Raw genomic sequence first — 217370 nt, 5'->3', positions numbered from 1 at the left:
TCGCCGCCGACGGAAAGAAGCTCTCCGCCGACACCGTGCGGATCGGGTACTTCCCCAACCTCACGCACGCCACCGCGCTCGTGGGCGACCAGGAAGGCCTGTTCCAGAAGGAGCTCGGCGGCACCCAGCTCAAGACCTCGACCTTCAACGCGGGTCCCTCCGAGATCGAGGCGCTGAACGCCGACTCGATCGACATCGGCTTCATCGGCCCCTCGCCGTCCATCAACGGCTACAGCAAGTCCAAGGGCCAGAACCTGCGGATCATCGGTGGTTCCGCCTCCGGCGGCGTGAAGCTGGTCGTCAACCCGAAGAAGATCAAGACCCTGGACGACCTCAAGGGCAAGAAGATCGCCACCCCGCAGCTCGGCAACACCCAGGACGTGGCCTTCCTCAACTGGATCTCCGAGAAGGGCTGGAAGGTCGACGCCCAGAGCGGCAAGGGTGACGTCTCCGTCGTCCGCACCGACAACAAGGTGACGCCGGACGCCTACAAGTCCGGTTCCATCGACGGCGCCTGGGTCCCCGAGCCGACCGCCTCCAAGCTGGTCGCCGACGGCGCCAAGGAGCTGCTGAACGAGTCGACGCTGTGGCCCGACGACAAGTTCGTGATCACGAACATCATCGTGTCGCAGAAGTTCCTCAAGGAGCACCCGGACGTCGTCGAGGCGGTGCTGCGCGGCTCGGTGAAGACGAACGCGTGGATCAACGCCAACCCGGACAAGGCGAAGGCCTCCGCCAACGCCGCGCTGAAGAAGCTCACCGGCAAGGACCTGCCGGCCGAGGTCATCGACCCGGCCTGGAAGTCGATCCAGATCACCGACGACCCGCTGGCCGCCACGCTCGACGCGCAGGCCGCGCACGCGGTGAAGGCCGGCCTGCTGGACGAGACCGATCTCAAGGGCATCTACGACCTGAAGCCCCTGAACAAGGTCCTCAAGGCCGCGGGCAAGCCCGAGGTCGCCGACGCCGGTCTCGGCGTCAAGTAACCAGCCGCTCGAAGACCCCAGGAGGTGACGACCATGGCGAACACCCTCACCAAGGCCGAGGACCGTGTAGCGGTCGGGCACGCCGCCCGCATCGCACACGTCTCGAAGTCCTTCGCCGGACCCACGGGAGCGCAGCTGGTCCTGGACGACATCACGCTCGATGTCGCCCCGGGCGAGTTCGTCACCCTCCTGGGAGCCTCCGGGTGCGGAAAATCGACGCTGCTCAACCTGGTGGCCGGACTCGACCGCCCGACCGGGGGCTCCATCGAGACCCCCGGCGGGCGGCCGGCCCTGATGTTCCAGGAGCACGCCCTGTTCCCGTGGCTGACCGCGGGCAAGAACATCGAACTGGCTCTGCGGCTGCGCGGCGTGGCGAAGTCGGAACGCCGCACGGAGGCGGAGCGGCTGCTGGAGCTGGTGCGCCTGGGCGGGGCGTACGGCAAGCGGGTGCATGAACTCTCGGGCGGGATGCGGCAGCGGGTGGCGATGGCCCGCGCGCTCGCCCAGGACAGTCAACTGCTGCTCATGGACGAGCCGTTCGCCGCGCTCGACGCCATCACCCGGGACGTGCTGCACGACGAGCTGACCCGGATCTGGCGCGAGACGAACGTCTCGGTCCTCTTCGTCACGCACAACGTGCGCGAGGCGGTACGGCTCGCCGAGCGCGTCGTGCTGCTCTCGTCCCGCCCCGGCCGGATCGCCCGTGAGTGGACGGTCGACATCGAGCAGCCGCGCCGTATCGAGGACACCGCGGTGGCGGAACTGTCCGTCGAGATCACCGAACAACTGCGTGGGGAGATCCGCCGTCATGGCCAGCACTGATATCAAGTCGGACGCACCGGGGTCCGGCGGGGTCGGGCCCGACGCGGTGAAGCAGGACGACCTGGCCGGTCTGGAGGCCGGCCTGGACGCGCTGGACGCCGTGCAGGTGCACCGGACCCCGGTGCGCGAGGTGCTGGTCCGCAAGGTCCTGCCGCCGCTGCTGGCGGTGGCGCTGGTCGTCGTCGTCTGGCAGCTGCTCGTCTGGGCCGAGGTGACCGAGGACTACAAGCTGCCCTCGCCCGGCGCGGTCTGGGACAGCGTCGGCGACATGTGGCGGCAGGGGACCCTGCTGGAGGTGGTGTGGACCAGCGTCTCGCGCGGTCTGCTCGGCTTCCTGCTCTCGGTCGCCATCGGTACCCCGCTCGGGCTGCTGGTGGCCCGGGTGAAGTTCGTCCGTGCCGCGATCGGCCCGATCCTGTCCGGACTGCAGTCCCTGCCGTCCGTGGCCTGGGTGGCTCCGGCCGTCATCTGGCTCGGCCTGAACGACTCGATGATGTTCGCGGTCATCCTGCTCGGTGCGGTGCCTTCGATCGCCAACGGCCTGGTGTCCGGTGTCGACCAGGTACCGCCGCTCTTCCTCCGGGCGGGCCGGACCCTGGGCGCGACCGGGCTGCGGGGCACGTGGTTCATCGTCATGCCGGCTGCCCTGCCGGGCTATCTGGCCGGTCTGAAGCAGGGCTGGGCCTTCTCCTGGCGCTCGCTGATGGCTGCCGAGATCATCGCCTCGTCGCCGGACCTGGGCCTGGGGCTGGGGCAGTTGCTGGAGAACGGCCGCAACAACGCGGACATGCCGGGGATCTTCCTCGCGATTCTCCTGATCCTGTTCGTCGGCATCGCGATCGACCTGCTCATCTTCAGTCCGCTGGAGCGGTGGGTGCTGCGCAGCCGCGGGCTCCTCGTCAAGAACTGAGCGACGTCATGACATCTCCGGTCCTCCTCGTCATCGCCCACGGCAGCCGCGATCCGCGGCACGCGGCGACCGTGCACGCGCTCACCGCGCGGGTGCGGGCGCTGCGGCCCGGGCTGCGGGTGGAGACCGGGTTCCTGGACTTCAACGCACCGTCGGTGCCGCGGGTCCTGGAACGGCTGGACGCGCAGGGTGCGGGTGAGGTGGTGGCGCTTCCGCTGCTGCTCACCCGCGCCTTCCACGCCAAGTCCGACATCCCGGCGGTCCTGCGGGAGGCACGCGCCCGGCTGCCGCGGCTGCGGGTGCGGCAGGCCGAGGTGCTCGGCCCTTCGCCGCTGCTGAACTCCGCTCTCGAACGGCGGCTGCACGAAGCCGGGGTCCGCCCCGGTGACCGAAGCTCGACCGGGCTCGTCCTGGCATCGGCGGGCTCCACAGACCCGGAGGCGATCGCAGTGATCGCTGAAATCGCGCGGGAGCTGCGGCACACCGGTTGGTGTTCCGTGCGGCCTGCGTTCGCCTCCGCATCCCATCCCCGTACCGAGGACGCGGTACGGGCCCTGCGGGCCGACGGTGTGCGCCGGGTGGCGGTCGCCCCGTACGTGATCGCGCCCGGCCGCCTCCCGGACCGCATCGCGGCGGGGGCCGCCGAGGCCGGGGCGGATGTGCTGGCCGGTGTGCTGGGCCCGTCGCCGGAGCTGGCGCGGCTGCTGCTCGGCCGGTACGACGAGGCCCTTGTCCGCAGCGCCGGGCCCGCCCGGGTCAGCGCATAGCCCGCCGGCTGTCCCGGACCGAGGCCCCGGCGCGCCGCCCGCACCTCCGTGGCGGCTCCCGCTCAGCCCACGTCCAGGCTGCCCGTGCGGGTCCGCTTGAGCTCGAAGAAGTCCTCGTGGCCCGCGAGCACCCGGAAACTGTCGAACAGCCGTGCCGCCTCCTCACCGCGTGGCACCGCCCGCAGGACGGGTCCGAACCACACGGTCCCGTCGACGTGGAGGGTGGGCGTGCCCACGTATCCGTCCGCCTCCGGGTCCTTGCCCGCGTCGTGGCTGCGCCGCACCGCCTCGTCGTAGGCGGGGTCGTGCGCGGCCGCGGCCAGTTCGGCGGGGAGACCGAGCTCGGCGAGGGACTCGGCGATCACCTCGTCGAAGTCCTCGCACCGTTGCTGGTGGATGCGCGTTCCGTAAGCCGTGTACAGCTCGCGCAGCACGCCCTCGCCCCGCAGTTCGGCAGCCGCGGCGGCGACGCGTACCGGACCGATCGACTTGTCGACCAGCGCGCGGTACCAGTCGGGCAGTTCGTTGCCGGTGTTGTGCAGGTAGAGGCTCATCGCGTGGAAGCGGAGCTCGATGTCGCGCTGCTGCTCCACCTCCAGCATCCAGCGGGAGGTGATCCAGGCGAAGGGGCAGGCCGGGTCGAAGTAGAAGTCGACGACGGTCCTGCCCTCGTCCGGGCTGTGGTGAGTGGTCATGGAGTGAGCCTAGCCAGCCGGTGGCTCACTCCCACGGGCCATTCGGCACCCGCGCACCTGGGCCACTTCTACACGGCGGTCCACTGCGGATCACGGCCGCTCAGGGCCACGGCCCGGGTGAAGTCGCCGGCCCCCGCCCCGACGGTGATCTCGTCGGCGAAGCCCTCGTACTGGCGGTAGAGCGCGGCGGTCCGCTCGACGATCCCCAGGACATGCGCGGCCGCCTCGTCGGAGAGCCGGAACTCCTGGCCGGTGGCCCGGGCCACGTCCCAGCCGTGCAGGGCCGTCTCCTCGATGAGCATCGCGGCGGTGTCCGCGGCCGGGGTGGCCGACTCACCGGTGCCGATCTCTCCCTCCCAGGCGGCGGGGTCCGACCAGGCGGCAACCGCGCGGTCCAGCTGGGCGGCGTACTGCTCGGCCCAGTCGGCGTCCGCCGTGAAGTCCCGTTTGGTGAGCTCCTCGGGGATCTCCGTGCGCAGGGCTCGGTGCTCCATCCCGTGCGAGGTGTAGAGCACCCAGTGGTTCAGGAGCGCGCGGACGTCCCAGCCGGCGCAGGGCGTGACGGGGCCGTCGAGCTGTCCGGGGCGGATGCCGCGGGCCACGCGGGCGGCTTCGGCGGCGCATTCGGTCATATGGGTGTGCTCGGTCTTCATGCCCGGCACTCTAGGGACGGCCCCCGCTCCCGGTCTTGAAGAAACGCGACAGGAGCCCGCCGGGGGCGGCGGCGGACCGCCGGACTACGGTTCCTTCATGTCCGCATCGCTCACCTCTCCCACCGGCTCGTTCCTCCTCGGCGGCGAACTGCCCGTGCGCCGTCTCGGCTACGGCACCGCCCAGCTGACCGGCCCCGGATACTGGGGCCCGCGCGGGGACCGCCGGGACGCACTGGCGGTACTCCGGTCGGCGGTGGAGCAGGGGGTCACCCTGATCGACACCGCCGACAACTACGGCCCGGGGGTGGCCGAGGAACTGGTGGCGGAAGCGCTGCACCCGTACCGCGACGACCTCGTGATCGCTACCAAGGGCGGTGTCGTCCGCACCGGCGACAGCGCCTGGCACATCGCGGGGCGGCCCGAGGAGCTGCGCGCGATGTGCGAGGCCAGTCTGCGCAGGCTGCGGACCGACCGGATCGACCTGTACCAGCTGCACCGGCTGGATCCGCAGGTACCGATGGCCGATCAGCTGGGCGCTCTGGACGCGCTGCGGCAGGAGGGTAAGATCCGGTTCATCGGTCTGGACACCCTCACAGCCGACCAGCTGGAGCAGGCGCTCTCCCTGACCGGGATCGCCTCGGTGCAGAACCGCTTCAACCTCCTCGACCGCGCGTCGGACGCGGTGCTGAAGGTGTGCGAAGCCCATGGCCTGGCGTTCCTCCCCTGGTTCCCGCTGGCCAACGGAGCGCTGACCGGCGAGACGGCCGCCGCGCTCGACGGCATCGCGGAGGGCCAGGGTGCCACCCGCGGGCAGATCGCCCTCGCCTGGCTGCTGCACCGCTCCCCCGTGCTGTGCCCGACACCGGGCACCGGTTCGCCCGTCCACCTTTCGGAGAACCTGGGGGCGCGGGAGATCCGGCTGACGCCCGAGGACATGAGCCGCCTGGAGGCGCTCGCATCCGCATGAAGGAGTACCCGCACGTGACCACGACCGAAGCCGCAGCCGCAGCCGTCCGTCCCGCCCCGACCGCCCCGGCGCCGGTGATCCGGGCCGACCGGGTCTCTCTCGTACGGGACGGGAACGTCCTGCTCGACTCGGTCTCGCTGACCGTGCGGAGCGGGGAGCACTGGGCCCTGCTCGGTGCCAACGGTGCGGGAAAGAGCACCCTGCTCGGGCTGCTCGGTGCGGTCAACCACCCCACCCGGGGCTCGGTCGAGGTGCTGGGACGCACGCTGGGGCGAGTCGATCTGCGGGAGCTGCGGACCCTGCTGGGGCACGTCGATCCGCGTCACCCGCTGCGTTCCCCACTGACGGTGAGCCAGGTGGTGCTGACCGGCCTGACCAACTCGGTCGAGCCGCTGCCGCGCTGGTCACCGGGGGCCGAGCAGCGGGAGCGGGCCGGGCGGCTGCTGAAGATGCTGGGCATGGGCGCCAAGACGCAGTCACGCTGGCCGGCGCTCTCGCAGGGTGAGCGCGGTCGCACGCTCATCGCCCGGGCGCTGATGCCGCAGCCCCGGCTGCTGCTGCTGGACGAGCCGGCGACCGGGCTGGATCTCGCGGCCCGGGAGCAGTTGCTGGAGAGCCTGGACACGTTGCGCGAGGAGAATCCGGAGCTGGCCACGGTGCTGGTCACCCACCATCTGGAGGAGCTGCCGGCCTCGACCACGCATGCGCTGCTGCTGCGCGGCGGGCGGTGCATGGCCCGAGGGCCGGCCGACCAGGTGCTGACCACCGATCAGGTCAGTGACTGCTTCGGCCACCCGGTACGGATCACCCGCACGGACGGACGGTGGACGGCGCGCGCCCAGCGGGCGGCCCGTCGCTGATCCCTCATCCCCCGGTGGCCGCCGCGTCGAGGAAGGGGGTGGCCTGGTGGTAGTAGAGGAGCCAGCCGGCCTCGGTGAGCCGCCACAGCGAACTGCGGTGGGCGCGCTTCCCCTTGGCCTCGGTGTCGAAGGTGACGTGGACGAGCTCGTCGGCGAGCTGGACCCCGCGCATCCGTGAGGCGGTGAGCTGGCCGGGCCGCGGGGCCTCGTCGGAGGTCAGCGAGGTGATGACCATCGCGCGGTCCCAGCGGCGGCCGGTGGTGTCCACCTCGTGGAAGTCGGGGTGCAGGACCTGGACGAGGAGTTCGGTGGAGGCCCGGACCACCGGGTCGAGGAGGCGGAGTTCGCCCTCGACCGCTGCGGCCACGCCGGGGGGCGGTTCGCTCATGTGCCGCCTCCGGCCGTTCGCGCGGATCCGGTGGGCAGCTCGCGGAGCCCGGCCGTGGCGGGCCTCGGCCGACCGCTCCCGCTCGTCCCGGGCAGCGACACCGCGTACATCATCATGGGCACACCATAGGACGATCTTCCCGAGCCGTGCGGCCGCCGCGCCCCGTGGGGGAGGGCGCGGTGACCGCCGGTCAGGGGCAGTGCTCCCGTACGGGCGGCCGGCACGGGGGAGGCGGCAGCGGCCGCCTCCCCCGTGCCGGACGGTGCTACTCGACGACCTTCAGCAGCTTGTTCGCCGTTCCTTCGGTGGCGTTGCTGATGGCGTCCGGGGTCGCCCCGTCGGTCAGCGCCGTAGCGACCTCCTCCGGGGTGGCGTCCGGGTGCCCTGCCAGGTAGACGGCGGCGGCGCCGACGACGTGCGGGGTGGCCATGGACGTACCCGAGATGGTGTTGGACGCGTCGTCGCTGTCGTTCCACGACGAGGTGATGTCCGAGCCCGGGGCGTAGATGTCCACGACCGAGCCGTAGTTGGAGAACGAGGACTGCTCGTCGTCCACCGTCGACGAAGCGACCGTGATGGCCTCCGGGACTCGGGACGGGGAGCCCTCGCCCGCGTCGCTCGACTCGTTGCCCGCGGCCACCGCGAAGGTGACGCCGGAGGCGATGGCCTTCTGGACGGCCGCGTCGAGCGCCTCGTCCGCACCGCCGCCGAGGCTCATGTTGGCGACGGACGGGCCCTGGTGGTTCTCCGTGACCCAGTCGATTCCGGCGACGACCTGCTCGGTGGTGCCCGAGCCGGAGTCGTCGAGGACCCGGACGGCGACGATCTTGGCCTGCTTGGCGACGCCGTACGTCGCCCCGGCTATGGTGCCGGCCACATGGGTGCCGTGGCCGTTGCCGTCGTCGGCGCTGTCGTCGTTGTCCACGGCGTCGAAGCCCGAGCTGGCCCGGCCCTCGAACTCCTGGTGCGTGGTGCGGACCCCGGTGTCGATGACGTACGCGGTGACGCCCTCGCCCGCGCTGTCCGGATAGGTGTACGCGTTGTCCCCGGCGGTCTCCGCCTGGTCGATGCGGTCCAGCCCCCAGGACGGGGGGTTGTCCTGGGTGGCGTCGATGTGGAACTTCTTGTTCTGGACGACCTTGGAGACGGCCGGGTCGGCGGCGAGGCGCTTGGCCTCGGTCTCCGAAAGGCCGCTGGCGGAGAAGCCGTTGATGGCGGAGCTGTAGTTGCGCTTCAGCTTGCCGCCGTACTCCTTGGCGAGCTTCGCCTTGTCGGCCTTCTGGTCCAGCATCACGATGTAGCTGCCGGAGACGGCGGTCGCCGCGTCGGCGCCGTAGATCTTGCCCGTCGCGGGGGCGGGTGCGGCCCCGGCGAAGGGGCTGGACAGCAGGGTGACTCCGGCCGCGGCGGCCACTGCGGTGATGGCGGCGGTCAGCTTGAACCGGCGTGCGCGCTGGTGAATTGCCATGAAGAGGGGTCTCCTCGTCATTCTTTGTGGGGGGATTGGCCCTCGGCCGGAAGATCTCCGGGGGCTGCTTCGAAACCCTTACCGATTGACGCGCGCAGATCAAGACCTACCCCGCGCCCCGGCCGTCCGGACCATCGTTTCGTCACAGGACGTCGACCGCCCGCACCCAAGTCCGTCACAATCACTCCCCGTTACCGGCCGCATACCGCCGCCGGGCCCTCGCCGTCCGGCGCGGTCCCGGCGGCGTCACCGCTGGTAGCGGGCCAGGACCCGGTTGCCGTCCTCCACCAGACGCTTCCTCAACTCGTCCGCGTCGATCGCACCGCTGTAGTACTCCTGGAGCGCGGGCGTGGCGACCTTGTCCTTCCACTCGGGGTAGCCGCGCACGGACTGGGCCGGTGCGGAGCGCAGCGCGGTCGCCAGGGCGGCGCCGGTCGCCCAGCCACGCTCGGCGGTGTGCAGCGAGGGATCCGCCAGGGCGGCCGTACCGGTCGGCAGCATCCAGTCGCCCTTCGCCAGACGCACCATGTTGGCGGGCCGCAGCAGGAAGTCGATGAACGCGACGGCCTCCTTCTTGTGCGGGCTGTCCTCGGCGACGGAAAGCGTCTGCGGGCTCACCCCCTGGGCCAGGCCCTCGCTGCCGGCCGGGGCGGGCAGCACGGTCCAATCGAAGCCCTTCGGGGCCTGTTCGACGACCTGCTGACGGTAGGAGAAGCCGAGCGGCACCATGGCGTACTTCCCCCCGAACAGGCCGGGCAGCGTGTCGCCGCCGCCCATGCCGAGGGCGGTGCGGGCGGCACTGTGGTCGGTGTCGACCTGGTCGTGGATGGTGCCGGGGACGACCTGGTCGCCCTCCCCCATGGCGAGCGTGACCTTTCCGTCGGCGCCGCGGTGGAACAGTTCGCCGCCCGCCGAGAGGCCGAGGTTGAGGGTGACGGAGACCGGCTCCTTGAGCGGCCAGGCGACCCCGTAACGGCCCTTGCCCGTCAGCTCCTTGGTGACCCGGCGGAACTCCGGCCAGCTCCAGGGCTTCTCCGGGGTCGGGATGCGGACCCCGGAGTCCTTGAGGATCTTGGTGTTGGCGATCAGGACCCGTGGCTCCTGGAGGAAGGGCACCCCGTAGACCCCGCCGTCGAAGGTGGCCGTCTGCCAGCTCTGCGGGGGGATGTCGGCGGTCAGCCGGTCAGGGAGCAGGGTCCGCAGATCGGCCAGGTAGCCGCCGTACGCGAAGTCCGCGAGGTCGTCGGAGGCGTCGTGGATGACGTCCGGCGCTTCGCCCCCTTCGAAGGAGGTGAGGAGCTGGTCGTGGACGCTGTCCCAGCTGCCCTGGACGTACTGGACCTCGATGTCGGGATGGCTCGCGTTCCACTCCTTCACCAGCCGCTTGTTGATGTCGACGGACTCCTTCTGCCAGGCCAGCGACTGGAAGCGGATCCGGATCTTCCCGTCGGCCGGGCCGTCGTCGCCCCCGCCGCAACCGGTGAGCAGCAGGGCGAGCGCGGCGGCCGCCGCGGCTGCCGCGCGTACGCGTGCGCGCATCAGCTCTTCACCGCCCCGGCCAGCATGCCGCCCGTGATCCGCCGCTGGATGACGGCGAAGAGGACGAGGGAGGGAAGCGTGGCGAGGAACGCGGCGGCTGCGAGCGGTCCCAGATCGCTCGCGCCCTCCGCTCCCAGGAAGTGGGTCAGTACGACAGGCAGCGTCTGCTTCTCCGGTGTCTTGAGCAGGACGAGTGCGAAGAAGAACTCGTTCCATGCGGTGATGAACGCGAAGAGTGCGGTGGCGACGATCCCGGGGGCGAGCAGCGGGGCGGTCACCGAGACCAGTATCCGCAGCCTGCCGGCCCCGTCGACCGCCGCCGCCTCCTCCAGTTCGGGCGGGACGGCCCGTACGTAGCCGACCAGCATCCAGAGCGCGAAGGGCAGCGACCAGACGACGTACACCATGATCAGCCCCCACAGGCTGTTGATCAGATGCAGGTGCTTCAGGACCAGGAAGAGCGGAATGATCAGCAGGACGAACGGGAAAGCCTGGCTGACCACCACCCAGCCGGTGGCGGCCTTGGAGAGCCGGGAGCGGTGGCGGGCCATCACATAGGCCATCGGGGTCGCGATGACGACGGCGATGACGCCTGCGGAGAGCGCGGCGATCAGCGAGTTGCCCGCGGCCCGCAGCAGCGGCTGCTCGTCGAAGGCCTGCCGGAAGTTGTCCAGCGTCGGGTTCTCGGGGATCCAGGTGGGGTGCAGGGAGCCGAGTTCGGGTGCGGGCTTGAAGGCGGTGGAGATCAGCCACAGGAACGGGAAGGCCAGGAAGACCAGATAGCAGAGCAGCGCGGCGTACTGTCCGGCGCGTACGGGCCTGCTGGTGCGCAGACTCATCGGTCCTCGCCTCCCCTGAGCCGTCCGGCGAGGTACACGGCGAGGATCACGGAGATCACCGCGACCATCACGCAGCCCATCGCCGCGGCGTAGCCGAACTGTCCGTACCGGAAAGCCTCTTCGTACGCGAAGAGCATCGGCAGCCGGGTGCGGCCACCGGGTCCGCCGTTGGTCAGCACGTAGACCAGGGCGAAGGAGTTGAAGTTCCAGATGAAGTTCAAGCTGATCAATTGCCAGGTCCAGGGCCTTGAACTCTGTTTGGGATCTCTGCTGCTGGCAGGGCTATCGTCGCTGGGTCGACTCGTGGTTGACGGTGGGTTGACCGTCAGTTCACCAAGATCATCTCCCACTCGTTTCCCAGTTGCCCAGTGGGAGACGGAAACGAAAAGACCGGGGCCGGACCGCAACGCCCTTGGAGGCGACTGGAGCGGTCCGGCCCCGGCGACTTGTTCAACGAATGCCTCGTACACCGAGCACGGTTTACGGTTCACTCGTCCAGGTGGATACCCGGCGCGCCACGACGGGTAGTAGGGGCCGCCCCGCCAGTTGCCACAGGGGGTACTGCAGCTGGTGGGGACGGCCCCCTCGGCACAGCAGGGCCCTGAACCCCGCAGCCGAGCTTCTTGAGTTTTCAAATGCCTTCGGCATAGTCCAGGCTGTCGAGATCCTCTGGATATATCCAGCAGGTGGACGGCTTCGTAGGTTGCTGACCTCACGTCAAGATCGACGCCAGGGGTCTCATGCCAGCCGACGCGCGCTACCGCCGCATCGCCGCTGACATCACCCGCCGCATTCAGGCCGGCGAATGGCCTCCAGGCGGCCCCCTACCCTCCCGTGTAGCGCTCGCTGCCGAGTACGGCGTCAACGCCCAGACGGTGCGCCTGGCCTATGTCCTGCTGCGGGAGGCGGGCACCCTGGATGGCGAGGAGCGCAAGCGCGTCACGGTGGCGCATCCTCCTGCCATGCGCACTCTCACGGACGTGGATGCCGAGTGGCCCTACAGCAGCGAGACGACGGACACTCGGCCGCGGCTGGCCACCGACGAACTCGCGGCCCGTCTCGGCATCAGGCCGGGCATCATGCTGCAGCACGAGAGTCTGGAGTGCCTGGAGCCTGGCGGCCGGTCGGCCATGCTGGTGTCGTCCTGGTGGCAAGGGCGCAGGCGACCTCACGTCAGATGCGTTGCGGAGCTTGGCGTCGTCCCGCTGGGCGAGGGGCAGGCGCATGCATTGGGGTTGCTCGTCGACACCGTGGCGTACCGCGTGGTGCGGACCCGGCTGGATGTGCATGGCGCCCCCGTGGAGACTGCGGACCTGCTCTTGCCGTTGGACCGTTGGACCATTCGGCTCTGACCGAGCACGAACTGACGTGAGAGTCAGTAGATCGCACGCCGACGGCAAGCGGAAGCGCTTGCCGCAGATATATGCACACTAATTCGATTCCTTGTTCGATTCCACTACTGCGTGTAGAAGCGCTGGCCAGAGCAATGCCCGCACAGTGCAAAGGTGTTGCTGCAGAGCAAGTTCAGCGATCCTGGCCCCTGTCACGCAACGGGTTGCCTGGGGCGGGGGTGACGCGGACGAACGAGGTGATGATCGCCCTGTACCCGCGGTGGTCGGTATGCCGGCCGGTGTGGCTGATCGCCCAGTCCTCAGCCGGCTTCTTCTCCTCGGCGGCGTCGGAGCGGTCGAGGCAGGTGGTGCACTCGATCTCGTAAATCGGGCCTGACGCACCGTCCTCCCGGTCGACGCCGATCGTCCAGTCGGCGTGGCGGATCACGGAACGGATGGCCACGGGGTCACCTCGGCTCGCGCTGCAGGCCGCCGTGTCGGGGCACGCCCGGGGGAACCAGGAGTAGGCGGCTCCGACAGCTGGCCGGGCACGCTGCTCGCCGAGGTCGATGTCCGAACCGACGGTGAGGGAACGTCCACACCAGACGCATGCCCACCCGCGCTGCTGCTGCTCAGTGAGCTTGGCGACGGGCGGGAGTCCGCGCGTGGTCATACCCGCCTCCCCTGGTGCGCCTGGCAGGCCGCGACCTGCCACACCTGGGCGTCACCGTCGAGCGTGACCTCGCCGGCCGGGGTCAGCGGCCCGTTCACGGCGCCGCAGAACCAGCAGGCCTCACCGTGTAATCGGGCGAAGTTCGGCTGGTCGTTGGCCTCGGCCGGGCTGGAGAGTGGAGCGCTCATCGCCTGTCCCATCTGCCTGTTTGCTGCTGACAGGACAGATCATGGGCTGCGGCAAGGGTCGCAAGTACCCCGGTCAGGGGTACCGCGGGGTACTCAGTCCGCGTGGCACCACTCGGCGAAGCTGGTGAGCGTCTCCGCATCGGCACGTCGCAGTCGACGCAGCGTGGCGGCATCCTCCCGCACCCACGGGTGCTCGCGGGTGTGCTGTGGGGCGATTCGGCGGGCGACCTTGAGGGACTCGAAGCTGTCGTCCATGAGGCCGCCCCACAGCTGGGCGCGGGCGAGCTCGATGTAGAACCCGGACCGCCGCTCGGCTGGCAGGTCGGCGGGCGGTTTCCATTCGCGGGCCACGTCGTAGGCGCGCTGGACGTGGTCGTTTCCGAGGCTGACGGCGACGCTGACTTCGTGGATGCGGACACTGTCCGGGCCGAACGCGGTCCCCTGGTAGATGCCCTCGTTGACCTGGTCACCCAGAGTGCGGGCTTCGGTCAGGTGCTCGTCGGCGGCATCGGAGCTGCCGGCGCGCCCGGCAATGACGGCAGCCCGCATATGGAGCGCCCCGCGGGCGGCGATCGCCTCGTGGGTGACGGGCTCGGGGCAGGCGTCGACAGCCTGCTCCAGGGCGCGGAGCCCAGACGCATGGGCTCTGGCGGCGAAGAACGTCTCCGTGCGGACGTAGCTCACCGAGGCCTGGAGCAGCGGGTCGTTAGCGCCGGGGGCCGCCCAGCGCATCAGCTCGATGAGTCGGGCGGACAGGTCGCGGGCCCCGTATTTGTAGGCGACAGCGTCTGCGCACCGGTACGCGGTGACAAGGAGGGCGGCAACGTGGGCGCGGTCGGCTTGCTGGCATGCCTGTGCGGCTCGGGCGAGCTCGGCCAGCAGGTCAGGCAGGGTCCGGGCGATCTGGAGGTACTGGGCGGACAGGCGCCATGCTGTGGCCTGGGCGACCGCCTCCTGTAGCTCGGCAAGCGGGCGGACTGGCCCGTCTTCCGGCATGTCGTAGGTGGCGATGGCCGCCGACAGCCCCGGGAGTGCGTCCCGGATGCGGGTGGAGACGTGCTCCCGGTCGGCGACAAGACGGGACGGGTCCACGGCCAGCGCTCCGGCGATGGCGTCGAGGGTGTCGTCGGTGACGCCGCGTTCCCCGCGCTCGATCTTCCGGATGGTGCCGAGGGCGACGTGGGCCCGGTCGGCGAGTTGCTGCTGGGTCATTTTCGGGCGGGCGACGCTGCGGTAGTAGGCGATGCGTCGGCCTACCGAACCCGGCTGGGTCGGTGGCATCCTGGCTCCGTTCGAGGTCTCCGCTTCGAACCGTACCGGCCGCTATGGGTGGTTGGTGCGCGAACGGCCCCACTCCGACACGCGCTCGGGAGTGGGGCCGTTTCAGTCAGCGGGAGACGACGTCGACCAGGTCCGTCAGCGAGTTGATGGACCAGTCTGCGGCGGCCCGCACTTCGGGGTCGTCGGCCCACCAGTAGCCCCACGGGCCGCGGCGGATGTGGGCTGTCCGCAGACCAGCGGCGCGGGCTGGGTAAATGTCGTTGGCGGGGTGGTCGCCGACGTACAGCGTTGACTGCGAGCCTGCCCCGGACACGTCCAGGACACGGGCGAAGAACTCCGGTGCCGGCTTGGCGACACCCCATTCCCCAGACGTGACCACGAAGTCGGTGGGCAGGTCGAGGGCGCGCAGCAACTCGCCAGCCTTCTCCGTCTGGTTGCCGGCCACAATCACGCGGACGCCAAGCCCTTGGAGTGCGGCCAGGGCAGGGCGGACGTCGGGGTAGAGGTCGCGCTCGTCAAGGAATTCACCGCGACCGGCTGCTTCGCGGGCCGCGTACTCGGCGGCAATGTCGATGCCCGGCCGGAGGAGTCGCACGGCGTCCGCGTTGTCCCGGCCCTGGACCACCACAGCCCCGACGAGGGCGCTGAGCGTGTGCGGTGGCACGTCGAGCCAGTCCGCCCAGGACTTCCAGTAGCGGTCGTCGCGGATCAGGGTCTCGCCGACGTCGAGAACGATGGTCTCAATCACAATCCCGACCCTACGCGGGGGCGTTGTCGGAGCCTGCCCGTACCCTGTTCGCATGCCCACTCCCCCTACGCCTGGCACAGCCATGCGCTCCCTGACCGAGGTGAACGCGGACATTCGCGCGCTCTGGCAGCGGTCCTCGGGCCGGCTGTCGCCGGAGGGGCGCCGGGAGTACGAGCGGCTGCTGGCCGAGTGGGCGGCCGTGGTGCGGGGAGACGTTGCCGAGGCGGCGTGACCTGCGGCTGATTGTCAGTGCCGCCGTTTAGGATCCCGCCGTGGCGAAACCGAGTGATGAACTGATCCAGCTGTACAGGGTGGCCGTCGAGGCCGAGGCGAAAGCGACTTCCGAGCCGTACACCGAAGAGGGCTGGGCGCCCTGGCGGGAGGCGGCAGCAACGTTTCAGCAGGCCGTGACCGCCGAAGCCAAGGCGACTGAGGCGGACCGGGCGAAACTGGAGCAGGCAGTGAAGAAGGCCGTCCTCTGGCCCGAGCCGAAGGAAAGCTGATCCGTCCGACCCCGTGACACCGCCGCCAGGGCGGGCGTAGCGTCTCGGGTGCGGCAGTCGTAGAAGCGCCGGGCTTCGCAGGATCGGCATGGGGATGGAGCTGCGAACTTCTCCTCCTACGGCTGCCGCACTGTCACGTCCAGGCGCAGCTCCGCCCCCGTCCGGTTCCACTCGGGCGGGGGCGGGAAGCAATCTCCGCAGTTAACGGGCCCGCAGGCCCTGGCTGCTTCGGATTGGTGGTCTGAGTCTACGAGGCCGGTATGACAATCACGGCTCAATCCGGCGGGGTGTTGGGTGCCCCCGCCGACGGGGGATGCGACGGGGGCGTGGCCAGCATGGCAGGTGCCGCCGACATAATCAGCAACCTTAGCCAGGCGTGTCCGGCCACGACTGCAGGATCCTCCCGCCGTCCCCCTCGTCGGTCAGCACGATCCGGGTGCCGTCGACGCTGCCGCGCCCGCCGATCCACCCGCGGTACTTCCGCTCCGCGGTCGAGACCGTGTCCCACCAGCCGCGCATCATCACCTGGTCGCCGATCGACAGGGTCACGCAATAGCGATCCACGACTACGCCCCGTCCGTGACAATGGTGACCGTGGCGCCGGCCTCGCGGGCCGCTTCCCTGATCGCGGCCGCGATGTCCTCCAGCGGCTTCTGCGGGCCGCCGCGCGGGGTCGTCGCGACGAGGCACGGCATGCACCGGTCCACCCAGCGGCGGCCGAGCCCCGGGACGTCGACGGCACCGGCCACGGTCGACTGCGCACCGCAGCGCAGGCACGGGTGGCGGGCCTTGAGTCGCCCGATCTCGGCGGTCCCGCGCGGCGTCCACGGCGGGGCAGGGTCCAGGTGCGCCGGGTCGACGCCGAGGGATTGCAGCAGGTCAGCGTCGGTCATGCGGTTCCTCCTCTACTCGGCGCACGGAGTAGAGTAGAACACATGTACGATTTGCCGCCCGATCTGCCACGCCTCCGCACCCTGGAGCAGCAGCTCACCATCTGGATCGGGCACGTCCGTGCAGCCATCGCCGCAGCCGAACAGCGAGAAACCGAACAGCGGCAAGGCGAAGAACGGCGCCCGCCGACACCCGACTGGATCATCGAGCTCGGCATCGGACAGGGCGCACCGCCAATCGAGGTACACGCCGGCGACTGCTACGCCGCGGGTAAACGGCGGCGGGTCATCGACCGCGACCAAGCTCGAACCCTGCTCGCCGACGGCATCAGGGCCTGCACACACTGCCGACCCGACACCGACCCCGGGGTCCTCGGGTAGAGCCAGTCAGGCGCTCTTCGACTTGCCCGTCGCTGCCTTCTTCTTCGCCGCGGGCTTCTTGGCGGGGGCCTTCTTTGAGGCCGTCTTCTTCCGCGGCTTCATGTCGTGGACGGTGGCGTCACCGCCTTCGTCCTCGCCGCGGCCCTTCTTGGCCTTCTCCACGGACGCATTCAGTGCCGCCATCAGGTCGACGACCTCGGCCGGCTTCTGCCCGGCCTCGTCCCCGCGCTCGGGCGGTTCCTTGCCCTCGACCTTCGCCTCGACGAGCTCCTCCAGGGCGTCCCGGTACTCGTCCCGGTAGCCGCTGATGTCGTCCGTCGTCATCGAGTCCATGAGCTCCAGAGCCCGGCGGATCTCGTCCTCGTCGACCTCCACGGGGTCCGGGACAAGCTCGGCCGGGTCGCGGACCTCGTCCGGCCACTTCATGGAGTGAAGGACCAGCGCGTCGCCGCGGACGCTGAGCAGGCCGAGGCGCTCGCGGTTGTGCCACGCGAACTTGGCGACAGCCACCTTGGAGTTCCGCTCCAGCGCGCGCCTGAGCAGCACATAGGGCTTGGCTGCCACGGCTCCATCAGCCGACAAGTAGTAGCTATCAGAAATGCGCACCGGGTCGATCGACTCGGCCGGCACGAACGCGACGATCTCGATGGCCTTCGCCGTAGGCAGGGGCATCCCGTCGAGCTCCTCATCGGTGATCGGGACTACCTGCTCCTTCGTGAGCTGGTAGCCCCTACCGATCTCCTCCTGGCCGAGGGCCTTGCCGTCGATCTCGCAGACCTTCCGGGTGCGGACCCGTGCCATGTCCTTCAGGTGCACCTGGTGGAAATGGATCGAGTGATCCTCCGAGGCGGAGGAGACCCGACACGGGATCGTCACTAGGCCAAACGAAATCGCTCCCGACCAGATGGTTGACGGCATGCGTTCCTCCCGGGGCCCTCTGGGGTCTGTCGGGAGGTGGTCCGGCCGCCGGTTAGGGAGACACCTGGTCGGGACCAGGGGCGGCCGGGCCACCGCCCGTACTCCGATCCTCACGCCGCGGACCGGTGCCCGCATCTGGACCAGACACGGGCACCAGCGCCATGGGAGGCTGCCGCTACTCCGCGGCCGGCTCGTACTCGATCGGCTGCTCGCCACAGTCGGCGGCGAGCTCGGCCAGGGCGTCGGCCTCCGGCGCGTCCACAGTGAGCCCCCAGCGGAGCTTCGTCGACACCCAGTCCGCGGCGTAAGTACAGCGGGCGTCGGCCAGCGGGGGCAGCCACGTCGACGGGTCCTGGTCGGCCTTGCTCCGGTTCGTTTTCGCCGTCACGGCCACCAAGCTGCGATCGACAGCGATGTCATTCGCGTAGGCCTCGCGCCGCGCCGCCGTCCACTGTGAGGCGCCGGAGTCCCAGGCCTCGGCCAGCGGGACCATGTGGTCGATGTCCAGACCGCCAGGTGCCGTGAGCGTGACGCCGTCGTAGTACGAGTACCACTCCCCCGCAACAATCTTGCATCCCGACTCGATGGTGACGGGAACGCGCGATTCAGCTTCGAGCACCTCCTGCCTCGTGTTGCACGAGTCCTTGTCTGCGTCCACCCAGTGCTTGAACTTCGTGCGCTCGTAGCCGTCGCGGGACTCGGCCGCCAGCGGCAGGCGCTGAATCCCTTCGGCGAGGGTGAGCACGTCCGCCCGGGCGTGGGCGGGGGTCGCGGCGAGCAGGGGCAGGAGGGTGATGGCGGCGGCAGCGAAGCCGCGCGCGGTCTTAGTGATCATGCTGCTTTGGTACCGGCGAACTGGCAGCGAGCGGCGGTGAATCGCGGCGGCGTCACCCAGCCGAGTGGGAAGTCGTACTGGTGCGACGACGCCGCCTTCCAAATGCCACCAGAGACGAACCCAATGCCCTGCACGTCGTTCTACCTGCCATGAGTGATGAAGTCATCGAGGCCCCGCCGTACCCCGACTGCCCGCGATGCAAGGGGCCGTTGGACCCCATGCACTCCGTGAGCAAGACGCGCGGAGCGCCGCGGATCTGCGTTCCGTGCGAGAACGACGAGACCATCCATCATTGGAGTCACCAGCCGCTCCCTGACCCGCGGCACTGGCCAGTGCCGCGCCACCTGCACCTGTGCAAGCTCGGCGAAGCCTGGCCGGTCCACAGCCTTATGGGAGGTGGCAATCCGTACCTGTTCCTCTGGGACAAGGAGCGAACCGGAGAGGCCAACGCGGCGTCTACCAGCGCCTAGCCCAGCCGCAAACCTCCCGTGGGGAGCCGGGAGGTGCGGCAGGCCCCGCCCGGAACGGGGGTCGAGACGGGCAGGGCCTGAATGGGGGAACTGCCTGGGGGGCGAGCTCCGGCCGCGCGATCAACGATGCGCCTGAATCAGCCACGAGGGAAGGGGCGTGACTGGAAAAGGTCGATCAGCGTCCTAGCGCAGCCCCCTGCGATGCGCTTCCCGACGCACCCACGCGGCATGCGTGCCGGCCCTCTCCGCTCGCTCCCGCGCCTCACCCGTGAGGTGCGCCGGGATCGGCTTCGGTTCACCTCCGGGTTCGAGGAACCAGTCAGCTTTCCAGGTCACTGGGAACTGGTCGGCGTAGGCGTACCAGTCGTCCCAGCTGATGCTGTATCCCGACGGCGGGCAGCAGATATCAGCATGGAAGGCGTTGAAAAGCTCGTGGGCTTCCTCGCCGCCGAAGTCAGTCTCGTGCGGCTCGGGCAGGTCGCGCTTAATGAACTTGGCGGCGTTGACGCGGCCTATGGGCATGAGTCCTCCAAGACTCATTGCGGTCCCACTACGACCGCTGTAGGCCCCGCGCCTGCTTCGACGGTAGCGGACGGATCGTGGTCTGTCTCACCCGCTCTCCCCCTGTTCTCCTTGCAGCCGCCCCGCGAGCTTGGCGGCCAGAGCGTAGGCCGGGTGGTTGTCGAGTTGGCGCCGTCGCCGGTTGTACCGCTGAGTGGTGCGCGGGTCGGAGTGGCTGACGGCGTCCTGAACGTCTTGGAGCGGGACACCGTTGGCGAGGTTGTCGGTGATGAACTGGTGCCGAAGCGTGTGGGGCTTGATGCTGGCGGCCTGCGGAATCCCGGCTCGGCGGGCAAGGACGCGAAGGTGCTTCCAGACTTCAGGCTGGGACCAGCGGCGACCGGACTCGGTGGCGAACAGTGGGCCGTCGGTGCGTTCGCCGAGGTAGCCGAGGAGCGCGTCGAGTGCGAGCGGCGGTACGGGCGCTGGCCGCTTCTTCCCGCCCTTCTGCGTGAGAGGCAAGGTGCGGTGCCCTCGGTCATAACCGAGCTGGTCGGCGTTCAGCGACAGCAGCTCGTCGACGCGTGCGCCGGTGAGGTAGAGGAGCATGATGAGGGCGTAGCTGCGGGGCGCCCAGCCACGCGCGGTTTCGATGAGCCGCAGCGTCTCTTCGTCGGTCATGCCTTCAGTGGGCGAATAGTCGGGGTCGACGTAAGGCCGGTTGACGGCGGCGAACGGGTCGGAGTCGACGGCTTGGAGACGGGCGGCGTAGGTGTAGAAGCTCCCGGCGGCGGCGAGGGCCTGTGCCTGCGTGGTCTCGGCGGGCGGCTTGCCGTTCCTCGTCGGAGTCTTGGCGAGGTGCTTGGCGTAGGCGTCGGCGAGCGGCAGCTTCGCCTGGAGTGGGTGGATGCCGGTGGAGCGGGCGTACTCCTCCCACGCCTTGAACGTGCGGATGTAGGCCCGCCGTGTGTGGCGGGACTTCTGCCGCGCAACCCAGCCGCCCGCGATGGTGGGCAGCGGGTCGCGGTCGCCGTAGATGGCGGCAAGGTGGTCGGCGAGTGCGCGGGCTTCGTCGGGCCAGTCGTCGCGGGGGTCGTGCCGGTCGGTCGACAGCTCCGCCGACGGGCGCGGGACGAGAGCGGTCACACGTACTCCCCAGGACGGAGCGGATGGTCACTTCCCGAGCACGGACCGCCCGCCCAGTGAGCGTGCGGCAGGGTGCACTTCACGCACCGCTGCACACGGTCCGCACCCCACTGGAAGTCGTGTTCCTCTTCCTCCGGCGAATCGTCGTCTTCCTTCAGCGGTCCGTAGCCCGCGTGCCGCAGCTCTCGCTCTAGATCTCCGGCACATCCACCGCGCTCCCCTCGGTCCGGGTCGTTGATCCATCCCCAGACAATCCCGAGGAGAGCTTGCGCGTCATTGCCGTTCAGGGACTGCGAGCCCATCTGCCCTTCGATCACTGCCGATCCTCCTACAGGTATTGGATAACTGTCATTATCAACCATAGGGTTGGTGATCGGCAGGCGTTCCCTCAAAGTGGCATCACCCCTCAGAGGACCTCGGAGACCACATGAGTGAGAACAGCCTTGACCCATCTGCCATCGACTCGCCCGTACCCCACCTTCTCGACAGCGCCGATAAGGACGAGTTGACCCTCAACGTGGGGCTGGGATTGGTGGCACGCAAGGCCGCTGAAGCCGAGTACGTCCTCCACGGGATCCATGTACACCTCGCTGACGTTGAGAAGGCGTACAGCAGCAAGTTCGCCGCGGCCACCGGCGGAACCCTCGTAAAGGAGTGCCAGCAAGCGTTGGCATCATCGAACGTGTCCGACTCGCTCAAGTCGTCGCTGACTGAGCACCTCGACACGGCTGAGGTAGCTTTCCATCTGCGGAACCAGTACCTGCACGGGTACTGGATCTATGACGACGAGTCGCAGCAGTGGCTCACGCTGAAGGGTGCTCGCGGCTTGAAGCGCCCAGAGATGACCTTCACTGACGGCGCCGCCGTATGGAAGCTGGCAGCTCAGCTCGATGGCCTCTGCTCGCGTCTGCTTGAGTGGGACATCGCCGTGTTCGGCGAAATCTCCGCAGCCGAGGAAGACCAAGGTCGCGGGCGGGCATCGGTCAAGCGGCTCTAACCACGCTCGATACGGCATGTTATCGAGAGTCGAGGGCGGCGGATCGAACGCAACCGAGGCACCAGACCCCGCTCCTGCATAGCCTGTCGGCCATGACATCTGAACGGCGCCCCATAACCCGCGACGACTACGAGCGCGTCTACGCACTTCTCCAGGCATACCGCGTGCGGGACCTGGACAGCAGCGAGATGACGTGGGAGATCCTGCACCGTATCCACGAGCACGACCTCGGGGGCAGAGTCCTCGCTCCGGAAGAGGTCGCCGGCGATGAAGGGCTGGCTCGGGAATCCCACCATGCCGCCGTCGTCCTGGAGGCGCTACTGCACGGAAAGGCCACCATTCCCGCCGTGACCCGCCCACCGCTGGGAATCTGCGGCACCCCAGGGTGCCCCAACTCGACGCACGGTGCGCTGTGTCCGTCGTGCGAGCTCAAGGCCGGCGGCTCCTGATCAGGCCACACCTACACGAAAGTAAGGCGTACAGATTCTGTACATCGCGGCCCTGGCTGTGTACATTTTGAGTACGCACTCACTTCGCCAATCAGGGGGAACCCATGCAGACCGAGCCGTACTCCACTCCGTCCGATGCCCTGATGCACCTCGGCCCCGGACTTCCGGATTACGTCACCCCCGCTGAGCTCGACCAGCTCATCGACGGCACCCTCGCGCCCGCCGTCATCGCCGACCGCTACTACGACGACATGGGCATCGCCGACGGCGAGGTGAACGTCGGCACAGACGAGGCCGAAAGCCGCGCCGACCTTCTCGGCTTCGTGCGCGGCGAAATCGCCGATGCCATCCAGCAGCGCAAGGACATCGCCCGCGACGAGGCGATGGACGAGGAACTACAGAAGCTACGCACCCACGACAACCGGGCGCACGCCGAGAAGCTGGACATCATCGACAATGCCCAGGCCCTCGGCGCCACCAAGGCCGCCATCGCGCACACCCTCGGAATCAGCCGCGTCACCCTCGACAAGATGCTCCGCGAGCGCGAGGACCGCGCCCTCTTCAACGAGGCCATCTACACGCTCATCCGCCGCGACATGGCCGGCTCGGACCAGGTGGAGCTCTTCGAGGCGCTCGGCATTCGCGACACCTCCGGGCAGGCCAGCGTCTTCCTTACCGGCCTGTCGACGCAGACGCTCGACGACCTGCGCGAGGGCGAGCGTGAGCTCCTCGACCGCGCCAAGAAGCGGGCCCGCGAGTTGACCTGAACGCCACACAGCACTGCGCCCCGCTCTCATTCGAGGGCGGGGCACAGTCGCCAGGCGTCGCCTACTCGCCGTCGGCATCCCCTGCCGTAGCCAAGTCGGACAGCTTGCGCAGCAGCAGGTTTGTCTGCTGCTCCATCAGGCCGGCACGCTCACCGCTGAGGTCGTCGAAGTGCCCGTGTGCCGCCGCATTGCGGAGGCCGCCGCACTGCGCCACATCCTTAACGTCCTGCCCGGAGAAGAGGCCCGCGGACCGCAGCAGCTGGCTATATGAACTGAGCGAGGGGCGCTGATTCTCGGGCAGGGAGAGGCTGCGTGCTTTTGCGGTCGCGCGCAGGGCTGTCTCCAGGGCTGCACCACACAGGACGATCGCTGCGGCCGGGTGAGCCTTCCGGTCCTCAACGAGCCGTCGCACCTGAGCCATGACCTCCGTGCTGACAGCGCCCACCTCTGCTCGTGCCCGGACCCCTGCGATCTCCGTAATCCCTGCGTCGACTTGGTCAGCCCATGCGGAGAGAAGATCCCCGAGATAGTAGGCGCCGGTCCCCATGGACTTGTTGTCGCCCTTGGACTCCCAGATGTGAATGGCCCGCACGTACCAGCTACTCTCCGCACCCGCGTACTCGCGCAAGAACTCAAGCGCCGCCACAGCCCTGCCGTAGATGACCCCCTCGCTGCTCCCCCGGGGCTCCCAGTACCCGCCGCCGTACTCACCAGCCACCCAGTTCATGTCCAGTTTCAGCTCGGCCGATAGCTTGCGGGCATAGCTGAGCACTCGTTGTTGATCCACCGCCGCCCCTCCCTCACTTGCCACCCTTACGTCAGGCAGGGAGACGGTAGCGCCTACCACTGACAACGACGCGGCAGGTACGGCGACGACATCTCGCGCATCCCCCACGTGTTGGTCACAACTCCGTCACCACCGGAACATCTCGCTCCCCTGCCTCATTTCGCGACGCTACGGTCATGCCCTCACGAAGCACCCTTGGGGGACACAATGCGCACCCGCACGCTCGCTGCCGTTCTCGGCTGTCTGGCCGTCGTCACATTGACCGCCTGCGACCCGGCTACTCCGGCGGCTCCGACCGCCACCCCGACACTTGCTGCGACTACGGCTGAACCGGCGCCGTCCGCGAAGAAGAGTGACGAACCTGCCGAGACGGGGACCGTCGCGAACTTCGTCGGGATGGGACTCCAGTCCGCGCAGGACAAGGCGCAGGCCGACGGCTTCTACCTCCTCAAGTCGCATGACAGTTCCGGTCGGGACCGGATGCAGGCCTTCGACCGGAACTGGAAGGTGTGCTCGCAGAACTACGCAGCGAGGAAAACGATCCCCACGGACACCGAGTTGGACTTCGGAGCCGTGAAACTGGAGGAAACCTGCCCGGCGACCGACCAGAAGGCGCCGGAGGTGGAGGGCGGCAAGATGCCCAGCCTGGCCGGCAAGTCCGTGAAGGCCGCCCGCGGCGCCCTCGACTCAGGGACGTCAATCAGCGTGACCGATGCCAGCGAGGACCGCATGGTGCTGATGGAGAGCAACTGGCAGGTGTGCACTCAGTCGCCGAGCCCGGGGGCCGCTCTCAACGGTCAGCCGGTTGAACTGACAGCCGTGAAGTTCGACGAGTCCTGCCCGTAGACGCACCAGCTGTAGCCGCTGGCTTCAGGCGCGATGATGCCCCGTTGCCCGAAAGGGTGCCGGGGCATCCAGGTCTTTACTTCGCCTTCTCGTTCAGGCGGCGTCGCTGGGCGCGCAGCACCATGCGTGTGGCCTGAAGGAGCAGCCCGGCCATGGTGAGCAGTAAGGCCGTGCGAATGATGCGGAGCACGGTGGCTGCTGTTCCTTCCAGCCCGACTGCGGTGATGAGCACGGTGTACAGGCCGAGGCCGCCGATGGCTCCGGCGAACGTCATCAGGTACCAGCCGATGGCTGTCGACCGCCAAGGGGCCACACGCCAGTACGTGATGACGAACGCAGTGGCGCAGGCGGCAACGAGACCGGACACGGTCAGGTTGGCGAGCTGGGCGGGGCTCACGTTCTGCCCCCTTCTATTGCTGCGCGGAACATCTCCGCGAAATGGTTCCGCTCTCGTGCCGCCCGCAGTCGCGCGGCGGCCCGTCGTACCTCCGGCCGGCGTTCCTCGGCGTCGCGCCTGTCTGATTCGGCGCGTTCAAGGGCGTGGGAGGCTGCCTGCTGTCCGGCGGATGTGGGCCGGTTACGTCGGCGGTTGCGCAACGTCCATCTCGTCATGGGCCTTCACCTCCCCATGAACGGGGTGGGGTAGTGCGGTGAGGACCCGGTCGGCGGTGCGGGACAGTTCGAGGAGTTCGCCGACCTGTTCACGTTCCAGGCGGCGTGCTTCTTCGGAGGTACCGTGGGCGGCCCGCCAGGTGTTGCGTTCTTCCAAGAGGTCGTCGTAGGTGCGTCTCGGGACGAGGCGTCCGGTGAGGACCATGAGGACGACCAGGGCGAGGAGGGCGACAGCCCCGCCCTGTGCGATGTCGATTCCCATCAGTTCTGCCATGTCTCGCCTCCCCTATCCCTGCCGTCTTCAGGTGCTGGCGGGCGTGGAGCCCTTGAGGGGGCTGGTCCGCTCCATGGGTGTGGAGGAGACGGGGGCGGTGACCTCGCGGTGTTCCCACAGGGCGACGGCACCGGAGACGAGCGCCATCCAGCCGGCCTGCTCCTGCGCGCTCAAGTCGAGGCCGAAGCCGAGGAACAGGGCCAGTGCCGCCTGGGCGAAGTTGACGATGGCCGCACCGACGGCTCCGTCGCGGAGGACGACGGCCGAGGCGATGGCCACAGCGCAGGCCAGCACCGTGTTGATGAGGGTCTGCTGGGTGTCGGAGACGTCGAGGCCGTAGGCGGCGCCGAGCTTCAGGACGATGGCGATGAAGGCCAGGATGTAGACGGGTTCTCTGCCGAAGAGGCGCATCAGGACTCCTTGGTGTTGATGTTGACGTCGATGACGGCTGTCTCGACGGCGGTTTCGATGGCTGCCGTGACTGCGGCGACGATGGTCTTGGTGTCGGCGCCCTTGCCGACCTGCCCGGCCAGTGCGGTGATCGCGGCACTCATTGCGGCGACCCGCTTGTCCGTCGACCGGACGCGGGCTTGCAGGTCCTTGAGGATGTTCTGCGGCTGCCACGTCGGGTTGGTCTTGTGGTCCGCTGCGTCCGCCGGCCCGGCGATCTGATCGGGCTTCCAGACAGCGTCGAACACGTCCTGTTTCGTCATCCCCGCCATGGGGCCCTCCTCGATCGGGTTCTTCCAGGTGGGGTCGGCGGACGTGATGCCGCCGGGGTAGTCGGGGTAGCCGTAGCCGTACACGTAGGCGTCCCGGCGCTGGCGGGTCTTGCGGTACACGCCATCGCCCTCGGCCGAGCCCGAGCTGTTCGTGTTGCCCTCGATCGTGGTGATCGTGTTCGCGTCGTAGGCGATGACGATCCCCGTGTGAGACCCGCCGCCCGGACCGAACATGACCTGCGCACCGATCGCCGGATACTCCGACCACCGGCCGCGCTGCTTCCACCAGTTCGTCGCCGTCGCGCACGACGCGGTCACCGGGTACGACCCCCTCGGCAGGCCGGCCGTCTGGAACGCCCAGCTGACGAACGTCGCACACCATGCCTGGTAGTCGGACCACTCCAGCCCGGGCACGGCGGACGAGTACTTCTGCTTGTTGTTCCAGTGGCCGCCGCTGAATCCTTCGCGGTAGCCGACCTCACTCTTAAGGACGCGGGCCACATCGGCGAACCTGCCGGCCATCAGACGCGCTCCGGCCAGTGCCAGCCGCCGCCCTCGTGCGAGCCGTCGGCCTTCGGCTCGCCATGGGTCACCTCACGGTTGAAGAACAGTCCCTCCGGATTCAGCACCGCGAGATCCACGAGGAACTGCCCGTGCACCGCAGTGATGACGGCGGCCCGACACTGCGAGGTGTACTCCCCGCCGGGGGTGCCGTAACTGACGTAGTGGACGATCCGGCCGACGGCCGGTGTTGGTGCGTGCATGGGTGCCTCCTGTGTGGGTGTGCGGGGCGGGCACCCCATACAGCCGTTGACCTTTGAATCATAGGCTCTAGGGTCGAGTATGCCTACGATTCCCAGGTGTTAGGGGTTATGCTCCCCTCGGGTCGTTGCTTCACCGCGTCGCGGCCCCTGCGGCTGGCCTGGCCGTGCGGGTCTAGGCCAGCCGCCCAACCCGCACCCACCCGCACGGGAGTACCTATGGACCGCAACGACGGCTACGTCCCCGACGGCCTGCACCTCGATGGCCGCCCCCATTTCGTAGAAATCGCACCGCCCCGCAACGGCCAGTCCGTCCTCGCGCGCGAGACCTTCGGCCTGGCCGACCGGCGCAACCGCGAGAACCAGCGGCAATGGGTCGACGTCTCCGGCAACGGCACCCACTGGTCCCAGTTCGACGGGCATCGCATCCAGGTCGACATCGAGTTCCACACGACCAACCGCCGCGAGGTCAACGACTGGAAAGGTCGGGACGAGATCCGCGCCGAGGGGACATGGACTCTCGCTCTCGCCCGCCAGCAGGTATGGGAGGGCTTCCTGCACCGCTCCCCGCTCGATCAACTCCTGGAGGTTCGGCGCATAGCTCTGCTGCTCCAGGGGCACGACGCCATCAACTGGCGCGACGCAACATCGGTCGCTGAGCAGCTTGCTGGCCGCCGGGTCTACTACCAGCGCACTCCAGCCGTCGTGTCCAGCGCGAGTGTCTTGTCGCAGGGCTGCGTGATGCTCAAGCCTGTCGGCGTAGCAGAGTTTCCGGCCCACATCTCCAGCATCGACAAGGGCGAGGAAGACGGCTGGGACCGCGACGAGGTCAAGGTCGACTTGCTCAGCAGTGACGTCTGGTGGTGGCGGGACAAGCCCGCCGGGGACGAGGAGACCCCGCATGCCTGACGTTCAGGGCCGTTGCCCTGCCTGTGGCGGTGCCAGCTTGTTCCTCGGTGAGGGCGGGCACGTCACCTGCTCCCGCATCGAATGCCCCGAGCCGTCGGCCGCCGACGAGCTGCTGCACGGATTGGAGGACGGGGTTCTCCGCCTCTTCCGTGGCGACTTCGGTACGCGCTTGATCCTCCGGGCCCTTGAAGCCCATGAGCCTCGCCACAGCGAGGCCCAGCTCGCAGCCGACGCCAAGTTCCTTGCCGGCATTAAGAAAGACCAAGCCGAGCCCTTCCGTGAGGCATTCTCGTCATTCCCTCCCGCGCCCGGTCGTGCAGGAGACGCCCTCGCTGCTCTCGGCCGCCGGATACCGGAGGCGCTGAATAGGGGGCTGGACAGCGACGACTACGCCCTCACGCCGTCGGCATCCGAGCCGCCCGTGGTCGGCACTGCACGCATCCAACTGGACGTGACCGCTGCGCCCTCCATCAGCACCGAGGAGTCCCCCGATGCCTGAGCCGTCCGATCCGATGACCGTGCTCGCCGCCGCTGCCGCCCAGGTCCACGAGCTGTACCAGTCCTACGTGGACGCCGGGTTCACGGAGCAGCAGGCCCTGGAGCTGACGAAGACCGTCCTCATCACAGGTGCCGGGGGCGCGTCGTGAGCTTTGAGCGGACGTTCGAGGAGTTCGTGGAACGGCTGATACGCCAGGAGGGTCCAGCAAGGGCGTACCAAATCGCGGTCCCGTACTGCCGCGAGTTCGCCCGCGACTGCCGGAACCAAGCAGGCGCAGCCTCGGAGAAGGCGACCGTACTTCGGCGACTCGCGGACCAAATGGACCCTGACCTGCGCCCCGTGCACGTTGTTGCGGAGACCGTTCGGGACTTCGAATCTTGGTGCCGGGACAACGACCGGCGCCCCCGCGACCCGAAGGTTCGCCACGTGACACGCCCAGATCAGCTCCGAGGGATTCGGTGCCAGCGCGTCGAACTGTGCGGCAGGTACTGGCGTATCCCGGACTGGCCCGAGCTGGCCACCATCATCCGCGCCCACGAGATGCTCGCCGATGCTGAAGCGCTCAGCTTCGCGGACACCGTCGCTAGCAACTTGGCAGCGGTACGCAGAGCCCTGACGGCCGCCAATAGCGACGAGCCCTCACCGTGGCTGACCAAGCAGACAGCGGATGACGTGGTGCACGCCGTACCGTTCGACGACGGCATCGTCCATGACTTCGCCCCCGACTGCCTCTGCGGTCCCGCTCCGCAGGTCGTCCCGGGCGGGGTCATCCACGTGCACGCGAGCCTCGCCGGCCGCGAACATCAGGAGACGCCATGAGGACCCGCAGTCCGTGGGAGGAAGCAGTGCGCGCCGGGTACTGTGCCGCCGTTTCAGGGCTACGTGCCACCGCGTCGGCGGCCAGCGCCGTAGTGTCAGCGGTGAAAGCCCGCGCCGCCGAACTGATGGCGCGGGCCGCCGCTACCCTCGCCCGACGCGGACGCTGAGCTGCTGCCCATAGACGGCCCGGTACTGGTCCGGCGTCCATGCCCTGCCAGCAGCCAGGAACACCGGCTCCACCCGGGCCCCGCCAGCAGCTTCGGCGTCCGCGACGAGAACCCACCCGATGACGGCACCGCCCGGTGGGGCTTCGGACGTGTCTGTGCCGAGCGGGGCGGACACCTGGGCCATCCACCCTGCGTCGGCAGCCACGAGACCCGAGACTGCGCCAGGTGCGGGGGTGCCGGGTACAAGCGCCGGCATCAGAGCTGGGTGATGACGAGGTTCCGCCAGTACGGGCGGGTCGTCACATCGGTCACGGACCCGTTCGACAGGCCGCAGTAGCCCCCGCGGTATGTGGTGTCCGCGATGGCCCCCGTGGTCCAGCCTGTGCTGTCGGTTCGTTTCAGTTCGACAGTGGTCGGCGTCACGTTGATCTGGAACGACATGGCGGTGTCCGCGACCGGGGCGGCTGTTGCAATCGTCGACCCAATCTGGGTGCCTGTCGTCGACCCCGCCGTGTGCCGGTACAGCTGCATGTCGCCGGATGCCCGCAGCACCATGTGGTAGCCGCCGGTCGCGTTTGACGTGCCGAACCGGTAGGCGTCGTCGGCGACCTTGCCGAAGTAGAAGCCGCCGTGGAGCGTCGAGGCCGGCAGAACCTTGTACTTCATGTCGAACACGATCCGGTACCCGCCTGCCCCCGCCTGGATGGGGCAGTAGGTGCCCACCCCGTAGGACTGGTTGGGGACGGAGGCGATGCTGACCCAGCCGACGTCGGGGGCCGGGGCGAACACGAGGGCGTAGGTGCTGTCGTAGTCGATCGTCGGGGTGCCGCCGGACTCCTTGACCTGCAAATCCCAGCGGGATGCGGTGCGCTGCGGGAGGGCAGACGACACGTACCGGGGGTCGGACGACATGATGCCGACGACACCGAACCCTGTCAGGCGCGCGGCCTGAGAGCGGCGGTAGACGGGCCAGGCGAACACCGGCTTGCCGCGGGCTACGACTTGTTGCACCCGCAGGTCAGTGAACGTGGTCTGGACGCCCCAGTAGTCGACCATGCTGTCCTTGCCGTCCATGGTGGCGTCGGTGGTGCCCACGTCCAGGTAGACCCAGGTGCGGTAGCCGCGCGACTTCGCCCACGGCAGCGATGCCGTCCCGATGTGGGCTTTCCAGACGACGGAGTTCGGGGCGTGCGGGTAGTACGTGTCGAGGAGGTTTTCCAGGGGGACGACGGCGTCGTTGCCCTTGGCCTCCAGCAGGATGATGACTTTGCCGAGGAACTCGTCCAGCACCTGCCTCAGTGGCACCAGTGGCTGCTCCGCCCAGCCAGCCCCCAGCATGGGCTTGCTGACGGTCAGGACTTGCTGCCCGATCTCCTCCGTCGTGAACGTGTTGACGTTCCCGGTCCGGTTCGTGGTGCGGTCCATCGTCGCGTCGTGGATGCACCACAGCTCACCGGACGCGTCGACGTTCACTGAGATTTCCAGGGGGAAGCCCTGTGCCGCGCTCGCCCGGTAGCCGGCCAGGGTGTGCTCCGGGCGCACCATGCCCCCGCCGCGGTGAGCGAAGTAGCGTGGGAGCAGGGCGGTTACGCCCTGAAAATAGTGGTCAACGGTCGTGATCGCGTTCGGCAGGTAGAGCCCTGCAGCGCTGGACGCGGCGGCACTGATCGCCAGTTCCTTCGCGCTGGTCGCCTTCGCGCTCGCGTCATCCGCCGCCCCCGCCACCAGCTCATCAAGCTGCCCGGCGAACGAGGCCACAACGTCGGCCGGCACCATGACGTAGCGGCGCCCGTACCCGAAATCGACGAAACACGCGGTGACCCCATCAGGGCCGTAGAAGGTGACGGCCCCGTCGATGGCCGCAGCCACAGACGATATGGGGCTGCCACTGATGTCGATCAGGTCGGTCAGCTGGGTTCCGCCGGTGACGGAGTCCCAGACGGTGCCAGTGGCGCCGGGGCGCAGGAGGAGCTGGTTGCCGACTCTTTCCATGGCGTAGTCGCTGGTGGAGCCGCCGAAGAGGTGCCGCATGCGATGTTCCTTTCAGGCCTGTTCAGGCGGTCCAGTAGGTGCCGGTGAGGGTGAAAACGTCGTCGGTGCGGATGTTGAACGGCGTGTTGGTCGACAGGTCCTGGCTGCTGGGGGCGCCTGCGCTAGTGGACCCGTTTTGCATCGGGTATCGGATGCGGGCGATTCGGGACGTCGATTCTGTGGGGTAGGTCAAGCCGACGCCCTGAACGGAACCCTCCCCATTACTGCTGGACAGGTGCCAGGTGAAAATCGAGCGGGTGAGCGAGGTGCAGGGGTAGCCGGGCGGAAGGGTGACCTGGAGGGGGTCGGCGTAGCCCGGCGGGTTCCCGGCCGGGACGAGATGTATGGCCACGTCAACGAGTCGGCCCCGCACCTGGTATCGAGCGGTATTCGTGGACCCCGAGCCCCAGTTGACGGTGCTGCTGCCGCACGTCCAGACGGGCGCGTATGTGCCCTCCTCGACGCCCCCGGTGGCGAGCCATTTCCAGTCCGCGCCGTCACCCAGAAGCAAACTGGTTCCCTCGACGAGCAGCTGACCTTTGATGCTGGGCCGGCGGGCGCCCGGTACTCCCGGTGCCGCACCCCGGCCGGTGAACCAGCGGACATCCTGAACGCCCGCGACGGCGACTACGGACGTGCCCGGGGCCACCGTGCACTGGGCCACGGGGATTTCGTAGTCGCCGCCCTCGTCGGATGCCAGGGTGGGGGCGCTCGTGCCGCCGGTTCGGTAGAAGGCTCGGACGGTTTTGCTGCTCATGCTGGCGCGCAGCACGACCATGTCGACGCGGGCAACCGAGCCGGCGTTCGCGGTGACGGCCAGGTTTTTGGCTGTGTCGTTGCTGTAGTAGAACCCGTTCACGAAGGCCTCGCCCACGGCCAGGCTGACGTTGCCGGTTCCGTTTCCGGTGACCTTGAGGGCGGTGCTTGCCGGGCCGTCGCCGTGGATTCCGTCGATGCCCCAGCGGCGGGCCATGCGGGACCACTGGGATTGGGTGGCGATGGGGCTGCCGTCGAACGGCGCCGAGAACTCTGCCATCAGGCGGCCTTCCTTGTCTTGAGCCTGCCCACGTCGCGCTTGACCTGGGCGATGAGCTGGTAGATGCGGGCAACAGCCCCGTCACCGCTGTCTGTGCCGACCGCGGCCTTGACGGTGGTGCCGTCGAGGGTGCAGGTGAGCGTCACTTCGCGGACGACGTCCGTCATCCACGCTGTGCGGACCTGGGCTGACACGGTGTCGCCGACTGTGTAGTCGCGCCCGTACCGCAGCAGCGGGATATCGATTGGCGACATCGACAGCGAGCCCTTCCCCGCTCCGGAGGTCAGCGCCTCCTCGGCGGCCTGGTCCATCTGTGCGGTCAGGTCCACCGACGCGGTGTCGACCGAGGTGAGGTCAACGAACTGCTCGATGACCAGGCTGGGGAACAACGGGTCGGTGCGGTCGTAGGTCTTGCAGACCCGCGGGGTCGACTGGCCTCCAGCGACGACGAGGGCGCGGGTGCAGCTGGGTGGTGTGGTGGTGTATGAGGCGTCGGTGAGGTTGCCGAGCCCGAATGAGAAGCGGGCGATGCCGGACCGATCGGTGGGCGCGTACACCTGGAACTGCAGCCCGGTTCCGACCTGGATGACACGGATACCGAGTCCGGCCGCGTCAGCTATGTCCGTGAGGACTGTGAGGAGCGAGTCGAACTGGTTGACCTGCCGGGTGATCGTGGGACCGCGGCCGCCGTCAGCGGCCAGGGTGAGCAGCGGGTTCTTCCGGCCGGTGAGGGCGCCGGGTCCGGCGTTGGCGTTGACGAGTGCGCGCATCGCGGTCTCCGCCTTCACCGCGCTGATCTTGTAGACGGCGGAGGCTTGGGATCCGATCGCGGCGGCCGGGTTGGGCCAGCACGTGTACTGGGCCAGGAGGGCGGTGTCGCTGACTCCGGTGACGGTGAGCTTGCCGGCGCCGCCATCGGACTCGGACCGGGACCAGTCGACGGTACGGATCGGCCCGGAGTCAACAAGGTCTCCTGCCGCGGTACGGATGATCAGCCCGTTCCCCTCCACAAGGAGGTCGGCCTTCGCGGAGTCGGCGCTGATCTCCATGGTGTACGCGCCGATTGCGTTGTACCGGGGGATGACGGTCAGCGACGTGTAGTCGTCGACCTGCCCGACGCGGGCGAGGGTGGCGTCGCGCACATAGACGCGGAGCACGGTGTCGGTCACGGAGGCCTCCTCTCAGGCGGCGAGGTATCGGGGCTGGTACGTCATGGAGACCTGCGTCGCGGACGTGGACCCTGCGACGGTCAGCGACAACTGGTTCGTGTCGACCTCCAGCGGCCACAGCGACGAGTCGGTGGACAGGTTCGGCCACAGGTTTGTGACCCCGTTGAGGAGGGCGGTCTGGCGGCGCTCCCGCGTGTCGATGACGATCTCGTCCGATCCGGTGATGGTGCGGGTCAGGACAAGGGTTTGCCCGCTCGTCTCGTTGGTGAGAGTGACCGCCGTGGCAGGCCCGGTGATCGTCCAGACAGGGAAGGCGTCGTCGTCGCCGTCGTTGTCGACAGTCACCTCGCCCAGCACCTGCGAGTCGCCAACAGTGAGCGGCAGGAACGGGAAGAAGTCCCCGCCGGCCGCGGTCGCCCACTCCTGCGTGACCGCGTCCCCCAGCCAGTACGGCGACGGAGCGGAGAAGGTCAGCACGCTGATGCACCAACGGGCGCCGGCCGCATCGAGGGACTCGTCCCCCTCCAAGCCGTCGCTGTAACGGACACCAATAGTGCGGGCCGCCCCGTCAGGCTGGGTGAGCGTAAGGGTGCCAGGGCCGCGCTTGGGGTTGAGCGACCGGATCAGGCTGCGGCGGCGGGCCAGGTAGGCGGCGCGGCTGTCATTCGCCCAGAACGCGATCGGAATGGAGATGGTCTTCCCCTGGGCGCGGACCTGCCGCACCTCGTACCCGTCAATGCCCGGGGACTCGTCCTGTGTGATCGCGTATCCCGGCATGTCCAGCCCCTTGCTGCCGGGCTGGACGACCCATCCGTTCTCCCAGTCGGTCAGCGTCGTGACCCGGCCGCCCGGGTCGGTGAACGCCACAGTCGGCATCTCGACAAGGCGGGGCGGCCACTCCCACGGGGGCTGAGGCTCACCGGGGACAGTCGTCGGTGTGACGAGGATGGGCATATCAGGCTCCGCTCATCACGGGTCGGTGAAGCATTTCTTCGGCGTCGAGGGCGTCGAGGATGCTGCGGCGCGGTGCCACCTCGCGGACGAGGGCGTTGTAGTTGAGGACCCGGTCCCCGGACGTGTTATTGACCGTCCTCGTCTCCGTGCGGGCGACGGTGGCCGCGGTAGTGGAGCGGACCACTCGGGCCATTGATGCGGCAGCCTCGGCGGCCTGTGGGATCGTGGCGCGGACCCCGCGCGCGAAGCCCAGCCCGGTGAACCGGCCCAGCGCGTCGAGGACCCGTGACGGCGACTTGATTTTCAGCTCGACCTTGATGGTCGTCTGGACCTTCTTTGCCAGCCCCGCGACCGCTTTGACGATCGATGATTCCTGCGCCTTCAGTCCGGCGAGGTAGCCCTTTCCGGACTGGGCGCCGACGTCGTACATGGCGTCCGCGGCGTTCTGCCCGTAGGCCGTGGACGCCTTGCCGATCTGTGTCTGGGTGGCGTTGATGTCCTTGAGCTGCTTGTCGGTGGCTGCGACGAGGGCAGCCGCATACGGTGCGCCCTGGTCGGGGCCGGCGGCAATGATCTGCCCGATGAGATCTTTGGACAGGCCGCGTTTGGCGAGGGCGGCGATGTTCGTGGAGAACGTCTTGAGCTGCCCGAGTCGTACCTTGAGCCCTGCGAGGATGCCGTCGGCGCCGAAGGGCAGGCCGGAGTTGGGGAGGCTGGTGAGGGCGGCGAAGCTGGCGCCGCTTTTCGTGGTGTCGGCGGCGAACGTGGTCGCTTCGGTGATCTTCGCCCGGATCTTGTCGCGTTCACCGGCCAGCCGCTGCAGCGCCTTGTTCTGCGCGGTGACCACTCGGATGAGTTTGTCGTCGAGTGTGGTCTTGACGCCCTTGAAGGCGTTCTTCAGTGCGGTGGCCACCTTGGTCATTGCTGTATTGATGGCTGCCGATGTGCCCGTGAGCTGAGTGAGGAAGTCGGCGCCGATGGCGGCCTTGAGTGGGCCGGTGTCGATACTCTTCCCGCCGACCTTGATGACCCCGCCGGTTGCGTACCCGGTGGTTCGGGGCAGCAGCCCGTTGTGGATCTGTACACCACCGCCGACGATGCCGCCCTGGGCGTACCCGCCGATCCGGCTGTACGCCGCGGAGAGCGACCCATACCTGGACAGGGCGTAGCGCATGGAGGCGTAGATGTTCGCCATGGGGTCGACGCTGACCCCGTAGAGCTTGGGTCCGGTCTTCTTGTACTTCCCTGCGTAGGCGTTGAACGTGGGCTCGATGACCTGCATCAGCCCGACGCTGGGCGTGCCGTTGATCCAGTTGATGTCGTTGCGGTTGACAGCGCGCGGGTTGCCGCCGGACTCCTGGTTCATCCGCCTGAGCGTCGTGTTGACCAGGGCGAGGGACTGCCCGACCTGACCGAGCGCCTGGGTGACTACACCCCGGAATCGTTCCACGCCCGAGCCGGCGTCTCCGCCGGTGCCGCCTTCGAGGTAGCGCATCGGGTCGACGGGCTTGCCGTCGATGCGGGCTTCTAGGTGGAGGTGCGGTCCGGTGACGTTGCCGGTCGCGCCGACGGATCCGACGCGGGCGCCGCGCTTGATGCTGTGCCCGGCCTTGGCGACCATCGCGGACATGTGGGCGTACAGGGACGACAGGCCGCCACCGTGGGAGATCGTGACGTGCTTGCCGTAGGGGCCGCCGGTGGAGACGGATGCGACCTCGCCGTTGTCGACGGCGTGCACCGGGGTGCCGGTCTTCGCCGGGAAGTCGAGCCCGGTGTGCCGGCCGCTGGACCACATGAGCCCGGCCTTGCCGAACGGGGTGCCGTAGCCGACGTTGACCGGTTTCATCCACTGGCCGGTTGCCTCCGGGGGGAGGTCCTTGCCGCGGATGTAGTCGATGGCCTTGTCGATGAGCCCGATCGGGGCTTGGCCGATCATGCCGCCGTAGGTGGTCTTGTCGCTGCCGAGGACCTTAGTGATGCCGGTCTTGATCGGCTTGAAGGCCGTTTCGGCGAGGTCGGCGAGGCCGCCGCGGACGACGTCGGCTCCCTTGGAGAGTGCGGAGCCGACGGCGTCGGTGATGCCGCCGAGTATGCCGCCCTCTGAGAATCCGCGGAACTGGCGCAGCGAACGGCCCTGCATGGCGGCCTGGTTGACGGCGTGGAGGCGTGCCCGCTCGTAGGGGTCGCGCATCGCTTCGGAGACGTAGACACCTTCGCCGCGGCGCATGGGTACGAGCTGGTCGTCGCCCTGCCGGTAGGTGCTGTAGCCGGGGAGGACGCCGCCGCGGGCGAAGCCCTTGGGGAGGCTCATCGTCTTGAGGTCGGGGACGCCAGGGATTTTCCCTGCGGTTTTGTTCCACACCTTGACGATGCCGTTGTTGTAGACCGTTTCGATCCAGAACTTGATCGGGGCCTTGACCAGGGCTTTCAGCCCGTCCCAGACTTTGCCGATGCCCTTCTTCAGGCCCTCGAATGCGGTCTTGAGGCCGCCTGCGAAGGTATCGAAGCCCTTCTTGACAATGCCCCAGGCGGCGGACGCGGTCTCCTTGACGTTGCCCCAGAGCTCATCCCATTTGTCGCGGATCCCGTCCTTGATCCACACGAAGATTCTGAGGGCCTTGTCCTTCAGGTCGGTGAACCACTTGATCGCACCACGCACGATGTCAGGGATGATCGAGTGGCCGAGGAGGACATCGAACAGCCACTTGAACGCTCCGACGATCTTCGTGACGATCTTCGTGATGACGGTAGCGAGCTGCCCCACCCAGCCCAGCACCCTCACGACGATCGGGATGATGAAGCTCAGCGCTGCACCGAGCCCCTTCACAAGCAGCCCGGCAACGAACCCGATGACGGCGAGCAGCGGGCGCAGCGCCATCGTCAGCAGACCGAGGAGCGGCGTCAGGAGCTGACCCAGGGCGCCCACAAGCAGACCGATGATCGGCATCAGCGGTGTCAGAAGAGGCAGCAGCTGCATGAAAATGTCGGCGACGATCTTCAAAATTGGGGCCAGTGCCTGGATCGCGATGACGAGTACCTGGCCGAAGACCTGGGCGAGCAGGGTGATGATGGGCATCAGCGGGGTCAGGATCGCGACGACGAGCTGGCTGAAGATCTGGGCGATCAGCACGATCACGGGGATCAACGGCTGCAGCGCCGGGATCAGTGCCTGAAGTACGGACACGACGACGGTGCCGAGGGACTGTGCCAGCAGGGCGACGATCCCGATGATCGGGGTCAGTGCTGGCATGAGGGCGGTGAGCGTCTCCCCGATCAGGTCGGCGAGGAGAGTGACGACGGGTATCAGCCCGCTGATGATCGTTGCCAGCGGTCCGGCGAGTGCGGCGACGACCTGGACGATGACGTCGACGACCGTGTTGATGACGGGCCCGAGCGCGGCAACGATGGCCCCGATGACCTGCCCAATCGGTTCCAGAACAGGCACGAGCGCCGTGACGATGTCGAGGATGCCCTGCCCCAGCACGCTGATGATGGGCAGCAGCGCTGTGATGATCGGCATGAGTGCCTGGCCCAGGCTGGCCACAAGTTGCGCCAGTACGGGGCCGAGCGTGTTCGCGAGGACGGTGATCGTTGGGGACAGTGCCGCGAGGAGCGGCAGCACGGCCTGGATGACTGAGCCGAGCGTTCCCGCGATCAGCGACGCAATCGCCTGCACGGCAGTGAAAATGCTCGTCAGCGCAGCCTGAACTTCAGGGAGGGCGGTGATGCGGCGGATCTCCGCGAGAGCCTTGCCGACCACCCCGAAGAAGTCACCGCCGGCGCCAGCCGCCGCCTCCATGACGTTCTTCAGGATGCCGAACACGTCGGCGAGGACTTTCCCAAACTGCACGGCCACATCGAGGGCCGTACTGATGGCGTCCTCTAGGTGGCCGTTCTCCAGGCCCGCGGACAGTTTGTCCATGACCTTGTCCATGGCGGACCCGGCGCCGGCGGTAATGCGATCCCATACCGGGCCAGCTGCCACGGTGAGCTGGGACAGGCCGGTGACGATCTGGCCCGGGATTCGGTTGAGGTTCCCCAGGCCGTTCCGGATGACGTCGAACGTGCCCTTCAGCTGCCCCGTCTTCTGCAGGTTTTCCACGGCGGTGAGGGCGTTCTTCCCCATCGTGCTGAGCTCGCTCGCCGTGCCGACCAGGCCGTTCCGCACGGTGGGAAGGATCCGCTGGCCAACGTCCTGAAGGCGCGCCCCCACCCCGGCGAACAGTGCGTCCTGCACGTCAAGCTTCATCGCCTGCCAGGCCGGGGCCATCGACTGCAGGACGGCTACGAACCCGCGGGCGTTGGGGCTGAGTTTGGCCAGGGCGGTGTCGAGCTTCGATGTCTGTGTCGCAGCGTTCGACTGGGCGTCTGCGACTGCGCGGGCAGCATCGGCTACGGCCCGGTGCGCGTCGGCGAGGCCGCGCTCCTGCTGGGCAACCTGCTCGTTCGCTGCCCGGATCCGCTCCTGCGCCTGCACCACCGCATCCGACCCGGACACCCCGGCCTTGTTCGCTGCAGCCGTGTCGACCTGGAGGCGCTTCTGCTGGCGGCCCTGCTCCTCCGCTGAGGCTTTCGCCCGCTGCAGGGCAAGATCGGCCTGCTGGATTTGCAACTGGGTGGCGGCCGGGTCGGTACGCACGTTCTGCAGGTCCAGCTCGGCCTGCTCAACATCAAGGGCAGCCTGCTTTTGATCCAGGGATCCTTGGCGGAGCCGCTGGTTCATGTCCTCCAGGTCGCGGATCGCCTGCCGGCGGGCTGCGGACAGTTCGCCCTGCGCCTGCCTGGCCGCACGCTGTGCCTGGGACAGGTTGCGTTCGGCGTCGGTGACCCCGCGCTGGGCGTTCGCAAGGCCGCGCTGTGCCGACTCCACCTGTTTCGTGGCAGTCGCTGCCGCCTTCGCCTCGCCGGACGTGTCGGCGAACGCGGCCTTGATCGCATCCCCAACACCGGAGGCGCCCAGTTTGATCGCACCGAACACGGCTGCGAGAGAGAGGACGGCCGGGGCTGCCACAGCCGCGAGCGGAGCCATCTGGGCAATGGCCGCCCCCAGCGACGCCATCTGCGGCAACGCCAGCAAAGCGGAGGCTCCGACCATACCGATGCGGCCGGACAGCATGCCCAGGCCGCCGCTGGCGCCGCCGCTTCCTGACCCGAGAGAGCCGAGCAGCCCCGTCAGGGCGGTCAGGCCGGCGGTTCGGACGCGCACATTCGTGGTGCGGTCCCGGGTCAGGACGGCAAGGGACGTGGTCGCACCGGCCGTGTCTGCACGGGCTGTGACCCCGACGGTACGGCGCCGGGTCAGGTTGGCGATGTCTGCAGCTGCGACCCGGGTGTCGACGTCGACACCGATGCGAACGCGCTGCTGGCGGGCCAGGTTACGGATTTCGTCCGCGGCAACTCGGGTGTCAGCTGTGGTCCTGATCAGTACGGTGCGGTCTGCGGTGAGCTTGGCGAGGGCCTTCTCGACGCGCTTGTACGCGGCGTCCTGGATTTTGGCGATGACGTCGACGGTGGTCTGGCCGAACCCGGCGAGCTTGGCCTTGGCCGCTGTGTCGTCGACCTCCGCCTTGACCTTCACGGTGCGGTCGCCGGTCAGTTTGCCGAGCGCCGCTTTCGCCGCCGCCTCGTCGAGGCTTGCAGTGACCTTCACGGTTCGCTGGCCGGTCAGCTTCCCCAGCGCGGTCCGGGCGGCGACGTCATCAAGGGAGGCGGTGACCTTGACCGTGCGGTCACGGGTCAGGCGGACCAGGGCGGTGGTGGCTGCCTTGTCGTCCAGGTGAGCTGCGATCTGGACCGTGCGGGCTTTCGTGAGCTTGTCGAGTTGCGCTGTGGCGAGCGCCGCCTTGAGGTCAACGCCCACTCGGACAGTCGGGGTGGCTGCGGCAAGCTTCCGCTGGATGCCGTCGAGGATTTCGTCGCCCGCGACCCGGCCAGCGAGTTTCGCAGGTTGGCGGATGGCGGAGGGCAGCTCAATCCGGAGCCGGTCGCCAAAACTGGACGTGTCCGGGATGAGGCTCACCCGGGTGGATCCGACGACGGTCGGCTCGGCCATGCTGCCCTCCCCTACTGTTGCGCTTCGAGTTCGCGGATCTGCTGGGTCCAGTGGTCCATGGCCGCCTGGTCATGGGTTCTGCCTGGCGAGTACTGGTCGAGGACGGCTTCGCTGTACCGGGCTGCCGCCTTCTCCTGTTCGACTTGCCGTTCGTCGGCCTCCAGTTGTGGTGGGTCGATCGTCGACATGTCGGGTGGATTGCCCTTGAGGTGGGCAGCCCAGAGGACTCGGATCATGAGGAGCACGGCGTTGTATGTGGCGGCCTGGATGTAGGTGTCCTGCGTCCAGCGCCGCCCTTGCACGTCACCTCCGGATGCTGCCCTGGTGGCCGAGTCCTCGGGGAGGGCCTCGACGAGGTCGCGGAGTTCGGCCCAGTTCATGGAGCCTTCGCCCCAGGACATGGCCCAGAACTCGTCTAGGCGGCGGCCTGGGTAGTAGCGCTGGATGTCGGCGCGGAGGGCTCCGGGGTGCTCGCGGAGAAGGGCGAGGAGCCGGAGTCTTCCCCCTGGTCGGTGCCCGCCTCCCCGTCCATCTCCTCGATGATCTGCTTGAGTTCGCCGACGGTGAGGTGGGCGACCTTGACGAGGCGGTCGAACGCTTCGGGCGGGGTGGCGATCTCGCGGAGGACGTTGATGTTGGCGTTGCCGCCCTTTTCTTCGACCTCCTCGATGATCTCCAGCGGCCAGTTGTCCTGGACGGGGAAAGTGCAGGTCTCTTCGACCCCATCCCCGTTCTCGAAGACGACGTCGACGTACTGGGTCTTCGCGACAGCGGCGCGCTGGGCGCGCATCTGCTGGAGGCGGACAACCTTGCGGTTCGGCTTGCTCATGGCGTGGTTCCTTCGCTTGGGCGGGGACAGGGGCGGGGGCTGTCAGGTGGTCCGTCGTGCCGCCCCCGCCCAGGAGATGAGCGCGACGGACCACCAGTCAGGGACTACGGCGTGGGCAGGACGACGTCGGTGATGAAGTGCTGCACGCTCTGGGCGCCGCCCGGGGCTGCGAGCGCGGTGAACGTCAGCTCGTAGTTGCTGCTGTCGTCCGCGCTGTGCTTGAGCGCGCCGCGGTCGGACACGCCCGCGCGGGCGACCATGATGCGGTGGCGCTTCCCGCCGTAGATGACGTCGAGACCCAGGGCGATCTCCACCGTGTCCTGGGTGCTGCCGGAACCGAAGGAGACGAACTGCTTCAGGGGCGCCGGCGTGGTGACCGCGGCAGTCGACGTCATGGACGCCATCTGCACCTGGTAGTACAGGGCCAGCAGCTGCGCAGTCGTCTCCCGGAACGTGAGCTTGAACGTCTGGGTGCGCTTCTTCGCGAGGTCGACGACCGGGGCGTCCTCACCCCACGCATCGAGCTGGGTGCGCTCCTCCGCCATGGCCTCTTCGAGACCGTCCGGGGTGATGAACCCCATGTCGGTGAAATCTTCACCCCAGACCGCTTCCGGGCCGAGGGGGAAGGTGCTGCCGACGGGTGCGGCGTAGGCCTTGCCCGCTGTGCCGACGATGATGTTCGCAGAGTCGCCCACGACGGGCCTCCTAGCTGTTCGGGAGGGGTGGGCGGACGCTCATCCCCAGGATCATGCCGACGCGGGGTACGTCGGGATTGAGGTCTTCGGGTCGGTCTTGTGGGCCGGTCTCTTCCGAGATTCCGGCGACGATCCCGTCCTCGGTGGACCGGCCGGGCAGCAGCTCCCACTCGGCCCGAACCCGGAGAGCAAGGCGCATGGCCGCGCCTTCGTCATCCGCGTAGCAGTCGAATGAGAATCTGGGGCGGTCAGTGGTGGCCGGGTCGGACCATCCGCGCATGGTGCTGGTTCCGCCGATCCTCAGAACTCTGACCGCCGGGATCTTGGCGTTGAGCGCCTTCCCCTCCGGGAGCTTCGACGTCACAAGGACGTCGGGCATGGCGGCCCCCAGCAGGTCGATCGCGACCTTCTTCGAGTCGGGGAGGATCAGCAGTTCGGCCATAGCTACTTGCCTGCGGCCTTCTGCTGCACGCTGCCGGTCGACGGGTTCTTGTCGGCGTCCGGCTTTGAGGCCTCAGCCTTGGGTGCGTCGCCAACCGGCTCGGCGAACCCCTTCCACCGGTGCACCTCGTCGGCGCGGACGTCGATGACCTCCCCGGGCTGCTGCGTGCCGCGGGGGAACGTGAGTCGCATCTTGATCAGGTCGGTGTCGGCCATCAGTGGTCGCCTCCTGCGGCATCGAGGGCGTTGCCCAGTACGTGGTGCGGCAGGTGGATGCGCCTGCCGTTGCGGTCGGTCTGTCGGGTGCCGTACTCGACGTAGATCGCGTAGTGGACGGGTGCGACAACATGGACTGCCCCGTCGTCACCGGGCCGCTCAGTGCGGTGGATCGTGGCCCTGTACAGGCCGGTGTCGACCGGTGCGTTCGCCTTGGCGACCTCCACCACCCGGTCCATGCGGGCGGCTAGGTCCGCCTGGACCTCGGGAAGGAAGACGAGGGCGTCGATGGCGTCGTCGTAGATCTCCACGTCGCTGTTCATCCGGCCACCTCCAGCAGCCGCACGGCCTGCCCAGACAGCCGCCCGGACTGCTGGGTGTCGTCGGGTACGCCGTCGACCTCCCAGACGCGCCCGTCCCACCGGACGCGCTGCCACTCCGACACGCGGGGGGCGCGGCGCGGCATGAACAGTTCGGCCGTGGTGATCGTCTGATCGCCGGCGGCCTTGGACTCGGTGGTGGCGGCGTAGTCGATTGTGCAGCCGTACACCACGGTTTCCGTGGCGTGAGCCCAGTCCCGGATCTCCACGTTGTAGTCGCCAGCAACCAGCGGGGCGTCGAGCAGGGTGACCGTCTGGCGGCCGATATTGCCCGGCATCAGCCCACCACCAGCGGATAGATGACAAGCAGTCCGGCCACTCGCAGCACATCCACAGCACCCGGCGCCAACCGCGGGGTGGCCGACGACGTCGACCCGCCACTGCGAGCGAAGCGGCTGAACGAGCGCTTGCCCGTCGACATGGCCTGTACGTCGTCCTGCGCGCCCGTCTCGTCGTCCCGCTCAATCACCCAATGCGCCTGCCGCACCGTCGCCTTGGCGAGGACGGCCTGCACCTCGGGGTCATCCCGGTCGTATGCGACGCCATACAGGGCCACATCGACCGCAGTCGACGCCAGATCCAGAAGGCGTGCCGCATTCGCCGGCGCAGGCTCAGGAGCAAGCCATGCCGCGAGGTCGGCTTCGGACGCGTAGGCCACTGCTACTCCGTCGTCTCAGCGTTGTCGCCCGACTGTTCGGCGCGGGACTCTTCGACGACCTGGGCGTAGTCCTGACAGTCGGCCTTGGTGGCGTCCTTGGCCTGCTCCGGGTCCATGCCGAGGGCGACGGCGTAGGCCTGCCACGTCTCCGCCTTGGCATTCGCACCCGGCCGCTTCGGAGCATCGTCGACAACGGTCTCCTGCTTTGCAGGAGCCTTCGCCTTGGGCTCGACCTCGGGCGCGCCGACGGGGACAAGGTGCCCGCTGTCGACCTGCTTGCGCATCTCGTCGGACAGCGGCTCGTCCAGGTGCAGGCTCAGGCCGCCCGCGCCCCGGTACTCGCGGGCCGCCATCAGAGAGCCCGGGGCAGCTTGAAGACCGTGATCGCGCCGGTGTGCCCGGACGCGAAGTCCACGAACATCTTCGTGCCCTGCTGCTGGAAGCGTGCCGACGTGAACGGGCCGAAGAACTCGACACCCGTGGTGAGCGCGACGGACTGGACAAGGTCGCCCTGCCCCGCCATCCAGGCGGCGCTTCCCGTTCCGGCCTTGACCGTCACGTTGTGCGCGGACGAGTGCGTGTTCGTGACCCTGATGAGCGTGTGCTCGGGGTCGACGTTGTTGATGACGACACCGTTGGTGACGAGCGTCGAATCGATCGTGGTCCCGGCCGGGTCGGTGAGGTGACCGTTCGGGACGAGGGGCGTGTACGTGACAGCAGTGCGAGGCATGGAAGGACTCCCGGGGTCTGGGTCTGAGGCGGCGACGAGGATCACATCGGCGGAGGACTACGCCGGGTCGATGAACGCCACGGCGATGCCGGTCGGGCGCAGGAGCTTCGCCCCGTACACGTGGAGGCCACGGATCGCGTCCGCGATGGTGTCCTGCAGGCGCAGTGCCTCGGTCTCCAGGATCTGATCCGCGTAGGTGATGGCGCCCGGGTAGCCGGCCTGGATGACCTGGGTGTCACCGGTCGGGTTGGGCGCGTTGTTCGACATGAGGATGTCGAAGCCCGCGGCGCGGCCGATGTACCCGTTGCGGAGGCCCTCGCTGGAGCCGCTCGCGTCCGCACGGACGAAGCGGTCGTCCTGCAGCAAGGACGCTTCGAGCTCCGGGGTGATCACCGCGTAGCGGCCCTCGGTGGGGGCGCTGGCACGATTCAGCTTGGCCCGGAGCGGAATGAGGACCTTGTTGTAGGCGTCCGTCGGGGTCGTGAACGTGTTGACCGGCGCCCCGGTGGATCCGACGGTGTTGGCGGTCGCGACCCCGGTGTAGAGGTTCGCCACGTAGCTGTCCGCCGCGTCGCGCATCTTGTACGCCGAGTTCTGCGCCATCTTCGTCATCGGGTTGACGCGGGCCTGGGCCTTGTCGACGTCGTCCAGCTTGAACGCGAAGAACTTCTTCCGGTCGATGATCAGGTCGACGCCGGCGGTCTCGATGTCCTCGTAGTTGAGGGAGACGTTGGGGTCGTAGTCGCTGACCGTCGGGTCGCCGATCGTCGTGATGTGCACCGACTGGCCGTAGTTGGCGATCTCGCCCTCGTAGTCGCTGTTGACGAGCTGCGGCTGGGCGTAGACGAGCGAGTTCCGGAGAGCGTCGAGGAGCATGGCGCTCCAGATCTCCGGCTTGAAGTTGGCGACAGACAAGGGAGGCTCCTAGGGTCAGCCTCCGCCACCCAGGTAGGCGGCGAACCGGCCTTCCTTGACGGCTTTGGCGATCTGTTCGGGGGTCATGCGCTTGCGGTCCGCTTCGCCCAGTTGCCGCTTTCCGCCGCCAGCCCCGTCCATCGGCGCCCCACCTGCGGGGGTGGGCTCCGGCCCCTTCGGCTCCGGCGCCTTGGCCGCGAGCTTGGAGTTGGCCTCGACTGCCGCCTTCACCGCATCGCCGACCGCGGCGTCGAGCCCGTCCGAGCTGGGGTCGAGCTTGGCGATGGCGTTGGCGAAAGCGCGGGAGTCGAGGAGTGCGTCGGGGTCGCCGCCGTGCCTCGATGCCGTCTTGTAGACGGCGAGTTCGACCTCTGTCTGGCGGGCGCGATCGTCGGACGCCTTGGTCCGGGCCTGCTCCTCGGCCAGTTGCTGGGCGAGCTCTTCGGGGGTGGGCGGTTTCGCTTCGTCGGTTTCCAGTCCGAACGCCTTGGCCACCCGCTTCATGAGGGTGTCCTGGTCGTCCTTGGCCTTCTGTTCCAGGGCTTCGCGCTTGGCCTTCTCGGCTGCGACGTCGCCTCGGAGGTTTTCGACGAGGCGCTCGAACTTGGCCGGGTCGAAGTCGCCCTTGAACTCCGGGGTCTTCCCCTTGGGTTCGTCGGCGGGCTTCGGCTCGGTGGCCGGTTCGGGCGTGGCGGGTGCGGCCGGCTCTGGCGGAGTCGGTGCGGCCGGGGGTGCGGGCGGGGTGGCCGGCTGGGTGCCGGTGTCCGGGGTCGTTCCCTCGGGTGCTGCGGGCTGGGCGGGGGTGCTCATCTCGGTGCCTCCTTGGGCGGCCTACACGTTGTTGCGGCGCCTTGTCCGCTGGCGTGTTGACCCAGATGTTAACCCTGAACCCACTCCAATGCTGCACAATCGAAGGTCATAGCGCAAGATGTCCTTAGATTCAAAGGCTGGGAGGGGTGGGGGATGGCAGTCAGCAGCAACCAAATCGCCGCAGCAGCACGCCAACAGCCCGCCGCCCTCCGCCGCATCGAGCAACGAGCCGCCAACGCAGCCGGGCAACCCCTCGCCATGGCCATCGCCGCAGCCCAACGCGACGCCACCCGACAATGGGTCCAAGCCACCGACCGAGGCGCACCAACAACGACCGCCCTCCAACGCTTCATTGCCGCCATCAAGAAGGCGCTCACTGAAGCGTTCCGGGGTGCCGGGGCGGAAGCCCGGGACGTAATCCGGCAGGCAGCGTTCAACGCCGCGCACGTCAGCGCCCAGCAGGCGTCCGCGCTCGCCGCCGCCATGCGAGCCCAACCCACCCCCTACAACCAGCCCACCATCGGCCCCGAGGCCGCAGCAGCCGCCGACGCCGTACCCGCAGCCGTCGAAGAGGAACGCCAGCACGCCGTAGCGCTGCTAACAGCGGCGAACCTGACCGCGCTCGGGCTCGCCGGGGTGACAGGGGTGTTCAACCGGGCCCGGCGCGCCGTCGGCCGCATCACCCGGCACGCCGCCGTTGCCGTCACCAGCGCTGCCGCCCACGCCGTAGCCGCCGTAGCCGCAGCAATCGGACCCACGATCCGCCAGCTGTGGGTGGCCGAACCCGGTGCCTGTGCTGCCTGTGCCGCATACGCAGGCCGCAGCGTCCGACCTGGCCAAAGGTTCCCGGGCGGCCTCAGCCTCAACCCGGCACGGACAGTGTTCCCGACGCCACTGGAGGGTCCTCCGCGGCACCCGCACTGCCGCTGCTGGCTGCTCCCCTACTCCCCCGACTGGCAGGTCGACGGCACCCCGCTGCCCGCCCTGCTGCGCCAGTACGCCCGCCCAGGAGGTCGCAATGTCTGACGGATACATGGGCAAGGACAAGTGGGAGACCTTGCGCGCCCTGCACGCCGACGGGCTCGGGCGTAACGCCATCGCCCGCGAAATGGACATCGCACCCGCCGCCGTCTCCCGAACCGCCGCACGCCTCGGGCTCACGTTTGACCGGTCGAAGATCCAGGCCGCAACTGCGGCGCGCCTCGCCGACCTTGCCGAGCGCAGGTCGCTCCTCGCCGAGGACCTCATCACCGATGCGGAGAAGCTGCGCGCCCAGATCTGGCAGCCCCACCTGTACTGGGACTGGGGCGGCAAGGACCACGACTACGACGACAAGCTCGCCGACGAGCCCACACCGGGTGACAAGCGGGCCCTGATGGGCGCGGCCGGCATGGCCATCGACCGGTCGCTGAAGTTGGCCCCGGCTGAGGAGTCGTCGGGCCTGGACGCGGCAAAGTCGATGCTGGGCAGCCTGGGCGAGGCCTTGGCCGCGTACTCGCGCTCAGCTGACAGCGCGGAGGAGCAGCAGGCCGAGGGCGAGCAGGCGTAGCCGTGCTGGATACGTTGCCGCTCTCACGCAAGCAGATCCGGTCTGTTGCCGAGTCAACGACGAAGATCTCTTGCTGGGAAGGTGCGATCCGGTCGGGGAAGACGATAGCTTCGCTGCTGAAGTGGCTGATCTTCATTGCGAACGCGCCGACCACAGGCGAGCTGGTGATCATCGGCAAGACATCGCAGACAATCCACCGCAACCTGTTCCTGCCGCTCCAGGATCCAGCCCTGTTCGGGGAGCTCAGCAAGCTAATCCACTACACGCCCGGCGCACCGACCGCGACAATCCTTGGCCGGCTCATCCACGTCATCGGCGCGAACGACGCCAAGTCCGAGCCGAAAATTCGTGGCATGACGTTGTGCGGGGCCTACGTGGACGAGGTGACCCTGGTCCCGCAGGTGTTCTTCGAGCAGCTCCTGGGCCGCATGTCCGTCCGCGGGGCCCAACTGTTCTGCACCACCAACCCGGATAACCCGGCGCACTGGTTCATGCGGGACTGGTTGTCACAGGAGGGCACGAAACCGCTCAGGCGCTTCAGCTTCACGATCGACGACAATCCGTTCCTCGACGAGGACTACGTCCGCGACATCAAGGCCATGCATGAGGGCTTGTTCTACCGCCGCTTCATCCTCGGGGAGTGGGTGGCCGCCGAGGGTGCCATCTACGACGCCTGGGACCGGGACCGGCACATCGTCACCGCGCTACCGAAGGCTGGCATCCACCGTTGGATCAGCCTGGGTGTCGACTACGGAACGAAGAACCCGTTCCACGCCGTCCTCCTCGGCCTGGGTGCCGATCGGAAGCTGTACGCGGCAGCGGACTGGCGATACGACTCCCGGCAGCACAAGAAGCAGCTCACCGATGGCGAGTACTCCCAGCGCATGCGGGCCTGGCTCGGTGACGTTCCCGGAATCGGCCCAGTCCGTCCGCAGTTCGTCACCGTCGACCCATCCGCGGCAAGCTTCAGTACGCAGCTACGCCGGGACAAGCTCACCCCGACCGCGGCGAAGAACGACGTCATGGACGGCATCCGCACCGTGTCGTCCCTCCTCGCCGCGAACAAGCTCCTCGTCCACGCCTCCTGCAAGGACCTCATCACCGAGATCGGCGGCTACTCCTGGGACGACCAAGCCGCCCTACGCGGCGAGGAACGCCCCATCAAGGTCGCCGACCACGGTGTCGACGCCCTCCGCTACGCGATCTTCACAACCCGCGCCCTGTGGCAGCGCCAGCTCGCCCTCGCCGCCTAACCCTGAGAGGACCTCTCATGCCGCTGCCTCTGCCTGGGAAGACCCCATGGCCGCCGCCCGCTTTGGAGATTCCGCACTCCGACATGGACATGTGGCGGGCTTGGTACTCCGGCAACACCGATCACCTGGCCGCGGTGTACGGCGGGCCGGCGAACTATCGGGCGAACTCTGTGGCCCGCCAGTTTTTCGAGGCGGACCAGCGGCGGGCTGGCGGGGATGGGCTGCGCATGTTCTGGGGGCAGGAGCCCTCTCCGGGCCAGCAGGCCGCCAAGCTCCACGTTCCGATCGGTGCGGACATTGCCGAGATGTCCGCGAACCTACTGTGGGCTGATGTGCCGCAGGTGACCGTGGACAACGATTCGACGGATGCGGCGACGGCCAAGACAACCCAGGCGCAGATTGGCCGGTACCTCGACGACCGCGGCCACGCCAAGCTCCGGGAGGGGGCCGAGCTGGCCGCAGGCTTGTCCAACGTGTTCCTGCGGGTCGTGTGGGACACGGACTTGCGGCCCCGGCCGTGGCCGGACGTGATTGCCCCGGATGCGGTTGTCCCGGAGTGGCGGTGGGGCGCCTTGGCGGCGGCGACGGTGTGGCGGGAGCTGGACCCGGTGAAGGACGGCAGCGAGGTGTGGCGGCTGCTGGAGCACCACACACCGGGCGTGATCGAGTACGGGCTGTACCGGGGTGACACGGGCACGCTCGGCCAGCGCATGGATTTGGGCGACCACCCGGACTCCGAGTACCTCGCGAAGCGCACGGACGGCGAAGGCAGGCAGTCGACGGGGATCCCCCGGCTGTTGATCACGCACATGCCGAACCTGTTGCCGAACCGGGTGTGGGACGGGCTGCCTGGCACGGCGGCGTTGGGACGCTCTGACTTCGCCGGGATCGAGCCGATGATGGATGCCCTGGACGAGTCGTGGACGTCGTGGATGCGGGACCTGCGCCTGGGCAAGGCCCGGGTGGTGGTGCCGCAGACGATGCTCGACACGGCCGGGCCCGGCCAGGGCGCCACCTTCGACCTGGACAAGGAGCTGATCGTCGCCCTGTCTGGGCTGCTGGGTGCGGAGACGATGAGGGACTCCATCACCGAGGTCCAGTTCAAGATCCGGGTGGAGGAGCATGAGCGCACGACGAAGGCGCTGCGCCTGCAGATCCTGTCGTCGGCCGGGTACTCGGCGCAAGGCTTCGGTGAGGCGGGGACGATCGCGGCGACGGCCACTGAGGTTGTGGCCCGCAAGGAGGAGTCGCTGACCACCAGGGGCACGAAGATCCTTTACCAGCGGCCGGCGCTCATCGAGTTCCTGACGACGATGATGATGGTCGACGTCACGCACTGCGGGGCGAAGGGCCTCGACCCGGCCGCAGAGCTGACCGCGTCGTGGCCGCAGGCGGTTCAGCCGGACCAGGAGGCCACCGCGCGGGCCCTGTCGCTGTTCGATTCGGCTGGGGCGATCTCCACGTTCATGAAGGTGAAGATGCGCGAACCGTCGTGGGATGACGCAGAGGTCATGGCCGAGGTGCAGCGGATCCGCGAGGACAAGTCGGCGCCGGTCCCGGCCGGCGACCCGTTCAACACCCGCGGCAGGGAGCCTGGCGAGCTGAACGACGAGGAACAGGTCGACGACGGCGAGCCGGATGTTGGCGCGGACGAGGGTCAGGACGAGGAACTGAAGGGCGGGGGCTCGGAGGAGAAGCTGGCCGCTTAGCGGCGGCGCGCTGCCCTCCGGCGCGGGAGTGTCTTGTACGGGGCGCGTCGCTCGTTGCGGTGCGCCCATTTGCGGGCGAAGCGCTGCTTCGTGGCGAACGCCCAACGCCACTGTGCTTTGGATGCGAATCGGTGCTGCCTGGCCACAGTGATGATCACCTCCTTGGGTGGGATCTCACCAACAGCCTTCCCCGCGATCGGCGTTCCCCTACGCTCGGCGGACGACTGAGCGTGGAGGGGGTGGCATGGCCGGCTGTAGGGATTGCGGGACGTGTACGAAGCCGGGGCTGGCCCGGATGGGGCAGAACTGGGCGGTGGGGTTCATGCATTTGATGACGTGCGGGATTTCGTGGGCGGTGAAGCGGGGCGCGATGCGCAACTGCCCGCAATGCCGCCACCTCATGTCCCGGCATGAGCGCCGGCGTGATGGCTCGTTCATCGACTGACGTGCGAAGGCCCGCCCCGAGTTGGGGCGGGCCGGTTGCTTGCTGGGTGCTGGTTCGCACGTCTTACTCGTCGTCGTTGTCGTAGCGGGTATCCCAGTAGCGGTCGTCGGCGCGGGCGGCTTCGGCGCTGGTCTCTTCCCAGGCGGGGAGTGTCGGGGAGGGTGCGGGCCCGCCACCGACAGGCGACGGGCCCGACGAGACGGGGGCCAGTCACTGGCGCGCCCGCGCCGTCTCGATGACCTCCAACTGCTGTACTGCCGGGAGGTGGTGAAGGAACTCCGCGTCGCCGTATGCCTCGCGCTTGGCGGCGAGGGCGTCTCCCTCGGTGGTGGCGGTGAACGCGATCCACGTGGCGGTGCACCAGGGGTCCTCGGGGTGGAACCGGTGGAGACGTCCGTGGGAGAAGCACCAGGCGAACATGATCGGCGTGGGCTGGTCGGTCATGGTCAGGATTCCTTTGGGGCGTTGGCAAGGTCGAGTAGGACGGCAACGTGGCAGGGCAGGGGTTCGGCGCACCAGCACATGAGGTCCCTGCCGTGGAGGTCGCGGGTGATCCGGTCCAGGAGGGTGGGGTGGGTGTGAACCCACGTCTCGTACAGCTCGACGGCGAGGGCGTGGGCGTCGGCCTGGCTGTTGGCGAGGATGTGGTCGTTGTAGCCGAGGGGCTTGTACTGGTTGGCGTGACCGGCCCACTGGACTGCCCAGCCGGTGCCGGTGGAGGTGGCGATGACGGTCCACGGGTTCCCGAACGGGGTGCCACGCCCGACGTAGGCGGCGTCGGCCGGGGCGCGCCATCCCTTGATGCGGCGGCGCTGGATACGGGTCGGCACGTCAGGACTCCTTCGGGGTGGCGGGAAAGATCTCGGAGTGGTCGGCTTTCCACTTCAGCCAGTGCGGCATCGGCTCCTCGCTGACCGTGTGGCACAGGTCCATGACCTGCTCTAGAGACAGCGGGCCAGCGTTCTTGGCGTACTCGTGCTTGGTGCCGCGCAGGGTCGGGCCAGAGGGAACGAAGAGCGGCCCGTGCTCCCATGAGCAGCGCCGGTATCCCCAGTCGTCGGGCCCGTACTTGATGAAGATCGTGGTGTTGCAACCGGAGTCGACATCTAGGGGGCGTTCGGCGAGCTTGCGGTGGTAGCTCTCCCGGAACCAGTGGTGCTTGTACTCCTCGATGAAGCTTCCGATCATCTCTGCTTCGGCGTCGGTGGGGCGTTCGGTACTGCCCCAGCTGTACTTGCTGGTGTCGACGTCGATGTAGGCGGCGATGTACTTCCACCTGGGCTTGAAGCTGGTGACGACGGGGATGCGGAGCACGGTGAGCGGGTCGTTCCGCTTCGCGTCGGTATCGAACGGCCAGGCGGTCACGGCGTCTCCTTGCGGGTTCGGGCTGCACTCCGGGCGCGCATGCGGGCGAGGCGTTGGGTGTTGGTGGGCTGCTCCCAGGCGTGTGCGCCCTGGGAGGCGACGTAGCGGCGGCCGTGGTGATGGCGGGCGGTACCGCACCACCGGCAGCCGTCCGGGTTCGGGGCCGTCTGGTGACGGATGACGGCGCTCACGACAGGCCCTCGAACTCCCCGAACGGGACCGTGGCCCGCGGCAGGGTCTGCGGGACGATGACGGCGTTGTCCGGGAGCCGGTCCCGAAAATGGGTGGGGATCTCGCCCTGGCACATCACGTCGTTGGATGTGAGCTGCCGGCCGTCGGCGAACCGGAACGTGAACATGGCGCCGCTGAAGCCAAGAAACTGGGGCGGGCTGGTTGTATCGAGAGGCTTGACGATGTAGTGCCAGCCGTCTACTCGGGCGACCGGGGCAGCAGCGTGCCGGCCTATGGCGGGCATCTCGCCGCTCTCCGCCCAGCGAGTCTTCTCCTCCCAGAACTTGCAGGTGAAGCAGGCGCCGGTCTTGCAGCACGATCGAGGTGTGGGTGCGGTCATCGCTGCGTCCCCCTCGGGCAGATGCAGTCTGGAGCGTCGGAGGCGGCGGCCGGAACCAGCACCTTCTCGCACGGGTCGATCTCATGCCCGTCGCGGTAGTACGTCGGGCCTCCGTGCCAGTAGTCCGCCTGAATTCCGGCACGATTCAGCTGGGCTTCGGTCATCTCCCGCACAATGTGTTCGGTCGCGGCGTGTGCATCGTCACGGCGGGCGCTGTCGGCCATGGTCAGTTCTCCTTCGGGGTGGGTGAGTGGATGGCGGAGTCAGAGGAGGTTGCCGTCACAGTCGATGTGCTCGCCGTCCGGGGCGAGGTGGGGGCCGATGCACTCGCTGTGGTCGGGCTGCGGCAGCTGGTCGCCGTCGGTCTGGGGTTCGGAGCTGGTCACGAGGAGACCTCGGTCCACTCGCCCGCCCGAACCGTCCGCTGGACGAGTCGGGAGTTCGGCCACATCTGCTGGCATCGAGCCAGCCTGGCGAGCGATTCCGTGAGATCCGGCGACGGGTCTAGAACCCGCTGTCCGTACTCGTTGTCCGTTGCGATCCCGTACTCGACGCCGGCCAAGCCCTCGGCAAGGTCAGCGGCCCCGGATGGGTCGATGCCGAGCCGCTTCCAGTGCGTGGCCTCGGCTTCTGCCACCGTCTTGGCGTCGAGGCGTGCACGGCCACGAAGCGCGGGCGGTGCCGCCTCGACCGGAGTCGTCCCGAGGAGTGGCCCCTTGAGGTCGTCGACGAATACGAACTTCTTGCCGTCCTCGTTCGTCCACACCCGGGCCATCGCTGCGTCGTGGAGGCGCTCCTCCAGTTCGGCAACCCGGGCTTCGGCCTTCTCTGCACGGCCACGCCACCGCGCCTTGCCGTCCTTGTGGTGCTCGACCTCGCGGCGAAGCTCGGGCAGGGCGTTCCGGTCCAGGTGATGCAGCCGGGCGCTCAGACTGCCGATCTCGTCGTCCCGCTCGGCAACCTGATCCGAACCGTCGGAGAGCGCCGTCCGCAGCCGGTCCACCTCGGCCAGCAGGTCGGGCACGGCGTTCCGGGCGCTTGCCGCGAACTGCATGTCAGCCTCGGATGCACCGTCGGCAACCAGGAGCACACGAGCTCCGGTCCGCCCGTCGCGCAGCGTCTCGACGTAGACCAGCGGCTGGCCGTTCTCGTCGTCAGCCACCAGCCAGGGGCCTGCCGTGACCTCGTCCAGCTTCCGGTTTCGGATCTGCGCCCAGCGGTCAGAGGTCATCGGGGTCTCGGTCATCAGCTGTCCTTCTGCGAGTGGATGGTGCGCCAGGCGGCGCGGCGGGTGCTGTCGGTCAACCGGGCCTGGCCGTAGAGGCGGAGGCGGCGTTCGGCGAGCAGGGCACGGATAGCGGCGCGTTGCTCCGGGGTCGGGGCGAGGGCGTTGAAGTCCGCCTCAGGCAGCCTCCGCGTAGGCGGCCTGAAAGAAGGCCGGCTGGGCAAGGAACGCGGTCTGCTTGTACGTGGCGAGCCCGATGTACAGCGACAGATCGAAGGGGCTGTACGCGGCGACGTGAATCCAGCGGCCGGTCGTGCGGTGCTGCGCCCAGACCATGAGCGGGGGGCGGCCGTTCGCGGCGACGTAGGCCTTCTTTACGTGCCGGCCGTACCAGGATTTGAACCCGTCCTTGAGGTCGTCTGCGCCGAGCCGCTCCAGCAGGTCCCCGGTACGGATGAGCGTGCCCTGCTCGACTGCGGCGGCGACCAGTCCCGAGAGGCACCGGTAGCCGAGCGACTTCGTCATGGTGCGAGCTGCGCGGTGGGTGCGGGCGATGTGACGGCTGGCGTTCATGTGGTTCCCCCTCGGGCTTGCTGTGTATATACACACCGTAGACCCTGGTGCATATACACGACAACCCCTACAGTGAAACTCATGCATATACAGGACTACGCTGGCGCCATGGCCAAGCAGAACACCGAGAAGCACACCCCTCTACGCCCGCTGCGCATCCCCGACGACGAGTGGGAAGCCCTCGGCCAGGCCGTCGGCGACCGCAACCGCACCCGCCTCATCCGCGAATACATCCGCTGGCACCTCCGCTGGCCCGGCAACACCCAGCCCGGCCGCGCTCCCGAACAGACCGGCGGTCCCGGCATCAGCTCGAAGGCCACTGAAGAGAAAGAGGCGCAGGCGTGAACAGCCTCAGCGAGGTCGACGCTCTCGCGGCCGAAGCGCACGCCGGGCAGGTCGACAAGATCGGGGTTCCGTACATCGAGCACGTGCGCGCGGTCGCTGCCGGTCTCGCACCGTTCGGTGACGAACTCGTCATGGCGGGCTTGTTGCACGACATCATCGAGGACACCGACTGGACCGCCGATCGGCTGCGCGAGGAGGGCCTCTCAAATCGTGTCGTCTCAGCAGTCGAAGCGGTGACCAATCAGAAGGGCGTGCCCTACGAGGAGAAGATCCGCCGCATCGTGGCGAGCAGCGACGCCACTCTCGTGAAGATCTCGGACAACGCGCACAACAGCCATCCCGACCGGGCCGCGCAGCTCCCCGAAGAGAAGCGAGCCCGGCTTGCCGCGAAGTACCGGGCAGCGCGCGACGTCCTGTGGGCCGCCGCAGACGACCGCGGCATCGAAGCCATCATCACGATCGTCAACCCATCGCTCTTGGACGAGCTCCAAGAGCGGCGGCACACCGAGGAGCCCTCATGACCGCCGCCCTGGTGGCCTTCCTGCGTGCCCGGTTCAGTGAAGAGCTGGAGTCTGCCCGATACGCCAGCAACGTGATGGCCACCCAGTCCGAGCGCCTCGGCGTGAAACCCGAGGTCGCCGCCCGGCAAGGCCGGTTCTCCGTCGCCAACGCCGAAGCGCACCTGGCCCTGCTCGACGACACCGTGATCCCGTACCTGGACACGGCAGGACCAGGCGGGCGGAACGCCGAGTACCAACTTCGGCTCCTCGCCGCCCCGTACATCGAGCACCGCGACTACCCGCACGACTCCGACCAGCCCGGGAGCCCTGCATGACCGAAGCCCTCGTGCAGTTCGTGCGTGACCGCCTCGACGAAGACTACGAGGCGGCGCGACTCACGCTCGGTATCAACGTCATGGCTCGCGTCCGGCGCGGCGAGTCCGCGCCACGCTGGGTGGCTAGCCCAGAAGGGGACGCCGGAATTTGGGACACCGATGGCACTCCGCGCGTGAAATTCGCGTGGGCGCGGGAGCGTGACCACATCGTCCGCCATGACCCTGTCCGCGTCCTCCGCGAGATCGCGGCGAAGCGGCTCATGCTGGACGAGGCCCTAGCCAGCCGTCACCACATCAGCTCTGACCAGTACGAGACCTGCCCGCGCGCCACAGAGGCCGACGGGCTCGACGCCACACAGTTGGCCGCGCTGACCCGCCTCAACGAGGAGCAGCGCCACGAGTCCGGCCGCGAACCCACCTGCTGGGACAGCTGCGGCCGAGACGCCAGAGTGCACCGCACCCTCGAACTCCTGGCCCTGCCCTACGTCGACCACCCCAACTACATGCAGGCTGTGCTCGCCGGCCAGGCATAGTTCCGCCGATCCGCCCCGTCACGCCTCCCTGACCGGGCAGACTGCCTTCATGGGCGCGAGGTACACGGTGCATGGCAAGACCCAGCAGGAGTGCCAGCAGGCGCTGGACGACCTGTGCCGGCTCCTCGGCGCGGTACCGACGACACGGCCGATCGACCCGGCCGGCCGCGGATGGATCGCACGCGCCGTACTCGAAACGACGGAAGCCCCGGACCATCAGGTCCGGGGCTCAGTCATGCAGTGATCTAGCAGTCATCGCGGCAGGTTCGCGCGGCTACTTTCATCGCCGCCTCGATGGCCGCCCGCCCGGATGCTTCGTCATACCGCTGGAGTGCCGCGGCAAGGATACCGGCCTGCTCATGGTCAGGGGCCTTATCGATCTGCGGTGCGTAAGAGAAGACGGCGGCGTCGGACGGGGTGCGGTCATCGCCATGCGGATCCCGGTCGGATGCCCATGGTTCCGGCCAGCCGTCGGGTAGTCCGCTGGATTTGGTCCACACGTACACATTCACGCGTGAGGCGCCGAGGATGGGATTCGCCGTGCGGGCCGCCTCGACGATCGACAGGGCCACGTCCCATTCAGGGACGGAGCGGTCAGCCTCGGTGAATCCGGCAGCTAGGCGGGTGCGGGCGGGCGCTTCGCTGGTGATCCGCCATGCCCAGGCTTTCTCGTTCATCGGGCTCCTATGCGCTGGCGGCCGGCTCGTCTGGCTCGGTCCAGTAGTTCTCGTCGGCCTGCGTGATGCCCTCGCAGTAGCAGCGGGGGGCCGCGGAGTCGGCGTACTGGGGGCATTCCTTGTAGTGCTCGGAGGGCATGTCGTCCTTTCAGTCGGCTCGTTTGTTCCGTCTTACTCGTCTTCTGGTGCTAGTGGATGGAAGACGGCGATTTCGTGGCGGGTGTGACTGATGTGACCTGTGCAGGGGTCAGCCGCTTCCCGTGTTCCGGGTGTTGGCGATGACGCCGCGGGTGCTGGTCGTGATGCTGCGCGGGCCCTGGCGGGGCGCGGTTTACAGTCCCAGTACGTGGTAGGGGAATTCCTCGCTCTCCCAGTGGACGCGGCTGTTGTTGATCCAGTACCAGTGGAACGGGAAGTCGCTGACACCCAGGTTGCGTAGGGCGACGGCGCGGTGGTGACCGTCGGCGACGTACACGTCGGTGGGGTAGCGGGCTGAGATCCCGAGCTGAATGGGGACGGTGAGGCCGCGCGTCGGAATCGACTCCTCCAGCTCCTCGATGATCCGCCGGTCCTTGTCGCGGCGGTTGAACCGTTCCTCGGCGTGCCGCCACTTGCGGTACTCGGTCGGCCGGATCTTCCGGTCGCTGAGCATCTCGACCGGCATGCGGCCCAGGTACTTGCCCATCAGGACTCCTTCGAGTGGTTGGTGGTGTGGGCCCACAGGCCGCGGGTGTCGGTGGTGATGCTGCGCTGGTCGTGGGTGATGGTCACGGGGCCGTTGTAGTGCTGGTGGACAGTCGGCGGGGCGGCTTCGATGGCGGCCTTGGTTCGGCCGACGAGCCGACTGATCGCAAGGACGACGACCGCGGGGGCGCCGAGGACGACAGCACACACGACAGGGTCGGCGTAGCCGGAGGCGAGCATGACGAGAGAGGCGGTTCCACCGACCATGACGGTGGTGGCACCCCCGGCAAGCATCAGGGCGCTGGCATCCGTGGCGCGCTGGGACATGGGGGGTCGTCCGGGTTGGGTCACGGGCGGGGCGGAGCCGATGGCAGGGAGCGGGGTGTCGTCGCGGTAGGCCAGGGGCTTCTCTCCGAGCGCCTCGTTGACCGCGGCAGCAAGCAGTCGAGCCTGGTCCATGACGGGGTCGGGCTGCCCGGGGCGGGTGGGCTGCTGCTCGGGCAGCTGCATGACGGGGTCTCCCTTGGTGGGTTAGGCGGCTTCGGTGAGGTCGGCATCGTCGGCGACGGTGTCGATGTGGTCGGGGTGAGCCCAGATGCCGCGGTCGACGTCGACGGCGCGGCCGTCGCGCTTGAGGCGGGTGAGTGCGTTCTTCACGGCGCTGACGGTGAGGCGGGTTTCCTGGGCGATGACGTTGCGGCCGGCGGGGCGGGCGCGCTGGAGTAGGAAGTTGTAGACGGTGTCGTCGGTGCCGGCGGGGGCTTCGGCTTCGATCGCTGCGGCTGCGGCGGCAATAGGGTCGGCGCTGCTGGCTGCGGGGATGGCGGGCATGGCGTCGTCCGGCAGTTCCACGGTCTCGCCGCGGAGCCTGGCGGCCAGTCGTTCGAGGCGCTCGGTGTACGCCTTGCCAGTGCAGGCGGCGGCCGACAATTCGAGGGTGGGAGTGGTGCCTGTGGTGGCCCAGTGCGCGGGATCCTGGTCGAAGTGGGCGCGGAACATTGCCTGCCGGTTGTCTGGGCCTTTGATGTAGCCGAGGCCGGCGGTGGAGGTCCCGTCGGGCCAGTACATCGGCAGCTGGCTGGGGTTGACCTCCCAGCCGGGCAGGCCGATGGAGTCGGTGAGGGTGGACGCGGTGCGGAACATGACGGTGTTGCCGGACTGCAGTTGCTCACGAATGTCGGTGCTCTCGGGGCCGGAGCCGTACATGTTGGCTTTGGGGCCTTGAAAGACGAGGCGCAGCTTGATGCCGCATTTGCGGGCCATGAGCACGATTTCGAGGATCAGGGCTGGCGCCCCTGGCTGGGCGAGGACGCGGTGGGCTTCGTCGATGGTGACGGAGATCAGCGGGTCGGGGTCGTTCACTACGAAGTGGTCGCGGCCGCGCAGCTTGCGGCCCTTCGTGTCGATGAACTCCATCATCGAGTAGCGTCCGGACCGCTCGTACATGATCTTGCGGACTTCGTAGAGCATGGCGAGGCCGCCCTGGGCGGTGTCCTCATACCAGTCGACGGCTTCACGCCAGCGGGGCAGGGATTGTCCGCCCTGCGGGTCGCAGACGAACGACACGATGCCGTTGTGCCGCTCGGTGCCGAGAAGCATGTCGAGGAAGCGTGATTTGCCACCGTCGGTCGCCCCGTAGACAACGGAGTGGACCGGGCCGGAGGGCTTCCAGAAGGCGTACCGCGAAGGGACGCCGTCGTAGAAGATCCCGACAGCTGCCTGCCCTGTGGCCTTGTCGAGGATCTGCGGTCCTGGGTGTGTGGTTCCGGCCTGCAGGGGGTTGTGGTCGAAAACGGCGAGAATCGCGCGCCGGGCGGACTTCCCGACGGCCTTCTCGATCTGCAACGCCTCTTCGGGCAGGTCGAGGTCTCCGGCGATGTCGTGGGCGGCGGAGACGGCCTTCCTCCAGTTGCCCTTCTTCAAGACGATGACGGCGGTCCACCCGTAGTCGGTGGTGACGACGTCGACAAGCTTCGAGCCCGGCAACGAGCCATCGACGCCGGCGACATTGTCCTGCCACAGCTGCATCTGCTCGCTGAGTGTGGGTGCGGGGGCGGCGGTCTTCTTGCCACGGCGCCACCAGTAGATGCCGTGGCCGACTCCCCAGGCGACGAGGAGGGCGGGGTAGGGGCTGTTGCCGGGCTGGAGGCCGCCGGTGGCTGCCATGGCGGTGACGAGGCCGCCGGAGGTGGTCGCGGCGGACGCGGCGGCGATGAAGTCGTTGCGGTTGGGGAGCTTTCGGCGGGGGCGCTTCTTGCCGATGCGCATCTCCCAGCGGCCCCAGGCGACGGTGGTGGCGGCTCCAGCCGCGGTGGCGGCGAGCGCGGTCTTCCATCCGTCGGCCGGTACGGCGAGGGCACTGCCCGCGATGGCCTGGGCGGCGGTGGCGTACAAGGGGGCCATGCCTCGGCGGGTGCGGTAGGCGTACCGCATCGCGCGCCGGGCGCCCTTGGTGGAGCGCTTCTTCTTGCGTCGGCCGCCCTTGCTGTCGGTGGCCGTCGCGACCTTCTCGACGGTGATTGTCTCGGGCATGGCGGCGTCTCCTCGTGATCTGCGGGGTGGGGGTTGGCGGCCCCGGTGGTTGGCCGGGGCCGCAGTTGGGGCTACGCGTCGGCGATGTAGGCCTGCTTGGCGGCCATGCGCCCGCCCTGCGCCGCAACGGCTTCCTGGATGTTGGAGTGCCGGTCGTGGATGTTCTTCGACGACTGGGAGGCGATGGCCGCGTTGTCGACGGCCGCCTTCTGCAGGGCCTGGGCTGCGGCGAGGGCCGCGGTGTACTGGTCGCGCAGGGCGTAGAGCTCCTGCAGGGTGCCGCCGTCGTCGCCGAACTCCAGGGCGGTGGCCTGCTCGATGGCGGCTTCGATGGCGCCGAGCTGCTCGGCTGCTCGCTGGGCGATGGCGCCGGCCTCTTCGGCGGTGACTCCGGCTTCGGAGGCGAAGCGGGCGACGGCCTGCTTGAGGGTGTCGACGCCGGTGATCTCGGGGATGGTGGCGAGTGCCATGGGGGCTCCTTCTGTGGTGGGTGTGGTGTCGGGCTCGGTGGTCTTGATGAGGGTCAGTCGGGGCAGCGTGGCCGCGGGGGTCGCCGGCTTGACGCTGGGCTTGGCCTTACTGGCCGGGGCGGGTGTTCCGTCGGTGGCGATGTCGTCACCGAGTTCGGGCTCGGGCTGGGCCTTGCCGAACTTGGCGGCGGCCCTCTTGCGGGCCTTGGGCCACTCGCGCTTCCAGCCGCGCATGAACCCCTTGAGGAACGACCCGGATGCGGTTGCCCCGGTGGCCGCCCAGGCGGCGAGCTTCGCGCCGGTCCGTCGGCCGTTCTTCTTCGAGGCCTTGGCCAGGCGCTTCTTGTGCTTCGCCGAGACGGCGTCCATGCCGTTCTCGATGGCGCGGGCACAGGCGTAGGCGATGGCGAGGAGCAGAATCAGTCCGAGCACGGTCAGCCCCCCATCAGCAGAACGGCGAGGGAGCCGACCTGTGTGGCGATGAAGCCGAGAGCATTGGCGGCGCCTTCGCCGACAGCCCCGGGGATCATGACGACGAGGACCGGTGTGAGGGCGGCAAGGATCAGCGTCCGCGTCTGGACACCGGCCATGAAGTCGCTGATCAGCCACAGCAAGGCGGCCAGGGCCAGGGCGAACGTGATGCCGACGCCGGTGTACTCGCCGACGAGGGAGCTGACCATCCCGTCGATGCGGGTGACGAGGTTGTTGAGCATGAGGCCGAGCGGCGTGGACGCGAGACCGACCGAGGCGGCCAGGACGAGCACCACCTGGATCTGGGGGCTCTTGACCTTCGCGGCGAACTTGCTGATCCAGGGGAGGCGGTCGGCGACGTACAGCACGCCGGCTGCTCCCAGGCAGGTTCCGCCGGTTGCGGCGGAGATTCCTGCGTCAATGACGGGCATTTTCGGGTTCCCCCTTGCGGTTACGGTGCGTTAGTGGTTTCCTCGCGTGCGCGCGGGCGCGAGCAGGCGCGTTGAAAGTTCTTGGCTTGGCCCGGGACGGCTTGAGCCATCCGTTGAGCCATTACGGACGGTCAGGTTTCTGCGATGGACTGGCGGAGCTGGTCGAGGAGCTGGACGGCCTTGGCGGCTGCGTCCGCCCTCCGTGATTCGGGGAGCCGGGCGATGACTGCGCGGAGCTGATCCACCGCCACGGGGAGGGTCGTGAGAGGGCCTTGCTGCTCCGCGGCCCGGCGCCGGTCGCCCATGTGCTGGGCTGAGCGGGCCTGTCGTTCGGCCTGCCTGGGGCGCCGGGTGCGGGTGGCCATCTGTCCTCCTGTCGGTGGTGGATCTTCTTGACGTGGTCGCCGGGTCTGCTTGCCGGGTCTGCGAAAGTTCCGCTCACCGGGTCACTCACCGGGGTTGACCTGGGGGTTTTGCCGTGTTGACTGCTTCCGGCAGTCTCGGCGGGGACCAGAACCGTGGGGGTGCTGGTCCTCGCCGGCTATGCCGGTGTGCGTCACTCGCTTGTGGTGCCGGCCTTGGCTTCGTTGCTCTCGATGGCAGTCCATGCGTTGCGGACGCGCTGCTCGCGGGCCTTGAACCCGGCCTTCCGGAATGCGTCCTGAGCGGACCGGTAGGAGCGGGGCGGGTTCATGGCGTAGCGCAGCCAGCGCAGGACCACCGTGAGCTGTTCGTCGGAGATCGTGACGCCCGGTTCGGGCAGTTCGACGCCGGCAACGTCGGCAAGATCCTGCAGGGTTGCCAGGTCGCCGATGGGGGTCTCGCTGTCCGTGACTGCGTCCGATTCGTCCGCAGTCACGGGCTCGATGGTCACGGGCTCGATCTCCGCTTTGGCCTGTGTGACCACAGCGTGACCACCCTGGGAGGTGGGGGTGTGGCCACCTGCCGTGACCGCCGGGCGGGAGACGGCACCGACCAGGTTGCGTCCGGTGAAGGCCAGGGCCGCCTCTCCGTGCTCCTTGTCGGAATCCTTGAGACGCTTCTCGGCCTCGGCGCGTGCCTTGTTGATCTGCGCCTGGGCCTTGGTCAGCACCTCGGCTCGGGCGATCTGCCGGGTCATCTCCGCGAGGTGGCCGGCGGTCTCCGTCAGCACGTCTGTGTGCGCCTCGGACTGAAGGTGCCGGGCATCAGCCGCGGCAAGAGCTCGGGCGTTGCGGTCCGCGGCGGACTGCTCGGCGATGGAGGCCGCAGTTGCGGGGTCGGCGAGAACGTTGTTCACGAACAGGCGGAGCCCCATGAACAGGGCTGCTGCGACCGGCACGAACGCGAACACCTGGGCGTGGCCAAGGATCAGCAGCGTCGCCGTTGAGACGCCAACCGCCACAGCCGACAGACCGAGCATCACCCCCATGCCGACCTTCGACCGCTGCCGGATCGCAACCTCCGACATGCGAAGGGCGCCAATCCACAGGGCGTCGTACACGAGAGCGATGGACCAGCCGACAGCTACAGCATCGAAACCGTCGAGGCCGATCATCTGCCCGAGCTTTCCGCCAACGGTCACGGCGACCAGGGCCAGGGCTGCGAGGGTGAGCAGAGTCTCGACGACAGCGAAGACGTTCGGGCGGCGCGCCCAAGACTTCCTGATGCGGTTCATCGGGGCCGGTGTCCTTTCGGGTCAGGGGTGGTCGGAGTTCGGTTGGTACTGGAACTAGCGGCGCCGGGCGGCCTTCGCGTCGGCCTCGGCGGCGACGACCCGGTCGTGGGAGGCGAGGAACTCCTCGCTGTCCGGGTCGGTGGAGCTGTTGTTGAACCGGTCGTTGTGCTCGCTGCGCGCGTTCTTCGCGGCGACGGCCTCGGGGCTCTTGCGACCGAACATGCAGGGCTCCTTCTGGTTGCGGGTCCGGGTGGTCCGGGCCTCTCTGCCGACACCAGCCGGCGGGCTGGGGACGACAGGGCGGGCCGGGTCAGTCGCCGTAGTTCTCGGGAAGGCCGTGGCGCCGCAGCCACTCGCCCTCGTAGTCGCTACGGCCGACCGCCTCGAAGGAGGCGCGGGCGTCGTTGACCTCGTCGTCGGTCATCTCGGTGGAGGTCTTGTCGGCCCAGGTCTTGCCGGTGAGGTCGGGCCAGCGGCCGGCGGATCCCATGAACGGTCCTTTCGGGGTGGGTGGTCAGGTCAGCCAGGCCGCGGCGGGCCCGGCATTGACGCGGGTGGCTTGCCAGTCGGACCCGTTGTGAAGAGCCGGGTCGATGCGCGTGAAGCGGGTGGGGCCGATGGAGATGCGCCGGCCGTGCGGGTCAGACAGTTCCGCCCGGAGCTCGTCGTGCAGGACCTGGTCCACGTGGCGGAGGTGTGCTGAGAACGCGGCCAGGGCCCTGCGCTCGGTCAGGTCGGGGCCGATGGCGATGAGCGCTTCGCAGTCGGTCATGTCGGCGACGAGCAGTCCGTGCTGTTCGGTGAACCCGTCGGCCGCGGCGGGGGTGAAACTCTCGGGACGCGGGGTGGGGCCGTCCTCGGGCTTGTGGCCACAGAACCCGCAGCGCCGCGTACTGCCGTCGTTCTCTGCGGCACAGAACCAGCAGACCGTCACGGCGGCGTCCATCAGGCGGCGGCCTGGTAGCGGATGCCGCGGATCTCGTCCATCAGCCGCGGCGCGTCCGGGGTGGTCTGGTCGAGGTCGATCGCGGCGAGCATCACCGCCGTCATCTGGTCGTGGTCACCCGTCGACCAGGCCGCCCGGAACTCCGAGAGCAGGGACACGGCGAGCCGGTCGGGGTCGGCGACGGCGGCAGCCTGCTCGGCCTGGGCGACGGTGATGCTGGCCCGCCGCTTGGCGGCCAGGTCGGACACGGTCGCACCGTCGGCATCGGACAGAACGGCAAGTGCGGAACCGGAAATCAGGTACGGAGACATGGGGGTGCCTATCTGTGAGGTACGTGGATGAGGTGGAAAGCCGCGGTCGCACGGGTACGAGGGCGGTCACCGTGCGACCGCGGCAGCATGGGGGTTAGCGGCGGGCGCGGGCCAGCTGCCGGGCAGCCGCGGCACGAACGTCAGCGCCGTTCTCGTAGTCGCGGCGGCATGCGGCGGGGGTGGCCGGCTCGGCGACGATGGGGTTCTCGCGGGGAGTGGTCGGCTCTGCGGCCATGGCTACCAGTCCCCGAAGGTGCAGACCGGGCCGCATTCGCCACGGGCGTGCGGGCTGTTCGGCGCGAAGTGGCTGGTGATCTCGCGACTGGCGGGGTATCCACCGGTCCGCTCGCGCTCGTTGCGCGGGCCATTCCAGCTGATCGGCTCGGCACCGGCCTTGAGCTCGTCGCAGCGGGGGCAGCCGTCGATCTTCTTGCCGAAGTTCGGCTTGTGCGAGTGCTTGGTAGCCACCGTCACCACACCCAGTCGGGCTGAGGCGACAGGGCCGCCGCCGTCTCGAACGCGGCACGGGCACAGTGCTGGTACACGGCCAGCGAGCCGGCCGACGGATGGTCCGGGGTGGAGGCGATCTCGGCGGCGCGGGCCGCGAGACCCTCCCCGCGGTGCTGCTCCTCGAAGGCGAGCGCCGGGGCCGGGGCGGGAGTCATGCCGCCACCTCGCTCGGGGTGGTGCTCGGGTCGGACTTGTGTGCTGAAACGGCAGACTCGGGAATCCGAATCGATCCGCCGCCGCCCTCTATGGCGACACCCGGCTCGATCGGCTGTCCGTATCGGACGGCGGGCATCCGCCCTTCGGCGATCCACCGGTACACGGTGGCGGGGTGGACTCTCAGGCGGTCGGCGACCTCCTTCACACGCAACATCTAGGGCTCCATTCGCAGGCTTCGCGTCTGAGCACAACCGTAATGCTTATTCATCAAGGTAGCAAGCATGCGAGTCCATGCGAGTCCGAGGCACTGACCGAATGGATATGCATCAAGCGCTTAAGGTGGAGGTCAGAAGCCTGCGGGAACTCGACAACATGGCTGGAGATCGCCTCATGAGCGGGAAGTGGAACGGCGCGTCGAAGTCATACGTCGCACCGCAGGCACCTGGGATGGCGGACGCCTGGACGCAGGAGTCCGCAGGTCGGGGCGGGCAGCGGCTAACCGAGGTGGGCGAAGCCCCTCCCCCAGACGGTGTGCGCGCCGCCCTGCGCCTGCCACTCGGCGAACCGGCGATTGTGCGTCGCCGAGCGATTCACCTGGACGGAGAGGTCATCGAGCTCACCGACTCCTACTACCCGAAGCCCATCGCGACCGGAACGCCACTCGCGGAGCACAAGAAGATCCGCGGGGGTGCACCCACCCTTCTAGCGTCGCTCGGCTACCAAGCCGGCCGTGTCATCGAAGAGGTCGAGGCCCGAGGAGCAACCGCCGAGGAGGCGCAGCAGTTCGCACTGACGCCCGGCGCGCCCGTACTCACGCTGCTACGCACGAACCTGACCAACACTGGGCAGCCCTACGAAGCGATGGTCATGGTGATGAAGGTTCCGAGAGTTCTGCGATACGAGATGGAGGTCGACTGATGGCTGAACACGTGGACAAGAGGCCGCTCGCCGAGCGGATTGCCGCCGATTTGCGGGCGCGGATCATGGCGGGAGACCTGCCGTCCGGTCAGCAGCTCGGCTCGAACGCAGAGCTGCGGGACGAGTTCGACACCTCCAACGTCACCATTCAGCGGGCGCTGGCAATCCTCAAAAACGAACGCCTCATCGAGGGCAAGAACGGTGTGGGGGTGTACGTGCGGGAGCGACTACCGCAGATCATCACCCCGGCCTCGTACACCACCCCTGCCGGTTCGGGGCAGCCCTACAGCTGGATCACCCAGGCGCAGGAGCGTGGACAGCGCGGCAGCAACAAGGTCCTTTCAGTGGCGGAGGTAGCCCCTCCCCCCAGGGTGACGGCGGGGCTGACAGCCGGGGATAACGAGCCTGCCGTGCTGCGAGTTCGCCTCGGCCTTCTCGACGGCGAGCCGGCCGAGCTGGTGCACTCCTACTACCCGGCAGAACTGGCACGGGGGACCCGCCTCGCCGACCGCCGGAAGATCCCAGGCGGGTCGCCGACGCTTCTCGCCGACATGGGCTACCCGCCGCGCGAGCAGGTCGACGAGGTCGCCACCCGCATGGCGACGACCGAGGAGTACGAACTCCTGGAAATCCCCGGCGACACTCCCGTGCTGGAGATCTTCCGCGTCGTCTACAGCGACGATCACCGACCGATCGAGGTGACTGTACTGGTGAAGCCTGGCCACCTGTACAAGATGGGCTATCACCTGAGCATCTAGTCCCTCCGCCAACGGGGCCCCCAGCCATACCGGTTGGGGGCCCCGTTGCGCGCAGTCACGCACAAGCTTGATACCGATGCGAATACGGTCTACCGTCAAGGCGTGCCCAGTCCTCATGGAATCAAGGGGGGCTTCGTCGTACCGAAAGGGCAACGTGACGGACAAGACCGATCTCAAGCGCACCGCGCTCTACCGCCTGCGAGACGCGAGCGGTCAGCTGCTCTACGTAGGCATGTCGAACAACCTGAAAACTCGCTGGCACCAGCACTCGATCTCTAAGCCGTGGTGGCACCTCGTCGCCCGCAGGGACATCGAATGGCATCCCGATCGCCTTACGGCCGACGCCGCCGAGACGGCGGCGATCGCCACAGAGGGCCCTCTCTACAACATCGACAAGGTCCCGAATCCCACTTCGCGTACCGGCCACTACGACGACACCGCAGACCGCAAGAAGGCAAGGCGCCTGCTGAGGCGCGACGCAAAGCGGCACTACTTCCACGTCGGCCGGACAGTGCATGTGACTGTTCTCGCCGAGAGGTATGAGGTGTCCGCAAGGACGCTCTACTCGGAAATCATGCGCGGGAACGACCGCCGCTTCGCCGAGAGCCGCATGAGGATCACAGTCCTCTCCGAGCCGAAGTTCTAGCGCAACGAAGAAGCCGGGCCCAGCAACGGCCGGTCTGCCCAATGGCCGCACCCCGACCGTCACCTTTCGGCCAGATGTCGGTGGCGGCCGCGGGCAGCACCTTCTCGGAGGCTCTTGGCGCTTCTCGGAATTGCTAGCCCTCCTTCGACTACCGTTTCGCCTGGTGACGCGTTGTCGATCATGCCCGGCGCGCCACCTTAGCGCACTCGCAAGTGCGCTGACCTGCGGGTTTCGACATGTTAGATACGACAGAGTTGATACGCGATCCGTATCTGGATTCCGATCTCCGTGTCCTACGGATCTTGCTGACGCGTTCTAACCTCATCTCACGTCGGCCTCACCAGCCGGCGCAGCAAGGCCCCTGGGTGAGTTCTGCCCGGGGACGCCAAAAGGCCGGGCGGTCATCATCCGCCCGGCCTATGACCAGCGGCACCACCCGTCTGGTCGCGAGTCCTATCCCGATCAAAGGAGTACTCATGAGCATCGTAGCGCCCGAGTCCGCCTCGGTCTCGTCGCCTCCCACTGCCTCCGCTCTGCTGTCGACCCCGGCCCCGCGCCTTCGCCCTGCTCTGATCGACGGTGTTCGCATCTTCGTGGAGTGCCCCGCATGGTGCGTCGAGGATCATGTAGCGGCGAATCAGAAGTTCCTGGCCGACTTGGATCACGGCGGGGAGATGGTGGATCTGACGCTGACGGACGTCGACGGCGAGGTGCAGTTGCTGGGGCATGTCCAGTTGAGCTGTGAGCCGGGGAGTTCGGTTCCGGAGCTGCGGGTGCCGCATCTGTACGTCGCGGATGGTGGCGGCTTCGATGCGTTCGTGCCACTGGATGGTGCCGAGGCCTTCGCCGATGGCCTGGTGGCTGCGGCGGAGCGGGTACGGGCGATGGCGCGTTCGGCGGGCTGATCAGCTCTTGCGGTTCTTCACGGCCGGGCCGGCTTCTGCTGCCCGGCCGTTCCATGTGGCCGGGCAGCAGCGAAATCCCCAAAGTCGTGGCGCGCCGCCCCTCGCCCGGACAGCATCGACAGGCGCGCCCACGTCCATCGAGAGGACCACATGACCAGACAGCTGACGACGCAAAACGCGACGATCACCACGGCCGCAGTGGAGGTGAAGACCCTCACGATCAGCGGCAAGCAGGTCACCCTGGCCGTCTTCCGGCAGCTCAAGGAGGAGCCCCTGATCGCTGATGACGGAACTCTTCGCGGTGAGCCTTGGGGCACCGTCAACTACCACCCCGATAAGTGCGCCGCCGGTTCAGGCCACCTGCACGTTGTTTGGCAGAAGGGGACCGAGATTCGGCGCTCCCGCGTTGACGACGATCCGTCCTTCGACTTCGTCTCTGGGGTGAGCCGTTCCAGTGCCCACTGGTACAGCAGTACGGCTGCGAACCGTTACCTCACAGCCCTTGTCTACATGGGCCTTAAGGCTGGCAATGAATCCATCTTGGACGCTCGGCCACGCAGCTTCGCAACTCGTTACAACACCCACCTGCACAAGCTGGACCTTCCAGGGGAGCTGTCGCAGGCGGAGACCTTCTCCGTGAGGGCCGCGGTGCCTCAGGCTGCTGTCGATGCGGCAGATCTGGCGTCTGCCTGTGCGCACGCCCAGGCGGAAGTTGACTCCGCCACCGAGGGGGTTCGGTCGCCACACTGGGGGAGCCAGACCCTTGAGCAGCGGCAGCAAGAGGCCCGCCTGCAGCGTGAGAAGTACGACGAGGCACTGAGTGCTCTGCGTGCCGCAATTGAGCGCTGCGGCGGCGTTGACGCAATCGGGGAGGCCTACACGGCCGAGATTGAAGCAGAAGAGGCCCGTCGCCAGCGGCATCGCGACGTGCACGACACCCTGGCCGGGCTCCCCCAGTTGTTCATCGCCGTCTGACCGGCAGTCGGCCGCCCCCGCGGGATTCGGGGGCGGCCTGCTCCAGCATGGCGTACCAACAGCACCACAACTATGACACCCCTACCATTGACGAATAATGGTAGGGGTGTCATAGTTTCGAATGTCGGGAGGCGAACACCTCCTCCCACCAGCGGAAGGACCACCGTGCGACCCCTCACCGGCACCGACGTCATCGACTTCTACAACTCCCGCGACGGCGGCATTCTTTCACTCAGCGCCGACGGCGAGTTCGTCAGCATCAACGGCGCCTGGATCACCGAAGGCACCCCCTCTGCCTACGCCTACGTCACGACCGATGAGGGTGAGTTCCAAACTCTTCTCGTCGCCAGCACCATCACCGATGGCGACTGGTACCCCGACGCCCTTGATGACGACGGCAACCTCATCCCTGGCGTTGCCGACGAGATGGCCGACATGATCAACCAGGACGGCATCCTCCCCAGCCGCGCCCGCAAGGCCATCCAGGCCGGCGAGGACTGGAAGAGGGACGAGGAGACGGCGCAGCGGTCCGCCGCACGCCGGGCCGCAGCCGTCGCCGAGGTAGTCGCCTACTCTGGGGGGAACCAGTCGGCCGCGGCAAGGACCCTTGGGCTCGATCAGTCCACGGTGAACAAGCTGGTCGCAAAGCACCGCCGGACCATGGATGCCGCCGCCGGAGCCAGACCGCTCGTCAACTAGGCCCCCGCCCGGTCTGATGGCTGGGCGGGGACTTCTGCGTGTCTTCGGGTCTCCCCGCCGCGTTGTCCCGACATGGACTTCTCCTCCCCGCCGACTGCCCCGTACCCGTCCGACCCGCGCCTGCCGCTGCTGACGTTGACCGAGGCCCGGGACGCGGTCCGTCTGCTGATGCATCTGGCGGACGACAGCCCGGAGGGTCGGGAGGCGCGGGAGCTGGCGCTCGATGTCGGAGCGCGGCTGCCGGCGGGGTGACGTGGGTTCCGGCGCGCCCCCACGGCAATCCAGTCTGGGATTGCGGACGTAGCGGGCGAGGCACATGCCAGGGTCATATGTGCTGGTAGAAGGCTAAAAATTAGGGCCCCTGATGGGTGCATCAGGGGCCCTCTAATGCTGTTACTCCAGCATTTATGGGGTACGTTTTATGTGTCGGACGAGCCCCCTGGAGGGCTGCCGGGATCGGTCGGAACCAGGCAACTGGATCCTCCACCTCAGTGGTGGCAGTGGCCCCCGGAGCCCCCCAGGGGGCTTTGTCGCGTCATGAGACCGACCACTTCTCCCACCAGCAGCGGCTTGTAACGATCGCCGTGTCGGTGCCGAGCACCTTTACGCCATAGCCGAGGAGCCGCCCGGTCGGTGACCTGTAGAGCTGGTGTTTACACAGCAGCAGGTTCGCGGCGCATGCCTCGTCGTCTGGAGCGCCGATCAGCGCACTGTTGAGGAGGCCCGCATGGAGGTCGGCGAGCTGGATGCCGTCCCAGTCGGTCCCGGTCCAGGCGGGCGGCCACTTGATCAGGTGCCAGGGCACCTGCCACTGGGAGTCGCGCTTCTGACGTACCCGATCGAGGTAGCGGGCTGTTTCAAGGTGATCCATCCCTCGCACGGTTCCGAGGCGCACGATCGCGAAACGCCCCCCGCCTTCCCATTGCGAGGCGGCGTAGGCGACCCGTTCGAGGAGCAGTCGGGTCGTGTAGTTGTAGAAGCGGGAGGTGTCCCGCAGGCCGGGTGCATTTCGGGCCGCTGCCTTCGGTACAACTACGTGGACGACTCGGGAGGAGGGCATGCCGGCGAGGGCGCTCGCGGCGCGGAAGCGGCGGTCGACGTGCTTGCGCTTGAAGTGCTCGACCCAGTGGAGCGGCTTCATCTGATCGGGTTGGCTGGTGTGGATGATCGAGCGGAGGCCAGCTGCGGCGTAGCGCACGGTCCAGTCGTCTTCGGCGGGAACCATGAGTGCGGTCATGGCAAAGAAGGGCGAGGCCTTGTCGCTGATCCCGCGGTCGCCGGTTTCGTCGACGTAGACATAGAGCTTTGGCAGTGCACCTGGGTGCACCTGCGCGGTCATCGTCCCGACCGGCGGGGGTGAGCGCCTCCGCGGACGCTACGGTGGTTCTGTGCCACGGGAGGTTCGATCTCCTCTGGTTTCACCCCTGGCGGGTCAGCTCCGCCGGGGGTCTTTAGCTCTTCGACCAGGCGTTCGCTCTACTCGCACGCGCGGTGACGTTACGTTACACCGGCTGTTGTGCTGCTGCGAAAACTGTTTGACCGCTGTCACCCAACCTCGTTGAATCCACGCCCAGTCCGACCTCCAGCTACGGTCGGATTGGAGTGAGCGGTCCCTCCGGGTGTCATCGTTTCCTCTTTCGTGCTGCTCGCCGTGCGGCCCGGTTGGCGGGGGCGGGTGCCGGCAGGTCCTCAACGTCCGCGAGGGCTGCCGGGTCTGCGTCGTACTGCTCCCCGGCTCTCGACATGAACACGGTTTCGACGCGGGTGACGAGGTGTTCGCCGCGGGGAATCCTGCTGGGCCCGGTCACAGGTACCGCCCGGTGGGCACGGTCCGGACACGGCGCCGGCGCCGCCGCTTGTGCATGTCGTGGCGGGTGGGCCTGCGGGTGGCGGGTCGGCTGTAGTCGACGGGTATGCGCCGCATGCGGGGCACGGTGGTGGCCAACTCGTTGGGCAACCACAGCGGGTCGCAGTCGTTCACCGGGCGGCCTCCCGGGCGGTGCGGATTCTGCCGTCGGGGGTGAGATGCCCGTCGGCCTGGGCGAGCATTCGCAGGGCCCGCTCCAGCACGTCGGCGGACTGCTCGCCGCGGTAGCAGCGGCGCAGGATCTCGGCGGTCCGCGGGGACACGGCCAGGCGCATCGGGCGCGGGGTCGGGGTGGTCATCGGGTCTGCTCCTCGGTGGCGACGGGGATTAGAACATCGACCCCGCACTCGGTGCAGATACCGCCGTCGTCGAGGTCGTCGATCCAGATCGGGAGCAGGCCGGGACGGCGTTCGTGGCGCAGGCAGAGCAGGGTGCGACCGTCGAGGGTGCCGTGAGCAACGACGGGTGACTCTTCGGTCATGGCCGCCTCGGGCTGGGTGTCGGCCACGGCCGGATCTCCGTCGGGCTCCCCAGGGTCGATCTCGGGGTGGGTGAACCGGACCGGCTTGCCCAACTCCCTGGCGTAGGCAATCTCGGAGCGGGCGGAGTCCCCGATGTAGTCGCCGACGACGAGCACTTCGTCGGCGAGTCGGATCTTCGCCCGGTGGAGGTCGTCGAGGCGGACTTTGCCGGCCTCGGCCTGCACCTCGTCAGCCCACAGCGGGTGCGGCTCCTTCATGTTGCAGCCGGGCTTGACGACGATGTGCCCGGCCCAGGTGAGCTGCCGGTCGGCGTCTTCCATCTCCGTCATGAAGCGGGTGGAGCCGCAGATCACGACGACGGTCGGAATGTTGAGGCCGGCCTTGCCCTCGGCGAGCTTCTCGGTCGGGGTGAGCAGTTGCGGGTACGACATGTGGATCTCCTTCGGGAGTGGTGGTGCGGGCTTCGTGCGGGCGGGGTGCCCGGCCGGGTGGGGGTCCGGCCGGGCGACGGGTCAGGCGGTGCGGCGGTTGCGTCGTGCTGCTGCTCGTCGTGTGGCCCGGTTGGGGCGGGGCTCGGGCTGGTCGTCGGCCACCAGCTGCTCGCCGGTCGGGCGGAGTTCGGTCTCCCACCGGGTGCCGGGGCGGGGCGTGTGCTCGCCGCGCGGACTGCTGCTGGGGCCGGTCACCGCGTCGGCTCCTCGATGGCGGTGTCGTCCGGCTCGTCGGCGAGGTGCGCGTTGATGGCCGGGTACAGGTCGGGGAAGGCGAACGCGGCGTCGATGACCTCGGCAAGGACGGCGCTGTCCTTCGGGTGCTTCTCGCCCTGCGGGTGGGTGCGTCCTCGGACGTAGCCCATGACGGCGGCGTCCTTCATCAGGGCGCGCTCGCGTTCGGTGGTGGTGGCGAGGAACGCGTTGATGGCGTCGGCGCGGGCGGCGTCGCGCTTCTCGATGTAGCGAACGAGGAAGTCGGGGAGTGCGGCGGTCATCGGGTCTCCTTCGGTGGGTGGTTGTCGGGCCGCCCACGCCCGTGTCCGGGCCGGTGGTGTCCCCGGTGGCCCTCCCGGAGGCAGATAACTGCTGCGGCGGTCACAGCGGCCAGGAGAGCCACGTGCGGGGCGAGGTGGGCCACCGTCACGGGGCGGGGTAGCAGCCGAGGACGGTGGCCGTGGTGCACGGCCAGGGGACGGGGCGGACGTACCGGTGTGGCTGGTACGCCTCGTCGTAGTGCGTGACCGTGGTGTGGCAGCGGGCGCATACGGGTCCGTGATGCTGGTTGGGGGTCGGCTCGTGGCCGAACGTCTCGGGTTGCTGGGTCACTTCGCCGCCTCGGTCTCGGTGTCCGGCCGGTCGGTGGCGGCCAGAAAGTGGTGCTGCTCGGTGGCGTCACGGCAGTACGCCTCGGCATGCCCAGCGGGTCGGGCGCACGGCCGGTACGGGTGGTTGGGGAAGCCGATGCCCAACGTCTTGCCGCACAGGGCCTCGGTCGGCTGGTCGGTGGCGGGCTGCGCCTCGCGGGACAGTTCGTCGGCGGCGGCACGGCAACCGTGGCGGCAGTCGCCCGGGTGCGGGCACGGTGTGGACGTGCACTCGGGCTGCTGCGCCTCGTCGGCCATGCGGCTCGGCTCGTCGTCGAGGACAGCGCGCCACCCCTCGTACTGGGCCGGGGTGATGTCGGCCGATCCGTCGTAGTACGCCACCGGACCGCCGTAGACCTCGGTCATCGGGCCGAAGGTGTCGAGCACCTCCCGCAGCGTCGAGGTGAGCACGGCGGCTCGGTCGACGGTCGTGGGCTGCTGGTCGGTGGTGCCGAGGACCAACCGGGCCGCGCGGCGCAGCAGCTCGTCGAGCATCGTGGCCGAGCCCGGGACGGCACGGCAGAGGATGCCGTTGCGGAGCATGTCGCTGGGGAACGTGGCCTCGCACGTCACCCCGCAGAACGCGTGCTCGCCCTCGGCGTGAGCCCGCTCGGTCTGCTCTCGGTCGATGCGCTGCTCCTCGGTCTCGTCGGCGGGCGTGGTGGGTGTGGTGTCGGGCATCAGGGACTCCTCGGGTGCTGTGGTTGGGTGGGGAGGCGCCCCGGCCGGCTATCCCCCGGCCGGGGCGTACTGCGTGTCACGGGGCGGTGGGAGCGAGCTCGGGCCGGACGATCCGGGTGAAACCCGCCTGCCAGTCAGCGCAATCGCAGAACACGAAGCGCTTCGGGTGCACACGGCAGCCCGCGTGATACCGCTCGACAGCGGCGAGCAGCGACGTATGGGCGGGCCGGGCCAGCCCGACGCTCCCGGTGGTCTGGGGGTGGCCGTTCCACGTGCGGGCAACCTCAACCCCGAGGGCTCGGAGCTCGCCGGCCAAGACGTCCAGCTCGTCGGGCTCCAGCGGGTTCGCCGGAGTCTGAAGTTCGTTCGGTCCGTTGTCGATCCATTCGATCTTCGCCACGTCCACCACGACGACGGCGTCCCCCCAGTCGTTGGCAGCAACGAAGGCGTAGAGCCGGTTGGCCGCGGGCAGTGGCAGCAGTAGGCCGTGGTGCCCCTGCCACGCGTCGTCGGGCTGCTCGGTGTCGTACAGCCAGCGCAGGCCAGCGGTCAGGACGGTGTCAAAGGCGGTCATCAGAGGCTCCAGAGGGTGGCTTGGTGGTGGACGAGGGGCAGTTCGGTCTGTCCGTCGATGTGGTGGTCGGGGGTGGGGGTCGGGATGCGAACGGCTGTACGGGGCTGTGAGCGTCTGCGGCAGACCGGTCCGACCCCTGCGACCCGCGACCGCTCCGTGCGCAGCACACGCCCACACACCCGGCAGGACGGGGCAGGTGCGCGGTCGGCCAGTGGACCGGTCCCCGTCGTCGCGGGCGGGGTGGTCATGCTGCTTGCCGGTCTTTGGCCCGCCAACGTTCGACAGTTCGGGGGTCGACGCCGACGATGCGGGCGATCTCGGGGGCGGGTACGTCTCGTGCGGTCAGGCCGCGCGCGACGAGGACTCGTTCGAGGCGGGTGAGCCCTTGTACCGGTCGGCGTTCGGTGACGACGAGTTCGACGTCGAGCTCGTCCGCGGTGCCCCACTGGGTGAAGTTCGGGTCGCCGTAGCGCCGAACGCGGGTCCGGTGCGCTTGGCACAGCCGCCGCTGGGGCCGGGCCGGCTTGTCGCAGCCGTCGATGTGGCAGAGGCGGTTCATGCGGCGCTCCTGTCGGCTTCGGTGTAGCGGGCGGCGTGCACGGACTCGTTGGCGAGTTCGCGGCCGTTGGTGTGGCATGGGACGGTCGGTGTGACCTGGCAGGTGGGGCAGCAGGCGACCATCTGGGCGCGGGCGGCCATCCGCTGCTGGTGGACTTGGGCCAGTGCGAGGCCGCGGGACGGGATCTGGCAGGGCTTGTGTGCTCCGGCACCGCAGTGGGGGCAGGGGATGGCTCGGGCGGGGTGCTGGCCGGCCCGCATGAAGTGGCGGATCGAGTCGGGCATCGGGGCGGTCTGCCCGTAGCGGTGAGTCGTCACTGGTTCTCCTTCGTGGTGGGCGGGCAGCTGCCGCAGTGGCAGGGGTCGTTGTCGTGGCCGTGGCCGGTCCGGTAGCGGTCGAGGGCGTACTGCCAGTCCGCTTCGGTGTGGCGTCTGGGCGGCGGGTCGGGCGGTCTCGCCCCGGCCGGCCAGGCGCCGTGCTGGTGGCCGGGCGGGGGTGGGGGCTTCACCGCGGGCGGTGCGACGCGGCGGGCCTGGCCGTTCGCAATCTGCTGGCGGAGGAACAGCCGGAAATCTCTTCCGCCGTTCTCCCTACGCATCGCTGCGGTGTCTTCGGGGTCGAGGTCCGTCATGACGCCTCCTCGACGATGTCGGCGTCCGGGATGTTCTCCTCGGCTTCAAGGCGGGCCAGGGTTCGGGCGGACGCTTCACGGATCCGCTGCTCCTGGGCGGCCCGCTGCTCGACGGTCAGCTGCGCTTCGCCGGATACCTCCCGCAGCCGGGCGGCGTGCGGCTTCGGCATCGGCTTGCCGAGCGGGTACTTCGCGGTGGCCCGCCCGGTGTTGCAGGGGTGGCCGATCGCGGCGGAGCAGGCAGGGCATTCGATACCGAGGGGTCCAGCCCGGCGCACTGTGTCTGCCAGCGTTTCCTCGTCGGAGTCGGGCACGGCCCGGTTGCCTTCCCAGCCTCGGTCTTCGAGCTGGCGCATGAAAGTGGCGGAAGGGCCGCCTTCGAGGGCCAGCCGATCAGTGGGTGGGGCTACACGGCCGGAGGCGATGGCCTGCACCTGGCCGCGGTACCGGGCCAGGTACTCCCTCGGCGTCTCGTCGGCGATCGGCGTGTACTGGAAGTTCTCCAGCCGGGCGCTGCGGATCTTCGAACGCAAGGTGCTGACGTGGTGCGGCTGAATCCACAGCTTTGCGTCGGGGTCCTTCGGTGGGGTGCTGTAGTACGCGGCGACGGCAGCTTTGGTGTCCTGGTCGAGCGGGACGTCGTGGAGGGCGGCGGCCCACGCGGTGGCGGCGGCAGCGGACGGCTTGCGGTTGTCGAACGCTGAGCAGTGGCCGAGCAGTTCGGCGGCTTCCTTCTGGTTCATGCGGACTCCTCCTCGGAGTCGAAAGAGGCAGCAAGGGCGGCCCAGCCGGCGACGGTGGCGTCCGTGCCGGAGAGCACCTGTCCGGAAGACAGGGCGATGACGTTGGAGGCGTTCGAGGCCTGGCGAAGCTCGGAGAAGGCGAACTGGAGGGTTCCGGCGCTGACGGGCTTCGAGAGGGAGCCGAGGCGCTCAAGGGCCTTCCACAGCTCGCCGGAGTCGGTGCCGTTGCTCAGCGCGTCAGCGATGACCTTGCGGACCTGGCGCTGGCTGTAGGCGTTCCCGGCCTTGTAGCGGTTGAGGAAGGCCTTGGTCATCCGGTCTTCGATGGCCCTCTCGCCCGTCTGCGAGACGGCGGGGCTGCTGGACGACTGCCGGGGGGTAGGGGGGGTTCCCTTCCTTTCCCTGTTCCCTTCCTTTCCTTTCCCTTCCGTCAGTGAATGGTTCAGTGAAGAAAACTCACCGTCCGTGCTCATCTCAGGCTCAAAGTTCGACTGAGCGTGAGTTTCATTCACTGAGTCATTCACTGAACGGTTCAGTGAGTCATTCAGTGAGTCTTCAAGGCCCGACAGTGCGGCAGGCGGGATGAACTCCTCGTCATGTGCCGAGGAGCGGCGGCTACGGCCGCACACCTGGTGCACTGCCCGGACATTCGACGGGTGGTCACTGCCACCCGCGGCAACAGGGCGGATGTGGTCGATCGCCAAGTTGTGGGCATCGGTAACGACGATCCGCCGCGGGATCTCACTGCCGCACAGCTGGCACGTCCAGCCGTCGCGGCGCGCATACATCTCGCGGACCTGCCAGGTGCCCAGTACCGGTGGTGGCAGCTTGCCCCTCTGCGGGCGGTTGATCCGCTGGTGCTTCCGGAAGTTGACGACCACAGCCATCTGCTGCTTGGCCACACCGGCGACATAGGGGAACAGCAGGCCTGTGTCGGTGAGGCAGCGCATGAGCTGGTCGACGTCCTTGAGGCTGAGGTCGTCGTCGTACATGAAGGCCTGTGCCTTGATGTAGGCCGGCGTCCAGCGCAGGATCCCCTCGTCGTCCGCCATGTTGAAGGTCGCGACGAACAGCAGCCGGGCGTCGCGGGGCATGACGCCGAGAAGTTCGTCTTCCCAGAACTCCGGCTTCACGGTTCGGATGCGAGGCATTGACGGTCTTCTTTCGAGCGGTACGGATAGGTCTGCCGGCAACGGCCCGTCGGCCGCGGTCAGGTCAGGTGGGGGCCGGTATCGGGCCGGGGGTGGTCATGCGGCGGCGGCCAGCTCGGGTGTGGCGTACCGCTCCAGTTCCTCGCCGGTGACGGCCTCGACGAGCGCGCAGAGGATGATCTCGGCGGCGTTCGGGGTGACGGCGTTGCCGTATTGGCGGACCTTGTCGCGCTTCGAGCCGAGGACGATGTAGTCGTCGGCGAAGCTCATGGCCCGGCCGATCTCGTGGGGTTCGAGCATCCGGAACCGCACGTCGTTGATGTCGACGTCACCGCGGACCAGGGCGTAGTGGTCCCGGGTGGACAGAGCCCCTATGGGCTCCCGGACCGACCGCGCTGTCGTCTTGCCGTAGTAGGGGATGAGCATGTCGTTCCAGGTGACGAGCGACTGGTGGCCGGCCGTCGTCAGTGCCCTGACCGGCTCACTGACCGGCGTGCTCAGGTATCCGGCGTTCCCGCGCACCGAGTTGTTCCGCATGACCATGGCGGGCAGCTCGGGCGTGACGAGTCCGTGGTGGTTTCCGGAGGCGGTGACGGTGGCCAGGGCGTCGGTGACGGACCGGGCGACTGAGCCGCCGTCGCGGAGCTCGGCGATGAATGGCAGCCAGGCCAACCCGGTCTCGTTCCGCGTCGTCATGGTGCGCAGCGGGTCGTGCGCGGAGCGGGCTTCCTTCCCGTCGCGGCCCTCAACTGGCACGAGGAGCGGCGGAACCATCAGCCCGTCGTTCTCCCGAGTAGTGCGGGCCCCCATGGGCTCGCCGACGCTGACGGCGTTGTCTCGCCACGTCCCGCCGGCCGGGACCATCATCGGAACGGGCTGGCTGAACTTCTTGAGCCCGGCCTGGATACGGGCGATCGTCTTGTCCGCGAGGGGCTTGGCCCGGTCCCCGATGCGCTGGCCCGGGATCGACCAGTCGATCGCAGCCGCAGCCGGCAACGCCTCGGGCTCGACGATCTGGTTCCGGCATCTGGTCGACGGGCACCGGTACACGTACTGGGTGCGGTAGCGGCCCATGTCCCGGCCCGGCGTCTTGAACACCTGCATCGCCTGCACCCACGCCTCACAGCCCGAGCACCAGGCGCGCGGCCGCAGCCACTTGTCCCAGTCCGGCGTCCGACCCAGCGACTCGTGCCAATACCCCACGTACAGGCGATCCCGGGACTGCGGAGCAGCGTGCACCGACCGCGGGTTCGCGTGCATCGAGTTCAGAGCGATGATCCGGGTCCGGTACCCCATCTTGTGAAGCTCGCCGATCCACCGGTCCCACTGATCCCACGCCCGGACGTCCGTCACGTTCTCGACGACCCCCGCCTTGACGAGGCCGCCGCGCTCCTGGACGCCGCGCAGGTACAGCGGCACCTCCTCCATCAGCGCCCGCGACTCCTCCTCCAGGTCGGCCGGCTCCTCCTCCTGCTGCTCGACGAGGAGATCGAGGAGCGAGCCCTGCATGGCGCTGTCGAAGTTGCGGCGCTTCCCCTTCGCCACGGACCAGTTGGTGCACTCGGGCGAGGCCCAGAAGATGTCGGTGACGGGCCAGTCCCAGACCGGCGCCTTACGGATGTCGCCGCGGTAGTGGCTGGCCTCGGGGAAGTTCGCCTCGTGGGAGTCGATTGCCTTCGCCCAGTGGTTCGCGGCCCTGGTGACCCGGACGCCGGGGACGGAGTGGGCGCCCTGGCTGCTGCCGCCTGCACCACAGAACCAGTCCATGACACTGAGCGCGTCGCTGTCGTTTCGGTAGCTCATTGGAGCCCCTTCGTGTGCTGGGTCTCAGGGATCTGGGCGCACGGAACCAGGCCCCCAGGTCTCGGGTTGTCTTTCGAACTGCTGGCGTTCCGTTGATAGCCAACATACACTTGGACACATGAATGTTGGCTATGGTTGTGCAACTGGATGTGGACACATCCCTGTGGGACCATGCCGCCATGACCGAGGAGGAAGTCGTGACCCGCCTGAAGCAGGCTGCCGCCGCGAAGAAGCAGGCCGAGGAAGACGCAGCCACCGCATTCGCGGACGCCGTCGCCGAGGCTCTGCGCGGGGGGATGAAGCCGAAAACTGTCGCTGACGCGACCGGCTACAGCTACGAGACGATCCGCCGCATTGCGCGGGCCCACGACATCGGCCGACTTCGCGAGCCGACTGTCACCAGCAGGAAGAAAGCTCACCCGGGGGGAGACTCCCCGGCCTGACCGAGGAGACCCTGAGCGCCCGACATCGAAACCCAGCGGACCGCCCTCTACCGCCTCTACACCTTCGACGGCCAACTGCTTTACGTCGGTATCACCAACAACCCTGAGGTCCGCTTCAAGTGGCACGCTCAGATGAGTTGGTGGCACCGCGTCGCCGAGAAGGCCGTCGAGTGGCACCCCGACCGCGGAACCGCCCGCTGCGCCGAAGCCGAAGCCATCAAGGGCGAAGGGCCGATCCTCAACGCAATGCACGCCGCGGCCGGGCCGCACGACACTCCCCTGCGCGACGCTCGCGCACGTCTCGGCAGGATCATCGAGCAGGTGCGCACGCAGCACGAGCCGCGCTGGCTGACGAACTACGGTCGGCGCTCTGTGGCGATCGTGCATCCCCAGTTCTGCGAAGAGGCTGTGCGCAACGAGCGCATCGTCAACGCTCTGCGGGAGGTCAATCCAGCGCTCTACGAGCATCTGACTGCCGACTCGGACTGACGTCACGTCCCCTCCTCTCCTCCCCCGCGCCTCCGCGGGGTTTTGTCGTGCGTGCATCGCGGTCTGGCGGGCCACCCACTGGTGGCCCGCCGTTGTCATGCCGCCTCGGTTTTTGCGCGCCGTGCCCGGATGAGCCGGCGGAGTTCTTGCTGGCCGAGCCCGCCCCAGATGCCCCAGCGCTCCTCGGCGTCGACTGCGTAGTTGAGGCATTGGCGGCGCACCGGGCAGGCCATGCAGACGCGTTTTGCGGGGGTTGTCGTGCCGCCCACCTCGGGCATGAAGAGGTCGGGGTCGGTCTGTCGACATAGGGCGTCGTCGCGCCACGACTTGGTGCTCATGCCGCCTCCCTCGCTGTTTCGGGGTGGCGGCACAGCTCCTGCTGGAGGTGCTGGCGGGTGATACCGAGGCGTGCGGCTGCCTGCTCGTAGTCGCAGCCAAGGCGAATGAGTTCGCGGCCGTCAGTGGCGATGTCGGTGCCGCGGGTTCCGGCGGCAGCGCGTGCCGCGAACATCGCCTGGTTTCGGAGCATCGGCTCAATGTCTGCGCGGTCTGCGATCCACTGTTGGTGCGCGGCCTTGCAGGCCTCGCACATGGGGACCTTCTGCTGGACGTGGACCCAGTAGCCGCGGTCGGTGCCGCAGAAGCCGGTCCACTCTGGCAGGGCCGCCGGGTCATCGATGGTGTCGTCGTCCCAAGCGGCAGCCGGCGGCCAGCCGTTGGCGCGGGCGTAATTACGGCACCGATTGGCTGCCTGGGGTGTTACTCCGTGGAGCTCGGGCGTCTTGTTCCACAGGTCGTTGTAGGTCACGGCGAGGGCGTGGGCGGTGCTCGCCAGTGTCTTCGGAGTGCGCTGGATCTCGCTGACGTAGTGCTCGTGCAAACCGAGTCGGGGGCCCAGGTGTCGGGGCGGCCAGCCGATCGCCATGAGGGCTTGGATGCGGCGGCGGGATCCGGTGCTGTCGACGAGGCCGGTGGAGATGTGGTGGAACTGGACGGAGAGAAGGCGCTGCGCGTTCTTGATGGTGAGCCGTTGAGTGCGCGGCCGCGCCCCGGGGGTGTAGAGCATGTGGTTGACCGTGGCCACGGGGACGTCTGCGGCCTTTGCGATGCGGGCGTATCCGGCGCCAGCTGCCATCAGTTCACGGACATGGCGGCGGACGGGCTCGGCGTCGACGAGCGGGCCTCTGGCCCGGGTGGCGGTGCTCATCGGTCCCCCTCGCGGGTGTCGTTGGCGTAGATTTGCTGCAGGAGCTGCTCGGCGAGTTCGTCGCCGGCGGTGGCGATGAGCCGGTCGGTGTTGTCGGCGACCTGGTGCAACCGGGCAGCGACCGCGGTGTAGCGACGCCGGTCGGCCCGGTCGCTCCTCCACTGGTCGCAGCGGTCGATAACCCACCAGGCCGCACGCCAGGTGGCGACCACGGCGGCGGTGAGGACGACGCCGGGCCCGTACAGGAGGGCCGTGTTGATGCAGTAGTCCACGGCGCCGTGGTTGACGGTCAGGGCCTGGCCGCCGGCGAGGAGAGCGTCGAGGGTGCTCACGCCGCCCTCCCCTGTGCCCGGGCGGTGCGCTCGGCGGCGACCTCGGAACCCTTTATGGACAGTCGCCACACGGCGATGGGGTGGCCGTGGGTGGCCTGGCTGGTGGATGGCACGTACTGGCCGGTGTGCTCGATGAGTCCGCCCTGCCGCATAGCGTTGATCGCGGCGCCGAGGAAGCCGTGGCCGAGCTCGGGGAGGAGTTCGCGCATCTGGTTGCAGCTGAACGTCTGCTCGTTCAGGGCGACCGCGTACACGGCCTGCTCGACGAGGAACTGGTCCCAGGAGGACTGCTGGGCTATGTCGGCGAGGAGGAAGTCTTTCGCTGCGGCGGCGTGGCGCTCGGCAACGGTCAGGGGGCGGGTCATGACGCACACTCCTGGTCTGCGAGGTCGTTGAGGGCGGCGATGATGCGGGCGAACGCGTCCAGCTGGCCGACGAGGGCGGCGGCGTGGCCGACGCAGGACCGGCACCAGACCAGGCCTTCCGGCGGGGCCGGCGGCAGCGGGTCGATGACCATCGGCGGCGAGTGGGTGACACCCCAGCCGGGCGCCCCGCACAGGCCCTGCTTGCCGGCGAACTTGCCGTCCTCGCGCATGACGTGGAGGTTGCGAACCTGCTGGGCCCGGCGGCCGGTGGCGGCGCTGTAGCCGCGGTAGAAGGCCCTCACCACGCCACTACCTTCAGTAGCGGATTGCCGGCCCCGTACACCGCGAGGTATTCGCTGGCCTCTCGGTGGTTGTTCTCGAAGACCCCGACGATCAAGTTGCAGCGAGTGCAGAGCAGAGCACGCACTACCCCGGTGGCGTGGCAGTGGTCAACGGCGAGCCGCCTACCCGCTTCAGGGCCCCGGTTGCAGCTAGCGCACAAACCACCCTGTGCGGCTACGAGTGCTTCGTACTGCGCAACGGTGAGCTGGTATTCGTCCTTGAGCTTGCGCTTGAGGCGCTGTTCGGGCGTTTCGCCTCGATTGCCACGGCGCGCGGCGCTGCGGCAGGCGCTGCAGATAGTCCGACGGCGCCCGTATCCCCCCCGATGGAAGGCGCTTTCCGGCTTGATGTCCCCGCAGGTCCTGCATGCCTTGGTTACTTCGTCGAGTTCCGCCTGGTCGCTGGACTCGTGGCTCAGCATTGGATCTCTACCTCCTTCTTGGGGCGGGTGTACGGTCACGGCGTGGCCCTTCCTGCTTCGATCGGGAAGGGCCACCCGTCATCTGCGAATGCGGCATCGGCTCCGCGGGCGGGACGGCCCCGACTGCGGGTGGCTAGGCGGCGGACGCGGCCTTGAGCGCAGTGCCGCGCTCCTTGATGAAGTCGCCGAGGTTCGTCGGCTGACCCGTCCCCGGGTGCAAGAACGGGGTGGCGAGTGCCCCGTGGGACTCGACCTCGCGGTACAGGTCCAGGAGCTGTGCGGCCGTGGCGCTCTCGTCGCTCGCGCTATCGATCCACGCGCTGGTGTCGACGGACTCGGCCCCGTCGTTCAGCCAGTCCAGGAGGGGCTTCGCGATGTCGGCTGCACCGTTGGGTTCCTGGATGACTCGCTTGTGGAGCGACGGGCAGCGGGACTTCAGCACGGTCAGCTGGTTGTCGATGTTCATCGCGGCGACGACTCCGAACTCGTACTCGACGCCCTTGCGCTGCTCGGCCCGCATCCCCATTGCGACCGGCTCCTTGCGACCTCGGTCGTTCTCCTGGAGGACCCACTCGGTGTGCGAGCGCATCGTGACGACGATGTGGCCCGGGTAGGTGAGGAGGGCGTCGATCATGTCGTTCTGCATCGGGGTGCCGTCCTTCCACCCCGCGAAGCTGTTGCCGCCGTACTTCGACTTGGCCTTCTCGACCTGCTCCAGCGTTCCGTCGGCGCCCTTCCAGAAGTGGGAGAGGGAGTCGATGAAGACGGTGCCGTAGCCGGCCTGTGCGGCGGCGGCGAGGGCCTTGACGAGGTCTCGGGGGTCGAAGCGGTGCATCTGGAGGACGTCGAACTGGATGCCGTTGATGCCGACGTACAGGGAGGCGGCGCCGCGCTCGGTGTCGATGACAGCGAACCGCTGCCCTTCGCTGAGCCCGTGGGCGACGGACAGGCCAGTCCAGGTCTTGCCCGAGCCGGAGACGCCCTGGATGGCGACACGGGCCTTGGCCTTGTCCTTGGTGGCCGGGCGGAACGTGAACGGCCCGTCGTCGTACTGGTTGCCGGTTTGTGCCTGCTGGCCGGTGCGGGTGGGTGCGGGAAGGGTCATGATCTGCTCCTAGGCGTACTGGCGCTCAAGCCAGACAGGCGGCGCGATGTATGCGGTGTCGGTGGTGTAGCCCGGCCAATGGCCGGTGCGGCGGCAGGAGTCGTAGAGGAACAGGGCCTGCTCGCTGACCTGGTGGGCGATGTCGCGCCACAGGTCGAGGCGCACCACCGTCACGAGGTAAGGCGGTTCCTTCTCCTGAAAGATGAAGTGGAAGGGGGCCTCGCGCGGGAGCACTCCGAGGGCTGCGGCGCCGCGGCGGTACCAGTCGTCCTGGACGTGGTAACCGTGCTCGGCGACGGTCTTTTGGATGGCGTCCGGGTGGGCGGAACGGGCCGTCTTGTAGTCGACGATTCCGTCTTCGCGAAGCCAGTCGATTCGGCTGCGGCACCACACGTTCCCGGTCTGCCAGAACATGGACTGCTCGGCGATGCCGCTGTCGGGGTGGAGGAGGTCCGCAGCCTGCGGGTCCTCACTGAGGACGGTGGCCATGTCGTGGACGCGCTGGAGGTCCGGCTTCTTCAACGGGATGTTGCCGGCCTCGCGGATCTTGACGATGCGGGCCTTGATCTCGTTCGTGTCCCAGCGGGCTGCGTCGACGAGGACGAGCTCGGGCCCGTCGCCGAGGACGAGCTTGTGGGCCGCGGTCCCGAAGTCGAACGCCGCCTTGTACGGCTCCTGGTGGTCGAGGTCGTAGCGGAACTTGGCCGGCGCCTTAACGAGAGTGCGGGCGCCGGTGGAGGACAGGCTGCCGCCGGGGATCGGGTCGCCGTGGTACATCTCGGCGGGGATGTCGTAGACCCCAGGGATGACCTCGGTCTCCTCGATGGTGGCGGTCATCGCTGGCCGTCCTGTTCGTCGAGGCAGTCTTCGCAGACTGGGCCTTCGGGCTTGCGGGCGAACGGGCCGGCTGTGTCAGCGCAGCGAACGCAGACGATCATGCGGCACCCACGCTCTGCTGGAGCTGGAGGATGCCGCCGCTGTCGTTCTTCGCGGTGAGCATCGCGGTGACGAGCGCCGGGTACGCGCCGCGGAGGATTTCGGCGTTGACCCGGTCGGCGGCGTCGATGGTTTCCATCAACCGCTGGGTGAACGCGCCGGGCTGGATGCCGCCCTTGCTGCCGTAGTGCCACAGGACGTGGCGGGCAGTGTCCTCGGTGATGGGTTGGGTGGTCACTGGGCACCGCCGTGGAAACGGGCGAGCGCCTCGCCTGCCATCTCGCCGAGCTGTTCGTCGCTGGCTGCGTAGAACGCATCGGGCTGGGTGATGGCGTCGTACACGTCGCGCGCCCACCGGGCGTCTCCGAGTGCGGTATGTGCCTGGCCCTTGGCAGGCGGCTCGACACCCATCTGCCGGGACAGTTCGTAGGACCGCCAGCCGTCGGCAAGGAGCGTGTCGACCCGCCCGTACACCTCGGCGTCGCAGTGCTGTCGCGTGAGGGCGTGGGCTTGCCCGTACAGGTGGCCGACGGCCATCGTGGCGATGTCGACGGTGCGGTAGTGCCAGGCGGGGGTCACGCCGGCTCCGTTGAACAGCTTCTTCAGGAAGCGCTCGTCGAATGCGGGGTTCGAGCCGACCAGGACGGAGCCGTCGAGGACGGCCATGAGGTCGAGCATCATGTCCCCGCCGGTGACAGAACGGTTCGCGGGCATGTCGTTGGTGGCGATGCGGACGGCGAGCTCGCCGTCAGGGACGGCGAACCGCTGGTGGTAGCGGTTGATGTCGAGCGCTTCGGGATCGGCCTCGGCGAGGCTGACTCTGATCTGCCACAGGTACTCGGCGTCGGGGTGGCCGGGGCGGCGGTGGATGACGGCGATCTCCCAGGCGTCGTGGTGGTCGACGTCGAGGCCGGTGGTTTCGGTGTCGATGAACGCGATGGGCTTGGGCGCCTTCGCGGTGGGCTGGGTGCTCATGTGGTTCTCCGGTGTGGTGTGGGTGCCGTGGGCCGCCTGGGGGTGGGCGGCCCACGGCGTGCGGCGGAGTGGGGGCTCGACGCCGCGGTTCGGGGTGGTCAGGCGCGCTTTGTCAGCCCGGCCGTGACGGCCTTGGTGATCTGCTGGGCGATGTCGCCACCCAGTTCGGCGATGACCAGATCGCGGGTCTTCTGTACGGCCTCAGCGATCTCTGACTGGAACGCCTTCTGCACTTCGGCGCGCACGGCCTGCTGAAGGATCGAGCCCTTCTCGCTGCGGTACCGGTCGGACGGCTCGGTGAGCTGCTTGCGGGCCTCGTCGGCGATGAGCTCGGCCAGCGTCGTTTCCTGGCCGGTGCGCTCCCCGTAGGTGTTCGTCTTGTAGATCGGACGGGCGAGTGCTTCGTCAATCGAGGGCCGGACTGCGGCCCGGATCTCTTCCTTGCGGATCTCCGTGACCTGGTCCCGCAGTCCGGGGTAGCGAGCGTCCTTGACCAGGCGCTCGACGATCTGCGCGGCAACGAGGTGGGCGACGGTCTGCTGACCGGTGGAGTAGGCGTCGCCCTCCTCATCGAAGGCGACGGTGTCGGCCACGACGGTGTTGAGGGTGATTTCTTCGACCTGGATGGTGATGTTCATGGGGCTCTCCTGGGATGCTGGGGTTGGGTGCCCCCGCCGAATTCGCCTCGGCGGGGGCGCTCGTGTGAGGCGGGTTAGCTGGCCTGTTCGGTGATGAACAGGCAGGGGAACTGACCCAAGGCGTCGAAGACGTCCTCGGGGTCGACGTCGGAACGGATGTCGGCGGCCGGACGGGTCCAGTCGGCGACGCGGCCCAGCGCGCGGGCGGCGTCCTCCGCCTGGGTCCGCTGCTCGAACTTCGCGATGACGTGACCGGAGTGGTGGCCGAGGCGCCAGACGTAGGTGTCGCCGGGGTCGGCGATCTCGTCGGGCGTCGGGTAGACGTGCAGGCCAGGGTGCGGCTCGGTGGCCTGGACGAGTACGGGCCGGGCGTAGGTGGGGACGTTCAGTTCGTGGGTGGACGCGTTCACGAGAGGGCTCCTCATGGGATTGGGCGCCGGGCCGGGGGCCGGTGGCATCCGCCGGCCCGGCGGGTCATGCGACGCGGAGCGACTGCGTCGTCTCGCTGTCCGGCCCGGGCACCCACGTCGGGGTCCGCGGGTCGTCGACGCTGGGGGCGTCTGCGATGCGGAGGACGGGGCTGATGCCGTGCGCCTCCCACAACGGGCGGACGTCGATCGGTGCGGTCGCCTGGTCCTCTACCGCCGCGGTGTCACGCACCAGGTCGGGGACGGTGATCGCGTCACGGTTGGCGTCGGCCGCCAGGTACGGGGCGAGCTGCGTCCGCAGCGCCTCGTTCGCCTCTGCGAGCTGGTCGCGCTCCTCGGTGAGCTCCTCGACGTTGGCGGCGAGGCAGACGACGACCTGCTCGGCCTCCGCTCGCAGAACGCGAACCTCGGCGAGGGTGTGGTCCTGGATGGCGATGTGGTCGTGGGCGCCGATCAACTGGCCGAGGAGGCGCCGGTTCTCGTCCCGCAACTGGGTGACGGCGTCGACCGCGCGGTGCTTGCGGGTCCGGCGTATGCCGAGGTGGAGGCTCATGACTTCTTCTTCCGGGTCCGGAGGGAGGGGAGAACGGCGATCACGCAGAACGCCAGGCCGATCAGGGCGGGGATGGCGGCGATCGGGTGGTCGGTCACGCGGTGGCCTTTCGGTGGTCGCAGCGGCCGAGGAAGCACGGCTGCGCCTTCTGCCGCCACTGCTCGCGGCTGAGGAGCTGGACGGTCCATCCCTGCCGGGTCTGCCGGTCGCGGTCGCGCTGCCGCGTGATGAGCTCGCGGTGAGCGGCCTCCTCCTCAACGGCGGACGGGCCGATCGTTGATGCGAAGGCGCATCCGACCGGGTCACTCAGCACCCAGAAGCAGTCCTTCAGCGGGACCGTCGCGTCATCGATCTGCACCATGAGGTCAGGCACTTCGGCCCCCGGTGAGGGTGCTGAGGAAGCGGCGGAACCCGGTCTGCTCCAGCGGAGACGGCGCGAGAACACTGCCCGGGGCAGTCGGCACGAGCGGGGCAGGGGCGGCGATTCGGGCCGCGAAAGCAGCCGGCGACTCGACGTACCCGGCGGCCACGGTGTCGGCGTAGTTCGGGTCGACGTCCACGGCGATCCGGCGCTCGGTGTGGGTCGGGCGGGGCGAGATCGGGATCAGCGGGCCGTGGTTCCAGTAGAGGGTGGGCAGCGGGATCAAGGTCTGGCAGTCGACCCGGTCGGTCTGCTGCCGCATCAAGGGCTCACCGTCCACGGACTCTCTGCCGGTCCACACCCACTCGACGCCGGTGACGTCCGCGTAGGTCAAGGCCAGGTCGAACTCGACGCCCTCGTGCACGTAGGTGTTCATGCCGCCACCGACCCGTTGCGCTGGGTGGGGACGCCGATGCGGCGGACCCCGTCCTCAGCGGCCACCTGGCTGGCGACCTCGGCGCGGGCCTCGCGCATGGCCACCAAGTCATCCGCCACGTTCGCGAGCTGGCGCAGTTGGTCGATAGAGGCCTCCGTGACCTCGACCCTCAGCACCCGACCGATCCGGATGTAGGTGCGACCGTTCGTGCCGGTCTCCAGCTCGATGGGGTCGTCGCCCCAACTGATGGACGGGTTCATGAAGCCCTCCGGGAGGTGCGGTTCTTCGCGGTCTGCAGGGCAAGTCCGGCAGCCCACTCGGGGTAGTCGGCGTCCGTGGAGCAGGCCTCGGGGTGGGCCAGCAGGTACAGGTCGTTGGCGTAGGCGATGCGGTCCGACGGGGAGAACGTTTTGTCCATGGCCTTGAGGCAGACGTCGCGCGCCAGCTGCTGCTCGACCACGGCGGCCGGCACGTCCAGGGCGGCGATGGTGCGGGGCGTGACGATCGGGTCGACGTGGGTGAGGCAGATGCCGCCCGCGTATCCCTCGACGGACACGACGGGCTCGCCGTGGCCGAGGATCCAGGCCGGGGTGCGGGTGGCCGTGTCCAGCTGCTGGAAGAAGTGCGGGTTCTCGCCGGGGAGCGTCAGCGGGTACGCCGTGACGGGCGTGCCGACCGGGTACCGCTCGTTCCAGTCGTCGGCCTGGCGCTGGCCCTTCCTCTTGGCCGCTTCGAGGCGGGCCTGTCGGCGAGTCATGACGTCACCGCCACGGTGTCCTCGGCGCGGGCGTCCGCGTAGTAGTCGGCGATCAGGCGCCGCACCCGCGGCATGTCGTCACCCTGGGCGGCGGTACGGATCGCGAGGAGCGCGTCCCGGTCGGCGATCGCCTCGGCGCGCGCGGCGGCAGCGCCCCGGTTGTAGCCCTCTTCTCGGGCCTCTCCTCGGACGAACGACAGGATTTCGCGGGCCTGTCGCTCGCCGTAGCCGCCGTTGATCAGCGACTGCACGGCGTTCTCGTGGGCGCTCATGCCGCCACCGCCTTGCGGGCCGCGTCGTGCTGGCGGATGCCCCAGATGATCGCGTGACAGGCGAACAGGAACTCCCACGAGAAGTCCTGGAACGACACCTCCCACTCCGCCGGAATCCGCAGACGGAAGCCTTCGAAGCTGAACGATGCGACCGCGAACTCGGCCGTGCCCTGGTACTCCAGGCTGTGGTCGTCGCTGTGCAGAATCTGCGCGTCGACCGCCGCAACAGCACCCGGGAAACGGTCCTCGTGCGCCGCAGCCTCTTCCATCAGCCAGATGCGGAACAGGTCCTCCGACCAGGACTTCACGTCGCCCCGACCGGCGGTGACCTTCTCCTGCCAGTACCCCGGGTTGATGCTGCCGTGGCTCGACCCCTTGAACAGTTCGAACATGTCGGTCGTCGGGTAGACGCTGAAGGCGAAGCTGAACCCGTCACCGCGCAGCATCAGGTTGTGCGGCCACGTGATCAGGTCGAAGCGGTAGAACCCACCCTCGGGGTCCGCGAAGACGAGATGCCTGTACAGGCCGTCCTCGTGCAGGACCGTCATGGCATGGTCTGCGGTTTCGCGCTTGAAGCGGGCCGCGATGCTGTCGGCACTCATCAGGCACCGCCCATGTCGCAGGGCTTGATGCCGCCACTGCACCTGCACAGGCCGTTGAGGGCGATCTCGTGCGCCTGCCCCCACGTGAGGGAGTTCGACGCCTTGCCCTGGCGCATGAAGTCCTCGGCGATCTCGGCGCGGGTCTTCTGGTCGGCCTTCGCCAGCTCGGCGCGGAGGCGGTCGATCTCGGCGAGGAGGTCGGTCGCGTTCAGCGCTGAAGCCTCGATCCAGCGGGCGACGGGGTTGGCGACGCCGACGATGGCGTCCGGGTCGTACTCGGTGCGGCCGACGGCAAGCGCGTTGCCGGGGCGCATCGTCGAGTACGTCTCGCCGTTGCGCTGATCCCTGAACTCCAGGTCGCCGTAGACCACGCTGTACGCCTCCGGGTCGAGGAGTTCATCGCCCCGGTGGTCGGTCGGCTTGGCGGCGCGGAGCAGGTACTGGCGGCCGGAGTGGTCGGTGACGAGCTGCGGGCCGCCGGCGTGACGCGATCCGATCCAGCGCCACGGCGGCGCGGGGACGGCGTCCAGGGCGGTGCGAATCTCGGCCTCACGCTCCGGGGAGAGCGGGGCGGGGGTGGTGTCGTTGGGCGATGCGGATGATTTGATGGGGACCATGGGGTCCGCCTTTCGCTTCACGGTGTAGGTGGATCTCGAAGAGGGGTCGGCCCGGGCTTCGCGGTTTCGGGTCGGCCTCTTTTGCTGCACTCAGGCAGCGGCGGCGAGCCGGCGGTGCTTCTGCGGTGTCTCACGGGAGGCGTTGTGGATGGCGAGCCGGTCCTGCTTGCTCGTCTTGATCCGGCGGCCCACGCTGGCCTTGATGCCGAGGGCCTTCAGCCGGCGGCGCACGGTGGGGACGCTGCAGTCCAAGACCCAGGCGGTCTCCTGGACCGTCATGAACTCCTGGTTCACGTCGGCGGGCTCCTGCGGTCGGCCGTACAGCTCGTACTTGCTGCCGGTCATTGGGTGTCACTCCTTCGCGGATTGGGCCTCTGGTGGGGTCAAGAGGTCGTCTTCGGCCACACCCAGGGCTAGGCGGAGCCGCTTGAACGGTGCGGGTGTCATGTGCTCGCGGGTGCCGTTCTCCAGGTGACTGAGGTAGCGCCTGCTGATGCCTGCGCGTTCGGCCAGCTCAGAGGTTGCGAGACCGGCGGATTTCCGCTTCTCGCGGATCGCCGCCGCGTCCACGAGGTACGTGGTTGGCGGGTGGGGCATGACCTAAAGTTAGACCTAGTTAGCCCGCATGTCCAGCGCTAGTTAGTCATCAGTTGCGCGGAAGTTAGTCACTCAGTTCGCCCTAATCAGCCTTAGAGCAAACGTGCAGGTCACGGATCCAGCCTTAGTTGCCGCGTGGCCCTGGCTGGCCCTGGCTGGCCCTGCCAAGATGGGGTTCATGGCACCCAGTGACCCCACCACCCGCCTCGCGGAGCACGTGAAGAACCGCCGGCTAGCCCTGAAGCTCGCCCGCAAGCGAGCGGCGGACCTCGCAGGGATGTCCAAGGACACCTGGCAGCGCATCGAAGAAGGCGGCAAGGTCCGCCTCATGAGCGTCGCCAAGGTCGACGCCGTGCTCGGGTGGGCGCCGGGGAGCGCCGTGGGCATCCTGGAAGGCAGGGAGCCGATCCTTACCCGCACATCCCCTGACGCCCCTGGCGCCGAAATCTCGCAACGGCCGACCGAGGACCTTGACGGACGGGCCCGCGAACTGATTCAGCTAGCCACCATCGCCACCACGAGCGGGCTCACATCGGACGAGATCCGCGAGCTGAGCGACCGGGCGGTACGGGACCTCAAGGCCCATGGAGTGATCTGACTGAAGTTTCACCCGCATGGCGTACAACCATTTGCTTTTATCGACTCGTTACCACATTTCCTCCCACCACTTTGGCCCCATCCGGTCCCAACTGGCCCCTAACATGGCAGAGTCGATGTACGTCCTTGGAGGCTCCCGCAACACCCAGCAATTAGGGGGAGCCATGCAGTACAGCGAGCCGCTCATAGTCGACTACGGGCCTGATTTCTTTGGCCATAGCTTTTTGGTCGATCAGGGGATCGTGTGTGTGATCCCCCGCCAGGTCGTCGCGGGCAGTCCAGCCGCCGCGGCGATGAGGGAAGCAGTAAGGGATCTCGGAGGAGAATGTGGTGGATGCCGTAACTGCCCGCTAGGGCAAGCTGGCTGAAGCTACGGACGCGGGAGGCCACGGCGGTAGGGGTACCTGCCGGGCACCCGCATCCACCACCTCGGGAGGGCCCAGTGAGCGGTGCGCAGCAGCACATCCACATCGAGTGGCGTGGCGGTACCTGCCGCGTCAAATGGTGGTCGGGCGAGTACCTCGACAACGGACGTAAGCGCTACGAGTCCAAGGGTGGCTTCACCGACGAAGATGCGGCCTACACGCACGGCCAGGACAAGCTTTACGAGATCCGGCATGGCACCCACGTGAAGAACCGTGACGGCGCCACCCTGATGTCGGACTGGCTTGACGACTGGCTGAACGCAATGGATCACGCGCATCTCACCGAACGCGGCTACCGGTCAGCGATCGAGAACCACATCCGCCCGTACTTCAAGAAGCAGAACGCATCCGTCGCCGACATCGACGTTCTGGCCTACCGGGCGTTCAAGAAGCACGTCAACGCGAAGCTGAAGAAGGCGTCCTCGGCCGCCAACGTGATGATGGTGCTGGGCATGGTCCTTGATGATGCGGTGCCCCGCCTGATCAAGACCTCCCCCGTCGAACGCACGCGGCGGCGCGGCAAGTTCGTGAAGAAGGCCAAGGAGCGCAAGAAGGACATGACGCCGGAGGCGGTCGAGCAGCTGGCCGTCAACGCGCGCGCCGTGTTCGGGCAGGCCGGGTACGTCTTCATCTGGACGATGGCCATGACGGGCATGCGGCCGGCGGAGCTGTTCGGCCTGACGCGGGAGTACTGCTACCCGACCTGGCCGCTCTCCGACCCGCGGACCGACCCGGAAGAGGCGGAACGCTACGAAGAGGACGTCGAGCGGTACGGGGCGACGGGTGAGCTGATGCCGGCGCTTCGTGTGGAGCGCCAAGTTCAGTACGCCGACAGTTCCCTGCAGTTCTTCCCTCCGAAGTACCTCAGCAGCCGGACGTTGGTGGTCCCACCGTTCCTCGCCGACCTGCTGAAGGACCTGCTCGATTCCCATGAGTACGACTGGGTGTTCCCCGCCATCAAGGGCGGGTCCTTGGGGGCGGTGAACTTCGACTACAAGTACTGGCGCGACATCGCAGACGGCGCCAAGGAGCGGTCAGGGCCGTTGACCCGCGGGGCCCGGCCGGCGATCCCCGAGGTTCCGACGTTCAAGGGCAAGCGCCTGTACCTGCTGCGGCATGGGCATAAGGCGTGGCTGGACGAGGACGCTCACAGCAAGTTCGCCACGGAGTCACGGATGGGTCATGAGGTGCCGGGCGTTGAGGGGATCTATTCAAGCGTGACGGTGCCGATGGAGCGTGCCATCATGAAGACGTTGCAGGAGCGGTGGGACGGCCTGCAGGACCGGTTGAGCGGATCAGATTCCTAGATCATCTCCCATGCGTTTCCCACCTAGGCGGTACGGATCAAGGGATTCGCTGGTGAGGGCCTTATCAGGCGCCAATCCTTCGTCTTCCAGATGAAGTTGAGCGCGGTGATGGAGAGGGCGACGGGTCTGAGCGCGGGCCAGGTGACGGTACGGAACCTGCGCCAGGCACCCGCGCCGTCCAGGGCGGCCGCCTCGTGGAGTTCGTGCGGGGTGTTCTGCAGTCCCGCCAGCAGGGCGACCGTGGTCTGCGGCATGCCGGCCCAGATGCCGACGACGATCACCGCGGGCAGTGCGGTGGCGAGGCCGGTCAGCCAGTCCCGGCCGTCACCGAGTCCCAGGTCGCGGATGGTCTCGTTGAGGATTCCGGCGTCCGGGTTGTAGACGAGCCGCCACATGATGCCGACGACGACCTCGGGCATCGCCCACGGAATGATCGCCAGGGCGCGGGCCAGCCAGCGCATGCGCAGGTTCTCGTTGAGCAGCAGGGCGAGACCCAGGGCGAGCACGAACTGCGGGACGGTGACCCCGACCGCCCAGAACAGGCCGATCCTGAACGACTCCCAGAACAGTCCGTCGTGGAGCAGGTCCTGGAAGTTCAGTACGCCGACCCACTGGGTGGACCGGGTGCGGCCCGACTGGGCGTCCGTGAAGGCCAGCGCGATGCCGTAGAGCAGCGGCCCGACGCTCAGGACCAGGATGGGGATCAGGGCGGGCAGCACCAGGAACCAGGTCCCCGCGTTCCGGTTGATCTGCCCGGCCTGCTTGCCGCGCGGACTCCTCGGCGGTCCGTGCCGTCCGGATTGCACGGTTGCATTAGCCAATGTCATAGATGCGCCCCCTTGCGTCATTCGACCGGCTTAATACCGTTCTGGCCGCTCAGGTGGCCTCCGCCATCGTGCTGACGGGCCGTCGGTTCGTCAAGACAACCTGCACGGATGCGAAAATCGGATCCATGAACGAGATGCGAGCGCGCGAGGTGCTGACCGCCGCCGGACTGACCGGCGGCGCGGAGCTGATCGCGCTGGGTGAGAACGCTGTGTTCGCCGTGGGTGACCTGGTCGTCAAGATCGGCCGGGACGCCGTGCAGCATCCCGAGCTGCGGGAGCGGGCCGAACGCGAGGTGGCCGTGGCGCAGTGGCTCGCCGCGTCCGGTGTCCCCGCCGTGCGGGCCGCCGGGCCCGCGCGGGTGGTCGAGGGCCACCCGGTGACCCTGTGGCATCGGTTGCCGGACGCGGCGCGGCCCGCCGAGCCCCGGGACCTGGCGCCACTGCTCACCGCGGTGCACGCGCTGCCCGCCCCCGAGGGCCTCGCCCTGCCCCGCCGGGAACTGCTGGGCGGTGTCGAGCGGTGGCTGCGGCTGGCCGGCGAGGCGATCGATCCGGCCGACGCGGCATATCTGCGCGAGCGTCGCGACGGCTTCGCTGCGGCCGCGGCCGGCCTGGTCCCCCATCTGCCCCGGGGCCCGATCCACGGCGACGCGCTCGCGCGCAACGTCCATGTCGGTCCGGACGGGCCGGTCCTGGTGGACCTGGAGACCTTCTCCACGGATCTGCGCGAGCACGACCTGGTGGTGCTCGCCCTGTCCCGCGACCGGTACGGGCTGGCGGCCGAGGCCTATGACGCCTTCACCTCGGCCTACGGCTGGGACGTGCGCGAGTGGGACGGCTGCGCGGTGCTGCGCGGGGCGCGGGAGACAGCGAGCTGCGCATGGGTCGCGCAGCACGCCCCGGCCAACCCGAAGGCACTCGCGGAGTTCCGCCGCCGGGTGACCTCCCTGCGGGAGGGGGACGCGTCGGTGCGGTGGTACCCCTTCTGAGGTCCGCCTCGCCCGGCGCCGGTGAGCGCGGGGGTCGTCCTCAGCCCGTCACGCGCACCGGCTCCCGCACCGGCCAGCGGCCGTCGATGACCGCGTCCGCCGTGCCCTTGCGGCGCAGGAACTGCTGGAAGTCGGCGGCCCACTCCGCGTACCAGACGATCTGGCGCTCGTGCAGCTCCGGCGCGGACAGGGCGGCCACCGAGCCGTGCCGGGCGGCTATCGCGTACGCCACCCGCACCGCCGCCAGCGCGTCAGCCCCCGCGTCGTGCGCTCCCCCGTGGACCACGCCGTACTCGACGCAGACCGCTTCGAGGTTGCGCTTGCCCTTGCGGTAGCGGTCGACGGCCCGGTCGATCGTGTACGGGTCGATCACCGGCCCGATCCCCGCGCCGTCGAGCCGGTCGCCGAGCGACGGCAGCCCGTGGCGGTGCAGCTCGGCCGTCAGCAGCGTCAGGTCGAAGGCCGCGTTGTACGCCACCACCGGGATGCCCTGGCGCCAGTAACCGGTCAGCGTGTCGGCGATCTCGTCGGCCACCTCGCGCACCGGCCGGCCCTCCGCCGCCGCCCGCTCGCTGCTGATGCCGTGGATCGCGGACGCCTGGGCCGGGATCCGGATGCCCGGATCGGCCAGCCAGGCGTGCCGGCTCACCGGATCGCCGTCGCTGCCGTCGACGCGGACGACCGCGGCCGTCACGATCCGGGCCTCCAGCGGTTCCGTACCCGTCGTCTCCAGGTCGAATCCGACCAGCGCCTGCCGGTGCCAGCTCATCCCGTACCTCCTTCGTGGTGCTCCCCCGGATGACGACCACCCTCGCACGGTGCACTGACAACGCCGCGGAACGGCCCCCTCAGGAGACCGGCCGGGAGTCCGTCCACACGGATTCGAACTCCTCGCGGTACGTCTCGAACAACCCGTGCTCGCTGTCTTGGCCGGCCCGGACCACCGCCCGTCCGCCGCCCCGCAGTACCAGCACCGGAGCCTCCATGCCGCGCGCCCGGCGCAGGTAGGTCTGGACGACCCCCACGGCGTCGGCGCCGTCCCCGTCCACCAGGTAGGCCGTGAAGCGCGGCGTCTCGTCGAAGACATGGATCTCGAAGGCGCCGGGATCGCGCAGCTTGGAGCGGACCCGGCGCATGTGGAGGATGTTCATCTCCACCGAGCGGCTCAGCTCGCCCTTCTTGAGGCCGAGCTCCCGTTCCCGGCGCTTGACCGCGCTGCTGGCCGGGTTGATGAAGAGCAGCCGTACCCGGCAGCCCGACTCGGCGAGCCGGATCAGCCGGCGTCCGGAGAAGTTCTGCACCAGCAGGTTGAGCCCTATCCCGATCGCGTCCAGCCGACGCGCGCCGCCGAAGAGGTCCTCGGCGGGCAGCTGGCGCTGGAGCCGCACCCGGTCGGGGTGGACGGAGACCACGTCCGCGTAGCGGTCGCCGACGAGCTCCTCCACGGCGTCGACCGGGAGCCGGTCGGCGGAGGGGACGGCCGCGCCGCTGCCGAGGATCTCCAGCAGCCGGGCGGAGGCCCGCTCGGCCTGGGCCAGCACCGCCTCGTTGAGGGCGCGGTTGCGGGAGACCACGTTGCGGGCGACCTCCAGCTCGTCCAGCGCCAGCTCGACATCGCGGCGGTCGTCGAAGTAGGGCTCGAAACAGGGCCAGTGCTGGACCATCAGCTCACGCAGCTGCGGCAGCGTGAGGAAGCTCAGGACATTGTCGTCGGCCGGGTCGAGCAGATAGCCCTTGCGGCGGGAGACCTCGCGCACCGCGACGGCGCGCTGCACCCACTCCTGCCCGGCGGGTCCCGCCGCGGCCACCACCCAGTCCTCGCCGTGGACCGGTTCGTAGATGGGCCGGAGCACCGCGGCGACGACGGCACGCAGCCGCTGCTCCACGAGATTCAGCCAGATGTAGGCGCGCCCGGCCCGCTGGGCGCGGGTGCGCACCTCGCTCCAGGCCTCCGCGCCCCAGTCCAGCTCCGCACCGATCTCCAGGGGCTGCGCCAGCGAGACCGCCCCGGGCGGGACATCGGCCAGATCCCCCTCGTGACCCGTGTCACCTGGGGGCAGCTCGAACCCTCCCGAGCTCACCCGCGCACCGCCTTCCACTCCCCCACCAACGATCAAGGAAGGGTACTCCGGGAGCGGGAGCCGGTGCAGCCGGATGCGCAGGCTGCTTTCCCAACTCCCCTTCCGCGCAAGCTCGTTCCGTACGGCAAGATCTGCCGGAGTGAGCGGATTCATAGGGATTAAACACCCCATTCCGCGCCCCGTTCCGGACACCGGTCCGGGCGGGGCCGCCGGATCCCGGTTCCGGGCGACGCGGAGGGGCCCGATGTTGACCGGACCGGGCGACTCCGCCCCCCAATTGCCGGCCGGTCCTAGGTAAGGGCCGCTCTTTCGGGGAAGATCTGCCAGGGAGCCCGCATTCCCCAGGCAACCGCATCAGAAGTGGAAGAGTCGAATCTATGCAGGTCTGGCCGGGACAGGCGTACCCCCTCGGTGCCACGTACGACGGCGCCGGGACCAACTTCGCGGTCTTCTCGGAGGCCGCCCACCGAATCGAGTTGTGCCTGCTGCACGACGACGGTTCCGAGACGGCGGTGGAACTGAGGGAGACCGACGCCTTCGTCCGCCACGCGTATCTGCCCGGGGTGATGCCCGGTCAGCGGTACGGATTCCGGGTGCACGGGCCGTACGAACCGCAGCGCGGCGCCCGCTGCAACTCCGCCAAACTGCTCCTGGACCCGTACGCACGGGCGGTCGCCGGACAGATCCAGTGGGGCGAGGCGGTGTACGGCTACCCGTTCGGCCGGCCCGACGCGCGCAACGACCTCGACTCGGCGCCGCACACGATGTCCTCGGTCGTGGTCAACCCGTACTTCGACTGGGGTGACGACCGGCGGCCCCGTACCGACTACCACCGCACGGTGATCTACGAGGCCCATGTGAAGGGCCTGACGATGCTCCATCCGGGTCTCCCGAAGGAGTTGCGCGGTACGTACGCGGGACTGGCCCATCCGGAGGTCATCGCCCATCTGACGGAGCTCGGCGTCACCGCGATCGAACTGATGCCGGTGCACCAGTTCGTCCAGGACCACCGGCTGGCGGACGCGGGGCTCGCCAACTACTGGGGTTACAACACCATCGGCTTCTTCGCCCCGCACAACTCCTACGCCTCCTGGGGTGACCGGGGCGAGCAGGTGCTGGAGTTCAAGCAGGCCGTGCGCGCCCTGCACCAGGCCGGCATCGAGGTGATCCTCGACGTGGTCTACAACCACACGGCGGAGGGCAACCACCTGGGGCCGACGCTCTCCTTCCGGGGGCTGGACAACGCGTCGTACTACCGGCTCGCCGACGACCAGCGGTACTACATGGACACCACGGGGACCGGGAACTCCCTGCTGATGCGCTCCCCGCACGTGCTCCAGCTGATCATGGACTCGCTGCGCTACTGGGTGACCGAGATGCATGTGGACGGGTTCCGCTTCGATCTGGCGGCCACGCTGGCCCGGCAGTTCCACGAGGTGGACCGGCTGTCGTCGTTCTTCGACCTGGTGCAGCAGGACCCGGTGGTCAGCCAGGTGAAACTGATCGCCGAGCCGTGGGACGTGGGCGAGGGCGGCTACCAGGTGGGGAACTTCCCGCCGCTGTGGACCGAGTGGAACGGGAAGTACCGGGACACGGTGCGGGACCTGTGGCGCGGCGAGCCCCGCACCCTGGCCGAGTTCGCCGGCCGGCTGACGGGCTCGTCCGACCTGTACCAGGACGACGGGCGGCGGCCCCTCGCCTCGATCAACTTCACTACCTGCCACGACGGGTTCACCCTGCACGATCTGGTCTCGTACAACGACAAGCACAACGAGGCCAACGGCGAGGGCAACCGGGACGGCGAGAGCCACAACCGGTCCTGGAACTGCGGTGTGGAGGGCGAGACCGACCGGCCCGAGGTGCTGGAACTGCGCGAGCGGCAGATGCGGAACTTCATCGCCACGCTGATGCTGTCGCAGGGCGTGCCGATGCTCAGCCACGGCGACGAGTTCGGCCGTACGCAGCGGGGCAACAACAACGGCTACTGCCAGGACAGCGAACTGTCCTGGGTGCACTGGCCCGCCCCCGCCGGGTCGACGGAGGACGACGGCGAGGAGGCCGGCCGGACGGACGGCGGCGGTCTCGGCAGCAGTCTGCTGGAGTTCACCCGGGCGATGGTGTGGCTGCGCCGCGACCATCCCGTCTTCCGGCGCCGGCGGTTCTTCCACGGGCGCCCCGTGGAAGGCACGCACGACGAGCTCTCGGACATCGCCTGGTTCACACCCGAGGGCGAGGAGATGACGCAGCGGGACTGGCAGGCGGCGCACGCCAAGGCGCTGACGGTCTTCCTGAACGGGCACGCCATCTCGGAACCCGGCCCGCGCGGGGAGCGGATCTCCGACGACTCGTTCCTGCTGATGTTCAACGCGAGCGCCGAGACGCTGGAGTTCGCCGTTCCGGTCAATCACGGGCGGCAGTGGCTGGCGGTCGTCGACACGGCCCGCCCGGACGGGGTGCTCACCGGCGCGGGGCCGAAGGTGGCGGCGGGCGATCGGGTGACGCTGGTGGGGCGGAGCATGGTGGTGCTCCAGCGGCCGGCATGAGACCGACCGGTCACTCGTCCGTGCCCGGGTGACACAGAAGGCCCGGATCTGGGTACGTACGTTCCCATGACGCCTTCCGCCACGTACCGGCTCCAGCTCCAGCCGGAGTTCCCGTTCTCGGCCGCCGAGGACGCCGTGCCGTATCTCGCCTCGCTCGGCGTCTCCCATCTGCACCTGTCCCCGGTACTCGAAGCCGTGCCCGGCTCACGGCACGGCTACGACGTCGTCGACCACGGCCGGGTGCGCGCCGAGCTGGGCGGCGAGGAGGGGCTGCGCCGGCTGGCGCGCATCGCCCGCGAACACGGGCTCGGCCTCGTCCTGGACATCGTGCCGAACCACATGGCCGCCGCCCCCCGGCACAACCACGCGCTGCGCGAGGTCCTGCGCGAGGGGCCCGGCTCCCCGTACGCCCGCTGGTTCGACGTCGACTGGGACGCGGGCGACGGGCGGATCCTGCTGCCCGTCCTCGCCGGACGGCTGGGCGAGGAGATCGACCGGTTGCGGGTCGACGGGGACGTGCTCCGCTACGGCGAGCAGGAGTTCCCGCTGCGGACCGGCACCGCACACCTCGACCTGCCCGAGCTGCTGGACGCCCAGCACTACCGGCTCGGCTGGTGGCGGCTGGCCCGCACCGAGCTGAACTACCGGCGGTTCTTCACCATCTCGGAGCTGATCGGGGTGCGGGTGGAGGACCCGGAGGTGTTCGCCGCCTCCCACGCCAAGATCCTCGAACTGGTACGGGACGGGGTCGTGGACGGCCTGCGGATCGACCACCCGGACGGGCTCGCCGATCCGGCCGGCTATCTGGAACAGCTGTCCGTGGCGAGCGGCGGGGTGTGGACGGTGGTGGAGAAGATCCTCACCGGTCCCGAACCGCTGCCGGCGGGCTGGGCCGTCGCCGGGACGACGGGGTACGACGCGCTCCACCGGATCGACGGGCTCTTCGTCGACCCGGCGGGCGCGGCCGAGCTGCTCGGCGGCTACCGGGAGTACGCCGCCCCGGCCGGTGACCGCGGCGGCTACTGGACGTCGACCGTGCGCCGGGCCGCGTACCGGGTGGTCACCCATGAACTGGCCGCCGAGACCGAACTGCTGACGCGGATCGCGTCACGCGTCTGCGCCGAGGACCCCGCGCTGCGCGACCACGCCCCCTGGGCCCTGCACACCGCCGTGCGCGAGCTCCTGGTCCGGGTCCCGGTCTACCGCCCGTACGTGACGGCGGGCGGGCCCTGCACCGAGACGGCCGAGGCGACGCTCGGCCCGGTCGCGGTGAGCGATGCCAAGGCGGCGTTCGCGGTACACGAGGAGGCCTCCGCCGTCGACGTGGTGCGGGAGCTGGCCCTGGGGCGGCTCGGCGGGGGCGCCGACCGGGTGGCGTTCGGCGCCCGGTTCGCCCAGACCGCGTCCGCGCTCCGGGCCAAGGCGGTCGAGGACACCGCGTACTACCGGTACGTGCCGCTGATCTCGGCGAACGAGGTGGGCGGTGATCCGGGGCGGCCGGCGGTGGCACCGGAGGAGTTCCACGCCTTCTGCGCACGGCTCGCCCGCGACTGGCCCGCCACCGGAACGGCGCTGACGACGCATGACACCAAGCGCAGCGCCGACGTCCGCGCCGGCATCGCGGCGCTGTCGCAGTGCCCCGGGCGGTGGAGCGAGCTGGTCGACGAGCTGACCCGGACCGCTCCCGCCGCCCCCGATCCGCAGTTCGCCTGGCAGGCGTGGCAGACCGCGGTCGGCTGTGTGGGGCTCTCGCCGGGGGAACTCGCGGGACGGCTGGAGCCGGCGCTGCTGAAGGCGGTGCGCGAGTCGGGACTGTTCACGAGCTGGACCGAACCCGATCCGGTGTACGAGCGGGTGGTGACGGACTTCGTCGCCTCCGGTCCGGCCGCCGGCACCGGTCCGGTGCGGGCGCTCCTGGAACGGTTCGCGGAATCGCTGGCCCCGCATGTGCGGGCCAACGCGCTGGGCGCGGCGCTGGTGCACCTGACGATGCCGGGGGTGCCGGATCTCTACCAGGGCACGGAGCGGGAGTACCTGGCACTGGTCGACCCGGACAACCGGCGGCCGTTCACGAGACCCGCCGACGGCGCGCCCGCCGACGAGAAGGGCGCGCTCACGGAGACGGCGCTGCGGCTGCGGCGGGAGCGGCCCGAGGTGTTCGGCGAGTCGGGTACGTACACCCCGCTGACCGCCTCCGGACCGGCGGCGGCGCACTGCCTGGCCTTCTGCCGTTCCGGCGAGGTGGTCACCGCGGTGACCCGGCTGTCGTCGCGGCTGGCGGAGTCGGGCGGCTGGCACCGGACCGAGCTGGCGCTGCCGGACGACGGGGTGTGGCGCGATCTGCTGACACCGGGCCGGAAGTTCTCGGGCGGCACGGTCCCGGTGGGCGAACTGTTCGCCGAGCGGCCGGTCGCGCTGCTCAGCAGGAGCGGTCCCGCTTAGGGACCTGGCCCACGCGAGCCGCCGGGTGTCGGAGGCCCGCCCGGCCGGGGCGGGCCCGGCCTTCCCTTGGGCGCCGATGGGGAGCGCGGCTCGCCGGTGCGTCCCGCTCCCCTCCGGTGGGCGTGCCCGGACTCCTGTGTCGCGCGTCATGCCGGCCGGCCTTGCCGGTGCGGGACGCGAAACCGTTGCGGTAACGGAACGGGAGCACGGTCGGTGGCGGTGTCCTGCGTGATGCGGCCGACGGCGTCGCCCGGCTTCTTCGCCCGGTCATGCCGTCGGGAGTTCTACGACCGGACGAGGAGGGACCGGGGGCCCCGTGTGAGCAGGCCGGTGGCAGCCGGGCGGAATCCGTCCGCCCAGCGCAGGGCGGGCATCGCGTCGAGCAGGGCGCGCAGGCCCTGTTCGGCCTCCAGCCTGCCGAGCAGCACCGCGGGGCAGCCGGCGGGGCCGGGTGTGCCGCGGTCCTGGTCGCGGCGGAAGGGATCGAAGACGTCCGGTGCGGCGAACCGTTCCGGGTCACGGCCCGCCGAGCCGATCAGGCAGGCGACGGGTGAGCGGGCCGGCAGGGTTCCGCCGCTGAGGGTGACCTCGGCGACGGTGCGGCGCAGCACGATCTGGACGGGCGGGTCCCGGCGCAGCGTCTCCGTCCAGGCCCGGCCGGTGAGCGCGGGTTCGATGCGCAGGGCGGCCAGCAGGTCGGGGTCGTCCAGCAGATTGGCGAGGAGCGAGGCGAGTGCGGTCTCCCGCAGTCCGGTGCGCCGGGCGCACGGGGCGGTGTCGGCGGACGGGCCGGTCACCGGGCCCGCACCGGACGGCAGCCAGCGGCAGAACTCCTCGACGAGGTCGGCCCGCGGGCGTCCGGCGATGCGCCGTGCGAGCACGTAGGCCGTCCGCTCGACGCGCTCCGCGAGGTGGCCGGGGACGGAGCCGTCCGCCACCGCGTACCGGTCGCGGGGCTGGCAGCGGGCGTAGCCGTGGCAGAGCCCGAGCGGGGCGGGCCCTCCTCGGGGTGCTCCGTCGTGCGGGAAGCCCGCGAACCTCGGGTCGGTGAGGGCGGTGGCCACGTCGTCGTACCGGCTGACGAGCCAGGCGCCGAGCGGCGCGTCGTAGCTGAGCGGGTACTCCTCGCGGAGCACCCGGTAGAGCCGGTACGGGTCCTGGGCGGCGCCCGGCGCGAGGAGGCTGGGGCCGCCGCCGGTGCGGGCCCGGCGGCGGTGCCGGGTGGACGGGTGCCGGACGGTGAGGCGTTCGGGCGAGGACGTCGGGCCCGGTATGTCTCCGGGCGCGTCTGCCTGCATGGCGTACCCCCCGGGGCGTTCGGTGCGCCGGTGTGCGGCGCGGTCCCTGTCAGGGGATCACCTGAACGGGCGCGCCGCAGTCCGCGTGCGGCCGTCCGGGTGACGCGGCGCCCGCCGTCCGGCACGTCCCACGGGACGGCCGCGGCTCAGTCGACGTCTTCGAACGCGGGACGCCGGCCCGCGCGGCGCCGGACGAATCCGCGCCGGCCGGCCAGGAGCGTGATGCACGTCCAGCCGACGACGCCCATGACGAGCATGCCGAGCGCGTCGTCCGCATCGACGTCGGTGGCGGCTTCCAGCGGGACGACGCCCTTCGGATCGCTGATGACCTCGATCCGGTCGCCCACCTCCCAGTCCGGGTGGTCCCCGCTGTAGTCCAGGGTCTCGTCGAGCTCGCCCAGCCTTCCCTCGAGGGTGAAGTGGTGATCCGAGCCGCCGCTCACCGCGGCGCTGTCGGCGGTGACGCGGACGGTCTCGCGCACACCCCGGCCGTCGAGCGCCGCCTCGGGCGCGTACTGGACCGAGCCCACGAGCACGAACACGGCAGGCAGGAAGGAGAGGACCGCGAGCCACCATGCGCAGTGGAGGAGACGCAGGAGGATCGCGAGGGCGAAACACCCGATGAGGCCGGTGACGATCGGGATGACGTCCATGCCCAACGCGAGGTAGGAGATGCCCGTGTTGACCGCGGCGATGATCCAGCCGAGCACCACCACACCGAGGGTGAACAGGACATACCCTCCCCGGTCCAGGGTCGGGCTCTGCGCCTTCTTCATGTCCACTGCAGTCATCAGGGCAGCATAGACAGTCTGCACGGGCGGGGCGGCAGGGTGAGGGTGGTCGCGGAGCGCGGCGGCCGGTCCTCGGGGCGCACATGGTCGGGCCGCACGTCTCGGAGATGATCGCCGGGAGCCGGCTGATCGTCGGCGGGGAGGCCGAACACCGCGACGTGGCCCACGCATCCACCCGCATCCGACGCTCCCGGGGCGGCCGGCGAGGCCTTCCTTCACCCCGGCGGACCGCGTGCTGCGCCGGCAGGCGTGAACGCCCGCGGCTACGCCGGCGGGCGGGGCGGAGGCGCGGAGAGCCGGAAGGTCATCCTGCCGAAGCTCACCTGGTCTCCCTCGCGCACCGGCACCGTCCCCGTGACGCGCTGCCCGTTGACACAGGTGCCGTTGGTCGAGCCGAGGTCGCGCAGCACCCACCAGCCGCCGTGCGCGGTGAGTTCGGCGTGCATCCGCGACACCGTCTCGTGGCTGAGCCGGAGTCCGTTGCCCGGATCGCGGCCGATGAGCAGCGGGTGCGGACTCGGCGCGGGCAGCAGCAGTTTGGGCAGCCGCTCGGCCCGCCACGCCCTGCGCACCCGCTCGGGAAAGCCGGAGACCCCGCTGACGGCCCGGAAGAGCTGCCGCGACCAGCGGCCGTCGCTCTCCAGGTCGGCGGTGAGCGCCTCCAGTTGGTCGAGACGGCTGGCGATCAGGGCCAGTTCCATGCGCCGCATGAAGGTGTCATGGGACAGCTTGCCCTGCGCGGCACCCTCTCTGAGCACACCGAGAACACGGTCGCGCTGGGCGTCGGACAGCCGCGCGGGATACGTGTGGGACTCGAAGGAGGACGTCACGGAACCAATTGTCGGGCCGACCGGCCCGGAGTGTCCAGAACAACGCCTCTTTCCGCCCTCCTGACCTGCACGGCTCCGCGATATTCGAGGGACCTTGCGCGCCGGACGTTGCTAAGGTCGGCCGCCGTGCCGTCCCGGCGACCGCCGGGACGAGCCCGTACACCTGTGGGGGATTTGTGCTCGACGCACCACTCGAACCGACCGTCCGTCCGATCAGCGGCCCGGAGGAGCTGGACCTGTTCTGCCGGCTGTCCTACGTCCTCGACCACGAACTCGCGGACGACCTCGCATCGGGCCGGCGCCGCCCGGAGTGGATGTGGGTGGCCCTGCGGGGTGACCGGGTGGTGGCGAGGATCGCCTGGTGGAGCAAGGACGGCAAGGAGCCGCTCTTCCTCGACTTCTTCGACCTGGACGACACGCTGCCCGAGCCCGAGCGCGGGGAGGCGGGACTGCGGCTGCTGGAGGCGGCGACCGCGGCAGTCGTTCCGGCCGGCGCCCCGCGCCCCGAGTACGGGCGCTACGTACCGCCGGACTGGCGCGAGGACCCGGCGGTCCGCGATGCCGTCGAGGCGCGTATCCGGGTCATGGAGCGCACCGGTGCCCGGATGCTCGTGGAGCGGCTGCGCCTGGAGTGGCGTGCGGGCACCCCCGTGCCCGCAGGCAGCGGGCGGCTGCGGTTCCGTCCGGTCGCCGGGCGCGAGGATCTCCTCGCGTTGATGACGCCGGTGATGGAGGGCACGCTCGACGCCCACGGTCAGCAGGACCTGACGTCGGGCCTGTCGGCGCGCGAGGCCGCGGAGAAGCACTACGACGAGGAGCTCGCCCTCTACTCCACCCCGCAGGAGTGGTGGCGCGTCGCCGAACTCCCGGACGGCGAACCGGTCGGCTTCGTGATCCCGGCCCGCAACAGCTACAACCCGATCATCGCGTACATCGGTGTGGTCCCCGCACAGCGCGGTCACGGCTACATCGACGAGATCCTCGCCGAGGGCACCCGGGTGCTCGCCGGACAGGAGGGCGTGGAGCGTATCCGGGCCGCGACGGACCTCGGCAACGTGCCGATGGCGAAGTCCTTCGCGCGGCTCGGCTACGTCAACTTCGAGCGCGCCTTCGACATGGTGTGGGACGACTGACGCACGTTCCGCGCGGGCCGTCCGGAATCCTCTGGACGGTCCGCCGGGAGGCGGATACCGTATCCGCGAGGGCATCCGGCCCCGGTCGAGGAAGGAGGCGAGGCACATGGGCACGAGCAACGGCACCATCCCGCGTACCACTTCGTTCCCGCGCTCCCGTCCCGTCCGCCGGGCGGTGTCCGACCCGGCCTGACCGGGAGCGCACAGTCTGCTTCCGGAGGACCTCTTCATGACCGGTCTGGTCATTCGCGCGCTCTCGCAGAGCGACGCCTCTCTTTTCGACACCCTGCAGGACGCCTCTCTCGTCGGCCGTGCCGCTTTCGGGCACCGCTACACCACCGTGGGCGACGGCGGGGAGTACCGCCCCGAGTGGACCTGGATCGCCCTGCGCGACGACACCGTCGTCGCCCGGGCCGCCTGGTGGGCCGGCCCCGATGACACCGAGCCCGTCCTGCTCAACTGGTTCGACTTCGCCGACGGGGAGGACGAGGCGGGCGCGGAGCTGCTGCGCCGCTCCCCACTGCACGCCGAGTACGAACTGGGCCTTCCCGCCAACTGGCGCGAGGTCCCCGCGATCCGGGCGGCCGCCGAGGCCAGGATCGCAGCCGCCGCGGCGGCCGGCATGGAGCCGCTGGTCGAGCGGTACCAGTACCGGTGGACGCCGGACTGCGGCCTGCCCGCACGACCCGGCAGGCTGGCCTTCCGTCCGGAGCCCGACGACGCGGTGATCCTCGGCCTGCTGCGCCGGATCCACTCCGTCACGCTCGACGCGCACGCTCTGCGGGCGATCGAGGGGCCCGGCGGGCTGGACGCCGCGGCTCAGGAGGAGCTCGACTTCTTCCACTGGTGCCCCTCGCCGCGTGACTGGTGGCAGGTGGCGTACACGCCGGACGGCGAGCCGGCCGGTCTCCACATCCCCGCGCACAACCCGTCGGGGCCGTGCATCGGCTTCATCGGGGTCGTGCCCGAGGCCCGCGGCCATGGCTACGGCTACGACCTGCTCGTGGAGTGCACGCACTTCCTGGCCGCCAGGGGCGCCGAGTTCATCGCGGGTGCGACCGACCGGGGGAACGTACCGATGGCGGCCGCGTTCGCGAGGGCCGGGCATCCGGTGACGCAGGAGCGGATCCACCTGGCCTGACGGCCGGGCGGGGGCCGGTGCGTGACCGCGCGTCAGCCCCCGTGCCCGCGCTGCTGCCTGATGACGTCGCGGTACCAGGCGTACGACTCCTTGGGCGTGCGGCGCAGCGTCTCGTAGTCGATGTGGACCAGGCCGAAGCGCTTGCTGACCCCCTCGGTCCACTCGATGTTGTCGGTGAGCGACCAGGTGAAGTAGCCGCGTACGTCGACGCCGGCGTCGATGGCCTGCCGCAGGGCGCCCAGGTGACCGTCGAGGTAGGCGATCCGGCGGGTGTCCGCGGTGGGTTCGTCGACGGCGCAGCCGTTCTCGGTGACGTAGAGCGGTGGGAGCCGGTCGCCGTAGCGGTCCCGTAGCTGGACCAGGGTCTCGCGCAGTCCGTCGGGGACGACGGGCCAGCCGAAGTCCGTCTTCTCGTATCCCTCGATCTCCCTGATGCCGAAGGGGAGTTCGGCGGGCATGCCGAAGCCGGCGAAGGTGTCGAGCGCATCGGCCCTGGGGGCGCCGACCAGGGTGGGGTTGTAGTAGTTGACGCCGTACCAGTCGAGCGGGGTGGAGATGGTCCGCAGGTCGTCCTCGACGGGGCCTGGCATCAGGGCGGCGAAGTTCTCGTCCGGGTAGCGGCCGGTGAGGAGGGGGTCGGCGAACAGCCAGTTGGTGAGGGTGTCGTACAGCTCGGCGCCGAAGCGGTCCTCCTCGGTCTCCCCCGCCGTCCAGACGGGGGTGTGCGAGACCGCTATGCCGATGTTGCCGGCGCCGGCGGCCCGCAGCGCGCGGACGGCCAGGCCGTGGGCGAGGAGCTGGTGGTGGGCCGCGGGCAGCGCGTCGAAGAGGAGGGCGCGGCCCGGCGCGTGCTCGCCGAGCGCATAGCCGAGCAGGGTCACTTCGGCGGGTTCGTTGAGGGTGATCCACATGGGTACGCGGTCGGCGAGCCGTTCGGCGACGATGCCCGCGTACTCGGCGAACCGGTAGGCCGTGTCGCGGTTGAGCCAGCCGCCGTCCTCGTCCAGCGGCAGCGGGGTGTCCCAGTGGTAGAGGGTGGGGGCGGGGGTGATGCCGTGGGCGCAGAGTTCGTCGACGAGGCGGTCGTAGAAGTCGAGCCCCTGCGGGTTGACCGGTCCGCTGCCGCCGGGGACGACGCGCGGCCAGCTCACCGAGAACCGGAAGGCGTCGGCGCCGAGCCCGGCCAGCAGGGCGACGTCCTCACGGTAGTGCCGGTGGAAGCCGGTGCCGCGGGTGGTGTCGGTTCCGTCCTTGATCCGTCCGGGCTGCGCGGCGAAGGCGTCCCAGCCGGAGGGCCCCTTGCCGTCGGTATCGGCGGCGCCCTCGGTCTGGAAGGCGGAGGCGGATGCGCCCCAGAGGAATCCGGGCGGAAACGGCGGCACGGTCATCTCGGCCTCCACAGGTGTCAGAGGAAGTGCGTAGGGCGGAACCGGTCAGGGCAATGATCAGAACCAGACCTTAATCGCCAGTAACGGGCGCGATCCAGTGTCGTGGGGTCGAAGATCGCGTCTTCTGCCGACCATGGGCCGGTACACGGAGACGAGGGAGCGCTGCATGTTGTTCGAGGTATGGGCACCGGACGCGGAATCGGCCGTCCTGCGGCTGTCGGGTGAGCTGCGGACGATGGAGCGTGATCCGGACCGGGCCGGCTGGTGGACGGCACAGGCACAGGCGGCGGACGGCGACCGCTACGGATTCGCTCTCGACGACGGCCCGGTGCGCCCCGACCCCCGCTCGCGCCGCCAGCCGGACGGGCCGGACGGGGACTCCGCGGTCGTCGACCACGACGCGTACACCTGGCGCAGCGCATGGGCGGGACGCGGGCTTCCGGGCGCCGTCCTGTATGAGCTGCACATCGGTACGTACACGGCCGAGGGCACCTTCGACGCGGCGGCGGCCAGGCTGGGGCACCTCGCCGATCTGGGCGTCACCCATGTGTCGCTGATGCCGGTCTGCCCGTTTCCCGGCGTCCACGGCTGGGGGTACGAAGGGGTGTCGCTGTGGGCCGTGCACGAACCGTACGGCGGCCCCGAGGGACTGAAGCGCTTTGTCGACACGGCGCACGGGCTGGGGCTCGCCGTCGTCCTGGACGTGGTCCACAACCACCTGGGCCCCTCCGGCAACTACCTCCCCGTCTTCGGTCCGTACTTCACCGAGACGCATCACACGCCGTGGGGCGCGGCGGTCAATCTGGACGCGCCCGGATCCGACGAGGTGCGGGCCTTCCTGCTGGGCAGCGCGCTCGCCTGGCTGCGCGACTACCGGCTGGACGGACTGCGGCTCGACGCCGTCCACGCGCTGGCCGACACCCGGGCGCTCACCTTCCTGGAGGAGCTGTCCGCCGCCACCGACGCGCTCTCCGCCGGACTCGGACGTCCCCTCTCCCTCATCGCGGAGTCCGACCTCTGCGACCCGCGCACGACGACCCCGCGCGAGTCCGGCGGCATCGGACTGCACGCCCAGTGGAACGACGACTTCCACCACTGTCTGCACACCGCGCTGACCGGCGAGGCCCAGGGCTACTACGCGGACTTCGCGGCCGCCCCGCTGGCCGGGCTCGCCAAGACCGTGACGAGCGCCTTCTTCCACGACGGTACGTACTCCAGTTTCCGCGGCCGTACGCACGGCCGCCCCGTCGACGTCACCCGCAGTGCCGCCCACCGCTTCGTCGGCTACGCCCAGACCCACGACCAGATCGGCAACCGGGCGCTCGGTGACCGGCTCGCCGCTTCCCTCTCCCCCGGCCTGCTGGCCTGCGCGGCGGCGCTCGTGCTGACCGGGCCCTTCACCCCGATGCTGTTCATGGGGGAGGAGTGGGGCGCCCGCACACCCTGGCAGTTCTTCACCGACCACACCGATCCGGAGCTCGCCGAGGCCGTCCGCACCGGCAGGCGACGGGAGTTCGGTGCCCACGGCTGGGCCGAGGAGGACATCCCGGACCCGCAGGACCCGGCAACCCGCGCCCGTTCCTGTCTGGACTGGAGCGAACCCGCGCGCGAACCGCACGCCCGCCTGCACGCCTGGTACCGCGAACTGATCGCGCTGCGCCACGCGTTGCCCGACCTCAGCGATCCGGACCTGGCGGCGGTGCGGACCGCCCACGACGACGAGGCGCGCTGGCTGGCGTTCCGCCGGGGGGATCTGCGGATCGCGGTCAACCTCGACGAGAAGCCGGCCACCATCGCGCTGGGCGGCGGCCGGCACCGCGGTGGCGGGGGCCGGGTGCTGGCCGCCTGGCTGCCCGTCGACGCGCCCGGCGCGGACGGGACGCTGCATCTGCCACCGGAGTCGTGCGTGGTGCTGGCCGACGACTGACGGCTGACGGCTGCCGGTGGGCAGGGGCCAAGGCCCGGGGCCGGGGCCGGGGCCGGGGCCGGGGCCGGGGCCGGGGCCGGGGCCGGGGCCGGGGCCGGGGCCCGGTGGCTCTACTCCACGATCGCCAGTTCGCGCGCCGTGGCGTTGAGGCGCCGGCCGCCGTCCTCGGTGACGGTCACGATGTCCTCGATCCGTACGCCGAACCGGCCCGGCAGATAGATGCCGGGCTCCACCGAGAAGCACATGCCGGGGACGAGCGGCTGCTCCTCGCCCTCGATCATGTACGGGGGTTCGTGGGTGGTCACGCCGATGCCGTGGCCGGTGCGGTGGATGAAGCGGTCCCCGTAGCCGAACTCGGTGATGACCGCGCGGGCCGCCCGGTCGATCTCCTGGCAGGCGACACCGGGCCGCACCGCGTTGCAGCCCGCCGCCTGCGCCTCCCGCACGATGTCGTGGACCCGCTGCTCCTCGGGGGTGGGCTCGCCGACGTGGACAGTGCGGGAGGTGTCGGAGCCGTAGCCGTGCTTGAGGCCGCCGAAGTCGAGCACGACCATGTCGCCCCGCTCGATGGTGCGGTCCCCCGCCTCGTGGTGCGGGTTGGCGCCGTTGGGTCCGGAGCCGACCACGGTGAAGTCGACCTGGGAGTGGCCGAAGCCGGTGAGCAGCCGGGCCAGATCGGCGGCCACCTCGGTCTCCTTGCGGCCGGAGAACCGGACCTTCAGGATCTCCTCGTACGTGGCGTCGGCCGCGGCCCCGGCCGCCGTGAGCCGGTCCAGCTCATGGGCGTCCTTGACGGCGCGCAGCATCGGCAGCGCCTCGGTGAGGGAGGCGTACGAAGTCCCCGGCAGCAGCTGCTGGAGGCCGAGCAGATGCATCGCCCAGGCGTTGTCGCTGATCCCGAACCGGCCCTGGGCGTCGAGCAGCGGCGCGGTGACGGCGTACGGGTCCTTGCCGTCGGTCCAGTCGCGCAGGGTCAGCGCGGGGGCGCCGACGGCCTTCTCCGCGTCCGGGGCCTCCAGGGTCGGCACGACCAGCACCGGGTCCTGGCCGGCGGTGAGCACCAGGACGGTGAGGCGCTCGGTGATCGCGGTGGGCTGGTATCCCGTCAGGTAGACCAGGTCGGGTCCCGGTGCGACCAGCACCCCGGCGAGCCCGGCAGCGGCGGCGCTCTCGGCGGCCCGCACCATCCGGGCCCGGTAGTCGTCGGCGGTGAACGGGACGGGCTGGTTCGGGCTGGACATGCGGGACCTCCTGGCGACGCGGAACGGCTCTCTGCATCCTGCCCGCCCCGGAGCCCGGTCGCGAGCCTCAGGACGGCGCGCCGGTCGCCGGCCGTACGACGAGGTCGGCACGCGCGCGCCCCGGGGCGACGAGCCGCGCGTTGGCCTCGTCGGAACGGGCCACCCAGCGCTCCGCGTACGCCGGAGCCTTGCCGAACCGCACATGCCGCTCGACGAGCCTGCGGACGCGCACGGTGTCGTCGAGCTCCAGGAACCACGCCTCGTCCAGCAGTCCGCGCACCTGCGCCCAGGGCCCCTCCCCGTACAGGAGGTAGTTGCCCTCGGTGACGACCAGCGGGACATCCGGCGGTACGGGTACGGAGCCCGCGACCGGCTCCTCCAGGGACCGGTCGAAGGCGGGCGCGTACACGACGGTCCCCGGTTCGGGTGCCCGCAGCCGGCGCAGGAGCGCCGCGTATCCGGCGGCGTCGAAGGTGTCGGGCGCGCCCTTGCGGTCCGCCCGGCCGAGCCGTTCCAGTTCGGCCCGGGCCAGGTGGAAGCCGTCCATCGGGACGAGGACGGCGAGCGGCCCGAGGGCGTCGACGAGCCGCTCGGCCAGGGTGGACTTCCCGGCCCCGGGCGGGCCCGCGATGCCGAGGACGCGGCGGTCCCCGGCCAGGGCGAGGCGGCGGGCGCGGGCCGTCAGTCCGGTGAGGTCACTGGTGTCCATGGCGGATATTGTCCCGCTACGGGCCCGGCGGGCCTCCCCTTCCGTCTCGCGAGGAATCCCATGTCCCACATCGCTCTGGTCACCCTGGTCGTCCGCGACTACGACGAGGCCCGCGCCTTCTACACCGACGCCCTCGGCTTCGAGCTGGTCGAGGACACCGACCGGGGGGACGGCTCCCGCTGGGTCGTGGTGCGGCCGCGCGGCACCGAGGGCACGGGGCTGCTGCTGGCCCGCGCCAAGGACGAGGCGCAGGGGGCCAGTGTCGGGGCGCAGACCGGTGGGCGGGTCGGCTTCTTCCTGCACACCGAGGACTTCGCCGGCGACCACGCGCGCATGCGGGCGGCCGGGGTCCGGTTCCTGGAGGAGCCGCGGCACGAGGTCTACGGCTCGGTGGCGGTCTTCGAGGACCTGTACGGCAACCGCTGGGATCTGCTCCAGCCCGCGTGAGGCGCGACACGGACCGGCCCGTGCGCTGACGCCCCGGCCGATCAGGCGGGTCCGCGGCACCGTCTGCACCGCGCCCGCTTCCGCGTCGCCCGACTCGTCGATTCGGGGTTCATCGGTCGCGGTGTCGCCGTATGCTCGTCGCGAATCACGACGGGGCAGGGGGCCACGATGCAGATCCTGATCAGGTGTGTCGCGGAGGGGGACGGCGAGGATGTCTCGGCCGAACTGTTCGACTGGCTTGTGGACGACGCCGACGCACGCAGGCATGCCGCGCCCCGGCTGCTCGACGAAGAGCCCGGGCCCGGCAAACTGGGTGCGGTGGCGATCATCCAACTCACCCTGAGCGGTGCGTTCAGCGCCACCTCCCTCGGTGTGGTGATCGCGCAGTGGCGTGAACAGCGGCGGGCAGCGGCGGCCGCGCACATCACTGTGACCGTGGAGAAGGACGGCAAGCAGTTCACGGTGACGGGACTGGACGCCGCTGAGATCCAACGCAAGGTCGACGAACTGGACGCGGCCTGACCCGAACATGCGATCGTTACGCCCGGACAGGTCCCGTGCGGTATTGATCGGGGTCGCGGAGTACCCGGACGACGGGACCTTCGAGAGCGTCGAGGGTGCCTCGTACAACGTGTTGCGCCTGAAGGAGCTCCTCACCGATCCCGCCTACGCGGGTTTCCACCCCAAGCGTGAATACACGCGCACCATGCTCAATCCGCATACGGCCGACGGAATCCGCGCCGCCGTCAAACGTGCGGCGGAACAGGCAACCGATGTTCTGTTCGTGTACTACGTCGGCCATGGTTCGCGCGTCGGCGCGGAACGTGAGCTGTACCTCACGACGTGCACCACCGCGAGCGGCGAATCGGTCGAGACCACCGGGCTGCGCTACACCGTTCTGCGGGGCCTGCTGCGTGGGGCACGTGCCCGTGTCGTGGTGCTGGTCCTCGACTGCTGCTTCAGCGGCATCGCGACGAAGGTGCTCGGCGGTGATGACGCCGAGGCGATGGCCGAGGAGGAGCTGCTCGACCAGGCGAAGGTTAACGAGGATGTCGAGGAGGGCCTCGTCGACGGAGTCTGCGTCATGGCATCGAGCGGACCCACACAGTCTTCGGAGGCATCCGATCCGCTGACCAGGTACACCGCGTTCACCGGGCACCTGGTGACGGTGCTGGAGAACGGGGACGGTGACACCGCTCCTCTGCTGCTCGGTGAGCTGTTCCGGCGCACGGAGAAGCGCATGGACCGGTTCAACGTCGAACACCAGCCTCTGATGGCCACGGTCGGAACGGCCGGCGATCTCGTGATGCGGCAGGCAGCCGCCCCTCCAGCGGAGCCGGGTGCGGTATCCGCGGACGTGCCGACACCGGCTGCTCCCACCAGTGCGGTGAGCGTGACGTCCGAGGCACCGGCCGACGCGGAACAGCGCCCGGGCCTGCTCAGCTGGCTTCCCGACGGAACCATCGTCGTCCACGACCCGGAGTACGCCGAGCGCATCATCGGCATGCGCGGACACCCCACGACTCCTGTCACCCCCACCGACGCACCGGTCGCATGCGACACCGCACAGGGGGGTACGCACGATGGGCATTAATCCCTCCGTCCTGCGGATTCTGCAGACGGTACGGCTCCTGGAGTCCAAGACCCCCGAGCAGTACGGGCAATGGGCGGACACCGCCTTGCTGGCCGGCGAACACTGGCACGAAGCGGGGGACTTGAGGCGCGCGCTGTCCTGTACGCAGGAGGCCGTCCACGCCTCTCGCCTGGCGATGCCGGCGAGCTACGAGCACGGCGGTGTAGTACGCCTCGCCAAGGCACTGCTGGTTCTCGCCTACCGCTTGAGCGCGCTGGGTTCACACGATGAGGCGTTGGACATCCTCGGCGAAGCCCGGTCCGTCGCCGAGGAGCTGACTGCCAGGAGCCCCGGTTCCGCGGACGCCCTGGCGGTCCTGGCCCAGGCCTGTTTGGCGCAGTCCGGCCTGGTGGCGGAGCAGGGCGACCTCGCGGAAGCCCTGGACTCCGCACACCGGGCGGTCAGCGCGTACGAGAGGCTCCACACCATTCATGGCCGCGACCCGACGCAGACACTACTGCTCGCCACGGGCCTGAACAGCAGCGCAGTCATCGCTGCCGCGACCGGCGACTACGACACGGCGACGAGCGACATGGACCGGGCTGTCGGTTTCTACCGCGAGGCGATCGCAGCGGGAGCGCGCAATGGCGAGGCATTGCTGAGCCGGGCCCTGCACGCTCAGAACGCCATCCAGAAGGAACGCGGTGCCGGGCCTGCGCACGACGCGATCCAGGGGGCGCGCGCCTACCTGGCCGCCGCGCGCCACGATCCACAAGTCCTCGCAACCGACTTGGGTGTCTCGTCCACCAGTGTGACTCTCACAGGCTTCGGCCCGTGGGAGGAAACCGGCTCATGGCCCGAGCCCGCACCGGAGCACTCCGCCAAGAAAGGAACCGGACCATTGGCGCTGGAACGCAACACATACGTGGAGCTGGCCACAGCCATCGAGGCGGTACGTGAGGCGCTGCGCAGCAGCGCCTCCGCCTCGCGCAGCGACGATCTCAGATTCGAGGTCGGCCCGATCGAGCTGGAGTTCGGCGTCGAGCTTCGGGAGGACCCTCACACCAGGGCAGGAGTCCGCGTCATGGTCCTGGCCGGCGGCCCCGACCGGAGCGGCGGCGCGGCCCAGCACCGCATTCGACTCGAACTGAAACCCCAGTCGTTTCACGGAGGGGCGTTACTGATCGGAGACGATGCCTCCGGGCCAGGTGACGCCGCCGGGCCGGTGGATTACGTGTGACGGCCCGACATCAACGGGACATCTGGCGTGAGCCTCTGCGCGCGCCCAGAACCCACGCGACGGTCGTCCGCGGTAGTCACCGCCCCCCGTTGCCGTCCAGGTACGCCAGGACCGCCAGGACACGGCGGTGGACCGATCCGTCGTCCGGTTCGAGGCCGAGCTTGGCGAAGATCGATCCGATGTGCTTGCTCACCGCCCGTTCCGTGACGACGAGTTCGGTGGCGATGGTGCCGTTCGCCTTGCCCTGGGCCATCAGTTCCAGGACTTCCCGCTCGCGGGGCGTGAGGCTGAGCAGCGGCTGCGCGGACGCCTTGCGGGTGAGCAGCTGGCTCACCACCTCGGGGTCGAGTGCGGTGCCGCCGGACGCCACCCGGTCCAGGGCCTGGAGGAACTGGTCGACCCGGCCCACCCGGTCCTTGAGCAGGTAGCCGATGCCCTGCGCGCCCCGGGCGAGCAGTTCGGCGGCGTAGGTCTCCTCGACGTACTGGGACAGGACCAGGATCGGCAGGTCGGGCATCTCCTCGCGGGCGGCGATCGCGGCGCGCAGTCCCTCGTCGCGGAAGGTGGGCGGCAGACGGACGTCGAGTACGGCGGCGTCCGGGCGGTGCTCCAGGAGTGCCGGCAGCACCTCGGGGCCGGCTGCGGCGTCCGCCACCACCTCGTGGCCCGAGCTGGTGAGCAGGAGGATCAGGCCCTCCCGCAGGAGGGCGTTGTCCTCGGCGATCACGATCCGCACGGCAGCTCCACTTCGATGTCCGTCGGCCCCCCGGTGGGGCTGCTGATGCGGGTGGTGCCGTCCAGGGCGGCGATCCGCCGCCTGATCCCGACCAGTCCGCTGCCGCCGCGTTCGTCCGCGCCGCCGCGCCCATCGTCGCCGATGACCACGAGCAGCACGCCGGGGGCCCGGTCGATCCGCACGCTCGCCGCTCTCGCGCCGCTGTGCTTGCCGATGTTGGTGAGTGCCTCGGCGACCACGAAGTAGGCGGCGGCCTCGATGGCGGCGGGCAGCCGGCGGCCGCCCTCGACGCCGTCGAGCTCCACCTTGACAGGAACGGCCGAGTCGGCGGCCAACGCCCGTACCGCACCTGCCAGTCCGCGGTCGGTCAGGATCGGCGGGTGGATGCCGCGGACCACGTGCCGCAGCTCCGCGAGTGCCGCGTCGACACCGTCCTGGGCCTCGTCCAGGCGCTGCCGCGCGGCGGCCGGGTCGCGGTCGAGCATCTGCTTGGCCAGGCCGATGCGCATCGACAGCGCGACGATGCGGGCCTGCGCGCCGTCGTGCAGGTCACGTTCGATACGGCGCAGTTCGGCGCCGTGGGCCTCGACCGCACCGGCCCTGCTCTCCGTGAGCTGAGCGACGCGTGCGGCGAGTTCGGCGGAGTGCGGGGCCGTCAGGAGGGAGCGCGTCCAGCTCGCCGACAGTTCGGCGAGCGCGGGATGCCAGCGCAGGACCGGGCCCCGGCGCTCGGGCGGCGTCGTGCCGTACTCGTCGGCGGCCCGTCGGTCCAGCAGGTGCACGACGGACAGGACGATCCCGTCCACCAGGAGCCCGACCGGCCACAGCACCATCGTGAGGCAGCCGACGGCATAGCCGGCCACCGCCTGGAACGGCAGCCACAGGGCCTCGCGCCGGGCGACGGGATCGGTGAGCACCTGCCTGACCCGTTCCGTGAGTTCGCCGCCGTCGAGCGGAAGATCCGGCGTCGGCCGGAACGGGACCCCGAGGTACTCCGCCGCCCTGCGCCGCTCGCACTCCGCGAACCGGTGCAGCGCCTTGGCCGCCTCGGGCAGCGCCGGCAGCCCGATGACCGCGAGGGCGAACAGCAGCGCCGCCACCACGAGAAACGTGGCGACATACGCCAACAGCGCGACCAGGATGCCGATGAGGGTGTAGCGCGAGGCATGCCAGGAGCGCCGGACTGCGACCGTCAGCGGGGCGGGGGTGGTGCTCATGCCGCACCACGTTACGGGGGCCGGCCCGCCGCCGGAGTGGGACGGTCACCCCGGGCGGTGGTGGTGCCTGCTGCACCCCCGTCCGGGAGTGCGCACCCTCGCCCCCGCACCCTCCCCCTCATAGCGTTGACGCAGGTCAGGACGTACACAGGGAACGAGGGGACCAGGGTGGAGACAGTCGCGGCAGTGCGCACGGCGGCGCTGGAGCTGGAGTCGGTGAGCCGGCGCCACGGGCGGCGGGGCAGCGGCCGGGAGACGGTCGCCCTCGACGGGGTGAGCTGTGTCGTCCCCGTGGGGAGCTTCACCGCGGTGGTCGGCCCTTCGGGCTCGGGCAAGAGCACGTTCCTCCAGTGCGCGGCGGGGCTGGACCGTCCGTCGTCGGGGACGGTACGGATCGCCGGTACCGATCTCGGCACGCTCTCCGAGGCCGCGCTGACCCGGCTGCGCCGGGACCGGATCGGGTTCGTCTTCCAGTCCCACGCGCTGAACCTGGTGGCGTCGCTGAGCATCGAGGAGAACGTCGTGCTGCCGCTGGTCCTGGCCGGCGCCGATCCGGGGGCCGCCGGCGTACTGGACCGCGGCCGGCGGCTGCTGGAGCGGGTCGGGCTGTCCGGCCGGGGCGGCGGCGGGCCGGCGACCCTGTCGGGCGGCGAGCAGCAACGTGTCGCGGTGGCACGGGCGTTGGTGACCGAACCCGATGTGCTCTTCGCGGACGAGCCGACGGCGTCCCTGGACCCGGAGTCGGCGATGCTGGTGCTCGGTCTGCTGCGGGACGCGGTACGGATCGACGGCCGCACGGTGGTGATGGTCACCCACGACCCGGTGGCGGCCGGCTGGGCGGACACCGTCATGACGATGGACGGCGGGCGGCTGCGATGAAGGTGACCGAGGCCGGCGAGCGGCCGGTGCGCGATATCGCCCGGCCGGGGAGCCGGCGGGCTTCGGCGTTCCTGGCCCGTCGTTCGCTGAGGACCCATCGCCGGGCCTGGACCGCGGTGTTCGCGGCGGCCGCCGCCGCGGCCGCGCTGCTCGGCGCCTTCGCCCTGGTGCTCGGCTCACTGCTGACGGCTCGGCCACCGGTAGAACGCTATGCCGGGGCCGATGCCGTGGTGGTGGCCGATCAGCGGGTCACGTACACGGCGAAGCCCTGGGGCAGCGAGCCGCAGACGGCCACCGCCCATCTGCCGGAACGGGTGCGGCTGGAGCGTTCCGCGGTGGCGCGGGTGGCAGCGGCGGACGGCGTGGCGCGGGCCGTCGCGGACGACTCCGTCCCGGTGACGGTGGGCGACGGGGCGACGGCGGTGGGCCGCTCCTGGCCCTCCGCCGCGCTCACCGCGTACGAGCTCGCCGAGGGGCGCGCCCCGGGGGCGGCGTCCGAGGTGGTCGTGGACGCGGCGCTGGCGGCCGAGGGCGGCGGGCCGGGCGGCCGCGTCACCCTCCAAGTGGACGGCGCGGCGCGGCAGTACACCGTCAGCGGAGTGGCCGCCACCGCCCACCGGGGCGGCACTCCCGCCGTGTTCTTCACCGAACACCGGATCACCGCTCTGGCCGGCCACCCCGGGACGGTGGACGCGATCGGCGTCGTGGCCGAGCAGGGCGTGTCGACCGCCGCGCTGCGGACGTCGCTGGACGAGGCCGTGGCGGGACACGGCGGCGGTGAACGCGGTCCACGCGTACTGACGGGCGCCGGACGCGGCGAGGCGGAGCACGTGGACGCACTCGGCGCGCGCGCCGATCTGCTGGCGATGGTGGCGTCGATCGCCGGAACGGCTCTCCTGGTGGCCCTGTTGGTCATCGCCACCGCCGTCTCGCAGGCGGTCCACCAGCGCTCCGGCGAACTGGCACTGCTGCGGGCGGTCGGGGCGACCCCCCGGCAGCTCAGGTCGGCGGTCGGCCGTGAGGCGGGCCGGGTCGCCGGCGCCGCCGCGCTCCTGGGCGCGGCCGGGTCCGTACCGCTCGGGCTGCTGATGCGGTCGCTGCTGGCCACGGACCCGTTGCCGCTGCCCGTCCCGGTGTGGCTGCCGTTCGCGGCGGGTGTCACGGGCGCGCTCCTCGTGGCACTGGCGGCCCGTCCGGTGGCGCTGCTCGCGGCGCGGGCGGTCACCCGGATGCGCCCGGCGGCCGCCCTGGGCGCGGCGAGGGCGCCGGAGCCGGGCGGGCCGGGGCGGCTGCGCACGGGCGCCGGGGTGCTGGCGGCGGTCGCGGGGCTCGGTTCGGCCGGTACGGCGACCCTGCAGAGCGGCCAGGCAGCGGCGCTCGCCGCGTCGGGTGCGGCGACTTCGCTGATCATCGCGGTGGCGCTGCTCGGTCCGTGGATCGCCCGGATGTCGATGCGGGTTCTCGGCGCACCGGCCCGGCGGGCGGGCGGGGTCTCCGGCTTCCTGGCCGCCCGGTCCGCCGCCGCGCACCACCGCCGGCTGGGCGCGGCGCTCACTCCGATCGTGCTGGTCGTCACGTTCGTCTGCGTCCAGTTGGCCGCCGGTACGACGCTGGAGCGGGCGGCCGGCCGGCAGGCGGCCGACGCCCTGCGGGCGGACCTGGTGGTCACGGGCCCTACCGCGGGTATCCCTTCGGAGGCGGCCGAGGCCGTGCGCGGGGCACCCGGGGTGGCGGCCGCGACGGGTCTGCTGCGGTCGACGGTCGTCCTCGCCCACCATGAGGCCGGCGACCCGGCGCTGGACCGCTTCCCGGTACTGGGCGTCACGGCGGACCGGCTGTCCGGCACGCTCGACGCCCGGGTCACGGCGGGCGACACGGCCGGTCTCACGGGCCGTGGCACGGTCGCCGTCGCCGAGGACCGGGCCGCCGACCTGGACGCCGGTGTCGGGGACACCGTGCGGCTGCGTCTCGGGGACGGTGCGCAGGTACGGCTCAGGGTGGTGGCGCTCTACGAACGGTCCCTGGGTCTCGGCGAGTTCATCCTGCCCCGTGAGGCGCTGGCGGGTCATGTGTCGGCTCCGCGCGACCAGCAGATCCTGGTGCGCTCGGCGGGCGGGAACGCCGCGTCGGCCGTACGGCGTGCGCTGGCACCGTACAAGGGACTTCAGGTCCGCGCCGCGACCGCGGACGATCTGCGGATCGACCCGCAGGCCTCGGATCAGGGCGACGCCCTGATCGTCATCGGCGTCGGCGTGATCGGTGGCTTCGCGCTGCTCGCCGTGGTCAGCACCCTCGCCCTGATCTCGGTCGGCCGCCGCCCGGAGTTCCGCCTGCTGCGTCTGGTCGGCACGGGGCGCGGCCAGTTGCTGCGGATGCGGGTCCTGGAGACGGGCCTGGTGACGGTGGCCGGACTGGCCGTCGGGACCGTGGTCGCGGCGATCCCGCTGCTGGCGTTCGCGCTCCCGGCGACGGGCGGACTGCCGTACCTGCCGCCGTCGGAGTACGGGGTAGTGGCGCTGGCCGTGGCGGTGACCGCCGCCGCGGGCACGCTGGTCCCGGGGGCACGCGGCAGCGGGCACGGGGCGAGCTGAGGCCCGCGGCAGCCGGCGGGGCCCGGGGCGGGCCGCGACACGCGGCCGGGCACGCTGCTCCCGAGGTTCCCGGCCGCGGGCACGGGCACGGGCCCGAGCGGGCTGAGGCGCCCGCCCGCTACCGCGGTGCGACGGCCTTGAGCCAGTCGTCGACCGTGATGACGTCTCCCCACCGCGGGAACAGTTGCCCGGTCAGGGCCCGGTGCAGCTCGGTCTCGGTGTCGTGGCAGGCATCGACCAGGACGGTGAGGCCGAGGTCCAGGTCGACGGCGTGGCACAGGGTGGACAGCACCACGCCGCTCGTGGCGATGCCGGTGACGACGAGGCTGTCGATGTCGCGAGCCCTGAGCACGAGGTCGAAGTCGCTGCCCGAGAACGCGCTCCCCCGCCTCTTGGTGACCACGGCGTCGCCCGGCCGGGGTGCGACGGCGGGATGGATCGCGGTGCCGGGCTCGCCCTCGGTGAACCAGCCGGCCTCCACGGCGCTCGTGATCACCCTGTTGCGCGGGCTGACCTCCGGATCGCCCGCCGGCAGGGCGATGGCCACGTAGATCACGGGGATGTCCGCCGCGCGGGCGCCCTCGATCGCCCTGCCCAGGCGCGACAGATATCCGGAGCCGGCCTCCGTGATGTCCACGATCTCCCGCTGGACGTCCATCACAAGGAGTGCGCTCTTCGCCATGCCTGCCGTCCTCTCGTCGCCGGGTGGCAGGAGCAAGTCTGGCCCGGCGGCGTGGACAGCGGTGCGGGTTCCGGAGATCCGCAGGGACCCGGTTCTCAGCCCGCCGCGAGCACGTCGTCCCCCGCCGCCCCCGCCAGCGCCTCCAGCACCGGGGCGATCAGCGGATGGGCCTCGGCGCCCCGGCGCACCGCCGCGAACACCCGGCGCGTGGGCGCGCTGCCCTGCACCGGGCGGACCACCACGCCCGCCAGGGCCATGCCGCGCAGCGCGGAACGCGGCACCAGGGCCACTCCGGCGTCCGCACCCGCGAGCGCTACCACGGCGTGGAAGTCGTCCGACGAGTGTTCGAGATTCGGTGCGAAGCCGGCGTACTCGCAGGCCAGGACGACCACGTCGTGGCAGGGGTTGCCCGGGTAGGGTCCGATCCACGCGTCCTTCGCCAGGTCGGCGACGGCCACCTGGTCCTGGCCGGCCAGCCGGTGTCCGACCGGGAGCACCGCGTCGAAGGGCTCCGAGTACAGCGGCACGCGGGTCAGCCGCCGGTCGTCCTCCCCCGGTGCGCCGCGGTACTCGACGGCGACCGCCACATCGACCTGCCGGTCCAGCACCATGGGGACGCTCGCGTCGCCCTCGGCGTCCTGGACGCGGACCTTGATGCCGGGCGCGGTCCTGTTCAGGGCCGCTATCGCGGGGGCGAGGACCAGGCCGATACCGGTGGCGAAGGCCGCGACGGTGACCGTGCCGGCGTCGCCGGCGCTGTACGCGGCGAGCTCCGCCTCCGCCCGTTCCAGCTGGGCCAGCACCGCGTTGGCGTGGGTCAGCAGGATCTCCCCGGCCGGGGTGAGCCGGGCGCCGCGGGCGCCGCGCTCGACCAGCCGGTGTCCGGTCTCCTGCTCCAGCGCGGCGAGCTGCTGCGAGACGGCGGAGGGGGTCAGATAGAGCGCGGCGGCCGCGGCGGTCACCGTGCGGTGGTCCGCCACCGCCCGCAGAATGCGCAGCCGCCGTGCATCGATCATGTGACCTATTGTCCCAGGTCGCGAGGCGCCCCGGTGGCGCCTACTCCCCCAGCGCCGCCCGCGCGTCGACGAAGGCGTCGACCGCGCGGTTCACGTCCGCCGTGGAGTGGGCGGCGGAGAGCTGGACGCGGATGCGGGCCGCGCCCTGCGGGACGACCGGGTACGAGAACCCGATCACGTACACACCGCGCTCCAGGAGCAGCTCCGCCATCCGGCCTGCCTTCGCCGCGTCCCCGATCATCACGGGGGCGATGGCGTGGTCGCCGGGCAGGACGTCGAAGCCTTCCTCGGTCATCCGGGTACGGAAGAGCGCGGTGTTGGCGTTGAGCTGCTCGCGCAGGTCGCCGGCGGACTCCAGGAGGTCGATGACCTTCAGCGAGGCCGCCGCGATGACCGGGGCGAGCGAGTTGGAGAAGAGGTACGGGCGCGAACGCTGGCGCAGCAGGGCGACGATCTCGGCGCGGGCCGCCACGTAACCGCCGGAGGCGCCGCCGAGCGCCTTGCCGAGGGTGCCGGTGATGATGTCGACGCGGTCCATCACGTCGTGCAGCTCGGGGGTGCCGCGTCCGCCGGGGCCGACGAAGCCGACGGCGTGCGAGTCGTCGACCATGACCATGGCGTCGTACCGCTCGGCCAGGTCGCAGATCTCGCGCAGCGGGGCGACGTAGCCGTCCATGGAGAACACGCCGTCGGTGACGATCAGGCGGCGCCTGGCCCCGGACGCCTCCTTGAGCTGCTGCTCCAGGTCGGCCATGTCGCGGTTGGCGTAGCGGAAGCGCTTGGCCTTGCACAGCCGGATGCCGTCGATGATCGAGGCGTGGTTGAGGGCGTCGGAGATGACCGCGTCCTCCGGGCCGAGGACCGTCTCGAAGACTCCGCCGTTGGCGTCGAAGCAGGAGGAGTAGAGGATCGTGTCCTCCTGGCCCAGGAAGGAGGAGAGCCGCTGCTCCAGCTCCTTGTGGACCTCCTGGGTGCCGCAGATGAAGCGGACCGAGGCCATGCCGTAGCCCCAGCGGTCCAGCGCCTCGTGCGCGGCGGCGATCACGTCGGGGTGGTCGGCGAGGCCCAGGTAGTTGTTGGCGCAGAAGTTCAGCACCTCACCGGGGCGGCCGCCCGAGGTGACGGCGACGGTCGCGGACTGCGGGGTGCCGATGACGCGCTCGGGCTTGTGCAGCCCGGCGGCCTCGATCTCTTCGAGGGTGGTGCGCATGTCGTCGCGTACGGAGTCGAACATGAGGAATCTCCCGGCTGGGTGCGGAGGCGGTAGGAGGTCAGACGGTCCAGTCGAGGATGACCTTGCCGCCGCGTCCGCTCGCCGCGTCGTCGAAGGCCGCCTCGAAGTCGCGGTAGCCGTACCGGCCGGTGATCACGGGGGCGAGGTCGAGGCCGCCCTCCAGCAGGACGGACATGGCGTACCAGGTCTCGTACATCTCGCGGCCGTAGATGCCCTTGACCGTGATCATGGAGGTGACGATCCGGGACCAGTCGACGGCGAACTCCTCGGACGGCAGTCCGAGCATCGCGATCCGGCCGCCGTGCGTCATGTTCGCGATCATGTCGCGCATCGCCTCGGGGCGGCCGGACATCTCCAGGCCGATGTCGAAGCCCTCGCGCAGTCCGAGCTCGCGCTGGCCGTCGGCGATGGTCTGCTCGCCGACGTTGAGGGCGAGGCTGACGCCGACCTTGCGGGCCAGTTCCAGGCGGGCCTCGCTGACGTCGGTGATCATGACCTTGCGGGCTCCGGCGTGCTTGGCGACGGCGGCGGCCATGATGCCGATCGGGCCGGCGCCGGTGATGAGGACGTCCTCGCCGACCAGCGGGAACGACAGCGCGGTGTGCACGGCGTTGCCGAACGGGTCGAAGATCGCGGCGACGTCCAGGTCGACGGGGACCCGGTGCACCCACACGTTCGAGGCGGGCAGTGCGACGTACTCGGCGAAGGCGCCGTCGCGTCCGACGCCGAGCCCCAGCGTGGAGCGGCAGAGGTGGCGGCGTCCGGCCAGGCAGTTGCGGCACTTGCCGCAGACCAGGTGCCCCTCGCCGCTGACCAGGTCGCCGACGGCGATGTCCGCGACGTCGGATCCGATCGCGGCGACTTCGCCGACGAACTCGTGGCCGAGGACGAGCGGGGTTGTGATGGCGTTCTGCGCCCAGCCGTCGTAATTGCGGATGTGCAGGTCGGTGCCGCAGATGCCGGTGCGGAGCACCTTGATCAGCACGTCCGAGGGACCGGTCTCCGGCTCGGGCACGTCCATCAGCCAGAGTCCCGGCTCGGCCTTCTGCTTCACGAGTGCCTTCACGGCTGCGGCTCCCTGTACCTGGTGCGGCGTTGATGTCCCCGGGCCGGGGGCATGCCAGAGGAAGCCTGCGGCCCGGGGAAGTATGAGAGGGACGGTGGCAGCGCGCTCGACCGGCTGCCGCGCACCATCCTCCGCCGTCACGGAGAAATCTGCCGTACCCCGCGCCCCAGGTCCATCGAGGATTTCTTAAGCGCGCCCGCAGCTTGGCTTCACGCCGGGCCGTACGGGCGCGGGGGCCGCCTGCTCCGTTCGGCGGACGCGCACCGGCGTCCGGTCCCTCCGCGGGGGTCGGGCACGGTCGTCGCGCGGGCGGGGGCGGGGCGGTACGTCACCGAGCTGGGCGCCCTCGGCTCTCTGGGCGTCGCGCGGGCCGGACGGGGCGAAAGCGGTCCGGCGGGGGCCCACTGCCTGCCCGTTACCCTGACCGGATGACCCAGCACCCCACGGCGGACGAGCGGAGGCCCGCGAACCGGGGGCCGAAGGCCGCCGCCGGCAACCGGGCCGCGCTGATCGCCGCGGCCCGGGAGATCTACGCGGCGCACGGCCTGGACGCGCCGCTCTCCGGGATCGCCCGCAGGGCCGGGGTCGGGCAGGCCGTTCTGTACCGGCACTTCCCCGACCGGAACGCCATCGCGGCCGCGGTCCTGGAGGAGAACGTGCGCCAGATCGAGCAGGCGGCCGGCGAGGGCACGGCCCTCGCCGGGGTCCTGGGCGTGCTGACCTGGCACCTGACTCAGTCGGCGGCGTTCATCAGCCTCCTGCACGCCGACGAGGCGAGCGGGCACCCGCACACCCGCACGTTCGCCCGGGACATGCACGACCGGGTCGGACACGCCCTGCGGGGGTGCCTGCCGGACGATCACCGGCTGGGCGCCCCGGACGACCTCATGCTCGCCGTCTCCATGGTCTCCGGAGCCGTCACCGGCCCGACCCGCGAGCGACGTGAGGACCGGGCGCTGGCGGCCTGGCGCCTGCTCGGCGTCGCGGTGGGACCGGTGGGGCCCTTCGAGGGGTGCGCCACCCCCTGAGGAGGGTGCGGTCAGCCGCCGTTGGACTGGCGGATGCCCTCCGCGAGCGCGTCGAACGTGTACAGGAAGCCGCCGGCGGGTCCGCTGACGGTCATGTACGCGGCGGTCCCGCCGGGCGTGATCGCCACGTTGGTGGCCGACTCCAGCCCTTCGGCGCGGGCCGGGACCTCCACCGTCGCGAGGCGTTCGCCGTACTTGCTGTACACGGCCATCGCGGGCCGGCCGTGCAGCCCCTGGTACAGGTTTCCGTCGGCGTCCACGGCGATCGAGTCGGTGGCGGCCACCCCGCCGTCGACGCGGACGGCTGTGTGCCGGCCCGCCATTCCGGCGCGCGGCTCCGTGGGGAGGTAGGAGATCCGGTTCTCCGTCAGCTCGCTGATCCACAGCCCCCGGTAGTCCACGTCGAACGAGATGCCGTTGGCCGCGGAGAGGCCGCCGGCGAGAACGGCGGCCTTCCCGCCGTCACGGCCGATACGCACCACGCGTCCGCGCGCCTCGCCCTCGGACATGCCGAGGGCATCGCTGACGTACAGATCGCCGTCCCGGTCGAAGGCGATGTCGTCGGGCCGCATCGGGGCGCCGTCGACCTCACCGGCGAAGAAGGTGCGGCGGCCGGATCCGTCCGGAGCCAGGGAGACGATCTCGCCGTGGGCGATGTCGGTCAGGTAGAGCCGCCCGTCATAGGGGCTGAACTGGGCCGAGGTGTAGGCGCCGCGGCTGTCGGTGAAGACCGTGCGCACCGTCTTCTTCCGGACATCCACGCGCAGCACCTTCGGTTTCCCGGCGGGCGCGGTGACGTCGACGACGTTCAGTCTGCCGTCCACGCCGAAGACCGGGCCCTCCAGCAGGGTCATCCCGGTCTCCTCGTGCGCCGTGGTCAGCCGCATGAGTGCACGCGCGGTGACGGTCCGGCCCGGAGCCGCGGAGTCCGCCCCCCGGCCGGGTGGATGCGTCTCGGTGCCGCACCCGGCCAGGGCCAGCGTGCCGAGCGTGGCGAGCACGGCCAGTGAGCGGTTCCGGAGTCGTCGCATGACGTGTCCCTCTTCCTGTCCGAAGATCGACGTGCCCCCGCACCCTAACCGGACAATGCTGTCCGGTTGTTGCTACGGTGCCGAAGGCCGCCCGGATCCATGGCAGTTCGGCAGACCAGGGACGGTTCCGGCCCGCACGGACCGACGTACAGCCGACCGAGAGAAGACGAGGCCCCCCACATGACGTCGCCTCAGGCACCGACCCCCGACGAGCTCGCCGCGCTGCGCCGGCGCTACCGCAGCGAGCGTGAGCGGCGGGTGCGGCCCGACGGCCCCCGCCAGTACCGGGCCGCCGAAGCCGAGTTCGGCTTCTACGCCGCCGACCCCTACGCGGACGAGCAGGACGAGCGCGAGCCGCTGCGCGACACCGTCGACGTCGCCGTCGTCGGAGGCGGTTTCGGCGGCATCCTCGCCGGAGCGCGGCTGAGGCAGCAGGGCGTGGAGCGCGTCCGCCTCGTCGACAAGGGCGGCGACTTCGGTGGCACCTGGTACTGGAACCGGTACCCCGGCATCCACTGCGACATCGAGTCCCACGTGTACCTGCCGATGCTCGACGAGACCGGGTACGTGCCGCGGTGGAAGTACGCCCCGGGAGAGGAGATCAGGCGTCACGCGGTACGGATCGCGCAGCGGTACGACCTCTACGCGGACGCCCTGTTCTCCACCACGGTCACCGCTCTGAACTGGGAGGAGGGCTCCCGCACCTGGATCGTGGCGACCGATCGCGGTGACACGTTCCGGGCGAGGTACGTCGTCACCGCCACCGGCACCCTCTCCGAGCCGAAGCTGCCGGGGATACCCGGCATCGAGACGTTCGCCGGGCACACCTTCCACACGTCGCGCTGGGACTACGCCTACACCGGCGGCTCCCCCGAAGGGGGCCTGACGGGGCTGGCGGGCAAGCGCGTGGGGGTCGTCGGCACCGGCGCCACCGGTGTGCAGGTCATTCCGATGCTGGCCGAGGACGCCGGGCACGTCCACGTCTTCCAGCGCACCCCCTCCACGGTGGACGTGCGGGCCAACCGCCGCACCACGGCCGCCGACGTCGGTGCGGACCGCGCGGGCTGGGCCGCCGCGCGACGCGAGAACTTCCTGCGCATCGTCTCGGGCGAGACGTGCGGCGACGATCTCGTGGCGGACGGCTGGACGTCCTCCGCCGGTCTGCTGGAGAAACTGCTGCCGAGCTTCCGCCGCCCCGATGACGGGCGGGACTTCGAAACCGCCTACGAGACCGCCGACGCGGCCAAGATGAACGAGGTACGGACCCGGGTCGAGCGGACGGTCACGGACCCGGCGACCTCCGAGGCGCTCAAGCCCTGGTACCGGTACGCCTGCAAGCGCCCCACCTTCTCCGACCTGTACTACCCGGCGTTCAACCGGAGCAACGTCACCCTGGTCGACACCGCGGACACCCACGGGATCGAACGCGTCACCGAGGACGGCGTCGTGGTCGGCGGCACCGCGTACGCACTCGACTGCCTGATCTTCGCCACCGGGTTCTCCGTCGGCGTCTCCGGCGTCCACTCCGGCTCCCTGCCCGTCCACGGCCGGGGAGGCGTTCAGCTGCTCCACGCGTGGGGACAGCGCGGCATCCGCACCCTCCACGGCTTCACCTGCAACGGCTTCCCGAACCTGGTCCAGATGGGTTCGCTGCAGAACGCCAGCAGCGTCAACTACACGCACATCCTGGACGAGCAGGCCGTGCACGCCGCCGCCCTCGTCGCGGCCGCCGAGGACAGGGGCGCGCTCCTGGAGCCCTCCCGCGAGGCCGAGGACGCCTGGCTCGCCACGATCATGCGGGGCGCCCCGGATCACGAGTGGTTCCACGCCGAGTGCACTCCCGGCTACTACAACCGTGAGGGGCGCGGCCGCCCCCGTGGCCCGCACGCCTATCCGCACGGCGCCGCCGCCTTCCATGAGCTCCTGCGCCGCTGGCGGGAGGAGTCCATGGACGAGGTGCTCGCCCGGTAGCGTGCGGCCTCACCCCTCGCGCGGGAACTCCCCCATGCGGCGCGCGAGTTCCACCAGGACGGTCCTCCTCTTCGGTGGCGTTCCCGCACGCGTCGCCTCACCGCACCCGGCAGCGGGCGGGGAACCCGTGGGCTCTCACCTACGGGACAGCCCTTACGCGTACGGCCGGGGAGAGCGGCCCGCCCCCGCCGTGGGCTTCGGCGCGGCGCCGAGGGGGACGAAGCGCCCGTTCCGCACGCCGTAGAGGTAGGCGTCGGAGCCCTTGAGCCGGTGGTCCTCGTCGAAGGCGTACGTACGGGAGACGCCCTTGTACGAGGACGCGGCGATCCCGGCGACGAGCGCGGCCCGCTCCGGACGCTCCGGGGTGCCGGCCCCGCGGACGAGTGCGGTCACGGCGGCGGTCACGAGACCCGCCACGTCGTACGCCTCGGCGGCCCAGGGCGCGGGCGGGGCGTGGTACTCGGCGCGGTGCGCGACGGTGAACTCCCGGGCGGCGGGCGCGGTCGCGTCGATGTAGGGCGCGGTGAACTCCCAGCCTTCGGCGCTCTTCCCCGCCTCCTCGATGAAGCGCGCGCCCATCACCGTGTGGATGGCCATGCGGGGCCCCTCGAACGAGGCGGCGGCCAGGGCCCGAGCGGTGCGCGCGGCTCCGGTCACGTCACCGGCGTAGAAGAACGCGTCGCTGGCGTGCGCGAGCATGTCGTCGACGACGGGGGCGAGGTCCCGCGTCCCGGCCGGGATCACGCGCGGGTAGGTGGTGCCGGAGGTGAGCAGACCCGTCCGCATGGTGGTCAGGTACCCGACCTGGTGGGCGATCCGGCCGCCGGCCCGGTCGAGCAGCACCCCGAGCCGTTCGACGCCGGGCCGCAGGACCAGCCGGTCGATGATCGGCCCGCACAGCGCGGCCTCGCAGGGGCCTGCCTGGAAGAACGACCTCTTGGCGCGGGGGGCGTACGCGAGCTGGAGCGAGGACACGGTGAGGACGGGCAGCATCGCCTCGTCGTACGCGCCGAGGACGGCCTCGGTGGTGCGGTCCCCGGTCGGTCCGACGACGGCGAGCACATCGCGGTCACGGGTGAACTCCTCCGCCACCCGCCGCGCGCGCACGGCGTCTCCCCGGTCGTCGAGCACCTTGACGGTGAGCGTGAAGCGCTTGTCCTTACGGGCGTTGAACCGCCGCGCCGCCAGCCGCACGCCTCGCTCCTGGGCCCGCCCGGCGGCGCTCTGCGGACCGGACAGGTCGGCCTGCACGCCGATGACCCAGCCCCGTTCACCGGACGGGTCCGCGCCCGAGCCGCCCGCCTCGTCGCGCAGCCACTCCCGTACGGCGAACCCGCCGCCCGCGGCGACGACGAGACCCGCACCCGCGAGCAGCAGAGCCCTGCGCCGCCCCGGTCCGGGCTGCGGCATCTTCTCGGCCAGGGTCGGTTCGATGTCGGGCAGACCGAGCATGCCGACGGAGCGGTCGGTGATCAGCGCCGCCACGTCCGCGGGCAGCCAGTCGACGGAGTCGTGCGGTACGTCCTCGGCGATCCGGGCGTCGAGTTCGGCCGCGGTGGGGCGCTCGCCCGGCTCCTTGGCCAGTAAGGATTCGAGAAGGAAGCGGAGTTCGGGATCCTCCACCGCGTCGAGGTCGGGTGCGCCGTGGACGGTCCGGTGGAGCAGCGCGTCGACGGCTCCGCTACCGAACGGCGGGCGCCCGGTCGCGGCGTACGCCAGGAGGCAGCCGAGGGAGAAGACGTCGCTCGCGGGGCCGGCGGCGCAGCTGCCTCCGGTGGCCTGTTCCGGCGAGAGGAAGCCGGGGGTGCCGATCACGAGGTCGTTGCCGGTGAGCGTCGTGGACTCGGTGGCCCGCGCGATACCGAAGTCGATCAGGCGCGGCCCGTCGGCCGTGAGCAGCACGTTTCCCGGTTTGACGTCGCGGTGGACGAGTCCCGCGGCGTGGACGGCGGTCAGGGCACGGGACAGGAACCGGCCGAGCACCCGGACACTGCGCGCGGGCAGGGGGCCGCACCGGGCGACGGCTTCGGAGAGTGCGGGTCCTGGCTCGAACGCGGTGGCCAGCCAGGGCTGTTCGCCCTCCGTGTCCGCACCGGTGACCGCCACGACCCAGGGACTGTCCACCAGCCGGGCGGCCTCGGCCTCGCGGCGGAAGCGGGTGCGGAAGTCGTCGTCGGTGGCGTACTCGGGCAGGATCACCTTGATCGCGGCGAGGGCTCCGGCGTCCGTACGGCCGAGGTAGACGACTCCCATGCCGCCCACGCCGAGCCGCCCGAGCAGCCGGTGCCCGCCGATCCGTGCGGGGTCGGCGGGACGCAGCAGTTCCATCACGCTCTCCGCTCTCCCGGCCCGATCGGTCAGCTCTGCTTCTCCCAGGGCTGTCCCGTAATCCCCGGCAGGGGCGCACGAGGACAGCTACGGCACCTCTCCCCCCGTAGCCTCAACGGCACGGGGGACCCCCTCCGTTGTCGGAACGTCCGCATACATCCAGTATGCGGAGGCCCCTCCACCTTGCGATGCAGCGACGCCGCGCGTTGATCTCCCGGGGATTACGGGGCAGCCCTCAGGGCGGATCCGATCCGTACCAGCATGGCGGCCTGGGCCCGGACCGTCAGCGCGTGGATCTCCTCCTCCGTCCAGCCCTCCGCCCCCTTGCCGGTGACGGCCACGGTGAACCGGCGGGTCTGTGCCTGCTGCCAGGAGTACGGGTAGGGGCCGCCGCCGAGTTCGGGGCTCCGGTACCGCCCGGTCCCGGTCAGCGAGTCCTCGGAGTCGTCCTGCCGGCGCTCCCCCCGTTCCAGGAAGCCCGGGATCAGCGAGCCGATCACCTCCCCCCGCTCCCACCGCTGTGTGGGGCAGCGCATCGCCTCCTCGACGGACTCCGCCATATCCCACCGCGCGTCCTCGCGGGTGCGGTGCACGGTGACGACGGCGGAGAGGCGCAGAGGCCCCCTGCCACCCGCCGCGGGCACCTCGAAGAAGCGGGTGCGGGTGGCGAGGACACCGCGCGCCGGCTTCTCCTGCCGCCAGGCGCAGTCGGTCCCCAGCACGGGCCAGGTGGCTGGATCGCTCTGGTACGGGCTGCGCTTGACGACACCCGGGCCGAAATTTCCGGGGCCGGCGATGACCCTGCCGATGAAGGCCAGCGCGTCCTCGCGTGAAGTGGGCAGCCTGGCCGCGTCCTTGTCGCCGACGCCGGTGTCCTGGTGCCCGGAGGCGGGGGACGCACGCGCGCCGCGGGACGCCGGGGGGTCGGTGGGGGCGCTCCGCCCCGCCTCGTCCGGACTTCCGCCGCCGGAACAGGACGCCAGCACCAGCGGAGCCAGTACCAGCATTCCGTATCCGCGCATGACCCGTGCGCACGTCACGATCGGGCACCTCGCTTCCCCGAAGACCGCCCCGATCCTATGATCGCGAGCCGCGCCGAGGCAGAGGGCGACGGAACTGTGGCGCCATCAGGACGGTGCGGATGCCCCGGTTCACGCACGTCACGGCCCGCATCGAGCCGGCGGGACCGGCGGCCGGGATCGACCGGATCTCCGCCGGAACCGGCCTTCACCGAGCCGCCCGGCCGGACCGCGGGCGGACGAGCCGGGGCCGGGTGCCGAAAGCGGCGCCCGGCCCCGGTCTCGCGGCTGCCGCCCCCTCAGTCCCGCGGCCAGGGCCGCCCGTCGAGGCGCTCGATGTCGCGGTTGAGCCGGGCGAGGCTGTCCGCGAGCTGCGCGGCCTCCTCCGGAGTCCACTCGGCCAGCACGCGCTGCAGACCGTCCCGGTTCTCGGCCCGGTCCTTGTCCAGCCGGTGCTCGCCCTCGGCCGTGATGGCGAACTTCCGGGCGATCCCGCCGTCCGGGTCGGCGATGCGCTCGACGACACCTACCCGGAGCATCGCGGCGGTCTGCCGGTTGAGCGTGGAGGTGTCCAGCCCGAAGGCGTCCCGGAGCTGGCCGATGGACATCGGACCCTCGGCCCGGATGCGGCTGAGGAGGATGTAGGCGCTCCGGTCGAGCCGCCCGCCACCTCGCGAGGTCAGCAGACTCATGTGCCGGCCCAGCAGCATCGTCTCGAACTCGATCCGGTCCACAGGCATGTCCACGCAAGGCTTCCTTCGACTGCCGGGCTCGCCTCCCCGGGGGCGGGCGACCTCTTTTGTACATATATACCACATGTGTGCATCGTGCACGTAACATGCATCATGCACTCTCTATGCAGTGTGCATGTTGACTGTATGACGCACCCGACGCGGCCCGACCGGACCGAGGGAACTCCCGGCACCGCAGCACCCGCCATGGCCGAAAAGGTTTGAGCGGCGCCTCACCACCCGAAAAGGTTGTCCTGTCCCTCCCCGGAGCAGGACAACCCGCTTTTACCTCGAAACGCTCGCCGTCCCGGCCGTAGACTCGCCGGATGGCGAAGTATTTCGACGTACATCCCGAAAATCCCCAGCGACGCACCATCACCAACGTGGCCGAAAGCATCCGCTCCGGGTCGCTCGTCGCGTATCCGACGGACTCCTGTTACGCACTCGGGTGTCAGCTCGGCAGCCGTGACGGCATCTCCCGCATCCGCGCGATCCGCAACCTCGACGACCGCCATCACTTCACGCTCATGTGCCAGAACTTCGCCCAGCTCGGGCAGTTCGTACAGATCGACAATGACGTGTTCCGCGCCATCAAGGCCGCGACGCCCGGCCAGTACACCTTCATCCTTCCGGCGACGAAGGAGGTGCCGCGTCAGCTGCTGCACCCGAAGAAGAAGACCGTCGGTGTCCGCATCCCCGACCACGCCGTCGTCCAGGCCCTGCTGGCGGAACTCGGCGAGCCGCTGCTCTCCAGCACCCTGCTCCTGCCAGACGAGGAGGAGCCGATGACCCAGGGCTGGGAGATCAAGGAACGCCTCGACCACGAGGTGGACGTCGTCGTCGACTCCGGTGACTGCGGCACCGAGCCCACCACCGTCATCGACTTCTCCAGCGGTGAGCTGGAGATCGTACGACGCGGAGCGGGCGACCCCTCCCGCTTCGAGTAGGCCGCGCGCGGGCCGGGTCCGTCCCGGCCCGCCGGACCCGATTCCCCGCTCCCCTCACACCGGAGGACCTGACCGACCATGCCCCGTGCCGTCACCCTGATACGTTCCGCGGCCCTGTCCGACGTCGCCGAGTACGCGTACGCCGCCACCGCCCCCGCCGAGGCGCGACTGATCTTCCTGGCGGGCGCGTGCCCGCTGAACGAGGACGGTTCGACGGCGGCGGTCGGTGACTACGCGGCCCAGGCGGCGAAGGCCGTGGAGAACATGCAGACCGCCCTGGCGGCCGCGGGTGCCTCGCTGGAGGACGTCATCAGCACCCGCGTGCTCGTCGCGTCCACCCGGCAGGGCGACTTGGGGACCGCCTGGAAGGTGGTCCGGGCCGCGTTCGGCGACCACGACGTTCCCAGCACGCTGATGGGCGTCACCGTGCTCGGCTACACCGACCAGCTCGTCGAGATCGAAGCCGTGGCCGCCGTCCTCGACGCCTGACCCCCGGACGGGGCCGGCACGGTGTGCAGGGTCCGGGTGCGCGCGGACCGGGCTTCCCGGCTCCCGAGGCCGACGCCCCGGGATGGACGGACAGCTCTTACCGGTCGACGCGGAAGTACCGGACCGCGTGGAGACCGAGTCGGACGACTCGGCCGTGGGCGTTCCGGATGTCGGCCACGGTTGCGTGGTCTCCTTCGCACAGGCATCGGTAGAGCGGAGGGTCGCACGCGCGCGTGCGGGCGGCGACTTCCTCGACAGGGCAGGCCGGAAGGTCCCAGGCCACGGTCTGCCCCCTGCCGTACAGTCGGCCCGAATCCGGCGTGACCAGCGGCTCGTTGTCGTGGCTGAAGACGATACGCGAGCCGGGTGTGTCACCTTCGGTGAGAATGTCCTCCAGGACGGCGTCCATGTCCTCGGTGGTGCTGTAGTAGGCACGGACGCGCAGGGTGCAGGCGACTGCGAAGTCCTCGCCGGAGGCGAACGTCCAGCCACCTCCGCCCGAGCACACGTCCTCGACCGTCAGCATGCGAAGGGTCAGGGAGGGCAGCGCGCCGTAGGCGAGGGCGATGGCCCGCAACTCCCCCTCGCTCGCTGTACGCAGCACCTCGGCCTCTCGGCTTCCGGCCAGTTCGCGTACCTTCCGAGGCCGCACCCTCTTCACGAAGTCGTAGAGGGTCACCAGCGTGACGAGGCCAACGTGAGCGGGCACCCGGACCACCCGCCACACGGCCCCGCTCACCCGGCCGCGCCGGTTCATGGCCGCGGGGACGCGGTCTGCGGGACGGTGGCGGCGGCCGTGGCCGCGACCTGGACGGTCACCCACAGGATGACCGTGCCCGCCCCGGGGCGGGAGTCCACGAGGTGAGGGACCGTGAGGACGAGCCAGGTGAGGCCTGACACGGGGACAGCGAGCAGTCCGCCTTTGACGCCCGTGAGGCGAAGGCCCACCGCCACGGCGAACGGCAGGAACAGAAGGCCGGTCACGTTGGCCACGAGGTACTGAGTGGTCCCGGCGAACCAGCCGACCCCGGCGGCGCTTTCCACATCGGCGGCATGATCGGCCCAGGCGTACAGCACGTCGAACAACTGAAGTCCGGCCACGGTGGCGACTGCTGTCACCGCAGCCGCCTTCAAGGCTCGTATGACGTAGGGGTACATGACCGCGATGTTCCTCTCCCAGCGAGGGGCACGCCATCCGCACGCGTACTCAGCAGGGGGCGCCCCATGGTGCTGGGACGCCCCCCGAGACATGCGTGAGCCGCCTTCGCTACGGGGCCAGGGCGTCCTCGAACGCCTCCGCGTAGTGGACGGTTCCGGAGACCTTCGGGTGGAACGACTTCATGGACGGATTCGGCGCCGTCGCGTCGGCCTTGGCGCGGCCGGTGAGGACGATGCCGTGGATCGTTTCCGGATCCCCGCAGACCGCCTTCCCGTCGAAGGCGTCACGCGGGTCGGCGAACACCGCGTAGGCGCCCGCGTCGGCGGTGGCTCCCTTCATCTCCGTCGCGACGACGTCGGCCATCTCGTTGAGCCACGGTCCTTCTACCGTGCCGATGCCGATCACACAGGACCCGAGGTGTTCGAGCAGTCTCGGATAGCCCATGAGGACGATCTTGGCGTACGGGGCCTTGGCGTGGATCGCGGCCAGGGTCTTCACCAGTCGGGGTCGTAGCGTGTCGTGCGCCCAGGCCGGCGCCCAGTCCTTCAGCGCGGGCGTCTGGGTGCCCAGCTTCTCCCCGGTGTCCGGATTTCGTTCCTCGATCGAATCGTCCTGGCACGGGCCGCTGAGCGACTTGATGCACTGGGTGAAGATGTCGCCGAACGCCATGTCGTTGCCGCCGACCGACAGTGATACCAGCGTGGTGTGCTGATCCAGATATCCCTGTTCGATCTGTGGCAGCTCACCGCTCAAGGACTGGTCGAGGATGTCGTAGTGGCGGGCGCCGGAGCACGCGATGAGGTGATAGTCCATGCGCGCGTCCCAGCGGTCGTCCAGGTCTGCCGTCGACTCGGTTTCACCTGGAAGGACGGCACGCCGGGACCAGGCGTACTTCGAGCGGTGGCAGGCGTCCCTGACCTTGTCCCCGCCTGCCTTGCTGACGTAGTCCGACTCGGGGTAGTAGTCGTCGCCGCCCGGGTCCGACGCGCCCTCTCCGGACGAGTAGGAATCACCCATGCCGACCAACACATTGGCCGGTTTACCGTTGAGCGGCTGGAAGGCCACCGCGTCCCAGGCCACATCCTCGTCCGCGGTGCCGTCGTCGGTCGCGTTCGTGAGGGTGACCTGAGGTGTTCCGGTGAAGTGGAAGGCCCCGAGGCTCACCCACCGGTCGGCGCGCTGCTCCACGATCCTCACGTTGCTCGAGGTGTCGGCGCCGCTGATCTTGTAGGCGGCCTGTCTCGTGTGGGCGCCCGTGTCGGGCAGATGGACCAGGACGCGTGCCCACGACAGGCTCTGGTCCAGAGTCCACGTGCCGGTGATGGTCATGAGGCCACTGGCACCCCCGAGATGCGCGGAGTCGCGTGTGTGGGCGTACCAGAACTGGCCGTCGTGCCCTCCGCCTATCTGGTAGAGGTCGCCCTTGGCCTCGTAGTGGTTGTCGGAGTCCGGCTGGAAGTCGAAACTGAAGTGGCCGTAGTCGGTGCCCGTGGTACCGCACGAGCCGTAGGTGTTCATCTGGTCGGGAGAGGACTCGACGACCATCGCGGTCGTCGGCAGGCCGCCGCTGCCGCAGACGGGTTCACCGTTCTGCAGCCGGTATCCGCGTCCCGGCTCGGCGACCAGCGTCGCGTATTTGATGTTCTCGTTGCCGCAGCTGGTGCAATTCGGCCCCTTCCAGGACGCGTTCTCCTCATGCCACCAGTACGGCGTGTAGCACGCCTCGGTCTGGCAGTCCGGCGGATTCGACGCGTCGCAGCCATTGTGCTCGTTGCAGAAGGTGTCCAGCGGCGGCTTCACCGCCATCCGGTCGCCGTCGCTCGGCCACCAGGCAGGCCGGAATCCGGCCGTCGAGTATCCGGAATCGCCAGGCCAGTCCTGCCGTCCGGAGGTGGCGTACGAGAAGCCGGCGTCGATGGACCAGGCGGACCAGCCCATCACCTTCTCCTCGTAGGGCCAGTACTGGGGATGGGCGGCGTCCCACGGCCAGCCGGTCGGATCCTTGAACGCGTCCATGAACGGGTCGCGGTCCGCCGGGTAGAGGGGATTGGCGGGGTTGTTGTACCAGCCGAGGCCCCAGTTGCCGTTCTCCGCTTCGTCGGAGCGGGGATTGAAGCCGAGGTTGTAATTCCACAGCGCGGCGAACCAGTTCTCGATCCGGGCCGGGTCGTCGTTGTTGAGCGTGACCTTCTGGTTCGCCTCGTGGATCTCGTTCCACTTGTCGGCGAGGATGTACAGGGAGGCGGCGACGTTCACGGTGTAGTCCAGGGCGACCGCGCGCTGCTTGGCCGGGGACAGGGGGACTTCGTCCTCCTTCTCATGTCCTGCGAGCCGCATTCCGTCGGTGACCTGTCCCACGCCGTAGCCGCAGTCGGACTTGTCCCAGTGGATCTTCCAGTAGTCGGCGGCGTCGTCGCCCTTGTGCCCGTAGAACCCTGCGTAGGAGGCGAGTGGGTTACCCATCTGGCCGGGTATCGAGCCCGGCTCCGCCTGCCACAGATTGGATTCCTGGGCCATCACGCCCAGCAGGACGTTCGCCGGAATGCGCCCGCCTCCGGTCAGCTCCGGACGAGGGAAGAGGCCCTGCGGATCGACCGTGCCCAGTCCCAGCTGGCCACGCCAGTCGCCCTGTTTGATCCAGTTGGAACGGAGTTCGCCCCGCACGGCCATGTCCACCGCCCACTCGACCTGATTCGGAGTGGGCTGAAGAGCCAGTGACTTCGTGTCATTGCGAGGCACCGAGCACCAGCGGTCGGTGTCGACCGGGTCGTGCGACACTCCTGCGGCGGCGAGTCCGGCGGGCGCCTGGCCCGCCGTGAGCGCGGGCGAGAAGGAACCGTTGCCCGTCGCCGCCACGGTGTCGTCCGTGGCCTGCTCGATCTTCGCACCGGTGCCGAGGGCGGTGGAGGTGATGATGACGGGCTGGTCCTCGTCCACGGTGTCGGGCGCGCCTGCCGTCCGCTCCTGGGAACCGCTCTGACCGGCGTCCTTGGCGTCGAAGCCCTTGCCCGCGCCCTTGATCCGCTCCAGTCCGTGGCGGACGCCGGGGGTGAGCACCGGATTGACGGCGAGTCGGCCCAGAGTGGACACATCCGTATCGGCCGGCGCGTTCAGCAGAGCGACGCCCGTGGTCGCCGTACGCGCGGTGTCGGGCTTGCCGGTGAGGAACACCCGCCCCTCGCTGCCCTGGCGCAGGTCGATTTCGCCGAGCTCGCCGGTGGCGAACACGGACGGCTCGCCGTGACCGCGGAACAGCTTGGCGTGTGCCGTGGCGTTGCCGCGGTGGTCGACGAAGGCAACATGCCCCTGGGCCGTGGGACGGATATCGAACGGAGTGCTGTCCGCACGCGCGAGCACGGTCACCTTGCCGGCCCTGTCGATGCGGATCAGGTCGTGTCCGCGCCCACCGACCGTGCCCCCCTTGACGGGCACCGCGCTGGTCACCTCGCCTGCCGTCACCGTCGAACCGGTAGTCCTGCCGTCCGTGTCGACCGTGACCACGCGCGTCCTGGTCTTCCCCGGGTCGTTCATCTCGCGGAAGGCGGTGAACGCGGCTGTGTGCGTAGTTGTGTTGCAGGACGGGTCGAAGTAGGCGAGCGACGCCGTGAAGGCGAGTTTCACCACCTTGCCGGTGGTGGTGTTGACGATGGCGGCGAAGGCGCCACCCTGCATCAGATCAGGTTTATTGGTGAACGCCCGCGGTGCGTACACAGCAGCAATGTGATCGGCGTCCATGACACACTCGTTGCCGATCCATGTATCTGCCGGCACTCCGGGCTCAGCAAGTGTCGCAGCCGTCCTCCATTCATAGGCTTTGCTCGATTCCGCGGCGAGGATCTGAAGGCCATGCGTGGCAGCGGCCGCGGTGAACGCCCGGTCCTTCGACGTCATCCAGTCCGGGCCGAGCTTCTTGCCCGGGTCCGGAACCCTGGCGGGTGGCACCGGGCGATCGGGCTGTGCGGACTCTCCTGCCTTTTCGGACTGTTCGGACTGTTCGGCCGACGGATTAGGCCGGGTATCAGCCAACGAGGGCACGGTCTGTACGACTGTGGTGAGAATCGTCGTGGCCGCAAGCACTGCGACCGCGGCGCGGGCCCGTCTGGGCACCTTCACGGTTAACCCCTTCTGTCTGTTCTTGCTTCGGGCATGCGAAGACACCGCCGCGCCCCGAAAGAGCGTGGGCCGAGCGGCGGTCCTGGGTGAGACCGGGAGGAGCACCTTTCTGCAGACGGCGCGGATGGGACAGACATCCGTGTGCAGGTCAGGCCGGGACGGATGCGATCCGACCGGCATCCCCCCTGCCGGGCGCCGGAGGCGCAGCCGGTCGAGGCGCAGGCCCCTTTCAGGTCATGCGCAGCGACCCCTGTGCACCCCGGGCGCCCACTTCGCGGTCACAGTAGGAGGGCCCCCGTACCCGGGCAAGGCGGTTTATCCGATGGCCGGATCCAGCGGATCGCACCGCGGAACAAGGCTGTTGGCCCTGAGCTGCGGCATCACGCCCCGGACCCCCGTGTCGCCCGGAGGGAATCCAGGAGTCCGGATTCAACAGGGCCGAAATTCGCCCTCGCAGCACAAATATGTCGCCGAGCGGGCGGGCCTAAAGGCCGTCGACAAGGTCGACAGACACACGCCCGGCGACCTATTCACCAATCGGGTGTTTAACGCATTCCTCCCGATCTGATGAGGCTATTCGGAATCACTGACTCCCCTATGCGGCACGGGAACAGCGAAATGGCCCGGCCGGGGTGGTGGCCGAGCCATTTCGTCAGCTCCCGCAGACCCGGGCGAGGTCGTGCCCCGCCCGCCCCGCGGTGATCAACTGCCGGCGGTCGCACTCAGGCGCGCAGCGGCGCCCAAGGTCTTGTCCGAGAGTGTCCGCGCACCGCTGAGGGACGCCTGGTTGCCCTTGATCAACTCGCGCTGGATCACGGACTCCTGGTCGAACCACACCTTGATCAGGTTGGTTTCCTCCTTGCATTCGACGTCAGCCGTCGCGATGCCGATCTCCTTGTCCGTGGCCGTCGGCCCTTGGACACCGACCAGCTCGTCGGTGTCCCAGACGGTGGCCGCTTCGAAGCCGCGCCCCTTCATGCAGCTGGACCAGGCGCCCATCGCCGCCTTGACGGCCGGGGTCGCCTGCGACTTCTCGAAGCTCTCCGCGCTCAGTTGCTCAACGAGTCCGGTGTCCAGATCTCCGACTTCGCGATTCACCTCACCGGTGCACCCTCCCTCGGGAAGGGCATCCCCCTTGAAGGACTTGACCAGCTCGGTTCCCTCTTTGCCCTGCAGGACCGTCGCGGCCTCCGGTACCTCCTGCTCCGGAGGCGGAGTGCTCTCGACGGCCTGGTTCGGCGTGTGGTAGCCGTACTGTTCGGCCTCGGCCAGGATGCTCAGGCCGTAGCGCCTGGGCATGTTCGAGGCGTTGTCCGCCACCGGCGGGGAGACCCCCAGGTCCTCCGTGCGCCAGTTCGTGAACCCGTAGCGCCGCATGCACGAGGTCTCCGCGATGTCGCGCGCCTGCTGGACAGCGATCTCGTCCGCGTAGGAGGTCATGAACGTCTCGAGCGGCAGGGCCATGCCCTTGGCCAGCCCCTTGGAGGGCACTTTCTCGGGCCAGTTCTCGTGGAACACCTTGGGCCCTGCGGCTTCGGCCGTCGCGGCCGGTCCCCGGTCCGTGACCACCTCGGGGCCGTTCGCGTTCTGCTGTCCGCAGCCGGTGACCATGATCGCCAGCGAAAGAACTGCGGCACCGCCAAAAATGGAATTTCGCATATTCATCACAGTCTCTCGCTGCTGGCGTTTTCGTTCTTCAGAGCAGCAACGAGATTTTCATTATGACCCGCCTCGATCGTCTGATAGGTGCCGGTCTGGTTGCTGTTGTAGAAGACCCGATGCGATCGGGAGTCACCGTTCGACGCCCCGGCGGCATTGTTCTTCACGCTGTACCCGGAACCGGGGTCGGTCCCCTGGCAGTAACTCCCGTTCGGCAGGCCGTGAAACCCTGACCCGTAGTTGAACTGGTAGCGGATCTCCTGCATTCCGGAGGACGTCAGATAGTCATGGCCCAGATGCGAGTCCTCCGTCTTGTTCGTGATGAAGCAAGCGTTGCTGAAAATACCGATGTTCGACATGCTGTTGAAGAAAATCGCAAAACACCGCGTCGTCGAGCTGCACTGATCGTCGCTGTACGTCGTGTAGGCGCTCGCGGGTGAAGCGGAAACAAGCAGCGCGGCCACCGTGATGGCGGCGCTTGCGACGCAACTTGCCACACTCGGTCTCTTCAAGTTCATCCCTCTGATTCGTGGAGTTCAGGACAACTACCAGGAGTGAGGCCGGTGTCCCACTCCGTCTCGCACCGACCCCAGGCGCAGCTTAGGCAGGCGCGGAGGGAACACGAAGGATGAATGGACGGTGGCTGATTCCCGTCACCCGCACCTGCGTAGTTGTCAGAATGTGTCCGAAAAGAGCTCCACGCGTGCGTGATCGGCGCGCGAGAACCTGAACCGTATCGAGCTCATTAACCGTTTTGCCCGCTTGGGCGCATTACGTCGACCCGTCGTCGAACGCTCGCGGAACGTGACCGACGGAATGCTTCACTCCGCCCGCGATCGCGTGGCGGAACCGGCGGAATCCCGTATAGGCATCCCCTATAGCCCCTGCTGCCTTTTCGTCTTTGCCTCTCGCTCTTTCCCGGCCATACGGTCGGAACAGCTCGACGACGTACACGCCGCGACCCGCACGGATTCGCGGTCGTACACGGCCGACCGCCTTTCTGTCGAGCGGAACGATCACAAAATATCTGAGAGGACCGGTGGCGCCATGACCACAACGGAGAACGGATCGGGAACGAGGGAACTCGCCGGAAAGCGGGCCCTGGTCACAGGTGGTTCTCGCGGAATCGGAGCGGCCGTCGTGCGCCGCCTCCTCGACGCCGGTGCCGAGGTGCTCACGACCGCACGGTCGACGCCGCCCACGGTGCCGGACGGTGTCACCTTCGTGGAGGCGGACGTGCGGACGCGGGCCGGCGCGGAGGCGCTCGCCGCTGCCGCGCAGAAGGTCCTCGGCGGGGTGGACATCCTGGTCAACAACGCAGGCGGGGCGCGGCCGTTCCGGCACACCGCAGACATCCCCGACGAGGAGTGGCAGGACCAGCTGGACCTGAACTACCTGGCGTCGGTACGGCTGGACGCGCTGCTGGCACCAGGCATGCGGGAACGGGGTTCGGGGGCGATCGTGCACGTCTCCTCGGCCGCGACCCCCTTCGCTCCCCCGCCGTTCCTGCACTACACGGCGGCGAAGGCCGCGTTGGAGAACTACAGCCGGGGGCTGGCCCTGGAGCTGGCGCCGTTCGGTGTCCGGGTCAACGCCGTCAGCCCCGGCAGGACCGAAACTCCCGGCGGCGAGGCGACGCGGGAGGAGTGGGCACGTCTGGTCCCGGGGCCGGGCGCGGACAACAACGGTGTGCCGCTGGGGCGCGTGGGGCGGCCTGATGACATCGCCGAGGCCGTGCTGTTCCTGGTCTCCGGCCGGGCGAGCTGGGTGACGGGGAACATCCTCACCGTGGACGGCGGCGAGTTCCCCCGGGGCTGAGCCCACGGAGGCCGGGGCGCGGAAGGAGAAGCGGGGGGGGGGGGGGGGGGCGCCCCCCCCCCCCCCCCGGGGGGGGGGGGGGGGGGGGGGGGGGGGGGGGGCCCCCCCCCCCCCCCCCCCCCGCTTCCGTGTACCGGGTGTCAGTTGAGGGTCAGAAGGCTGCCCGCACCGTTGGAGTACTCGATCCAGGTGGTGGACCGGGTGTCCGCCGGGACGCCGGACCAGGTGGCGGTCACGTCCGTCGGGGTTCCGGGGGTGACACGGGCGTGGTCGGGTGTGACGGTGACCTTGCCGGTGACCGGGCTGTCCTCGGTGATGTTGTTCACCTGATACGTGTACGGGGTGACGGTGTCGTCGGTGCTCCCGAGTGCGACCACGGCCACGAAGACCGTCCCGGCGTTCGGCTGCGGCAGGCTGATGGTGGATGTCCCGTCGCTGTCGGGATCAGCGAACTCGGCCGACTGCAGAACACCGTCGGTCATCCGTCCCCAGACGACTCCGACGACGGTGTCCGCCGCCGCGTCGAAGTGGACCGAGATCTGGGAGGCCTTGGTGCCGGCCGGGATGTCCGCCTCGTAATAGGTCTCCGCACCGGTCCCGGTCAGGGAGGCCTTGGTCAGGGGTGAGGCGACCGGGCCGTAGGCGGTGGCCACGAGAGTCGTGGTGGCCGGGGTCACGGAGTACGTGGTCTCACCGCTGGTGCCGGTCCCCTTGACCTCGGCGGGGGCGTGGACGCTCTGCGGGGTGACGGCGATCGGGCTGCGGACGGTGGTGCGGCCGGAGGTCCAGGTGAGGGAACCGGTGTCCAGGACTCCCGAGCGCGCGGTGGTCACGTCGAACCTCACGGTGAAGGTGCGCTTCTGCCCGGCGTGGCTGAAGTGCAGGACGGACGGGGAGACGGTGGTCCTGACTCCGGGGAGGTCGGCCTCGGCGCGGTAGGTTCCGGCCGACGTGGCGGTGACGGTGCGGGTGACCGTCTGGGTGCCGAAGAGCTCGCCGATCGCGATGGACGGGTAGTTGAGGTCGCTGGGGTCGATGGCCCGGGTGCCGGTCCGGGTGTCGACGCCGACACCTTCGAGGTAGGCGAGCCAGTCCCGGTCGTTGGAGTCGTAGACGAGTCCGGGCCGGAGCATAGCGCGGGCCTCGACCTCACCGGCGCCCTCGGCCAGGACATCGCCGCTGTTCCTGCCGTCGGCGGCCTTGGTGGGGGAAGCGGTGGTCATCATGGCCGACTTGACGCTCATCGGGGACCAGGTGGGGTGCTCGGAGAGGTAGAGGGCGGCGAGGCCGGCGATGTGCGGAGTCGCCATGGACGTACCGGAGTAGAAGTCGAAGTCACGGCCCTGGTTGCCGGGCGGGGCCACGGCGGCGAGGATCGTGGCGCCGGGGGCCGTGATGTCGGGCTTGAGGAGGTCGCCGTTGCCGACGAGGGAGGGACCGCGGGAGGAGAATCCGGCAACCTGCGGATAGGTGGCGCCCTTGCCGCCGGCGGTGAGGGTCGCGGAGGCGTTGTCCGTGGCGGCGTAGTCGCGTACGGCGGTGGCGTCGGGGCCGCTCAGGTGGACGGTCGGCACCGAGTGCAGGTCGCCGTCGGTGCTCTCGTCACGGGTGTTCACCAGGACCATGGCGATGCCGCCGGCCCTCTTGACCTCTGCGGACTTGTCGGCACGGGCGCTGGTACCCCGGTCGCAGACGACTGTCCTGCCTGCGGCGAGCACGGGATCGAGGGTCCCCGCGATGCACAGGTTGGCGTCGGTGGTCCCGGCGTCGGCGTTCTTGACGGCGGCGGCGCGGACGAGGGGGGCGGAGCCGACGGTGCCGTGCACGCTGGTGCTGATGCCCGTGTAGCTCTGCCCGTTGCCGAGGGTGACGGTGCCCGTGTAGGGGGCGATGGTCCCGGCGGCGACGGTGGTGGTCCAGGGCGCCGTGTTGTCGAGGCTGGCGGCCGAGGGTCCGGCGTTGCCCCCGGCGGTAGCGACGAAGACGCCTGCGGCGGCGGCGTTGCGGAGCGCGGTCTGGGACGGGTCGTCGTACGCGCTCTCGAACATGCCGCCGAGGGAGTAGTTGATGACGTCCACGCCGTCGGCGACTGCCTGGTCGATGGCGGCGACGAGGTCGCTGGTCAGGCCGCCGTCCTGGGTGCCGTCCTTGCTCTGCCAGAGGGCCTTGTAGACGGCGACGGTGGCGGCGGGGGCGACGCCGGAGACGGTGCCGAGGTCATGGCCGTCGGCGGTGGCGTGGACCCCCGCGTTGCCGGCCGCGGTCGAGGCGGTGTGGGTGCCGTGGCCTTCACTGTCACGGGGGGATATGTAACCGCCGCGGTTGGATGCGGGGACGTTTCGGAGCCATCCCTCACCGAAGTAGCGGGCGCTGATGATCTTCTGGTTGCAGGCGGCGGCGGTGAAGCTCTCGCCGGTCTGGCAGGTGCCGGTGAAGGTGGTGCCGTCGGCCTTGTGCATGACAGTCGTCGTGCCGTCGAGGTAGGGCCGGTAGAGGTCGTCCTTGGAGGGCTTCCCGCCGTGCTTGCCGCCGGGCTTCCTGGTCGTGAGCGCGGGGGCCTCGAACGAGGCGCTCTCCGGCCAGATGCCGGTGTCGATGTCACCGATGACGATGCCCCGGCCGGCCTCGGCCGTGCCGCCGAGGGCGGCCCACAGGCCCTTCCGGCCGGAGAGGCCGAGGAAGTCGGTGGAGTTCCTGTCGTCCGTGGCGTGGTGGAGCCGGTCGGGGGCGATGTCGGTGACGCCCTCGGTGCGGGCCAGCTCGACCAGCTGGGCGGCGTCGAGGTGGGCGCTGAAGGTGTTGGTGGTGACGGCGTAGTGCTGCCGGACGGTGGCGCCGACCTTCTTGGCGACGTGGGTCTGCTCGTCGGTCAGGTGGGTGCGGTAGCGCTTGGCGTTCGCGGTGGTGACGTCGAGCTTCCTGCCCGCCGTGGGCCGGGTGGCGGGGATGTCCTCGACGCTGCCGTCGTAGGTGACCAGGGGCTGGTCGGCGAGGGTGATCAGGTAGGTGCCGGCGGTGAGCGGGCCGGCCGGGGCGCCCGCGGCGGCGGGAGTGGCGAGGGGGAGGCTGAGCGCGGCGAGGGTGGTGGTCAGCAGGGCACCGACGGTGCCGCGCCGGACGCGGGACGCTCTTCGTGGCTGAGGTGTCACGGATTTCCTCACAGGTGTTCGGGCATGCCGGAGAGGCGAGCGGGGGTACTCGCCCGGTGTGTGAGTCGGCGACTTGGGGTGACGAACCGCCGTTCATGTGGGGTGATCGATAGGCGATTCGAGAGAAGTGAACGCTGTGCGATCACTTGGTGTCCAGATAATCTGATGGCGTGTTTGGCGGGGTGACCAAACGCGCCACCTGCGAGGGGACGATCGGCCGGTTCGTTGCCTGCCCGTAGCTGTCCGGGCGACCCGACACGTGTGACAGGGGAACTGGTTGTGCTGGAAGCAGTGGGCGTGAGCGCGTTCGACGAGGGCGTGTACCGGTCGGTGCTGACGGGGCCGCAGAGCGCGGTGCGCGATCTCGCCGAGAGCGTGGGAGCCGGAACGGCCCGTACGGGTCAGGCGTTGAAGCGGCTCGCCGACCTGGGACTGGTGCGGCGGGTGGGGCGGGGCCGGTGGGAGGCGGTGAGTCCGCGCTCGGCCCTGTCGGCGTTGCTGCACCGGCGCCGGTCGGAGACGGAGACGGTGTTCGCGGGTGTGGAGTCGGAGTTCGCCGATCTGCACCGCCTGCACCGGGCCGGGCAGCTGCGGTCGGATCCGGGTGCCCTGGTGGAAGTGCTGACGGGCCAGGAGGCGATGGCCCGGAAGGTCGAGGAGTTGAGCCGGTCCGTGACCACGCATCTGTGGACGCTGGACAAGCCGCCCTATCTGGAGCCGGTGGGAGAGCCGCACCACAACGAGCAGGAAACTGCCACGACCTGGGAGTGGCTGAAGCGCGGCGTCGACATCCGGGGCGTGTACTGCCTGGAGTCGATCGAGCCGCCCGGGCGGCTGGAGTCGATCCTGAATCTGGCCGCGCTCGGGGAACAGTCGCGCCTGTTGCCGCACCTTCCGTTCAAGGCCAGGATCGTGGACCGCCGGGTCGCGGTCGTGCCGCTGACCGGGGGCAGCAAGGACTCCATCGTGGTGGTGCATCCGTCGGGGCTGCTGGACGGGCTGATGGAGCTGTTCGAGGCGTACTGGGAGCGGGCCGAGCCGTTGCTCGCCGATGGACTGGGTGTGGTGGAGGGGCCCAGCGGGGAGGAGTTGATGCTCGTGCGGCTGCTGCACGCCGGATACAAGGACCAGGCGATCGCCCGGCAGTTGGGGGTGAGCGTGCGCACGGCGACGCGCCGGGTGGCGGCGTTGAGGCGGAGGCTGGATGCGGGGACGCGGTTCCAGGCCGGGGTGAAGGCACGGGAGCGCGGCTGGGTGTGACGCGCCCCGCCCCCACACACCAGGAGCTCGGCGCGGTCCGCGCCCTCCTCGCCCGTCAGGACAGCGGCGAAAAGGAGGCGGCGGAGTCGGTCCACGTCTCCCGGTGCAGCAGGTCGAGCAGGGCCCTCTCCCCCGGGCCCGCGCCCTGCCGGAGCACGGCGATGACGGGATGGGACACGGGCGGGGAGACCGGGCGGACGAGGTGCTCGTGGCCTTGGGGCACCGCGGACGCCGGGACGAGCGTCGCTCCCAGACCGTGGGCGGCCCAGCGCACGGCCGTCGCCGTCTGGGAGACGCGGGCGGTGGTGGCCGGGGTCAGACCGTTGTCCCGCAGCACGCTCAGCAGCACGCCGTCGAGCGCGCTGTCGCGGTCGAACCTCACCCACGCCTCCTCGTGCAGGTCGCGCAGGTCGACCCGGTCCGCGGCGAGCTGCGCGTGTCCTGGCCCGAGCACCACGACGAACTCCTCGTCGCCGAGGTGGTGGGCGTCGGCGGGGCTGCGCTCGCACGCCGCCATCAGAGCCAGGTCCAGCACGCCCCGACGGCACAGCCGCTCCAGCTCCGCGGAGCTCGGTTCCTCGAAGACGGTCACCTCCAGCCGCGGAAAGCGGCGCCGCAGCGCGCCCAGCGCGTCCGGCAGCTGCCGCGTACCGAAGCCCATCTGGGCCGCGACCACCAGCTCCCCCACCAGCTCGTCGGCGCCGGCCCGCGCCGTCGCCCTCGCCTTCCGCGCCGCGCTCACCGCGACCTCCGCCTCCCGCAGGAACGCGCGGCCGACCGCAGTGGCCACGAGTCCGGTCGGTGTGCGGGCGAACAGCTCCACGCCGAGTTCCCGCTCCAGGCCGCGGATCTGCTGGGATACCGAGGGCTGGGCCACGCGCAGCCGCTCCGCCGCCGCCGTCACCGTGCCCTCCTCGGCGACTGCGAGGGCGTACTCGAACTGACGAAGGCTCATCGACTCCCGTCCCCTCCCTGCGACGGGCCGCGGTCCGTCCCGCGGCCGTCGTCGTCCTGACAGCGGTTCTCCGCGGCCGTCGTCGTACTGACAGCGGTTACATCGTGGGAGGTGCCCCGTATATTCCGCGTCCCGGCTGCGGGTACGTCCCCATCGCGGTCCCGCAGCGGCGGAGCCGGAGGGGCCGTCCGTTCCCGGCTCCCGCACCGGTGCGTTGCGTTGCGCCGGAGGCGGCCGTGAACGCCTCGCGCGCCGCTCCCGGTCCCCGCAACTGCGCCAACTCGCCCAGGAGCCGCCGCCCGACTGAGTTGCCGACTGAGTTGCCGCACGGATGAATCGGCGCGATCCTGGTGGCAAAGGCCCTTTCGAGAATCCCGCAATGCGCGAGCGAAGGCCCGGCCGGGCGCAAGGACCGCGCGAATGCGCGGGCGTCGGCAACAGGACCGTTCCAGAGTTCTGTCGGGGGACATCATCACCGACATCCAAAGGGGATATGCGTCATGATTGACGCCCGAACCCATGTCGTCGCGCTGTCCGATCAGATCGACGCGCTCGCCGCCGCGCCCGTTCACCCCCGGCTCGGCGCGGCCAGGGACCAGCTCGTGGCCGAATGTGCCGATCACCGCGCATACGCACGGCTGGGCGCCCTGCTCGATCATGTGCTGTACCAGGCGGAATCGGACGGTGCGGAGATCGAGCTGCTCGCGGAAGCGTCGGAAATGTGGACGGAAGGAGTCGATCTCTATAACGAGATCGGCAGAATTCGCACGGAGATCGAGTCCGCACTCGTGGATCCGTCGGCCCCCGGTTCCGCATCGAGGTTCTGCGATGCCACATTGAGTTTCCGTCAGCTCATGAACCATGCGAAGAGCACGTTCACCGAGATGGACAGCCTCGGAAAGAGGCTGCGGAAGATGTCCCACATTCCGCGGCATCCGCGGCAACAGGACGAGCCCGTGTCCCAGTGGGGCTGGGGGGACGTCTTCCTGGCCCGCAGAACCGACGCGCTCGCACGGGCCGCGTTCGGCGAGGCCGGCACGGCGCAGACCCGTGCCATGGCCTTCGGGATCCTGTCCGGCTACTCGACGAACGTCCACGGATCGACGTACCTCACACAAGTCGTCGGCGGACCTCGCCGGTCCCACCGGTTCCGGGACCGCATAGCACGGAATACGGTCGGGTCGTGGTTCGGCGAACGCTACCCGGACGTCAGAAGCTGTCGCGGGATAGCGGACTCCCTGCGCTTCTCCGGCGTACCGGACGGGACGCTGCCGGGTGAGGCGATCGACTTCGTCACCCGCACCCTCGAGTCGACGTACGACCTGTCGCAGCTGGCCGCTGTGCCGGACCTCGGCCGGGGGTACGCACGGCTGATCACGCAACTGGAGCTGCTCGACACGTTCGGGCAGCCGGCGGCGCCGACGCTGCCCGCGCCGCAGTTCATCACGAAGATGTTCTCCGATCCCGCGCATCCGCCGCAGTCGCCCACCACCCCGGAGACAGCCACTCCGCCGTACGCCCATGGACCCGGCGTGGTGCCGACCTCGTACTCCGGCGGCCCCGGGTTCGGCGGCGGGCCGAAGCCGCCCACCGCAACGGACAGCACGGCCGACAGCGAGAACGCCTGCGGCAGCTTCTGCATCGCCGTCCTGGCGTTCCTCGCATTCGCCGGTCTGCTGGGAGGCCCTTGCTGGGGCGAATGGGCCGACGGAAAGGCCTGCACCTTCTGGGAAAAGCATGTCGCGGACAACTGGAGGAACGCGTTCACCGTCGATCTCACCCAGGAGGAGAAGGACGCACTGGCCGCACAGAACCAACCGCTCACCACAAGCGATTTCGCCGCCGCGGCGGCGGTTCCCCAGATGGATGAACTCGTCGCCCAATTGTTCGACCTACAGGTCCGCTTGTGGGAGGCCCTGGGCAAGGCGAGCGCCTTCCTTTCCGGGTGCGGCCTCATCTATCCGGAGGGGCGGCTCGACTACCCCCTCTATCGTCAGTTCCTCACGGTCCCCACGGATACCGTGCAGCCGCATCGTCCTGAGCGGAACGACGTCGGCACGTTCTACCGCTATCCGCAGACCGAGCTCGAATACCCGGTGGACTTCTCCGCGCCCGTTCCCGTCGGCGCCGGTCCAGGACGCTTTCTCCCGGTCTCGGTCTCCGACTGCGTGCAGAGGTGGGAAGAGATCGCCGACGGCTCGCCCGGCGTCAAGAACCTCGACCTCGACGCGGATCGAGGTGTGGCTCATCCGTGCTGGTCCACCGTCGGCTCCATCGACGACGACCCGGTGGACGTGAACATCCTTGCCTACCCGGACCAGTAAGGACCGAGCCATGGACGTGGATCGAGGCCGCGATCAGCAGCCGGACGGAAACCAGCAGCCGAAGGGCGAGGGAAACGACCGGCCGTTCCTGTACATCTACAGCTACCCGCCGCCCGCGCTTCCCCATGCGGAGGAGGACATCGGCGTGCGGCCCGTTCCCGGTTCCGTCTGCTGGTACCTGTGCTCCGGCATCCAGTCGTTGACGCCGTTCCAGCCCGGCGAGGATCTGACCGTCCAGGTGTCCGTCGGGAACTGGCAGGGCGGGAACAGCGCTTCGGTGGCCTACGTCGGAGTGTGGTGGTCCAAGCCGGTGAGCGGACCGGTCATGCCCGAGCCCTCCAAGTTCATCGGATTCTCGCAGGTCGCCGTTCCTCCTCATGGCGGCCGGGCGGAAACCTCTCCGGTCACCGCGAGAATCCCCGCCGGCGCGGGCAACCACATATGCCTGCTGGCCAAGGTCTGGCATCCGCTGGACAACGTGTCCGACGCGGGGGTGGGCGATCCCGTCAACGACCGGCACTGGGCGCAGCACAACCTGACCGCCATGCCCGCCTCCCCGCCTCAGCCGTTCGCGTTCCTGGCGACGAACCCGACGGATCAGGAAGCCACGTACCAGATCGACGTCCGGCCCATGCCGCGGGAGTTGTGGGGCAATCTGCCCACCGACGACCGGCTCCGCCCGGTGTACGCGTCGGCATGGCTGTCCCTGACCGCCACCGCCGGGGCGGAAGAGGTCCAGGGCCAGAACGCGCTCACCCACACACTCACGCTCGGCCCGCGGGAGCAGCGCGAGATGGAGTTGCTGGCCGTCGTGACCGACGAGGTCGCCGCCGGCACGTTCGTCCCCTTCCAGATCGCCCAGTACAGGAACGAGCGGCCGGTCGGCGGCATAGCGGTGCTTCTACGGGGAAGCTGAACGCCCGTCAGCAGTGGTCCGTGCGGGGCCGGGCAAGGCAGTGAGCCGCGGCGTGGCCGGACACGTTCCGCCCGGCACCGGGACAGACCGGTGCCGGGCGGTCTGCGGCCGGGTGCGGTCGGGGCACGAAGCCGCGGCCCCGCTCTGCTGTCCGCCTTCAGTGCCCCGCGTTCGCCGCCCTGTCCTCGTCGCCCCTCGTTCGTTGCTCCGCCTTCGCGCCGCAAGGGCACGCGGGTCCTTGATAGCGTCGCCCCAGCGACTGCGGAACACTCCCCGCCGGGGTCGTCGCTCTGCCGGGACGGCGCTGCCACCACGGGACGGCGGGTGCGGGTGGCAGGGGGACCTTCACGGCAGGGACGAAGAGAGCCGACGCATGAGCCTCGCGCAGTTGCACTACACCTCCGCGACCGGCGGGGACGGCCCCGGCACCGACGAGGCCGAACCGATACGGGCCCGCTTCACCGCAGTTGACGCAGCGATACCCGCGTCCGTGCTCACCGAAGCGGTCCCGCTCCTGGCGTACGAGACACCCGCCGGTACCGCGCCCCGGCTGGCGGACGCCGCACTGCGCGCGCTGCCCGAGGCCTTCAGTTTCAGTGTGCTCTCCGACGGCGGTCATCTGCTGGCCCGGACCGTGGCGGTCCAGCCCGTGCCGGGCTCCTCCGTGGGCTTCCACGCACACGCGGTCCATCTCCCCGCCGGCACCCGGCTGCCGGGCGGCGTCCTCCCCATCACCGCCTGCCGGTCCGCCCGCTGGGCCTCGACGACGCCGGACCGTACGCTGCCCGGTCCGCTCGCCGCCCTGCCGCCCGCCGGTCACGCCCGGGACCGTGAGGGGCTCAACGACTTCGCCGTCTCCAGGGGCCCGTGGCTCGCCGGGGTGCTGGCCGATCTGCGCAGGCTGTACGGGAAGGACGACGCCGGGCGTGTCGTGCTCGTCGAACGGCAGAGCGCGGACGTGGCCCGGTGGATCGCGCTGGCGTGTGTCGCGCTGCCCGGCGAGCTCGCCGAGCAGCTCACGTTCACCACGTACACCCGCCACCCGCGCCAGGCCCCGCAGCAGGTCGTCGGAGTGCTGCCGCAGGACGCGCACGAACTGACGGCCCCCGGTTTCCACGTGCACACCTGCACCGGCCCGCGCCCGGAGGGCACCGTGGCCGATGCCTGGGCCGAGACGGCTGCCCGGATCTGGCGGAGCCGCGCGCCGGAGCTGTTCCGGGAGGCCGCGGAGCTGCCCGGGGAGCCGTTCGCCGCCGGCCCGGTGGCCGTGACCGCTCTGTGCGCGGGCATCGCGCTGGGGACGGCCGGGCGGGCCGCCGCTGCCGGCTGGGCCGCCGAGCGGCCCTACGCGCTGGACGCGAAGCGGACCCGGCAACTGGTCGACGCGCTGACCGCGCCCGGAGTCGACGACCGCACCGGCCCCGAGTTCGACGCGGCGGGACGGCTCTTCGCCGCGCTCGACGGCCGCTCCCCCGCGACGACCACGGCTCCCCTGGCCGCGATGCTGGTCACGGAAGCGGTCCGGGGCGGCAACGGCTCCGTGGAACTGCCCGGCCGTACCGCCTTCAGCGGTCCCGAGGGCTCGGCCGTCGCCTCGGTGCTCGGGCCGGAGATCCTGACCGAGCTGAGTGGTGCGGGCGCCGGACTCGACGTGGCCCGGACGGTGCAGCTGCTGCGGGTGGCCCGGCTGCTGGGCGTGGACTGCGCGGACCTGCTGCCCTCCGTCGTCCGCCGGCTCGCGCCCGCCCTGCTGGAGGGCGGGGAGGACGAGCCGGGCTGGGCGCCCGCGCTGCTGGAGCTGATGGACGAGCAGTTCGACGTCCGTACGGCGCTGCTCGGTGCGCTGGACCGGATCGCGCCGCAGGACCCGCCCGGGGTCGAGCGGCTCCTGGGGCGGGTGCCGCTGCCGTTCACCGGCACCCAGTCGCTGCCGCATCTGCGGATGTGCGCCGAGGCGCCGGAAGCCAAGGCGTCCTGCGGAGCGGACCGGGTGGGCGCGGTGCACCGGGTGCTGCGGGCCGCCGGCATGTCGCCGTTCGCGGAGCCGCTGGTGCTGCGGACAGCCGTGGGGCTGGTGTGGGAGGAGGGCACGGTGACGGCGGGCGAGGGCCGGCTGCTGCTGGAGGCCGCCACGTCGGACGCCCACCGGACGGCCGGCACCTGGTCGCGCCTGGTGGCCGCGGCGCTCGGCGCCCCCGCGACCGACGAGGAGGCGCCGGAGCTCGCCCACGACCTGCTGCGCGGCTTCCCGCAGGACATCGGCGGCCGGGAGCGGGGTGCGCTGCTGCTCCTGGAGTTCGCCCGCGAGATCCGGTCGGACGCGGCGGCACCGGAGTGGGCGGAGCGGGTCCGCGCGCTGCGCAGGGACGCCGAGCCGGTGGAGCCGGAGGTGCTCGGCCATGCGTTCGGCGCGCTCGCCGAGCGGCTGCTCGCGCCGGACCGGCCGGAGGCCGAGCTGTACGCCCTCGTGCACAGCGGTGACCCCGATCTCGTCGCCGCGTACGACCGGGCCGCGCGCGGCGACGGTGTCCGCGCCCGGCTGAAGGCGGAGCCGGCCTACGCGGCGGACTGCTTCGCCGTCTGGACCGCCCACCCCCACGCGGGTGCGGAGTGGAGCCGGACCGCGGCCGCCCTGCTGGAGGAGGTGCTGCGCCCTGCCGTGCGTACGCTCCCCGCCGAGGACGTCGCGGCGGTGGAGGAGGCCGTGGGGCGCTCGGGGAGCAGCGGCCGGGCGGAGGCCTTCCATGAATGGAACCGCCGGGGCCGGGGCCCCCTGGGGCGGATCGGCCGGCGGATCGCCGGCCGGGTGCGCCGGGGCTGAACCGTGCGGGTCGTCGGGGGCACCGTCCGCCGGGTACCTTGGGGACACAACGATCTCATGGGCTCCTGGCGGGCTGCGTGAACCCCAGGAGGAACAGATGACGACGAACCGTGGGCGCAAGGACGTGATCCGCGACCGGATGGCGGCGACCGGTGAGTCGTACAACGTGGCCGCCCGCAACCTCAAGGCGATGAAGGACATGGGTGCCACGCGTGAGGCCGTCCTCACGCAGCGCTGGCGCCCCGCCGACTCCTTCGACGTGCCGTGTCCCTGCGGGGGCACGTGCGAACCGGGCGAGACCTGCGAGCGCTGCCATGCCCGGCACCGGCACGTGGCGCGGTACCCGGGCAGTGCCACGGACGTGGAGGCGTGGGTCGACCGGTACGAGTGCACCGGCTGCTCCGCCTCGTACACGCTGATCGTCCAGCTGCCCGGCCGGCCCTGGGGTGTCGCGGAGACGGTGATCCAGGGCGGTTCGGCCGAGGAGGTCGTGCGGGCCCGGGTCTTCCCCGGTGTGGTGCATCCGCTGCTGAAGCCCGAGGCCGAGGACGCCTGACCCGACGCTCGACGCCATCCGGGCATGGCCCGCTGCAGGCCCGACCTCCGGAACCGAGTCGAGGGGATCTTGAATCGGGGGGGTTTCCGGGCCTGTCGCTGCGTAGGCTGCTACCCGGGAGCCGACGGGCGGGGCGTAGCCGCCGCGTCGGACACCCCGCACACGACGACCGAAGGGGGCACTCGGTGCGTGGAGAGGTGCTCGAGAGCCGCTACCGGCTGGTGGAGATGCTCGGAGCCGGTGGGATGGGCCAGGTGTGGAGGGCTGTCGACTCGCGGCTCGACCGTGACGTCGCCGTCAAAGTCATCACCCAGAGCGCTCTCACGACCAGCCAGTCGGCCGCGCGGTTCCGTCAGGAGGCACGGGCCACCGCCCGTCTGACCCACCCGAGCATCGTGACCATTCACGATCACGGCGAGGCCGCCCTCGGAGGCCACCAAGTGCTCTTCCTGGTCATGGAGTTGGTCCCCGGCCGCTCCATGGCCTCCTTCGCCGCCACGGAACGGCGGAGCGTCGAGGACGTCGTGGCCTGGGGGCGGCAGATCTGCGCCGGCCTCTCGGCCGCCCACCGCGCAGGCGTCGTCCACCGCGACATCAAGCCGGCGAACGTCATGGTGTACGGAGACAGCGAACTCGACCTGAAGATTTGCGACTTCGGCATTGCGAGGCTGATCGAGGAGTCCGGAACCGGGCTCACAGGCACCGGGGCGACGATTGGCACGCCCGCCTACATGTCACCGGAGCAGGTACGCGGCGACCGAACCCTCGACGGGCGCAGCGACCTCTACTCGCTGGGCTGTCTGCTGTACGAACTCCTTTCCGGCAGACCGCCCTTCGAGGGCGCGGGATGGTCGGTACTGGCCCAGCACCTCAACCGGACACCGGAACCGGTGCGGAACCTGCGTCCCGGAATTCCGGACGCTCTCGACCGACTGGTCCTCCGTCTGCTGGACAAGGCCCCGAACCGCCGGCCCGCCACGGCCGAAGAGGTGTCCGAACGTCTGCGCGATGTGCTGGACGACCTCGGCAACGCGCCCCCTGCCGTCCGGAAGCTCGCCGGGGCCCCCACGGTCGATGCCCCCCGCGCGCCGGGCGCGGAGCCCCCGAGGCGAGCCGATCCGCTCACCGAACCGGACCCCCGGGCCGATCAGCTCACCGCCGAACCGGACCCCCCGGCCGTTCCACTCACCGCCGAACCGGGCCTCCGGACGGATCCGCCCGTGGAGCCGGCCACCCGGCCCCCCGCCTCGCAGGCGGTGCCGGGAGCCGGCCGGGTATCGGCCTGGAACGGACTGCTCGCAGCCACCTCTCTCTGGTCCCAGTTCGCCCTGCTGACCGACTGGTCCCCGGTCTGGACTGTGGCACTGTGCGCAGCGGTCTTCCTGGCCGCCACGGCGGTGGCCTATCTGGGGGCGCCGACCCTTTCGGCGCACGACGACAATGATCCGGATATCTGCCTGTTCGCCATGGCATTGCTCTGCACGCTGATCGGCGTCGCGTTTCTCGTCTTCTGGCCCCCGTCGCCGTGGTGGACAGCCCTGTTGTTCGGTGTGTTGGGCGGTCCCCTCTTGTGGCTCGGCGGCGTGGGGGTATGCAAGACCGTCGCGGCGGTGGTTCCCAGGGCACCGTGGCAGACCGCGGCCGGCACGGCCGTCGGCCTGCTGAACGGCGTCGTTCTGGCCGGCCTGCTGGCCGCCGGGGGCGTTCTGTCCGTACCCCTCGCGATTCAGGCCGGTGCGGCGGCATGGGTGGCCGCCGCGGCCCTGATCACCCTGCTGCTGCCCAGCGTCTAATAAAAGCTGTCCCGCAATTCCTGGTGGATCAGCGCGAGGCGTCAGATGCGGTGCATCGTAAGGCGGAGAGGTGCCGTCGCTGTCGTCGTGCGCCTGCCAGGAATTGCGGGGCAGCCCTTACCTCTGGAGCGCGAGCACCCGCACCTGGCCGAGGACGTGTCCCACTGGGCGAAATCGCTGGAGGCGTCCCTGGGCCTGAGGCTTCCGCCACCCGGGACGTCGCACGGACGCCTGGCCGTTCCACTGCGGCAGCTCGTGTCCGCGATCTCCGAGCACCTGAGTCTCGACGGCCGCCTGACCCGCGCATTCATCGCCACGCTCTTCCGCGACGTCTCGCGCTATCTCGGCGGGCCGGACGACAGCGTCCGTGCAGCGGCCCGCGAGGAGGTCGCAGGCGTCATCTCCTCGACGGGCGCCCGCGTGGTCATCGCCCACTCCCTCGGAAGCGTCGTGGCCTACGAGGCCCTCCACGCCCACCCGGAGCTCGAAGTCGATCTGCTCCTGACACTCGGCTCCCCCCTCGCGCTCCGCCATGGCGTCTTCGACCGCCTGTCACCAGCCCCGGCCAACGGCACCGGAGAACGTCCGCCGGACGTGCGCCGATGGGTCAACCTGTGCGATCACGGGGACATCGTCGCCGTCCCGCGCCCGCTCAAACAGCGCTTCCCGCCGGTGGATCTCGATCTGACGGACAGCATCGCCCCGTTCGACTTCCACCGCGCAGCTCCGTATCTGAGGTCCGCCGCGGTTGCCGCGACGCTGGCGCCCTTTCTCGCCAACTCATGACACACGGCTTGATGAGACAGAAATGCCCGCACAGAACCACTACTCCTGTGCGGGCATCAGTTGGGACCAGCGTCAGCTGACTGCGGTCAGTCCTCTTCCGGCGTCAGCCGGAGTGAGATCGAGTTGATGCAGTACCGCTGGTCCGTCGGGGTCGGGTAGCCCTCGCCCTCGAAGACGTGGCCCAGGTGCGATCCGCAGCGGGCGCAGCGGACCTCGGTGCGGACCATGCCGTGGCTGCGGTCCTGGATCAGTTCGACCGCGTCCGTGTCCTTCGGGTCGTAGAAGGACGGCCAGCCGCAGTGCGACTCGAACTTGGTGTCGGAGCGGAAGAGCTCCGCGTCACAGGCGCGGCAGGAGTAGACGCCCGTGGTCTTGGTGTCGGTGTACTCGCCCACGAAGGCCGGCTCGGTACCCGCCTTGCGCAGGACGGCGTACTCGGCGGGGGACAGCTCCTCCCGCCACTGCTCGTCCGGCTTCTCGATGTCGTACGGCACGGTGGCTCCCTCAGCTCGACAGGTGGTCCAGGATCTGCGGGCCGAGGTCCGTGACATCGCCCGCTCCCATGGTGAGAACGAGGTCGCCGGGCTTCGCCATTCCCGCGACGGCCTCGGGGACCGTCGCCTTGTCGTGCACGGCGGTGACGTCGGCGCCGGCGGCCTTCGCGGCGTCGATGATCAGGGTGCTGGTGATCCCGGGGATCGGGTCCTCGCGGGCCGGGTAGATGTCGAGGACCACGGAGGCGTCGGCCAGCGCGAGGGCCTGGCCCATCTCGGTGCCGAGCTCCTGGGTGCGGGAGAAGAGGTGGGGCTGGAAGACGACCAGGATGCGGGCGTCGGTGGCGGCGCCGCGCATCGCTTCGAGGTCGGCGGTCATCTCGGTGGGGTGGTGGGCGTAGCTGTCGATGACCTGGACGCCGGCCGCCTCGCCCTTGAGCTGGAGGCGGCGCTTGACCCCGGTGTACTTGCCGAGGGCCGAGGCGAGGTTGTGGGCGGGGATGCCGAGGGCGACGCCCGCGGCGAGGGCGGCCACGGCGTTCAGCGCGTAGTGGCGGCCGGGTACCGAGACGGTGAAGGTGAGGTACTTCCCGTTCAGGACGACCGTGACCTCGCTGGTCAGACCGCGCGGGGTGATCTTGTGGACGCGTACGTCCGCGGTCTCGGACTCGCCGTAGGTGACGACCTTGAGCGCGGACAGGTCGCGCACCCGGCGGGTCAGCTCGACGGCTCCGGGCTGGTCGGCGGAGATCACCAGGGTGCCGTCGGGGACGATCTTGCCGGTGAAGGTCTCGAAGGAGTCGTAGATCTCGTCCATCGAGGCGTAGTTCGCGTGGTGGTCAAGCTCGACGTTGAGGACGATCGCGACCTCGGGGTCGTACTTCTGGAAGCTCCGGTCGCTCTCATCGGCCTCGGCGACGAAGATCGCGCCCTCGCCGTGCGTGGCGTTGGTGCCGGGTCCGGCCAGGTCGCCGCCGATCGCGTACGAGGGGTCGAGACCCAGCTCGGTGAGGGCGACCGCCAGCATCGACGTGGTGGTCGTCTTGCCGTGGGTGCCCGCGACGGCGATGGAGCGGAGCCCCTGCATCAGGGAGGCGAGGGCGTCGGAGCGGTGCACGACGGGGATCGAGAGCTCCCCGGCGCGCACCAGCTCCGGATTGTCGTCGCGGATGGCACTGGAGACGACCACGCAGGTGGCGTCGTCGGCCAGGTGACCGGCGGCGTGCCCGATGTGGACGGTCGCCCCCAGCCCGCGCAGCGCCTCGGCCGTGGCGGACTCCTTGGAGTCGCTGCCCGCGACCTTCGCACCCCGCTGGGTGAGGATCTTCGCGATGCCCGACATTCCGGCGCCGCCGATGCCGATGAAGTGCGGCCGTTCCATGGCGGCAGGAATACCGGGTGCCATGCGTGTGTCTCCCAGGGTGGTACGGGTAGGGGCTCCCAGCCTATTCGCTGTGCGCGAAGAGCTTGAGCACCGGTACGCCGACCTTGTGACGGGCGCGCGACGCCCAGTCGCGGTGGAAGAACTCCTCCACGTAGTGCGGGGCGGTCAGGACGATGACCTCGTCGGCCTCCGCCTCGTCGACGACGGACTTGAGCTTGTCCAGGGGGTGGTCCTCGATCACCTGTCCGACGGCTTCCGAGCCCGACTGGCGCAGGGCCTCCAGGGATACCTCCAGCGCGAGTTCGGCGGACTGTCTGGCGTTCTTCCCCTCCGGCACCTCGCTCTCCCGGGCCGCTTCCTTCAGTTCGCCCATCGCCAGGTCGTCGATGGCCCGCAACAGCACATCCGCCTGGTCGCCGCGCGGCTGCATGAGCACGACGAAGGAGATCTCCTCCTCGCCGTGCAGGGTGGTGACGAACTCGACGTCCTCGGAAGTGAGGGGCTTCTCGATCATCAAAACGCTGGTGAACACCACAGGGCCCTTCTGCTTCAGTGACCGTCGTCGATCACTGCTGAAACCATCCTTCCCCGTGCTCGCACGGGGTCTGCGAGATCCATTCTGCCCACCGAACGCTAACCGGAACGGATTATTCCGCTCATTGTCGGATCCGACGGTACCGAGAGAACAGGAACCCGGCCTCCTCCAGCAGCGACGCCAGGGCGAATCGTTCCGGCACGGCCACCGACGGGCCGCCCGCGATCCGCTGCGCATCGCCGGCCGTGAGCATCGGCGCCAGGGTCAGGCACATCTCGTCCAGCACACCCGCCGCGACGAACTGACCGAGCAGCCGGGGCCCGCCCTCCGTCAGCAGCCGCCGGTGCCCGCGGCCGGCCAGCTCCCGCACGGCACGGGCCGGGTCCACCCGTGAACCCTCTCCGGCGATCACCACCTCGGCGCCCGCCTTCCGGGCCGTCTCGATCCGGTCCGGCGGGGCTCCCGCACCGGTGAGCACGAGTGTCGGGACCAGCGGCGAGACGAAGAGCGGCAGCGAGAAGTCCAGGTCCAGGCTGCCGCTCACCACGGCGACCGCCGGCGCGGGCCCCTGCCCGGCCGCCTCCCGCCGCGCGGCGAAGGCCTCCCGGGCACGGGCGGGGCGGTAGCCCTCCAGCCGTACGGTCTCCGCACCCGCGATCACCACGTCGGCCAGCCCCCGCAGGGTGCCGAAGATCCGCATGTCGCTGTCGCAGGAGATCGGCTGCGAGCGGCCGTCGTGCTGGGCGGCGCCGTCGAGGGTCGACACCATGTTGGCGCGCAGCCAGGGGCCGTCGGTCTCCGGGTAGGCGTAGGCGTCGGCGAGGGCGTCCAGGCTCCACTCGCCCGGGTCATCGGCCGCTGTCTGGTCGGTCACAGGGAACAGGCGTCGCATGTTCCGCAGTCTGGCACGGCCCGCGGCCTCCCCCGCGGAAGGGAGTGGATCAGCGCGGGAGGCCCTGTGGCTTCGATCGCGAGGCGGAGGAGGGAGGCGACGCGAGCTTCGTTGCCCGACGACGACGCCGCAGACGGAGTCTCAGGACCGCCCGCGCCCACTCCTTGCCGCGGGGGAGGCCTTAGGCTGGGGAGTTGTGTCCTCCTCCACCGCCGTGCCGGGGCCCAGCCCCATAGCCGAAACGGCCCCGCTGTCCCTGTGCGCCCTCGAACCGCGCGTACCCGCCGACCGGCTGGTCGCCGAGATGGTGCCGCCGCCGCGCTTCGACTCGGTGCGCTTCGACACCTACGTCCCCGACCCGAACCAGCCGAGCCAGACCGAGGCCGTCAAGGTCCTCTCCGGCTTCGCGGCCGGGCTCGGCGGGGCGCACGCGACGGGCGCGGGCAAGCGCAAGTGGTTCGGCGGCAAGAAGGCCGCGGCCCCCAGCGGCCCGCGCGGGGTCTACCTCGACGGCGGCTACGGCGTCGGCAAGACCCACCTGCTCGCCTCGCTCTGGCACGCCACGCCCGCCGCGCCCTCGCTGAAGGCGTTCGGCACGTTCGTGGAGCTGACCAACCTCGTGGGCGCGCTGGGGTTCCAGCAGACCGTGCAGACGCTGAGCGGGCACCGGCTGCTGTGCATCGACGAGTTCGAGCTCGACGACCCGGGCGACACCGTGCTGGTCTCCTCGCTGCTGAGCCGCCTGGTCGAGGCGGGGGTGGCGCTCGCCGCGACCTCCAACACGCTGCCGGGCAAGCTCGGCGAGGGCCGGTTCGCCGCGGCCGACTTCCTGCGGGAGATCCAGGGGCTGTCCTCGCACTTCCGCCCGCTGCGCATCGACGGCGAGGACTACCGCCACCGCGGCCTGCCCGAGGCCCCGCCGCCGTACTCCGACGCGCAGGTCACGAAGACCGCGTACGCGACCGAGGGCGCCAGCCTGGACGACTTCCCCGCACTGCTCGACCATCTGGCCCGTGTCCACCCGAGCCGGTACGGCGCCCTGACGGACGGCGTCCGGGCGGTGTGCCTCACCGAGGTGCAGCCGGTGCCGGACCAGTCGACCGCGCTGCGGCTCGTGGTGCTCGCGGACCGGCTGTACGACCGGGAGGTTCCGGTGCTCGCGTCCGGGATGCCGTTCGACCGGCTGTTCAGCGAGGAAATGCTGAACGGCGGGTACCGGAAGAAGTACTTCCGGGCAATCTCCCGGCTGACAGCGCTGGCACGCGACGCAAAGGGGCTGGTGGCGCAGTAGGTTCGGGGACGTAACAACGGCCGGGCACGACGGAGTGCCCCGCCACCCCCGTACAACCGCGCATTTTGTTTGAAGGGAACCAGCATGGCTACCACGCGTCAGGCGCACACGGTCTGGGAAGGCAACCTGATCGAGGGCAAGGGTGTCGTCACCCTCGACTCCTCCGGAATCGGGGAGTACCCGGTCTCCTGGCCGTCCCGCGCGGAGAAGGCGAACGGCAAGACCAGCCCGGAGGAGCTGATCGCCGCGGCCCACTCCAGCTGCTTCTCGATGGCGCTCTCCAACGGTCTCGCCACGGCCGGCACCCCGCCGACCCGGCTGAACACGCAGGCCGAGGTCACCTTCCAGCCCGGCACCGGCATCACCGGGATCCACCTCACCGTCGAGGGCGAGGTGCCCGGTCTCGACGAGGCGGGCTTCGTCAAGGCGGCCGAGGACGCGAAGGCGAACTGCCCCGTCAGCCAGGCGCTGACGGGCACGACGATCACGCTGAGCGCCTCGCTCGCCTGATCACACTCCCCCCACTGTCCCCGGGCCGGCACCTGCCGCCCGGGGACAGTGCTGTGCTGCCCGGCGCGCAAGGCCGTGTTCACCTTCCGGCCCTCTCGAATCCTCCTGCAATACACGCACGATTCTCATCGCTTCCTCATCCGTCGTTGGTTGCGTGACGCCTGCCGGCCGGTCCGGCACGGACGACGAAGGAGGCGCGCGGTGTCGCGACCCGACATGGCCCCGTTCCGGGAGCCCGCCCAGGGGCGTCCCGAGGACGACGAGGACCCCCCACCGCTGCATGTCGCGAGCAGGCTGCACGCGTTCAACAGATACGAGCTCAAGTACCTGGTCCCGGTGGACCTGGCAGCGGAACTCCGCGACGAACTCGCGGAGCGGATGGACCGCGACCTGAACAGCCCGGTCGGCGGCTACGGCGTATGGAGCGTCTACTACGACTCACCGGAGCTCCGGTTCTACTGGGAGAAGATCGAGGGCCTCAAGTTCCGCCGCAAGCTGCGCATCCGGCACTACGGCGAACCGGACGGCGTCTCGGACGCGTCACCCGTGTGCGTCGAGATCAAGCAGCGCGTCAACCGGGTCACGCAGAAACGCCGCATCACCCTCCCGTACGGCACGGCCCGTCAACTCTGCGACGGGCGGCAGCTGGTGGAGCACACGCCGAAGGAGCGCGCCTTCATCCACGAGGTGCTCGACCTGGTGGTACGGCTGAATCTGCGGCCGACCGCGATCACCGGCTACCAGCGCGAGGCGCTGGTCGGGCGCGGCTCGGACACCGGCCTGCGCGTGACGTTCGACCGGCGCGTCCGCGGCCGTGACCGGGACTTCCGCCTCGGCCGGGCGAATCCGGAGAACCGGTTCACCATCCCGCCGCACATGTCGGTGATGGAGATCAAGGTCAACGAGCGCACCCCCCACTGGATCACCGATCTGGCCGCACGCCGCAATCTCAGCCTCGTGCGGGTCTCCAAGTACGTCCAGTCGATCGAGGCGTTCGGGCTGGCACCCCGGTCCGTCTTCCATCTCGACGAGGCGGACTGCCCGCCGCCCGCCAACCCCCTCACCACGCAGCTGCCGGCGCACGAGCCGCCGGTGAAAGCAGGAGCACAGTGAATTTCGATCTGCAGGAACTCAGCGGGACCTTCAGCGTCACCGACGTCGTCGCGGCGATGGTGCTGTCGTTCGTCCTGAGCACGGTGATCGGCTACGTCTACCGGTACACGCACCGGAACGTGTCCTACAGCCAGTCCTACGTCCAGACCCTCGTCATCGTCGGCATGATCGTCGCACTGATCATGCTCGTCGTCGGGTCCAACCTCGCGCGGGCGTTCTCCCTGGTCGGCGCGTTGTCCGTGGTCAGGTTCCGTAACGCGGTCAAGGAGACCCGGGACGTCGGCTTCATCTTCCTGGCCATGGCGATCGGCATGGCCTGCGGTGCGCGCTTCTACACGCTGGCCGCGGTCGGCGCGGTCGTCATCTGCGTCGTGGTCGTCATCATGCACAAGTTCGACTGGTTCGCCCTGAACGTCCAGCGGCAGGTCGTCAAGGTCCAGGTCCCGGCGGGCGAGGACTACACCCCGGGCATACGCGACGTCCTGATCAAGTACACCACCGAGTTCGAGCTGGTGAGCACCGAGACGATCCGCGGCGGGGCGCTGAACGAGGTGTTCTACACCGTCCGCATGAAGAAGGGGACCGAACCCGGTGACCTGGTCACCGCGTTGCAGGAGCGTACGTCCGGCCAGCGGGTGACGGTGCTGACCGGTTACGACACGACCGACCTGTGAGCCCCTGCGACGGCACGCCCCGAAGGCGACGGCTGCGCGACCGCGTGCCCGTGCGGCTGCGGCACCACTGGAAGCCGGCCGGGGCTCTGTGCGCGGGGCTCGCGGTGATGCTGTACGCGTTCGGCGACGCGCGCATCTCCCCGTACGTGACCTCCGCCTCCCGGGTCGAGGCCGACACGATCACCGAGAACGTCGCGGGAACGGTCGGGCTGTACGACACGGCGGTGCGGCACTCCATCCAACTGGAGTACAACCAGACGGACTTCGACAAGATGATGAAGGAGTTCAAGAAGGACGGGACCAAGGACCCGATCCCGGCGGACCTCACCATCGACGGGGTCTACCTCCAGGACGTCGGGATCCGGCTCAAGGGGAACTCCACCCTGAGGTCCCTCCAGGGCGGCAGCGGAGGGATGCCCGGCGGCGGCCGGGCGGCTGCGGCAGGCGGCGGGGAAGGCGGCGAACGGCCCGGCTTCCCCGGCGCCGGGGAAGCCGGCGAGGGCATGCAACCGCCCGGCGGCGGCGGTCAGGCGGCCGGTGGGCAGGCGGCCGGTGGGCAGGCGGCCGGTGGGCAGGCAGCCGGTGGGCAGGCAGCCGGTGAGCAACCCGCTGGAGGCGGGCAGGCAGCCGGCGGGCAGGCGGCCGGTGGTGGCGCGGGCCAAGCCGCCGGTGGTGGAGGGATGACGCAGTACAACCTCTCCGCGGACAAGCCGGAGGAACTCCCCTGGCTCATCAAGATCGACGAGTACGTCGAGGGCCGCGCCTACCAGGGCGAGCGCGAGATCTCGCTCCGTCCGGGGGCCAACGCCCAGGTGCCCGTCAACGAGGCGCTGGCGCTCTCGCTGATCGACGGGACCGGCGAGCCGGCCGAGCGGTACGGCTTCTCGACCCTGAAGGTCAACAACCGGCCGACCGCGGTGCGTCTGATGGTCGAGAACCCCGACACCGAGTACGCCGAGGCCGTCGAGGGCGAATCGGTGGTCTACAAGGCCAGGGCGGGTGGCACCTTCGCCTACCAGGGCGACGACCCCTCGAAGTACGAGACGTCCTTCCGCCAGCTGAACAAGGTCGGCAGCCAGGACCTCGAACCCGTGATGAAGCTGACCAAGTGGGTGGAGAACTCCTCGGACGAGGAGTTCACCGCGAACCTCGACGAGTACGTCGACGTCGACTCGTTCGCCCACTACGTCGCGACGCAGAACCTGCTGATGAACTTCGACGACATGGCCGGCCCGGGGAAGAACTACCTCCTCGGGTACGACCTGAACACCAAGAAGTTCTCGGTGCTCGGCTGGGACTACAACCTCACCTTCAGCGGGGACGCGACTGCCGGACCCGACGACGAGATGAGCATGGGCGGCGGCGGAGGCGGCCGCCCGGGCGGTCAGGCCGGCCAGGACGGCGGGCAGACCGGGGAAGCCCCGGAAGCCCCCCAGGGCATGCCCGACAGGGCGAACATGCCTGATATGCCCGACGGAGCGGGCGGCCCGGGCGCGGCCGGCGACGACGGGGCCAAGGCCGCGGGGCGCGGCGGCGGGATGTCCGGGCACGCGCTCAAGGAACGTTTCCTCGGGCTCGACGCCTTCGACGCGGTCTACAAGGAGGCGTACCAGGACCTGTACGAGAAGTTCTTCGCCTCCGGCAAGGCCACGAAGACGCTGAAGGACCTCGCGGCACAGGCCGAGCGGGCCGGTGTCCCCGCCAAGGACGTCGACACCGCGGTGGACACGCTGCGCACCACCGTCACCTCGCGGACCACAGCCCTGGCGAAGAACAAGGAGGTCACCGGCTGACCACGTCACGGGACTTGTTCGCCTTGTTGTTGACCTCCTGGTAGTGGTCCAGAATCCTGTCGGCCACCGGCAGTGCGGTGAGGGTGCGCAGCCGGGTGACGAAGTCGGGAAGGCCTGCTGCGAGGGGGCCCGTTTGGCCGGTGACCCCGGCGACGGCCGGAGCGTAGATCATGCCGCCCGCGGTGGAGCAGATCCGGGGGAGGCGCTCATCGTTCGCGGTGGGTGCGACGACGGGCACGGTGTACAGACCGTGCTGCTGTGCGGCAGCGAGCCAGGGTATGGCCTCTTCCAGAGGCAGGTCGGGGGTGATTGCACCAGCCGCGCCGGCAGCGACCACTTACCGTTCCAGGAAGGCGAGCGCCCGCGGAACGAATCTGTCGTGGTGTTGGAAGATCCCGCCGTGTCCGGCGTCGGGGTAGAGGGGCTCGAGTTCGCCCCGGGGCAGTCGGGCCGCCAGGTCGATGGTGTTGACGCTCGGGACCATCCGGTCGCTCTCGCCGTTGGCCACCAGGACCGGCTGCTGGATGCGCGACAGGTCCTGCGGTGCCGTGCGGCCCCAGCGTTTGATGGCCTTCAGCTGGGCGCGGAAGGACGGCACCGAGATCGCCTTGTCGCGGTCGTCCGTGCGCTCCTTCAGCCGCGCCAGGAATTCGCGCGCCGCTCGTTGTCCGCCCTCGGTCTGGGTGAAGAAGAGGTAGTGCTTCGGGTCCTTGCGCCGCAGCGTCGCCTTCAGCATGTCCTGGACGGTGAGGGACGCGACCTTGTCGATGCCGGGTCCGCCGGCGGGGCCGGTGCCTGCGAGGAGGAGTTTGCGTACGAGGTCGGGTTCCTCTGCCGCGATGACCTGGGCGATGAAGCCGCCCATCGACAGGCCGAGCAGGTCGACCTGGTCGAACCCGAGGGCCCGGATGAACAGCACGGTGTCGCGGGCCATCGCCTCGACGGTGTCGGGTGTGGAGCCGCCGGACGCGCCGACGCCGCGGTTGTCGTAGGTGATCACTCGGCGTCGGGCGGCCAGTCCGTCGACGCCCCGTGGATCCCAGTTGTCCAGGACCGCGGACAGGTGGTTGAGCAGGATCAGCGGTACGCCGTCGTCCGGGCCGAGCTGCCGGTAGGCGAAGTTGACGCCCTGCACGGCCACGGAGCGGGTCGGCGCGTTCTTGTACGACGACGGGGTGGGTGTGGGGGAGCTGGACGATGCGCTCATGGCCGGGTCCTGGTGTGTGGGGCGGGACTGGGGTGTGAGGGTCGGCTTCTCGTTGTGACGGGCTGCCTCGGCGTCCGGCTGGGCTGTGCCCGCGCTCACGTCATGGAGACGACGACTCTCCCAGCCTTCGCGCGGCCTTTCTCGACGTACTGCATGGCTTGGAGGGTTTCGTCGAACGGGAAGACACGGTCGACGACGGGACGGACCCTTCCGGCGTCGATGAGGGGGGTGAGTTCGCGCAGCTGGTCGCCGCTGGCCTTCATGAACAGGAACGAGTACGTCACGCCGCGGCGCTTCGCGTTGCGCCGGGTCTTGAAGCTGAGCGCGGTCATGGCAAGGCGGAGGACCGGGTTCAGGCCGAGTTCACGGGCGAAGGCCGGGTCGGGCGGGCCCGCGACGCTGATGGCCATGCCACCGGGCTTGAGCACGCGCAGGGACTTGGCGAGGTTCTCGCCGCCGAGGCTGTCGAGGACGACGTCGTAGCCGTCGAGGACCTCTTCGAAGTCCTGCGTGCGGTAGTCGACGACGACGTCCGCGCCGAGGTCCTTGGCCAGGTCGACCTTGGCGGTGCTCACGGTGGTGGCCACGTGCGCGCCCAGCGCCTTGGCCAGCTGGACGGTGATGGAGCCGAGGCCGCCGGCGCCCGCGTGGATGAGGACCTTCTGGCCCGGTTGCACGTGGGCCCGCACGACCAGTGCCTGCCATGCGGTCAGCGCGACCAGGGGAAGGGAGGCGGCCTCGGCCATGGTGAGCGTGGCCGGTTTGGGTGCCAGGTCGTCCTGATGGAGTGCGATGAGTTCGGCGAAGGTGCCGATGCGGTCCTTGTCGGGCCGGGCGTAGACCTCGTCGCCCACCGCGAAGCCGGTGACGGACGGGCCGACCCGGACGACCGTCCCGGCGAGGTCGTTGCCCAGAACGAGCGGGAGACGGTAGGGCAGGAACGCTTTGAAGTCCCCGTTGCGGAGCCTGAGGTCCAGCGGGTTGACGCCCGCCGCATGGATCTTGACCAGGACGTCGTCGGCACCTACCCGGGGATCGGGGAGCTCGGCGGCACGCATCCCGGCTTCACCGCCGTACTTCTCGACCATGAAAGCCCTCATCGTCGTCTCCGTTCCGTGTCCCGTCCGTGAGGACGAGGCTCTCCGTTCGGTCCGGGATTCTCCCAGTACGAACTAGTTTGCGTTGTCTTTCTGGGTGCGGTGCGGGCGCACTGTGACCTCGGCCGCGCCGGCGGTCAGGCCACCGGGGCGACCGGGGTGGTGATCCGGTCTGCGGCGCCTCCCTGGAGGCGGTCCAGGGAGGCGGCGATCCCCTCGTGGGGCGCGCCGAGCGGCACCGCGCTGACATCGGTGAGGCGGGTGTACTGCGCGTCGGTCAGCTGGACGTTGAGGGCGTCGAGGTAGCTGTCGAGCTGGGAGAGATTGCGCGGGCCGATGATCGGGACGAGCGTGGCCGCGGAACGTGCGGCGCGCTCGCGCACCCAGGCAACCGCAATCCGGGCCGGTACCACGCCCGTCTCCTGGGCAATGGCCAGGACGGTGTCGACGACGGCGGTCTTCTGTCCGGTGCTTTCGGTGTGGATGACCATGCCCAGGTCGCTCAGGCGCCCCTCGGTGGAGCTGCGGTACTTGCCGGTGAGCAGTCCGCCGCCGAGCGGGGACCACAGGGCGGCCCCGAGCCCGAGGCTCTCGGCCATGGGGAGGAGTTCGCGGTCGGCGGTGCGTTCGACGAGGCTGTACTCGTGCTGGATGCCCACGATCGGGGCCCAGTTCTTCAGGTCCGCGAGGGTTACCGCGCGCGAGGCGCGCCAGGCGGGGAAGTTGGACAGCGCGGCATGGTGGATCTTGCCGGCGCTCACCAGGTCGTCGAGTCCGCGCAGGAGTTCTTCCATGGGGGTGAGCTCGTCGGGGAAGTGCACCCAGAGCAGGTCGATGTGGTCGGTGTCCAGGCGCTTCAGGCTGGCCTCCACCGAGGCGACCATGTTCTTGCGGCTGTTGCCGGTCCTGGAGATGTCCGGCTGCGGGGCGGCGCCGAGGGCGAACTTCGTGGCCAGGACGAAGTGGTCGCGGTCGGCGGAGATCAGCTTCCCGGTCAGTTCCTCCGATTCGCCGAACTGGTAGGTGTCCGCGGTGTCCAGGAAGGTACCGCCGGCCTCGGCGAACCGGTCGAAGATCCGGCGCGCCTCGTCCGGCTCGGCGCCTGCGCCCCAGCCGGTACCGAAGTTCGCGGTGCCGAGCGCGTACTCGGAGACGCGCAGTCCGGTCCGGTGTCCGAAGGTCGTGTAGCGCACAAAATCGTCCTTGCGTGAGGGGTGGGAAGGCGGTCGAGCCGGGTGGAGGGGTGAGTGTCAGCCCGCGGTCGGCTGGGGCGCCGCGGACAGGCTCTGCTTGACGTACCGGCTGGTCTCGTCGGCGAGGATCTCGGGCAGGCCGGTCTCGATGCCGTCCAGGGCCTGGGCCGCGACGTCGGCGGCGGCGACCTTCTGGTCGGCGGGCGCACCGGCGGCCATGTCGGTGTCCATGTAACCGACATGCAGCGCCGAGACGGTGATCCCGCGCGGCGCCAGCTCCTCACGGGTCGCGTCGCTCAGCGCCCAGGCGGCGGCCTTGGACGCGGCGTAGGAGCCGAGACCGGCCGGGTGGAACCAGGACAGTGCGGACAGGACGTTGAGTACGGCGCCGCCTCCGTTGCCCTCGATGACGGGGGCGAAGGCGCGGGTCGCGGCGAGCGGGCCGAAGAAGTTGGTCTCCATCTCCCGGCGCACCTCGGCCACGTCGCCTCCGATCAGCGTCGCGCCGGTGGAGATGCCCGCGTTGTTGATCAGCAGTGTCGCGTCGGACGCCACGCGGGCGACCTCCTGTATCGACGCCTCGTCCGTGACGTCCAGCCGCAGCGGGGTGACTCCCGGCACGTCGATCGTCTCGGGGCGTCGCGCCGCGCCGTACACCTTCGCGCCGCGCTCGACGAGCTGGGCTGCGAGGTGTCGCCCGAGCCCTCGGTTGGCGCCGGTGACGACCGCGACCGTGTTCTTCAGCTCCATGCTCGCTCCTGGTCCTGGGGGGCACCGTCGGCACGCCCGCAACAAATTAGATTATGCTTTCAATCTAAACATGGGCCTACGATAGATGCCAGCCGACATCCAAATGGGAGGTGGCCATGGGCCGCGTATCGCAGGCACAGGCGGAGGAAAATCGCAGGCGGGTGGTGGACACCGCAGCCCGGCTGTTCCGGGAGCAGGGCACGCAGGTCAGCGTCGCCGACCTGATGAAGGCCGCCGGCCTGACCCACGGCGCGTTCTACAAGCAGTTCGCCTCCAAGGAGGCGCTCGTCGACGAGGCCACCGCCCACGCCTTCGCCGAGCTCACCCAGCGCCACAGCGTCGGGTTGGCGGGGCACGACGGGCAGCGCGAGGCCGCCCAGCAGGCGCTGATCGACACCTACCTCTCCGTCGAGCACCGCGACGCCCCGGGGGACGGCTGCCCGGTCGCCGCGCTCGCCACCGACATCGCGCGCGATGGCGGGGGGCGCGAGGCTCGTCGCGTCTACGCCGAGGGAGTGGCCGACTTCGCCGATTTCCTCGCCACCGACGACCAGGACGGCATCGTCCGCCTCTGCACCCTGTTCGGTGCGCTGGTCCTGTCCCGGGCCACCAATGGCTCCCCGCTCTCCGAAGAGCTCCTCGCCACCGCGCACGCAGCCTTGACGGAAGCAGGCTGACCAAGGGCGCGGTGCGGGCGCGCATCGACCGCACTCGTGGGCGGCGAGGCATCTGCGGCCGGGCGGAAGCGGCGGGAGGAGGCCGTCGACCCCTGGCGCACAGGCTTCACCTCGCACCGGACATCGGTCAGTTCCGGGCGGCATGTTCGTGAAGCAGAAGTTGCGCAGCCGATGTCAACGTGTCAGGAGGACTGCTGTCTGCTCTCGGATGTCGCGCAGGATCTCGTCGACAAGGAGGAGAACCTTCATGAGCAGCACGCGCTTCGACGCCGTCGCCCTCGGCGCCGGGCCGGAGGCTACGTCGCCGCGATCCGCGCCGCCCGGCTGGGCAGGAGTGTCGCGATCATCGAGCGGCAGCACTGGGGAGGCATCTGCCTGAACGTCGGCTGCATCCCCTCCAAGGCGCTGTTGCGCAACGCCGAACCGAAGGGCGCGCCCCGGCAGGAAGCAGCCCCCTTCCGTGCCCGGGCGCGCCGCCTCCGTGCCCGCGGCTCCGGTTCCTGTGAACCCGCACATGTTCGCCGACTACCATCTCGCGCACCGCACAGCGCCGCCTCGCCCGGCGTGCGTTCCGTCCGTACCGCGCGAGGTGATCCGACCCATGGGCGCGCAGTCAGCCCGGCACACCGTCCTGGTCGTCGAGGACGATCCGAGCATCCGCACCCTGCTCGCCTCGGCCCTGAACGCGGCCGGGTACAGCGTCGCCTCGGCGGCGGACGGGCGTGAGGCGGTCGGCGAGACCGGCCGCTGCCGGCCGGACCTGATCGTGCTGGACGTGACCCTCCCGGACACCGACGGATTCGCCGTGACCCGCGAACTCCGTGCCCGGGGCGACTACACGCCCGTGCTGTTCCTCACGGCCCGCACCGACATCGAGGACCGCATCATCGGGCTCAGCTCGGGCGGCGACGACTACGTCACCAAGCCCTTTCACATCCAGGAGATCCTGCTGCGCATCCGCGCGATCCTGCGCCGCACCGGCGGATCTCCGCGGCCGCCGGCCGAGCACCCCCCGCTGCGGTACGCCGACCTGCGAGTGGACCGCGACCGGCACACCGTCCACCGTGCCGGACAGCCCGTGCGGTTGTCCCCGACCGAATTCCGGCTCCTGGTGTGCCTGGTGTCCCGTCCGGAGACGGTGCTGGAGAAGCGGGAGATTCTTCAGGAGGTCTGGCAGTACGGCTTCTCCGGGGACACCCGCATCGTCGACACGTACATCAAGAACCTGCGCCGCAAGACCGATCACACCGGGCCACCCCTGATCCACACCGTCCGCGGTGTGGGCTACTGCCTGCGGCTGCCCCGGGCGGACGCGCCGTGAAGCTCCGGCTGCGGCCCCGCTCGATGCGCACCCGTCTGGTACTGATCTCCACCGTCCTGGCCACGGCCGCCGTACTGGCCTCCCAGGCGGCCGGACTGGCGGTCATGCGCTCCTGGCTCACCGGCCAGATCGACCACCGGCTCACTCACTTCGGTCCGCCTCCCCCGTTCCTCGCCGAGCCGCCGGCCAAGGACGGGGCTTCCGGCGCGCCCCGGCCGTTTCCCCGCGAGGACGCGCTTCCCTCCGACTACCGGGTCTACTTCTACGGGGCCGACGGACGGCTCCGGCGGGATTCGCTGGGCAGCGGGGACGGCCGTCCCCTGCTCCCCGCGGCCCTGTCCGCCCTCACCCTCGAGGACGGCCGTCCCACCACCGTTCCCGCCGGCCGCGGCACGTCGGACTGGCGGGTGGTCGCCCGAACGGGCCCCGACGGACTGCGCGTCGTCGTCGCGCTTCCCCTGGACACCGTCGAAGGAGCCACGGCCAAACTCCTGTGGGTCGGCCTCGCCATCGGTGTCGTGGCCGCCGTCGGCGTCGGACTGCTGGGGAGCGCGGCGGTACGCCTGGGGCTGCGCCCCCTGGACCGGATGGAGCGCACGGCGCTGCGCATCACCGGTGGTGAAGCGGACCTGAGCGTCACGGACACCGATCCGCGCACGGAGACCGGAAGGCTCGGGATCGCCTTCAACACGATGCTCGGCCAGGTGCGGGCCGCGCTGCACCGCAAGGACGCGTCGGAGCAACGGCTGCGCCGGTTCATGGCCGACGCGGGCCATGAACTGCGCACACCGCTCACCTCCATCCAGGGGTTCGCGGAACTGCTCGTGGAGCATCCGCGCCTCCCTGCGGCGCGCCGGCGCGAGGCCCATGAGCTGATCGCCCGGAACGCGGAGCGGATGAGCCGTCTCGTCGACGACCTCTTCCTGCTCACCAAGCTGGGTCACGCCCCCGTGGCGCACCGGGAGACCGTGGACCTGCTCTCGCTGGCGGCCGACGGGGTCGGTGCCGTCGTCGTCGCACACCCGGGGCGGGACGTGCGGCTGGCCCCGCTGGCGGCCGGTGGCGGCCCGAGCGGAGCCCGTTCCCGGGAGGCGCTCGACGTGGTGGAGACGCTCGGCGACACCCATCAGCTCGCCCAGGTGATCGCCAACCTGCTGGCCAACGCCTGCGTCCACACGCCGCCCGGCGCGCGCGTCGAGGTGCGGGTGGGCACGGTACGCACCGGCCCGGCCTCCGGCGGGACCGACCGGCCGGGCCGCAGCAGCGCCACGGCGCCGCTGCCTCCGGGCATCCCGGCGTGCGTGGTCGAGGTCGCCGACGACGGCCCCGGGCTGGCGGCCGACACCGCCCACCAGGTGTTCGAACGCTTCTACCGCGGGCCCACGGCGGCCCCGGACGGCGCCGAGCCCGGTTCGGGTCTCGGCCTGTCCATCGCCTCGACCATCGCCGAGGCACATCACGGGCGGCTCGAACTCGACACCCGTCCGGGTGCCGGAGCGACATTCCGTCTGCTTCTGCCCCGGAGCGTCGGGGCGGGACCGGCCAGTCGGCCATGACAACGTTCACCGAAGGCCTCGAACGGGCAGGCCTGCTTTTGACAATGCCATGTCACCTGTCCGCCAACAGGGAGTTGCCACATGTCAACCGCACCCCGACGTCTCGCGACACGACGCCACGTCCTGGCCACGGGCGGCGCCGCCGCCTCGATCGCCTTCACCGGCGCCTTCACCGAGCTCTTCGCGGGAACGTCCGCCGCCCGCGGTCACGCGGGCTACGGTCCGCTGGTGCCCGACCCCGACGGCCTGCTCGACCTCCCGAAGGGCTTTCGCTACCGGGTGCTGTCCCGGGAGGGCGACCCGCTCCGCTCCGGCGAAGGACCGGTCCCCAGCCACTGCGACGGCATGGCCGCCTTCGCGGGCCGGCGCGGGCACGTCGGGCTGGTGCGCAACCACGAGAACCGGGTCGACGCGGCGATCTCCGTACCGACCGTCAAGGGGCTCACGTACGACCCGATGGGCAAGGGCGGGTGTACGTCGCTGGAGCTCGACGGACGGAACAACGTCCTCGCCGAACGCGTCGCCATCGCCGGGACGGCGGTGAACTGCGCCGGTGGGCGCACCCCTTGGGACACCTGGCTGACCTGTGAGGAGACCGAGGACAGGGCCGGGACCAACGGTTACACCAAGGACCACGGCTTCATCTTCGAGGTGGACGGCTCGGATCCGCACCGCACCGGCGCCGTACCGCTGACCGCGATGGGCCGCTTCCAGCACGAGGCGATCGCGATCGACCCGCGCACCGGGGTCGTGTACGAGACCGAGGACGCGTTCGACAAGCCGTTCGGGCTGTTCTACCGGTTCCTGCCCGAGAAGCCGCTCGGCGGCACGGGCTCGTTGCGGGCCGGTGGCCGGCTGGAGGCCATGCGGGTGCCGGGGGTCCCCGACCTCTCCGCGGTCCAGGAGACCGGGACGAGCTTCGACGGGATCGAGTGGGTCCCCGTGCCGGACCCACTGGCCGCCGAAACCCCCATCCGCTTCCAGGACTTCGGGCCGAAGGGCATCACCCACGGCCAGAAGCTGGAGGGCTGCTACTGGGGCGGCTCGTGCGTCTACTTCGTCTCCAGCTTCGCGCACCGTGCGGAGGGGTCGGCCGCCGACCACTTCGGACAGGTGTGGCGGTACGAGCCGCAGCGGCGACGGCTGACGCTGGTCATCGCCTTCGGCCCGGACACGGACATCCAGTTGCCGGGCGAGTCGCCCGACAACATCACCCTGGCCTCCGACGGCGGGCTGATGGTGTGCGAGGACGGCGGCGGGGCCCAGCACGTGTTCGGCCTGACGCGGCGCGGCGAGGTGTACGCCATGGCGCGCGGCCGGCAGAACATCGGGACGCCCGAGGAGCCGGAGTGGGGCGAGTTCGCCGGGGTCACGTTCTCGCCGGACTTCGCGACGATGTTCGTCAACTGCTACACGCCGGGAACGACGTTCGCGGTGACGGGTCCGTGGCGCTGACCGGCTGAGCGACCGGAGCGGTGGACGGCCCGGCCGTCCACCGCCCCCGGCGGCCGCCTACCAGTTGGTGAACGCTCCGTCCGATGTGCGCAGATGGGGGCGTTCGTCCGCGGCAGCCTGATACGCGCGGGCCTCGTCGCGGTCGATGTCGACCCCGATGCCCGGTAGTTCACTGAACTCGACCCGCCCCGGCACGACCACCGGGCGATGGGTGAAGAGCGAGGCGATGGCAGGCTCGGGGTCGGTCTGGTGCTCCTGGATCGCCACGTTCGGGCAGGCCAGGTTGAGCTGGAGCGAGGAGGCAGCGGTGACCGGGCCGAGCGGGTTGTGGGTGGCGAGCTTGATGTGGTGGGCCTCCGCCATGGCCGCGATCTTCTTCGCCTCGGTCAGACCGGCGGCGACTCCCACGTCGACCCGGGCGTAGTCGATGAGCTCGCCCTCGATCAGCGGTCTGAACTCCCATTTGGATCCGTACTGTTCCCCCGCGGCCAGTGGCACGCCGGTGCGCGCCCGCAGCATGCGGTAGCTGTCGGGGTTCTCGCAGCGCAGCGGGTCCTCCACGAAGTACGGGCGGGCCGCCTCGATCTCCCGGCACAGGGTCAGCGCCTCGGGCGGGTCGAGCCGGGTGTGCACGTCCAGGATGAGCTCCACCTCGTGGCCCACCGCGTCCCGGACCTGGTGGAAGAGCTCGACGGTGTCGCGCAGGCAGCGGCGGGCGTCCAGCACGCCGTCGGCGTCGTGCGGTGCGGCGAAGCGCAGATGGCGCCAGCCGGACCGGACGAGGTCGCGGCAGCGGTCGAGGAACCATTCCCGGTCGTGGTAGCCGTCGCCGACGTGCACATAGGCGGGCACGTGGTCGCGCACCCGGCCGCCGAGGAGTTCGTGCACCGGTACGCCCAGCGCCTTGCCCCGGATGTCCCACAGGGCCACGTCCACGGCGGCGATGGCGGCGCCGAGTATCCGGTCGGCGGGGAAGAATCCGCGGCGGAACATCACCTGCCACAGGTGCTCGATGCGCCGCGGGTCCTCACCGGTGATCAGCTCGGCCAGATGGGCGAGCCCGCCCGCGACCGCCTTCTGCCGGGATCTGATGCCGACTTCGCCCAGGCCGTGGATGCCTTCGTCGGTGTCGACCACCACGAGCATCATGCTGTCGCCGTGGTCGGGAAGAGTCAGCACTTCCAGGCCCGTGATCTTCATGCCACTCCTCGATGAAAACGTTCCCGCAATTTCAGAACAGTTGATGAGAACGCATCATCGGCACCGGTGCCGGGCTCGCACAAGCCCCTTGCACACAGCAGATTTTCCTGAGGGAAACACTCTTGACACGTCCGGGAACGTTCGCAAGGATCCACCGCATCCAGCAGGGACCAGGCGAGGAGGCCGGCTATGGCAGTCACCATCCGGGAGGTGGCGAGCGCCGCGGGCGTCTCGGTGTCGACGGTGTCCCGTGCGTTCACCGCACCCGACCAGGTCCAGCCGAGGACCAGGCAGCGCATCCTGGACGCCGCGGCCAAGCTCGGCTACTCCCCGAACCCGGCGGCGCGCAGCCTGCGGGGCGGCGGCACGGGGACGCTCGGGCTGATCGTCCCCGACATCGCGAACCCGTTCTTCCCGCCGATCGTCAAGGCGATGCAGGCCCGCGCCCGGCGGCTGGGGTACACGGTCCTCGTCGCCGACAGCGACGAGCGCGAGGCCGATGAACTGGAGGCGATCGCGGCGGTGTCCAAGCGGGTCGACGGCCTGGTGCTGTGGGCCTCCACGCTCACGGAGGACCGGCTGCGGGAGCTGTCCGACCGGATGCCGGTGGTGGTCGTGAACCGCCATGTGCCCGGCATCCCCGAGGTACGGATCTCCCTGTCGGCCGGAATCACGCAGACGGTCGAGCATCTGCGCGCCTACGGCCACCGCCGTTGCGTGTTCATCAACGCCTCGCGCGCCGAACTCAGCCGCGGCAAGTCCATCCAGGAGTCCTTCGAGGCCCTGGACCTCTCACTGGTGGAACTGGGTCCGTACGAACCGCGGTTCGAGACCGGGGTGCACGCGGCCACGCTCGTCGGCGCGCACGGCGCCACGGCGGTGATCGCCCACAACGACCTGGTCGCCCTCGGCGTGCTGCACCAGTTGTCGAACCTGGGCGTCAGCGTTCCGGGGGACGTCAGCGTCGTCGGGATCGACGACACCCTGCTGGCCTCCGTCTCCACGCCGGGCCTGACCACCATCAGGATCGACCCCGAGGAGATCGCCACCCGGGCCGGCGATCTGCTCATCGAGACGATCGCCGGGCGCGCGGGCGGCAGCGGCGACGGCGACGGCGACGCACCCTGCGTGGAGATCGGCTCCCGTCTGGTCCCGCGCGCCTCCACGGGCCCCGCCCCCACCCACTGACCCACCACCCCCGCGCGTACCGAGCCGCCTGCGCTCCCCCGGGCCCCTGAGCCCCCTCCCTACCCTCTCCTGCCCTCCTTGGAGTAGAAATGTCCAGAACCTCCCGCCGTGCGGCCGTACTCGGCTGCATAGCCGTGGCCGTGACCCTCACCGGCTGTTCCTCCGTCACCCCGGGCAAGGCGGGCTCGGGCGGCGACCTCGTCCTGCGGGTCCAGGGCATGCCCCCGGCCACCGACAAGCCGGGCCTGGCCCTGTTCAAGCAGCAGGTCGCCGACTTCGAGAAGGCCAACCCGGGGATCAAGGTCAAGGGGTCCACCACCGTCTTCGATCCGCTGACCTTCTCCGCCAAGCTGTCCGGCGGCAGCGTCGAGGACGTCATCAAGGTGCCGCTGACCGAGCCCCAGCGGCTCATCCAGCAGAAGCAGGTACAGCCGATCACCGGGCAGCTCCAGGCGTGGGACCACTTCAAGGAGTTCAACCCGCAGGTCCTCCAGCCCCTGAGCGACAGTTCCGGCGACGTCTTCGGCGTACCGCAGAATCCGTACGCCCAGGGCCTGGTCTACAACCGGGACCTCTTCGAGAAGGCCGGGCTCGACCCCGACCGGCCGCCGACGACCTGGGAGCAGGTCCGGTCGGCCGCGAAGCGGATCAGCGAGAAGACCGGCAAGGCGGGCTTCGTCCACGAGTCGAAGGACAACCAGGGCGGCTGGCAGCTGACCATGCTGTCGTACGCCTTCGGCGGGGAGCTGGAGAAGCGGCAGGGCGGCACGTACACCGCGACCCTCACCGGCACGGAGACGAAGAAGGCGCTCGGCCTGCTGAAGGACATGCGCTGGAAGGACGACTCGCTCGGCCGGAACCTGCTCAACAACCAGAACGACGTCGTCAAGCAGTTCGCGGCCGGGCAGGTCGGGATGTTCATGGGAAGCCCGGGAACCTACCGGCTGGCCAAGATGCAGTTCGGCATGGAGAATCCCGACGCCTTCGGGGTCGGCGCCATGCCCCAGTCCGGTGGCAACGCCACGCTGACCGGCGGCGACATCTACATGGTCCCGAAATCGGCCGACAAGAAGCACGCGGCGGCCGCGGTCAAGTGGCTCACCTTCGCCTACGCCCAGCCGCAGTACAGCACGGAGATCGCCGCCCAGCAGGCCAAGGCGCTGTCCGCCGACCCCAAGTCCGCGGTCGGCGTGCCGACCCTGCCGGTCTTCGACGCCGAGCGGCAGAAGCAGATCAACAAGGCCATCGAGCCGTACGTCAACGTGAAACCGGAGAACTTCCGGCCGTACACCGACGGTCTGGCGAAGCTCGACCTGAGGGCCGAGCCGCCGTACCAGGCGCAGCAGCTCTACACGGCGCTCGATTCGGTCGTCCAGTCCGTGCTCACCAAGCGCGACGCGGATGTCGACGCCCTTCTGGCCGCGGCCGAGAAGGACGTCAACACCAAGCTCTCCGCCGGCCAGAAGTAGTCCGCCATGAGCCTGCTCACCCCTTCCCGGCGCCCCACCGCCGTACGCAAGGAGCCGCTGCCGCAGACCGCGGACCGGGTAACCGGCCCTCGCGGCGGGGCCCTGCGCAAGCAGTTCACCGCCTGGCTGTTCCTGGTCCCGACGCTGCTGGTCTTCGGGCTCTTCGCCTGGTGGCCGATCGTCCGCAGCCTGCTGATCAGCTTCCAGCGGACCAATCTCGTCGATCCCGCCGTCTGGGTGGGCCTCGACAACTTCCGGGCGGTCTTCGACGATCCGCTGCTGGGGACCGCCGTCGGCAACACCCTCCTCTTCGTCGGCCTCGGCCTGCTGATCGGCTTCCCCGCACCGCTCTTCCTGGCCGCCATCATGTCCACGGTGCGACGCGGGGCCGGGGTGTTCCGCTTCCTCGTCTATCTGCCCGTGGTGATCCCTCCGGTGGTGGCGATCCTGCTGTGGAAGTGGTTCTACGACCCGGGCAGCGGGCTCTTCAACAGCGCCCTGGGGGCCATCGGCCTCGGCCCGTACTCGTGGCTGGAGTCCTCCGACAGCGCGATGCTGTCACTGGTCCTGGAGGCGACCTGGGCGGGCATGGGCGGCGCCGTGCTGATCTATCTCGCGGCCATGGTCGGCATCCCGGGTGAGCTGTACGAGGCCGCCGAGATGGACGGGGCCGGGATATGGCGACGGCTCTGGCACATCATGCTCCCGCAACTGCGTCCGGTCATCGGGCTGTTGCTGCTCGTGCAGCTGATCAACACGGTGCAGGTCTTCACCGAGCCGTACGTCTTCACCGGCGGCGGCCCGGAGAACTCCACCCTGACCGTGCTGCTGCTGATCTTCCGGTACGCCTTCCAGGACGGCGCGTACGGCCAGGCGGCCGCGCTCTCCTTCCTGATGGTGCTCGCCCTCGCCCTGCTCTCCGCGGTCTATCTGCGGGCCACCCGCAGCTGGAGCAAGTCATGACCTCCCTCACCACCTTCGTCTCCGTCAACGACCGTCAGCGGCCCGGCGTCCGGGCGGCCGTGCGCTCCGTCCAGGCGCTCACGCTCCTCCTGCTGCTCCTCATCGGGATCGGGCCGCTCTACTGGATGGTCAAGGGCGCGGTGTCGCCGCCGACCGAGCTGACGACCCATCCCCTCGCCCTGTGGCCGGACCGGCCGCTGACGGGCAACTTCACCACCGCGTACCGGGACCTGGGCGTCGGCCACTACCTGATGAACACCCTTCTGGTGGTGGGGGGCTCATGGCTGGTCCAGCTCTTCGTCTCGGCCACCGCCGGCTTCGCGCTCTCGGTGCTGAGGCCCCGGTTCGGCAAGGTCGTGTACGGGGCGATCCTCGCCACGATGTTCGTGCCGTACACCGTGAACATGGTCAGCCTCTTCATGACCGTGATCGACGTGCCGTTCCTCCACCTCAATCTCGGTGACACCTACTGGGCGATCTGGCTGCCCGCGGGGACGAACGCCTTCACGGTGCTGCTCGCCAAGCAGTTCTTCGACGCGCTGCCCCGGGAACTCTTCGACGCGGCCCGGGTCGACGGCGTCAGCACCCGTCAGCTGCTGACGAGGATCGTGCTGCCGATGAGCCGCCCGGTGCTCGCCGTGATCAGCCTGTTGGCGGTCATGCACAGCTGGAAGGACTTCATCTGGCCGCTGGTCGCGATCACGGACCCCGAGAAGCAGCCGATCAGCGTCGCGCTCGCCCAGCTCGCCACCCAGGCGCCGCAGGACCAGCTCATCGCCGCGATGGTGCTCGCCGTCGCGCCGCCCGTGCTCGTCTTCGCCGTCTGCCAGAAGTACATCGTCGCCGGACTCGGTTTCACCGGCGTCAAGGGCTGACTTACGGCCCCCGCACCGCAGCTTCCTCTTCGGGACAAGAGAAAGGCACTGCCATGTCAGTAGCACGCCGCAGATTCCTCCAGGGCACGGCCGTCGCCGCAGGCGCGGCCCTCATCCCGGCGGGGGCCGCGTACGCCGCGGACCCCGTCACCCTCACCGCCGAGGGCATCACGCTCGTCGGCCGGAGCGACGGGAGTGTGCTGCTCAAGGACGCCGCCGGCACCGACCGTCTGCTGCTCACCCATTTCATGATCAAGGACAGTGTGCTGGGCCAGCAGCGCACCTTCGGCGGTGCCCCGGCGCAGATCACCCTGCCCGACGGGCGCCCCGCCCTGCGGATCACGTACATCCTGGGCGGCGGGGCCCCCGGCATCACCGTGACCGGCACGTTCGACGTCACCGCGCACAGGGCGCACCTGAAGTGGGAGGTCGCCGGCTCCACCACGCTGACGCCGACCGGCTTCCTGTTCGCCCGCACCGCGCAGGGCGCCGGCGCGACGGAGTCGTACGAGGCACTGACCACCTGGGAGCAGGACCCCCGGGGCGGCATCCCGTACGAGGTCAACGCGGGCGCCGCGTACACCGAGTCCTGGCCGGACGCCACCGCGTTCGTCTGCCTGTCCGCCACCACCCCCGCCTACACCAACGCCACCTGGATCCACGCCCCCGGCACCTCGACCGGCACGACCACCGCCGTCACCGAGGCCGACATCGTGTTCGGCACCATGCGGCCGCGCGGTGCGGGCGCCCTCGCGCAGGGCCGGCCGCTGGGCGTGGAGGTCTGGACCGACCAGCCCTTCAACCTGTACAAGTCCGCGGGCCAGACCATGACGCTCAGGGCTCAGGCGGTCAACGGGGCGGCCACCGACCGGGACGTGACCCTGAACTGGTGGGCGCGCGACTTCGCCGGCACCCGGATCGCCGGTGGCACCGTCTCCCGCACGGTGGCCGCGGGAACGGCGTGGGACGCCGCGTTCACCGTCACCTCCCCGTCCCAGGGCATCGTCTTCACCGGGGTGGAGGCGGTCGCGGGGAGCGACACGGCGCTGGCCCGCACCAACCTCACGGTCCTGCCGGACTTCGCCTACCAGGCGGGCGACGAGTCGATGTTCGGCCTCGCCAACTACCCGTGGCTGCTCAAGCCGAGCCAGGACGCGGTCCTCGGCCTGCTCAAGACGCTGGGCGTCAAGCGGATCCGGAACGCCTACGCCGGAGCGCCCGGCATCGACATCGCGACCCTCGACGCCCACGGCATCGGGCACAACGTCGAGCTCAGCAGCATCCCCCTCGGCGGCACCGCCGAGCAGATCGCGGCCTGGGCCGACACCAACGTCGCCAAGGCGATCGACTCGGGAGCCCCGTACTTCGAGGTCGCCAACGAGGTCAACACGCCCTGGATGTCCGGTCGGGGCGCCGACGTGTACGTCAGGGACGGACTCCGCCAGGTCACCGACCGGCTGGCCGCCGCGGGCTCGACGATGAAGGTCATGAACGCCGGCCTGGGCGGCATGGACCACATCTGGACCGAGAACTTCCGCGCCGCCGGAGGCTGGGACCTCATCGACGCCTTCGCCATCCACCCGGGCCGCGGCAACTTCACCGCCGACTACGCCCCGCCGGTGGAGGAGTGGACCCTGGGCTCGACGGGCTCGTACTGGAACTTCCTCGGGGCGGTGCGCAAGGCCAGGGAGATCGTCGACACGTTCGGCGGGGACAAGGAGCTCTGGCTCAGCGAGGCGTACGCCCCGACCAAGCCCAACTCCTGGTGGCACGACACCTACCGGCACGCCGCCGAGAACGTGCTGCTCTCGCTCGCGCTGGCCAAGTCCGAGGGGGTGCGTGGCGTCAACTGGTACCAGCTGCACGACTCGGTCATCAGCCACCCCCAGTCGGCGGACCCCGACAACGTCGAGTACCACACCGGCCTGATGAACCGCGACACCAGCGCCAAGCCCTCGCTCCTCGCGTACGCGACCGCCGCCCGCGTCCTGGACCGGGCCTCCTACGTCCGCCCGCTCGTCTTCGCGGACCCGGACGTCAAGGGCCTCCTCTTCACCACGCCGGACCGCGGACCGGTGTCGATCCTGTGGAGCCGCAAGGACGGCTACGTCCTCAACACCGACCATGGGGAAGGCTCCTGGTACGCCTCGCCCGAGCCGTGGACCGAGACCTGGACGACGAGGACCGACGTCGTCGCCCACTCCGGCGCGGTCGCGGGCACGGTGACCGTACTGAACTGCATCGGCCAGGAGAGCACGCTCACCGCGGCCGGCGGCAAGGTCACGCTCACCCTCGACGGCGGGCCGCGCATCTTCTACGGCCTCGCCGCCAACCCCGACTGGAAGTAGGAACCGCCGAGTCATGAGGAACGAAACCGCACGGCACGACATCACAGTCGTCGGCGGCGGCCTGGCCGGGGTCGGTGCGGCCATCGCCGCCGCCCGGCTGGGCCGCACCGTCGCCCTCGTCAACAACCGGCCCGTCCTCGGCGGCAATTCGAGCAGCGAGGTCCGCGTCTGGGTGTGCGGCGCGACCGGGCACGGCAGGAACCACTACGCCCGCGAGGGCGGCATCATGGGCGAACTCTTCGTCGAGAACCAGTTCCGCAACCCCGACGGCAACCCGTACTACTGGGACGCCGTGGTGCTGGACGCGGTCCGCGCCGAGCCGGGCATCACGCTCTACCTCAACACCGATGTGCGCGAGGTGGACGCCGAGGGCCCCGAGGACGCCCGGCGCATCACCGCCGTCACCGGCTGGATGATGGGATCGGAGCGGCGGATCCGCTTCGAGAGCGACGTGTTCCTGGACTGTTCGGGAGACGGACTCATCGGTCATCTCGCCGGTGCCCGGCACCGCATCGGCCGGGAGTCCCGGGCCGAGTACGACGAGCCGTGGGCGCCGGAGACCGCCGACGCCCTCACGCTCGGCTCGACCCTGCTCTTCTACACCAAGGACGCCGGGCGCCCCGTCAAGTTCGTGGCGCCCGACTTCGCCCGGAACATCGCCGAGACCACCATTCCGCAGCGCCGCATCATCAAGTCCGGTGACAACGGCTGCGCCTACTGGTGGATCGAGTTCGGCGGCGAGCTCGACACGGTGCACGACAACGAGCGCATCCGCGACGAGCTGTGGGCGGTCATCTACGGCATCTGGGACCACATCAAGAACTCCGGCGAGTTCGACGCGGACACCATGACGCTGGAATGGGTGGGCTCGGTGCCCGGCAAGCGCGAGTACCGGCGCTTCCTCGGCGACTACGTCCTCCACCAGGGCGACATCCTCGGCCAGAGCGAGTTCGCCGACCGGGTGGCGTTCGGCGGCTGGTCCATCGACCTGCACCCGCCGAAGGGGGTGTACGCCACCGAGGACGGGGCGAAGCAGCGGTACGCGGACGGGATCTACCACATCCCGTACCGCAGCCTCTACTCGGTGAACACGACGAACCTGCTGTTCGCCGGGCGCAACATCTCCGCCAGCCATGTCGCCTTCGGCTCGACCCGGGTCATGGCGACCTGCGCCACCATCGGCCAGGCCGCGGGCACGGCCGCCGCGCTGTGCGCCGCGGCCGGTGTCACGCCGCGCGAGCTGGCGGCCGCCGAACTGCAGCGGACGCTGCTGCGCGAGGACGCCTCGGTGATCGGCCTGGGATCCACGGACCCGGACGACCTGGCGCTGACCGCGGTGGCCACGGCCTCGTCGACCCTGGCCGGGCCGGACGCGCCGGCCCCCGGGGAGCGGTGGCCGCTGACCGCCGACGCGGGACTCGTGCTGCCCGTGGACCCGGAGCTGACCGGACTCGACCTGCTCGTCGACGCCACCCGGGACACGGATCTCGTGGTCGATCTGTACGACCCCGGGCTCGGCCAGAACTACGTCCCGCGCCGTCTCGTCGCCTCGGCCACCGTCCCCGTCGCCGCCGGGCCGAAGCAGTGGGTGCGCACCGGACTGCGCTGGTCCCCGGAGACCTCCCGCAACGCGTTCGTCGTCGTACGGGCCGCCGAGGACCTCGCCCTGTACAGCGCCGCCGAACCGGCCCCGGGGGTCCTGGCTCTCACCCGGGTGCCGCTGCGCCCGCAGGACGAGTCGCCGCAGCCGCTGCGGGAGTGGACCGACGCGGGGCTTCAGCGCCGCTCGTTCTGCCTGCGCACGGGGGCGACTTCGGCGTACGCCCCGGCCAAGGCCGTGGACGGGTACGCCCGCCCGTACGCGGGACCGCACATGTGGGTCTCCGGGCCGCTGCGGGAGGGCGGGGAGGAGTGGCTGCAGCTGTCCTGGCCCCGGCCGGTCACCCTGTCGAGGATCGACGTGCTCGCCGACGACGACGTCAACGAGGACCTGATCAACCTGCATCACCACAGGACCCCGTTCGACACGCTCCCCACCCTCCTGCGCGACTACCGGGTCGAGGCGCGCCGGCCGGACGGCACCTGGCACGTCGTCGCGCGCACGACGGACAACCGGCGGCGCCGCCAGGTGCACACCCTGGACGAGCCGGTCACCACGGCAGCGGTGAGGATCGTCGTCGAGGCAACCAACGGGGCGGCGTCGGCGCATGTCGTCGCCGTACGCGCCTACGCATAGGAGCAGCAGGTGGTCACACGAGTCCTGGTCACCGGGGCGGCCGGACGGATCGGCCGGGCGGTCCTCGCGCTGCTCGCCGGGCGTTCCGTCGAGGCGAACGCCCTCGTCCTGGAGGATCCGGGCGATCTGACGGCCCGGCTGGTCGTCGCCGGGGACGCCTCCGACGCCACGGCGGTGCGGGCGGCGCTGGAGGGCGTGGACGGGGTGATCCATCTGGCGGCGATCCCCACGCCGGAGCGCACCCCCGCGCCGGAGCTCTTCGCCGTCAACACGCTCGCCACGTTCACCGTGCTGGAGGAGGCGGGGCTGGCCGGGGTGCGGCAGGCCGCGGTCGCCAGTTCCTGGGGGATCACGGGCCTGCCGTGGACGGCGGATCCGTCGCCGCACCCGGCCTACGTGCCGGTCGACGAGTCGCTGCCGTCGCAGGTGGCGGACCCGTACGGGCTGTCCAAACAGGTCGACGAGCTGACGGCCGCCACGATGGCGCGACGGCACGGGATGAGCGTGGTCTGTCTGCGCTATCCGTTCGTCGGCGGATTCGACGAACGGCTGCGCGCGCACGCGGCCCGGCTCACCGCGGAGCCGGCCCTGGGCGCCCGGGACCTGTGGACGTATCTGGAGGTGCGGGACGCGGCGCGGGCCGCCCTGCTCGCCCTCGGCGTCCCGGGTCCGGGTGCGCACTCCGTCCATCTGTGCGCACCCGAGACCCTCGTGCCGTTCCCGACGGAGGAGCTGCTGCGCCGCTACCACCCGACGACCCGGCTGCTGCGTCCGCTGCCCGGACGCACCGCACCGGTGGACACCACGGCGGCCGCCCGGCTGTTCGGCTTCACGGCGGAGCATCTGCTCGACGACTGAGTGAATCCGGGTGCCGCTTCCCGGCATGGGAGTGCCGCGGACGGGACGTCGCCGATTGATCGGTTAGTTTCCGGGAGTGACCAACTCTGTGCGGAAAATGACGATGACGGCAGCTCTGAGCGCGGTGCTCGGAGCTGCCCTCGTCGGCTGCGGGAGCTCCGGGGACTCCCCCGGCCACGCCGCCCCCGCGGCCCGTGTCCCGTCCGCCGCGCACACCCCGGCCGACGCCCGGACCACCGCCTCCCCGGCCACGGAGAAGCCACCGGTCCTGGCACCCGGACCCGATGGCCTGACCCCTGTCCTCGCACGCGGTCCGAGCCGTACGGACAAGGTCGTGGCGCTCACCTTCGACGCCGACATGACGGCCGACGAGGGTCCACGTGCGGCCGCCGGTGAACGATTCGACAATCCGGAGCTGATCGCGCTGCTGCGCCGGCTCAGGGTTCCGGCGACCGTCTTCATGACCGGCCGGTGGGCCGAGGAGTATCCCGCCCAGGTCCGGTCCATCGGCACGGACCCGCTCTTCGAGATCGCCAACCACTCCTACAGCCACTACGCCTTCACCTCGCCCTGCTACGGGCTGCCGACCCTGGAGGAGGACGCGATCGGCGGCGAGGTCGAGCGGGCCTTCGGCGCGATCCGGAAGGCCGGCGCCCGCAATGTGGTCCCGTACTTCCGCTTCCCCGGCGGCTGCTACGACGACGCCTCGCTGCGCGCGCTCGCCCCGGAGAAGGTGACGGCGGTGCAGTGGGACGTCGTCAGCGGTGACGCGTTCGCGACGGACGCGGACGCGGTGGCGCAGCAGGTGCTGGACGGGGTGAGGCCCGGGTCGCTGGTCGTCCTGCACTGCACGCGCAGCGCGGCTCCGGTCACGGCCGAGGCGGTGGGCCGGGTGGTTCCGGAACTGCGCGCGCGTGGATACCGCTTCGTCAAGGTGTCGGAGCTGATGACCGGCTGACGCGTCTCAGCCCGAGCAGGCCGTGCGCTGCGCCTCCTGCCACGCGCAGACCGGGCAGAGCGTGATGCCCTTGACCGACTCCGCGTACTCGGTCGGCTTCCGGCACAGCACGCACTCGGCGTACGGCGGGCCGGCGGCCTTCTCCGGGGACGCGGCCGGAGTCCCGCAGTACGCCTCGTTCACGGATTCGTCTCTACGCTCGTTCATGCGTACGAGCCTACTCACGCCCGTACTCACGCCCGCACCTCCGCGAGTCCGCAGGCGAGCGCCGCGGCCGCACCCGCCACGACCGCCGCACCGAGCAGCGGAAGGAGCGGCACCTGGACCGTGCCGGTGAGCGAGCCGGTGACCAGTCCCGTCACCGCGTACTTCGCGGGTGACCCACTGGTCACCAGGGCAAGCAGCGCCAGGAGCACGGTCGCCGCGATCGACCGGCCGCGCCGGTCCAGCACCGGCCGCGTGCACAGCGCCCCCACCGCCGCCCCGAGCAGGACGCAGCAGGCGGCGGCGAGCAGTCCGGCGAGCCCGGCGGACGGCAGGGGGACGCGGACCGTGTGATCGGTGGAGGCCGGTTCGCTGATCAGCAGCACGACCGCGGTGGCGGCCGTGCCCAGCAGTCCGGCACACCCCAGCGCGGTGAGCAGGGCCGCCAGATGGGCCCGCGGCCGCCCGCCCACGGCCGCGGCGACCACCGTCCGGGCGGCCGGCGGTTCCTGGGTGACGCAGACCTGCACGAGCCACGCGCTGACCGGCAGCAGTCCGGCCGCCGTGTAGCCGAGCGAGTCCAGTACGGGCTGCCCGGAGCGCACGCCGACCACGAGGAAGGCCGTGTACAGCAGCACGGGTGCGAGCCAGCGCTGGGAGCGCAGCAGCAGGGCGGCCTGGTAGCGGATCAGTGCGGTCATGCCGCCTCGCCGGGGGTGCCGGGCACGGCCGAGAGCCGCATGATGTGCCAGGGCGGGCGGGCCGTGAGCAGGGCGCCCAGCAGCGCGTCGGAGTGCACGGCCGGGACGGTGAGCCGCAGCGTCCCGTCCTCGGCGGCGGTCCGCACGGGGGCGCCCGGCAGGGCGTCGGGGAGCGGCTCCCCGGGCGGGCCGGACACGTCGATCCGGACTCGGGGGCCGGCGGTCGTCACGGGCCGGGCGGGAGGCACCTCGGCGAGTCCGGTCCCCTCGACGCGCAGGACCCTGTCCACGGCGCCCGCGAGCCGGCGTGGGTCGTGGTCGACGAAGACGACGGTGGACCCGGCGGCGACCCGTGCGGCGACGGCCCGGTCCAGTGCGCCCCGGGCCTCGGTGTCCAGGCCGGTCCAGGCCTCGTCCAGGACCAGCAACTCCGGTTCGGCCAGGAGCGCCTGGGCGACGGCGACCTTCTGGCTGGTGCCCTTGGAGAGCTCCGCCATCGGCGTACGGGCGTGTCCGGCGGCCCCGAAGCGGGTCAGCCACTCCTCGGCCCTCCCGGCCGCCTCCGCCGCGCGCAGTCCATGGATCCGGCCCAGGTGGACGAGATAGCCGGCGGCGGTGAAGGGCAGCGCGGCCGGGAACCGCTCGGGGACGTACGCCGTGCGCGGCCGGCCGCCCGTGATCCGGCCCTCGGTGGGGGCGTCGATCCCGGCGAGGAGCCGCAACAGGGTGGACTTTCCAGTGCCGTTGGCCCCTTCGACGCGAACGAGGGAGCGCGCGGGCAGACCGAGGTCGACCCCGCGCAGCACCCACGGTCCGGCGAGTCCGTACCGCCGCCCGACGGCGTTCAGTCGCAGGACGTCCGTACTCAGTTGGAGGACGCCTTCTCGGTCTTGAGCTCACTGGGGCGTACGATCACGAACCCCTCGCCGTCCAGGCGCAGTTGGACCGCCTCCCCCGAGCCGCCGCGCAGCATCGAACCGACGCTCTGCGACCGGTGCAGCGACGTGTTGAGATGGGCGCTCCAGCCGACGACCGCGTCCGTGTCGACACAGACCGGCTGCTGCGGCGAGACGGGGATCACTATGGGGTGGCCCTCGCACATCAGGCCGAGCTTCCCGTAGCCGGTGAAGACGCTGTTGAAGAGGCCGCCGCCGGTCATTCCGGCGCCCTTCACGGTCTTGATCTCGTACGCGAGCGTGGCGTCGAAGCACAGGACGTTGCGGCCGTTGATGGTGAGGACGTCACCCTGCTCCATCTCCACGATGAAACAGTTGGCCGCCTCGTGCGCGAACCACGCCTCGCCCTGACCCCGCACCGCCATCAGCGGCAGGCCCTCACCGGTGACGGCACGCTTGAGCATGCCGCCGAGGCCCTGGCCCTTGCGCTCGAACTGGAGATCACCGCGGAAGGCGACCATCGATCCCTGGCGGGCGTGCATCTCGCCGTTGACCGCGTACTTGATGGATTTGGCGTTCTGCAGGGTCATTCCGGGGGCCGTGGCCGGCTGCGCCATGTGCTCGCTGGAGAAAAGATCGCTCTTCATGCCGTGCATCCTCACCCGGAGCGATCCGTTCCGCCAAGAAGGAGGATCCGGGCGGCTGGCAGACTGGACGGGTGAGCAGCAACGACATCCCCGAGTCCCCGTCCGCCCCCGCCGGCCCGCCGGCGGACAGCCCCTTCCTTACCGAGCGGACAAACCGCGACGAAGCACCTCAGTACGTCATGCCGTTGGTGGTGCACATCGAGAAGACGGACCCCCCGGCCCGTACCGACGCGCTGCGCACGGCCGCCCGGGCGGTGCTGGTGATGCTCTCCGACGAGCGGTCCGTGGGCGAGGGCGAGTGGGCTCGGGCGATGCGCGACTGGCAGGACGCCCGGATCCGCAAGGTGGTGCGGCGGGCGCGCGGCGCGGAGTGGCGCAAGGCGTCCGCGCTGCCCGGGATCACGGTGACCGGAGACGAGGCCGAGGTGCGGGTCTACCCGCCGGTGCCGCTCGACGGCTGGCCCAAGGAACTGGTGAAGCTCCAGGTCTCGGGGACGGACCTGGACGACCCCGCACCGCCGGCCGCGCCCGACCCGGCCGGCCCGGTCCTCTGGCTGAACCCGGAGCTCAGCATCTCGGCGGGCAAGGAGATGGCCCAGGTCGGGCACGGGGCCCAGCTCGCCTGGTGGGAGCTGTCGGAGACGGAGCGCAAGGACTGGCGCGAGGCGGGGTTCCCGCTCTCGGTCGCCACCCCGGACGCGAACCGCTGGAAGGAACTGACGGTGAGCGGGCTGCCGCTGGTGCGGGACGCCGGGTTCACCGAGATCGCCCCCGGGCTGACTGTTGCCGTCGAAGGAGGCACGCGCTACTGCCGTCTCACTCCGCGCCCGCAACACCCCTGAGGGGATGGCCCTGCCCCCGGCACGGCAGCGCAGCGCGGTCTTCAGTGGCCACATGATCTCGCCGGTCTTCAGCGGTCACGTGATCTCCCCGGTCTTCAATGGTCACGTGATCTTCCCGGTCTTCAGTGGTCACGTCATCTCTCCGGACGGGTCGGGTGCGGTACACGAATGCCCCATGGCGCCGGGTCCGAGGGCGAGCTCAACGCGTGGGGCGCCCCGGGGAGGCGCGCCCACCGTCATCCGCTGCGGTCCTGTTCCGGAGCGGGTTGACCGGGGAGAGGCGAGCCGGTGATGCGGGAGGGAGCCGCGGGGGTCTCCTCGGGTTTCGGCCTGGGCGGGCGCGGCTGGCCGAGCACGACCGCCAGGAGGATGACGGCCATGCCCGCGATCTGGAGGCCGGACAGTGTCTGGTCCTTGATGAGGTAGCCCAGCAGGGTTGCCACGATCGGGCTGCCCAGCGCGAGGAAGGAGACCGCCACGACCGGCAGGCGTTCGATGCCTCGGAACCAGACGACGTAGCTCAGGACCGCGCCCAGCGTGACGAGGTAGGCGAACCCGACGACATGGGAGCCGGTGAGACCGTCGGGAAGGTCTTCCAGTGACAGCCAGAACGGCAGCAGGACCAGACCGCCCGCCGTGAGTTGCCACCCGGTGAACGTGAGCAGGCCGACGTCCTCCGGCCGGCCCCACCGCTTGGTCAGGGTGATACCCGAGGCCATGCACAGCGCTCCGCCGACTGCGGCGAGCAGTCCGGCGGTGTCGAGCGACACCGTGCCCTTGAAGACGAGCAGCACCACGCCGCCGGTGCCCATGACGCAGGCCAGGGCGTGCACGGGTTTGATCCCCTCACCGAGGAAGAGGGCAGCGAGGATGACGACGAACATGGGCTGCGCCGACATGATCATGGCGGCGATGCCGCCGGGCAGCCGGTAGGCCGCGACGAAGAGCAGGAAGTTGAAGGCGCCGATGTTCAGAACGCCCAGCACCAGCGCGCGCCACCACCAGATGCCGACGGGAAGTTTCCGGCCGAGGGCCACCAGGGCCAGACCGCCGGGCAGGGCCCGCATGGTGGTCGCGAGGAGCGGCCTGTCCGGGGGCAGCAACTCGGTGGTCACCAGGTAGGTGCTGCCCCAGACTGCCGGAGCCAGGCCGGTCAGGGTCGTCGTGAGCACATTCCCTCCCGTCTTCATCCGGCCTCAATTCCCCTGGGAATCCAGCGCGAGGTGATCCACGCCCAGGGGCAGCGGGGGTCCACCCGGATGTCGGCGACGGTCGTCCCGGAACGCGTTGGTGTGGTGCTCATGGCATCGCTCGTCCTTTCCGTGTCACGGACTCACAGGGCACGCACAGGTGCGGGGAGACAGGCGCGAGGACACCGGGGAAAGGTCTTCAGGGCATGCCGGAGGGTCCCCGCCGAGGGCGGCCACCCGGCGGGGTGGGCCCGACTGCGTTCCTGCCGTGTGCGGTCGCCACCAGTGTCGGACCGGACCCATTGATGAGTCCAACACATGCTTGTCACGCGACAGATCGCGTATCACGATCGATCCATGGAGCTCCAGCAGATGCGGTACGTGATCGCCGTGGCCGAGATGAACAGCTTCACGAGGGCTGCTCAACGCTGCCTCGTGGTCCAGTCCGCGCTCAGCCACCAGATCGCGCGGCTGGAGAAGGAACTCGGAGCGAGGCTCTTCGAACGCACCAGCCGCCGGGTCCGGCTGACCCCGGCGGGCGCGGCCTTCCTGCCCGCCGCCTACCAGTGCCTGGACGCGGCGGAGCGGGCAGCGGCCGAAGTCGCGGCGGCCGTCGGGGAGGTGCGCGGACGCCGCGTGGGTGGGGCTGATCCCCACAGTCGCCGCCGTGGACGTTCCAGCCGTTATCGGTGAATTCCACCGGCGTCATCCGAAGGCCCGGATCAGCCTCGGCGTGGGGGCGAGCGACGAGCTCACCGAGCAGGTCAGGCAGGGCGAGATCGAAGTGGCCTTTCTCGGCATTCCGGTCACTGCCGCCCGGCCTCAGGGCGTCATGGCCCGGCAGCTTGCCCAGGAGCGGCTGGTCGCCGTGGTCTCCCCGGACCACCCGCTCGCCGGCGAGACCTCGGTCGACCTCCGCCGGCTGTCCGCGGAGGTGTTCGTCGACCTCCCGGCGAAGACCGCCGGCCGGGCCCAGTCCGATCTGGCCTTCACCGATGCGGGCCTCACCCGCGAGGTCGTCTTCGAGGTGACCAACGCGGACTACCTGGCCCGGTTGGTCGGCGCGGGCCTGGGCGTGGCCCTGCTCCCGCCCGCGTACGTCGCGGGCCTGACCGGGGTAGCCACGATCGAGGTCGCGGACGCGCCGGCCCGCGCCGAGTACGTGATCTGGGGCCGGGAGAGCCGCACCCCGGCAGCCCTCGCCTTCCTGGAGTTGCTGGGCATCGAGCAGGGGTGACGCAGGCGCGCGGACGAACCGGGGCGGTGGATCGCCACGGTCGCCGTTTCGACCCGCCGGACGTCCGTGACCGGCATGAGGGCGCGGGTGACCGGGGATCGCCCCGGGCTCGCACGATGGTCGCCGATCGTCCGGCGCCGCGCCGCCGATCCGTCCGCACGCGTACACGGGTTTCCGCCCGATCCGTTGAATGGTCCGGTCCCTCGATACGTACCTCCTGACGCCGCCGCACTGGCGATACTGCCCAGCAGGCCGAACAGCCGGTCATTTCACGGCCGTTCGACCGGCGGTTGATTGCACGCCGTCACGCCTCGGCCCGGGAGACACCTCTGTGCGACGCATCAACGGAACGGCCCTCATCATCGCGGCGCTCGTCGCGACGCTCGGCGCACTCGCCTACCCGGTCTGGTCGTACGCCGACCGCTCCGGGACCGGTCGGGCCAACCTCGACGCGTCGTCCACCCCGACCCAGTGGGGCCCGCTCTCCGCGACCGACCGGGACTTCCTGGTGAAGGTGCGCCTGGCCGGGCTCTGGGAGCTGCCCGCCGGGCAGCAGGCGATCGAGCGGGCGCCGACCGAGGCGATCAAGGCGGCCGGGGACCACCTGGTGGTCGGGCACACGGATCTGGACCGCCGGGCGCGGGACGTGGCCGCCAAGCTGGGTGTGGAGCTGCCGAACCAGCCGACCGAACAGCAGCAGGGCTGGCTGCGGGAGATGACCGCGGCAAGCGGCGAGGAGTACGAGCGGAAATTCACCAACCTGCTGCGCAACGCGCACGGCAAGGTCTTCGCGCTGGTCGCCCAGGTGCGGCACACCACCCGCAACGCGCTGATCCGGCAGCTGGCGACCGATGCCAACGTGACCGTGCTCGACCACATCACCATGCTGGAGGGCACGGGCTTCGTCGACTTCGACGCCCTGGCGCGCGAGGCGGCGGGCGCGGCGACGGCCAGCCCGACCGGTCCGCCGGTGGCGCCGAGGGGCTCGGTCCTGCCGCAGCCCGTGCCGGCGGCACCGACCGGGGACCAGTCGTTCACCTCTCGGCCCTCCACGGCGCCGATGCCCTGAGCGGCGGGGCACCGTCCCGGGCCCGGACGGAACCTCAAATCGAGCTCTGAACGTCCCCCACTTCGGGTTCACGGCTGTGCGCAGGGGTCATGACCCCTGCACGGAGCGGAGGAGGGGGACAGCATGAAGCTGGGAATCGGGATCGGCTGGCGGCCGGAGATCGCCGACGCGGTGGAGGCGCTGCCGGGGATCGACTGGGTGGAAGCGGTCGCGGAGAACCTCTGCGACGACCATCTGCCCGCCTCCCTGGTACGGCTGCGGGAGCGCGGCGTCACCGTGGTGCCGCACGGCGTGTCACTGGGCCTGGGCGGGGCCGACCGCCCCGACCCCGGCCGGCTCGCGGGCCTCGCGGCTCGCGCCACCCTGCTGGGCACGCCCCTGGTGACCGAGCACATCGCCTTCGTCCGGGCGGGCGGCGCGCGCACGGGGTCGCCCGTGCTGGAGGCGGGGCACCTGCTGCCCGTCCCGCGGACGTGGGCGGCGCTGGACGTGCTGTGCGAGAACGTCCGGGTGGCGCAGGACTCGCTGCCGGTGCCGCTGGCGCTGGAGAACATCGCGGCCCTGGTCTCCTGGCCGGACGAGGAGCTGACCGAGGGACAGTTCCTGGCGGAACTGGTCGACCGCACGGGGGTGCGGCTGCTCATCGACGTGGCCAACCTGCACACGAACCACGTCAACCGGGGCGAGGACCCTGCCAGGGCCCTCGACGAGCTGCCGGTGGAGGCCATCGCGTACGTGCACGTGGCGGGCGGCGTGGAGAAGGACGGCGTCTGGCACGACACGCACGCCCACCCGGTCACCGCGCCGGTGCTCGGCATCCTCGCCGAGCTGCGCTCCCGCATCTCCCCGCCCGGGGTCCTGCTGGAGCGCGACGACGACTTCCCGCCGGCCGCCGAACTGGCCGGTGAGCTGGACGCGATCCGGGCGACGCTCGACGCGGGCGGGGACCGCGCACGACGGCCGGCCCCCGGCACGCCGAGGACGTCGGCGGATCCGAACCCGGCGCCGGAGGACCTGCGTGACCGGGTCGCGGTCGCACAGACCTCGCTGCTGTCCGCCCTCGTCGCCGGCACGCCCGCCCCGGAGGGCTTCGACCGCCGCCGGCTCCGGGTCCAGAGCCTGGCGCTGGCCGCCAAGCGCGCCGATGTCGTCGCCAAGGTGGCCCCCGAACTCCCGGAGATCCTGGGACGCGGCTACCGGGACCAGTTCCTCGCCTACGCCGGATCCCGGCCGATGTCCGCCGGATACCGGCGCGACGCCCTGGACTTCGCCGAGCACCTGCTCCTCACCGGCCGCCCCGACGACGCCTCGGCCCGTCGCCGGCTGACCCACTGGTGGCAGGACCGGGCGGCGCCGCGGCCGCCCCGCCGAGCCACGCGACTGGCCCGGGCGGCCCGTTCCGTACTCGTAGGAAGGTGACCGGGATGAACACACTGGCCCTGGTCCTGAATCTCGCCGTGGCGGTCTCCTCGACGTTCCTGATCGTGGGGTCGGGCCGCGCCCGCCGCGGCCCCGGCGGCGGCCCGGTCCACGATCTGTCCGAGGTGGCCTTCCTGAACGGCGGGCCCGGCCGGGTGGTGGACACCGCGCTCGCCGCGATGCAGGAGGACGGCCGGCTGCTGGTCGGCGGACCCGGGATCGTCGCGGTCCAGCGCCCCGTCGCCCACGACCCGGTGGAACGGGCCGTGCTCCAGGAGCTTGCCGCGGCCCCCAGCGGCGCGCTGCCCGCCCTGCGGACCGCGGTGATGCGCCATCCCGCCGTACAGGAGGTCGGTGACGGCCTGGCCGGGCGCGGACTGCTGAACCCGCCCGGGGCGAACCTGAAATGGAGCGTCTGGGGCAGGGCGCAGGGGGCCGTCTGCCTGCTGGGCTTCCCGGTCGCCTTCGTGCTGACCCTCGCCACGTTCTCCGGGGAGGGCCTCCCGTTCATCCTCCTGGTGTTCCCGGCCCTGGTCGCCGGCACCTTCATCGGGCTGATCCGCGCGTCCGTCGCCCGCTCCCGGATCACCGGGGCGGGCCGCAGGGCCGCCGCCGAGTTCCGTTTCGCCCACGCGTCCCGGACGGACGCCGCCCATCTGGTGGCGACGGCCGGGCTCCGGGCCCTCCCCGACCCCGGGCTGCGCACGCATCTGATCGCGGCGGCCCGGACGCGGCCCACGGCGTCGGCCGCGCCCTCGCACCACACCTCGGACTCCTCGGGGCTGCTGCTCGTGCCGTCGGTGTGGTGTGCCGGATCGAGCCCGGGCGGCGGCTGCGGCAGCTCCGCCGGAACCGGCGGCGGGGGCGGCGGCTGCGGCTCGGGCTCCGGGTCCAGCTGTGGTTCGGGGTCCAGTTGCAGCTCCGGATCGGGGTCCAGCTGCGGTTCGGGGTCCAGCTGCAGCTCCGGATCGAGCTGCGGCAGCAGTTCCTGAGCGGTCGCTGTCCGCATGGTGGAAATCCCTGGCGCTCCGGACCGGTCTCGCATAGAAATCCGGCATGCTCTGGGTTCTGTTCCTGCTGGTCGCATGGGGTGCGGCGGTCATCTCCTGTGTGCGGCTGTGCCTCGCGGCCGCCCGCCTGGCCCCGCCGCCGGACGGCTCGCCGCGGGAGAGCCGGCGCGCGGGGGGCGGCCCCGAACTCACGCTGTACGAGACCGCGTTCCTGGCCGGCGGTCCGCACCGGGTCGCCGACCTGGCGCTCGTCACCATGCATCTGCGCCGCCGGCTCCTGCTCGCGCACACCGGCTGGGCGACGGTGGTCGACCCGGACGGCCGGGACGAGGTGGAGCGCACGGTGATCCGCGCGATCGGCCCGCAGGGGCAGTCACCCATACCGCCGGTCCGCTCGGCGGCGGCCGCCGCCGATGCCGTACGCGCCCTCGCCGACCGGCTCGTCGCCGCCGGGCTGGCGCTGCCGGGCGGGGCGGGGACGGACGTCGTGGCGGCGGTGCGGGCGGTGCGCGGGGCCGCGTTGCTGGTGGCCGCGATGGGCACCGCCGCGCTGCTCACGCCCGGCCGCGAGCAGGGTCCGGACGGATCCGGCGTGCCGGTGCTCGTCTGGTTCGGGCTGCCGCTCCTGCTGACGCTGGGCTGTCTGGCCATCGCCCGGATGGAAGTGCATCCGTACAGCTCGTGGGCCTCCCCCGCCGGACAGCGGCTGCTGAACGCGCGCACCGCTTCGGCGGGCGGCCCGGAGGGCGATGTGCTGGTGGCGGTCGCCGTGCGGGGCGTGGCCGCGGTGGCCGATCCCGGGCTGCGGGCCGCGCTCGGCGGCCGGGGCGGCGCCGCGCAGATCTTCCCGTAATGACACCGGTGCGGCGCGCTGGAAGCGCGCCGCACCGGGAGCCGAACCCGGTGTCGCTGGAACGGCGGCCGGCACGGGGTGCCGGTGGTTCCGCCGTCTGATCTTCCGGGTTGGGGTGGTCGGAACCCGCTCGCTACGCGAGCCCGGCCACCAGGTCTGCGACCGACTTGCGCCGGCCGGTGTAGAAGGGGACCTCTTCGCGGACGTGCATCCGCGCCTCGGAGGCACGCAGGTGACGCATCAGGTCGACGATGCGGTGCAGCTCGTCGGCCTCGAACGCGAGCACCCACTCGTAGTCGCCGAGGGAGAACGAGGCGACGGTGTTGGCGCGCACGTCGGGGAAGCCGCGGGCCATCTTGCCGTGGTCGGCGAGCATGCGGCGACGGTCCTCGTCGGGGAGCAGGTACCAGTCGTAGGAGCGCACGAAGGGGTACACGCTGATGTAGTCGCGCGGCGTCTCGTCGGCGAGGAACGCCGGGACGTGCGACTTGTTGAACTCGGCGGGGCGGTGCAGCGCCATGTTCGACCACACCGGGTCGAGGCTCTTGCCCAGCCGGGTGCGCCGGAAGAGGTTGTACGCCTCCTGGAGCGCGTCCGACGTCTCGGCGTGCCACCAGATCATGACGTCGGCGTCGGCGCGCAGACCCGAGACGTCGTAGGTGCCGCGCACGGTGATGTCCTTGGCCGCGAGCTGGTCGAACAGCTCCTGAACCTCACCGGAGTACGCCGCGCGGTCCGTGTCAGCGGGCAGCACGTCGCGCAGCTTGAAGACGGACCACAGCGTGTAGCGGACGACGTCGTTGAGGTCCTTCGCCTTCTTGCCGGCGTTGGGGGCCTTGCTTGATGTCACAGTCTCGGGAGCACTCATACGGCTATTGTCCCGCCTCGCTCCGGGTGCCCTGAACCAGGGTGGGGGTGGCGATGATCTCCCCGCCGTTCTCCGCGTCGCCGGCTCCGGTGCCCTTCGCTGCCGGTACGTTCTCCCCGGCGACGTCCCGGGCGATCTCGTCCGCGGCGCGGTGGGCGCTCGCGACGCAGGCGGGGATGCCGACCCCGTCGTAGACCGCGCCGCAGACGCGCAGCGCGGGCAGTTTCGCGACCTCCTCGCGGATCCGGGCGACACGGCCGAGATGGCCCACGGGGTACTGGGGAAGTCCGCCGATCCACCGGGTGACCTCGGTGGCGACGGGCTTCGCCGTCAGTCCGGTCGCCGCGGCGAGGTCGGCCAGCGAGACGCCGACGAGTTCGGCGTCCTCGCGGTGCAGATGGTCCTCCTCGCCGTAGCGGCCCACCGAGGTCCGCAGCACGAACAGGTCGGGCGCCGCGTCGGCGACCCACTGCCACTTGTGGCTGGAGAAGGTGGCGGCCTTGATGGTGTGGCCGTCGACCGGGGGCACCAGGAAGCCCGAGCGGCCGTCGAAGGCCTTGGAGCCCGTCACGTCGGATCGCCGGAAGGCCATGGTGACCAGGGCCATCGACGCGTACTCCACGCCCGCGAGCTCGGCGGAGGCGGCCGGGGACTCGGCGGCGAGCAGGGTGGAGGCGGACCAGGCGGGGGCGGCGAGGACGATGCCGTCGGCGGTGATCACCCGGGTGTCGGTGCGCACGTCCCAGCCGTCGGCGCCACGGGTCAGGCCCAGCACAGGGGTCTCGGTGAGGATCTCGCCTCCCCCGGCGCGTACGGCGTCGGCCACGGCGCCCGGCAGGGTACCGAGGCCGCCGTCGATCCCCTGGAAGACCGGCCCGGTCTGCTGCCGGGCGGCGGCCTGCTCCTGGATGCGGGTGACCCCGTCGAGCAGGGAGCCCGCCCGCCGGGCGACCTCGAAGAGCTGGGGTACGGCGGCGCGCATCGAGATCCGGTAGGCGTCGCCCGCGTACACCCCGCCCAGGAGCGGCTCGACCAGCCGGTCGACGACCTCGCGGCCGAGCCGGTCCGCGACGTACGCGCCGACGGCCACGTCGTCACCGACCTCGGTCGGGGTCAGGTCGCGTTCCTGCGCGATACGGGCGAGGCCCTCGGGCGAGAGCACGTCGCCGAGGACCGACGGGTCGCCCGGTACCCCCATCACATGGCCCTTGGGCATGGGGCGCAGCGCGTCGCGCGTCCACAGCGCGGCGGTGGCGGTGGCGGGCGGCTGAAGCCGCCCGCCGAGGCCGACGGCGCGGGCCAGCCCGACCGCCTCCGGGCGCCGGGCGAGCATCGACTCGGCTCCGAGGTCGACCTGCACGCCCGCGACCTCACCGGTCATGAGCTTGCCGCCGAGCCGGTCGGTCGCCTCCAGGAGGGTGACCCTCAGCCCGGTGCCGACGAGCCGGTGGGCGGCCGCGAGTCCGGCGATGCCGCCGCCGATGACGACGACGTGGCCGGGGGCCCTGTCCGCACGGTGTGGTGAACGCTGCATGCCCCCACTCTCTCAAACCTCTACCGAGTCCTGACCGTGACCGCTTCGAAACCGGTTTCCCGAAACCCGGACCACTGCCCCGTACGTCGAACCGGCGCCATCAATCACCCGTCCTGGGGGGACAGTTATGCAGGCAGCACCCATCACCCGTACCGGCAGACGGACCGGCGGCCGCACCCGCACCGCGCTCGCCGCCGGACTGCTCACCGCCGTCCTCGCGCTCAGCGGCTGCGGAGCGTCCGGGGGCAGCGACGACTCCGGCTCGGCCTCCGACGAGCGCGCCCTGTCCGCCGGCGAACAGAACGGCGGACAGAACAAGGCGGCCGCCGCCGGGGAGGCGGCGGCCGACAGCAAGGAGGGGGCGCCCCGGTCGGGGACGCCGAAGAAGCCGAATCCGGTGACCGCCGCGCATGTCATCCGCACCGCGTCCCTGTCCGTGGAGGTGAAGAGCGCGTCCAGGGCGGCGGCCGCCGCACGTACGGTCGCGCAGAACGCGGGCGGGCTGGTCGCCAACGAGTCCACCGAGCAGGTGGATGACACGCACGACTCCTCGCATCTCGTCCTGCGCGTGCCCCAGGCCGAGTACGACGGTGTGCTGCGTGAGCTCTCCGGGGCGGGGAAGCTGCTCTCCCGCACGTCGACCGCGAAGGACGTCACCGACCAGGTCGTCGACGTGGAGAGCCGCATCGCCACGCAGCGGGCCAGCGTGACGCGGGTGCGCAAGCTGATGGAGCGGGCCGAGAAGCTGGTCGACGTGGTGACCCTGGAGGGCGAGCTGAGCAGCCGTCAGGCCTCGCTGGAGTCGCTGCTCGCGCAACAGGCCTCGCTCGAGGACCGTACGACGCTGGCCACGATCACGCTCGACCTGACGGAACCGGAGTCGGCTTCCGAGGACGACAGCGACGACCCGGGGTTCGTGGACGCGCTGGGCGGCGGCTGGCACGCCTTCCTGACGATGCTGCGGTGGCTGGCGATGGCGGTGGGTGCCGCGGCCCCGTTCCTGGCCGCCGCGGCCGTCCTGCTGGCCCTGTGGCGCCTGCTGCGCCGCCGCCGGGGCGGGGAGGCGGGGCAGCAGCCGCCGGCCGCCGGGTAACGGACTCCGGGGGTGCCGCGGCACCCCCGGAGTTCCGGGCGCCGTAGCGTGGACCCTTCGGACTGTGCCTCGAAGGGACCTGGCATGACGACGGAACGCATGGTGGTCATCGGCGGTGACGCGGCGGGCATGTCCGCCGCGTCCCAGGCGCGTCGGCTCAAGGGCCCGGACGAGCTGAGCATCACCGCCTTCGAGCGGGGCCACTTCACCTCGTACTCCGCCTGCGGGATCCCGTACTGGGTCGGCGGTGACGTGGCGGAGCGGGACGACCTGATCGCGCGGACCCCCGAGGAGCACCGGGCCCGCGGCATCGACCTGCGGACGCGCACCGAGGTGACGGAGATCGATGTCGCGGGGCAGCGGGTGCGTTCCGTGGACCGGGACTCGGGCGAGACGTCCTGGACCGGCTTCGACAAGCTGGTGATCGCGACGGGGGCCCGTCCGGTGCGGCCCGCGCTGCCCGGCATGGACGCGGCCGGGGTGCACGGCGTGCAGACCCTGGACGACGGGCAGGCCCTGCTGGACACCCTGGACCGGGTGGAGGGGCGCCGCGCGGTCGTCGTCGGCGCGGGCTACATCGGCGTCGAGATGGCCGAGGCGATGCTGAAGCGCGGCTTCGAGGTGACCGTGCTCAACCGCGGCGAGCAGCCGATGGCGACGCTCGACCCGGACATGGGGCGCCTCGTCCACGACGCGATGGACGGGCTCGGCATCACCACGGTGAACCGGGCCGCGGTCACCGCGATCCGCACCGGGCCGGACGGCCGGGTCGCCGCCGTCGAGACGGCCGACGCGTCGTACCCGGCGGACGTGGTGGTGCTCGGCATCGGGGTGGAGCCGGAGACGACGCTGGCGCGGGCGGTCGGCTTTCCGGTCGGGCCGCACGGCGGGCTGCTCACCGATCTGTCGATGCGGGTCGTGGGCCACGACAACATCTGGGCGGGCGGCGACTGCGTCGAGGTCCTCGACCTGGTGGCGGGCCGCACCCGCCACATCGCGCTGGGCACGCACGCCAACAAGCACGGCCAGATCATCGGGTCCAACGTCGGCGGCGGCTACGGGACGTTCCCGGGCGTGGTCGGCACGGCGGTGAGCAAGGTCTGCGACCTGGAGATCGCCCGTACCGGTCTGCGGGAGAAGGACGCCCGCGCGGTGGGCCTGCGCTTCGTCACGGCGACGATCGAGTCGACGGGCCGGGCGGGCTACTACCCGGGGGCACGGCCGATGACGGTGAAGATGCTCGCGGAGTACCGCACGGGGCGGCTGCTGGGCGTGCAGATCGTGGGCCGGGACGGGGCGGCGAAGCGGGTGGACGTGGCGGCGGTGGCGCTCACCGCCGGGATGACGGTCGAGCAGATGACGGCCCTGGACCTGGGCTACGCCCCGCCGTTCTCCCCGGTCTGGGACCCGGTCCTGGTCGCGGCCCGCAAGACGGTCACGGTGCTGCGGAAGGCGGGCACCGCCTGAGCGGCGCCCGCCTCCCCGCCGTTCAGCGGGCGGTGCTGGTGTGGACGTACTCGACGAGGCGCGACAGCGCGTCCGGGTCCATGTTCGGCATCACGCCGTGGCCCAGGTTGAAGATGTGGCCCTCCAGGCCGGCCGCGGCGTCCAGGACCTCCTGCGTCTTGGCCTCCACGGCGGCGGTCGGGGCGAACAGCACGGCGGGGTCGAGGTTGCCCTGGAGCGCCTTGCCGGGGCCGACGCGGCGCGCGGCCTCGTCCATCGGGACCCGCCAGTCGACGCCCACGACGTCCGCGCCGGCCTCGCCCATCAGGCCGAGCAGTTCACCGGTGCCGACACCGAAGTGGATGCGCGGGACGTCGTAGGAGGCGACGGCGTCGAAGACCTTCGCGGATGCGGGCAGCACCGAGCGGCGGTAGTCGGCGGGGGCCAGCGCGCCGACCCAGGAGTCGAAGAGCTGCACGGCGGAGGCGCCGGCCTCGATCTGGACCTTGAGGAAGGCGCCGGTGATCTCGGCGAGGCGGTCGAGCAGATCGGCCCAGAGCTCCGGGTCGCCGTACATGAGGGCCTTGGTGTGCTCGTGGTTGCGGGACGGGCCGCCCTCCACGAGGTAGCTCGCGAGGGTGAACGGCGCACCCGCGAAACCGATCAGCGGGGTGGAACCCAGCTCGGCGGTGAGCAGGCCGATGGCTTCGGTGACGTAGTGGACGTCGTCGGGGGTGAGATCGCGCAGCCGGGCCAGGTCGGCGCGGGTGCGGACCGGTTCGGCGATCACGGGGCCGACGCCGGGCTTGATGTCGAGGTCGATGCCGATCGCCTTGAGCGGGACGACGATGTCGCTGTAGTAGACCGCGGCGTCGACCTTGTGGCGGCGGACGGGCTGCATCGTGATCTCGGCGACGAGCTCCGGCATCGTGCAGGAGTCGAGCATCGGGATGCCCTCGCGCACCTTCAGGTACTCCGGCAGCGAGCGCCCCGCCTGGCGCATGAACCAGACCGGCGTATGCGGCACGGGCTCACGGCGGCACGCCTTCAGGAACACCGAGTCGTGGGTGGCGGAGGTCTTCGTCTGGTGGCCCGAGGGGCGGTCAATGGCGCTCACGCACAGAATCTTCGCACGCGTGCGGAAGGAGCCCTGCCCCGCACGGGTGTCCTTTCGCGCGCGGGGCTCCGGTTCCGCCTACGCTTCCCCGCATGGCTCCGGCGCAGGGACACTTCTCCGATCAATCCGATGGTGCTGACGGCACGGACAGTGCGGAGGGTGGTTCCGTCCCGCCCGCGTTCCGTGCGGCGGTGGACGCGCTGCGCTCGGCGCGGCTGAGGCCCGAGCTGGAGGTGGAGCCGACGAGGCCACCGAAACGCCTGGCTCCGTACGCGTACGCGCTGGAGGCGGCGGTCGTCGACGGCGAGGACGATCTCGCGGACGGGCGGCTCGTCCTGCTCCACGACCCCGCCGGGCACGAGGCCTGGCAGGGCAACTTCCGGCTGGTGACCCTGGTGCGCGCCGAGCTGGAGCCGGAGATGGCCTCCGACCCGCTGCTGCCGGAGGTGTGCTGGTCGTGGCTGACCGGTGCGCTGGAGGCGCGCGGTCTGTCGTACGGGGAGGCGGGCGGCACGGTCACCCGGGCGGGTTCGCACTACTTCGGCGCGCTGGCGACACGGCGTCCGGCGACGCAGATCGAGATCCGGGCGTCATGGACGCCGCGCGAGGGCCGAGGCGGGGTGCCGGACACGGCGGCGCATCTGATGGCGTGGGGCGACCTGCTGTGCCAGATCGCCGGCCTACCGCCGTCGGAGCCGGTGGACGCGGCCGTGGTGACGCTGCCGCAGCGGCGCGGGCCGCAGGTCTCGTAGGGCGCCGCCCGCGCGTTCCGCACCACGTTCCCACCACCCCGAGGTTCCGTGACGCTGCGTCACGGAACCTCGCACATGTACCGGCTCTCTTTTCGTACAATCGATCGCGCGTCCTATTTGCCCGAATTGTTACTCACCAAATAGTGATCTTCCTCTAAAGGAGCAGGGGTCTGCTGCCGAAGGAGTCAATGACCCTTCAAGCACGGTTCGCCCCGGCTTCATCCCCGAGCCGGCCCGTCCCGCCACTCCCCAGGAGGCCTGGTGTCCGTTCTCCTCGAGCAGCCCGCAAGCCTGGTCGCCTACCGCCCGAACAAGCCGACGGCCATGGTCGTCGTGGCCGACCCGCGCGTCCGTTCCACCGTCACCCGCCATCTGTGGGCACTCGGAGTACGTGACGTCATCGAGGCGTCGTCCATCGCGGAGGCCCGCCCCCGCGTCGGCAACCCGCGCGACATCTGCGTAGCCGACGTCCACCTGCCCGACGGTTCCGGGCTGACCCTGCTGTCCGAAACCCGAGCCGCCGGCTGGCCGAACGGCCTCGCCCTCTCCGCCGCCGATGACATCGGCGCGGTGCGCAACGCCCTCGCGGGCGGCGTCAAGGGGTACGTCGTCACCGGCACCCGTACGAACATCGGCCACCCCACCCGTCCCGGCGTCGCACCCATCGGCGCCACCGCCGCCCGTATGCACCGCCGGCCCCCCGGCACCCCGAGCCACCCGGGCGGCTACCGCGAACTGTCCGGCCGCGAGGTGGAGGTCCTGCGGCTCGTCGCCGAAGGGCAGTCCAACAAGGCCATCGGCGTCTCCATGGGGCTGTCCGCCCTCACCGTCAAGAGCCACCTCGCCCGAATCGCCCGCAAGCTCGGCACCGGAGACCGCGCCGGCATGGTCGCCGTCGCCCTGCGCACGGGCATCATCCACTGAATCCGCAACGAAACCGCACCCCCGCCGGTGTGCAGAAATGCGGAACCGGCTGGAATACATGCATCGGCGCCCGTCTACGGATCATTCCGTCGACGGGCGCCGTGCATACACAGATACCCTTGACACGTGACCGACGCCCAAGAGACCGCAGCAGACACTTCACTGCGAACCACCGGGGGCGCCCCCCCGGACGACGTCGCCCCGGCGCCGATCCCCTTGCTCGAACCTCGCGAGGGCATTCCACCGGTGGTGGCCTCCGACGATGCCCTGGCCGGGGTGATCGCCGCCTTCGCCGCGGGCTCCGGCCCGGTGGCCGTGGACGCCGAGCGCGCCTCCGGTTACCGGTACGGACAGCGTGCCTACCTCGTACAGCTGCGCCGTGACGGCGCGGGAAGCGCGCTCGTCGACCCGGTCGGCTGCCCCGATCTGTCCGGGCTCGGTGAGGCGCTGAGCGGCACCGAGTGGATCCTGCACGCGGCGACCCAGGACCTGCCGTGCCTGCGTGAGATAGGGATGACCCCCACCGGGCTCTTCGACACCGAGCTGGCCGGACGGCTGGCAGGCTTCCCGCGGGTCGGCCTCGGCGCCATGGTCGAGAGCGTGCTCGGCTACTCCCTGGAGAAGGGGCACTCGGCCGTCGACTGGTCGACCCGCCCGCTGCCCGACCCCTGGCTGCGCTACGCGGCGCTCGACGTCGAGCTGCTGATCGACCTGCGCAACGCCCTGGAGGAGGAGCTGGACCGGCAGGGCAAGCTGGAATGGGCGCAGGAGGAGTTCTCCGCCATCGCCTCCGCGCCGCCCGCCCCTCCGCGTCTGGACCCGTGGCGTCGCACGTCGGGGATGCACAAGGTCCGCCGGCGCCGGCAGATGGCGGTGGTCCGGGAGCTGTGGACCATGCGTGACCAGATCGCCCAGCGCCGCGACATCTCCCCCGGCAAGGTGCTCGGCGACGCGGCGATCGTGGAAGCCGCCCTTTCGCTCCCGCCGAACGCCCAGGCGCTGACCGCGCTGCCCGGCTTCGGCCACCGCATGGGCCGGCGCCAGCTGGAGCAGTGGCAGGCAGCCGTGGACCGGGCGAAGGAACTGCCCGAATCGGAGCTCCCGCAGCCCGGCCAGCCGCTGGCCGGACCTCCGCCGCCGCGCGCCTGGGCGGACAAGGACCCGGCCGCCGCGGCCCGGCTGTCGGCCGCCCGCTCGGCCGTGTCCGAGCTCGCGGAGCGGCTGAAGATGCCGCAGGAGAACCTCATCACCCCCGACACCGTGCGCCGGGTGTGCTGGGAACCGCCGAAGAATCTGTCGCCGGACACGGTCGAGAACGCGCTGCTCGGATACGGGGCGCGGCACTGGCAGATCGAGCAAGTGGCCCCGATCCTGCTGCGCGCGCTCGCCGCGGAGGCCTGAGAAGGCATCGGGCAGGGGCGTATTCACGCCAGGTTGGTGCGGCCCGTGGGCCGCTCACCGCGTTCCCTCCATGGCCCGGACGGCCCCTTTTCAGGGCCGTCCGGGCCTTTTCGCGCATGTGACCTTCGCCGCTCCCGCCACAAGGACTGGGCAGTCTGGTTACCCGCAAGTAGCATGTGGGTGGCGGCACGCTCCTGGGCGTGCCCCGCAGCAGTGCCATCCCGCACCCTGGAGGAGAGCCACCGTGCCTCGTACCATCCGGGACGTCGTCTTCGTCGACGGCGTCCGCACCCCGTTCGGCAAAGCGGGCCCGAAGGGCATCTACCACGAGACCCGCGCCGACGATCTCGTCGTGAAGGCCATCCGGGAGCTGCTGCGCCGCAACCCGGACTTGGACCCCGCATTGATCGACGAGGTCGCCATCGCCGCGACCACGCAGATCGGCGACCAGGGCCTCACGCTGGGCCGCACCGCCGGAATCCTGGCCGGGCTGCCGCAGTCGGTCCCCGGTTACTCCATCGACCGCATGTGTGCGGGCGCCCTGACCGCCGTCACCTCGACGGCCGGCTCCATCGCCTTCGGCGCGTACGACGTCGTCGTCGCCGGTGGTGTCGAGCACATGGGCCGCCACCCGATGGGCGAGGGCGTGGACCCGAACCCGCGCTTCGTGTCGGAGAAGCTGGTCGACGAGTCCGCCCTGTTCATGGGCATGACCGCGGAGAACCTGCACGACCGCTACCCCACGATCACCAAGCAGCGCGCCGACGAGTACGCGGTGCGTTCGCAGGAGAAGGCCGCCAAGGCGTACGCCAACGGCAAGATCCAGCAGGACCTGGTGCCGGTCTCCGTGCGCCGCACCAACGCCGAGGCCGGTGAGACGGGCTGGGGCCTGGTCACCGCCGACGAGCCGATGCGTCCGGGCACCACGATGGAGTCCCTGGCCGGTCTGAAGACCCCGTTCCGTGCCCACGGCCGCGTGACGGCCGGTAACGCCGCGGGCCTCAACGACGGCGCCACCGCCTCGCTGCTCGCCGCCGAGGACGTCGCCCGCGAGCTGGGCCTCCCGGTCAGGATGCGCCTCGTCTCCTACGCCTTCGCGGGCGTCGAGCCGGAGGTCATGGGCTACGGCCCGATCCCGGCCACGGAGAAGGCCCTGTCGAAGGCGGGCCTGTCCATCTCGGACATCGGCCTCTTCGAGATCAACGAGGCGTTCGCCGTGCAGGTGCTCGCCTTCCTGGAGCACTACGGCATCGCCGACGACGACGCGCGCGTCAACCAGTACGGCGGCGCGATCGCGTACGGCCACCCGCTGGCCTCCTCCGGTGTCCGGCTGATGACCCAGCTGGCCCGCCAGTTCGAGGAGCAGCCCGAGGTCCGCTACGGCCTGACGACCATGTGCGTCGGCTTCGGCATGGGCGCGACGGTCGTCTGGGAGAACCCGCACTTCGACGGAGGCAACAAGTGAGCACGACCACCACTGAGCTTCTGAAGGGCGCGGCCGAGCTGTTCCCCGGCGAGGTCGTCACCCAGGCGCACGTACGCCACCTGGACCTGCCGGGCGGTGCGGGCAACTTCGCTCTCATCACCCTGGACAACGGCCTGGACCACACCAAGCCGACCACCTTCGGACCGCAGTCGCTGGCGAACCTGAACGCCGCGATCGACCAGGTCGAGAAGGAGGCCGCCGAGGGCACGATCACCGGTATCGGCATCACCGGCAAGCCGTTCATCTTCGCGGTCGGCGCCGACCTCAAGGGCGTCGAGCTGCTGAAGGAGCACCAGGACGCGCTCGCCATCGGCAAGGGCGGCCACGACGTCTTCCGCCGGCTCTCCGGCCTCGCGGTCCCGACGTTCGCGTACTACAACGGCGCGGCGATGGGCGGCGGTGTCGAGGTCGGTCTGCACTGCTCGTACCGCACCGTCTCCAAGGCGCTGCCCGCGTTCTCGCTGCCCGAGGTCTTCCTCGGTCTGGTCCCCGGCTGGGGCGGCTGCGCGCTGCTCCCCAACCTGATCGGCGCCGACCGCGCGGTCTCGGTGATCATCGAGAACTCGCTCAACCAGAACCGCCAGCTCAAGGGCAAGCAGGTCTTCGAGCTCGGGATCGCCGATGCCCTCTTCGAGGGTGCGGACTTCCTGGAGCAGTCGCTGATCTGGACCGCGAACGTGCTGAACGGCACGCTCACGGTGGAGCGCCCCGAGGTCGACCGCGGTGACGCCTGGGACCAGGCCGTCGCCCGCGGCAAGGCCATCGCCGACTCCAAGGTGCACGGCGCCGCCCCGGCCGCGTACCGCGCGCTGGAGATCATCGCCGCGGCCAAGGACGGCGACCTGGGCGCCGGGTTCGACCGTGAGGACCAGGCCCTCGCGGACCTGATCATGGGCGGCGAGCTGCGCTCGGGCATCTACTCGTTCAACCTGGTCCAGAAGCGCGCCAAGCGCCCGGCCGGTGCCCCGGACAAGGCCCTGGCCCGTCCGGTCACCAAGGTCGGCGTGGTGGGCGCCGGCCTGATGGCCAGCCAGCTCGCCCTGTTGTTCCTGCGCCGCCTGGAGGTGCCGGTCGTCCTGACCGACATCGACCAGGCACGCGTCGACAAGGGTGTGGGCTATGTCCACGCCGAGATCGAGAAGCTGCTCGGCAAGGGCCGGATCAACCAGGACAAGGCCAACCGCCTGAAGGCCCTGGTCTCCGGTGTGCTGGACAAGGCGGAGGGCTTCTCCGACGCCGACTTCATCATCGAGGCCGTCTTCGAGGAGATCGGCGTCAAGCAGCAGGTGTTCGCCGAGGTCGAGGCGGTCGCCCCGGCGCACGCGATCCTCGCCACCAACACCTCCTCCCTCTCGGTGACCGAAATGGCGTCGAAGCTGAAGAACCCCGAGCGCGTCGTGGGCTTCCACTTCTTCAACCCGGTCGCGATCCTCCCGCTCCTGGAGATCGTCCGCGGCGAGCAGACCGACGACGCCTCGCTGGCGACCGCCTTCGGTGTGGCCCGCAAGCTGAAGAAGACGGCGGTCCTGGTGAAGGACGCCCCGGCGTTCGTCGTCAACCGCATCCTCACCCGCTTCATGGGCGAGATCCAGAACGTCATCGACGAGGGCACCCCGGTCGAGGTCGCGGAGAAGGCCATCGAGCCGCTCGGCCTGCCGATGTCCCCGCTGGTGCTCCTGGAGCTCGTCGGCCCGGCGATCGGCCTGCACGTCTCCGAGACCCTGAACCGCGCCTTCCCGGAGCGCTTCACCGTCTCCGAGAACCTCGCGGCGGTCGTCAAGGCCGGCAAGCGCGGCTTCTACGTCTACGACTCCGGGAAGCCGGAGCTGGACCCGGAGGTCGCCGCACTCCTGAAGCAGGGCGATGTCGTCCTGTCCGAGGAGCAGGTCCGTGACCGCGTCCTGGACGCGGTGGCGCAGGAGATCGGTCTGATGCTGGACGAGGGCGTCGTCGCCGAGGCCCAGGACATCGACCTCTGCCTGATCACCGGCGCGGGCTGGCCCTTCCACCTGGGCGGCATCACGCCGTACCTGGACCGTGAGGGCGTCTCCGAGCGGGTCAACGGGAAGAAGTTCCTGGCGCAGGGCGTGGCGAGCGTTCCCGCGTAGCACCACCGCATGAGCACGATGAGGGCCGTACGGGATCGCTCCCGTACGGCCCTCGTCGATGCGGCCTCGCCCTAAGGGCTGTCCCGCAATTCCTGGCGGGCGCACGACGACAGCTACGGCACCTCTCCCCCGTAGCCTCAACGGCACGGGGGGACCCCCTCCGTTGTCGAAACGCCCGAATACATCCAGTATGCGGACGCCCCTCCGCCTTGCGATGCACCGCATCTGACGCCGCGCGCTGATCCACCAGGAATCGCGGGACAGCCCCTAGCGGATGCCCTCTTCCTGCACGAACTCGCCCAGCCAGGCGCGGAAGTCCGGACCGAGGTCCTCGCGCTCGCAGGCGAGGCGGACGACGGCGCGCAGGTAGTCGCCGCGGTCCCCGGTGTCGTAGCGGCGGCCGCCGAAGACCACGGCGTGCACGGGACCGCCGAGCGACGGATCGAGGGCCAGCCGGCGCAGGGCGTCGGTCAGCTGGATCTCGCCGCCGCGGCCCGGCGGGGTCGCGCGCAGGACCTCGAAGATCTGGGGGGCGAGGACGTACCGGCCGATCACGGCGAGGTTGCTGGGCGCGGTACCGGGCTCGGGCTTCTCCACGAGGTCGGTGACGGTCAGGACGTCGCCCGCCCCGTCGTCCAGGGGGGCCACGGCCGCGCATCCGTACAGGTGCGTCCGGTCGTCCTCGACCTCCATGAGCGCCACGACGCTGCCGCCACGCTGCTCCTGGACCTCCAGCATCCGCGCGAGCAGCGGATCGCGTTCGTCGATGAGGTCGTCACCGAGCAGCACCGCGAACGGGGCGTCACCGACGTGCGGTTCGGCGCAGAGGACGGCGTGTCCCAGGCCGAGCGGGTTGCCCTGCCGCACGTAGTGGACGTCGGCCAGTTCGCTCGACTCGCGGACCTGGCGCAGCTTGCCGAGGTCGCCCTTCAGCTCCAGCAGGTGCTCCAGTTCGTAGGCACGGTCGAAGTGGTCCTCCAGGGCCCGCTTGTTCCGGCCGGTGACCATGAGCACGTCGTCGAGTCCGCTGCGAACGGCCTCCGCCACCACGTACTCGATGGCGGGCCGGTCCACGACCGGGAGCATCTCCTTGGGAGTCGCCTTGGTCGCGGGGAGGAATCGGGTGCCGAGACCCGCGGCCGGGATGACGGCCTTGCGGGTTCGGCGGTGGTGCGTAGACATGAAGGTGTGCACTCCGGAAGGAAGGGGCGTCAGGCCTTGTCGGGGCTGACGGTGAAGGACAGCTCGTTGCCGGGCGTGAAGAAGACCCTTCCGCGCGCCGGGCCCTGCGTCGGGTGGTGCCAGCGCTGCGTGGGATAGACGTCGATCCGCTTGCGCTCCAGGATGTCGTCGAAGAAACGAGCGAGCCGGATACGCGGACGGCCGGGTTCACGCTCCAGGCACAGGTCCCAGTCGTCGTGGCCGCCCGACGAGGCGGCCACCACCCCGGCGAACGGCAGATGCGCCTCGAAGGCGCCGTCGTGCCCCACGGACACCTGGCCCGACACGGTGGACGCGAGACTCCCCTTGCGGGGCACGGCTCCCAGCCGCAGCCGGGAGAGGTCGGTGCCCGGCGGCACGACCAGGCCGCCGCGCACGATCCAGCCGTCCTGCCCCACCAGCACGGCATGCACCTCGGCATGCTCCGCGCGGTGACGTACGAAGACCGACAGATGACCGTCCGCGGTGCGGTAGGGCACGGGCCAGTACGCGGGGCCTTCCGCCGGGATCCGGCGGACCAGCAGTCCACCGGTGTGGACGCCCTCCACGGCGAGCGGCCGTCGTCGGCCGTCCGGCAGCTCCAGGTCGATGTCGTAGCGGCCCTCGACGAGGACCGGCGGTTCCGCGGGAATCGTGTACACCGACCGCAGGGTGCCCGTCGCCTCGTCCACCGACGTACCCAGGGAGGCCAGCCTGACCAGCGTCTCGCCCCTGCGCGGGGTGACACACAGCGCGGGGGGCTCCGCGCCGGGGTGCAGCAGGGCACGGACCTCGATCGTGCCGTCGCCGCGCACCAGCACCTCCGCCGGGACACCGGCCGAGGGGGCGGACGGGGCCGCGGCGGTGGACTCCTTCGGCACCGAGGCCGCCACATCCCGCAGGAACGCGTCGTAGCGGAAGGAGATCTGCTCGGCGCTGTAGAGCGGCGCGGAGGCGTAGGCGCCCTGGGACAGCTTCTCCCGCTCGGCCGGCTGCTCGATGAGGTAGCGCATCCCCTGGGCCATGGCGTCCTCGTCACCGACGGGAACCAGGATGCCGTTGCGGCCCTGGACGACGATCTCGCCGGGCCCGAAGGGCGCGTCGGCCGCGAGCACCGGAAGCCCGTGGTGCATGGCCTCCACCAGGGTCAGGCCGAAGGACTCGCGACGGGCCGCGCTCACGGCGAAGGAGGCCTTGTCCCACTCGGCACTGAGGTCGGGAAGCGCGCCCATGAGGCGGACGGCATCGCTGAGCCCGTGCGCGTGCACGAGTTCCTGCAGCCGCGCCTGCTCGGGCCCGCGGCCGAAGATGCGCAGCCGCCACTGCGGGTGGTGGGGGGCGACCAGGGCGAAGGCGTTGATCAGCGTGTCGAAGCCCTTGCGCGGTACGAGCTGTCCCGCGGCCGCGATCAGCGGCAGCCCGCGCACCGGGGCGTGCCGGGCGGGCGACGGCACGATGTTGCCGATGCCGGCGAGCAGCGGAGCCCGGTCGCCCAGCTGTCGCCGGTAGTTGTTCATGTCGGCCTGGGTGAGGCAGACGACGCCGTCGATCTCGCGGTACAGCTCCAGCGTCCGCTCGCGCAGCGCCTGGGAGGGCACCATCGAGCCCTCGTGGTCGATGACCACGCGTCCGTAGCCGTGCCGTCCGTGGGCGAGGAAGTACGCGGCGAGCGTCGGCCGGGCCGCGATCACGACATCGGCGCCGCAGCTGCCCAGGTGACCGAGGATCAGGTCGTCGGCCTCCTCGGTGTACTGGTCGGCCCAGTCGTCCTCGCGCGGCATGATCCGGGAACGCTTGCCGCCCTTGGCCTTCGCCGCCCCGTCGCGCCGGTCCTCCAGGTAGCGCACGGTCACGTCGCCGGAGGGCGGGAAGGACGGCCGGTCCGCCGTACGGAAGACCGAGACGATCTCCACCTCGTGGTGGACCGCCAGCGCGGAGGCCAGGCTGCTGGTCGCCCGCGGTACCCCGCCGAAATTGTCGATGCTGTGGAGCAGGAACGAGATCCGCACAAGTGTCCTTGGGGAGGTAGAGGTCCGTAAGGGCCGCGGTCAGTGGTGCTCGGTCACCACGAGCGAGAGTTCGTTGTCCGCGGTGAAGTAGGGGCGCAGTCCGACGACGGCACGGCCGACGTCGGGGCCGAACAGGTCCGCCGGCTCCTCCTGCACCAGCTCCGGGAAGCGCTGCACGTCGCGCCTGACCACCTGGTCGTCGGCGATGCGTGCCACTCTGACCGGTTCACCGCCGCTGCTGTCGGCGAGCAGCACGTCCCAGTTCTCGCGCATGAGCAGCCGGGCCCTCATGGCCTCGCCCATGTTCAGCTCCGCGCCGAACCAGCCGTCCTCGAAGCGCACCCGGCCGGCTGCCAGCGTGTCCGCGGGCGCCTGGCGGCGACGCAGCAGCAGCGTCAGCTCGCCGCCCACCTGCCACTCCCCCTGCAGCCAGCCCGTCAGCCACAGGCTCGTGTCGCCGTAGTCGACGGTCACCAGCTCGGCATGGCTCGGCCGGGACCAGACCCGCAGACGCAGATAGCCGCCCTCGCTCGCGTACGGCAGCGCCCAGTGGAAGTGGTCCAGGTCGCCGAGGTGTCCGACGTCGCGTGCACCGCCGAGCGTGCACCGCCCGTAGCGCAGGCGCCGTTCCTTGCCCTTGCCGTCCACGACGTAGAGATCGGCGCGGCCCTCGCCCAGCACGGCGAGCGCGCGGGCGTCGATCAGGGCCCGGGTCCCGCCGCCCTCGACGGCGAAGTCGACCGCTGTCTCGCGGCCCTTGCCCTGGTCCTTGACGCGCACCGTGCGGGCGCCGGACACGCCGCGCAGGGTGATCTCCCAGGCTCCGTTCGGCAGCACCCGGCAGTCGGCTGTGGGCAGCGGGCGGCTCTCGGCGGGTGCGCCGCCGCCGGTGCGCCGCCCCTTGCCCCAGCGGCCGCGTACCCCGGCCCTGATCGCCGTGAACAGTTCCTCGTACGCGTCGCCGACCTGGTCCGTGCCCGCGGACTGCGCGATGCGCAGGGCCTGGGCCCGGTGCGCGGAGCGCAGTCGCTCGTCCGCCATGTAGCGCTCCAGGGCGCGGGCCGTGGCGTCGACGTCGCCGACCGGCACCAGCAGCCCGCCATGGCCGTCGGCGAGCACCTCGGGAGCTCCGCAGGGCGCCTCCGTGGCGACCACGGGCGTGGCCTGGGCGAGTGCCTCCAGCACCGGACGGGCACTGTCCAGGCGTTCCGCGGTCACCAGGGCGATGTCGGAGTCGTAGAAGTCCTCTTCGCCGGCTTCGCGGTCGAACAGCAGGACGTGGTCGTGGAGTCCCAGCGCGGTGACCAGTTCGCGGGTCTCCCGGCGCAGCGGCCCGGTGCCGAACACCCTCAGCTGCCAGCCCGGTTGGGTCGCGCAGGTCTGGGCGAAGGCGTGCAGCGCCAGATCGACGCGTCGGTGCGAGACCAGCCGCCCCGCGCTGATCACCACACCCGTCGTCGGCTTGTCCGGGCTGTCGGCGAGCAGCACCGGCTCGGCGATGGGCCGCACGCCGACGCCCGCGGCGCGCAGCGCCTGGTATTCGGGCGCGGCGGCGTCGCTCTGGGTGAGCGGGACGACCGCGTCCAGCTCGCGGTAGAGCTCCGTCCAGCGGGCGCGCACCGATTCCGGGAGCCGTTCGACCGGTGCCGGCTGGCGGGCGATGCGCCGCGCGTGGGGGACGCGGCACTGCGCCAGGACGGCGCCGAGCGCGGAGCTGAGCGCGATCACCACGTCGGCGCCGCTCGCGGACAGGTGCTTCCGGAGCCTTGCGTCGTCGGCGCGGTTGTACCGCCGGAACTCGGGGTCGCCGGCGATGACGAGCTGGGAGGTGTTGTCGTCGTCCCGGTCGCCGGCGGCGACCGCGGGGGCCAGGGCCAGGACGTCGACGTTCTCCGGGAGCCGCAGCGCCGGGTGCGGCGCGGCGGCGCCTCGCGCGGTGACGACGCTCACCCGGTGCCCGGCGACGA

General features: G+C 70.2%; 240 protein-coding genes and 4 pseudogenes (2 of these 244 cut by a window edge). 93 read left to right on the top strand and 151 right to left on the bottom strand.

Annotation, left to right across the window (positions count from 1 at the left end; translation table 11 throughout):
• The 4 genes in view from ACGFZA_RS08130 to ACGFZA_RS08115 are tightly spaced (at most 33 nt apart) and all read left to right on the top strand, a layout consistent with a single transcriptional unit that may run on beyond the window.
• A protein-coding gene (locus tag ACGFZA_RS08130) for an aliphatic sulfonate ABC transporter substrate-binding protein (RefSeq protein WP_393678160.1) crosses the window boundary here: on the top strand, positions 1 to 986 show its 3' portion. It extends 130 nt beyond the left edge of the window; 986 of the gene's 1116 nt are visible here — the last part of the coding sequence; the start codon falls outside the window, past its left edge; the stop codon is at positions 984 to 986.
• A gap of 33 nt (positions 987 to 1019) precedes the next feature.
• The gene (locus ACGFZA_RS08125; protein ID WP_393678158.1) at positions 1020 to 1808 is read left to right on the top strand and encodes an ABC transporter ATP-binding protein; all 789 of its coding nucleotides are present in this window, start codon (positions 1020 to 1022) and stop codon (positions 1806 to 1808) included.
• On the top strand, positions 1795 to 2718 hold the full coding sequence (locus tag ACGFZA_RS08120; protein WP_385287147.1) for an ABC transporter permease: 924 nt from the start codon (positions 1795 to 1797) through the stop codon (positions 2716 to 2718). The genes ACGFZA_RS08125 and ACGFZA_RS08120 overlap by 14 nt, the downstream gene beginning before the upstream one ends.
• An 8-nt stretch (positions 2719 to 2726) precedes the next feature.
• Positions 2727 to 3485, top strand: a complete 759-nt coding sequence (locus ACGFZA_RS08115; RefSeq protein WP_385287149.1) for a sirohydrochlorin chelatase — start codon at positions 2727 to 2729, stop codon at positions 3483 to 3485.
• A gap of 62 nt (positions 3486 to 3547) precedes the next feature.
• On the opposite strand, the gene ACGFZA_RS08110 is transcribed toward ACGFZA_RS08115, so the two are convergent.
• Both ACGFZA_RS08110 and ACGFZA_RS08105 read right to left on the bottom strand, forming a co-directional pair.
• A complete protein-coding gene (locus ACGFZA_RS08110) occupies positions 3548 to 4180 on the bottom strand; it encodes a DsbA family protein (RefSeq protein ID WP_393678155.1) in 633 nt (210 codons plus the stop codon).
• Between the two features lie 68 nt (positions 4181 to 4248).
• A complete protein-coding gene (locus ACGFZA_RS08105; RefSeq protein WP_393678153.1) occupies positions 4249 to 4833 on the bottom strand; it encodes a TIGR03086 family metal-binding protein in 585 nt (194 codons plus the stop codon).
• Between the two features lie 97 nt (positions 4834 to 4930).
• On the opposite strand from ACGFZA_RS08105, the gene ACGFZA_RS08100 reads away from it, so the two are divergent.
• Positions 4931 to 5800, top strand: a complete 870-nt coding sequence (locus ACGFZA_RS08100) for an aldo/keto reductase (RefSeq protein WP_393678151.1) — start codon at positions 4931 to 4933, stop codon at positions 5798 to 5800.
• A gap of 14 nt (positions 5801 to 5814) precedes the next feature.
• Positions 5815 to 6660, top strand: a complete 846-nt coding sequence (locus tag ACGFZA_RS08095; protein WP_393678149.1) for an ABC transporter ATP-binding protein — start codon at positions 5815 to 5817, stop codon at positions 6658 to 6660.
• Positions 6661 to 6664: 4 nt separating this feature from the next.
• Here the strand turns inward: ACGFZA_RS08095 and ACGFZA_RS08090 are convergent, their stop codons facing one another.
• The 5 genes and pseudogenes from ACGFZA_RS08090 to ACGFZA_RS08070 form a co-directional block, all read right to left on the bottom strand.
• Positions 6665 to 7048, bottom strand: a complete 384-nt coding sequence (locus tag ACGFZA_RS08090; protein ID WP_393678147.1) for a DUF4440 domain-containing protein — start codon at positions 7046 to 7048, stop codon at positions 6665 to 6667.
• Between the two features lie 265 nt (positions 7049 to 7313).
• Entirely contained in the window at positions 7314 to 8516 is a 1203-nt protein-coding gene (locus ACGFZA_RS08085) for a S8 family peptidase (RefSeq protein WP_385279139.1), read from the bottom strand.
• Positions 8517 to 8762: 246 nt separating this feature from the next.
• Positions 8763 to 10055 (bottom strand): ABC transporter substrate-binding protein, encoded by a 1293-nt coding sequence (locus ACGFZA_RS08080; RefSeq protein ID WP_393678144.1) that lies wholly within the window; start codon positions 10053 to 10055, stop codon positions 8763 to 8765.
• A complete protein-coding gene (locus ACGFZA_RS08075; protein ID WP_385279143.1) occupies positions 10055 to 10894 on the bottom strand; it encodes a carbohydrate ABC transporter permease in 840 nt (279 codons plus the stop codon). Before ACGFZA_RS08075 ends, ACGFZA_RS08080 begins: the two co-directional genes overlap by 1 nt.
• A pseudogene (locus ACGFZA_RS08070) lies at positions 10891 to 11118 on the bottom strand (carbohydrate ABC transporter permease); the annotation flags it as partial. The gene ACGFZA_RS08075 and the pseudogene ACGFZA_RS08070, both read right to left, overlap by 4 nt.
• Positions 11119 to 11634: 516 nt before the next feature.
• Here ACGFZA_RS08070 and ACGFZA_RS08065 point away from each other — a divergent pair.
• Positions 11635 to 12246: a GntR family transcriptional regulator gene (locus ACGFZA_RS08065; RefSeq protein ID WP_393678141.1), complete on the top strand. Its 612-nt coding sequence runs from the start codon at positions 11635 to 11637 to the stop codon at positions 12244 to 12246.
• A gap of 172 nt (positions 12247 to 12418) precedes the next feature.
• Here ACGFZA_RS08065 and ACGFZA_RS08060 read toward each other — a convergent pair whose 3' ends face one another.
• The 4 genes from ACGFZA_RS08060 to ACGFZA_RS08045 form a co-directional block, all read right to left on the bottom strand.
• Entirely contained in the window at positions 12419 to 12898 is a 480-nt protein-coding gene (locus ACGFZA_RS08060) for a hypothetical protein (RefSeq protein ID WP_393678139.1), read from the bottom strand.
• Positions 12895 to 13086, bottom strand: coding sequence for a hypothetical protein (locus ACGFZA_RS08055; RefSeq protein WP_393678137.1), 192 nt, complete (start codon positions 13084 to 13086; stop codon positions 12895 to 12897). The genes ACGFZA_RS08060 and ACGFZA_RS08055 overlap by 4 nt, the downstream gene beginning before the upstream one ends.
• A gap of 93 nt (positions 13087 to 13179) precedes the next feature.
• Positions 13180 to 14367, bottom strand: a complete 1188-nt coding sequence (locus ACGFZA_RS08050; protein ID WP_393678135.1) for a helix-turn-helix domain-containing protein — start codon at positions 14365 to 14367, stop codon at positions 13180 to 13182.
• Between the two features lie 106 nt (positions 14368 to 14473).
• Positions 14474 to 15115, bottom strand: coding sequence for an HAD family hydrolase (locus ACGFZA_RS08045; RefSeq protein WP_393678133.1), 642 nt, complete (start codon positions 15113 to 15115; stop codon positions 14474 to 14476).
• A gap of 52 nt (positions 15116 to 15167) precedes the next feature.
• On the opposite strand from ACGFZA_RS08045, the gene ACGFZA_RS08040 reads away from it, so the two are divergent.
• Together ACGFZA_RS08040 and ACGFZA_RS08035 are read left to right on the top strand one after the other, a co-directional pair.
• Positions 15168 to 15347, top strand: coding sequence for a hypothetical protein (locus ACGFZA_RS08040; protein ID WP_393678131.1), 180 nt, complete (start codon positions 15168 to 15170; stop codon positions 15345 to 15347).
• A gap of 40 nt (positions 15348 to 15387) precedes the next feature.
• The gene (locus tag ACGFZA_RS08035) at positions 15388 to 15618 is read left to right on the top strand and encodes a hypothetical protein (protein ID WP_393678129.1); all 231 of its coding nucleotides are present in this window, start codon (positions 15388 to 15390) and stop codon (positions 15616 to 15618) included.
• A 366-nt stretch (positions 15619 to 15984) separates the two neighbouring features.
• On the opposite strand, the gene ACGFZA_RS08030 is transcribed toward ACGFZA_RS08035, so the two are convergent.
• Together ACGFZA_RS08030 and ACGFZA_RS08025 are read right to left on the bottom strand one after the other, a co-directional pair.
• On the bottom strand, positions 15985 to 16167 hold the full coding sequence (locus ACGFZA_RS08030; RefSeq protein WP_393678127.1) for a hypothetical protein: 183 nt from the start codon (positions 16165 to 16167) through the stop codon (positions 15985 to 15987).
• Positions 16168 to 16184: 17 nt separating this feature from the next.
• Positions 16185 to 16511, bottom strand: coding sequence for a hypothetical protein (locus ACGFZA_RS08025; protein ID WP_393678124.1), 327 nt, complete (start codon positions 16509 to 16511; stop codon positions 16185 to 16187).
• Between the two features lie 42 nt (positions 16512 to 16553).
• On the opposite strand from ACGFZA_RS08025, the gene ACGFZA_RS08020 reads away from it, so the two are divergent.
• Entirely contained in the window at positions 16554 to 16889 is a 336-nt protein-coding gene (locus ACGFZA_RS08020) for a DUF6233 domain-containing protein (RefSeq protein WP_393678122.1), read from the top strand.
• Between the two features lie 6 nt (positions 16890 to 16895).
• On the opposite strand, the gene ACGFZA_RS08015 is transcribed toward ACGFZA_RS08020, so the two are convergent.
• The 4 genes from ACGFZA_RS08015 to ACGFZA_RS08000 form a co-directional block, all read right to left on the bottom strand.
• Entirely contained in the window at positions 16896 to 17807 is a 912-nt protein-coding gene (locus ACGFZA_RS08015; protein WP_393678119.1) for a Ku protein, read from the bottom strand.
• A gap of 175 nt (positions 17808 to 17982) precedes the next feature.
• Positions 17983 to 18642 (bottom strand): HNH endonuclease family protein, encoded by a 660-nt coding sequence (locus tag ACGFZA_RS08010; protein ID WP_393678117.1) that lies wholly within the window; start codon positions 18640 to 18642, stop codon positions 17983 to 17985.
• 653 nt (positions 18643 to 19295) lie between these two features.
• On the bottom strand, positions 19296 to 19634 hold the full coding sequence (locus tag ACGFZA_RS08005) for a hypothetical protein (RefSeq protein WP_393678115.1): 339 nt from the start codon (positions 19632 to 19634) through the stop codon (positions 19296 to 19298).
• Positions 19635 to 19721: 87 nt separating this feature from the next.
• Positions 19722 to 20759, bottom strand: a complete 1038-nt coding sequence (locus tag ACGFZA_RS08000) for a tyrosine-type recombinase/integrase (RefSeq protein ID WP_393678113.1) — start codon at positions 20757 to 20759, stop codon at positions 19722 to 19724.
• Positions 20760 to 21186: 427 nt separating this feature from the next.
• Here ACGFZA_RS08000 and ACGFZA_RS07995 point away from each other — a divergent pair, with 427 nt between their 5' ends.
• The 3 genes from ACGFZA_RS07995 (at position 21187) to ACGFZA_RS07985 (ending at position 22972) form a co-directional block, all read left to right on the top strand.
• A complete protein-coding gene (locus ACGFZA_RS07995) occupies positions 21187 to 21756 on the top strand; it encodes a hypothetical protein (RefSeq protein ID WP_393678111.1) in 570 nt (189 codons plus the stop codon).
• A 92-nt stretch (positions 21757 to 21848) separates the two neighbouring features.
• Positions 21849 to 22205, top strand: a complete 357-nt coding sequence (locus tag ACGFZA_RS07990) for a hypothetical protein (RefSeq protein ID WP_393678109.1) — start codon at positions 21849 to 21851, stop codon at positions 22203 to 22205.
• A 104-nt stretch (positions 22206 to 22309) separates the two neighbouring features.
• Positions 22310 to 22972 carry a hypothetical protein gene (locus ACGFZA_RS07985; protein ID WP_393678107.1) on the top strand — a complete coding sequence of 221 codons (663 nt, stop codon included), beginning with the start codon at positions 22310 to 22312 and terminating at the stop codon, positions 22970 to 22972.
• Positions 22973 to 23033: 61 nt separating this feature from the next.
• On the opposite strand, the gene ACGFZA_RS07980 is transcribed toward ACGFZA_RS07985, so the two are convergent.
• Entirely contained in the window at positions 23034 to 23759 is a 726-nt protein-coding gene (locus ACGFZA_RS07980) for a hypothetical protein (protein ID WP_393678105.1), read from the bottom strand.
• 195 nt (positions 23760 to 23954) lie between these two features.
• On the opposite strand from ACGFZA_RS07980, the gene ACGFZA_RS07975 reads away from it, so the two are divergent.
• Complete coding sequence (locus tag ACGFZA_RS07975) at positions 23955 to 24605, top strand: hypothetical protein (RefSeq protein ID WP_393678103.1); 651 nt, start codon at positions 23955 to 23957, stop codon at positions 24603 to 24605.
• A gap of 76 nt (positions 24606 to 24681) precedes the next feature.
• Here the strand turns inward: ACGFZA_RS07975 and ACGFZA_RS07970 are convergent, their stop codons facing one another.
• The 5 genes from ACGFZA_RS07970 to ACGFZA_RS07950 form a co-directional block, all read right to left on the bottom strand.
• Entirely contained in the window at positions 24682 to 25002 is a 321-nt protein-coding gene (locus tag ACGFZA_RS07970) for a hypothetical protein (RefSeq protein ID WP_393678101.1), read from the bottom strand.
• A 180-nt stretch (positions 25003 to 25182) separates the two neighbouring features.
• On the bottom strand, positions 25183 to 25491 hold the full coding sequence (locus tag ACGFZA_RS07965) for a hypothetical protein (RefSeq protein ID WP_393678099.1): 309 nt from the start codon (positions 25489 to 25491) through the stop codon (positions 25183 to 25185).
• Positions 25492 to 25518: 27 nt separating this feature from the next.
• On the bottom strand, positions 25519 to 25902 hold the full coding sequence (locus tag ACGFZA_RS07960) for a hypothetical protein (protein ID WP_393678097.1): 384 nt from the start codon (positions 25900 to 25902) through the stop codon (positions 25519 to 25521).
• On the bottom strand, positions 25902 to 26735 hold the full coding sequence (locus ACGFZA_RS07955) for a CHAP domain-containing protein (RefSeq protein WP_393678095.1): 834 nt from the start codon (positions 26733 to 26735) through the stop codon (positions 25902 to 25904). The genes ACGFZA_RS07960 and ACGFZA_RS07955 overlap by 1 nt, the downstream gene beginning before the upstream one ends.
• Positions 26735 to 26977: a hypothetical protein gene (locus tag ACGFZA_RS07950; RefSeq protein ID WP_393678093.1), complete on the bottom strand. Its 243-nt coding sequence runs from the start codon at positions 26975 to 26977 to the stop codon at positions 26735 to 26737. The genes ACGFZA_RS07955 and ACGFZA_RS07950 overlap by 1 nt, the downstream gene beginning before the upstream one ends.
• 216 nt (positions 26978 to 27193) lie before the next feature.
• On the opposite strand from ACGFZA_RS07950, the gene ACGFZA_RS07945 reads away from it, so the two are divergent.
• The 4 genes from ACGFZA_RS07945 to ACGFZA_RS07930 all read left to right on the top strand — a co-directional run bounded on the left by ACGFZA_RS07945 (position 27194) and on the right by ACGFZA_RS07930 (position 29201).
• A complete protein-coding gene (locus tag ACGFZA_RS07945; RefSeq protein ID WP_393678091.1) occupies positions 27194 to 27883 on the top strand; it encodes a hypothetical protein in 690 nt (229 codons plus the stop codon).
• Positions 27876 to 28382, top strand: a complete 507-nt coding sequence (locus ACGFZA_RS07940; RefSeq protein ID WP_393678089.1) for a DUF6085 family protein — start codon at positions 27876 to 27878, stop codon at positions 28380 to 28382. The genes ACGFZA_RS07945 and ACGFZA_RS07940 overlap by 8 nt, the downstream gene beginning before the upstream one ends.
• Entirely contained in the window at positions 28375 to 28530 is a 156-nt protein-coding gene (locus ACGFZA_RS07935) for a hypothetical protein (protein WP_393678087.1), read from the top strand. Before ACGFZA_RS07940 ends, ACGFZA_RS07935 begins: the two co-directional genes overlap by 8 nt.
• Before the next feature lie 278 nt (positions 28531 to 28808).
• Positions 28809 to 29201, top strand: a complete 393-nt coding sequence (locus ACGFZA_RS07930) for a hypothetical protein (RefSeq protein ID WP_393678085.1) — start codon at positions 28809 to 28811, stop codon at positions 29199 to 29201.
• Between the two features lie 422 nt (positions 29202 to 29623).
• On the opposite strand, the gene ACGFZA_RS07925 is transcribed toward ACGFZA_RS07930, so the two are convergent.
• The 17 genes from ACGFZA_RS07925 to ACGFZA_RS07845 all read right to left on the bottom strand — a co-directional run bounded on the left by ACGFZA_RS07925 (position 29624) and on the right by ACGFZA_RS07845 (position 46284).
• Positions 29624 to 31399, bottom strand: a complete 1776-nt coding sequence (locus tag ACGFZA_RS07925) for a glycerophosphodiester phosphodiesterase (protein ID WP_393678083.1) — start codon at positions 31397 to 31399, stop codon at positions 29624 to 29626.
• A 22-nt stretch (positions 31400 to 31421) separates the two neighbouring features.
• Positions 31422 to 32435, bottom strand: coding sequence for a hypothetical protein (locus tag ACGFZA_RS07920; protein ID WP_393678081.1), 1014 nt, complete (start codon positions 32433 to 32435; stop codon positions 31422 to 31424).
• Positions 32435 to 33604 carry a siphovirus ReqiPepy6 Gp37-like family protein gene (locus tag ACGFZA_RS07915; RefSeq protein ID WP_393678079.1) on the bottom strand — a complete coding sequence of 390 codons (1170 nt, stop codon included), beginning with the start codon at positions 33602 to 33604 and terminating at the stop codon, positions 32435 to 32437. The genes ACGFZA_RS07920 and ACGFZA_RS07915 overlap by 1 nt, the downstream gene beginning before the upstream one ends.
• Before the next feature lie 12 nt (positions 33605 to 33616).
• Positions 33617 to 34558, bottom strand: coding sequence for a phage distal tail protein (locus ACGFZA_RS07910; RefSeq protein ID WP_393678077.1), 942 nt, complete (start codon positions 34556 to 34558; stop codon positions 33617 to 33619).
• Between the two features lies 1 nt (position 34559).
• A complete protein-coding gene (locus ACGFZA_RS07905; protein ID WP_393678075.1) occupies positions 34560 to 40610 on the bottom strand; it encodes a peptidoglycan DD-metalloendopeptidase family protein in 6051 nt (2016 codons plus the stop codon).
• Between the two features lie 11 nt (positions 40611 to 40621).
• Positions 40622 to 41011, bottom strand: coding sequence for a hypothetical protein (locus tag ACGFZA_RS07900; RefSeq protein ID WP_393678073.1), 390 nt, complete (start codon positions 41009 to 41011; stop codon positions 40622 to 40624).
• A 14-nt stretch (positions 41012 to 41025) separates the two neighbouring features.
• Positions 41026 to 41439: a hypothetical protein gene (locus ACGFZA_RS07895; protein ID WP_393678071.1), complete on the bottom strand. Its 414-nt coding sequence runs from the start codon at positions 41437 to 41439 to the stop codon at positions 41026 to 41028.
• Between the two features lie 104 nt (positions 41440 to 41543).
• Entirely contained in the window at positions 41544 to 42134 is a 591-nt protein-coding gene (locus ACGFZA_RS07890) for a phage tail protein (protein WP_393678069.1), read from the bottom strand.
• Between the two features lie 10 nt (positions 42135 to 42144).
• Positions 42145 to 42576 (bottom strand): hypothetical protein, encoded by a 432-nt coding sequence (locus tag ACGFZA_RS07885; RefSeq protein WP_393678067.1) that lies wholly within the window; start codon positions 42574 to 42576, stop codon positions 42145 to 42147.
• Positions 42577 to 42578: 2 nt separating this feature from the next.
• Positions 42579 to 42791, bottom strand: coding sequence for a hypothetical protein (locus ACGFZA_RS07880; protein WP_393678065.1), 213 nt, complete (start codon positions 42789 to 42791; stop codon positions 42579 to 42581).
• Positions 42791 to 43114 carry an HK97 gp10 family phage protein gene (locus ACGFZA_RS07875; protein ID WP_393678063.1) on the bottom strand — a complete coding sequence of 108 codons (324 nt, stop codon included), beginning with the start codon at positions 43112 to 43114 and terminating at the stop codon, positions 42791 to 42793. Before ACGFZA_RS07875 ends, ACGFZA_RS07880 begins: the two co-directional genes overlap by 1 nt.
• Complete coding sequence (locus tag ACGFZA_RS07870; protein ID WP_393678061.1) at positions 43111 to 43449, bottom strand: head-tail adaptor protein; 339 nt, start codon at positions 43447 to 43449, stop codon at positions 43111 to 43113. The genes ACGFZA_RS07875 and ACGFZA_RS07870 overlap by 4 nt, the downstream gene beginning before the upstream one ends.
• Complete coding sequence (locus tag ACGFZA_RS07865; RefSeq protein ID WP_393678059.1) at positions 43449 to 43829, bottom strand: hypothetical protein; 381 nt, start codon at positions 43827 to 43829, stop codon at positions 43449 to 43451. The genes ACGFZA_RS07870 and ACGFZA_RS07865 overlap by 1 nt, the downstream gene beginning before the upstream one ends.
• A 2-nt stretch (positions 43830 to 43831) precedes the next feature.
• Positions 43832 to 44182, bottom strand: a complete 351-nt coding sequence (locus tag ACGFZA_RS07860; RefSeq protein ID WP_393678057.1) for a hypothetical protein — start codon at positions 44180 to 44182, stop codon at positions 43832 to 43834.
• The gene (locus ACGFZA_RS07855; RefSeq protein ID WP_393678055.1) at positions 44182 to 44559 is read right to left on the bottom strand and encodes a hypothetical protein; all 378 of its coding nucleotides are present in this window, start codon (positions 44557 to 44559) and stop codon (positions 44182 to 44184) included. Before ACGFZA_RS07855 ends, ACGFZA_RS07860 begins: the two co-directional genes overlap by 1 nt.
• A gap of 57 nt (positions 44560 to 44616) precedes the next feature.
• Complete coding sequence (locus ACGFZA_RS07850) at positions 44617 to 45474, bottom strand: P22 phage major capsid protein family protein (protein WP_393678053.1); 858 nt, start codon at positions 45472 to 45474, stop codon at positions 44617 to 44619.
• Positions 45475 to 45489: 15 nt separating this feature from the next.
• Positions 45490 to 46284, bottom strand: coding sequence for a hypothetical protein (locus tag ACGFZA_RS07845; protein ID WP_393678051.1), 795 nt, complete (start codon positions 46282 to 46284; stop codon positions 45490 to 45492).
• Between the two features lie 153 nt (positions 46285 to 46437).
• Here ACGFZA_RS07845 and ACGFZA_RS07840 point away from each other — a divergent pair, with 153 nt between their 5' ends.
• The 4 genes from ACGFZA_RS07840 to ACGFZA_RS07825 are packed head-to-tail and all read left to right on the top strand — an operon-like array spanning position 46438 to position 50795.
• Positions 46438 to 47310 carry a hypothetical protein gene (locus tag ACGFZA_RS07840; RefSeq protein WP_393678049.1) on the top strand — a complete coding sequence of 291 codons (873 nt, stop codon included), beginning with the start codon at positions 46438 to 46440 and terminating at the stop codon, positions 47308 to 47310.
• The gene (locus ACGFZA_RS07835; protein ID WP_393678047.1) at positions 47303 to 47833 is read left to right on the top strand and encodes a hypothetical protein; all 531 of its coding nucleotides are present in this window, start codon (positions 47303 to 47305) and stop codon (positions 47831 to 47833) included. The genes ACGFZA_RS07840 and ACGFZA_RS07835 overlap by 8 nt, the downstream gene beginning before the upstream one ends.
• A gap of 2 nt (positions 47834 to 47835) precedes the next feature.
• On the top strand, positions 47836 to 49086 hold the full coding sequence (locus tag ACGFZA_RS07830) for a PBSX family phage terminase large subunit (protein WP_393678045.1): 1251 nt from the start codon (positions 47836 to 47838) through the stop codon (positions 49084 to 49086).
• 17 nt (positions 49087 to 49103) lie between these two features.
• Positions 49104 to 50795, top strand: a complete 1692-nt coding sequence (locus tag ACGFZA_RS07825) for a hypothetical protein (RefSeq protein WP_393678043.1) — start codon at positions 49104 to 49106, stop codon at positions 50793 to 50795.
• Positions 50796 to 51450: 655 nt separating this feature from the next.
• On the opposite strand, the gene ACGFZA_RS07820 is transcribed toward ACGFZA_RS07825, so the two are convergent.
• The 9 genes from ACGFZA_RS07820 to ACGFZA_RS07780 form a co-directional block, all read right to left on the bottom strand.
• On the bottom strand, positions 51451 to 51684 hold the full coding sequence (locus tag ACGFZA_RS07820) for a hypothetical protein (RefSeq protein WP_393678041.1): 234 nt from the start codon (positions 51682 to 51684) through the stop codon (positions 51451 to 51453).
• Positions 51685 to 51686: 2 nt separating this feature from the next.
• Positions 51687 to 52070, bottom strand: coding sequence for a DUF4326 domain-containing protein (locus tag ACGFZA_RS07815; RefSeq protein ID WP_393678039.1), 384 nt, complete (start codon positions 52068 to 52070; stop codon positions 51687 to 51689).
• 1 nt (position 52071) lies between these two features.
• A complete protein-coding gene (locus tag ACGFZA_RS07810; protein ID WP_393678037.1) occupies positions 52072 to 52605 on the bottom strand; it encodes a hypothetical protein in 534 nt (177 codons plus the stop codon).
• Positions 52602 to 52796: a hypothetical protein gene (locus ACGFZA_RS07805; RefSeq protein ID WP_393678035.1), complete on the bottom strand. Its 195-nt coding sequence runs from the start codon at positions 52794 to 52796 to the stop codon at positions 52602 to 52604. The genes ACGFZA_RS07810 and ACGFZA_RS07805 overlap by 4 nt, the downstream gene beginning before the upstream one ends.
• On the bottom strand, positions 52793 to 53176 hold the full coding sequence (locus ACGFZA_RS07800; RefSeq protein WP_393678033.1) for a hypothetical protein: 384 nt from the start codon (positions 53174 to 53176) through the stop codon (positions 52793 to 52795). The genes ACGFZA_RS07805 and ACGFZA_RS07800 overlap by 4 nt, the downstream gene beginning before the upstream one ends.
• Complete coding sequence (locus ACGFZA_RS07795; RefSeq protein WP_393678031.1) at positions 53173 to 53400, bottom strand: hypothetical protein; 228 nt, start codon at positions 53398 to 53400, stop codon at positions 53173 to 53175. The genes ACGFZA_RS07800 and ACGFZA_RS07795 overlap by 4 nt, the downstream gene beginning before the upstream one ends.
• Positions 53401 to 53439: 39 nt before the next feature.
• Positions 53440 to 53562 (bottom strand): hypothetical protein, encoded by a 123-nt coding sequence (locus tag ACGFZA_RS07790; protein WP_393678029.1) that lies wholly within the window; start codon positions 53560 to 53562, stop codon positions 53440 to 53442.
• Positions 53559 to 54422: a hypothetical protein gene (locus ACGFZA_RS07785; RefSeq protein WP_393678027.1), complete on the bottom strand. Its 864-nt coding sequence runs from the start codon at positions 54420 to 54422 to the stop codon at positions 53559 to 53561. Before ACGFZA_RS07785 ends, ACGFZA_RS07790 begins: the two co-directional genes overlap by 4 nt.
• Positions 54423 to 54578: 156 nt before the next feature.
• Complete coding sequence (locus ACGFZA_RS07780; protein ID WP_393678025.1) at positions 54579 to 54974, bottom strand: hypothetical protein; 396 nt, start codon at positions 54972 to 54974, stop codon at positions 54579 to 54581.
• A gap of 108 nt (positions 54975 to 55082) precedes the next feature.
• Between ACGFZA_RS07780 and ACGFZA_RS07775 the strand changes: the two genes are divergently transcribed.
• The 5 genes from ACGFZA_RS07775 to ACGFZA_RS07755 are packed head-to-tail and all read left to right on the top strand — an operon-like array spanning position 55083 to position 56931.
• Positions 55083 to 55319: a hypothetical protein gene (locus ACGFZA_RS07775; RefSeq protein WP_266787678.1), complete on the top strand. Its 237-nt coding sequence runs from the start codon at positions 55083 to 55085 to the stop codon at positions 55317 to 55319.
• Positions 55316 to 55840 carry an HD domain-containing protein gene (locus ACGFZA_RS07770; RefSeq protein ID WP_393678022.1) on the top strand — a complete coding sequence of 175 codons (525 nt, stop codon included), beginning with the start codon at positions 55316 to 55318 and terminating at the stop codon, positions 55838 to 55840. Before ACGFZA_RS07775 ends, ACGFZA_RS07770 begins: the two co-directional genes overlap by 4 nt.
• Positions 55837 to 56154 carry a DUF6221 family protein gene (locus tag ACGFZA_RS07765; RefSeq protein WP_393678019.1) on the top strand — a complete coding sequence of 106 codons (318 nt, stop codon included), beginning with the start codon at positions 55837 to 55839 and terminating at the stop codon, positions 56152 to 56154. Before ACGFZA_RS07770 ends, ACGFZA_RS07765 begins: the two co-directional genes overlap by 4 nt.
• Positions 56151 to 56687, top strand: a complete 537-nt coding sequence (locus tag ACGFZA_RS07760) for a DUF6221 family protein (RefSeq protein WP_393678017.1) — start codon at positions 56151 to 56153, stop codon at positions 56685 to 56687. Before ACGFZA_RS07765 ends, ACGFZA_RS07760 begins: the two co-directional genes overlap by 4 nt.
• 49 nt (positions 56688 to 56736) lie before the next feature.
• Positions 56737 to 56931: a hypothetical protein gene (locus ACGFZA_RS07755; RefSeq protein WP_393678014.1), complete on the top strand. Its 195-nt coding sequence runs from the start codon at positions 56737 to 56739 to the stop codon at positions 56929 to 56931.
• A gap of 1 nt (position 56932) precedes the next feature.
• On the opposite strand, the gene ACGFZA_RS07750 is transcribed toward ACGFZA_RS07755, so the two are convergent.
• From ACGFZA_RS07750 to ACGFZA_RS07670, 17 genes are all read right to left on the bottom strand, one after another.
• The gene (locus tag ACGFZA_RS07750; RefSeq protein WP_393678012.1) at positions 56933 to 57364 is read right to left on the bottom strand and encodes a hypothetical protein; all 432 of its coding nucleotides are present in this window, start codon (positions 57362 to 57364) and stop codon (positions 56933 to 56935) included.
• Positions 57365 to 57371: 7 nt separating this feature from the next.
• On the bottom strand, positions 57372 to 57503 hold the full coding sequence (locus ACGFZA_RS07745) for a hypothetical protein (RefSeq protein ID WP_393678010.1): 132 nt from the start codon (positions 57501 to 57503) through the stop codon (positions 57372 to 57374).
• 192 nt (positions 57504 to 57695) lie between these two features.
• The gene (locus ACGFZA_RS07740) at positions 57696 to 58049 is read right to left on the bottom strand and encodes a ParB N-terminal domain-containing protein (protein ID WP_393678008.1); all 354 of its coding nucleotides are present in this window, start codon (positions 58047 to 58049) and stop codon (positions 57696 to 57698) included.
• The gene (locus ACGFZA_RS07735) at positions 58049 to 58558 is read right to left on the bottom strand and encodes a hypothetical protein (RefSeq protein ID WP_393678006.1); all 510 of its coding nucleotides are present in this window, start codon (positions 58556 to 58558) and stop codon (positions 58049 to 58051) included. The genes ACGFZA_RS07740 and ACGFZA_RS07735 overlap by 1 nt, the downstream gene beginning before the upstream one ends.
• A 21-nt stretch (positions 58559 to 58579) precedes the next feature.
• Complete coding sequence (locus ACGFZA_RS07730; RefSeq protein ID WP_393678004.1) at positions 58580 to 60580, bottom strand: hypothetical protein; 2001 nt, start codon at positions 60578 to 60580, stop codon at positions 58580 to 58582.
• Positions 60581 to 60651: 71 nt separating this feature from the next.
• On the bottom strand, positions 60652 to 61482 hold the full coding sequence (locus tag ACGFZA_RS07725) for a hypothetical protein (RefSeq protein ID WP_393678002.1): 831 nt from the start codon (positions 61480 to 61482) through the stop codon (positions 60652 to 60654).
• A 2-nt stretch (positions 61483 to 61484) separates the two neighbouring features.
• The gene (locus ACGFZA_RS07720) at positions 61485 to 61952 is read right to left on the bottom strand and encodes a hypothetical protein (RefSeq protein WP_393678000.1); all 468 of its coding nucleotides are present in this window, start codon (positions 61950 to 61952) and stop codon (positions 61485 to 61487) included.
• 131 nt (positions 61953 to 62083) lie between these two features.
• Entirely contained in the window at positions 62084 to 62317 is a 234-nt protein-coding gene (locus ACGFZA_RS07715; RefSeq protein ID WP_393677998.1) for a hypothetical protein, read from the bottom strand.
• A gap of 191 nt (positions 62318 to 62508) precedes the next feature.
• Positions 62509 to 63489 carry a hypothetical protein gene (locus tag ACGFZA_RS07710; protein ID WP_393677996.1) on the bottom strand — a complete coding sequence of 327 codons (981 nt, stop codon included), beginning with the start codon at positions 63487 to 63489 and terminating at the stop codon, positions 62509 to 62511.
• 174 nt (positions 63490 to 63663) lie between these two features.
• The gene (locus ACGFZA_RS07705; RefSeq protein ID WP_393677994.1) at positions 63664 to 63831 is read right to left on the bottom strand and encodes a hypothetical protein; all 168 of its coding nucleotides are present in this window, start codon (positions 63829 to 63831) and stop codon (positions 63664 to 63666) included.
• Positions 63832 to 63919: 88 nt separating this feature from the next.
• Positions 63920 to 64099, bottom strand: a complete 180-nt coding sequence (locus ACGFZA_RS07700; protein WP_393677992.1) for a hypothetical protein — start codon at positions 64097 to 64099, stop codon at positions 63920 to 63922.
• Positions 64100 to 64123: 24 nt separating this feature from the next.
• Positions 64124 to 64555 carry a hypothetical protein gene (locus ACGFZA_RS07695; RefSeq protein ID WP_393677990.1) on the bottom strand — a complete coding sequence of 144 codons (432 nt, stop codon included), beginning with the start codon at positions 64553 to 64555 and terminating at the stop codon, positions 64124 to 64126.
• The gene (locus tag ACGFZA_RS07690; RefSeq protein WP_393677988.1) at positions 64555 to 64803 is read right to left on the bottom strand and encodes a hypothetical protein; all 249 of its coding nucleotides are present in this window, start codon (positions 64801 to 64803) and stop codon (positions 64555 to 64557) included. Before ACGFZA_RS07690 ends, ACGFZA_RS07695 begins: the two co-directional genes overlap by 1 nt.
• 157 nt (positions 64804 to 64960) lie before the next feature.
• Positions 64961 to 65101 (bottom strand): hypothetical protein, encoded by a 141-nt coding sequence (locus ACGFZA_RS07685; RefSeq protein WP_393677986.1) that lies wholly within the window; start codon positions 65099 to 65101, stop codon positions 64961 to 64963.
• 2 nt (positions 65102 to 65103) lie between these two features.
• A complete protein-coding gene (locus ACGFZA_RS07680; RefSeq protein WP_393677984.1) occupies positions 65104 to 65334 on the bottom strand; it encodes a hypothetical protein in 231 nt (76 codons plus the stop codon).
• A 2-nt stretch (positions 65335 to 65336) separates the two neighbouring features.
• Positions 65337 to 65531: a hypothetical protein gene (locus ACGFZA_RS07675; protein ID WP_393677982.1), complete on the bottom strand. Its 195-nt coding sequence runs from the start codon at positions 65529 to 65531 to the stop codon at positions 65337 to 65339.
• The gene (locus ACGFZA_RS07670) at positions 65528 to 65746 is read right to left on the bottom strand and encodes a helix-turn-helix domain-containing protein (protein WP_393677980.1); all 219 of its coding nucleotides are present in this window, start codon (positions 65744 to 65746) and stop codon (positions 65528 to 65530) included. The genes ACGFZA_RS07675 and ACGFZA_RS07670 overlap by 4 nt, the downstream gene beginning before the upstream one ends.
• A 101-nt stretch (positions 65747 to 65847) precedes the next feature.
• Here ACGFZA_RS07670 and ACGFZA_RS07665 point away from each other — a divergent pair, with 101 nt between their 5' ends.
• The 7 genes from ACGFZA_RS07665 to ACGFZA_RS07635 all read left to right on the top strand — a co-directional run bounded on the left by ACGFZA_RS07665 (position 65848) and on the right by ACGFZA_RS07635 (position 70685).
• Positions 65848 to 66450: a UTRA domain-containing protein gene (locus ACGFZA_RS07665; protein WP_393677978.1), complete on the top strand. Its 603-nt coding sequence runs from the start codon at positions 65848 to 65850 to the stop codon at positions 66448 to 66450.
• On the top strand, positions 66450 to 67208 hold the full coding sequence (locus ACGFZA_RS07660) for a GntR family transcriptional regulator (protein ID WP_393677976.1): 759 nt from the start codon (positions 66450 to 66452) through the stop codon (positions 67206 to 67208). Before ACGFZA_RS07665 ends, ACGFZA_RS07660 begins: the two co-directional genes overlap by 1 nt.
• Before the next feature lie 154 nt (positions 67209 to 67362).
• Complete coding sequence (locus ACGFZA_RS07655; RefSeq protein WP_393677974.1) at positions 67363 to 67854, top strand: GIY-YIG nuclease family protein; 492 nt, start codon at positions 67363 to 67365, stop codon at positions 67852 to 67854.
• Positions 67855 to 68330: 476 nt separating this feature from the next.
• On the top strand, positions 68331 to 68759 hold the full coding sequence (locus ACGFZA_RS07650; RefSeq protein WP_393677972.1) for a DUF6907 domain-containing protein: 429 nt from the start codon (positions 68331 to 68333) through the stop codon (positions 68757 to 68759).
• A gap of 150 nt (positions 68760 to 68909) precedes the next feature.
• The gene (locus ACGFZA_RS07645; protein WP_393677970.1) at positions 68910 to 69734 is read left to right on the top strand and encodes a hypothetical protein; all 825 of its coding nucleotides are present in this window, start codon (positions 68910 to 68912) and stop codon (positions 69732 to 69734) included.
• Positions 69735 to 69899: 165 nt separating this feature from the next.
• Positions 69900 to 70433 carry a hypothetical protein gene (locus ACGFZA_RS07640; RefSeq protein ID WP_393677968.1) on the top strand — a complete coding sequence of 178 codons (534 nt, stop codon included), beginning with the start codon at positions 69900 to 69902 and terminating at the stop codon, positions 70431 to 70433.
• 72 nt (positions 70434 to 70505) lie between these two features.
• Entirely contained in the window at positions 70506 to 70685 is a 180-nt protein-coding gene (locus tag ACGFZA_RS07635) for a hypothetical protein (protein WP_393677966.1), read from the top strand.
• Positions 70686 to 70968: 283 nt separating this feature from the next.
• On the opposite strand, the gene ACGFZA_RS07630 is transcribed toward ACGFZA_RS07635, so the two are convergent.
• From ACGFZA_RS07630 to ACGFZA_RS07555, 16 genes and pseudogenes are all read right to left on the bottom strand, one after another.
• Entirely contained in the window at positions 70969 to 71772 is an 804-nt protein-coding gene (locus tag ACGFZA_RS07630; protein WP_393677964.1) for a DUF3800 domain-containing protein, read from the bottom strand.
• A 465-nt stretch (positions 71773 to 72237) separates the two neighbouring features.
• Positions 72238 to 72414: a hypothetical protein gene (locus ACGFZA_RS07625; RefSeq protein ID WP_393677962.1), complete on the bottom strand. Its 177-nt coding sequence runs from the start codon at positions 72412 to 72414 to the stop codon at positions 72238 to 72240.
• Positions 72411 to 72599 carry a hypothetical protein gene (locus tag ACGFZA_RS07620; protein ID WP_393677960.1) on the bottom strand — a complete coding sequence of 63 codons (189 nt, stop codon included), beginning with the start codon at positions 72597 to 72599 and terminating at the stop codon, positions 72411 to 72413. The genes ACGFZA_RS07625 and ACGFZA_RS07620 overlap by 4 nt, the downstream gene beginning before the upstream one ends.
• Before the next feature lie 233 nt (positions 72600 to 72832).
• Positions 72833 to 73213, bottom strand: a pseudogene (locus ACGFZA_RS07615) (hypothetical protein); the annotation flags it as partial.
• A gap of 81 nt (positions 73214 to 73294) precedes the next feature.
• Positions 73295 to 73468: a hypothetical protein gene (locus tag ACGFZA_RS07610; protein ID WP_393677958.1), complete on the bottom strand. Its 174-nt coding sequence runs from the start codon at positions 73466 to 73468 to the stop codon at positions 73295 to 73297.
• On the bottom strand, positions 73465 to 73770 hold the full coding sequence (locus ACGFZA_RS07605) for a hypothetical protein (RefSeq protein WP_393677956.1): 306 nt from the start codon (positions 73768 to 73770) through the stop codon (positions 73465 to 73467). Before ACGFZA_RS07605 ends, ACGFZA_RS07610 begins: the two co-directional genes overlap by 4 nt.
• A 145-nt stretch (positions 73771 to 73915) precedes the next feature.
• Positions 73916 to 74101, bottom strand: a complete 186-nt coding sequence (locus tag ACGFZA_RS07600; protein WP_393677954.1) for a hypothetical protein — start codon at positions 74099 to 74101, stop codon at positions 73916 to 73918.
• Entirely contained in the window at positions 74098 to 74820 is a 723-nt protein-coding gene (locus ACGFZA_RS07595; RefSeq protein ID WP_393677952.1) for a hypothetical protein, read from the bottom strand. Before ACGFZA_RS07595 ends, ACGFZA_RS07600 begins: the two co-directional genes overlap by 4 nt.
• A gap of 76 nt (positions 74821 to 74896) precedes the next feature.
• Positions 74897 to 75394: a hypothetical protein gene (locus ACGFZA_RS07590; RefSeq protein WP_393677950.1), complete on the bottom strand. Its 498-nt coding sequence runs from the start codon at positions 75392 to 75394 to the stop codon at positions 74897 to 74899.
• The gene (locus ACGFZA_RS07585) at positions 75394 to 75642 is read right to left on the bottom strand and encodes a DUF6011 domain-containing protein (RefSeq protein WP_393677948.1); all 249 of its coding nucleotides are present in this window, start codon (positions 75640 to 75642) and stop codon (positions 75394 to 75396) included. Before ACGFZA_RS07585 ends, ACGFZA_RS07590 begins: the two co-directional genes overlap by 1 nt.
• Positions 75639 to 75953: a hypothetical protein gene (locus ACGFZA_RS07580; RefSeq protein ID WP_393677946.1), complete on the bottom strand. Its 315-nt coding sequence runs from the start codon at positions 75951 to 75953 to the stop codon at positions 75639 to 75641. Before ACGFZA_RS07580 ends, ACGFZA_RS07585 begins: the two co-directional genes overlap by 4 nt.
• On the bottom strand, positions 75950 to 76270 hold the full coding sequence (locus ACGFZA_RS07575) for a hypothetical protein (protein WP_393677944.1): 321 nt from the start codon (positions 76268 to 76270) through the stop codon (positions 75950 to 75952). The genes ACGFZA_RS07580 and ACGFZA_RS07575 overlap by 4 nt, the downstream gene beginning before the upstream one ends.
• Entirely contained in the window at positions 76267 to 76584 is a 318-nt protein-coding gene (locus ACGFZA_RS07570; protein ID WP_393677942.1) for a hypothetical protein, read from the bottom strand. The genes ACGFZA_RS07575 and ACGFZA_RS07570 overlap by 4 nt, the downstream gene beginning before the upstream one ends.
• Complete coding sequence (locus ACGFZA_RS07565) at positions 76581 to 77327, bottom strand: hypothetical protein (RefSeq protein WP_393677940.1); 747 nt, start codon at positions 77325 to 77327, stop codon at positions 76581 to 76583. The genes ACGFZA_RS07570 and ACGFZA_RS07565 overlap by 4 nt, the downstream gene beginning before the upstream one ends.
• The gene (locus ACGFZA_RS07560; RefSeq protein WP_393677938.1) at positions 77324 to 78460 is read right to left on the bottom strand and encodes an HNH endonuclease; all 1137 of its coding nucleotides are present in this window, start codon (positions 78458 to 78460) and stop codon (positions 77324 to 77326) included. The genes ACGFZA_RS07565 and ACGFZA_RS07560 overlap by 4 nt, the downstream gene beginning before the upstream one ends.
• A gap of 114 nt (positions 78461 to 78574) precedes the next feature.
• A complete protein-coding gene (locus ACGFZA_RS07555; RefSeq protein WP_393677936.1) occupies positions 78575 to 80281 on the bottom strand; it encodes a DNA cytosine methyltransferase in 1707 nt (568 codons plus the stop codon).
• A gap of 179 nt (positions 80282 to 80460) precedes the next feature.
• Between ACGFZA_RS07555 and ACGFZA_RS07550 the strand changes: the two genes are divergently transcribed.
• Entirely contained in the window at positions 80461 to 80724 is a 264-nt protein-coding gene (locus ACGFZA_RS07550) for a hypothetical protein (protein ID WP_393677934.1), read from the top strand.
• A gap of 24 nt (positions 80725 to 80748) precedes the next feature.
• On the top strand, positions 80749 to 81213 hold the full coding sequence (locus tag ACGFZA_RS07545) for a GIY-YIG nuclease family protein (RefSeq protein ID WP_393678879.1): 465 nt from the start codon (positions 80749 to 80751) through the stop codon (positions 81211 to 81213).
• A gap of 95 nt (positions 81214 to 81308) precedes the next feature.
• Here ACGFZA_RS07545 and ACGFZA_RS07540 read toward each other — a convergent pair whose 3' ends face one another.
• From ACGFZA_RS07540 to ACGFZA_RS07435, 22 genes are all read right to left on the bottom strand, one after another.
• On the bottom strand, positions 81309 to 81551 hold the full coding sequence (locus ACGFZA_RS07540) for a WhiB family transcriptional regulator (RefSeq protein WP_393677932.1): 243 nt from the start codon (positions 81549 to 81551) through the stop codon (positions 81309 to 81311).
• Positions 81548 to 82420 (bottom strand): hypothetical protein, encoded by an 873-nt coding sequence (locus tag ACGFZA_RS07535; RefSeq protein ID WP_393677930.1) that lies wholly within the window; start codon positions 82418 to 82420, stop codon positions 81548 to 81550. Before ACGFZA_RS07535 ends, ACGFZA_RS07540 begins: the two co-directional genes overlap by 4 nt.
• Complete coding sequence (locus tag ACGFZA_RS07530) at positions 82417 to 82752, bottom strand: hypothetical protein (RefSeq protein WP_393677928.1); 336 nt, start codon at positions 82750 to 82752, stop codon at positions 82417 to 82419. The genes ACGFZA_RS07535 and ACGFZA_RS07530 overlap by 4 nt, the downstream gene beginning before the upstream one ends.
• On the bottom strand, positions 82749 to 83117 hold the full coding sequence (locus tag ACGFZA_RS07525) for a hypothetical protein (protein WP_393677926.1): 369 nt from the start codon (positions 83115 to 83117) through the stop codon (positions 82749 to 82751). Before ACGFZA_RS07525 ends, ACGFZA_RS07530 begins: the two co-directional genes overlap by 4 nt.
• Positions 83114 to 83422: a hypothetical protein gene (locus ACGFZA_RS07520; protein WP_393677924.1), complete on the bottom strand. Its 309-nt coding sequence runs from the start codon at positions 83420 to 83422 to the stop codon at positions 83114 to 83116. The genes ACGFZA_RS07525 and ACGFZA_RS07520 overlap by 4 nt, the downstream gene beginning before the upstream one ends.
• Positions 83416 to 83880 (bottom strand): endonuclease domain-containing protein, encoded by a 465-nt coding sequence (locus tag ACGFZA_RS07515; protein ID WP_393677922.1) that lies wholly within the window; start codon positions 83878 to 83880, stop codon positions 83416 to 83418. The genes ACGFZA_RS07520 and ACGFZA_RS07515 overlap by 7 nt, the downstream gene beginning before the upstream one ends.
• 133 nt (positions 83881 to 84013) lie before the next feature.
• Positions 84014 to 84985 (bottom strand): ATP-binding protein, encoded by a 972-nt coding sequence (locus ACGFZA_RS07510; protein WP_393677920.1) that lies wholly within the window; start codon positions 84983 to 84985, stop codon positions 84014 to 84016.
• Between the two features lie 9 nt (positions 84986 to 84994).
• On the bottom strand, positions 84995 to 85822 hold the full coding sequence (locus tag ACGFZA_RS07505; RefSeq protein ID WP_393677918.1) for a PD-(D/E)XK nuclease-like domain-containing protein: 828 nt from the start codon (positions 85820 to 85822) through the stop codon (positions 84995 to 84997).
• Positions 85823 to 85919: 97 nt separating this feature from the next.
• Positions 85920 to 86159 (bottom strand): hypothetical protein, encoded by a 240-nt coding sequence (locus tag ACGFZA_RS07500; protein ID WP_393677916.1) that lies wholly within the window; start codon positions 86157 to 86159, stop codon positions 85920 to 85922.
• Entirely contained in the window at positions 86156 to 86896 is a 741-nt protein-coding gene (locus ACGFZA_RS07495) for a hypothetical protein (RefSeq protein WP_393677914.1), read from the bottom strand. The genes ACGFZA_RS07500 and ACGFZA_RS07495 overlap by 4 nt, the downstream gene beginning before the upstream one ends.
• 98 nt (positions 86897 to 86994) lie before the next feature.
• Entirely contained in the window at positions 86995 to 87534 is a 540-nt protein-coding gene (locus ACGFZA_RS07490; protein ID WP_393677912.1) for a hypothetical protein, read from the bottom strand.
• Between the two features lie 74 nt (positions 87535 to 87608).
• Positions 87609 to 87944 carry a hypothetical protein gene (locus ACGFZA_RS07485; protein WP_393677910.1) on the bottom strand — a complete coding sequence of 112 codons (336 nt, stop codon included), beginning with the start codon at positions 87942 to 87944 and terminating at the stop codon, positions 87609 to 87611.
• A 64-nt stretch (positions 87945 to 88008) separates the two neighbouring features.
• Positions 88009 to 88515 carry a hypothetical protein gene (locus tag ACGFZA_RS07480; RefSeq protein ID WP_393677908.1) on the bottom strand — a complete coding sequence of 169 codons (507 nt, stop codon included), beginning with the start codon at positions 88513 to 88515 and terminating at the stop codon, positions 88009 to 88011.
• A 94-nt stretch (positions 88516 to 88609) separates the two neighbouring features.
• Positions 88610 to 88876: a hypothetical protein gene (locus tag ACGFZA_RS07475; protein ID WP_393677906.1), complete on the bottom strand. Its 267-nt coding sequence runs from the start codon at positions 88874 to 88876 to the stop codon at positions 88610 to 88612.
• A gap of 4 nt (positions 88877 to 88880) precedes the next feature.
• A complete protein-coding gene (locus ACGFZA_RS07470) occupies positions 88881 to 89312 on the bottom strand; it encodes a phiSA1p31-related protein (protein WP_393677904.1) in 432 nt (143 codons plus the stop codon).
• Positions 89309 to 89572, bottom strand: coding sequence for a hypothetical protein (locus ACGFZA_RS07465; protein WP_393677902.1), 264 nt, complete (start codon positions 89570 to 89572; stop codon positions 89309 to 89311). Before ACGFZA_RS07465 ends, ACGFZA_RS07470 begins: the two co-directional genes overlap by 4 nt.
• Positions 89569 to 90069: a hypothetical protein gene (locus ACGFZA_RS07460; RefSeq protein ID WP_393677900.1), complete on the bottom strand. Its 501-nt coding sequence runs from the start codon at positions 90067 to 90069 to the stop codon at positions 89569 to 89571. Before ACGFZA_RS07460 ends, ACGFZA_RS07465 begins: the two co-directional genes overlap by 4 nt.
• Positions 90066 to 90341: a hypothetical protein gene (locus tag ACGFZA_RS07455; RefSeq protein ID WP_393677898.1), complete on the bottom strand. Its 276-nt coding sequence runs from the start codon at positions 90339 to 90341 to the stop codon at positions 90066 to 90068. Before ACGFZA_RS07455 ends, ACGFZA_RS07460 begins: the two co-directional genes overlap by 4 nt.
• Entirely contained in the window at positions 90338 to 90943 is a 606-nt protein-coding gene (locus ACGFZA_RS07450; protein WP_393677896.1) for a hypothetical protein, read from the bottom strand. The genes ACGFZA_RS07455 and ACGFZA_RS07450 overlap by 4 nt, the downstream gene beginning before the upstream one ends.
• Complete coding sequence (locus ACGFZA_RS07445) at positions 90943 to 91560, bottom strand: hypothetical protein (protein WP_393677894.1); 618 nt, start codon at positions 91558 to 91560, stop codon at positions 90943 to 90945. The genes ACGFZA_RS07450 and ACGFZA_RS07445 overlap by 1 nt, the downstream gene beginning before the upstream one ends.
• 90 nt (positions 91561 to 91650) lie before the next feature.
• Complete coding sequence (locus ACGFZA_RS07440; RefSeq protein ID WP_393677892.1) at positions 91651 to 91905, bottom strand: DNA-binding protein; 255 nt, start codon at positions 91903 to 91905, stop codon at positions 91651 to 91653.
• A 6-nt stretch (positions 91906 to 91911) separates the two neighbouring features.
• On the bottom strand, positions 91912 to 92157 hold the full coding sequence (locus ACGFZA_RS07435) for a helix-turn-helix domain-containing protein (protein ID WP_393677889.1): 246 nt from the start codon (positions 92155 to 92157) through the stop codon (positions 91912 to 91914).
• 178 nt (positions 92158 to 92335) lie between these two features.
• Here ACGFZA_RS07435 and ACGFZA_RS07430 point away from each other — a divergent pair, with 178 nt between their 5' ends.
• Positions 92336 to 92755: a hypothetical protein gene (locus ACGFZA_RS07430; RefSeq protein ID WP_393677887.1), complete on the top strand. Its 420-nt coding sequence runs from the start codon at positions 92336 to 92338 to the stop codon at positions 92753 to 92755.
• A gap of 441 nt (positions 92756 to 93196) precedes the next feature.
• Positions 93197 to 94486, top strand: a complete 1290-nt coding sequence (locus ACGFZA_RS07425; RefSeq protein WP_393677885.1) for an integrase — start codon at positions 93197 to 93199, stop codon at positions 94484 to 94486.
• A gap of 23 nt (positions 94487 to 94509) precedes the next feature.
• Here the strand turns inward: ACGFZA_RS07425 and ACGFZA_RS07420 are convergent, their stop codons facing one another.
• Positions 94510 to 95313, bottom strand: a complete 804-nt coding sequence (locus tag ACGFZA_RS07420) for a carbohydrate ABC transporter permease (protein ID WP_393677883.1) — start codon at positions 95311 to 95313, stop codon at positions 94510 to 94512.
• 125 nt (positions 95314 to 95438) lie between these two features.
• On the opposite strand from ACGFZA_RS07420, the gene ACGFZA_RS07415 reads away from it, so the two are divergent.
• Positions 95439 to 96302 carry a phosphotransferase enzyme family protein gene (locus tag ACGFZA_RS07415; protein ID WP_393677881.1) on the top strand — a complete coding sequence of 288 codons (864 nt, stop codon included), beginning with the start codon at positions 95439 to 95441 and terminating at the stop codon, positions 96300 to 96302.
• Between the two features lie 40 nt (positions 96303 to 96342).
• Here ACGFZA_RS07415 and ACGFZA_RS07410 read toward each other — a convergent pair whose 3' ends face one another.
• Entirely contained in the window at positions 96343 to 97071 is a 729-nt protein-coding gene (locus tag ACGFZA_RS07410) for a 3'-5' exonuclease (protein WP_393677879.1), read from the bottom strand.
• A gap of 79 nt (positions 97072 to 97150) precedes the next feature.
• The gene (locus ACGFZA_RS07405) at positions 97151 to 98383 is read right to left on the bottom strand and encodes an SAV2148 family HEPN domain-containing protein (RefSeq protein WP_385279150.1); all 1233 of its coding nucleotides are present in this window, start codon (positions 98381 to 98383) and stop codon (positions 97151 to 97153) included.
• 377 nt (positions 98384 to 98760) lie between these two features.
• Here ACGFZA_RS07405 and glgX point away from each other — a divergent pair, with 377 nt between their 5' ends.
• Both glgX and treY read left to right on the top strand, forming a co-directional pair.
• Positions 98761 to 100926, top strand: a complete 2166-nt coding sequence (glgX, locus tag ACGFZA_RS07400; protein ID WP_385279152.1) for a glycogen debranching protein GlgX — start codon at positions 98761 to 98763, stop codon at positions 100924 to 100926.
• A gap of 66 nt (positions 100927 to 100992) precedes the next feature.
• Positions 100993 to 103368, top strand: a complete 2376-nt coding sequence (gene treY / locus ACGFZA_RS07395; RefSeq protein ID WP_393677876.1) for a malto-oligosyltrehalose synthase — start codon at positions 100993 to 100995, stop codon at positions 103366 to 103368.
• A 284-nt stretch (positions 103369 to 103652) separates the two neighbouring features.
• Here treY and ACGFZA_RS07390 read toward each other — a convergent pair whose 3' ends face one another.
• The 3 genes from ACGFZA_RS07390 to ACGFZA_RS07380 form a co-directional block, all read right to left on the bottom strand.
• Positions 103653 to 104666 (bottom strand): cytochrome P450, encoded by a 1014-nt coding sequence (locus ACGFZA_RS07390; protein ID WP_393677874.1) that lies wholly within the window; start codon positions 104664 to 104666, stop codon positions 103653 to 103655.
• 146 nt (positions 104667 to 104812) lie between these two features.
• Complete coding sequence (locus ACGFZA_RS07385) at positions 104813 to 105457, bottom strand: hypothetical protein (protein ID WP_393677872.1); 645 nt, start codon at positions 105455 to 105457, stop codon at positions 104813 to 104815.
• Between the two features lie 263 nt (positions 105458 to 105720).
• Positions 105721 to 106287 (bottom strand): FHA domain-containing protein, encoded by a 567-nt coding sequence (locus ACGFZA_RS07380; protein WP_385279160.1) that lies wholly within the window; start codon positions 106285 to 106287, stop codon positions 105721 to 105723.
• A gap of 176 nt (positions 106288 to 106463) precedes the next feature.
• Between ACGFZA_RS07380 and ACGFZA_RS07375 the strand changes: the two genes are divergently transcribed.
• On the top strand, positions 106464 to 107420 hold the full coding sequence (locus ACGFZA_RS07375) for a GNAT family N-acetyltransferase (RefSeq protein WP_393677869.1): 957 nt from the start codon (positions 106464 to 106466) through the stop codon (positions 107418 to 107420).
• A gap of 229 nt (positions 107421 to 107649) precedes the next feature.
• Positions 107650 to 108561, top strand: a complete 912-nt coding sequence (locus ACGFZA_RS07370; RefSeq protein ID WP_393677867.1) for a GNAT family N-acetyltransferase — start codon at positions 107650 to 107652, stop codon at positions 108559 to 108561.
• Positions 108562 to 108593: 32 nt separating this feature from the next.
• On the opposite strand, the gene ACGFZA_RS07365 is transcribed toward ACGFZA_RS07370, so the two are convergent.
• Positions 108594 to 109949 carry a GH1 family beta-glucosidase gene (locus ACGFZA_RS07365; RefSeq protein ID WP_393677865.1) on the bottom strand — a complete coding sequence of 452 codons (1356 nt, stop codon included), beginning with the start codon at positions 109947 to 109949 and terminating at the stop codon, positions 108594 to 108596.
• A gap of 166 nt (positions 109950 to 110115) precedes the next feature.
• Here ACGFZA_RS07365 and treZ point away from each other — a divergent pair, with 166 nt between their 5' ends.
• Positions 110116 to 111876, top strand: a complete 1761-nt coding sequence (treZ, locus tag ACGFZA_RS07360) for a malto-oligosyltrehalose trehalohydrolase (protein WP_385279168.1) — start codon at positions 110116 to 110118, stop codon at positions 111874 to 111876.
• 110 nt (positions 111877 to 111986) lie between these two features.
• Here the strand turns inward: treZ and ACGFZA_RS07355 are convergent, their stop codons facing one another.
• Positions 111987 to 113117: a M24 family metallopeptidase gene (locus ACGFZA_RS07355; RefSeq protein WP_385279170.1), complete on the bottom strand. Its 1131-nt coding sequence runs from the start codon at positions 113115 to 113117 to the stop codon at positions 111987 to 111989.
• A 67-nt stretch (positions 113118 to 113184) separates the two neighbouring features.
• Positions 113185 to 113826: a nucleoside/nucleotide kinase family protein gene (locus ACGFZA_RS07350; RefSeq protein ID WP_393677862.1), complete on the bottom strand. Its 642-nt coding sequence runs from the start codon at positions 113824 to 113826 to the stop codon at positions 113185 to 113187.
• Positions 113827 to 113886: 60 nt separating this feature from the next.
• Here ACGFZA_RS07350 and ACGFZA_RS07345 point away from each other — a divergent pair, with 60 nt between their 5' ends.
• The 4 genes from ACGFZA_RS07345 (at position 113887) to ACGFZA_RS07330 (ending at position 117086) form a co-directional block, all read left to right on the top strand.
• On the top strand, positions 113887 to 114273 hold the full coding sequence (locus ACGFZA_RS07345; RefSeq protein WP_385279174.1) for a VOC family protein: 387 nt from the start codon (positions 113887 to 113889) through the stop codon (positions 114271 to 114273).
• A gap of 168 nt (positions 114274 to 114441) precedes the next feature.
• Complete coding sequence (locus ACGFZA_RS07340) at positions 114442 to 114795, top strand: hypothetical protein (RefSeq protein WP_385279176.1); 354 nt, start codon at positions 114442 to 114444, stop codon at positions 114793 to 114795.
• Positions 114796 to 114838: 43 nt separating this feature from the next.
• The gene (locus ACGFZA_RS07335; RefSeq protein ID WP_393677859.1) at positions 114839 to 115867 is read left to right on the top strand and encodes a caspase domain-containing protein; all 1029 of its coding nucleotides are present in this window, start codon (positions 114839 to 114841) and stop codon (positions 115865 to 115867) included.
• A complete protein-coding gene (locus ACGFZA_RS07330) occupies positions 115857 to 117086 on the top strand; it encodes a trypco2 family protein (protein ID WP_393677857.1) in 1230 nt (409 codons plus the stop codon). Before ACGFZA_RS07335 ends, ACGFZA_RS07330 begins: the two co-directional genes overlap by 11 nt.
• A 76-nt stretch (positions 117087 to 117162) precedes the next feature.
• Here the strand turns inward: ACGFZA_RS07330 and ACGFZA_RS07325 are convergent, their stop codons facing one another.
• Positions 117163 to 117822 (bottom strand): LuxR C-terminal-related transcriptional regulator, encoded by a 660-nt coding sequence (locus tag ACGFZA_RS07325; protein WP_385279182.1) that lies wholly within the window; start codon positions 117820 to 117822, stop codon positions 117163 to 117165.
• Positions 117810 to 119039 (bottom strand): sensor histidine kinase, encoded by a 1230-nt coding sequence (locus tag ACGFZA_RS07320; protein ID WP_393677854.1) that lies wholly within the window; start codon positions 119037 to 119039, stop codon positions 117810 to 117812. Before ACGFZA_RS07320 ends, ACGFZA_RS07325 begins: the two co-directional genes overlap by 13 nt.
• A 168-nt stretch (positions 119040 to 119207) precedes the next feature.
• Between ACGFZA_RS07320 and ACGFZA_RS07315 the strand changes: the two genes are divergently transcribed.
• Positions 119208 to 119918 (top strand): ABC transporter ATP-binding protein, encoded by a 711-nt coding sequence (locus ACGFZA_RS07315; protein ID WP_385279186.1) that lies wholly within the window; start codon positions 119208 to 119210, stop codon positions 119916 to 119918.
• Positions 119915 to 122509 (top strand): FtsX-like permease family protein, encoded by a 2595-nt coding sequence (locus ACGFZA_RS07310; RefSeq protein WP_393677851.1) that lies wholly within the window; start codon positions 119915 to 119917, stop codon positions 122507 to 122509. Before ACGFZA_RS07315 ends, ACGFZA_RS07310 begins: the two co-directional genes overlap by 4 nt.
• Positions 122510 to 122627: 118 nt before the next feature.
• Here ACGFZA_RS07310 and ACGFZA_RS07305 read toward each other — a convergent pair whose 3' ends face one another.
• The 4 genes from ACGFZA_RS07305 to tdh form a co-directional block, all read right to left on the bottom strand.
• Positions 122628 to 123191, bottom strand: a complete 564-nt coding sequence (locus ACGFZA_RS07305; RefSeq protein WP_385279190.1) for a cysteine hydrolase family protein — start codon at positions 123189 to 123191, stop codon at positions 122628 to 122630.
• A 95-nt stretch (positions 123192 to 123286) separates the two neighbouring features.
• On the bottom strand, positions 123287 to 124207 hold the full coding sequence (locus tag ACGFZA_RS07300) for a LysR family transcriptional regulator (RefSeq protein WP_385279192.1): 921 nt from the start codon (positions 124205 to 124207) through the stop codon (positions 123287 to 123289).
• A gap of 40 nt (positions 124208 to 124247) precedes the next feature.
• On the bottom strand, positions 124248 to 125441 hold the full coding sequence (locus ACGFZA_RS07295; RefSeq protein ID WP_385279194.1) for a glycine C-acetyltransferase: 1194 nt from the start codon (positions 125439 to 125441) through the stop codon (positions 124248 to 124250).
• A 37-nt stretch (positions 125442 to 125478) separates the two neighbouring features.
• Complete coding sequence (tdh, locus tag ACGFZA_RS07290) at positions 125479 to 126507, bottom strand: L-threonine 3-dehydrogenase (protein ID WP_385279196.1); 1029 nt, start codon at positions 126505 to 126507, stop codon at positions 125479 to 125481.
• 428 nt (positions 126508 to 126935) lie between these two features.
• Here tdh and ACGFZA_RS07285 point away from each other — a divergent pair, with 428 nt between their 5' ends.
• Positions 126936 to 127535 (top strand): TetR/AcrR family transcriptional regulator, encoded by a 600-nt coding sequence (locus tag ACGFZA_RS07285; protein WP_385279198.1) that lies wholly within the window; start codon positions 126936 to 126938, stop codon positions 127533 to 127535.
• Positions 127536 to 127546: 11 nt separating this feature from the next.
• Here the strand turns inward: ACGFZA_RS07285 and ACGFZA_RS07280 are convergent, their stop codons facing one another.
• On the bottom strand, positions 127547 to 128566 hold the full coding sequence (locus ACGFZA_RS07280; RefSeq protein ID WP_393677847.1) for an SMP-30/gluconolactonase/LRE family protein: 1020 nt from the start codon (positions 128564 to 128566) through the stop codon (positions 127547 to 127549).
• 180 nt (positions 128567 to 128746) lie between these two features.
• Here ACGFZA_RS07280 and ACGFZA_RS07275 point away from each other — a divergent pair, with 180 nt between their 5' ends.
• Positions 128747 to 130537, top strand: coding sequence for a flavin-containing monooxygenase (locus tag ACGFZA_RS07275; protein ID WP_393677845.1), 1791 nt, complete (start codon positions 128747 to 128749; stop codon positions 130535 to 130537).
• 153 nt (positions 130538 to 130690) lie between these two features.
• Here ACGFZA_RS07275 and ACGFZA_RS07270 read toward each other — a convergent pair whose 3' ends face one another.
• From ACGFZA_RS07270 to ACGFZA_RS07260, 3 genes are all read right to left on the bottom strand, one after another.
• Positions 130691 to 132865 (bottom strand): bifunctional serine/threonine-protein kinase/ABC transporter substrate-binding protein, encoded by a 2175-nt coding sequence (locus tag ACGFZA_RS07270; RefSeq protein ID WP_393677843.1) that lies wholly within the window; start codon positions 132863 to 132865, stop codon positions 130691 to 130693.
• Positions 132866 to 133086: 221 nt separating this feature from the next.
• Positions 133087 to 133887, bottom strand: coding sequence for a hypothetical protein (locus tag ACGFZA_RS07265; protein ID WP_385279343.1), 801 nt, complete (start codon positions 133885 to 133887; stop codon positions 133087 to 133089).
• 296 nt (positions 133888 to 134183) lie between these two features.
• A complete protein-coding gene (locus ACGFZA_RS07260; protein WP_385279206.1) occupies positions 134184 to 134630 on the bottom strand; it encodes a MarR family winged helix-turn-helix transcriptional regulator in 447 nt (148 codons plus the stop codon).
• 311 nt (positions 134631 to 134941) lie between these two features.
• Between ACGFZA_RS07260 and ACGFZA_RS07255 the strand changes: the two genes are divergently transcribed.
• A complete protein-coding gene (locus ACGFZA_RS07255) occupies positions 134942 to 135562 on the top strand; it encodes an L-threonylcarbamoyladenylate synthase (RefSeq protein WP_385279208.1) in 621 nt (206 codons plus the stop codon).
• 78 nt (positions 135563 to 135640) lie between these two features.
• Positions 135641 to 136051, top strand: coding sequence for a RidA family protein (locus tag ACGFZA_RS07250; RefSeq protein WP_393677840.1), 411 nt, complete (start codon positions 135641 to 135643; stop codon positions 136049 to 136051).
• Positions 136052 to 136148: 97 nt separating this feature from the next.
• Here the strand turns inward: ACGFZA_RS07250 and ACGFZA_RS07245 are convergent, their stop codons facing one another.
• From ACGFZA_RS07245 to ACGFZA_RS07225, 5 genes are all read right to left on the bottom strand, one after another.
• Positions 136149 to 136760 (bottom strand): hypothetical protein, encoded by a 612-nt coding sequence (locus ACGFZA_RS07245; protein WP_393677838.1) that lies wholly within the window; start codon positions 136758 to 136760, stop codon positions 136149 to 136151.
• 44 nt (positions 136761 to 136804) lie between these two features.
• Positions 136805 to 137170: a hypothetical protein gene (locus tag ACGFZA_RS07240; RefSeq protein ID WP_393677836.1), complete on the bottom strand. Its 366-nt coding sequence runs from the start codon at positions 137168 to 137170 to the stop codon at positions 136805 to 136807.
• Positions 137171 to 137318: 148 nt separating this feature from the next.
• Positions 137319 to 140945: an SGNH/GDSL hydrolase family protein gene (locus ACGFZA_RS07235; RefSeq protein WP_393677834.1), complete on the bottom strand. Its 3627-nt coding sequence runs from the start codon at positions 140943 to 140945 to the stop codon at positions 137319 to 137321.
• A 1080-nt stretch (positions 140946 to 142025) separates the two neighbouring features.
• A complete protein-coding gene (locus tag ACGFZA_RS07230; protein WP_393677832.1) occupies positions 142026 to 142982 on the bottom strand; it encodes a hypothetical protein in 957 nt (318 codons plus the stop codon).
• A 5-nt stretch (positions 142983 to 142987) separates the two neighbouring features.
• Complete coding sequence (locus ACGFZA_RS07225) at positions 142988 to 143479, bottom strand: hypothetical protein (RefSeq protein ID WP_385279219.1); 492 nt, start codon at positions 143477 to 143479, stop codon at positions 142988 to 142990.
• A gap of 550 nt (positions 143480 to 144029) precedes the next feature.
• On the opposite strand from ACGFZA_RS07225, the gene ACGFZA_RS07220 reads away from it, so the two are divergent.
• On the top strand, positions 144030 to 144800 hold the full coding sequence (locus tag ACGFZA_RS07220) for an SDR family oxidoreductase (RefSeq protein WP_385279221.1): 771 nt from the start codon (positions 144030 to 144032) through the stop codon (positions 144798 to 144800).
• A gap of 140 nt (positions 144801 to 144940) precedes the next feature.
• Here the strand turns inward: ACGFZA_RS07220 and ACGFZA_RS07215 are convergent, their stop codons facing one another.
• On the bottom strand, positions 144941 to 147949 hold the full coding sequence (locus tag ACGFZA_RS07215; protein WP_393677828.1) for a S8 family serine peptidase: 3009 nt from the start codon (positions 147947 to 147949) through the stop codon (positions 144941 to 144943).
• 279 nt (positions 147950 to 148228) lie between these two features.
• On the opposite strand from ACGFZA_RS07215, the gene ACGFZA_RS07210 reads away from it, so the two are divergent.
• Positions 148229 to 149209, top strand: coding sequence for a transcriptional regulator (locus ACGFZA_RS07210; RefSeq protein WP_393677826.1), 981 nt, complete (start codon positions 148229 to 148231; stop codon positions 149207 to 149209).
• A gap of 55 nt (positions 149210 to 149264) precedes the next feature.
• Here the strand turns inward: ACGFZA_RS07210 and ACGFZA_RS07205 are convergent, their stop codons facing one another.
• Positions 149265 to 150164 carry a LysR family transcriptional regulator gene (locus ACGFZA_RS07205; protein WP_393677824.1) on the bottom strand — a complete coding sequence of 300 codons (900 nt, stop codon included), beginning with the start codon at positions 150162 to 150164 and terminating at the stop codon, positions 149265 to 149267.
• Between the two features lie 500 nt (positions 150165 to 150664).
• On the opposite strand from ACGFZA_RS07205, the gene ACGFZA_RS07200 reads away from it, so the two are divergent.
• The 6 genes from ACGFZA_RS07200 (at position 150665) to ACGFZA_RS07175 (ending at position 159360) form a co-directional block, all read left to right on the top strand.
• Positions 150665 to 152488, top strand: coding sequence for a hypothetical protein (locus ACGFZA_RS07200; RefSeq protein ID WP_393677821.1), 1824 nt, complete (start codon positions 150665 to 150667; stop codon positions 152486 to 152488).
• A gap of 10 nt (positions 152489 to 152498) precedes the next feature.
• Positions 152499 to 153404 carry a hypothetical protein gene (locus ACGFZA_RS07195; RefSeq protein WP_393677819.1) on the top strand — a complete coding sequence of 302 codons (906 nt, stop codon included), beginning with the start codon at positions 152499 to 152501 and terminating at the stop codon, positions 153402 to 153404.
• Positions 153405 to 153777: 373 nt separating this feature from the next.
• Entirely contained in the window at positions 153778 to 156225 is a 2448-nt protein-coding gene (locus ACGFZA_RS07190; protein WP_393677817.1) for a GTPase-associated protein 1-related protein, read from the top strand.
• Between the two features lie 97 nt (positions 156226 to 156322).
• Positions 156323 to 156781, top strand: a complete 459-nt coding sequence (locus ACGFZA_RS07185) for a hypothetical protein (RefSeq protein ID WP_393677815.1) — start codon at positions 156323 to 156325, stop codon at positions 156779 to 156781.
• 185 nt (positions 156782 to 156966) lie between these two features.
• Complete coding sequence (locus ACGFZA_RS07180; protein WP_393677813.1) at positions 156967 to 158574, top strand: protein kinase; 1608 nt, start codon at positions 156967 to 156969, stop codon at positions 158572 to 158574.
• A gap of 87 nt (positions 158575 to 158661) precedes the next feature.
• Positions 158662 to 159360: a serine peptidase gene (locus ACGFZA_RS07175; RefSeq protein ID WP_393677811.1), complete on the top strand. Its 699-nt coding sequence runs from the start codon at positions 158662 to 158664 to the stop codon at positions 159358 to 159360.
• Positions 159361 to 159446: 86 nt separating this feature from the next.
• On the opposite strand, the gene msrB is transcribed toward ACGFZA_RS07175, so the two are convergent.
• The 4 genes from msrB to ACGFZA_RS07155 all read right to left on the bottom strand — a co-directional run bounded on the left by msrB (position 159447) and on the right by ACGFZA_RS07155 (position 162665).
• Positions 159447 to 159854 carry a peptide-methionine (R)-S-oxide reductase MsrB gene (gene msrB / locus ACGFZA_RS07170; RefSeq protein ID WP_326657100.1) on the bottom strand — a complete coding sequence of 136 codons (408 nt, stop codon included), beginning with the start codon at positions 159852 to 159854 and terminating at the stop codon, positions 159447 to 159449.
• Positions 159855 to 159864: 10 nt separating this feature from the next.
• On the bottom strand, positions 159865 to 161259 hold the full coding sequence (gene murC, locus ACGFZA_RS07165; RefSeq protein ID WP_385279237.1) for a UDP-N-acetylmuramate--L-alanine ligase: 1395 nt from the start codon (positions 161257 to 161259) through the stop codon (positions 159865 to 159867).
• Between the two features lie 40 nt (positions 161260 to 161299).
• Positions 161300 to 161752 (bottom strand): indole-3-glycerol phosphate synthase, encoded by a 453-nt coding sequence (locus tag ACGFZA_RS07160; protein ID WP_385279239.1) that lies wholly within the window; start codon positions 161750 to 161752, stop codon positions 161300 to 161302.
• Positions 161753 to 161894: 142 nt separating this feature from the next.
• Positions 161895 to 162665 (bottom strand): pyrimidine reductase family protein, encoded by a 771-nt coding sequence (locus ACGFZA_RS07155; RefSeq protein WP_385279241.1) that lies wholly within the window; start codon positions 162663 to 162665, stop codon positions 161895 to 161897.
• Between the two features lie 196 nt (positions 162666 to 162861).
• Between ACGFZA_RS07155 and zapE the strand changes: the two genes are divergently transcribed.
• The 5 genes from zapE (at position 162862) to ACGFZA_RS07130 (ending at position 168046) form a co-directional block, all read left to right on the top strand.
• Complete coding sequence (gene zapE, locus ACGFZA_RS07150) at positions 162862 to 163956, top strand: cell division protein ZapE (RefSeq protein ID WP_385279243.1); 1095 nt, start codon at positions 162862 to 162864, stop codon at positions 163954 to 163956.
• Positions 163957 to 164040: 84 nt separating this feature from the next.
• Positions 164041 to 164466 (top strand): OsmC family protein, encoded by a 426-nt coding sequence (locus ACGFZA_RS07145; RefSeq protein ID WP_073734893.1) that lies wholly within the window; start codon positions 164041 to 164043, stop codon positions 164464 to 164466.
• A 216-nt stretch (positions 164467 to 164682) separates the two neighbouring features.
• Positions 164683 to 165579 (top strand): polyphosphate polymerase domain-containing protein, encoded by an 897-nt coding sequence (locus tag ACGFZA_RS07140; RefSeq protein WP_385279345.1) that lies wholly within the window; start codon positions 164683 to 164685, stop codon positions 165577 to 165579.
• Positions 165576 to 166253, top strand: a complete 678-nt coding sequence (locus tag ACGFZA_RS07135) for a DUF4956 domain-containing protein (RefSeq protein WP_147969506.1) — start codon at positions 165576 to 165578, stop codon at positions 166251 to 166253. The genes ACGFZA_RS07140 and ACGFZA_RS07135 overlap by 4 nt, the downstream gene beginning before the upstream one ends.
• Entirely contained in the window at positions 166250 to 168046 is a 1797-nt protein-coding gene (locus tag ACGFZA_RS07130) for a CotH kinase family protein (RefSeq protein WP_393677805.1), read from the top strand. The genes ACGFZA_RS07135 and ACGFZA_RS07130 overlap by 4 nt, the downstream gene beginning before the upstream one ends.
• Here the strand turns inward: ACGFZA_RS07130 and ACGFZA_RS07125 are convergent.
• The 5 genes from ACGFZA_RS07125 to ACGFZA_RS07105 form a co-directional block, all read right to left on the bottom strand.
• The gene (locus ACGFZA_RS07125; RefSeq protein ID WP_393677803.1) at positions 168036 to 168383 is read right to left on the bottom strand and encodes a tryptophan synthase subunit alpha; all 348 of its coding nucleotides are present in this window, start codon (positions 168381 to 168383) and stop codon (positions 168036 to 168038) included. The two genes, ACGFZA_RS07130 and ACGFZA_RS07125, sit on opposite strands and share 11 nt — an antisense overlap.
• Positions 168384 to 169352 carry an alpha/beta fold hydrolase gene (locus ACGFZA_RS07120; RefSeq protein ID WP_393677801.1) on the bottom strand — a complete coding sequence of 323 codons (969 nt, stop codon included), beginning with the start codon at positions 169350 to 169352 and terminating at the stop codon, positions 168384 to 168386.
• On the bottom strand, positions 169349 to 170353 hold the full coding sequence (locus tag ACGFZA_RS07115; RefSeq protein WP_393677798.1) for an NADP-dependent oxidoreductase: 1005 nt from the start codon (positions 170351 to 170353) through the stop codon (positions 169349 to 169351). The genes ACGFZA_RS07120 and ACGFZA_RS07115 overlap by 4 nt, the downstream gene beginning before the upstream one ends.
• A 134-nt stretch (positions 170354 to 170487) precedes the next feature.
• A complete protein-coding gene (locus ACGFZA_RS07110; RefSeq protein WP_393677796.1) occupies positions 170488 to 171543 on the bottom strand; it encodes an aldo/keto reductase in 1056 nt (351 codons plus the stop codon).
• A 57-nt stretch (positions 171544 to 171600) separates the two neighbouring features.
• Positions 171601 to 172293 carry an SDR family oxidoreductase gene (locus ACGFZA_RS07105; RefSeq protein WP_393677794.1) on the bottom strand — a complete coding sequence of 231 codons (693 nt, stop codon included), beginning with the start codon at positions 172291 to 172293 and terminating at the stop codon, positions 171601 to 171603.
• A gap of 116 nt (positions 172294 to 172409) precedes the next feature.
• Between ACGFZA_RS07105 and ACGFZA_RS07100 the strand changes: the two genes are divergently transcribed.
• From ACGFZA_RS07100 to ACGFZA_RS07080, 5 genes and pseudogenes are all read left to right on the top strand, one after another.
• Entirely contained in the window at positions 172410 to 172970 is a 561-nt protein-coding gene (locus ACGFZA_RS07100; RefSeq protein ID WP_393677792.1) for a TetR/AcrR family transcriptional regulator, read from the top strand.
• Positions 172971 to 173217: 247 nt separating this feature from the next.
• Positions 173218 to 173429: pseudogene (locus ACGFZA_RS07095) on the top strand (FAD-dependent oxidoreductase); the annotation flags it as partial.
• A 142-nt stretch (positions 173430 to 173571) separates the two neighbouring features.
• Entirely contained in the window at positions 173572 to 174291 is a 720-nt protein-coding gene (locus ACGFZA_RS07090; protein ID WP_393677790.1) for a response regulator transcription factor, read from the top strand.
• 23 nt (positions 174292 to 174314) lie between these two features.
• Positions 174315 to 175847 carry a sensor histidine kinase gene (locus tag ACGFZA_RS07085; RefSeq protein ID WP_393678878.1) on the top strand — a complete coding sequence of 511 codons (1533 nt, stop codon included), beginning with the start codon at positions 174315 to 174317 and terminating at the stop codon, positions 175845 to 175847.
• 81 nt (positions 175848 to 175928) lie between these two features.
• The gene (locus tag ACGFZA_RS07080) at positions 175929 to 177302 is read left to right on the top strand and encodes an alkaline phosphatase PhoX (protein ID WP_393677788.1); all 1374 of its coding nucleotides are present in this window, start codon (positions 175929 to 175931) and stop codon (positions 177300 to 177302) included.
• Positions 177303 to 177359: 57 nt separating this feature from the next.
• Here the strand turns inward: ACGFZA_RS07080 and ACGFZA_RS07075 are convergent, their stop codons facing one another.
• Positions 177360 to 178502, bottom strand: a complete 1143-nt coding sequence (locus ACGFZA_RS07075; RefSeq protein ID WP_385279252.1) for a mandelate racemase/muconate lactonizing enzyme family protein — start codon at positions 178500 to 178502, stop codon at positions 177360 to 177362.
• Positions 178503 to 178691: 189 nt separating this feature from the next.
• Here ACGFZA_RS07075 and ACGFZA_RS07070 point away from each other — a divergent pair, with 189 nt between their 5' ends.
• From ACGFZA_RS07070 to ACGFZA_RS07035, 8 genes are all read left to right on the top strand, one after another.
• The gene (locus tag ACGFZA_RS07070; protein ID WP_385279254.1) at positions 178692 to 179690 is read left to right on the top strand and encodes a LacI family DNA-binding transcriptional regulator; all 999 of its coding nucleotides are present in this window, start codon (positions 178692 to 178694) and stop codon (positions 179688 to 179690) included.
• An 89-nt stretch (positions 179691 to 179779) separates the two neighbouring features.
• Positions 179780 to 181159, top strand: a complete 1380-nt coding sequence (locus ACGFZA_RS07065; RefSeq protein ID WP_385279256.1) for an ABC transporter substrate-binding protein — start codon at positions 179780 to 179782, stop codon at positions 181157 to 181159.
• Between the two features lie 6 nt (positions 181160 to 181165).
• Positions 181166 to 182122 (top strand): carbohydrate ABC transporter permease, encoded by a 957-nt coding sequence (locus ACGFZA_RS07060; protein ID WP_393677784.1) that lies wholly within the window; start codon positions 181166 to 181168, stop codon positions 182120 to 182122.
• Positions 182119 to 182997, top strand: a complete 879-nt coding sequence (locus ACGFZA_RS07055) for a carbohydrate ABC transporter permease (protein WP_393677782.1) — start codon at positions 182119 to 182121, stop codon at positions 182995 to 182997. The genes ACGFZA_RS07060 and ACGFZA_RS07055 overlap by 4 nt, the downstream gene beginning before the upstream one ends.
• A 53-nt stretch (positions 182998 to 183050) precedes the next feature.
• Complete coding sequence (locus ACGFZA_RS07050; RefSeq protein ID WP_393677780.1) at positions 183051 to 185345, top strand: hypothetical protein; 2295 nt, start codon at positions 183051 to 183053, stop codon at positions 185343 to 185345.
• A gap of 13 nt (positions 185346 to 185358) precedes the next feature.
• Positions 185359 to 187581: an FAD-dependent oxidoreductase gene (locus ACGFZA_RS07045; protein ID WP_393677778.1), complete on the top strand. Its 2223-nt coding sequence runs from the start codon at positions 185359 to 185361 to the stop codon at positions 187579 to 187581.
• A gap of 9 nt (positions 187582 to 187590) precedes the next feature.
• On the top strand, positions 187591 to 188439 hold the full coding sequence (locus ACGFZA_RS07040; protein WP_393677776.1) for an NAD-dependent epimerase/dehydratase family protein: 849 nt from the start codon (positions 187591 to 187593) through the stop codon (positions 188437 to 188439).
• 97 nt (positions 188440 to 188536) lie between these two features.
• Positions 188537 to 189397, top strand: a complete 861-nt coding sequence (locus ACGFZA_RS07035; protein WP_393678877.1) for a polysaccharide deacetylase family protein — start codon at positions 188537 to 188539, stop codon at positions 189395 to 189397.
• A gap of 6 nt (positions 189398 to 189403) precedes the next feature.
• Here the strand turns inward: ACGFZA_RS07035 and ACGFZA_RS07030 are convergent, their stop codons facing one another.
• Genes ACGFZA_RS07030 through ACGFZA_RS07015 form a run of 4 tightly spaced genes read right to left on the bottom strand, consistent with a single transcriptional unit; the run spans position 189404 to position 191845 of the window.
• Entirely contained in the window at positions 189404 to 189604 is a 201-nt protein-coding gene (locus ACGFZA_RS07030; protein WP_393677774.1) for a hypothetical protein, read from the bottom strand.
• Between the two features lie 26 nt (positions 189605 to 189630).
• Positions 189631 to 190302, bottom strand: a complete 672-nt coding sequence (locus ACGFZA_RS07025; RefSeq protein ID WP_393677772.1) for an ABC transporter — start codon at positions 190300 to 190302, stop codon at positions 189631 to 189633.
• Positions 190299 to 191108 (bottom strand): ATP-binding cassette domain-containing protein, encoded by an 810-nt coding sequence (locus ACGFZA_RS07020; RefSeq protein ID WP_393677770.1) that lies wholly within the window; start codon positions 191106 to 191108, stop codon positions 190299 to 190301. The genes ACGFZA_RS07025 and ACGFZA_RS07020 overlap by 4 nt, the downstream gene beginning before the upstream one ends.
• Before the next feature lie 59 nt (positions 191109 to 191167).
• Positions 191168 to 191845, bottom strand: coding sequence for an AIM24 family protein (locus tag ACGFZA_RS07015; protein ID WP_326739517.1), 678 nt, complete (start codon positions 191843 to 191845; stop codon positions 191168 to 191170).
• A 71-nt stretch (positions 191846 to 191916) separates the two neighbouring features.
• Between ACGFZA_RS07015 and ACGFZA_RS07010 the strand changes: the two genes are divergently transcribed.
• Entirely contained in the window at positions 191917 to 192687 is a 771-nt protein-coding gene (locus ACGFZA_RS07010; protein WP_393677768.1) for a peptidyl-tRNA hydrolase, read from the top strand.
• A 236-nt stretch (positions 192688 to 192923) separates the two neighbouring features.
• Here the strand turns inward: ACGFZA_RS07010 and ACGFZA_RS07005 are convergent, their stop codons facing one another.
• Complete coding sequence (locus tag ACGFZA_RS07005) at positions 192924 to 193877, bottom strand: EamA family transporter (protein ID WP_385279275.1); 954 nt, start codon at positions 193875 to 193877, stop codon at positions 192924 to 192926.
• Between the two features lie 357 nt (positions 193878 to 194234).
• Between ACGFZA_RS07005 and ACGFZA_RS07000 the strand changes: the two are divergent.
• The 5 genes and pseudogenes from ACGFZA_RS07000 (at position 194235) to ACGFZA_RS06980 (ending at position 199465) form a co-directional block, all read left to right on the top strand.
• Positions 194235 to 195114, top strand: a pseudogene (locus tag ACGFZA_RS07000) (LysR family transcriptional regulator).
• 331 nt (positions 195115 to 195445) lie between these two features.
• On the top strand, positions 195446 to 196183 hold the full coding sequence (locus tag ACGFZA_RS06995) for a DUF4142 domain-containing protein (protein WP_385279279.1): 738 nt from the start codon (positions 195446 to 195448) through the stop codon (positions 196181 to 196183).
• Positions 196184 to 196306: 123 nt separating this feature from the next.
• Complete coding sequence (locus tag ACGFZA_RS06990; RefSeq protein ID WP_393677765.1) at positions 196307 to 197602, top strand: DUF692 domain-containing protein; 1296 nt, start codon at positions 196307 to 196309, stop codon at positions 197600 to 197602.
• 5 nt (positions 197603 to 197607) lie between these two features.
• Positions 197608 to 198594 (top strand): TIGR04222 domain-containing membrane protein, encoded by a 987-nt coding sequence (locus ACGFZA_RS06985; protein WP_393677763.1) that lies wholly within the window; start codon positions 197608 to 197610, stop codon positions 198592 to 198594.
• 64 nt (positions 198595 to 198658) lie between these two features.
• Positions 198659 to 199465 carry a TIGR04222 domain-containing membrane protein gene (locus ACGFZA_RS06980; protein ID WP_385279285.1) on the top strand — a complete coding sequence of 269 codons (807 nt, stop codon included), beginning with the start codon at positions 198659 to 198661 and terminating at the stop codon, positions 199463 to 199465.
• Between the two features lie 133 nt (positions 199466 to 199598).
• On the opposite strand, the gene hemQ is transcribed toward ACGFZA_RS06980, so the two are convergent.
• A complete protein-coding gene (gene hemQ, locus ACGFZA_RS06975) occupies positions 199599 to 200333 on the bottom strand; it encodes a hydrogen peroxide-dependent heme synthase (RefSeq protein ID WP_148021503.1) in 735 nt (244 codons plus the stop codon).
• Positions 200334 to 200337: 4 nt separating this feature from the next.
• The gene (gene hemG / locus ACGFZA_RS06970) at positions 200338 to 201867 is read right to left on the bottom strand and encodes a protoporphyrinogen oxidase (protein ID WP_393677760.1); all 1530 of its coding nucleotides are present in this window, start codon (positions 201865 to 201867) and stop codon (positions 200338 to 200340) included.
• Between the two features lie 127 nt (positions 201868 to 201994).
• Here hemG and ACGFZA_RS06965 point away from each other — a divergent pair, with 127 nt between their 5' ends.
• Positions 201995 to 202960 (top strand): DUF4349 domain-containing protein, encoded by a 966-nt coding sequence (locus tag ACGFZA_RS06965; protein WP_393677758.1) that lies wholly within the window; start codon positions 201995 to 201997, stop codon positions 202958 to 202960.
• Positions 202961 to 203044: 84 nt separating this feature from the next.
• A complete protein-coding gene (locus ACGFZA_RS06960) occupies positions 203045 to 204427 on the top strand; it encodes an FAD-dependent oxidoreductase (protein WP_393677756.1) in 1383 nt (460 codons plus the stop codon).
• A 22-nt stretch (positions 204428 to 204449) separates the two neighbouring features.
• Here the strand turns inward: ACGFZA_RS06960 and hemE are convergent, their stop codons facing one another.
• A complete protein-coding gene (gene hemE / locus ACGFZA_RS06955; RefSeq protein ID WP_385279293.1) occupies positions 204450 to 205523 on the bottom strand; it encodes a uroporphyrinogen decarboxylase in 1074 nt (357 codons plus the stop codon).
• 92 nt (positions 205524 to 205615) lie between these two features.
• Between hemE and ACGFZA_RS06950 the strand changes: the two genes are divergently transcribed.
• From ACGFZA_RS06950 to ACGFZA_RS06930, 5 genes are all read left to right on the top strand, one after another.
• Complete coding sequence (locus ACGFZA_RS06950) at positions 205616 to 206275, top strand: DUF3000 domain-containing protein (RefSeq protein WP_385279295.1); 660 nt, start codon at positions 205616 to 205618, stop codon at positions 206273 to 206275.
• Between the two features lie 261 nt (positions 206276 to 206536).
• Entirely contained in the window at positions 206537 to 207199 is a 663-nt protein-coding gene (locus tag ACGFZA_RS06945; RefSeq protein ID WP_093899280.1) for a response regulator transcription factor, read from the top strand.
• Positions 207200 to 207325: 126 nt separating this feature from the next.
• A complete protein-coding gene (locus tag ACGFZA_RS06940; RefSeq protein ID WP_385279297.1) occupies positions 207326 to 208600 on the top strand; it encodes a ribonuclease D in 1275 nt (424 codons plus the stop codon).
• 244 nt (positions 208601 to 208844) lie between these two features.
• On the top strand, positions 208845 to 210065 hold the full coding sequence (locus ACGFZA_RS06935; RefSeq protein ID WP_385279299.1) for a thiolase family protein: 1221 nt from the start codon (positions 208845 to 208847) through the stop codon (positions 210063 to 210065).
• Entirely contained in the window at positions 210062 to 212194 is a 2133-nt protein-coding gene (locus ACGFZA_RS06930; protein WP_385279301.1) for a 3-hydroxyacyl-CoA dehydrogenase NAD-binding domain-containing protein, read from the top strand. The genes ACGFZA_RS06935 and ACGFZA_RS06930 overlap by 4 nt, the downstream gene beginning before the upstream one ends.
• A gap of 267 nt (positions 212195 to 212461) precedes the next feature.
• On the opposite strand, the gene galU is transcribed toward ACGFZA_RS06930, so the two are convergent.
• The 3 genes in view from galU to ACGFZA_RS06915 are tightly spaced (at most 39 nt apart) and all read right to left on the bottom strand, a layout consistent with a single transcriptional unit that may run on beyond the window.
• A complete protein-coding gene (gene galU / locus ACGFZA_RS06925) occupies positions 212462 to 213376 on the bottom strand; it encodes a UTP--glucose-1-phosphate uridylyltransferase GalU (protein ID WP_393677751.1) in 915 nt (304 codons plus the stop codon).
• A gap of 29 nt (positions 213377 to 213405) precedes the next feature.
• Positions 213406 to 215403 (bottom strand): glycosyltransferase, encoded by a 1998-nt coding sequence (locus ACGFZA_RS06920; protein WP_393677749.1) that lies wholly within the window; start codon positions 215401 to 215403, stop codon positions 213406 to 213408.
• Positions 215404 to 215442: 39 nt separating this feature from the next.
• Positions 215443 to 217370 carry the 3' portion of a glycosyltransferase gene (locus tag ACGFZA_RS06915; protein ID WP_393677747.1) on the bottom strand. 79 nt of this gene lie beyond the right edge of the window, so 1928 of the gene's 2007 nt are visible here — the last part of the coding sequence; the start codon falls outside the window, past its right edge; the stop codon is at positions 215443 to 215445.

The sequence above is a fragment of the Streptomyces sp. NPDC048211 genome, from assembly GCF_043202315.1.
GTDB lineage: Bacteria > Actinomycetota > Actinomycetes > Streptomycetales > Streptomycetaceae > Streptomyces.
The sequence above is the reverse complement of the archived record's forward strand: the minus strand, read 5'-3'. Positions and strand labels throughout refer to the sequence as shown.

Excerpts from the sequence above, each read along its gene's own strand:
- ACGFZA_RS08125 (WP_393678158.1), top strand. The coding sequence starts at position 1,020 with ATGGCGAACACCCTCACCAAGGCCGAGGACCGTGTAGCGGTCGGGCAC.
- ACGFZA_RS08120 (WP_385287147.1), top strand. The coding sequence starts at position 1,795 with ATGGCCAGCACTGATATCAAGTCGGACGCACCGGGGTCCGGCGGGGTC.
- ACGFZA_RS08115 (WP_385287149.1), top strand. The coding sequence starts at position 2,727 with ATGACATCTCCGGTCCTCCTCGTCATCGCCCACGGCAGCCGCGATCCG.
- ACGFZA_RS08110 (WP_393678155.1), bottom strand. The coding sequence starts at position 4,180 with ATGACCACTCACCACAGCCCGGACGAGGGCAGGACCGTCGTCGACTTC.
- ACGFZA_RS08105 (WP_393678153.1), bottom strand. The coding sequence starts at position 4,833 with ATGAAGACCGAGCACACCCATATGACCGAATGCGCCGCCGAAGCCGCC.
- ACGFZA_RS08100 (WP_393678151.1), top strand. The coding sequence starts at position 4,931 with ATGTCCGCATCGCTCACCTCTCCCACCGGCTCGTTCCTCCTCGGCGGC.
- ACGFZA_RS08090 (WP_393678147.1), bottom strand. The coding sequence starts at position 7,048 with ATGAGCGAACCGCCCCCCGGCGTGGCCGCAGCGGTCGAGGGCGAACTC.
- ACGFZA_RS08085 (WP_385279139.1), bottom strand. The coding sequence starts at position 8,516 with ATGGCAATTCACCAGCGCGCACGCCGGTTCAAGCTGACCGCCGCCATC.
- ACGFZA_RS08080 (WP_393678144.1), bottom strand. The coding sequence starts at position 10,055 with ATGCGCGCACGCGTACGCGCGGCAGCCGCGGCGGCCGCCGCGCTCGCC.
- ACGFZA_RS08075 (WP_385279143.1), bottom strand. The coding sequence starts at position 10,894 with ATGAGTCTGCGCACCAGCAGGCCCGTACGCGCCGGACAGTACGCCGCG.
- ACGFZA_RS08065 (WP_393678141.1), top strand. The coding sequence starts at position 11,635 with ATGCCAGCCGACGCGCGCTACCGCCGCATCGCCGCTGACATCACCCGC.
- ACGFZA_RS08060 (WP_393678139.1), bottom strand. The coding sequence starts at position 12,898 with ATGACCACGCGCGGACTCCCGCCCGTCGCCAAGCTCACTGAGCAGCAG.
- ACGFZA_RS08055 (WP_393678137.1), bottom strand. The coding sequence starts at position 13,086 with ATGAGCGCTCCACTCTCCAGCCCGGCCGAGGCCAACGACCAGCCGAAC.
- ACGFZA_RS08050 (WP_393678135.1), bottom strand. The coding sequence starts at position 14,367 with ATGCCACCGACCCAGCCGGGTTCGGTAGGCCGACGCATCGCCTACTAC.
- ACGFZA_RS08040 (WP_393678131.1), top strand. The coding sequence starts at position 15,168 with ATGCCCACTCCCCCTACGCCTGGCACAGCCATGCGCTCCCTGACCGAG.
- ACGFZA_RS08025 (WP_393678124.1), bottom strand. The coding sequence starts at position 16,511 with ATGACCGACGCTGACCTGCTGCAATCCCTCGGCGTCGACCCGGCGCAC.
- ACGFZA_RS08020 (WP_393678122.1), top strand. The coding sequence starts at position 16,554 with ATGTACGATTTGCCGCCCGATCTGCCACGCCTCCGCACCCTGGAGCAG.
- ACGFZA_RS08015 (WP_393678119.1), bottom strand. The coding sequence starts at position 17,807 with ATGCCGTCAACCATCTGGTCGGGAGCGATTTCGTTTGGCCTAGTGACG.
- ACGFZA_RS08010 (WP_393678117.1), bottom strand. The coding sequence starts at position 18,642 with ATGATCACTAAGACCGCGCGCGGCTTCGCTGCCGCCGCCATCACCCTC.
- ACGFZA_RS08005 (WP_393678115.1), bottom strand. The coding sequence starts at position 19,634 with ATGCCCATAGGCCGCGTCAACGCCGCCAAGTTCATTAAGCGCGACCTG.
- ACGFZA_RS07995 (WP_393678111.1), top strand. The coding sequence starts at position 21,187 with ATGAGTGAGAACAGCCTTGACCCATCTGCCATCGACTCGCCCGTACCC.
- ACGFZA_RS07990 (WP_393678109.1), top strand. The coding sequence starts at position 21,849 with ATGACATCTGAACGGCGCCCCATAACCCGCGACGACTACGAGCGCGTC.
- ACGFZA_RS07985 (WP_393678107.1), top strand. The coding sequence starts at position 22,310 with ATGCAGACCGAGCCGTACTCCACTCCGTCCGATGCCCTGATGCACCTC.
- ACGFZA_RS07965 (WP_393678099.1), bottom strand. The coding sequence starts at position 25,491 with ATGGCAGAACTGATGGGAATCGACATCGCACAGGGCGGGGCTGTCGCC.
- ACGFZA_RS07960 (WP_393678097.1), bottom strand. The coding sequence starts at position 25,902 with ATGCGCCTCTTCGGCAGAGAACCCGTCTACATCCTGGCCTTCATCGCC.
- ACGFZA_RS07955 (WP_393678095.1), bottom strand. The coding sequence starts at position 26,735 with ATGGCCGGCAGGTTCGCCGATGTGGCCCGCGTCCTTAAGAGTGAGGTC.
- ACGFZA_RS07950 (WP_393678093.1), bottom strand. The coding sequence starts at position 26,977 with ATGCACGCACCAACACCGGCCGTCGGCCGGATCGTCCACTACGTCAGT.
- ACGFZA_RS07945 (WP_393678091.1), top strand. The coding sequence starts at position 27,194 with ATGGACCGCAACGACGGCTACGTCCCCGACGGCCTGCACCTCGATGGC.
- ACGFZA_RS07940 (WP_393678089.1), top strand. The coding sequence starts at position 27,876 with ATGCCTGACGTTCAGGGCCGTTGCCCTGCCTGTGGCGGTGCCAGCTTG.
- ACGFZA_RS07935 (WP_393678087.1), top strand. The coding sequence starts at position 28,375 with ATGCCTGAGCCGTCCGATCCGATGACCGTGCTCGCCGCCGCTGCCGCC.
- ACGFZA_RS07925 (WP_393678083.1), bottom strand. The coding sequence starts at position 31,399 with ATGCGGCACCTCTTCGGCGGCTCCACCAGCGACTACGCCATGGAAAGA.
- ACGFZA_RS07920 (WP_393678081.1), bottom strand. The coding sequence starts at position 32,435 with ATGGCAGAGTTCTCGGCGCCGTTCGACGGCAGCCCCATCGCCACCCAA.
- ACGFZA_RS07910 (WP_393678077.1), bottom strand. The coding sequence starts at position 34,558 with ATGCCCATCCTCGTCACACCGACGACTGTCCCCGGTGAGCCTCAGCCC.
- ACGFZA_RS07905 (WP_393678075.1), bottom strand. The coding sequence starts at position 40,610 with ATGGCCGAGCCGACCGTCGTCGGATCCACCCGGGTGAGCCTCATCCCG.
- ACGFZA_RS07900 (WP_393678073.1), bottom strand. The coding sequence starts at position 41,011 with ATGTCCTGGGGCGAAGGCTCCATGAACTGGGCCGAACTCCGCGACCTC.
- ACGFZA_RS07895 (WP_393678071.1), bottom strand. The coding sequence starts at position 41,439 with ATGAGCAAGCCGAACCGCAAGGTTGTCCGCCTCCAGCAGATGCGCGCC.
- ACGFZA_RS07885 (WP_393678067.1), bottom strand. The coding sequence starts at position 42,576 with ATGGCCGAACTGCTGATCCTCCCCGACTCGAAGAAGGTCGCGATCGAC.
- ACGFZA_RS07880 (WP_393678065.1), bottom strand. The coding sequence starts at position 42,791 with ATGGCCGACACCGACCTGATCAAGATGCGACTCACGTTCCCCCGCGGC.
- ACGFZA_RS07875 (WP_393678063.1), bottom strand. The coding sequence starts at position 43,114 with ATGAACAGCGACGTGGAGATCTACGACGACGCCATCGACGCCCTCGTC.
- ACGFZA_RS07870 (WP_393678061.1), bottom strand. The coding sequence starts at position 43,449 with ATGCCGGGCAATATCGGCCGCCAGACGGTCACCCTGCTCGACGCCCCG.
- ACGFZA_RS07860 (WP_393678057.1), bottom strand. The coding sequence starts at position 44,182 with ATGGCGGCCCGCGAGTACCGGGGCGCGGGCGGCCTGAGCCTGCACCTG.
- ACGFZA_RS07855 (WP_393678055.1), bottom strand. The coding sequence starts at position 44,559 with ATGCCTCGCACTGCTGTCACGTACACGCCCCTCGTCCCGAACGGTCAC.
- ACGFZA_RS07845 (WP_393678051.1), bottom strand. The coding sequence starts at position 46,284 with ATGAGCACCCCCGCCCAGCCCGCAGCACCCGAGGGAACGACCCCGGAC.
- ACGFZA_RS07840 (WP_393678049.1), top strand. The coding sequence starts at position 46,438 with ATGGCAGTCAGCAGCAACCAAATCGCCGCAGCAGCACGCCAACAGCCC.
- ACGFZA_RS07835 (WP_393678047.1), top strand. The coding sequence starts at position 47,303 with ATGTCTGACGGATACATGGGCAAGGACAAGTGGGAGACCTTGCGCGCC.
- ACGFZA_RS07825 (WP_393678043.1), top strand. The coding sequence starts at position 49,104 with ATGCCGCTGCCTCTGCCTGGGAAGACCCCATGGCCGCCGCCCGCTTTG.
- ACGFZA_RS07820 (WP_393678041.1), bottom strand. The coding sequence starts at position 51,684 with ATGACCGACCAGCCCACGCCGATCATGTTCGCCTGGTGCTTCTCCCAC.
- ACGFZA_RS07800 (WP_393678033.1), bottom strand. The coding sequence starts at position 53,176 with ATGACCGCACCCACACCTCGATCGTGCTGCAAGACCGGCGCCTGCTTC.
- ACGFZA_RS07795 (WP_393678031.1), bottom strand. The coding sequence starts at position 53,400 with ATGGCCGACAGCGCCCGCCGTGACGATGCACACGCCGCGACCGAACAC.
- ACGFZA_RS07785 (WP_393678027.1), bottom strand. The coding sequence starts at position 54,422 with ATGACCGAGACCCCGATGACCTCTGACCGCTGGGCGCAGATCCGAAAC.
- ACGFZA_RS07780 (WP_393678025.1), bottom strand. The coding sequence starts at position 54,974 with ATGAACGCCAGCCGTCACATCGCCCGCACCCACCGCGCAGCTCGCACC.
- ACGFZA_RS07775 (WP_266787678.1), top strand. The coding sequence starts at position 55,083 with ATGGCCAAGCAGAACACCGAGAAGCACACCCCTCTACGCCCGCTGCGC.
- ACGFZA_RS07765 (WP_393678019.1), top strand. The coding sequence starts at position 55,837 with ATGACCGCCGCCCTGGTGGCCTTCCTGCGTGCCCGGTTCAGTGAAGAG.
- ACGFZA_RS07760 (WP_393678017.1), top strand. The coding sequence starts at position 56,151 with ATGACCGAAGCCCTCGTGCAGTTCGTGCGTGACCGCCTCGACGAAGAC.
- ACGFZA_RS07755 (WP_393678014.1), top strand. The coding sequence starts at position 56,737 with ATGGGCGCGAGGTACACGGTGCATGGCAAGACCCAGCAGGAGTGCCAG.
- ACGFZA_RS07750 (WP_393678012.1), bottom strand. The coding sequence starts at position 57,364 with ATGAACGAGAAAGCCTGGGCATGGCGGATCACCAGCGAAGCGCCCGCC.
- ACGFZA_RS07745 (WP_393678010.1), bottom strand. The coding sequence starts at position 57,503 with ATGCCCTCCGAGCACTACAAGGAATGCCCCCAGTACGCCGACTCCGCG.
- ACGFZA_RS07740 (WP_393678008.1), bottom strand. The coding sequence starts at position 58,049 with ATGGGCAAGTACCTGGGCCGCATGCCGGTCGAGATGCTCAGCGACCGG.
- ACGFZA_RS07735 (WP_393678006.1), bottom strand. The coding sequence starts at position 58,558 with ATGCAGCTGCCCGAGCAGCAGCCCACCCGCCCCGGGCAGCCCGACCCC.
- ACGFZA_RS07730 (WP_393678004.1), bottom strand. The coding sequence starts at position 60,580 with ATGCCCGAGACAATCACCGTCGAGAAGGTCGCGACGGCCACCGACAGC.
- ACGFZA_RS07720 (WP_393678000.1), bottom strand. The coding sequence starts at position 61,952 with ATGCCCGTCATTGACGCAGGAATCTCCGCCGCAACCGGCGGAACCTGC.
- ACGFZA_RS07715 (WP_393677998.1), bottom strand. The coding sequence starts at position 62,317 with ATGGCCACCCGCACCCGGCGCCCCAGGCAGGCCGAACGACAGGCCCGC.
- ACGFZA_RS07710 (WP_393677996.1), bottom strand. The coding sequence starts at position 63,489 with ATGATCGGCCTCGACGGTTTCGATGCTGTAGCTGTCGGCTGGTCCATC.
- ACGFZA_RS07705 (WP_393677994.1), bottom strand. The coding sequence starts at position 63,831 with ATGTTCGGTCGCAAGAGCCCCGAGGCCGTCGCCGCGAAGAACGCGCGC.
- ACGFZA_RS07700 (WP_393677992.1), bottom strand. The coding sequence starts at position 64,099 with ATGGGATCCGCCGGCCGCTGGCCCGACCTCACCGGCAAGACCTGGGCC.
- ACGFZA_RS07695 (WP_393677990.1), bottom strand. The coding sequence starts at position 64,555 with ATGGACGCCGCCGTGACGGTCTGCTGGTTCTGTGCCGCAGAGAACGAC.
- ACGFZA_RS07685 (WP_393677986.1), bottom strand. The coding sequence starts at position 65,101 with ATGGCCGCAGAGCCGACCACTCCCCGCGAGAACCCCATCGTCGCCGAG.
- ACGFZA_RS07675 (WP_393677982.1), bottom strand. The coding sequence starts at position 65,531 with ATGACTCCCGCCCCGGCCCCGGCGCTCGCCTTCGAGGAGCAGCACCGC.
- ACGFZA_RS07670 (WP_393677980.1), bottom strand. The coding sequence starts at position 65,746 with ATGTTGCGTGTGAAGGAGGTCGCCGACCGCCTGAGAGTCCACCCCGCC.
- ACGFZA_RS07665 (WP_393677978.1), top strand. The coding sequence starts at position 65,848 with ATGGATATGCATCAAGCGCTTAAGGTGGAGGTCAGAAGCCTGCGGGAA.
- ACGFZA_RS07660 (WP_393677976.1), top strand. The coding sequence starts at position 66,450 with ATGGCTGAACACGTGGACAAGAGGCCGCTCGCCGAGCGGATTGCCGCC.
- ACGFZA_RS07650 (WP_393677972.1), top strand. The coding sequence starts at position 68,331 with ATGAGCATCGTAGCGCCCGAGTCCGCCTCGGTCTCGTCGCCTCCCACT.
- ACGFZA_RS07645 (WP_393677970.1), top strand. The coding sequence starts at position 68,910 with ATGACCAGACAGCTGACGACGCAAAACGCGACGATCACCACGGCCGCA.
- ACGFZA_RS07635 (WP_393677966.1), top strand. The coding sequence starts at position 70,506 with ATGGACTTCTCCTCCCCGCCGACTGCCCCGTACCCGTCCGACCCGCGC.
- ACGFZA_RS07630 (WP_393677964.1), bottom strand. The coding sequence starts at position 71,772 with ATGACCGCGCAGGTGCACCCAGGTGCACTGCCAAAGCTCTATGTCTAC.
- ACGFZA_RS07620 (WP_393677960.1), bottom strand. The coding sequence starts at position 72,599 with ATGACCACCCCGACCCCGCGCCCGATGCGCCTGGCCGTGTCCCCGCGG.
- ACGFZA_RS07605 (WP_393677956.1), bottom strand. The coding sequence starts at position 73,770 with ATGACCGCCGCACTCCCCGACTTCCTCGTTCGCTACATCGAGAAGCGC.
- ACGFZA_RS07595 (WP_393677952.1), bottom strand. The coding sequence starts at position 74,820 with ATGCCCGACACCACACCCACCACGCCCGCCGACGAGACCGAGGAGCAG.
- ACGFZA_RS07590 (WP_393677950.1), bottom strand. The coding sequence starts at position 75,394 with ATGACCGCCTTTGACACCGTCCTGACCGCTGGCCTGCGCTGGCTGTAC.
- ACGFZA_RS07585 (WP_393677948.1), bottom strand. The coding sequence starts at position 75,642 with ATGACCACCCCGCCCGCGACGACGGGGACCGGTCCACTGGCCGACCGC.
- ACGFZA_RS07580 (WP_393677946.1), bottom strand. The coding sequence starts at position 75,953 with ATGAACCGCCTCTGCCACATCGACGGCTGCGACAAGCCGGCCCGGCCC.
- ACGFZA_RS07570 (WP_393677942.1), bottom strand. The coding sequence starts at position 76,584 with ATGACGGACCTCGACCCCGAAGACACCGCAGCGATGCGTAGGGAGAAC.
- ACGFZA_RS07565 (WP_393677940.1), bottom strand. The coding sequence starts at position 77,327 with ATGAACCAGAAGGAAGCCGCCGAACTGCTCGGCCACTGCTCAGCGTTC.
- ACGFZA_RS07555 (WP_393677936.1), bottom strand. The coding sequence starts at position 80,281 with ATGAGCTACCGAAACGACAGCGACGCGCTCAGTGTCATGGACTGGTTC.
- ACGFZA_RS07550 (WP_393677934.1), top strand. The coding sequence starts at position 80,461 with ATGACCGAGGAGGAAGTCGTGACCCGCCTGAAGCAGGCTGCCGCCGCG.
- ACGFZA_RS07540 (WP_393677932.1), bottom strand. The coding sequence starts at position 81,551 with ATGAGCACCAAGTCGTGGCGCGACGACGCCCTATGTCGACAGACCGAC.
- ACGFZA_RS07535 (WP_393677930.1), bottom strand. The coding sequence starts at position 82,420 with ATGAGCACCGCCACCCGGGCCAGAGGCCCGCTCGTCGACGCCGAGCCC.
- ACGFZA_RS07525 (WP_393677926.1), bottom strand. The coding sequence starts at position 83,117 with ATGACCCGCCCCCTGACCGTTGCCGAGCGCCACGCCGCCGCAGCGAAA.
- ACGFZA_RS07515 (WP_393677922.1), bottom strand. The coding sequence starts at position 83,880 with ATGCTGAGCCACGAGTCCAGCGACCAGGCGGAACTCGACGAAGTAACC.
- ACGFZA_RS07510 (WP_393677920.1), bottom strand. The coding sequence starts at position 84,985 with ATGACCCTTCCCGCACCCACCCGCACCGGCCAGCAGGCACAAACCGGC.
- ACGFZA_RS07505 (WP_393677918.1), bottom strand. The coding sequence starts at position 85,822 with ATGACCGCCACCATCGAGGAGACCGAGGTCATCCCTGGGGTCTACGAC.
- ACGFZA_RS07495 (WP_393677914.1), bottom strand. The coding sequence starts at position 86,896 with ATGAGCACCCAGCCCACCGCGAAGGCGCCCAAGCCCATCGCGTTCATC.
- ACGFZA_RS07490 (WP_393677912.1), bottom strand. The coding sequence starts at position 87,534 with ATGAACATCACCATCCAGGTCGAAGAAATCACCCTCAACACCGTCGTG.
- ACGFZA_RS07480 (WP_393677908.1), bottom strand. The coding sequence starts at position 88,515 with ATGAGCCTCCACCTCGGCATACGCCGGACCCGCAAGCACCGCGCGGTC.
- ACGFZA_RS07475 (WP_393677906.1), bottom strand. The coding sequence starts at position 88,876 with ATGGTGCAGATCGATGACGCGACGGTCCCGCTGAAGGACTGCTTCTGG.
- ACGFZA_RS07470 (WP_393677904.1), bottom strand. The coding sequence starts at position 89,312 with ATGAACACCTACGTGCACGAGGGCGTCGAGTTCGACCTGGCCTTGACC.
- ACGFZA_RS07465 (WP_393677902.1), bottom strand. The coding sequence starts at position 89,572 with ATGAACCCGTCCATCAGTTGGGGCGACGACCCCATCGAGCTGGAGACC.
- ACGFZA_RS07460 (WP_393677900.1), bottom strand. The coding sequence starts at position 90,069 with ATGACTCGCCGACAGGCCCGCCTCGAAGCGGCCAAGAGGAAGGGCCAG.
- ACGFZA_RS07455 (WP_393677898.1), bottom strand. The coding sequence starts at position 90,341 with ATGAGCGCCCACGAGAACGCCGTGCAGTCGCTGATCAACGGCGGCTAC.
- ACGFZA_RS07450 (WP_393677896.1), bottom strand. The coding sequence starts at position 90,943 with ATGAGTGCCGACAGCATCGCGGCCCGCTTCAAGCGCGAAACCGCAGAC.
- ACGFZA_RS07445 (WP_393677894.1), bottom strand. The coding sequence starts at position 91,560 with ATGGTCCCCATCAAATCATCCGCATCGCCCAACGACACCACCCCCGCC.
- ACGFZA_RS07440 (WP_393677892.1), bottom strand. The coding sequence starts at position 91,905 with ATGACCGGCAGCAAGTACGAGCTGTACGGCCGACCGCAGGAGCCCGCC.
- ACGFZA_RS07435 (WP_393677889.1), bottom strand. The coding sequence starts at position 92,157 with ATGCCCCACCCGCCAACCACGTACCTCGTGGACGCGGCGGCGATCCGC.
- ACGFZA_RS07430 (WP_393677887.1), top strand. The coding sequence starts at position 92,336 with ATGGCACCCAGTGACCCCACCACCCGCCTCGCGGAGCACGTGAAGAAC.
- ACGFZA_RS07420 (WP_393677883.1), bottom strand. The coding sequence starts at position 95,313 with ATGACATTGGCTAATGCAACCGTGCAATCCGGACGGCACGGACCGCCG.
- ACGFZA_RS07415 (WP_393677881.1), top strand. The coding sequence starts at position 95,439 with ATGAACGAGATGCGAGCGCGCGAGGTGCTGACCGCCGCCGGACTGACC.
- ACGFZA_RS07410 (WP_393677879.1), bottom strand. The coding sequence starts at position 97,071 with ATGAGCTGGCACCGGCAGGCGCTGGTCGGATTCGACCTGGAGACGACG.
- glgX (WP_385279152.1), top strand. The coding sequence starts at position 98,761 with ATGCAGGTCTGGCCGGGACAGGCGTACCCCCTCGGTGCCACGTACGAC.
- treY (WP_393677876.1), top strand. The coding sequence starts at position 100,993 with ATGACGCCTTCCGCCACGTACCGGCTCCAGCTCCAGCCGGAGTTCCCG.
- ACGFZA_RS07390 (WP_393677874.1), bottom strand. The coding sequence starts at position 104,666 with ATGCAGGCAGACGCGCCCGGAGACATACCGGGCCCGACGTCCTCGCCC.
- ACGFZA_RS07385 (WP_393677872.1), bottom strand. The coding sequence starts at position 105,457 with ATGACTGCAGTGGACATGAAGAAGGCGCAGAGCCCGACCCTGGACCGG.
- ACGFZA_RS07370 (WP_393677867.1), top strand. The coding sequence starts at position 107,650 with ATGACCGGTCTGGTCATTCGCGCGCTCTCGCAGAGCGACGCCTCTCTT.
- ACGFZA_RS07365 (WP_393677865.1), bottom strand. The coding sequence starts at position 109,949 with ATGACCGTGCCGCCGTTTCCGCCCGGATTCCTCTGGGGCGCATCCGCC.
- treZ (WP_385279168.1), top strand. The coding sequence starts at position 110,116 with ATGTTGTTCGAGGTATGGGCACCGGACGCGGAATCGGCCGTCCTGCGG.
- ACGFZA_RS07355 (WP_385279170.1), bottom strand. The coding sequence starts at position 113,117 with ATGTCCAGCCCGAACCAGCCCGTCCCGTTCACCGCCGACGACTACCGG.
- ACGFZA_RS07350 (WP_393677862.1), bottom strand. The coding sequence starts at position 113,826 with ATGGACACCAGTGACCTCACCGGACTGACGGCCCGCGCCCGCCGCCTC.
- ACGFZA_RS07345 (WP_385279174.1), top strand. The coding sequence starts at position 113,887 with ATGTCCCACATCGCTCTGGTCACCCTGGTCGTCCGCGACTACGACGAG.
- ACGFZA_RS07340 (WP_385279176.1), top strand. The coding sequence starts at position 114,442 with ATGCAGATCCTGATCAGGTGTGTCGCGGAGGGGGACGGCGAGGATGTC.
- ACGFZA_RS07330 (WP_393677857.1), top strand. The coding sequence starts at position 115,857 with ATGGGCATTAATCCCTCCGTCCTGCGGATTCTGCAGACGGTACGGCTC.
- ACGFZA_RS07320 (WP_393677854.1), bottom strand. The coding sequence starts at position 119,039 with ATGAGCACCACCCCCGCCCCGCTGACGGTCGCAGTCCGGCGCTCCTGG.
- ACGFZA_RS07310 (WP_393677851.1), top strand. The coding sequence starts at position 119,915 with ATGAAGGTGACCGAGGCCGGCGAGCGGCCGGTGCGCGATATCGCCCGG.
- ACGFZA_RS07305 (WP_385279190.1), bottom strand. The coding sequence starts at position 123,191 with ATGGCGAAGAGCGCACTCCTTGTGATGGACGTCCAGCGGGAGATCGTG.
- ACGFZA_RS07300 (WP_385279192.1), bottom strand. The coding sequence starts at position 124,207 with ATGATCGATGCACGGCGGCTGCGCATTCTGCGGGCGGTGGCGGACCAC.
- ACGFZA_RS07295 (WP_385279194.1), bottom strand. The coding sequence starts at position 125,441 with ATGTTCGACTCCGTACGCGACGACATGCGCACCACCCTCGAAGAGATC.
- ACGFZA_RS07285 (WP_385279198.1), top strand. The coding sequence starts at position 126,936 with ATGACCCAGCACCCCACGGCGGACGAGCGGAGGCCCGCGAACCGGGGG.
- ACGFZA_RS07280 (WP_393677847.1), bottom strand. The coding sequence starts at position 128,566 with ATGCGACGACTCCGGAACCGCTCACTGGCCGTGCTCGCCACGCTCGGC.
- ACGFZA_RS07275 (WP_393677845.1), top strand. The coding sequence starts at position 128,747 with ATGACGTCGCCTCAGGCACCGACCCCCGACGAGCTCGCCGCGCTGCGC.
- ACGFZA_RS07270 (WP_393677843.1), bottom strand. The coding sequence starts at position 132,865 with ATGGAACTGCTGCGTCCCGCCGACCCCGCACGGATCGGCGGGCACCGG.
- ACGFZA_RS07265 (WP_385279343.1), bottom strand. The coding sequence starts at position 133,887 with ATGCGCGGATACGGAATGCTGGTACTGGCTCCGCTGGTGCTGGCGTCC.
- ACGFZA_RS07255 (WP_385279208.1), top strand. The coding sequence starts at position 134,942 with ATGGCGAAGTATTTCGACGTACATCCCGAAAATCCCCAGCGACGCACC.
- ACGFZA_RS07250 (WP_393677840.1), top strand. The coding sequence starts at position 135,641 with ATGCCCCGTGCCGTCACCCTGATACGTTCCGCGGCCCTGTCCGACGTC.
- ACGFZA_RS07235 (WP_393677834.1), bottom strand. The coding sequence starts at position 140,945 with ATGGACGCCGATCACATTGCTGCTGTGTACGCACCGCGGGCGTTCACC.
- ACGFZA_RS07230 (WP_393677832.1), bottom strand. The coding sequence starts at position 142,982 with ATGCGAAATTCCATTTTTGGCGGTGCCGCAGTTCTTTCGCTGGCGATC.
- ACGFZA_RS07220 (WP_385279221.1), top strand. The coding sequence starts at position 144,030 with ATGACCACAACGGAGAACGGATCGGGAACGAGGGAACTCGCCGGAAAG.
- ACGFZA_RS07205 (WP_393677824.1), bottom strand. The coding sequence starts at position 150,164 with ATGAGCCTTCGTCAGTTCGAGTACGCCCTCGCAGTCGCCGAGGAGGGC.
- ACGFZA_RS07200 (WP_393677821.1), top strand. The coding sequence starts at position 150,665 with ATGATTGACGCCCGAACCCATGTCGTCGCGCTGTCCGATCAGATCGAC.
- ACGFZA_RS07195 (WP_393677819.1), top strand. The coding sequence starts at position 152,499 with ATGGACGTGGATCGAGGCCGCGATCAGCAGCCGGACGGAAACCAGCAG.
- ACGFZA_RS07190 (WP_393677817.1), top strand. The coding sequence starts at position 153,778 with ATGAGCCTCGCGCAGTTGCACTACACCTCCGCGACCGGCGGGGACGGC.
- ACGFZA_RS07185 (WP_393677815.1), top strand. The coding sequence starts at position 156,323 with ATGACGACGAACCGTGGGCGCAAGGACGTGATCCGCGACCGGATGGCG.
- murC (WP_385279237.1), bottom strand. The coding sequence starts at position 161,259 with ATGGCACCCGGTATTCCTGCCGCCATGGAACGGCCGCACTTCATCGGC.
- ACGFZA_RS07160 (WP_385279239.1), bottom strand. The coding sequence starts at position 161,752 with ATGATCGAGAAGCCCCTCACTTCCGAGGACGTCGAGTTCGTCACCACC.
- ACGFZA_RS07155 (WP_385279241.1), bottom strand. The coding sequence starts at position 162,665 with ATGCGACGCCTGTTCCCTGTGACCGACCAGACAGCGGCCGATGACCCG.
- ACGFZA_RS07145 (WP_073734893.1), top strand. The coding sequence starts at position 164,041 with ATGGCTACCACGCGTCAGGCGCACACGGTCTGGGAAGGCAACCTGATC.
- ACGFZA_RS07140 (WP_385279345.1), top strand. The coding sequence starts at position 164,683 with ATGGCCCCGTTCCGGGAGCCCGCCCAGGGGCGTCCCGAGGACGACGAG.
- ACGFZA_RS07115 (WP_393677798.1), bottom strand. The coding sequence starts at position 170,353 with ATGAGGGCTTTCATGGTCGAGAAGTACGGCGGTGAAGCCGGGATGCGT.
- ACGFZA_RS07105 (WP_393677794.1), bottom strand. The coding sequence starts at position 172,293 with ATGGAGCTGAAGAACACGGTCGCGGTCGTCACCGGCGCCAACCGAGGG.
- ACGFZA_RS07100 (WP_393677792.1), top strand. The coding sequence starts at position 172,410 with ATGGGCCGCGTATCGCAGGCACAGGCGGAGGAAAATCGCAGGCGGGTG.
- ACGFZA_RS07090 (WP_393677790.1), top strand. The coding sequence starts at position 173,572 with ATGGGCGCGCAGTCAGCCCGGCACACCGTCCTGGTCGTCGAGGACGAT.
- ACGFZA_RS07085 (WP_393678878.1), top strand. The coding sequence starts at position 174,315 with ATGCGCACCCGTCTGGTACTGATCTCCACCGTCCTGGCCACGGCCGCC.
- ACGFZA_RS07080 (WP_393677788.1), top strand. The coding sequence starts at position 175,929 with ATGTCAACCGCACCCCGACGTCTCGCGACACGACGCCACGTCCTGGCC.
- ACGFZA_RS07075 (WP_385279252.1), bottom strand. The coding sequence starts at position 178,502 with ATGAAGATCACGGGCCTGGAAGTGCTGACTCTTCCCGACCACGGCGAC.
- ACGFZA_RS07070 (WP_385279254.1), top strand. The coding sequence starts at position 178,692 with ATGGCAGTCACCATCCGGGAGGTGGCGAGCGCCGCGGGCGTCTCGGTG.
- ACGFZA_RS07065 (WP_385279256.1), top strand. The coding sequence starts at position 179,780 with ATGTCCAGAACCTCCCGCCGTGCGGCCGTACTCGGCTGCATAGCCGTG.
- ACGFZA_RS07060 (WP_393677784.1), top strand. The coding sequence starts at position 181,166 with ATGAGCCTGCTCACCCCTTCCCGGCGCCCCACCGCCGTACGCAAGGAG.
- ACGFZA_RS07055 (WP_393677782.1), top strand. The coding sequence starts at position 182,119 with ATGACCTCCCTCACCACCTTCGTCTCCGTCAACGACCGTCAGCGGCCC.
- ACGFZA_RS07050 (WP_393677780.1), top strand. The coding sequence starts at position 183,051 with ATGTCAGTAGCACGCCGCAGATTCCTCCAGGGCACGGCCGTCGCCGCA.
- ACGFZA_RS07045 (WP_393677778.1), top strand. The coding sequence starts at position 185,359 with ATGAGGAACGAAACCGCACGGCACGACATCACAGTCGTCGGCGGCGGC.
- ACGFZA_RS07035 (WP_393678877.1), top strand. The coding sequence starts at position 188,537 with ATGACGATGACGGCAGCTCTGAGCGCGGTGCTCGGAGCTGCCCTCGTC.
- ACGFZA_RS07030 (WP_393677774.1), bottom strand. The coding sequence starts at position 189,604 with ATGAACGAGCGTAGAGACGAATCCGTGAACGAGGCGTACTGCGGGACT.
- ACGFZA_RS07025 (WP_393677772.1), bottom strand. The coding sequence starts at position 190,302 with ATGACCGCACTGATCCGCTACCAGGCCGCCCTGCTGCTGCGCTCCCAG.
- ACGFZA_RS07015 (WP_326739517.1), bottom strand. The coding sequence starts at position 191,845 with ATGAAGAGCGATCTTTTCTCCAGCGAGCACATGGCGCAGCCGGCCACG.
- ACGFZA_RS07005 (WP_385279275.1), bottom strand. The coding sequence starts at position 193,877 with ATGAAGACGGGAGGGAATGTGCTCACGACGACCCTGACCGGCCTGGCT.
- ACGFZA_RS06990 (WP_393677765.1), top strand. The coding sequence starts at position 196,307 with ATGAAGCTGGGAATCGGGATCGGCTGGCGGCCGGAGATCGCCGACGCG.
- ACGFZA_RS06985 (WP_393677763.1), top strand. The coding sequence starts at position 197,608 with ATGAACACACTGGCCCTGGTCCTGAATCTCGCCGTGGCGGTCTCCTCG.
- ACGFZA_RS06980 (WP_385279285.1), top strand. The coding sequence starts at position 198,659 with ATGCTCTGGGTTCTGTTCCTGCTGGTCGCATGGGGTGCGGCGGTCATC.
- hemQ (WP_148021503.1), bottom strand. The coding sequence starts at position 200,333 with ATGAGTGCTCCCGAGACTGTGACATCAAGCAAGGCCCCCAACGCCGGC.
- hemG (WP_393677760.1), bottom strand. The coding sequence starts at position 201,867 with ATGCAGCGTTCACCACACCGTGCGGACAGGGCCCCCGGCCACGTCGTC.
- ACGFZA_RS06965 (WP_393677758.1), top strand. The coding sequence starts at position 201,995 with ATGCAGGCAGCACCCATCACCCGTACCGGCAGACGGACCGGCGGCCGC.
- ACGFZA_RS06960 (WP_393677756.1), top strand. The coding sequence starts at position 203,045 with ATGACGACGGAACGCATGGTGGTCATCGGCGGTGACGCGGCGGGCATG.
- ACGFZA_RS06950 (WP_385279295.1), top strand. The coding sequence starts at position 205,616 with ATGGCTCCGGCGCAGGGACACTTCTCCGATCAATCCGATGGTGCTGAC.
- galU (WP_393677751.1), bottom strand. The coding sequence starts at position 213,376 with ATGTCTACGCACCACCGCCGAACCCGCAAGGCCGTCATCCCGGCCGCG.